The 212,190-nt window shown below is 62.7% G+C and carries 196 protein-coding genes, 1 tRNA gene and 2 pseudogenes (1 of these 199 running past the window's edge); 76 read left to right on the top strand and 123 right to left on the bottom strand.

Annotated elements, in window-relative coordinates:
- Positions 1–278: 278 nt before the first annotated feature.
- The 3 genes and pseudogenes from J2W46_RS24130 to J2W46_RS24120 all read left to right on the top strand — a co-directional run bounded on the left by J2W46_RS24130 (position 279) and on the right by J2W46_RS24120 (position 3,092).
- Positions 279–1,568: a THUMP domain-containing class I SAM-dependent RNA methyltransferase gene (locus J2W46_RS24130; RefSeq protein WP_310356807.1), complete on the top strand. Its 1,290-nt coding sequence runs from the start codon at positions 279–281 to the stop codon at positions 1,566–1,568.
- 332 nt (positions 1,569–1,900) lie between these two features.
- On the top strand, positions 1,901–2,284 hold the full coding sequence (locus tag J2W46_RS24125) for a VOC family protein (protein ID WP_020069667.1): 384 nt from the start codon (positions 1,901–1,903) through the stop codon (positions 2,282–2,284).
- A 71-nt stretch (positions 2,285–2,355) separates the two neighbouring features.
- A pseudogene (locus J2W46_RS24120) lies at positions 2,356–3,092 on the top strand (helix-turn-helix transcriptional regulator).
- Positions 3,093–3,202: 110 nt separating this feature from the next.
- Here the strand turns inward: J2W46_RS24120 and J2W46_RS24115 are convergent.
- Genes J2W46_RS24115 through J2W46_RS24105 form a run of 3 tightly spaced genes read right to left on the bottom strand, consistent with a single transcriptional unit; the run spans position 3,203 to position 6,155 of the window.
- Positions 3,203–4,657 (bottom strand): NAD(P)(+) transhydrogenase (Re/Si-specific) subunit beta, encoded by a 1,455-nt coding sequence (locus J2W46_RS24115; RefSeq protein ID WP_087750850.1) that lies wholly within the window; start codon positions 4,655–4,657, stop codon positions 3,203–3,205.
- Positions 4,657–4,986, bottom strand: coding sequence for an NAD(P) transhydrogenase subunit alpha (locus tag J2W46_RS24110; protein ID WP_006047931.1), 330 nt, complete (start codon positions 4,984–4,986; stop codon positions 4,657–4,659). The genes J2W46_RS24115 and J2W46_RS24110 overlap by 1 nt, the downstream gene beginning before the upstream one ends.
- Before the next feature lie 26 nt (positions 4,987–5,012).
- On the bottom strand, positions 5,013–6,155 hold the full coding sequence (locus tag J2W46_RS24105; protein WP_087750851.1) for a Re/Si-specific NAD(P)(+) transhydrogenase subunit alpha: 1,143 nt from the start codon (positions 6,153–6,155) through the stop codon (positions 5,013–5,015).
- Positions 6,156–6,447: 292 nt separating this feature from the next.
- On the opposite strand from J2W46_RS24105, the gene J2W46_RS24100 reads away from it, so the two are divergent.
- From J2W46_RS24100 to J2W46_RS24065, 8 genes are all read left to right on the top strand, one after another.
- Entirely contained in the window at positions 6,448–6,927 is a 480-nt protein-coding gene (locus tag J2W46_RS24100) for an NUDIX hydrolase (protein ID WP_020069663.1), read from the top strand.
- Between the two features lie 70 nt (positions 6,928–6,997).
- Positions 6,998–8,143, top strand: coding sequence for a tRNA 2-thiouridine(34) synthase MnmA (mnmA, locus tag J2W46_RS24095; protein ID WP_020069662.1), 1,146 nt, complete (start codon positions 6,998–7,000; stop codon positions 8,141–8,143).
- A 146-nt stretch (positions 8,144–8,289) separates the two neighbouring features.
- The gene (locus J2W46_RS24090; RefSeq protein ID WP_288824505.1) at positions 8,290–9,900 is read left to right on the top strand and encodes an FMN-binding glutamate synthase family protein; all 1,611 of its coding nucleotides are present in this window, start codon (positions 8,290–8,292) and stop codon (positions 9,898–9,900) included.
- Between the two features lie 147 nt (positions 9,901–10,047).
- Positions 10,048–11,055, top strand: a complete 1,008-nt coding sequence (glyQ, locus tag J2W46_RS24085) for a glycine--tRNA ligase subunit alpha (RefSeq protein ID WP_310356831.1) — start codon at positions 10,048–10,050, stop codon at positions 11,053–11,055.
- 15 nt (positions 11,056–11,070) lie between these two features.
- Positions 11,071–13,173: a glycine--tRNA ligase subunit beta gene (glyS, locus tag J2W46_RS24080; RefSeq protein WP_310356799.1), complete on the top strand. Its 2,103-nt coding sequence runs from the start codon at positions 11,071–11,073 to the stop codon at positions 13,171–13,173.
- Positions 13,174–13,183: 10 nt separating this feature from the next.
- Complete coding sequence (gene gmhB / locus J2W46_RS24075; protein ID WP_027777871.1) at positions 13,184–13,738, top strand: D-glycero-beta-D-manno-heptose 1,7-bisphosphate 7-phosphatase; 555 nt, start codon at positions 13,184–13,186, stop codon at positions 13,736–13,738.
- A gap of 40 nt (positions 13,739–13,778) precedes the next feature.
- On the top strand, positions 13,779–14,537 hold the full coding sequence (locus J2W46_RS24070; protein WP_310356794.1) for a lysophospholipid acyltransferase family protein: 759 nt from the start codon (positions 13,779–13,781) through the stop codon (positions 14,535–14,537).
- A 44-nt stretch (positions 14,538–14,581) separates the two neighbouring features.
- Positions 14,582–15,469 (top strand): M48 family metallopeptidase, encoded by an 888-nt coding sequence (locus J2W46_RS24065; RefSeq protein ID WP_087750858.1) that lies wholly within the window; start codon positions 14,582–14,584, stop codon positions 15,467–15,469.
- A gap of 76 nt (positions 15,470–15,545) precedes the next feature.
- Here J2W46_RS24065 and J2W46_RS24060 read toward each other — a convergent pair whose 3' ends face one another.
- The 3 genes from J2W46_RS24060 to J2W46_RS24050 all read right to left on the bottom strand — a co-directional run bounded on the left by J2W46_RS24060 (position 15,546) and on the right by J2W46_RS24050 (position 17,606).
- Entirely contained in the window at positions 15,546–15,944 is a 399-nt protein-coding gene (locus tag J2W46_RS24060) for a DUF4440 domain-containing protein (protein WP_288824510.1), read from the bottom strand.
- Between the two features lie 40 nt (positions 15,945–15,984).
- On the bottom strand, positions 15,985–16,371 hold the full coding sequence (gloA, locus tag J2W46_RS24055; RefSeq protein ID WP_020069654.1) for a lactoylglutathione lyase: 387 nt from the start codon (positions 16,369–16,371) through the stop codon (positions 15,985–15,987).
- 122 nt (positions 16,372–16,493) lie between these two features.
- On the bottom strand, positions 16,494–17,606 hold the full coding sequence (locus J2W46_RS24050) for a porin (protein ID WP_310356785.1): 1,113 nt from the start codon (positions 17,604–17,606) through the stop codon (positions 16,494–16,496).
- A gap of 356 nt (positions 17,607–17,962) precedes the next feature.
- Between J2W46_RS24050 and J2W46_RS24045 the strand changes: the two genes are divergently transcribed.
- On the top strand, positions 17,963–18,889 hold the full coding sequence (locus J2W46_RS24045; protein ID WP_310356782.1) for a DMT family transporter: 927 nt from the start codon (positions 17,963–17,965) through the stop codon (positions 18,887–18,889).
- A 115-nt stretch (positions 18,890–19,004) separates the two neighbouring features.
- On the opposite strand, the gene rsmA is transcribed toward J2W46_RS24045, so the two are convergent.
- The 4 genes from rsmA to J2W46_RS24025 form a co-directional block, all read right to left on the bottom strand.
- On the bottom strand, positions 19,005–19,835 hold the full coding sequence (rsmA, locus tag J2W46_RS24040; RefSeq protein ID WP_020069651.1) for a 16S rRNA (adenine(1518)-N(6)/adenine(1519)-N(6))-dimethyltransferase RsmA: 831 nt from the start codon (positions 19,833–19,835) through the stop codon (positions 19,005–19,007).
- A 68-nt stretch (positions 19,836–19,903) separates the two neighbouring features.
- Positions 19,904–20,914 (bottom strand): 4-hydroxythreonine-4-phosphate dehydrogenase PdxA, encoded by a 1,011-nt coding sequence (gene pdxA, locus J2W46_RS24035; RefSeq protein ID WP_310356779.1) that lies wholly within the window; start codon positions 20,912–20,914, stop codon positions 19,904–19,906.
- Positions 20,915–20,919: 5 nt separating this feature from the next.
- Positions 20,920–22,284: a peptidylprolyl isomerase gene (locus J2W46_RS24030; RefSeq protein ID WP_020069649.1), complete on the bottom strand. Its 1,365-nt coding sequence runs from the start codon at positions 22,282–22,284 to the stop codon at positions 20,920–20,922.
- Positions 22,285–22,351: 67 nt separating this feature from the next.
- Positions 22,352–24,718 (bottom strand): LPS-assembly protein LptD, encoded by a 2,367-nt coding sequence (locus J2W46_RS24025; RefSeq protein ID WP_204522780.1) that lies wholly within the window; start codon positions 24,716–24,718, stop codon positions 22,352–22,354.
- Positions 24,719–24,939: 221 nt separating this feature from the next.
- Between J2W46_RS24025 and J2W46_RS24020 the strand changes: the two genes are divergently transcribed.
- Complete coding sequence (locus J2W46_RS24020; protein WP_310356772.1) at positions 24,940–26,052, top strand: aminoglycoside phosphotransferase family protein; 1,113 nt, start codon at positions 24,940–24,942, stop codon at positions 26,050–26,052.
- A 9-nt stretch (positions 26,053–26,061) separates the two neighbouring features.
- A complete protein-coding gene (murU, locus tag J2W46_RS24015; RefSeq protein ID WP_310356770.1) occupies positions 26,062–26,769 on the top strand; it encodes an N-acetylmuramate alpha-1-phosphate uridylyltransferase MurU in 708 nt (235 codons plus the stop codon).
- A gap of 60 nt (positions 26,770–26,829) precedes the next feature.
- On the opposite strand, the gene J2W46_RS24010 is transcribed toward murU, so the two are convergent.
- The gene (locus tag J2W46_RS24010; protein ID WP_087750866.1) at positions 26,830–28,719 is read right to left on the bottom strand and encodes an ABCB family ABC transporter ATP-binding protein/permease; all 1,890 of its coding nucleotides are present in this window, start codon (positions 28,717–28,719) and stop codon (positions 26,830–26,832) included.
- Between the two features lie 309 nt (positions 28,720–29,028).
- Here J2W46_RS24010 and J2W46_RS24005 point away from each other — a divergent pair, with 309 nt between their 5' ends.
- Positions 29,029–29,424 carry an acyl-CoA thioesterase gene (locus J2W46_RS24005; protein ID WP_087750867.1) on the top strand — a complete coding sequence of 132 codons (396 nt, stop codon included), beginning with the start codon at positions 29,029–29,031 and terminating at the stop codon, positions 29,422–29,424.
- 102 nt (positions 29,425–29,526) lie between these two features.
- Here the strand turns inward: J2W46_RS24005 and J2W46_RS24000 are convergent, their stop codons facing one another.
- Positions 29,527–30,447: a LysR substrate-binding domain-containing protein gene (locus J2W46_RS24000; protein WP_310356766.1), complete on the bottom strand. Its 921-nt coding sequence runs from the start codon at positions 30,445–30,447 to the stop codon at positions 29,527–29,529.
- A 158-nt stretch (positions 30,448–30,605) separates the two neighbouring features.
- On the opposite strand from J2W46_RS24000, the gene J2W46_RS23995 reads away from it, so the two are divergent.
- Positions 30,606–31,220, top strand: coding sequence for a glutathione S-transferase (locus J2W46_RS23995; RefSeq protein ID WP_310356763.1), 615 nt, complete (start codon positions 30,606–30,608; stop codon positions 31,218–31,220).
- 73 nt (positions 31,221–31,293) lie between these two features.
- Here J2W46_RS23995 and J2W46_RS23990 read toward each other — a convergent pair whose 3' ends face one another.
- Positions 31,294–34,404: a sensor domain-containing protein gene (locus tag J2W46_RS23990; protein WP_310356761.1), complete on the bottom strand. Its 3,111-nt coding sequence runs from the start codon at positions 34,402–34,404 to the stop codon at positions 31,294–31,296.
- Positions 34,405–34,600: 196 nt separating this feature from the next.
- Entirely contained in the window at positions 34,601–35,077 is a 477-nt protein-coding gene (locus J2W46_RS23985) for a nitrate reductase associated protein (protein WP_020069640.1), read from the bottom strand.
- A 124-nt stretch (positions 35,078–35,201) separates the two neighbouring features.
- On the opposite strand from J2W46_RS23985, the gene fdhD reads away from it, so the two are divergent.
- Positions 35,202–36,041, top strand: a complete 840-nt coding sequence (gene fdhD, locus J2W46_RS23980) for a formate dehydrogenase accessory sulfurtransferase FdhD (RefSeq protein ID WP_088173141.1) — start codon at positions 35,202–35,204, stop codon at positions 36,039–36,041.
- 8 nt (positions 36,042–36,049) lie between these two features.
- Here fdhD and J2W46_RS23975 read toward each other — a convergent pair whose 3' ends face one another.
- From J2W46_RS23975 to J2W46_RS23890, 18 genes are all read right to left on the bottom strand, one after another.
- A complete protein-coding gene (locus J2W46_RS23975) occupies positions 36,050–36,820 on the bottom strand; it encodes an enoyl-CoA hydratase (protein ID WP_087750872.1) in 771 nt (256 codons plus the stop codon).
- 132 nt (positions 36,821–36,952) lie between these two features.
- The gene (locus tag J2W46_RS23970; protein WP_020069637.1) at positions 36,953–38,152 is read right to left on the bottom strand and encodes an acetyl-CoA C-acyltransferase; all 1,200 of its coding nucleotides are present in this window, start codon (positions 38,150–38,152) and stop codon (positions 36,953–36,955) included.
- Positions 38,153–38,228: 76 nt separating this feature from the next.
- Entirely contained in the window at positions 38,229–40,664 is a 2,436-nt protein-coding gene (locus J2W46_RS23965) for a 3-hydroxyacyl-CoA dehydrogenase/enoyl-CoA hydratase family protein (RefSeq protein WP_310356752.1), read from the bottom strand.
- A 115-nt stretch (positions 40,665–40,779) separates the two neighbouring features.
- Positions 40,780–42,567: an acyl-CoA dehydrogenase C-terminal domain-containing protein gene (locus J2W46_RS23960; protein WP_087750875.1), complete on the bottom strand. Its 1,788-nt coding sequence runs from the start codon at positions 42,565–42,567 to the stop codon at positions 40,780–40,782.
- A gap of 117 nt (positions 42,568–42,684) precedes the next feature.
- A complete protein-coding gene (locus tag J2W46_RS23955; protein WP_310356751.1) occupies positions 42,685–43,284 on the bottom strand; it encodes a TetR/AcrR family transcriptional regulator in 600 nt (199 codons plus the stop codon).
- Between the two features lie 356 nt (positions 43,285–43,640).
- On the bottom strand, positions 43,641–44,900 hold the full coding sequence (gene clsB / locus J2W46_RS23950; RefSeq protein WP_310356748.1) for a cardiolipin synthase ClsB: 1,260 nt from the start codon (positions 44,898–44,900) through the stop codon (positions 43,641–43,643).
- A complete protein-coding gene (gene nudB / locus J2W46_RS23945) occupies positions 44,897–45,382 on the bottom strand; it encodes a dihydroneopterin triphosphate diphosphatase (RefSeq protein ID WP_088173302.1) in 486 nt (161 codons plus the stop codon). Before nudB ends, clsB begins: the two co-directional genes overlap by 4 nt.
- A gap of 221 nt (positions 45,383–45,603) precedes the next feature.
- Positions 45,604–47,403, bottom strand: a complete 1,800-nt coding sequence (gene aspS, locus J2W46_RS23940) for an aspartate--tRNA ligase (protein WP_087750877.1) — start codon at positions 47,401–47,403, stop codon at positions 45,604–45,606.
- A gap of 76 nt (positions 47,404–47,479) precedes the next feature.
- Entirely contained in the window at positions 47,480–48,133 is a 654-nt protein-coding gene (locus J2W46_RS23935) for a DUF502 domain-containing protein (protein WP_020069630.1), read from the bottom strand.
- A 72-nt stretch (positions 48,134–48,205) separates the two neighbouring features.
- The gene (locus tag J2W46_RS23930; protein ID WP_310356744.1) at positions 48,206–48,586 is read right to left on the bottom strand and encodes an FmdB family zinc ribbon protein; all 381 of its coding nucleotides are present in this window, start codon (positions 48,584–48,586) and stop codon (positions 48,206–48,208) included.
- A gap of 236 nt (positions 48,587–48,822) precedes the next feature.
- Complete coding sequence (locus J2W46_RS23925) at positions 48,823–49,446, bottom strand: methyltransferase domain-containing protein (RefSeq protein ID WP_310356741.1); 624 nt, start codon at positions 49,444–49,446, stop codon at positions 48,823–48,825.
- Between the two features lie 19 nt (positions 49,447–49,465).
- Positions 49,466–51,043, bottom strand: coding sequence for a ubiquinone biosynthesis regulatory protein kinase UbiB (gene ubiB, locus J2W46_RS23920; protein ID WP_020069627.1), 1,578 nt, complete (start codon positions 51,041–51,043; stop codon positions 49,466–49,468).
- 15 nt (positions 51,044–51,058) lie between these two features.
- Positions 51,059–51,703 carry a ubiquinone biosynthesis accessory factor UbiJ gene (locus J2W46_RS23915; protein WP_020069626.1) on the bottom strand — a complete coding sequence of 215 codons (645 nt, stop codon included), beginning with the start codon at positions 51,701–51,703 and terminating at the stop codon, positions 51,059–51,061.
- 165 nt (positions 51,704–51,868) lie between these two features.
- Positions 51,869–52,858 carry a Tim44 domain-containing protein gene (locus J2W46_RS23910; RefSeq protein WP_087750880.1) on the bottom strand — a complete coding sequence of 330 codons (990 nt, stop codon included), beginning with the start codon at positions 52,856–52,858 and terminating at the stop codon, positions 51,869–51,871.
- Positions 52,859–52,895: 37 nt separating this feature from the next.
- Positions 52,896–53,627 (bottom strand): bifunctional demethylmenaquinone methyltransferase/2-methoxy-6-polyprenyl-1,4-benzoquinol methylase UbiE, encoded by a 732-nt coding sequence (ubiE, locus tag J2W46_RS23905; protein WP_020069624.1) that lies wholly within the window; start codon positions 53,625–53,627, stop codon positions 52,896–52,898.
- Between the two features lie 67 nt (positions 53,628–53,694).
- On the bottom strand, positions 53,695–54,108 hold the full coding sequence (locus J2W46_RS23900; RefSeq protein ID WP_310356731.1) for a DUF971 domain-containing protein: 414 nt from the start codon (positions 54,106–54,108) through the stop codon (positions 53,695–53,697).
- 78 nt (positions 54,109–54,186) lie between these two features.
- Positions 54,187–54,615 (bottom strand): HIT family protein, encoded by a 429-nt coding sequence (locus J2W46_RS23895; RefSeq protein ID WP_020069622.1) that lies wholly within the window; start codon positions 54,613–54,615, stop codon positions 54,187–54,189.
- A 34-nt stretch (positions 54,616–54,649) separates the two neighbouring features.
- Positions 54,650–58,744 carry a DUF3683 domain-containing protein gene (locus tag J2W46_RS23890; RefSeq protein ID WP_020069621.1) on the bottom strand — a complete coding sequence of 1,365 codons (4,095 nt, stop codon included), beginning with the start codon at positions 58,742–58,744 and terminating at the stop codon, positions 54,650–54,652.
- A 491-nt stretch (positions 58,745–59,235) separates the two neighbouring features.
- Here J2W46_RS23890 and J2W46_RS23885 point away from each other — a divergent pair, with 491 nt between their 5' ends.
- The 6 genes from J2W46_RS23885 (at position 59,236) to queF (ending at position 63,445) form a co-directional block, all read left to right on the top strand.
- On the top strand, positions 59,236–59,445 hold the full coding sequence (locus J2W46_RS23885) for an MARCKS-like protein (protein WP_256971896.1): 210 nt from the start codon (positions 59,236–59,238) through the stop codon (positions 59,443–59,445).
- Between the two features lie 38 nt (positions 59,446–59,483).
- Positions 59,484–59,660 carry a hypothetical protein gene (locus J2W46_RS23880; RefSeq protein ID WP_310356726.1) on the top strand — a complete coding sequence of 59 codons (177 nt, stop codon included), beginning with the start codon at positions 59,484–59,486 and terminating at the stop codon, positions 59,658–59,660.
- Positions 59,661–59,697: 37 nt separating this feature from the next.
- The gene (locus J2W46_RS23875) at positions 59,698–60,069 is read left to right on the top strand and encodes a hypothetical protein (RefSeq protein ID WP_020069618.1); all 372 of its coding nucleotides are present in this window, start codon (positions 59,698–59,700) and stop codon (positions 60,067–60,069) included.
- A 64-nt stretch (positions 60,070–60,133) separates the two neighbouring features.
- The gene (gene ilvA / locus J2W46_RS23870) at positions 60,134–61,699 is read left to right on the top strand and encodes a threonine ammonia-lyase, biosynthetic (protein ID WP_374726862.1); all 1,566 of its coding nucleotides are present in this window, start codon (positions 60,134–60,136) and stop codon (positions 61,697–61,699) included.
- Between the two features lie 22 nt (positions 61,700–61,721).
- Positions 61,722–62,624: a 5'-nucleotidase gene (locus J2W46_RS23865; protein WP_020066925.1), complete on the top strand. Its 903-nt coding sequence runs from the start codon at positions 61,722–61,724 to the stop codon at positions 62,622–62,624.
- Complete coding sequence (queF, locus tag J2W46_RS23860) at positions 62,621–63,445, top strand: NADPH-dependent 7-cyano-7-deazaguanine reductase QueF (RefSeq protein WP_310356722.1); 825 nt, start codon at positions 62,621–62,623, stop codon at positions 63,443–63,445. The genes J2W46_RS23865 and queF overlap by 4 nt, the downstream gene beginning before the upstream one ends.
- Positions 63,446–63,501: 56 nt before the next feature.
- On the opposite strand, the gene J2W46_RS23855 is transcribed toward queF, so the two are convergent.
- The 3 genes from J2W46_RS23855 to J2W46_RS23845 form a co-directional block, all read right to left on the bottom strand.
- Complete coding sequence (locus J2W46_RS23855) at positions 63,502–63,888, bottom strand: RidA family protein (RefSeq protein WP_020066927.1); 387 nt, start codon at positions 63,886–63,888, stop codon at positions 63,502–63,504.
- A gap of 73 nt (positions 63,889–63,961) precedes the next feature.
- Positions 63,962–65,443, bottom strand: a complete 1,482-nt coding sequence (locus J2W46_RS23850) for an N-acyl-D-amino-acid deacylase family protein (RefSeq protein ID WP_087754741.1) — start codon at positions 65,441–65,443, stop codon at positions 63,962–63,964.
- A 3-nt stretch (positions 65,444–65,446) separates the two neighbouring features.
- The gene (locus tag J2W46_RS23845) at positions 65,447–66,337 is read right to left on the bottom strand and encodes a MurR/RpiR family transcriptional regulator (protein WP_204522763.1); all 891 of its coding nucleotides are present in this window, start codon (positions 66,335–66,337) and stop codon (positions 65,447–65,449) included.
- Positions 66,338–66,504: 167 nt separating this feature from the next.
- Here J2W46_RS23845 and J2W46_RS23840 point away from each other — a divergent pair, with 167 nt between their 5' ends.
- On the top strand, positions 66,505–67,782 hold the full coding sequence (locus J2W46_RS23840; RefSeq protein WP_020066930.1) for an amino acid deaminase: 1,278 nt from the start codon (positions 66,505–66,507) through the stop codon (positions 67,780–67,782).
- A 93-nt stretch (positions 67,783–67,875) separates the two neighbouring features.
- Here J2W46_RS23840 and J2W46_RS23835 read toward each other — a convergent pair whose 3' ends face one another.
- Positions 67,876–68,379: a MarR family winged helix-turn-helix transcriptional regulator gene (locus J2W46_RS23835; protein ID WP_310356712.1), complete on the bottom strand. Its 504-nt coding sequence runs from the start codon at positions 68,377–68,379 to the stop codon at positions 67,876–67,878.
- A gap of 29 nt (positions 68,380–68,408) precedes the next feature.
- On the bottom strand, positions 68,409–70,004 hold the full coding sequence (locus tag J2W46_RS23830) for an MDR family MFS transporter (protein ID WP_310356709.1): 1,596 nt from the start codon (positions 70,002–70,004) through the stop codon (positions 68,409–68,411).
- A 137-nt stretch (positions 70,005–70,141) separates the two neighbouring features.
- Between J2W46_RS23830 and J2W46_RS23825 the strand changes: the two genes are divergently transcribed.
- A complete protein-coding gene (locus tag J2W46_RS23825) occupies positions 70,142–70,984 on the top strand; it encodes an EcsC family protein (RefSeq protein ID WP_310356706.1) in 843 nt (280 codons plus the stop codon).
- Here J2W46_RS23825 and J2W46_RS23820 read toward each other — a convergent pair.
- The 8 genes from J2W46_RS23820 to J2W46_RS23785 all read right to left on the bottom strand — a co-directional run bounded on the left by J2W46_RS23820 (position 70,954) and on the right by J2W46_RS23785 (position 82,447).
- Positions 70,954–71,916 (bottom strand): alpha/beta hydrolase, encoded by a 963-nt coding sequence (locus tag J2W46_RS23820; protein WP_310356703.1) that lies wholly within the window; start codon positions 71,914–71,916, stop codon positions 70,954–70,956. The two genes, J2W46_RS23825 and J2W46_RS23820, sit on opposite strands and share 31 nt — an antisense overlap.
- Before the next feature lie 135 nt (positions 71,917–72,051).
- On the bottom strand, positions 72,052–72,486 hold the full coding sequence (locus tag J2W46_RS23815) for a CHRD domain-containing protein (protein ID WP_310356702.1): 435 nt from the start codon (positions 72,484–72,486) through the stop codon (positions 72,052–72,054).
- A 352-nt stretch (positions 72,487–72,838) separates the two neighbouring features.
- Complete coding sequence (locus J2W46_RS23810) at positions 72,839–77,260, bottom strand: transporter substrate-binding domain-containing protein (protein ID WP_374726860.1); 4,422 nt, start codon at positions 77,258–77,260, stop codon at positions 72,839–72,841.
- A 62-nt stretch (positions 77,261–77,322) separates the two neighbouring features.
- Positions 77,323–78,069, bottom strand: a complete 747-nt coding sequence (aqpZ, locus tag J2W46_RS23805) for an aquaporin Z (RefSeq protein WP_087754747.1) — start codon at positions 78,067–78,069, stop codon at positions 77,323–77,325.
- A gap of 238 nt (positions 78,070–78,307) precedes the next feature.
- A complete protein-coding gene (locus tag J2W46_RS23800; RefSeq protein ID WP_310356698.1) occupies positions 78,308–78,952 on the bottom strand; it encodes a response regulator transcription factor in 645 nt (214 codons plus the stop codon).
- A gap of 109 nt (positions 78,953–79,061) precedes the next feature.
- Entirely contained in the window at positions 79,062–79,751 is a 690-nt protein-coding gene (locus tag J2W46_RS23795) for a response regulator transcription factor (RefSeq protein ID WP_087754749.1), read from the bottom strand.
- Positions 79,752–79,889: 138 nt separating this feature from the next.
- Positions 79,890–80,495, bottom strand: coding sequence for a response regulator transcription factor (locus tag J2W46_RS23790; protein WP_310356695.1), 606 nt, complete (start codon positions 80,493–80,495; stop codon positions 79,890–79,892).
- Positions 80,496–80,896: 401 nt separating this feature from the next.
- On the bottom strand, positions 80,897–82,447 hold the full coding sequence (locus J2W46_RS23785; protein WP_310356693.1) for an MFS transporter: 1,551 nt from the start codon (positions 82,445–82,447) through the stop codon (positions 80,897–80,899).
- Between the two features lie 94 nt (positions 82,448–82,541).
- Here J2W46_RS23785 and J2W46_RS23780 point away from each other — a divergent pair, with 94 nt between their 5' ends.
- The 7 genes from J2W46_RS23780 (at position 82,542) to J2W46_RS23750 (ending at position 89,123) form a co-directional block, all read left to right on the top strand.
- Positions 82,542–83,429: a LysR family transcriptional regulator gene (locus tag J2W46_RS23780; protein ID WP_310065829.1), complete on the top strand. Its 888-nt coding sequence runs from the start codon at positions 82,542–82,544 to the stop codon at positions 83,427–83,429.
- A gap of 452 nt (positions 83,430–83,881) precedes the next feature.
- On the top strand, positions 83,882–84,583 hold the full coding sequence (locus J2W46_RS23775; protein ID WP_374726861.1) for a c-type cytochrome: 702 nt from the start codon (positions 83,882–83,884) through the stop codon (positions 84,581–84,583).
- Complete coding sequence (locus tag J2W46_RS23770) at positions 84,580–85,914, top strand: c-type cytochrome (RefSeq protein WP_310356689.1); 1,335 nt, start codon at positions 84,580–84,582, stop codon at positions 85,912–85,914. The genes J2W46_RS23775 and J2W46_RS23770 overlap by 4 nt, the downstream gene beginning before the upstream one ends.
- Positions 85,915–85,944: 30 nt before the next feature.
- A complete protein-coding gene (locus J2W46_RS23765; RefSeq protein WP_020066944.1) occupies positions 85,945–86,121 on the top strand; it encodes a hypothetical protein in 177 nt (58 codons plus the stop codon).
- A 2-nt stretch (positions 86,122–86,123) separates the two neighbouring features.
- A complete protein-coding gene (locus tag J2W46_RS23760) occupies positions 86,124–86,705 on the top strand; it encodes a cupredoxin domain-containing protein (RefSeq protein ID WP_087754754.1) in 582 nt (193 codons plus the stop codon).
- Positions 86,692–88,317 carry a b(o/a)3-type cytochrome-c oxidase subunit 1 gene (locus tag J2W46_RS23755; RefSeq protein WP_204522754.1) on the top strand — a complete coding sequence of 542 codons (1,626 nt, stop codon included), beginning with the start codon at positions 86,692–86,694 and terminating at the stop codon, positions 88,315–88,317. Before J2W46_RS23760 ends, J2W46_RS23755 begins: the two co-directional genes overlap by 14 nt.
- On the top strand, positions 88,314–89,123 hold the full coding sequence (locus J2W46_RS23750) for a c-type cytochrome (protein ID WP_087754756.1): 810 nt from the start codon (positions 88,314–88,316) through the stop codon (positions 89,121–89,123). The genes J2W46_RS23755 and J2W46_RS23750 overlap by 4 nt, the downstream gene beginning before the upstream one ends.
- A 167-nt stretch (positions 89,124–89,290) precedes the next feature.
- On the opposite strand, the gene J2W46_RS23745 is transcribed toward J2W46_RS23750, so the two are convergent.
- Complete coding sequence (locus J2W46_RS23745) at positions 89,291–90,943, bottom strand: methyl-accepting chemotaxis protein (protein ID WP_087754757.1); 1,653 nt, start codon at positions 90,941–90,943, stop codon at positions 89,291–89,293.
- 305 nt (positions 90,944–91,248) lie between these two features.
- On the opposite strand from J2W46_RS23745, the gene J2W46_RS23740 reads away from it, so the two are divergent.
- Positions 91,249–92,049: a bestrophin-like domain gene (locus J2W46_RS23740; RefSeq protein ID WP_087754758.1), complete on the top strand. Its 801-nt coding sequence runs from the start codon at positions 91,249–91,251 to the stop codon at positions 92,047–92,049.
- Positions 92,050–92,116: 67 nt separating this feature from the next.
- Here J2W46_RS23740 and J2W46_RS23735 read toward each other — a convergent pair whose 3' ends face one another.
- Together J2W46_RS23735 and J2W46_RS23730 are read right to left on the bottom strand one after the other, a co-directional pair.
- Positions 92,117–92,662, bottom strand: a complete 546-nt coding sequence (locus J2W46_RS23735) for a single-stranded DNA-binding protein (RefSeq protein ID WP_310356682.1) — start codon at positions 92,660–92,662, stop codon at positions 92,117–92,119.
- 175 nt (positions 92,663–92,837) lie between these two features.
- Positions 92,838–94,031 (bottom strand): MFS transporter, encoded by a 1,194-nt coding sequence (locus J2W46_RS23730; protein ID WP_310356679.1) that lies wholly within the window; start codon positions 94,029–94,031, stop codon positions 92,838–92,840.
- Between the two features lie 392 nt (positions 94,032–94,423).
- Here J2W46_RS23730 and uvrA point away from each other — a divergent pair, with 392 nt between their 5' ends.
- Entirely contained in the window at positions 94,424–97,297 is a 2,874-nt protein-coding gene (uvrA, locus tag J2W46_RS23725; protein WP_020066952.1) for an excinuclease ABC subunit UvrA, read from the top strand.
- 33 nt (positions 97,298–97,330) lie between these two features.
- Positions 97,331–98,416, top strand: a complete 1,086-nt coding sequence (locus tag J2W46_RS23720; protein ID WP_020066953.1) for an AI-2E family transporter — start codon at positions 97,331–97,333, stop codon at positions 98,414–98,416.
- A gap of 58 nt (positions 98,417–98,474) precedes the next feature.
- On the opposite strand, the gene J2W46_RS23715 is transcribed toward J2W46_RS23720, so the two are convergent.
- The gene (locus J2W46_RS23715) at positions 98,475–100,598 is read right to left on the bottom strand and encodes a TonB-dependent siderophore receptor (protein ID WP_310356675.1); all 2,124 of its coding nucleotides are present in this window, start codon (positions 100,596–100,598) and stop codon (positions 98,475–98,477) included.
- Between the two features lie 384 nt (positions 100,599–100,982).
- Between J2W46_RS23715 and J2W46_RS23710 the strand changes: the two genes are divergently transcribed.
- Entirely contained in the window at positions 100,983–102,248 is a 1,266-nt protein-coding gene (locus tag J2W46_RS23710) for a PepSY-associated TM helix domain-containing protein (protein WP_310356673.1), read from the top strand.
- A 76-nt stretch (positions 102,249–102,324) separates the two neighbouring features.
- Here the strand turns inward: J2W46_RS23710 and purU are convergent, their stop codons facing one another.
- The 5 genes from purU to J2W46_RS23685 all read right to left on the bottom strand — a co-directional run bounded on the left by purU (position 102,325) and on the right by J2W46_RS23685 (position 107,512).
- Entirely contained in the window at positions 102,325–103,194 is an 870-nt protein-coding gene (gene purU, locus J2W46_RS23705; RefSeq protein WP_020066956.1) for a formyltetrahydrofolate deformylase, read from the bottom strand.
- Positions 103,195–103,289: 95 nt separating this feature from the next.
- Entirely contained in the window at positions 103,290–104,141 is an 852-nt protein-coding gene (locus tag J2W46_RS23700; RefSeq protein ID WP_310065834.1) for an NUDIX hydrolase, read from the bottom strand.
- A 52-nt stretch (positions 104,142–104,193) separates the two neighbouring features.
- A complete protein-coding gene (locus J2W46_RS23695) occupies positions 104,194–104,808 on the bottom strand; it encodes a LysE family translocator (protein ID WP_310356669.1) in 615 nt (204 codons plus the stop codon).
- A gap of 58 nt (positions 104,809–104,866) precedes the next feature.
- Positions 104,867–105,433, bottom strand: coding sequence for an adenine phosphoribosyltransferase (locus J2W46_RS23690; protein ID WP_027777807.1), 567 nt, complete (start codon positions 105,431–105,433; stop codon positions 104,867–104,869).
- A 75-nt stretch (positions 105,434–105,508) separates the two neighbouring features.
- The gene (locus J2W46_RS23685) at positions 105,509–107,512 is read right to left on the bottom strand and encodes a monovalent cation:proton antiporter family protein (RefSeq protein ID WP_027804460.1); all 2,004 of its coding nucleotides are present in this window, start codon (positions 107,510–107,512) and stop codon (positions 105,509–105,511) included.
- A gap of 185 nt (positions 107,513–107,697) precedes the next feature.
- On the opposite strand from J2W46_RS23685, the gene kdsD reads away from it, so the two are divergent.
- From kdsD to J2W46_RS23630, 11 genes are all read left to right on the top strand, one after another.
- Entirely contained in the window at positions 107,698–108,681 is a 984-nt protein-coding gene (kdsD, locus tag J2W46_RS23680) for an arabinose 5-phosphate isomerase KdsD (RefSeq protein WP_027804461.1), read from the top strand.
- Entirely contained in the window at positions 108,681–109,241 is a 561-nt protein-coding gene (locus tag J2W46_RS23675; protein ID WP_020066962.1) for a KdsC family phosphatase, read from the top strand. The genes kdsD and J2W46_RS23675 overlap by 1 nt, the downstream gene beginning before the upstream one ends.
- Positions 109,238–109,837: an LPS export ABC transporter periplasmic protein LptC gene (lptC, locus tag J2W46_RS23670; protein WP_020066963.1), complete on the top strand. Its 600-nt coding sequence runs from the start codon at positions 109,238–109,240 to the stop codon at positions 109,835–109,837. Before J2W46_RS23675 ends, lptC begins: the two co-directional genes overlap by 4 nt.
- Before the next feature lie 30 nt (positions 109,838–109,867).
- A complete protein-coding gene (lptA, locus tag J2W46_RS23665; protein WP_310356667.1) occupies positions 109,868–110,539 on the top strand; it encodes a lipopolysaccharide transport periplasmic protein LptA in 672 nt (223 codons plus the stop codon).
- Positions 110,536–111,321 carry an LPS export ABC transporter ATP-binding protein gene (gene lptB / locus J2W46_RS23660; protein ID WP_020066965.1) on the top strand — a complete coding sequence of 262 codons (786 nt, stop codon included), beginning with the start codon at positions 110,536–110,538 and terminating at the stop codon, positions 111,319–111,321. Before lptA ends, lptB begins: the two co-directional genes overlap by 4 nt.
- Positions 111,322–111,499: 178 nt before the next feature.
- Positions 111,500–113,014: an RNA polymerase factor sigma-54 gene (locus tag J2W46_RS23655; protein ID WP_020066966.1), complete on the top strand. Its 1,515-nt coding sequence runs from the start codon at positions 111,500–111,502 to the stop codon at positions 113,012–113,014.
- Positions 113,015–113,185: 171 nt separating this feature from the next.
- Entirely contained in the window at positions 113,186–113,542 is a 357-nt protein-coding gene (gene hpf / locus J2W46_RS23650) for a ribosome hibernation-promoting factor, HPF/YfiA family (RefSeq protein WP_020066967.1), read from the top strand.
- 327 nt (positions 113,543–113,869) lie between these two features.
- The gene (locus J2W46_RS23645; RefSeq protein ID WP_027804462.1) at positions 113,870–114,385 is read left to right on the top strand and encodes a PTS sugar transporter subunit IIA; all 516 of its coding nucleotides are present in this window, start codon (positions 113,870–113,872) and stop codon (positions 114,383–114,385) included.
- 139 nt (positions 114,386–114,524) lie between these two features.
- Positions 114,525–115,493: an HPr(Ser) kinase/phosphatase gene (hprK, locus tag J2W46_RS23640; RefSeq protein ID WP_007179412.1), complete on the top strand. Its 969-nt coding sequence runs from the start codon at positions 114,525–114,527 to the stop codon at positions 115,491–115,493.
- A 103-nt stretch (positions 115,494–115,596) separates the two neighbouring features.
- On the top strand, positions 115,597–116,490 hold the full coding sequence (rapZ, locus tag J2W46_RS23635; RefSeq protein WP_020066970.1) for an RNase adapter RapZ: 894 nt from the start codon (positions 115,597–115,599) through the stop codon (positions 116,488–116,490).
- 39 nt (positions 116,491–116,529) lie between these two features.
- Complete coding sequence (locus J2W46_RS23630; RefSeq protein ID WP_027804463.1) at positions 116,530–117,165, top strand: LON peptidase substrate-binding domain-containing protein; 636 nt, start codon at positions 116,530–116,532, stop codon at positions 117,163–117,165.
- Positions 117,166–117,188: 23 nt separating this feature from the next.
- Here the strand turns inward: J2W46_RS23630 and mutY are convergent, their stop codons facing one another.
- On the bottom strand, positions 117,189–118,337 hold the full coding sequence (gene mutY / locus J2W46_RS23625; RefSeq protein ID WP_088173173.1) for an A/G-specific adenine glycosylase: 1,149 nt from the start codon (positions 118,335–118,337) through the stop codon (positions 117,189–117,191).
- Positions 118,338–118,343: 6 nt separating this feature from the next.
- The gene (mutM, locus tag J2W46_RS23620) at positions 118,344–119,174 is read right to left on the bottom strand and encodes a bifunctional DNA-formamidopyrimidine glycosylase/DNA-(apurinic or apyrimidinic site) lyase (protein WP_087754768.1); all 831 of its coding nucleotides are present in this window, start codon (positions 119,172–119,174) and stop codon (positions 118,344–118,346) included.
- Between the two features lie 87 nt (positions 119,175–119,261).
- On the opposite strand from mutM, the gene J2W46_RS23615 reads away from it, so the two are divergent.
- The 8 genes from J2W46_RS23615 to hisC all read left to right on the top strand — a co-directional run bounded on the left by J2W46_RS23615 (position 119,262) and on the right by hisC (position 126,536).
- A complete protein-coding gene (locus tag J2W46_RS23615; protein ID WP_020066975.1) occupies positions 119,262–121,103 on the top strand; it encodes a tetratricopeptide repeat protein in 1,842 nt (613 codons plus the stop codon).
- Positions 121,103–121,735, top strand: coding sequence for a lipoprotein insertase outer membrane protein LolB (gene lolB, locus J2W46_RS23610; protein WP_310356661.1), 633 nt, complete (start codon positions 121,103–121,105; stop codon positions 121,733–121,735). Before J2W46_RS23615 ends, lolB begins: the two co-directional genes overlap by 1 nt.
- Before the next feature lie 60 nt (positions 121,736–121,795).
- Positions 121,796–122,677 (top strand): 4-(cytidine 5'-diphospho)-2-C-methyl-D-erythritol kinase, encoded by an 882-nt coding sequence (gene ispE, locus J2W46_RS23605; protein ID WP_310356659.1) that lies wholly within the window; start codon positions 121,796–121,798, stop codon positions 122,675–122,677.
- 52 nt (positions 122,678–122,729) lie between these two features.
- A tRNA-Gln gene (locus J2W46_RS23600) sits at positions 122,730–122,806 on the top strand.
- Positions 122,807–122,852: 46 nt separating this feature from the next.
- Positions 122,853–123,809: a ribose-phosphate pyrophosphokinase gene (locus J2W46_RS23595; protein WP_006048037.1), complete on the top strand. Its 957-nt coding sequence runs from the start codon at positions 122,853–122,855 to the stop codon at positions 123,807–123,809.
- Between the two features lie 163 nt (positions 123,810–123,972).
- Positions 123,973–124,590 (top strand): 50S ribosomal protein L25/general stress protein Ctc, encoded by a 618-nt coding sequence (locus tag J2W46_RS23590; protein ID WP_020066979.1) that lies wholly within the window; start codon positions 123,973–123,975, stop codon positions 124,588–124,590.
- Between the two features lie 149 nt (positions 124,591–124,739).
- Positions 124,740–125,342, top strand: a complete 603-nt coding sequence (gene pth, locus J2W46_RS23585) for an aminoacyl-tRNA hydrolase (protein ID WP_087754772.1) — start codon at positions 124,740–124,742, stop codon at positions 125,340–125,342.
- Between the two features lie 114 nt (positions 125,343–125,456).
- Complete coding sequence (gene hisC, locus J2W46_RS23580) at positions 125,457–126,536, top strand: histidinol-phosphate transaminase (protein ID WP_310356656.1); 1,080 nt, start codon at positions 125,457–125,459, stop codon at positions 126,534–126,536.
- A 65-nt stretch (positions 126,537–126,601) separates the two neighbouring features.
- Here the strand turns inward: hisC and J2W46_RS23575 are convergent, their stop codons facing one another.
- The 3 genes from J2W46_RS23575 to rsmD all read right to left on the bottom strand — a co-directional run bounded on the left by J2W46_RS23575 (position 126,602) and on the right by rsmD (position 128,165).
- Entirely contained in the window at positions 126,602–126,859 is a 258-nt protein-coding gene (locus tag J2W46_RS23575) for a YfhL family 4Fe-4S dicluster ferredoxin (protein ID WP_013337947.1), read from the bottom strand.
- Positions 126,860–126,922: 63 nt separating this feature from the next.
- Positions 126,923–127,438, bottom strand: coding sequence for a pantetheine-phosphate adenylyltransferase (gene coaD / locus J2W46_RS23570; RefSeq protein WP_288824630.1), 516 nt, complete (start codon positions 127,436–127,438; stop codon positions 126,923–126,925).
- Between the two features lie 112 nt (positions 127,439–127,550).
- Positions 127,551–128,165: a 16S rRNA (guanine(966)-N(2))-methyltransferase RsmD gene (rsmD, locus tag J2W46_RS23565; RefSeq protein ID WP_087754775.1), complete on the bottom strand. Its 615-nt coding sequence runs from the start codon at positions 128,163–128,165 to the stop codon at positions 127,551–127,553.
- 242 nt (positions 128,166–128,407) lie between these two features.
- Here rsmD and ftsY point away from each other — a divergent pair, with 242 nt between their 5' ends.
- Entirely contained in the window at positions 128,408–129,589 is a 1,182-nt protein-coding gene (ftsY, locus tag J2W46_RS23560) for a signal recognition particle-docking protein FtsY (RefSeq protein ID WP_310356652.1), read from the top strand.
- 93 nt (positions 129,590–129,682) lie between these two features.
- On the opposite strand, the gene maiA is transcribed toward ftsY, so the two are convergent.
- The gene (gene maiA / locus J2W46_RS23555; protein ID WP_020067008.1) at positions 129,683–130,327 is read right to left on the bottom strand and encodes a maleylacetoacetate isomerase; all 645 of its coding nucleotides are present in this window, start codon (positions 130,325–130,327) and stop codon (positions 129,683–129,685) included.
- A 25-nt stretch (positions 130,328–130,352) separates the two neighbouring features.
- Positions 130,353–131,051 carry a fumarylacetoacetate hydrolase family protein gene (locus J2W46_RS23550; protein WP_288824635.1) on the bottom strand — a complete coding sequence of 233 codons (699 nt, stop codon included), beginning with the start codon at positions 131,049–131,051 and terminating at the stop codon, positions 130,353–130,355.
- 226 nt (positions 131,052–131,277) lie between these two features.
- Between J2W46_RS23550 and ybiB the strand changes: the two genes are divergently transcribed.
- The gene (ybiB, locus tag J2W46_RS23545) at positions 131,278–132,252 is read left to right on the top strand and encodes a DNA-binding protein YbiB (protein ID WP_020067010.1); all 975 of its coding nucleotides are present in this window, start codon (positions 131,278–131,280) and stop codon (positions 132,250–132,252) included.
- A 3-nt stretch (positions 132,253–132,255) separates the two neighbouring features.
- Here the strand turns inward: ybiB and J2W46_RS23540 are convergent, their stop codons facing one another.
- Together J2W46_RS23540 and J2W46_RS23535 are read right to left on the bottom strand one after the other, a co-directional pair.
- Positions 132,256–132,639, bottom strand: a complete 384-nt coding sequence (locus J2W46_RS23540; protein ID WP_020067011.1) for a nuclear transport factor 2 family protein — start codon at positions 132,637–132,639, stop codon at positions 132,256–132,258.
- Between the two features lie 43 nt (positions 132,640–132,682).
- A complete protein-coding gene (locus J2W46_RS23535; protein ID WP_020067012.1) occupies positions 132,683–133,246 on the bottom strand; it encodes an acyloxyacyl hydrolase in 564 nt (187 codons plus the stop codon).
- Positions 133,247–133,606: 360 nt separating this feature from the next.
- Between J2W46_RS23535 and rpoH the strand changes: the two genes are divergently transcribed.
- Complete coding sequence (gene rpoH, locus J2W46_RS23530; protein ID WP_020067013.1) at positions 133,607–134,542, top strand: RNA polymerase sigma factor RpoH; 936 nt, start codon at positions 133,607–133,609, stop codon at positions 134,540–134,542.
- Positions 134,543–134,882: 340 nt separating this feature from the next.
- Here the strand turns inward: rpoH and nagE are convergent, their stop codons facing one another.
- The 5 genes from nagE to J2W46_RS23505 all read right to left on the bottom strand — a co-directional run bounded on the left by nagE (position 134,883) and on the right by J2W46_RS23505 (position 142,308).
- Positions 134,883–136,682: an N-acetylglucosamine-specific PTS transporter subunit IIBC gene (gene nagE / locus J2W46_RS23525; protein WP_310356648.1), complete on the bottom strand. Its 1,800-nt coding sequence runs from the start codon at positions 136,680–136,682 to the stop codon at positions 134,883–134,885.
- A 72-nt stretch (positions 136,683–136,754) separates the two neighbouring features.
- Entirely contained in the window at positions 136,755–139,319 is a 2,565-nt protein-coding gene (gene ptsP, locus J2W46_RS23520) for a phosphoenolpyruvate--protein phosphotransferase (RefSeq protein WP_310356646.1), read from the bottom strand.
- Between the two features lie 38 nt (positions 139,320–139,357).
- Positions 139,358–140,365, bottom strand: a complete 1,008-nt coding sequence (locus J2W46_RS23515; RefSeq protein WP_204522799.1) for an SIS domain-containing protein — start codon at positions 140,363–140,365, stop codon at positions 139,358–139,360.
- On the bottom strand, positions 140,358–141,461 hold the full coding sequence (gene nagA, locus J2W46_RS23510; RefSeq protein ID WP_020067017.1) for an N-acetylglucosamine-6-phosphate deacetylase: 1,104 nt from the start codon (positions 141,459–141,461) through the stop codon (positions 140,358–140,360). The genes J2W46_RS23515 and nagA overlap by 8 nt, the downstream gene beginning before the upstream one ends.
- Positions 141,462–141,573: 112 nt before the next feature.
- Positions 141,574–142,308: a GntR family transcriptional regulator gene (locus tag J2W46_RS23505; protein WP_310356644.1), complete on the bottom strand. Its 735-nt coding sequence runs from the start codon at positions 142,306–142,308 to the stop codon at positions 141,574–141,576.
- A 368-nt stretch (positions 142,309–142,676) separates the two neighbouring features.
- Here J2W46_RS23505 and J2W46_RS23500 point away from each other — a divergent pair, with 368 nt between their 5' ends.
- On the top strand, positions 142,677–143,603 hold the full coding sequence (locus tag J2W46_RS23500) for a bifunctional helix-turn-helix transcriptional regulator/GNAT family N-acetyltransferase (RefSeq protein ID WP_087752563.1): 927 nt from the start codon (positions 142,677–142,679) through the stop codon (positions 143,601–143,603).
- 6 nt (positions 143,604–143,609) lie between these two features.
- Here the strand turns inward: J2W46_RS23500 and J2W46_RS23495 are convergent, their stop codons facing one another.
- Positions 143,610–144,422, bottom strand: coding sequence for a MetQ/NlpA family ABC transporter substrate-binding protein (locus tag J2W46_RS23495; RefSeq protein ID WP_020067020.1), 813 nt, complete (start codon positions 144,420–144,422; stop codon positions 143,610–143,612).
- Positions 144,423–144,691: 269 nt separating this feature from the next.
- Between J2W46_RS23495 and J2W46_RS23490 the strand changes: the two genes are divergently transcribed.
- A complete protein-coding gene (locus tag J2W46_RS23490; RefSeq protein ID WP_087752564.1) occupies positions 144,692–144,982 on the top strand; it encodes a YciI family protein in 291 nt (96 codons plus the stop codon).
- Positions 144,983–145,015: 33 nt separating this feature from the next.
- Here J2W46_RS23490 and J2W46_RS23485 read toward each other — a convergent pair whose 3' ends face one another.
- The 5 genes from J2W46_RS23485 to J2W46_RS23465 all read right to left on the bottom strand — a co-directional run bounded on the left by J2W46_RS23485 (position 145,016) and on the right by J2W46_RS23465 (position 149,132).
- On the bottom strand, positions 145,016–145,633 hold the full coding sequence (locus J2W46_RS23485) for an SCO family protein (protein ID WP_087752565.1): 618 nt from the start codon (positions 145,631–145,633) through the stop codon (positions 145,016–145,018).
- 4 nt (positions 145,634–145,637) lie between these two features.
- Complete coding sequence (gene cyoE / locus J2W46_RS23480) at positions 145,638–146,543, bottom strand: heme o synthase (RefSeq protein WP_020067023.1); 906 nt, start codon at positions 146,541–146,543, stop codon at positions 145,638–145,640.
- Between the two features lie 6 nt (positions 146,544–146,549).
- The gene (locus J2W46_RS23475) at positions 146,550–147,659 is read right to left on the bottom strand and encodes a COX15/CtaA family protein (protein WP_310356637.1); all 1,110 of its coding nucleotides are present in this window, start codon (positions 147,657–147,659) and stop codon (positions 146,550–146,552) included.
- A gap of 23 nt (positions 147,660–147,682) precedes the next feature.
- Complete coding sequence (locus J2W46_RS23470) at positions 147,683–148,345, bottom strand: SCO family protein (RefSeq protein ID WP_310356634.1); 663 nt, start codon at positions 148,343–148,345, stop codon at positions 147,683–147,685.
- 70 nt (positions 148,346–148,415) lie between these two features.
- Positions 148,416–149,132, bottom strand: coding sequence for an SURF1 family protein (locus tag J2W46_RS23465; RefSeq protein ID WP_088173190.1), 717 nt, complete (start codon positions 149,130–149,132; stop codon positions 148,416–148,418).
- A gap of 111 nt (positions 149,133–149,243) precedes the next feature.
- On the opposite strand from J2W46_RS23465, the gene J2W46_RS23460 reads away from it, so the two are divergent.
- A complete protein-coding gene (locus J2W46_RS23460; protein WP_310356630.1) occupies positions 149,244–149,453 on the top strand; it encodes a twin transmembrane helix small protein in 210 nt (69 codons plus the stop codon).
- Between the two features lie 167 nt (positions 149,454–149,620).
- Here the strand turns inward: J2W46_RS23460 and J2W46_RS23455 are convergent, their stop codons facing one another.
- The 8 genes from J2W46_RS23455 to J2W46_RS23420 form a co-directional block, all read right to left on the bottom strand.
- Positions 149,621–150,478 (bottom strand): cytochrome c oxidase subunit 3, encoded by an 858-nt coding sequence (locus J2W46_RS23455; RefSeq protein WP_020067029.1) that lies wholly within the window; start codon positions 150,476–150,478, stop codon positions 149,621–149,623.
- A gap of 128 nt (positions 150,479–150,606) precedes the next feature.
- On the bottom strand, positions 150,607–150,816 hold the full coding sequence (locus J2W46_RS23450; RefSeq protein WP_087752569.1) for a DUF2970 domain-containing protein: 210 nt from the start codon (positions 150,814–150,816) through the stop codon (positions 150,607–150,609).
- Positions 150,817–150,847: 31 nt separating this feature from the next.
- Positions 150,848–151,462, bottom strand: a complete 615-nt coding sequence (locus J2W46_RS23445; protein ID WP_020067031.1) for a cytochrome c oxidase assembly protein — start codon at positions 151,460–151,462, stop codon at positions 150,848–150,850.
- Positions 151,463–151,506: 44 nt separating this feature from the next.
- Positions 151,507–151,641: a cytochrome oxidase small assembly protein gene (locus J2W46_RS23440; RefSeq protein ID WP_020067032.1), complete on the bottom strand. Its 135-nt coding sequence runs from the start codon at positions 151,639–151,641 to the stop codon at positions 151,507–151,509.
- A gap of 112 nt (positions 151,642–151,753) precedes the next feature.
- Positions 151,754–153,367 (bottom strand): cytochrome c oxidase subunit I, encoded by a 1,614-nt coding sequence (gene ctaD, locus J2W46_RS23435; protein ID WP_020067033.1) that lies wholly within the window; start codon positions 153,365–153,367, stop codon positions 151,754–151,756.
- Between the two features lie 43 nt (positions 153,368–153,410).
- Complete coding sequence (gene coxB, locus J2W46_RS23430; protein WP_088173191.1) at positions 153,411–155,045, bottom strand: cytochrome c oxidase subunit II; 1,635 nt, start codon at positions 155,043–155,045, stop codon at positions 153,411–153,413.
- Positions 155,046–155,118: 73 nt separating this feature from the next.
- Positions 155,119–155,592, bottom strand: coding sequence for a DUF2244 domain-containing protein (locus J2W46_RS23425; RefSeq protein WP_020067035.1), 474 nt, complete (start codon positions 155,590–155,592; stop codon positions 155,119–155,121).
- A 346-nt stretch (positions 155,593–155,938) separates the two neighbouring features.
- Positions 155,939–156,904 (bottom strand): methyltransferase domain-containing protein, encoded by a 966-nt coding sequence (locus J2W46_RS23420; protein ID WP_088173192.1) that lies wholly within the window; start codon positions 156,902–156,904, stop codon positions 155,939–155,941.
- An 83-nt stretch (positions 156,905–156,987) separates the two neighbouring features.
- Between J2W46_RS23420 and J2W46_RS23415 the strand changes: the two genes are divergently transcribed.
- Positions 156,988–157,773, top strand: a complete 786-nt coding sequence (locus J2W46_RS23415) for a ComF family protein (RefSeq protein WP_310356622.1) — start codon at positions 156,988–156,990, stop codon at positions 157,771–157,773.
- Positions 157,774–157,791: 18 nt separating this feature from the next.
- Positions 157,792–158,262 (top strand): tRNA (uridine(34)/cytosine(34)/5-carboxymethylaminomethyluridine(34)-2'-O)-methyltransferase TrmL, encoded by a 471-nt coding sequence (gene trmL / locus J2W46_RS23410; protein WP_310356619.1) that lies wholly within the window; start codon positions 157,792–157,794, stop codon positions 158,260–158,262.
- Here trmL and J2W46_RS23405 read toward each other — a convergent pair.
- The 5 genes from J2W46_RS23405 to J2W46_RS23385 all read right to left on the bottom strand — a co-directional run bounded on the left by J2W46_RS23405 (position 158,235) and on the right by J2W46_RS23385 (position 161,222).
- Positions 158,235–158,783, bottom strand: coding sequence for an O-acetyl-ADP-ribose deacetylase (locus J2W46_RS23405; RefSeq protein WP_310356616.1), 549 nt, complete (start codon positions 158,781–158,783; stop codon positions 158,235–158,237). The two genes, trmL and J2W46_RS23405, sit on opposite strands and share 28 nt — an antisense overlap.
- A gap of 115 nt (positions 158,784–158,898) precedes the next feature.
- On the bottom strand, positions 158,899–159,897 hold the full coding sequence (locus tag J2W46_RS23400; protein WP_310356613.1) for an NAD(P)H-dependent glycerol-3-phosphate dehydrogenase: 999 nt from the start codon (positions 159,895–159,897) through the stop codon (positions 158,899–158,901).
- Between the two features lie 21 nt (positions 159,898–159,918).
- Positions 159,919–160,389, bottom strand: coding sequence for a protein-export chaperone SecB (gene secB, locus J2W46_RS23395; protein WP_027804472.1), 471 nt, complete (start codon positions 160,387–160,389; stop codon positions 159,919–159,921).
- A gap of 150 nt (positions 160,390–160,539) precedes the next feature.
- Entirely contained in the window at positions 160,540–160,800 is a 261-nt protein-coding gene (gene grxC, locus J2W46_RS23390) for a glutaredoxin 3 (protein ID WP_020067042.1), read from the bottom strand.
- Positions 160,797–161,222, bottom strand: coding sequence for a rhodanese-like domain-containing protein (locus tag J2W46_RS23385; protein ID WP_310356607.1), 426 nt, complete (start codon positions 161,220–161,222; stop codon positions 160,797–160,799). The genes grxC and J2W46_RS23385 overlap by 4 nt, the downstream gene beginning before the upstream one ends.
- A gap of 136 nt (positions 161,223–161,358) precedes the next feature.
- On the opposite strand from J2W46_RS23385, the gene gpmA reads away from it, so the two are divergent.
- From gpmA to J2W46_RS23370, 3 genes are all read left to right on the top strand, one after another.
- Positions 161,359–162,105, top strand: coding sequence for a 2,3-diphosphoglycerate-dependent phosphoglycerate mutase (gene gpmA / locus J2W46_RS23380; protein ID WP_020067044.1), 747 nt, complete (start codon positions 161,359–161,361; stop codon positions 162,103–162,105).
- 378 nt (positions 162,106–162,483) lie between these two features.
- Positions 162,484–164,061 carry a S41 family peptidase gene (locus J2W46_RS23375; protein WP_020067045.1) on the top strand — a complete coding sequence of 526 codons (1,578 nt, stop codon included), beginning with the start codon at positions 162,484–162,486 and terminating at the stop codon, positions 164,059–164,061.
- A gap of 74 nt (positions 164,062–164,135) precedes the next feature.
- Positions 164,136–164,894 (top strand): HesA/MoeB/ThiF family protein, encoded by a 759-nt coding sequence (locus tag J2W46_RS23370; protein ID WP_310356603.1) that lies wholly within the window; start codon positions 164,136–164,138, stop codon positions 164,892–164,894.
- 71 nt (positions 164,895–164,965) lie between these two features.
- On the opposite strand, the gene ptsP (J2W46_RS23365) is transcribed toward J2W46_RS23370, so the two are convergent.
- From ptsP (J2W46_RS23365) to J2W46_RS23335, 7 genes are all read right to left on the bottom strand, one after another.
- Complete coding sequence (gene ptsP, locus J2W46_RS23365) at positions 164,966–166,714, bottom strand: phosphoenolpyruvate--protein phosphotransferase (protein WP_020067047.1); 1,749 nt, start codon at positions 166,712–166,714, stop codon at positions 164,966–164,968.
- Between the two features lie 248 nt (positions 166,715–166,962).
- Entirely contained in the window at positions 166,963–167,232 is a 270-nt protein-coding gene (locus tag J2W46_RS23360; protein ID WP_020067048.1) for an HPr family phosphocarrier protein, read from the bottom strand.
- Positions 167,233–167,312: 80 nt separating this feature from the next.
- Positions 167,313–167,801 (bottom strand): PTS sugar transporter subunit IIA, encoded by a 489-nt coding sequence (locus tag J2W46_RS23355; RefSeq protein WP_020067049.1) that lies wholly within the window; start codon positions 167,799–167,801, stop codon positions 167,313–167,315.
- Between the two features lie 341 nt (positions 167,802–168,142).
- Positions 168,143–169,099: a glutathione synthase gene (gshB, locus tag J2W46_RS23350; protein WP_310356598.1), complete on the bottom strand. Its 957-nt coding sequence runs from the start codon at positions 169,097–169,099 to the stop codon at positions 168,143–168,145.
- 165 nt (positions 169,100–169,264) lie between these two features.
- On the bottom strand, positions 169,265–170,554 hold the full coding sequence (gene gshA / locus J2W46_RS23345) for a glutamate--cysteine ligase (protein WP_095417596.1): 1,290 nt from the start codon (positions 170,552–170,554) through the stop codon (positions 169,265–169,267).
- A gap of 248 nt (positions 170,555–170,802) precedes the next feature.
- Positions 170,803–172,296 (bottom strand): ammonium transporter, encoded by a 1,494-nt coding sequence (locus J2W46_RS23340; RefSeq protein WP_310356593.1) that lies wholly within the window; start codon positions 172,294–172,296, stop codon positions 170,803–170,805.
- Positions 172,297–172,341: 45 nt separating this feature from the next.
- Complete coding sequence (locus J2W46_RS23335; RefSeq protein WP_006048089.1) at positions 172,342–172,680, bottom strand: P-II family nitrogen regulator; 339 nt, start codon at positions 172,678–172,680, stop codon at positions 172,342–172,344.
- 467 nt (positions 172,681–173,147) lie between these two features.
- On the opposite strand from J2W46_RS23335, the gene J2W46_RS23330 reads away from it, so the two are divergent.
- Both J2W46_RS23330 and J2W46_RS23325 read left to right on the top strand, forming a co-directional pair.
- Complete coding sequence (locus J2W46_RS23330) at positions 173,148–173,402, top strand: accessory factor UbiK family protein (protein ID WP_020067052.1); 255 nt, start codon at positions 173,148–173,150, stop codon at positions 173,400–173,402.
- A 126-nt stretch (positions 173,403–173,528) separates the two neighbouring features.
- A pseudogene (locus J2W46_RS23325) lies at positions 173,529–175,107 on the top strand (YifB family Mg chelatase-like AAA ATPase).
- Positions 175,108–175,439: 332 nt separating this feature from the next.
- Here the strand turns inward: J2W46_RS23325 and J2W46_RS23320 are convergent.
- Entirely contained in the window at positions 175,440–176,147 is a 708-nt protein-coding gene (locus J2W46_RS23320; RefSeq protein WP_310356589.1) for a hypothetical protein, read from the bottom strand.
- A 237-nt stretch (positions 176,148–176,384) separates the two neighbouring features.
- Here J2W46_RS23320 and J2W46_RS23315 point away from each other — a divergent pair, with 237 nt between their 5' ends.
- Positions 176,385–176,918, top strand: coding sequence for a TlpA disulfide reductase family protein (locus tag J2W46_RS23315; protein ID WP_027780122.1), 534 nt, complete (start codon positions 176,385–176,387; stop codon positions 176,916–176,918).
- A gap of 144 nt (positions 176,919–177,062) precedes the next feature.
- Here J2W46_RS23315 and J2W46_RS23310 read toward each other — a convergent pair whose 3' ends face one another.
- The 8 genes from J2W46_RS23310 to ugpQ form a co-directional block, all read right to left on the bottom strand.
- Positions 177,063–178,415, bottom strand: a complete 1,353-nt coding sequence (locus tag J2W46_RS23310; protein ID WP_020067072.1) for a sigma-54-dependent transcriptional regulator — start codon at positions 178,413–178,415, stop codon at positions 177,063–177,065.
- A 7-nt stretch (positions 178,416–178,422) separates the two neighbouring features.
- Positions 178,423–180,441, bottom strand: coding sequence for a sensor histidine kinase (locus J2W46_RS23305; RefSeq protein ID WP_310356586.1), 2,019 nt, complete (start codon positions 180,439–180,441; stop codon positions 178,423–178,425).
- A gap of 61 nt (positions 180,442–180,502) precedes the next feature.
- Positions 180,503–181,783: a dicarboxylate/amino acid:cation symporter gene (locus tag J2W46_RS23300; RefSeq protein WP_027804477.1), complete on the bottom strand. Its 1,281-nt coding sequence runs from the start codon at positions 181,781–181,783 to the stop codon at positions 180,503–180,505.
- A gap of 376 nt (positions 181,784–182,159) precedes the next feature.
- Positions 182,160–183,230, bottom strand: a complete 1,071-nt coding sequence (locus J2W46_RS23295; RefSeq protein ID WP_310356582.1) for an ABC transporter ATP-binding protein — start codon at positions 183,228–183,230, stop codon at positions 182,160–182,162.
- 33 nt (positions 183,231–183,263) lie between these two features.
- Positions 183,264–184,055, bottom strand: coding sequence for an ABC transporter permease (locus tag J2W46_RS23290; protein ID WP_020067076.1), 792 nt, complete (start codon positions 184,053–184,055; stop codon positions 183,264–183,266).
- Positions 184,052–184,990: an ABC transporter permease gene (locus tag J2W46_RS23285; RefSeq protein WP_310356579.1), complete on the bottom strand. Its 939-nt coding sequence runs from the start codon at positions 184,988–184,990 to the stop codon at positions 184,052–184,054. Before J2W46_RS23285 ends, J2W46_RS23290 begins: the two co-directional genes overlap by 4 nt.
- Before the next feature lie 133 nt (positions 184,991–185,123).
- Positions 185,124–186,236: an ABC transporter substrate-binding protein gene (locus J2W46_RS23280; RefSeq protein WP_087751005.1), complete on the bottom strand. Its 1,113-nt coding sequence runs from the start codon at positions 186,234–186,236 to the stop codon at positions 185,124–185,126.
- 162 nt (positions 186,237–186,398) lie between these two features.
- The gene (gene ugpQ / locus J2W46_RS23275; RefSeq protein WP_310356576.1) at positions 186,399–187,163 is read right to left on the bottom strand and encodes a glycerophosphodiester phosphodiesterase; all 765 of its coding nucleotides are present in this window, start codon (positions 187,161–187,163) and stop codon (positions 186,399–186,401) included.
- A 317-nt stretch (positions 187,164–187,480) separates the two neighbouring features.
- Here ugpQ and J2W46_RS23270 point away from each other — a divergent pair, with 317 nt between their 5' ends.
- Complete coding sequence (locus tag J2W46_RS23270) at positions 187,481–188,251, top strand: DeoR/GlpR family DNA-binding transcription regulator (protein ID WP_020067080.1); 771 nt, start codon at positions 187,481–187,483, stop codon at positions 188,249–188,251.
- 29 nt (positions 188,252–188,280) lie between these two features.
- Here J2W46_RS23270 and J2W46_RS23265 read toward each other — a convergent pair whose 3' ends face one another.
- Positions 188,281–189,948, bottom strand: a complete 1,668-nt coding sequence (locus J2W46_RS23265; protein ID WP_087751008.1) for a Na/Pi cotransporter family protein — start codon at positions 189,946–189,948, stop codon at positions 188,281–188,283.
- 207 nt (positions 189,949–190,155) lie between these two features.
- Here J2W46_RS23265 and J2W46_RS23260 point away from each other — a divergent pair, with 207 nt between their 5' ends.
- Positions 190,156–190,839 (top strand): histidinol-phosphatase, encoded by a 684-nt coding sequence (locus tag J2W46_RS23260; RefSeq protein WP_020067082.1) that lies wholly within the window; start codon positions 190,156–190,158, stop codon positions 190,837–190,839.
- A gap of 214 nt (positions 190,840–191,053) precedes the next feature.
- Here J2W46_RS23260 and lipA read toward each other — a convergent pair whose 3' ends face one another.
- The 3 genes from lipA to J2W46_RS23245 all read right to left on the bottom strand — a co-directional run bounded on the left by lipA (position 191,054) and on the right by J2W46_RS23245 (position 193,200).
- Positions 191,054–192,061, bottom strand: a complete 1,008-nt coding sequence (gene lipA, locus J2W46_RS23255; RefSeq protein WP_020067083.1) for a lipoyl synthase — start codon at positions 192,059–192,061, stop codon at positions 191,054–191,056.
- Between the two features lie 13 nt (positions 192,062–192,074).
- Positions 192,075–192,800: a lipoyl(octanoyl) transferase LipB gene (gene lipB, locus J2W46_RS23250; protein WP_310356568.1), complete on the bottom strand. Its 726-nt coding sequence runs from the start codon at positions 192,798–192,800 to the stop codon at positions 192,075–192,077.
- A 73-nt stretch (positions 192,801–192,873) separates the two neighbouring features.
- A complete protein-coding gene (locus tag J2W46_RS23245) occupies positions 192,874–193,200 on the bottom strand; it encodes a DUF2917 domain-containing protein (RefSeq protein ID WP_020067085.1) in 327 nt (108 codons plus the stop codon).
- 98 nt (positions 193,201–193,298) lie between these two features.
- On the opposite strand from J2W46_RS23245, the gene J2W46_RS23240 reads away from it, so the two are divergent.
- Positions 193,299–194,276 (top strand): transcriptional regulator GcvA, encoded by a 978-nt coding sequence (locus J2W46_RS23240; protein WP_020067086.1) that lies wholly within the window; start codon positions 193,299–193,301, stop codon positions 194,274–194,276.
- 9 nt (positions 194,277–194,285) lie between these two features.
- Here the strand turns inward: J2W46_RS23240 and J2W46_RS23235 are convergent, their stop codons facing one another.
- The 10 genes from J2W46_RS23235 to J2W46_RS23190 all read right to left on the bottom strand — a co-directional run bounded on the left by J2W46_RS23235 (position 194,286) and on the right by J2W46_RS23190 (position 203,075).
- Positions 194,286–194,555 (bottom strand): HP0495 family protein, encoded by a 270-nt coding sequence (locus J2W46_RS23235; protein ID WP_020067087.1) that lies wholly within the window; start codon positions 194,553–194,555, stop codon positions 194,286–194,288.
- Positions 194,527–195,477, bottom strand: a complete 951-nt coding sequence (locus J2W46_RS23230; RefSeq protein ID WP_310356564.1) for a D-amino acid aminotransferase — start codon at positions 195,475–195,477, stop codon at positions 194,527–194,529. Before J2W46_RS23230 ends, J2W46_RS23235 begins: the two co-directional genes overlap by 29 nt.
- Before the next feature lie 12 nt (positions 195,478–195,489).
- Positions 195,490–196,719 carry a D-alanyl-D-alanine carboxypeptidase family protein gene (locus J2W46_RS23225; RefSeq protein ID WP_088173208.1) on the bottom strand — a complete coding sequence of 410 codons (1,230 nt, stop codon included), beginning with the start codon at positions 196,717–196,719 and terminating at the stop codon, positions 195,490–195,492.
- Between the two features lie 334 nt (positions 196,720–197,053).
- Positions 197,054–197,698, bottom strand: a complete 645-nt coding sequence (locus tag J2W46_RS23220; RefSeq protein ID WP_020067090.1) for an alpha/beta hydrolase — start codon at positions 197,696–197,698, stop codon at positions 197,054–197,056.
- 8 nt (positions 197,699–197,706) lie between these two features.
- On the bottom strand, positions 197,707–198,030 hold the full coding sequence (locus tag J2W46_RS23215; RefSeq protein ID WP_027804480.1) for a (2Fe-2S) ferredoxin domain-containing protein: 324 nt from the start codon (positions 198,028–198,030) through the stop codon (positions 197,707–197,709).
- A gap of 181 nt (positions 198,031–198,211) precedes the next feature.
- Positions 198,212–199,375, bottom strand: a complete 1,164-nt coding sequence (locus J2W46_RS23210; protein WP_310356557.1) for a VanZ family protein — start codon at positions 199,373–199,375, stop codon at positions 198,212–198,214.
- A 31-nt stretch (positions 199,376–199,406) separates the two neighbouring features.
- Complete coding sequence (locus J2W46_RS23205; RefSeq protein ID WP_310356556.1) at positions 199,407–200,048, bottom strand: ABC-type transport auxiliary lipoprotein family protein; 642 nt, start codon at positions 200,046–200,048, stop codon at positions 199,407–199,409.
- Between the two features lie 30 nt (positions 200,049–200,078).
- Entirely contained in the window at positions 200,079–201,041 is a 963-nt protein-coding gene (locus J2W46_RS23200; protein WP_020067094.1) for an MlaD family protein, read from the bottom strand.
- Positions 201,042–201,066: 25 nt separating this feature from the next.
- Complete coding sequence (locus J2W46_RS23195; protein WP_020067095.1) at positions 201,067–201,945, bottom strand: ABC transporter ATP-binding protein; 879 nt, start codon at positions 201,943–201,945, stop codon at positions 201,067–201,069.
- Positions 201,942–203,075 carry an MlaE family ABC transporter permease gene (locus J2W46_RS23190; protein WP_020067096.1) on the bottom strand — a complete coding sequence of 378 codons (1,134 nt, stop codon included), beginning with the start codon at positions 203,073–203,075 and terminating at the stop codon, positions 201,942–201,944. Before J2W46_RS23190 ends, J2W46_RS23195 begins: the two co-directional genes overlap by 4 nt.
- 119 nt (positions 203,076–203,194) lie before the next feature.
- Between J2W46_RS23190 and J2W46_RS23185 the strand changes: the two genes are divergently transcribed.
- The 3 genes from J2W46_RS23185 to J2W46_RS23175 all read left to right on the top strand — a co-directional run bounded on the left by J2W46_RS23185 (position 203,195) and on the right by J2W46_RS23175 (position 205,267).
- Positions 203,195–204,109 carry a biotin--[acetyl-CoA-carboxylase] ligase gene (locus J2W46_RS23185; protein WP_310356549.1) on the top strand — a complete coding sequence of 305 codons (915 nt, stop codon included), beginning with the start codon at positions 203,195–203,197 and terminating at the stop codon, positions 204,107–204,109.
- Positions 204,106–204,948, top strand: coding sequence for a type III pantothenate kinase (locus J2W46_RS23180; protein ID WP_310356547.1), 843 nt, complete (start codon positions 204,106–204,108; stop codon positions 204,946–204,948). Before J2W46_RS23185 ends, J2W46_RS23180 begins: the two co-directional genes overlap by 4 nt.
- Before the next feature lie 79 nt (positions 204,949–205,027).
- Positions 205,028–205,267 (top strand): hypothetical protein, encoded by a 240-nt coding sequence (locus J2W46_RS23175; RefSeq protein WP_020067099.1) that lies wholly within the window; start codon positions 205,028–205,030, stop codon positions 205,265–205,267.
- A 122-nt stretch (positions 205,268–205,389) separates the two neighbouring features.
- Here J2W46_RS23175 and rfaE2 read toward each other — a convergent pair whose 3' ends face one another.
- The 6 genes from rfaE2 to J2W46_RS23145 form a co-directional block, all read right to left on the bottom strand.
- A complete protein-coding gene (gene rfaE2, locus J2W46_RS23170) occupies positions 205,390–205,872 on the bottom strand; it encodes a D-glycero-beta-D-manno-heptose 1-phosphate adenylyltransferase (RefSeq protein ID WP_020067100.1) in 483 nt (160 codons plus the stop codon).
- Positions 205,873–206,104: 232 nt separating this feature from the next.
- Entirely contained in the window at positions 206,105–206,977 is an 873-nt protein-coding gene (locus tag J2W46_RS23165; protein ID WP_027780097.1) for a ferritin family protein, read from the bottom strand.
- 588 nt (positions 206,978–207,565) lie between these two features.
- Positions 207,566–208,441, bottom strand: a complete 876-nt coding sequence (locus J2W46_RS23160) for a PhaM family polyhydroxyalkanoate granule multifunctional regulatory protein (protein ID WP_310356542.1) — start codon at positions 208,439–208,441, stop codon at positions 207,566–207,568.
- Between the two features lie 119 nt (positions 208,442–208,560).
- Positions 208,561–209,412, bottom strand: coding sequence for an enoyl-CoA hydratase/isomerase family protein (locus tag J2W46_RS23155; protein ID WP_310356539.1), 852 nt, complete (start codon positions 209,410–209,412; stop codon positions 208,561–208,563).
- 36 nt (positions 209,413–209,448) lie between these two features.
- Positions 209,449–210,717: an ABC transporter substrate-binding protein gene (locus J2W46_RS23150; RefSeq protein ID WP_204522718.1), complete on the bottom strand. Its 1,269-nt coding sequence runs from the start codon at positions 210,715–210,717 to the stop codon at positions 209,449–209,451.
- 123 nt (positions 210,718–210,840) lie between these two features.
- A complete protein-coding gene (locus J2W46_RS23145) occupies positions 210,841–211,824 on the bottom strand; it encodes a fumarylacetoacetate hydrolase family protein (protein ID WP_088173216.1) in 984 nt (327 codons plus the stop codon).
- 161 nt (positions 211,825–211,985) lie between these two features.
- Between J2W46_RS23145 and J2W46_RS23140 the strand changes: the two genes are divergently transcribed.
- Positions 211,986–212,190 carry the 5' portion of an IclR family transcriptional regulator gene (locus tag J2W46_RS23140; RefSeq protein WP_310356533.1) on the top strand. It continues 698 nt past the right edge of the window, so 205 of the gene's 903 nt are visible here — the first part of the coding sequence; it begins with the start codon at positions 211,986–211,988; its stop codon lies beyond the right edge, outside the window.

Below are 212,190 nucleotides of genomic sequence, written 5' to 3'. Positions count from 1 at the left end.
CAATCAGTTCGCCATCCTGTTCGGCGAGCGGTTCACCTCCGCCATCAGCTGAGGTTTTTTAACCGACCTCGACACACAAGATTTCGGATACCTCCGGAATCTGTGCCCTCGCACACTCCGCGTTTGTGACAAGGCAGTCATACCTCCCGCCTCGCACTGCGTGCTCGTCGGAAAGGTCTGCTCTCGAACCGCTCGCCTTCATTCCGTCAGCGAAAAAACGCGCCAGCCAACCGCGTACAATACGCCCTTACCCAACGCCCACCGGCTCGCCCCACCCCATGTCCTTTGATTTCTTCCTCCCCTGCCCGCGCGGCCTCGAAGCCTCGCTCGCCACTGAACTCGCCGAAATCGCCGCGAAACATCTGAACGGCGCGCCATTCACGGCGGGGTCGCAAGTCCCCGGCGGCGTGCACTTCCGCGGCGGTTGGGCGGCCGGCATGGCGGCCAATCTGCATTCGCGCATCGCGAGCCGCGTGTTGCTGAAAATCGCGCATCGCCCGTATCGCAGTGAACAGGACGTCTACGCGCTCGCCGTCGAACAACGTTGGGAGCAGTGGTTCTCCGCGAACGAAACTTTGCGCGTCGACGTTACCGCGATCAAGTCGCCGCTGCGCAGCCTCGAATTCACGACGCTGCGCGTAAAGGACGCCATCTGCGATCGGCTGCGCGAAGTCAGCGGCGCGCGCCCGAACATCGACACCGCGACGCCCGACGTCCGCGTGTTCGCGTTTCTCACGGCGACCGACTGCACGCTCTACCTCGACACGTCCGGCGATCCGCTCTTCAAGCGCGGCTGGCGCCTCGACAAGGGCGCCGCGCCGCTGCGCGAAAATCTCGCGGCGGGCATCCTGCGTCTGACGGGCTGGAATGCAGGCACGCCGCTGTACGACCCGATGTGCGGCAGCGGCACGTTCCTCGCCGAAGCCGCGCAGGTCGCGCTGAATATCGCGCCGGGCGCGGAGCGCCGCTTCGGCTTCGAAAAGCTCAAGCAATACGACAGCAAAACCTGGCAAACACTGAAGGCCGCCGCGCTCGACGCCAAGCACGCCGCTCGTACCTCGCGCGCCGATCTGCAAATATTCGGCAGCGACATTTCCGGCGACATGCTCGACAAAGCGCGTGCGAATTTCCAGCGCGCAGGCTTGCCGTCGATCCCGCTCAAACAGGTCGACGCTCGCGGCATGACGCCGCCGAGTTCCGAGCCGGGCATTCTCGTCGCGAATCCTCCGTACGGCGAACGGATCGAAGTGCGCGGACGTAACGCGCGCGGCGAAATCCGCGAACCGCGCAACCGCGATAATCGCGATGACGACAGCTTCCGCCGCGCCCAGGAAGAAACGCCGGACAGCGAATTTTTCCAGTCGCTCGGCGACGCGCTCAAGCAGCGCTTCACCGGCTGGCACGCGTTCATCCTGACTTCGGACCGCAAGCTGCCCGGCCAGTTGCGTCTGCGCGAATCGACCAAGACGCCGCTTTTCAACGGCGCGCTCGAATGCCGACTGTTCCGCTTCGACCTCATCGCAGGCAGCGTGCGCCAGCGGCCGCAGAACGACACGCCCGCCGATTGACGCTAGCTGCTCGCCACGCATCGTTTCAGGCGTAGAGGCGCGGCTTGCGCACCTCATAAACCCAAGCACAGACCGAAGCACAAGTAAAAGCAGAAGCAGGCCAAAGAAACCGCGGAACCGACTCCCGCGGTTTTTTTTCGCGTCGCCGAAACCGCATGCCCGACTCCTCCCCTAGCACCCTACTGACACCACGCTGTCAGCAGCACACCCGCACACTTCTCCTCACGCCATCCGGCGCTTTATACGGCTTATCCGCCGTCCATCCACCGAACCATCTTGCATGGGACCAGAGCAAGCGCTGAAGCACTGGCTCGGGTCAACAGGAGAGTGTCATGTCTGCATCGTCGAAAGTTGTTGCATGGTTTGAGATCCCGTCCGTCGATTTCGATCGCGCCGTCCGCTTCTATGAAACCGCGCTCGACGTCAAATTGAATCGCCAGGAAATCGGTGGCCAGCCGATTGCCGTGTTCGGCTACGAAGAACCGGCGACGGGCGGCGCGATCGTCCACAGTCCGTCGATGACGCCCAACGGCGACGGCGTGCTCGTCTACCTGAACGCGCAGCCGACCGTGGACGCCGCTCTTGCCCGCATCGAAGAAGCCGGCGGCAAGACCGACGGTCCGGTCGTCAAGCTGCCGCAGGATATCGGCTATATCGCGTTCTTTACCGATACCGAAGGCAACCGCCTCGGCCTGCACTCGCGGACCAACGGCTAGGCCGCAGAGTGCACGCAGCGCAGCGCTAAACACCACGCGCACAGCGCCCGAAACGCTGACCGGAGCGCGGCATGCGGCGCTATCATCGCGGGACTGTCCCTGTCCTCTTCTACAAGACGCCCACGATGACGCGCCGCGCCGACCGCCTGTTCCAGATCGCCGAACTGCTGCGCGGCCGGCGTCTGACGACCGCGCAACAACTCGCCGACTGGCTCAACATCTCGCTGCGGTCTATCGCGATGTGCGCGATCTGCAATTGTCGGGCGTGCCGATCGAGGGCGAGGCCGGCATTGGCTACCGGCTGAGCCGCGCGGCGAGTCTGCCGCCGCTCACCTTCACCGCCGACGAACTCGCAGCACTCGCCGCCGGCGCGCGCATGCTGGAATCCTGGGGCGGTGCCGACTTTGCAAGCGGAGCGCGCGGCGCGCTCGCCAAGATTGCCTCGGCGATGCCGGCGGACAAGCGCGCGTCGCTCGAAAGACTCGCTGTCTTCGCGCCGTCGTTCCATATCAGGAGTGATTTCTCGGCACAGCTTGACACGCTGCATCGAGCAATCGACACCCGGCAAGTGGTGAGCTTTTCGTACACCGATGCGAACGGCGCGGCAACCGAGCGCCGCGTGTGGCCGCTCGCGCTCGCGTATTGGGGCGCGCGCTGGACGCTAGGCGCGTGGTGTGAATTGCGCGGCGACTTCCGCAACTTTGGACTGGAGCGGATTCAGGAACTGGAAGTGCGCGAACCTTATCCGGACCAGCAAGGCAGGCGGCTCGCGGACCTGTTGCGGCACGTCAACGCAAAGCCGCGCTAGCGCGACAACGCGAGCGATGCGTCGCGGCGGCCGGATTTTAAAAATACAGACTTCCGGTGTGGACGGAGTCCCGCGTCAACGGTCAAAAATCCGCGAGACTCCACACGCTTCTAGTCGACCGCCTTCACCATATCTTCGATCACCTTCTTGGCGTCGCCGAACACCATCATCGTCTTGTCCATGTAGAACAGGTCGTTGTCGAGGCCGGCATAACCGGCCGCCATCGAGCGCTTGTTCACAATGACAGTGCGTGCCTTGTAAGCCTCGATGATCGGCATGCCCGCAATCGGCGACTTGGGATCGTTCTTCGCGGCCGGGTTCACCACGTCGTTCGCGCCGAGAACGAGCACCACGTCGACCTGGCCGAACTCGCCGTTGATGTCGTCCATTTCGAACACCATGTCGTACGGCACTTCGGCTTCAGCGAGCAGCACGTTCATATGGCCAGGCATCCGTCCCGCCACCGGGTGAATCGCGTACTTGACCTCAATGCCCTTCTCGACGAGCTTGTCGGTCAGCTCCTTCAACGCATGCTGCGCGCGCGCCACCGCAAGGCCGTAGCCCGGCACGATTACGACCGTTTCGGCGTTGCCGAGCATGAACGACGCATCGTCGGCGGAACCGGATTTCACCGGACGCTGCTCGGCCGAGCCGCCCGCTGCCGCCGCGCCCGCCTCATTGCCGAAGCCGCCCAGAATCACGTTGAAGAACGAGCGGTTCATCGCGCGGCACATGATGTACGACAGAATCGCACCCGAGGACCCAACCAGCGAGCCCGCGATGATCAGCATCGGATTGTTGAGCGAGAAGCCGATCCCAGCCGCCGCCCAGCCCGAGTACGAGTTGAGCATGGACACGACGACCGGCATATCCGCGCCGCCGATCGGAATGATGATCAGCACGCCAAGCACGAACGCGATCGCCGTCATGACGATGAACGGCAGCCACGACTGCGTAAAAAAGAAGATGATGCCGAAGCCGAGCATCGCGATGGCGAGCATCAGGTTGATCAGGTGCTGGCCTGCGTACACGACCGGTGCGCCCTGAAAGAGGCGAAACTTGTATTTGCCCGAGAGCTTGCCAAACGCGATCACCGAACCGCTAAAAGTAATTGCGCCGACGAACGTGCCGATAAACAGCTCGACGCGATTGCCGTAAGGCAGAAAGCCCGGCACCGGATACTCCGGATCGACGAGCCCGAACGCAGCCGGCTCCGACACCACCGCATACGCAATGCAGACCGCCGCGAGACCGATCAGCGAGTGCATGGCCGCGACGAGCTCCGGCATCTTGGTCATCTCGACGCGCGCGGCGACAAACGCGCCGATAGCGCCGCCAATGATCAAAGCGACCAGCAGCAGTCCAAGACCCAGGCCAAGATTCGATCCGAGCGCGGTGGCCTGCTTGGCGATCAAGGCAATGGTCGTGAGAATCGCAATCGCCATCCCGACCATGCCGAACGTATTGCCGATGCGCGCGGTCTTCGGATTCGACAGCCCCTTAAGCGCCTGAATGAAGCAGACGGACGCGACCAGATAAAGCAGCGTGACGACGTTCAGGCTCATTACGCGTTCTCCTTGCTCTTGTCGGCGATCAGCTTCTTCGGCTCTTTCTTGCGGAACATCTCCAGCATTCGCCGCGTGACGAGGAAGCCGCCGAACACATTGACCGCCGCGAGCGCGACGGCGAGCGTGCCGAAGAACTTGCCCGGCGTGCCGAGCGTGAGGCCGGTTGCCAGCATCGCGCCGACAATCACGATCGCCGAAATGGCATTCGTCACGGCCATGAGCGGCGTGTGCAAAGCCGGCGTGACGTTCCAGACCACGTGGTAGCCGACGTAAATCGCCAGCACGAAAATGATCAGGTTGATGACGGTGTGGTTGAGCACTTCCATCGCCGTTTCTCCTCGGTGGATTCGTTTTATGCCTTGCGCGCGACTTCGCCGTCGCGGGCAAGCAGCGTGGCGGCGACGATGTCGTCGGCGAGGTCGATATTCAGCGCGCCTTCCTTCGTCACGATCAGCTTGAGGAAGTCGAGCAGATTGCGCGCGTAGAGCGACGAAGCGTCGGCGGGCACCATCGAGGCCAGATTCGTGTAGCCGACAATCGTCACGCCATGCTTGACGACCACCTTGTCGGCTTCGGTCAGCGGACAGTTGCCGCCGCGCTGCCCTTCATAGTCCGCGCCGCGGCCCGCGGCAAGGTCGACAAGCACGGAGCCGGGTTTCATCGCCTGCACGGTTTCGACTGAGATGAGCGTCGGCGCCGCGCGGCCTGGAATCAATGCCGTGGAGATCACCACGTCGGCCTGCTTCGCGCGCTCGTGGACGAGCGCGGACTGCCGCTGCAGCCACGAGGGCGGCATGGGACGCGCATAGCCGCCGACGCCTTGGGCGGCTTCGCGCTCTTCATCGGTTTCATAAGGCACGTCGAGAAACTTCGCGCCAAGCGATTCGATCTGCTCTTTCACAGCCGGACGGACGTCGGACGCTTCGATCACGGCACCGAGGCGCTTGGCCGTCGCGATTGCCTGCAGGCCCGCCACGCCCGCGCCGAGAATCAGCACGCGCGCGGCTTTCACGGTGCCGGCCGCGGTCATCAGCATCGGCATGAAGCGGGGGTACAGCGTCGCCGCGAGCAGCACGGCCTTGTATCCGGCGATGTTCGCCTGCGACGACAGCACATCGAGGCTTTGCGCGCGAGTCGTTCTGGGCGCGGCTTCGAGCGCGAACGCGGTAACGCCGGCCGCAGCCAGTCTTAGCGCATTCTCTGCGTTGAACGGATCGAGCATGCCGACCAGCACTGCGCCGCGCTTGAGAAGCGGCAGTTCGGCTTCGGTTGGAGACTGCACTTTGAGGACGAGCTCGGCGCCAAACGCGCTGGCGGCGTCGACGATTTCCGCTCCGGCGGCTGTGAAGGCGTCGTCGGGAAAGCTTGCGCCAGCACCGGCGCCGCTCTGGATGGTGACCCGATGGCCCTGGCTCACGTACTTTTTGACCGTTTCGGGCGTCGCGGCGACGCGGGTTTCGTGCGCGCGCGTCTCGGCTGGCACTCCGATGTGCATCGTGCTTCCTCCTCGACTTACTGTTTGACGACAGATCGGCCGACGAGGCACGCCGGCTTGCAAGTGCAACGGCTAACGCCTCACTTTACCCGAAACATGGGGGGCGGCAGAAATCGGGGACAATCCGGGGGTGCCGGTGGGCTGGCGCGCCCGGGACCGTGCGTGTCGGGGTTCGGCGGCCGTTCTGGGTCGCGTCCGAGCCGCGCGCCCCGCAGCCTGCGATCCAACCGCCCGGCGTGCCGGCCGCCCGCTTCCCGGCAGCGAGTGCCTATAAACGGTAAAATGCGCACCCATGAAACCGGAAACCTGGCTGCCGCACGTGACCGTCGCGGCCATCGTCGAGCGTGACGGGCGCTTTCTCGTGGTCGAGGAACACACGGCGGCCGGTCTGCGCCTGAATCAGCCGGCCGGTCATCTGGAAGCCGGCGAAACGCTGCTGGAAGCCGTGGTCCGCGAAACGCTCGAAGAAACCGCGCACCCGTTCACGCCCGAGGCGCTGGTCGGCATGTACATGACGCATTTCGAGCGGCCGGACAGCGAAGGCGTCACGTATTTGCGCTTCACTTATTGCGGCACCGGCGGCGAACGCGAGGCAACCCGCGCGCTCGATCCCGACATTGTGCGAACGTTGTGGATGAGCGCCGACGAACTGCGCGCCTGCCCCGAACGGCACCGCACGCCGCTCGTCATGCAATGCATCGACGATTACCTGGCAGGCCGGCGTTTCCCGCTCGACTTCGTGCATACGCATTCGGTCGGGCCGAAAAGGTAACCGCGGATAAAGCCGCGCGTCAGCATCGACCAACGATCCATGAAGTTTCGCAGTACCCAGTGAGCATCTTATGAGCAAGCAGAAAGTCGTAGTAGGCATGTCGGGCGGCGTCGATTCGTCGGTTACCGCGTGGCTGCTGAAGGAACAGGGCTACGACGTGGTCGGCCTGTTCATGAAGAACTGGGAAGACGACGACGACAGCGAGTACTGCTCGACGCGCCAGGACTGGATCGACGTGGTGTCGGTCGCGGACCTGATCGGCATCGACGTGGAAGCGGTCAACTTCGCGTCCGAATACAAAGACCGCGTGTTCGCCGAGTTCCTGCGCGAATATTCCGCGGGTCGCACGCCGAACCCGGACGTGCTGTGCAACGCCGAAATCAAATTCAAGGCCTTTCTCGACCACGCCATGTCGCTCGGCGCGGAAACCATCGCGACCGGCCACTACGCGCGCGTGCGTGAGAACAATGGCCGCTTCGAACTGCTGAAGGCGTTCGACCATACGAAAGATCAGTCGTACTTTCTTCATAGGTTGAACCAGGCGCAGTTGTCGAAGACGCTGTTTCCGCTCGGCGAAATTCCCAAAACGAAGGTGCGCGAAATCGCCGAACAGATCGCGCTGCCCAATGCGAAGAAGAAAGATTCCACCGGCATCTGCTTTATCGGCGAACGGCCGTTCCGCGACTTCCTGAACCGCTATCTGCCGACCAGGCCGGGCCCGATGAAAACCACCGACGGCAAAACGGTCGGCGAGCATATCGGACTTGCGTTTTACACATTCGGGCAGCGCAAGGGCATCGGTCTCGGCGGCAGCAAGGAAGGCAGCGGCGAGCCGTGGTTCGTGGCGGGCAAGGACATCGCGTCGAATACGCTGTACGTCGCGCAAGGTCACGATCATCCGTGGCTCCTGAGTCATACGCTTAGCGCAGGCAACACGAGCTGGGTCGCGGGCGAACCGCCGGCGGAGGGCTTCGCCTGCGGCGCGAAGACCCGCTACCGGCAGGCAGATGCACGCTGCACGTTCACGACGGCGAACTACGGCGAAAGCCTCTTCGAACTCAATTTCGACGATGCGCAATGGGCTGTCACACCGGGGCAATCGGCGGTGCTCTACGATGGCGACGTGTGCCTCGGCGGCGGCATCATCGAACATGCTGCGACTGCGCAGCCAACCGCGAGCGAGCCGCAACAAGCGGCGTTGCTGAGCGCGCGTTAAAGCCGCTCGCGTCTCCCGGCAGTCCGCTTTTCCCGGCAGTCCGCTTTTCCCGACGGGCAGTCGCTCGTTTTCTTTCGCGGTGGATCCGTCCGCGCCGCCGGCGCCGGCGATCCCTCCGCGACGATCTTCACTGCACCGGAGTCCCCATGTTTGCTCGACGTTATCTGGCCATGTGGAGCGCAGTCGCGCTCCTCGCCGTTTGCGCGGCGCTCGCCGCGACGCATCATATGTCGTGGCTGTGGATCGCCGTGCCGCTCGCACTCGTCGCGCTCGGCCTCTTCGATCTGGGTCAGCAGCGGCACGCAATTCTTCGCAACTATCCGCTGTGGGGCCATCTTCGTTTTCTGTTCGAGTTCATTCGCCCGGAAATCCGCCAATATTTCGTCGAAGGCGATACCGACGAAAAGCCGTTTTCGCGCGCTCAACGCAGCATCGTCTATCAGCGTGCAAAAAACGACGTCGATAGCCGCCCGTATGGAACCGAGGTCGACGTCAAGGCCGTCGCGCACGAATGGATCAGCCACTCGCTTGCGCCGACCACGCTCGATAGTCACGACTTCCGCATCGTCGTCGGCGCCGAACGCGCGCAGCCTTACTCGATGTCGATCTTCAACGTGTCGGCGATGAGCTTCGGCTCGCTGTCGGCGAACGCGATCATGGCGCTGAACCTCGGCGCGAAGAAAGGCAACTTCGCGCACGACACCGGCGAAGGCTCGATGTCGAAGTATCACCGCGAGCACGGCGGCGACATCATCTGGGAAATCGCGTCGGGCTATTTCGGCTGCCGTAACGACGACGGCACCTTCAGCGCGGAAAAATTCGCGAAGCAGGCGGCCGAACCGCAAGTGAAAATGATCGAGGTCAAGCTGTCGCAAGGCGCGAAGCCGGGTCATGGCGGCGTGTTGCCGGCCGCGAAAATCACACCTGAAATCGCCGAGACGCGCGGCGTGCCGATGGGCCGCGACTGCATTTCGCCGGCCACGCACTCGGAGTTTTCGACGCCGCGCGGGCTGCTCGAATTCGTCGACCGCTTGCGCACGTTATCGGGCGGCAAGCCGACCGGGTTCAAGCTATGTATCGGGCACCCGTGGGAATTTTTCGGCATTGCCAAGGCGATGCTGGAGACGGGCATTCTGCCGGACTTCATCGTAGTAGATGGTGCGGAAGGCGGCACGGGCGCAGCGCCGCTCGAATTCACCGACCACGTCGGCGTGCCGTTGCAGGAAGGCCTGCTGCTCGTGCACAACACGCTGGTTGGCATCGGCTTGCGGCAACGGATTCGCATCGGCGCGAGCGGCAAGATGATCACCGCGTTCGACATCACGAAAACACTCGCGATCGGCGCAGACTGGGTCAACGCGGCCCGCGGCTTCATGTTCGCGGTGGGCTGCATTCAGGCGCAAACCTGCCACACGGGACGCTGCCCGACCGGCGTCGCGACGCAAGACCCGGTGCGCCAGCGTGCGCTCGTCGTACCGGACAAGGCCGACCGCGTGTTCAGCTTCCACCACAACACGCTGCATGCGCTGAAGGAAATCATTCAGGCCGCCGGGTTGAAACACCCCGCCGAGTTGCGCGCGCATCACATCGTGCGGCGAGTGTCGTCGCATGAGGTGCAGTTGATGTCCGAGTTGCTCAAGTATCTCGAGCCGGACGATCTGCTCAACGGGAAATACCGCTACTCGTTGTATGAGAAGTGGTGGCCGGTCGCACAAAGCGATTCCTTTTCGCCGAAGGCGGAGTTGGCGGTGGCGTGAGGGAGCGCCGCTCGTCCTGTTAGTCCCCCCCCCAAAACCGGACGCCCCCCCGCCTTTCCGTTAAAATCGCAGGTTTAGCACTTCGCTCCACGGCCGCCTCGCGCGCGCACGCGCTCGCGGCGCGGCCTCATGCCCGAAAGGCACTTCATGCTCACGTTTCAGCAAATCATTCTGACACTGCAATCCTATTGGGATAAGCAGGGTTGCGCGTTGCTCCAACCGATCGACATGGAAGTCGGCGCGGGCACCTCGCACGTCCACACTTTCCTGCGCGCGGTCGGCCCGGAACCGTGGCGCGCCGCCTACGTGCAGCCGTCGCGCCGCCCGAAAGACGGCCGCTATGGCGAGAACCCGAACCGCCTGCAGCATTACTACCAGTATCAGGTGGTGCTGAAGCCGGCGCCGGAGAACATCCTCGATCTGTATCTCGGCTCGCTGGAAGCACTCGGCTTCGACCTGAAGCAGAACGACGTGCGCTTCGTCGAAGACGACTGGGAAAATCCCACGCTCGGCGCGTGGGGACTCGGCTGGGAAGTGTGGCTGAACGGCATGGAAGTGACCCAGTTCACTTATTTTCAGCAGGTCGGCGGCCTTGACTGCAAGCCGGTGCTCGGCGAAATCACGTACGGTCTCGAGCGCCTCGCGATGTATCTGCAAAAGGTCGAGAACGTCTACGACCTCGTCTGGACCGAGTGGGAGGAGCAAGGCCCGAGCGGCCCGGAAACGCGCCGCCTCACTTATGGCGACGTGTACCACCAGAACGAAGTGGAACAGTCCACGTATAACTTCGAGCACGCGAACGTCGATCTTCTGTTCACGTTCTTCAACAGCTACGAAGCCGAAGCGAAGCGCATGATCGAAGCGCAGATCGCGCTGCCCGCCTATGAGCTCGTGCTGAAGGCCGGCCACACATTCAATCTGCTCGACGCGCGCGGCGCGATCTCGGTCACCGAGCGCGCGGCCTACATCGGCCGGATTCGCGCGCTGTCGCGCCTGGTCGCGCAGGCCTACTACGATTCACGCGAGAAGCTCGGCTTTCCGATGCTCGGCAATCCGGTGCACGCCGTGCCCGGCCTCACCACCGACGAGCAGGACGCCGCCATGCCCGCGTGGGCGCCGCCGCTGAAAGTCGAACGCAAGATCGACCCGGACTGACGAGAACATCAAGAAATGACTCAATCCCATCAAGCTACCCTGCTGGTCGAACTGCTGACCGAGGAACTGCCGCCGAAAGCGCTTGCCCGTCTCGGCGACGCCTTCGCGGAAGGTATTGCGGAGCGCCTCGCGGCGCGCGATCTGATCGAAGGCGAGCTGTCATTCGAGCGTTATGCGACGCCGCGCCGCCTCGCTGTCACGATCAAAAACGTACGCACGGTTGCGCCGGAAAAGCACGTGCGCGAAAAAGTTTTACCGGTTTCCGTCGCGCTCGATAAAGACGGTCAGCCCACCGCGCCGCTCGCGAAAAAGCTCGCCGCGCTCGGCTTCCCCGACTTTTCGGTGAACGACCTGGAGCGCGCGCAGGACGGTAAGGCCGAAGCGTTCTTCCTGCGCTACGCCGCGCCGGGCGCCACGCTGGCAGAAGGCCTGCAGGCTGCGCTCGACGAAACGCTCGCCAAGCTGCCTATTCCCAAGGTCATGACCTACCAGCGCCCCGACGGCACGAACGTGCAGTTCGTGCGGCCGGCGCATCGCCTGACCGCGCTGCATGGCGAACAGATCGTTCCCGTCACCGCGCTCGGCATCGACGCAGACGACACCACGCTTGGTCATCGCTTCCTGTCCGAAGGCTTCGTGCAGATCCAGCACGCGGATTCGTATGCCGACACGCTGATGCACAAAGGCCGTGTGGTACCGAACTTCGCCGACCGCAAGGAAACCATCCGCACGCATCTGCTTGCGCACGCCGACGGCGATCAGGTCGTGATGCCTGAATCGCTGCTGGACGAAGTGACGTCGCTGGTCGAATGGCCGGTGGTCTACGCATGCCGTTTCGAGGACGAATTCCTGCAAGTGCCGCAGGAATGTCTGATCCTCACCATGCAGACGAACCAGAAATACTTCGCGTTGACGGATGAGAACGGCAAGCTGCGCTCGCGCTTCCTGATCGTGTCGAACATCGAAACGTCCACGCCTGGCGATATTGTCGAAGGCAATGAGCGTGTGGTGCGCCCTCGTTTGGCCGACGCGAAATTCTTCTTCGAGCAGGACAAGAAGAAGCCGCTCGCCGACCGCGTGCCGTTGCTTGCGAACGTCGTGTATCACAACAAGCTCGGCTCGGCGCTGCAACGCGTGGAGCGCGTCGAAGCGCTGGCCGGCGCGATCGCCGGACTGATCGGCGCGGACGTGGCGCTCGCGAAGCGCGCCGCGCGTCTGGCCAAGGCCGATCTGATCACCGACATGGTCGGCGAGTTCCCCGAGCTGCAAGGCACGATGGGCACCTACTACGCCCGCCACGACGGCGAGCCGGAAGAAGTCGCGCTCGCATGCTCGGAACATTATCAGCCGCGTTTTTCCGGCGACGCGTTGCCGGGTACGGCAACCGGCACTGTCGTCGCGCTGGCCGACAAGCTCGAAACGCTGGTCGGCATCTGGGGCATCGGTTTGCAACCCACCGGCGAGAAAGACCCGTTCGCGTTGCGCCGTCACGCGCTCGGCGTGCTGCGCATTCTGGTCGAGAAGCAACTGGCCGTGGACTTCGTCGAACTGCTGCGCACCGCTTACGCGCAATTTGCCGCAGTGCCGAACGTCGTCGATTCGACGCAAGCCATCTACGACTTCAGCATGGATCGTCTGCGTGGTTTGTTGCGCGAACGCGGTCACGCGCCGGGCGAAATCGACGCGGTGCTCGCGCTCAACCCGACGCGTCTCGACGATATCGTCGCGCGCCTCGATGCAGTACGCGAGTTCGCGGCATTGCCGGAAGCGGCATCGCTCGCGGCAGCCAACAAGCGCATCTCGAACATCCTGAAGAAGTCAGAAGGCGCGACCGCTACCGGCGGCGTGCAGGTCACACTGATCTTCGAGCCGGCGGAAAAGGCCTTGCATGCGCAGTTGGAGCAGGTCGCGCCGCGTGTGCAGTCGCAACTCGCCGCACGCGATTACACGGGCGCGCTTACCGCGCTTGCCGCGTTGCGCGAACCGGTCGACACGTTCTTCAACGACGTGATGGTCAACGCTGAAGATCCGGCGCTGCGCGCGAATCGTCTGGCGTTGCTCGGCGCGCTGCATCAGCAGATGAATTGCGTCGCCGACATTTCCCGACTCGCCGCCTGAGCCGCACGCCATGCCGACCAAAAAAGTGGTGATCCTCGACCGCGACGGCGTGATCAACGCCGATTCCGACGCGTTCATCAAGTCGCCGGACGAGTGGGTCGCGTTGCCAGGTTCGCTCGAAGCGATTGCGCGTCTCAGCCAGGCGGGCTATCGCGTAGCGGTCGCAACGAACCAGTCGGGCATCGGCCGGGGGCTCTTCGACATGAACGCACTCAACGCAATGCATCTCAAGATGCATCGCATGGCGGCGTCCGTAGGCGGGCGCATCGACGCGGTGTTCTTCTGCCCGCACACGGCGGAAGACCACTGCGAATGTCGCAAGCCGAAGCCCGGCATGCTGAAGATGATCAACGAGCGTTTCGAGGTCGACCCGGAGAACACGCCGGTGGTCGGCGACGCGATGCGCGACCTGCAAGCGGGCGCGGCGCTCGGCCACCCGGTTCATCTGGTGCTCACGGGCAAAGGCCGCAAGACGCTCACGGCGGGCGGCCTGCCGGATGGCACCGTCGTCCACGACGACCTGCGAGCGTTCGCGCTCGACTTCCTCGCCGACGCTCAAGAGTGATGCGTACCACGCGAGTCCCCACCTCTTACTGACCACGCCGATGCGCTTCATTCGTTCTTTGCTGCTGCTGATTTACTTCATCGTGTTCACGGTGCCGTACGCGACCGCGTGCTTCATTGCGTTCCCGTTCATGCGCGCCGATAGCCGCTACTGGATGGCGGCCGGCTGGTGCCGCGCAACGCTCAACGCGGTGCGCTGGCTCAACGGTATCCGCTACAAGATCGAGGGCATGGAGAACCTGCCCAACGGTCCGGCGGTGTTGTTGTCGAAGCATCAATCGGCATGGGAAACGCTGGCGTTTCCCGCCTTGATGCCTCGGCCGCTGTGCTACGTGTTCAAGCGCGAGTTGCTGTATGTGCCGTTTTTCGGCTGGGCGCTCGGCCTCCTGAAGATGGTTCATATCGACCGTAAAGAAGGCAAGTACGCGTTCGAATCGGTGATCAGGCAGGGCAAGGCACGCATGGCGGAAGGCGCGTGGGTGATCATGTTTCCGGAAGGCACACGCACCCCGACTGGCAAGCAGGGCAAGTACAAAACCGGCGGTGCGCGTTTTGCGATTGCAACGGGCGCGCCGGTCGTGCCGATCGCTCACAACGCCGGACGCGTGTGGCCTCGCAACTCGTTTATCAAATATGCGGGTATAGTCACAGTGTCGATCGGCAAGCCGATCGAGACCACGGGGCTCACGCCCGACGAAGTGAACACGCGCGTCGAACAGTGGATCGAAGCTGAAATGCGTCGCATCGATCCTACTGCGTATCGCGCGACGGGAAGCAGTTCCGCCGCCGCACCTATCTGACGCGCCCACGCCCTCGAAGGCGTACTTGCGCGAAGCCGAATCCGATGCAGAAGTCTCCTACGCCGCAGCCCGCTGCGGCGCTCGATAACCGGCAACTCGATCTCCCGCTCTTCGCAGAGCCGGGGTCGACTTCGTCGTCCCCTTCACCGTCCGCGCCTTCGGCAACGCCTCAGGGTCAGCAGTCGGCGGTGCCGCTTGCACCGGACGGCAGCAAGCTGCGCAGTCTCGTCATCGGCTCGCGCACGCTGCATTACGCGCTCAAGCGTTCGGCGCGCCGCTCGATCGGCTTCGCAATCGACAGCACCGGTCTCACGATCACGGCGCCGCGTTGGGTCACGCTCGCCGATATCGAAACCGCGATCACCGAAAAACAGCGCTGGATTTTCACGAAGCTGATCGAATGGCAAACGCGCGTCGAACAGCGCGCGTTGCCGAAGGTCGACTGGAAAGACGGCGCCGAGGTGCCCTATCTCGGGCAGCCGGTGCGCGTAACGCTCGGCTCGCCGCAAGGCACGCTCGCATTTAGCGCGACCGACTCCGCCCTGCAAGTGCCGCTGCCTCTGCAAGCGGACCCGCAGCAGATCAAGGACCGCGTGCAAGGCTGGTTGCAGAACGAAGCGAAGCGTGTGTTCGGCGAGCGCCTCGCCATTTACGCGGAGAAGCTGGGCGTCAACTATCGCGCGTATGCGCTCTCTTCAGCGGCCACGCGTTGGGGTAGTTGTTCGAGTGACGGCAAGATTCGCCTGAACTGGCGGCTGATTCACTTTCCGCTTTCTATCATCGATTACGTCGTCGCGCATGAGTTGGCGCATCTGCGGGAAATGAATCACAGCCCGCGCTTCTGGCAAACGGTCGAATCGATTTTTCCGGAATTCCGCGAAGCGCGGCAGACGCTGAAGTCGCATCCGCCGGAACTGCTGCCGACGCTCTAGAGCCGGCGTTTTGTCCCGCTTGCCGCAGTGCCGTGAGAGGCCGACGCGGTGTGGACAGTGATCAACGCCGCGCGACTTACTCCGTGCAAAATGTCTCATGCAGATGACGCCACGTCACCTTGCCTTGCGCGTCGACGTCCATCACTGCGGTTGAGCGCCGCACGTTCGCATTGCCCGCATTGTCCCGCTGATACTCGCGATATTTCACCACCGCGCCAGACGGATATTCGACGACGATCTCCCTGTCGCGAATGTCGATCTGCGAGCCTGGCCGCGCGCCGCGCAGCCTCGCGAACGTGTCGCGCAGCGCGGTGCGATCGAGCGCGGCGCCGGACGGCATGATCAACGTGAACTGCGGCGCGAAGCGCGCCATGATCCGTTCGAGCGCGAGGTCGTCCGCGGAACCGTCGAACAAGGCCTCAATTTCGACGTGGATAGCATCGAGTTCGTTGAAGTAGGGATTGTTGTTGTTCATGACGTGATCGAATGAGACCTCGGCTCGCCGGAGCCGGCGTTTATTTCTTCTTCTGGATGAACTCGATCTTGTAGCCGTCCGGATCGGTGACGAACGCAATGACGGTGGTGCCGTGTTTCATCGGCCCCGCTTCGCGCACAACCGTGCCGCCTTGCGCCTTGATTTTGTCGCATGCGGCATAGGCGTCTTCCACCTCGACGGCGAGATGCCCGAAGCCGTTGCCGAGGTCATAGGCCGGCGTGTCCCAGTTGTGCGTCAACTCGATGACAGTGCCGTCGCGCTCGTCCGTGTAGCCGACGAACGCCAGCGTGAATTTGCCGTCCGGATAATCTTCGCGGCGCAGTAACTTCATGCCGAGCAGTTCGGTGTAGAACGCGATCGAACGGTCCAGGTCGCCGACCCGGAGCATGGTGTGAAGCAGGCGCATCGTGTACTCCCTGTTGCTTGATGTCGAGACCGTAAATGTACCCGGAATCGACCGTCGTTGCAGGGACGCCGGCGCGCAGCGGGCGCCGTGGAGCGCGCGCCGCGCGGCCTTGCACCTATATGTCAGAACTGATGCCGCAGCCCCGCCATCAAGCCGATTTGCGAGCCTTTTTGCGCGAGCCCGACGCCATTCACGCCTTGCAGTTGCGCGCCGATCAGATCGCCGCGATACAGCGAATAATCGCCTTCCACATACACGTCAGTGCGCTTTGACAGGTTGTAGTCCGCGACGAGCTGGTATTGCCACGCGGAACCGTCTTTGGCCGCGGTCTTGCCGTCCTGCAGCGTGCGCCAGACGTTCGCCGCGAGGTGCCAGGCGTCGCCCACCTGCTGCGTGATGCCGCCCATGAACATGCGTCGTCGCGAAAAGTCCGTGTATTTCAGCGCGGTCAGCGCGGCAGCCGTAAACGGTCCGTTCGCGAAAGTGGAGAAACCGGCGTCGGCCCGATTGACGATGTAACCCAGCGCAAAGCGCGTTTTGTTCCACGTGTACGAGCCGCCGAATGTCCACGCTTTGGCCGAGGCTCCGTTGACCGAGTCTTTCGACTCCTCGTACGCGCCGCCGACGGTAAACGGTCCTCCCGGGGGCGCATAAGCGGCCGCCGCGCCGATCTGGCTGCCGTACGAATTGCCGGCGTTGCCGCCGAACGCGTAGCCCGCCGCGAAGCTCAAGCCGTTGTACTTTGCCTGGTACTGCACCTGATTACTGGTCCAGATGCCGCCCGTCATCGTCACCTCGGGCTGGAAGCTGAAGTCGTAAGGAATCCATGGATTGCTGCCGTAACCGCCTACCGTGATGCCCTCGATCATCACGTTGTACTGACGGCCCAAAATGACCTGCCCGTAGGAAGTGGAGCGCACACCGACCTGCGCTTCGTTGAAGAACGGCAAGGTCGGATCGCTCTGTCCACTGTTGATGTACAGGCGATTTTCGAGTTTGAAGAAGGTGGACCACCCGCCGCCAAGGTCCTCGACGCCTTTCAGCCCCCAGCGGCTTTGCGTCATGCCGCCCGTGCCCAGCCCGAGAGAAGAGTCGCCCGCTTTGTTGGCATGCGTCAGGTAGCGCACGCTCTCGTCGACCACGCCGTAAAGCGTCACGCTCGATTGAGCCTGCGCAACTAGACAACCGAACGATACCAACGCCACGACCGCCGCGCCTCTGCTGAGGGTCTTCATGCCGTTTCCTCGTACAGGCTCCGCTTTGCGCGGATGGAGTTTGTCTGCTCACGCGACGCATCGCCCGGTGGCCGGCTTCTTACTGAAGCGACTGAAGCTACTGAAGCCCGATTCCGCGACGCAGCGCGTACGAAAGTACCGACAGAACATGTCGTCGAACCTTAGCGCGAAATCAGGATGGTAAGAAATAGATGTTGCGCGGGAGTTGCGCAGGCGTCCCGGAATGCGCAAATGACTTGCGACTTGTCGGAAGCACGCGTAGGCGGTGGGGTCATCGAATGGACGCGTGGGCGGGTTTGGTATCGTACGCGCTGCGCCGGACAACCCCGTCCTGCCCTTTTCGTCACCACAACGCCATGAGCACCACTGCCCTTCGCACGCGCCGCGCCCCCGATGGCTTCGCCATCCTGCTGATGGTCGGCTTGTGCGCGATCTGGGGATTCCAGCAAGTGGCGATCAAAAGCGCCAACGCCGCGTTGCCACCGTTTTTCCAGGCGGGCTTGCGTTCGGCGATCGCCACGCTGCTGGTCTGGGGCTGGGCGCGCTCGCGCGGCACGCCGCTTTTCCGCGACGACGGCACGCTGAGCGCCGGTCTGCTGGCGGGCGTCCTGTTCGCTGCCGAGTTCGTGTGCATCTTCCTCGGACTCACACTCACGAGTGCGTCGCGCATGGCGGTTTTTCTGTACACCGCACCTTGCTTTACGGCGTTGGGCTTGCACTGGTTCGTCGATGGCGAGCGGATGCGGCGCATTCAATGGCTCGGCATTTTCGTGGCTTTTGCCGGCATCACGCTGGCTTTCGCGGATGGCTTCCTGCATGGCGCAACGGCGCGCAGCGCGTCGCTGGCCGCTGTAGCCGGCGACGCACTCGGCGTGCTCGCAGGCATCGCCTGGGCGGCGACGACCGTCGTGGTGCGCGCGACGCGGCTTGCGCACTCCAGCGCAAGCAAGACGCTCTTCTATCAACTGGCGGTATCCGCCGTGGTGCTGCTCGCGCTGGCGCTTGCGTTCGGCGAGGCGCACGTGGACACGGTTACGCCGTTGGCGATCGCGAGCCTCGCGTATCAGGCGGTGGTGGTCGCGTTCGTCAGCTATCTGGTGTGGTTCTGGCTGCTCACGCGCTATGTCGCGTCGCGCCTGTCGGTCTTCTCGTTTCTCACACCGATGTTCGGGGTTACCTTCGGAGTGCTGCTGCTCGGCGAGTCATTCAGCTTGCGATTTCTGATGGCCGCGGCACTCGTGCTGACCGGCATCGCGCTGGTCAACTCGCCGGGCAAGCGGTGAGCGGCCGGATCTTTCGCCTCGAACCATTGCGCCTGAACTCGCGGCTTAACGGCTCGGAACTCCTGCCGACGCTTCAGCCCACGAACCCCAGCGCCCCGCGCCCACCGCTTAACGCTTAACGCTTACCCGCCACGATCTGCGCGACGCGCACGTATTCGGCCACCGGCACGTCTTCGGCGCGGCGCTGCAGGTCGAAGCCAATGGCGTCGAAGTCGACGGTATCGCGCAACGCAGCCAATGTATTGCGCAACATCTTGCGACGCTGGGAGAAAGCCGCCGTCACCACTTCGCCGAGTACGCGCTGGTCCACGGGCGTGAGTTCGTGCGGCGCATACGGGATCATTCGCACAATTGCCGAATCGACTTTGGGCGGCGGCTGGAATGCCTCGGGCGGCACGTCCAGCTGCTTGTCGATGACGTAGCGGTATTGCAGCATCACCGAGAGACGGCTGAAGGCCTTGGTGCCTGGCTCGGCCACCATCCGCTCGACCACTTCGTTCTGCAGCATGAAGTGCTGGTCGATCACACGGTGCGCAAACGCAGTGAGATGAAACAGCAGCGGGCTCGAAATGTTGTACGGCAAATTGCCGACAATACGTAGCGACGGCTCGTCGCCCGGCGCGGCGAGCGAGCCGAAGTCGAACGCGAGTGCGTCGCCAGCGTGCAGCTGGAGCAGCTCGCCGAACTTGTTCTTCAGACGCCCGATCAGATCGCGGTCGAGCTCGACCGCGTGCAAGGGCGCCTCGGGCGTCGCGAGACGCTCGATCAACGGTTCGGTCAATGCGCCGAGCCCCGGCCCGATTTCGACCATGCGCTGGCCGCGCTGCGGCCCGATCACATCGACGATCGAATCGATCACGCCCATGTCGACCAGGAAGTTCTGCCCGAAACGCTTGCGCGCGATATGGCCTTGGTGCCGGCCCTGCTGCTGTCTGCTGGTGGACATCGAAGAAACGCTAAAGAAAGAAAACTGCCTTGAAATGATTACGCGCGAGGCGCCGATGCGACGTTGAATCAGCCCGCGCGGCGATGTTGCGCCATGAGAACGGCCGTGTCGATGGCGGCGATCAGACTGCCCGCGTCGGCGCGGCCCGTGCCGGCGAGATCGAGCGCAGTACCGTGATCGACCGACGTGCGGATGATCGGCAAGCCCAGCGTGACGTTAATGCCTTCGCCGAACGTCGCGTACTTGAGCACCGGCAAGCCCTGATCGTGGAACATCGCGAGCACGCAGTCGGCCTGGTCCAGATAACGCGGCTGAAACAGCGTGTCCGCCGGATACGGACCGCGCGCGTCGATGCCTTCACCGTTCGCGAGCTTGAGCGCCGGCGAGATCACGTCGATTTCCTCGCGACCAAGATAACCGTTCTCGCCGGCATGCGGGTTCAAACCCGTGACGAGAATGCGCGGCGCGGGCAACCCGAAATGATGCCGCAAATCGTGATCGATAATACGCAGCGTTTCGACGATGCCCTCCACCGAAAGCGCGGAGGAAACGTCCTTCAGCGGCAGATGCGTGGTGGCGAGCGCAACCCGCAACGGACGCTCGCCGGTGCCCGCCAGCATCATCACCACGCGCGGCGTGCGCGTGCGCTCGGCGAGATACTCGGTGTGGCCGGTGAACGGCACGCCTGCGTCGTTGATGGTGCTCTTTTGCAGCGGCGCGGTAACGATCGCGTCGAATGTGCCGGCCATTGCGCCGTCGATTGCGCTGTCCAGCAGATCCAGCACGTAGCGTCCATTGGCCGCGTTGAGCTTGCCCGCGACAGCCGGCGCGCCGAGCGGCCGGTGCTGCATCTGAATGTGCGACGTGTCGGCCACGAGCGCCGGCCAATCTACGCCGACTGAGCGCGCCCGTTCGGCGACAAGATCCGCATCGCCCAGCACGGTGAACCGCGCGCCGGGCCAGTGTGCCGCCGCGCCCGCAAGCGCCTGCGCGGTGAGCTCGGGACCGACGCCGGCGGGTTCGCCCGTCGTGATCGCGATGTGCAACGGCAAGCTGGCTGACGGGGCGGCGGAATTCATGAGGTTTATTGAACGCGAGACAGATCGGGCTTGACTTCGACGTAGGCGGTGTCGCGCAGTTCGCGCAGCCAGTCGGCGTAAGCCTGCTCCGCCTTGCGCTGACCGATGGCCTGGCGCGCAAGATCCATTTGCTGCGCGATGGAGCCTTCAGACTCGCGGCGTTCCAGCACCTGAATCAGGTGATAGCCGTATTCGCTGCGCACCGGGTCGCTGATCTGTCCGTCCTGCAACGTGTTCATCGCGCGTTCGAATTCGGGCACCGTCTCGCCGGGGCTGATCCAGCCCAGGTCGCCGCCTTGCGACGAAGAACCGTCTTGCGAGTACGTGTGAGCGAACTTCGCGAAGTCGCCGCCTGCAGCGATTTCCTTCTTGATTTCGAGCAGCTTCTGGCGCGCTTGCGGCTCGGACATGCCGTCGCCCACGCGCAGCAGGATGTGCCGCACGTGCGTTTGCACGAGCTTCGGCGCGTCCGAACTCGTGCCCTGACCGCTGCGACGGTCGACGAGACGCACGACTTCAAAGCCGTCGTTGGTGCGGATCACTTCCGGATTGACCTGCCCCGGACGCAACGCCGAGGCGGCCTTGACGAATTCCGGCGGCAGCTTCGACGGCGCGGCGAAACCCATGTCGCCGCCCTTCGATGCGTCCGGCGCCTGCGAATTCGATTTCGCGAGCTTCTCGAAGTTGGCGCCGCCCTTGGCTTCGGCGAGCAATGCCTCGGCCTTCTTCTGGGCCGCTTCGATATCCGTTTGCGGCGCGTTCAGCGGCGCCTTCAGCAGGATATGCTGCATGTGCAGGTCGCTCGTCGCGCCGGCATTCGGGCCGCGCTGACTGGCGATGTAGTTCGCGACTTCAGCGTCCGACACCGTGACCTTGCTGTCCACTTCCTTTTCACGCAGACGCGAAAGCGTGAGCTCGGTGCGCGCGTCGCTCGTGAACGTGGCCCAAGGCACGCCTTGCGCCTCGATCCGCGAGCGGTATACGTCGAGCGACAGGTTGTTCGCCTGCGCGAGCCGCTCGAGCGTTTTCTGCACCGCTGCGTCGTCGATATTGATGCCGTCTTCTTTCGCCTTCTGCAACTGGATGCGCTCCAGCACCATCTGGTTGAGCACCTGCTGACGCAACTGATCGGCCGGCGGAATCGGGGCGTTCTGCTGGCTCAGACGTCGGGTAATCAGGCCCACGCGCTCTTCGAGCTCGCGCCGTGTGATGACACCGTTGTTGACCACTGCGGCGATCGTGTCGACGGTCTGGCCGCCGCGGTTGCCGCCCAGCGCCTGCGCCTGTACCGGCGCAACCGACAGGAAAGACGCCGCGGCGGCAAGACCTGCCGCGAGCGTTGCCAAGCGAAGCTTTTTCATGATTGCCACAGATACTCCAATGATGTCGGGCACGCCTGGCCCGTCTTTTCGCATTCGATGAACGACCGGGCGAGCGTCATTCGTAATTGATGAACCGCGACTCGGGCGGCGGCGGAGGCGGCAGCGGCGTGTAGCCCGCCACGCTGCTGCGGAACGCGGAAATCAGCCCGTTGTCGACGCTCGACAAGCCCTTGAACGTCAACTGCGCGAGAAAACGCGTGCTCGACTGATGCTGCCCCGACGTATTCAGGCCGTTTGCGTAGCGCTGGATACCGGCGCCGAGCGTCCAGCAGTCCGCGTCGTATTGCAAGCCCACGAGCCCGTCGACGATCCGATGCCCCCCCAGATCGTAATTGAACCGCCCGACCCCGAATACCCGATGCGTGAGCGGCCACTGCCCCGACACCAGTACCTGATTGATAGGCTGATTCTCCAGCGTGGTGTTCGCACGCGTGTAGCGATACCCGACGTTGAGCACCTTGCCGGTCGCCGGACTGAACCCGAAACCGACGCTCGTCTTGACCAGCTGATTGTTGTCGGCATTATATTGGAACGCGGTTTCCGACGCGAAACCAGCCCCGAGCTTGAGCGACGCGCCCACGATCAGGTCCGAATGCGTGGCTTGCGTGCTCGTCTGATTCGGGAGCAGCGTGACACGCTGATCCTGGAAGTAGTACTGCTGCGCGATCACGAAACGCGCGCGTTCGTCGCCCGTTGCCGGGTTGATGAAGCGCGTGGTGATGGCCGCGGTCAGACGGTTCGCGTCCGCAATGCGGTCGTTGCCGACGAACGTGTTCGGCGTGAAGATTTCCGCGAGCCCGAAGTCCGATTCGGCGGTGTCGAAGAGCGGCGCCGACTCCTGATTGCGATACGGCGTGTACACGTAGTACAGACGCGGCTCGAGCGTCTGGATGTAATCCTCGCCGAAGAGCCGGACCGAACGGTCGAAAATGAGCCCCGTGTCGAAGCTCAGCGTCGGGATTGATTCAGTGAAATTCTTCGGCGTCCCGACCGGCACGTCGCCGCTGATGTTGCGCAGGTTATACGACGCGAAATGCCATTGCACCTTCGGCGTGACGAAGTAGCCGGGCCCGACGACCGAGTACGAAATGTACGGGTTGAACAGCACCCGCTGACCTTCGGTCATGTCCGCGGTCGTAATGCGGAAGTTCGTGTAGTCCGCTTCGGCGCCGAAGTCGAACCCACCCACGTTGTACTTCGAGTACTTCACGTTCAACTGCGGCTCGCGGCCATACGGCGCGACCGACGGCGTCAGCGTCTGCCAGTGCTGCTCGCGCGCGAGCACCGACCACGGGCCGTTGTTATACGTCAGCCCGGCTTCCTGTTGATACAGGAGCTGGGTGCCGTTCATGAACTGATTGACCGACGACGACAGGTCTTCCGGATACGTGTTGTCCGAAACCTTGTTGTAGTAGATGTAGCCGCCGAACCCGTTGCCGAAGTTCTGGTTGTGCTGGATGTACAGCGCGTACCGGTTCGTCTTGGTCAGCCGGTCGTCCGGCAGGAACTCGCCGGAGATCGACCCGGAATACGTAGGCGAAAGATAGCGGAACGTGCTCTGCAACTGCACACCGCGCTTCGAAATGATGCGCGGCGTGACCGTCAGATCGCGATTTGGCGCGATGTTGAAGTAATACGGCACCGACAGTTCGAAGCCGTTCGTCGAACTGAGCGAAAACGTAGGCGGCAGGATACCGCTGCGCCGCTCGCCGGACAGCGGAAACGACAGCCACGGCGACGCGAAAACCGGCACGCCCTGGAAGAACAGCACGCCGTTGTGGGCCACGCCCTCGTCGGCGCCGGTGTCGAAGTCGAATTCGCTGCCCTTGATGTACCACGCCGGGTCGTCCGCGCACGCGCAGGCGGTGTAAGTACCCTTGGTGAACACCGAGCGCTCGTTATCGAGCAGGTCGACACGCTCCGCACTGCCCGAGCCGCCCGTTACGTTGAAGTGGTACTTCGGCGCGGTCATGAAGCCTTCGCTCGAATCCACGCGCAAGTGCGCTTCCGGTCCGGCGAACGTGGTGCCGTTGTTGTTCATGCGGACCTGGCCGTATGCGTCGGCCATGTCCGTGTCCTGATCGTAATGCAGCGCGTCGGCCTTGATCACGACGGTATTGCGGCGCACTTCAGCCGAGCCCTTGACGGCCATGTCCTGATCGGTCGTGCCGTTGGTCGAATCGCCGAGGACGAACGTGGCCGGCTTCTGCCCCGGCTGCAGCACATGATCTTCGAGTTGCGGGGCGAGCTGCATGCCCCAGGGCGGGTCGATGGGCTGCGGCTGCGCGGCCTCGCCCGCCAGTTGGGCGTGAGCGAGCGCGGGCATGAGACCCGGAACGGCGATCAACGCCGCGACGAGCCGCCTTTTGCGCGGCACCGCGGCACAAGAGGGAATCGTTTGGGAAAGCTGTCTAGGCGGCATGTATCGTTTGGCGAATCGGCCCGTCCGTCAGCTTCTGCAGTCACGATCCACCGCCTGCACACCACGACCGTGACAGTCGGCTGCACATCAATATTTACAATCTTCGAACGGTGAGGCGGGCGGTAAAGCGGAATACGCGAAAGCTGGCGTGAGTCGCGTCAAAAAAGTCGTGGGGTATTATATGGCAAGACGTTGCCCCCCTGAATTTGCCGCCGGTTTTCATGACGCTGCCCCCTTCCCAAGACTTCACACACCACTCCGCCGACCGCCGCCTCGAACTGCTCGAGGCCTGGCTGCAAAGCCACGCGGCGCGCTATTCGCTCGATCTCGGCACGCTCGCACCGGCTTCGTCCGACGCCAGTTTTCGCCGCTATTTCCGGCTCGCCGGTAAGGCGGCGCAAGGCGGAAGCTCTGGCACGCTGATCGCGGTCGACGCCCCTCCGCCCGAAAAGTGCCGGGAATTCGTGCAGGTCGCGCAGTTGCTCGGCGACGCCGGCGTGCACGTGCCGCGCGTGCTGGCGGCCGACTTCGACGCCGGGTTCATGCTCGTCACCGACCTGGGCACCGAGTCGTACCTCGGCGCACTCACCGCCGCGCAAAACGACAACGACCCGCGCCGCGCCCGCACGCTGATGCGCGACGCACTCGACGCGCTGATCCGCTGGCAGCTCACATCGCGCGAAGACGTGCTGCCGCCGTTCGACGAAGCCTTCCTGCGCCGCGAGATGGAGCTGATGCCCGAGTGGTTCATCGGCCGGCACCTTGGCCGCGAGGTGGACGACAATACCCGCGGCCTGCTCGACCGCACGTTCGCGTTGCTGATAGCGAGCGCGCGGGCGCAGCCGCAAGCGTTCATGCTGCGCGATTTCATGCCGCGCAATCTGATGGTCTGCGCCGCGCCGAACGCGGCGAGCGAAGCAAGTCCCAAGGCCAATCCCGGCGTGCTCGATTTCCAGGACGCGGTGTACGGCCCCATTACCTACGACGTCGCGTCGTTGCTGCGCGACGCGTTCCTCAGTTGGGACGAGGAGTTCGAACTCGATTGCTTCGTGTATTACTGGGAGCGCGCAAAGAAAGCCGGCTTGCCCGTCGATCCCGATTTCGGAGAGTTCTACCGCCAGATCGAGTGGATGGGACTGCAACGGCATATCAAGGTGCTGGGCCTGTTCTGCCGCATCAATTATCGCGACAGCAAACCGCACTACATGAAAGATCTGCCGCGCTTCATCGGCTATGCGCGCAAGGTGGCCGAGCGTTATGCGCCGCTGCGTCCGTTCGCGAAGCTGCTCGACGAACTCGAAGGCCGCTCGAACGAAGTCGGCTACACGTTCTAACCCAACACAATGTCTCTGAAGAAAGCGATGATTTTCGCCGCGGGCCGCGGCGAGCGCATGCGTCCGTTGACCGACGCGTGCCCCAAGCCTTTGCTCAAAGTAGGCGGCAAACCGCTGATCGTGTGGCAGATCGAGCGGCTCGCCCGCTCGGGCTTCGAGACGATTGTCATCAATCACGCGTGGCTCGGCGAGCAGATCGAAGCCGCGCTCGGCGACGGTTCGCGCTGGCACGTGCAGTTGCGCTATTCGCCCGAGCACGAAGCGCTCGAGACGGCGGGCGGCATTGTCAACGCGCTGCCGCTTATCGAGGATAACGGCGTGAGCGAGGTGTTCCTCGCTGTAAGCGGCGACGTGTACGCGGATTTCGACTATCGCGCATTGAATGCGCATGCGCAGGCAATGAAGTCGCTGGCGGAGCCGGGCATGCATCTGGTGATGGTGCCCAATCCGGCGTTTCATCCGAACGGCGACTTTGCGCTCACGGACGGCGTGTTGTCGCTCGACGCCGAGCCCCGCTTCACGTTCGGCAATATCGGGCTCTACGACACGCGCATGTTCCGCGATCTCCCGCGCGGTACGCGGCGCGCGCTCAAGCCGTACTACCGCGAGACGATCGCGCGCGGTCTCGCGACTGGCGAGCTATACGAAGGCCTGTGGGAAAACGTCGGAACGCCGGCGCAGCTTCAGGCGCTGAATCAGCGGTTGGTCGAGCGCTGAGCGACGCCGCGCGAGGGCACGCTCCAGCCGCGCGGCGCCCTACGCGCGCCGCCAGCCGCTTCACGCCTCGCCATTGCCCGCCCCCACAATCTCCGCCGACTCCGGGGCTTCGGCCGCGCGTTGCTGCTGCAACGCCCACATCTGAGCGAACAGGCCATTCGCGCGCAACAGTTCGGCGTGCGTGCCGCGCTCGACAATGCGCCCCTTGTCCATCACGATGATCTGCTGTGCGTGTACCACCGTCGAAAGCCGGTGCGCGATGATGAGCGTCGTGCGTTCGCGTGCGATCTGATCGAGCTCGTGCTGGATGGCGCGCTCCGAACGCGAGTCGAGCGCCGACGTGGCTTCGTCGAACAACAGGATCGGCGGGTTCTTCAGGATGGTCCGCGCGATCGCGACACGCTGCTTCTCGCCGCCCGAGAGCTTCAGCCCACGTTCGCCGACGGGCGTGTCATATCCTTTCGGCAGTCCTTCGATGAACTCATGAATGTGCGCGGCGCGCGCCGCCGCGATTACTTCGTCGCGCGTCGCGGACGGCCGTCCATAGGCGATGTTGTAGTAGATCGAATCGTTGAACAGCACCGTGTCCTGCGGCACGATGCCGATCGAAGCACGCAGCGAAGCCTGCGCCACGTCACGAATGTCCTGACCGTCGATAGTAATTGCGCCGCCCGTCGCGCGGTCCAGGTCGTAGAAGCGGAACATGAGCCGCGCGAGCGTCGACTTGCCCGAGCCGCTATGGCCGACCACCGCCGTGGTGGTGCCGGCTGGAATCGTAAAGCTCACGTCGTGCAGAATCTGCCGCGCCGGTTCGTACGAGAAGTTCACCCGGTCAAAGCGCACTTGCGCACCGCTCACCTGCAACGCGGGCGCGTCGGGAAGGTCCGGCACTTCCTGCGCGGCTCCGAGGAGCGTGAACATGCGGTCCATGTCGGTGAGGCTTTGCTTCAGTTCCCGATACACCACGCCGAGAAAATTCAGCGGAATATAAAGCTGCAGCATGAATGTGTTGATCAGCACGAGATCGCCGAGCGTGAGGCGTCCCGCCATCACGCCTTCGGTCGCGCGCCACAGAATGAACACGAGTCCCGTGCCGATAATCGCCTGCTGTCCAAAATTCAGCGCCGACAGCGAACGCTGCGACTTGATCGCAGCCGTGCGATAGCGCTTCAGATTTTCATCGTAGCGGCTTGCTTCCCACTCTTCGTTGCCGAAATATTTGACGGTCTCATAGTTGAGCAGCGAGTCGATTGCGCGCGAGTTCGCTTTCGAATCGAGTTCGTTCATCGTGCGGCGAAAATGCGTGCGCCACTCGGTCACCTTCACCGTGAACACGATGTACACCGCAAGAGCCACGAACGTGACCACCGCGTAATACGCCTCGTATTTGACGACGAAAAACCCGAGCACGAGCCCGACTTCGACCAGCGTCGGCAGAATGCTGTACAGCGAATAAGAGATGAGCTGCGTGATGCCGCGCGTGCCGCGTTCGATGTCGCGCGACATGCCGCCCGTCTGCCGGTCCAGATGAAAGCGCAACGACAAGCCATGCAGATGCCGGAACACCTTGAGCGCAAGCTGGCGCACCGCGCTTTCGGTCACTTTCGAAAACAGGATTTCCCGCAGTTCGGTGAAGAGCGAAGTAGAAAGCCGGACCACCGCATACGCGACCACCAGCAGGCCGACGCCGCCGAGCAGCACGATGCCCGGCGAATCGTGCGCGCGGCCGAGTGCGGTCAGATGCTGCACCGACGCGAGGCTGTCGACGATACGCTTCATCACGATCGGCACGCCAAGATTGGCGATCTTCGCGCCGATCAGGCAACTGAGCGCGAAGATCACGCGCCACTTGTAGGTCGCAAGGTAAGGCAGCAGCGACAAGATCGTCTGCCAGTCGTTGCGCGGTTGGGTGGAGATGGGCGAGGGTTCTGACGGAAGCGAGCGGCGCATGGATTCGGCTGGGGAGGAGGTGGAAATGCCGGAGTTCACAGCGGTACGCCGGCCATTGTGTGCACGTGGCACGTTACCTGGTGGCGCAACCTCGCTGGGCGCTTTCCCGTACAATTCCTGATCTTCCTATTGTCGCAGAAGCCGGCCGGCGCCGCTTTTCGTGGGCTATCCGGGCATCCGGCCGAAGGTTGACCGCGCGGGCTTGCAGTCTGGCGATGTCCGCAGCTTGCGTGGAGCGGTTGCCGCGTAGTGCACCTGCCGGGCCGGCTGACAGAGCCAAACAGATCAACACGCGTTTCCAGGGTACCAATGACCGATATTCTCCAACTCCCGCAAAAGCCATGCGCACTGCGCGTCATGCCGCAACCGTCGGACGCGAACGTTCACGGCGACGTGTTCGGCGGCTGGATCATGGCGCAAGTGGACATTGCCGGTTCGATTCCGGCGAGCCGCCGCGCGAATGGACGTGTCGCGACCATCGCGGTCAACTCGTTCGTGTTCAAGCAACCAGTGTTCGTCGGCGATCTGCTGAGCTTTTACGCGGACATCGTCAAAACGGGCAATACGTCGGTCACCGTTTCCGTCGAGGTCTACGCGCAACGTATGAGCCTCACGGAAGATCTCGTGAAGGTAACCGAGGCGATCCTCACCTACGTCGCTACCGATAGCGACCGCCGTCCGCGCGCGCTGCCCGCACTCGATTGAACTCGACCGGGTTCATTGAGGCACTGCATGCCGGCGCTCAATAGCGCATGTATCGCGCACGTATGGCGCACGTATTGCGCAATAACGAACCGGCACCCGCCGCTATTGAGACGCCAGCGCACCATCGGCGCGCAGATATGCGTCGACTTGTCCTTCTATCCACTGCGCAAAATGCGCCTGCTGCGCAGTGAGCGTTTCGCGTTGCTGCCACACGAGCCAGTACGGGTAGCGATAAGGCACGCGAATCGACGTGATCTGCACCAGTTCGCCCCGGCTCAGCGCATGCGAGACGAGGCTGCGCCGCTCCAGCGCGACACCTTGGCCCAGCAACACCGCGCTGATCACCACGTTCGAGTCGTTCGCGGACAACACCATGCGCGTGGCCACCGGCTGCGCGACCTTCGCCGCTTCGCACCAGTCGCCCCACGGCGCGTCGGGGCTCGAAATCAGCGGACACGCGACCACGTCTTCGGCGGTGACGGGAAAGCGCCCGTCCGGCCCGAGCCCGAAATGCGGCGCCGCGACCACGACCATTTCATCGTCGAATAGCTTTTGCTGCGCGACGTCGGGCCAATGGCCCTGCCCCATACGAATGGCGATATCGCTCACGCCGTGGCGCAAGTCTTCGAGTTGCAAGCCGGTGGCAAGACGCACGCGATAGTACGGATGCGCTTCACGAAAGCTCTGCAGACGCGGCACGAGCCAATGCTGCGCGAACGACGGCAACGTCGCGATCACCAGTTCGCTGTCATGCGGACGAGCCTGCGCGCGTCGCGTGGCCTGTGTGATGTCACGCAGCGCCGCGCGTATATCGAGTGCGTAGAGGCGGCCTTCTTCGGTTGGGCGCAACCCGCGCGCCTCGCGTACGAAAAGCGCGACGCCCATTACATCTTCGAGCACCTTGATCTGCTGGCTCACCGCCGAATGCGTGACATGCAATTCGCGCGCGGCCTGGGTGACGCCGCCCAGCCGGGCGACGGCCTCAAAGCAGCGCAGAGCGGTCAAAGGCGGGATCGGTTTCATGTAAGAGATTCTGACGTAAACCGTCGATTAATTTCGCTTTTTCTGCCGCTCGGAGATGCTTAATCTATTGCCCTGACGCGCGCCATACTGCACCGGCGGCCAGATGCACGCCACCGCGGGCACCTGCGCATCGCGATAGAACTTCTAACGGGAGCAACATGAAACTGATCGGAATGCTGGACTCGCCTTACGTGCGCCGGGTGGCTATCTGCATGAAGATGCTGAAGCTGGATTTCGAACACGCGCCCATTTCCGTGTTCAGTACCTACGACCAGTTCGCGGCTATCAACGCGGTGGTCAAGGCGCCGACGCTCGTCGCCGACAACGGCAAGACGGTGATGGATTCGACGGTGATCCTTCAATATCTCGCGTCGCTCGCCGGTTCCGGGCAGCGGCTATTTCCGTCCAGTCCCGAAGACTGCCTGCGCGCCGCGCGCCTGACGGGCCTCTCGCTCGCCGCGTGCGACAAGACGGTGCAGATCGTCTACGAACGCAATCTGCGGCCGGTGGACAAGCAGCACGAGCCGTGGATGGAGCGGGTGCGCGGGCAGATGCTCGCAGCGTATGCCGAGCTCGAACAGGAAGCCGCGGCCGCACCGTTGCCAACCGAGGCGGAGCGCCTCGGCGCGGCGGAAGTGACGCTCGCGGTCGCGTGGAACTTCACCCAGGCAATGCTGCCGCAGATCGTGAGCGCCAGTGCGCATCCGCATTTGCAGGCATTTTCGGCTGCGGCGGAGCAGTTGCCGGTTTTCGCGAGCACGCCGGCAGTGTGAGGACGGCGGCGTTAACCTAAGCGTAGGTGCATCGCGACCGACCCAGCAGCAGCGACCGCCCGCGCCGCCGCACTCAAACCAGCGCGAGTTCGCGTGCTGCGCCGCCTTGCATCAAGTCGAAAATTGCCTCGGTGGACAAAGGCTTCGCGAAGTAGAAGCCTTGCATCTCGTCGCAGGCACGCTCCTTAAGGAAGTCGAGTTGTGCCGACGTTTCGACGCCTTCGGCTATCACCTGCAGCTTCAGCGAATGAGCGAGCGCGATGATGGCCGAGGTAATCGTCTCGTCGTCGCCGGATATGCCGATGTCGGACACGAACGAGCGGTCGATCTTCAGCCGGTCCACTGGGAAACGCTTCAGGTAGCTGAGGCTCGAATAACCCGTGCCGAAGTCGTCGATGGCAAGGCCAATGCCGAGCGCGTGCAGCTCGTTGAGCATGGACACCGCTTCTTCGGCGTTGCGCATGATCGCGCTCTCGGTCAGTTCCAGTTCGAGGTATTGCGGCTCGAGGCCGGTCTCGTCGAGCACCTGCATGACGAGTTTTGCAATATCGCGCTGCTGGAACACACGCGCCGACAGGTTGACCGACACACGCGCCGGCGGCAAGCCGAGGTCTTGCCAGGCCTTGTTTTGACGGCACGCCTCGCGCAGCACCCACTCGGACAGCGGGCCGATGAGACCGCTTTCCTCGGCAACCGGAATGAACGACGACGGCGGCACGAGCCCCACTTCCGGATCGCTCCAACGCACCAGCGCCTCGGTACCGACGATCTGTCCGCTGTCGATATCGACCTGCGGCTGATAGTGCAGCAGGAATTCGTTGTCGCGCAGCGCGCGGCGCAAGCGCCTTTCGAGATTCAAACGCGCGCCCGCGCTCGCGTTCATCTCCGGCTGATAGAACTGGAACGTGTTGCGGCCCATGTCCTTCGCGCGATACATCGCGAGGTCCGCCTTTTTCATCAGCGTTTCGGCGTCGTCGCCGTCTTGCGGGAACAGACTCGCCCCCATGCTGCACCCGACGTACAGCTCCGTGCCGTCGAGCCAGACCGGCTCCGAAATCGAAGCGCGCACGCGCTCCATCCACGCAATCAGCGATTGTTCGTCGACAGTGTCCGTCATCACGATCACGAACTCGTCGCCGCCGTGTCGCGCGACGGTATCGCTCGTGCGAGTGCAGCGCGCGAGCCGCTCCGCCACGACGCCGAGCAGCCGATCGCCGACGCTGTGGCCCAGGCTGTCGTTGACGTTCTTGAAACCGTCGAGGTCCATGAACACCACGGCCACGCCCTTGTGCTGACGCTGCGCGACGATCAGCGCATGCTGCAGACGGTCGCGCAGGAGATTGCGGTTGGGCAGGCGCGTGAGGCTGTCGTAGTTGGCCTGATATTCGAGCTGTTCCTGATAGCGCATCAGGTCGGTGACGTCGTTGATCACGCCGATGTGATGCGTAATCACGCCTTCCGCGTTAGGCACGGGCGCAATGAACAACTGATTCCAGAACAGCGCGCCGTCCTTGCGATAGTTGCGCACCACCGCGCTCACTTCGCGATTCGCGGCGAGCGCCTTGCGGATCGACGCAACGCCTTCCTGCTCGCGATCGTCGCGTTGCAAGACCCGGCAATCGTGGCCGATCACCTCGGCGGGATCGTAGCCTGTGATCCGCATGAACGCCGGATTCACGTATTCGATCAGATTGCCCGACGGCGAGGGCGCCGTGATCAGAATTGCGTTGACGCTCGCGTCGAGCGCGCGGCTTTGCAGACGCAGCGCGAGATCGGCGCGCTTGCGCTCCGTGATGTCGGTGTATGAGCCGAGCACGCCGATCACGCGGCCTTCGCCGTCGGTGAACGGCAGCTTGCTCGTCACCGTCGTACGATGCACGCCGTCGATCACCATGTCGACCTCGAAGTTCATCTTCGGCACGCCGGTGTCGATCACTTCCTTGTCGTGCGCGCTCAGCAGTTCGGCGAAGGCGCGCCACGGCATGTCGGCGTCGCTCTTGCCTACCACCTGCTCTGGATACGAGAGCCCGCCGTCGCGCGCGAACGCCATGTTGCAGCCCAGATAGCGTGACTCCAGATCTTTCCAGAAAATGCGCTGCGGAATGTTGTCGATCACCGCTTCGAGCATCTGATTGGAACGCTGCGCCTCCGCTTCGGCGTTGATCTGTTCGGTGACGTCGTCGGCGAGAACGAAAAACGCGGCGCGTCCCATGAAATTCAGCGCGTGATACGAGATGTCCGCGCTGATGGTCGAGCCGTCCTTGCGCCGGTGATGCCAGATGCCCGCCATCGTGCGGCCGTGCTGCACGCTGTCGGCGCGCTGCAGATGCGACTCGAGGCGCGCGATCTCCACATTCGGCCGGATCGCGCGAATCGTCATGTCGAGGAACTCGGCCTCCGAATAGCCGTACTGCTGAATCGCCGCCGAATTGACGGCGAGAAAGCGCAGCGTCTCGCGGTCGAAGATATACATGGGCACCGGATGATCGTCGAACAGGCTGCGAAAACGCTCGTCGTTGCGGCCAAGCGCCCGCGCGCTGTGCAGCTTCTTGCGCGCACTGCTTTCGCGCACGCCGAAAGTGAAAATGAGGAGCGCACTGCCCGCAATCATAGTCACGACCAACATGAACATGGCGTGCTTCGCCCGTTTCGTCGAAGCCGCGAGCGACTCTTTGAACGCACGGTTTTCGGCGTCGCGCAGCGCGGCGAGGCCCGCTTCGACACGTTGCAGCCCGAGCCCGACATGCATATACGACGCCGCCGCCCATGCGCGTGACGCAGCCGGCTCGGCGGCATCGCGGCCCAGCAGCGCGTCGTCGATGTCGCGTTGCAGCGCGCGGCTGTCGGCGTCGACCTGCGCGAGCGTGGCGAGCATGGCCGGCTCATCGGCGAGCTCGTCGCGCAATTCGCGCTGGAGACTGGCGAGCGTAGCGCTCATCGTCGCGGCGGCGTTTCCCGGCGACGGTTCAGCGGACGCTTCGAACCGGGCGAGCGCGGCGAGGCCGGCGTCGAGCGCCGTCTGGTAGGCGTCGAGACTCTGGCGAACATGCGTCGAATGCAGCATGCGGGCGTCGGCATCGCGCTGCCCGCCGATCTGCAAATACGCGACGAACACGTTTGCGCCGAGCGCGGCGGCTACGACCGCGATATTGATCAGCAGCCGCTTCGAGATGAAATGGGTCATGGGTTCCGAACGTCGATCGTTCTTCAGGCGGGAGCGCGAGGCCGCTTCCGATGCGTCCGGCCGCATCGATGCGAGTCTTTTACGCGCCAACCCATGGATAACGGCAGCGTTCGGAACAGGTTGAGGGTTGGAGTGAAAAAAATTTCGGTGGCGCCTAGCCGGCCGCACCTAGCCGGCAGCGCCTAGCCGGCAGCGCCTAGCCGGCCGCTCCAAATTCCTTCATCGCCGGGATGAAGTCGTGGTTGATCTCCTGCTTGCGCGAAAGCTTGGCCAGCACGTAGCGCTTGAACGGATCGAGCTGCGCCCACAGCGCGGCGCTCGGCGCCGCCAGGCCGGCCTGTTTCGCCTGACGCAGTACGCTCTCGGGCACGCCGTCCGTGTTGCGCCAGGCTGGCGCCTCGTCGGGCGTGAACCACTCCGGCTCGACGTTCGCGTGAGTGCGCAGCATTTCAAACAGCGCGTGATCGAAGTTCGGCTCGATCTCCGCGTCCTCCTCGACGGGGAAACGCGCGAGCAGCTTGCGGTCTTCGAGCGGCAGCATTTGCCACTGCGCGAGCGAAATGCGCAGGCCGAAACGATCGAGATTGAAGCGAACCGACATCGGGATGTAAGTGAAATTCTCCGACGACTTCACCTCGAAGTTGAACAGCAGCGGTGCCTCGTTGAGTCCCATGACAGTGTTCCTCATTGTTGACGGGCAACGCACAAGCCCGGCTTGAGGTATTTTAGAACCTTATTCGCACACCGGCGGCGCAGTCCGGTACGGTGCGCACGCAGCATAAATGGAGTGAATCAGCTTGAACGAACTGGAAACAGCCGGCCAGCCAGGCGCGGTGGAGCGTCAGGTGCACCGCCATCGCGGTGCGGCGGTCGAAACGGTCACCGACCACGTCGGTCAGGAGTGGCCGGTCGCGCTCGTCTTCAACGGCATTTCGCATGCGGTGATGATGTGCACCCCGCGCGACCTCGAAGCGTTCGCGGTGGGCTTCGCGATCTCGGAAGGAATCGTCGCGCGCGGCAGCGACATTCAGGACATCGAGGTCGAATTGCATGACGACGGCGAATTGCCGCACGCCGAAGTGCAGTTGCAGGTCGTGCAGCAGGCGTTCGTCGCGCTGAAGGAAAAGCGCCGTGCGCTCGCCGGCCGCACCGGCTGCGGCGTGTGCGGCATCGAAAGCATCGACTTGCTCGATCTGAAACCCGAACGCGTGCCCGACACTGGGTTTCTGCAGCGGCTCGCACCGGACGCGATTGCGCGCGCCGCCCGCGAACTGCCGCAGCATCAGGCGCTCACGCGCCTCACGGGCGGCTTGCACGCCGCCGCATGGTGCGACGCGGCGGGCGCAATACGCTACGCGTTCGAAGACGTGGGCCGCCACAATGCGCTCGACAAACTGATCGGCCAACTCGTGCTCGATCGCGTGGATACGAAAGAGGGCTTCGTGTTCCTGTCGAGCCGCGCGAGTTACGAGCTCGTGCGCAAAGCTGCTCGCGTCGACGTGCCGATGGTCGCGACGATCTCGGCGCCCTCGTCGCTCGCAATTGCGATTGCCCGCAAGGCGGGCGTGCGGCTCGTCAGCTTCTGCCGTGAAACCAGCTACGTCGATTACGACACAGCGCAGCCGTCACAAAGCTGAGCAGCCGCTCAGTCGAATTGCCGGAAGTCGGGCTTGCGCTTTTCGAAGAACGCCTTGAACGCCTCGCGCGCTTCGGGCGCGATCAGCATCTTGCCGAAATGCACGGCTTCTTCCGACATCTGCGTTTGCAGTTCCTGGTGGCTCGCGCGCTTCATCAGGCTCTTCGTCACCCGCAATGACGACGCCGGCAGCGCGGCCAGCTTCGCTGCTTGCGATGCCGCGAACGCATCGACTTCCGCAGCCGGCAGTACGCGGTTCACGAAGCCCATGCGCTGTGCCTCGGCGACGTCGAACGCCTCGCCAAGAAGCAGTTTCTCGGCTGCCGCCTGGTAGCCGGCGACACGCGCGAGCAGCAGGCTCGACGCCGCTTCCGGGCACAACCCCAGTTGCGCGAACGGCAGCGAGAAGCTCGCGGAGTCGGCGGCATAGACAAGATCGCAATGCAGCAGCAGCGTCGTGCCGATGCCTACCGCCGGCCCCGCCACTGACGCGACCACCGGCTTCTCGGCCGAACTGATTGCACGCAGGAACTGGAACACCGGCGCGTTTTCGCCCATTGGCGGCGACTTCATGAAGTCTTCGAGGTCGTTGCCGGCGCTGAAGATGTTCGCGCTGCCGCGAATCAGGATCGCGCGCACCGACGCGTCGCCTTGCGCCTGCACCAGCGTGTCGGCCATCGTTTGGTACATCGCGGCCGTGATTGCGTTCTTCTTGTCCGGCCGGTTGAAGGCAATTGTCAGCACGCCATTTGCGCGCTCGACCAGAATATCCGTCGTCATTTTGTCTCCTCGACTGCTGCGGAAACTGCTGGAAAACTGCTGCTGCGAATGCGAAAACGGTTCGCAAGCGGCAAGCCTGCGAACCGTTCTGCGCGCCTTAACGGCTTGCCGCTAACACCGGCGGGGACTGTGTCACAGCCGCTCGATAATGCCGGCTGCGCCCATGCCCGTGCCCACGCACATCGTCACCATGCCGTACTTGTAGTTGCGACGGCGCAGGCCGTGCACGACCGTGGACGCACGAATCGCGCCCGTCGCGCCAAGCGGATGACCCAGCGCGATCGCGCCGCCGAGCGGGTTGATCTTCGACGGATCGAGACCGAGGTCCTGAATCACCGCGAGCGACTGCGCGGCGAACGCTTCATTCAGCTCGATCCAGTCGATGTCGTCCTGCTTGAGACCCGCAGCCTTCAACGCGGCCGGAATCGCTTCCTTCGGCCCAATGCCCATGATTTCCGGCGGCACGCCTCGCACCGCAAAGCTCACGAAGCGTGCGAGCGGCGTCAGATTGAATTGCTTCAGGATCTTTTCCGACACGACAATCAGCGCACCCGCGCCGTCCGACGTCTGTGAGCTGTTGCCCGCCGTCACTGAGCCCTTGTTCGCGAACACCGTGCGCAGCTTCGCGAGACCTTCGAGCGAGGTATCCGCCCGCGGGCCCTCGTCGAGCGCGACTTCACGCGTTTTGACGCGCACTTCGCCGGTGGCCAGATCCGGGAAGCGTTCGGTGATTGTGTAAGCGGCGATTTCGTCGTTGAACTCGCCGGCTTGCTGCGCGGCGATTGCACGGCGATGCGATTCGACCGAGAACGCATCTTGCGCTTCGCGGCTGATCTTCCAGCGCTCGGCGACTTTTTCCGCGGTCAGGCCCATGCCGTACGCAATGCCGACGTCTTCGTTGCGATCGAAGATATGCGGCGACAGCGACGGCTTGTTGCCCATCATCGGTACCATGCTCATGGATTCGCAGCCGCCCGCGATCATCGCGTCCGATTCACCCACGCGGATGCGATCCGCAGCCATAGCCAGCGCGGTCAAGCCCGACGCGCAGAAGCGGTTCACCGTGACGCCGCCGACCGAATTGGGCAAACCGGCCAGCAATGCGCCCATCCGCGCGACGTTCAAGCCCTGTTCCGCTTCGGGAATCGCGCAGCCGACGATGGCGTCTTCGATCACCTTGGTGTCGAGCCCGGGCACCTGCGCAACGGCCGATCTGATCGCGTGAACCAGCAGTTCGTCGGGGCGCGTATTCCTGAACATGCCGCGCGGCGCCTTGCCGATCGGCGTACGGCTCGCGGCGACGATGTATGCGTCTTGCAATTGCTTTGTCATTTGAAGCTCCGATGTAGGCGGCGGTGACGCTTTCGCGCTTACTCCCGCCCCATGCAAATGTATTTGCGCTAGTCGCTCAATTCCGCACCGGCTTGCCGGTCTGCAGCATGCCCATGATCCGTTCCTGGGTCTTTTGCGTGCCCAGCAGATCCACGAACGCGCGACGCTCCAGTTGCAGCAGCCATTCTTCGTCGACGAGACTGCCTGCTTCCACGTCGCCGCCGCACACGGCTTCCGCGATACGGCTTGCGATCAGGAAGTCGTGCTCGCTGATGAAGCGCCCGTCGCGCATGTTCACGAGCGAAGCCTTGATCGTCGAGATCGCCGAACGTCCGGCGACCGGCACTTGCGTGACGCGCAGCGGCGGACGATAACCCGCGCCGGCCAGCGCGCGCGCTTCTTTCTTCGCGACGTCGAGCAGCTCGAACACGTTGAAGACGATCGTGTCGGACGGCTTCAGATAACCCATTGCGCGAGCATCGAGCGCGGAGGCGGAGACCTTCGCCATCGCCGCGTTTTCGAACGACTTCTGCACGAACTTCAACAGGTCGTTGGTCGCGCCGACTTGCGTCGCGGCTTCCGCTGCGCGCAGCGCCGCTTCCTTCAGGCCGCCGCCCGCGGGCACCAGACCCACGCCGACTTCCACCAGACCGATATAGCTTTCGATGTGCGCGACCCGCTTCGCGCTATGCAGCAGCAGCTCGCAGCCGCCGCCGAGCGCAATGCCCGACACCGCGGAAACGACCGGCACGCTCGCATACTTCACGCGCAGCATGCCTTGCTGGAATTTCTTCACGAACGGCTCGATGCCCTTCGCGCCGCCCATCATGAACGCGGGCATCGCTTCTTCAAGGTTGGCGCCCGCGGAGAACGGGCCGCCCGGCGTGCCGAGCTTCAGCGATGTCGGCTGCCATACGACGAGACCTTTGTACTCTTTCTCAGCGAGTTCGATTGCCTGCGTGAGACCGTCTATCACCGACGGTCCAATCGTGTTCATCTTGCTCTTGAACGACACGATCAGCACGTCGTTTTCGCCGGCGCGGTCGTCCACCCAGGCGCGCACGGCGTCGGTTTCGAACAGCGTCTTGCCATAGGTCTTCGGGTCAGCAGCCGTTTCGCCGACGAGCGGTGCGCGAAACACCTGCCGGTCGTACACACCGAGCGACGAACGCGGCACGAAAGTCTTCGAAGCGGGCGACCATGAACCTTCGTTCGTATGCACGCCGCCCTTCTCGGCGACTGGGCCGTCGAGCACCCACGACGGCAGCGGCACGTTCGAAAGCGCCTTGCCCGCTGCGATATCTTCCTGCACCCATTCGGCGACCTGCTTCCAGCCCGCGGTCTGCCAGCCTTCGAACGGGCCTTCGTTCCAGCCGAAGCCCCAGCGGATTGCCAGGTCGACGTCGCGCGCGTTATCGGCGATCGATTCCAGATGCACGCCGATGTAGTGGAACACGTCGCGGAAAATCGACCACAGGAATTGGGCCTGCGGATGCTGCGATTCGCGCAGCAGTTTGAGGCGCTCGGCCGGCGGGCGCTTCAGGATGCGGCCGACCAGTTCGTCCGCCTTCGCACCGCCATCCACGTAGTCGCCCGTTTTCGGGTCGAGCACCTTGATCGCCTTGCCTTCCTTCCGGTAGAAACCGCCGCCGGTTTTCTGACCGAGTGCGCCCTTCTTCACCAGTTCGGCGAGCACGGCCGGCGTTTCGTAGACGGGGAAGAACGGATCGTCCTTCAGGTTGTCCTGCATCGTCTTGATGACGTGCGCCATTGTGTCCAGACCGACCACGTCGGCGGTCCGGAACGTGGCCGACTTCGCACGGCCGAGACGCGAGCCGGTCAGGTCGTCCACTTCGTCGAAACGCAGGCCGAATTTCGCGGCTTCGGTAATGACGGCGAGGATCGAGAAAATGCCGACGCGATTCGCGATGAAGTTCGGCGTGTCCTTCGCGCGCACGACGCCCTTGCCGACCACGCTCGTCAGGAACGTTTCCAGCTGATCGAGAATTTCGGGGCGCGTCGTCGCGGTTGGAATCAGTTCAACGAGATGCATGTAACGCGGCGGATTGAAAAAGTGCACGCCGCAAAAGCGCGCCTTCAACTCGTCCGCGAAACCTTGCGAGAGTTCGGTGATCGACAGGCCCGACGTGTTGGTCGCGAAAATCGCGTTCGGCGCGATATGCGGCGACACCTTCTTGTACAGGTCGTGCTTCCAGTCCATGCGCTCGGCGATCGCTTCGATCACGAGGTCGCATTCGGCGAGCTTCTCGATGTCGTCGTCGTAATTCGCCGGCTGAATGTATTGCGCGTCGTCTTTCACGCCGAACGGCGCTGGCGACAGCTTCTTCAGATTCTCGATCGCCTTCAGCGCGATTGCGTTCTTCGGGCCTTCTTTGGCGGGCAGGTCGAACAGCAGTACGGGCACCTTGGCGTTGACCAGGTGCGCGGCGATCTGCGCGCCCATCACGCCGGCGCCGAGCACGGCTACCTTGCGAATGATCAGATTGCTCACGTCGTTCCTCCGGGGAGTTATGCGGTGTCGCGAATGTGTCGGCTGGTTCGCGACATGTGTGGCTGGCGAACGCGCCGCGCTGTTCGAATGAGCGCGACGCGTTCCGTGAGATGGCTTAGAACAGCGCTTCTTCCACTTCCATGAGCGGCTTGGAACCGGCGCGCGCCTGACGGATGGTCATGGCCGTCTCAGGCAGCAGCTTCGCGAAGTAGAAACGCGCGGTGGCGAGCTTCGCCTTGTAGAACGGGTCGCCCGACGCTTCCTTGTCCAGCGCGATGCGCGCCATGCGCGCCCAGAAGTACGAGAACACAAGATGGCCGACAGTGCGCAAGTACGGCACGGCAGCGGCGCCGACTTCGTCCGGGTTCTGCATGGCCTTCATGCCGATTTCCATTGTCAGCTTCTGCACCTTTTCGCCGATGTCGGCGAGCGGGTTGATGAATTCCTGCATTTCCGGCTTCACGCCTTCCGCTTCGACGAACTCCGTGACGAGCTTGCCGAACTTCTTCATCTTCGCGCCCATGTCGCCGAGAATCTTGCGGCCGAGCAGGTCGAGCGCCTGAATCGCGTTAGTGCCTTCGTAGATCATGTTGATACGCGCGTCGCGCACATACTGCTCCATGCCCCACTCGGCGATGAAGCCGTGGCCGCCGTAAATCTGCATCGCGTGATTCGTGCCTTCGAACGCGTTGTCCGACAGGAACGCTTTCAGGATCGGCGTGAGCAGCGCGACGAGATCGGCGGCTTCCTTACGCACCGCTTCGTCGGCGTGCGACAGTTCCTTGTCGATGTGCAGCGCGGACCAGTACGAAAACGCGCGCGCGCCTTCCGCATAGGCCTTCTGCGTGAGCAGCATGCGACGCACGTCGGGATGCACGATGATCGGATCAGCGGCCTTCTCGGGCGCCTTCGGGCCGGTTAGCGAACGCATCTGCAGACGTTCTTTCGCGTACGTGAGCGAGTTCTGATATGCAACTTCGGTGAGGCCGAGACTCTGCATGCCGACGCCAAGGCGGGCCGCGTTCATCATCACGAACATCGCGTTCAGGCCTTTGTTCGGCTCACCGACGAGCCAGCCCTTCGCGTTGTCGAGATTGATCACGCAGGTCGCGTTGCCGTGAATGCCCATCTTGTGTTCGATAGAGCCGCACTTCACGCCATTGCGTTCGCCCGGCTCGCCGGCTTCGTTCGGAACGAACTTCGGCACGATGAAAAGCGAAATGCCTTTGGTGCCCTTGGGCGCATCCGGCAAACGCGCGAGCACGAGGTGGACGATGTTCTCCGCGAGATCGTGCTCACCGCTGGAGATGAAAATCTTCGTACCGCTGATCGAGTACGAACCGTCGCTGTTCGGCTCGGCCTTGGTGCGCAGAATGCCGAGATCGGTGCCGCAATGCGGTTCGGTCAGACACATCGTGCCGGTCCACACGCCGGAAACTAGCTTCGGCAGATAGCGCTGCTGCAGCTCGGGCGTGCCGTGTGCGTGCAGACATTCGTAGGCGCCGTGCGACAGACCCGGATACATGGTCCACGCCTGATTCGCCGAGTTGAGCATTTCGTACAACGCGTTGTTGACGAACGCGGGCAGCCCCTGGCCGCCGTATTCCGGATCGCAGCCAAGCGCCGGCCAGCCAGCCTCCACATACTGCTGATAGGCTTCCTTGAAGCCCTTCGGCGTGGTGACGACGCCGTCGCCGACGTACGTGCAGCCTTCCTGGTCGCCGCTGTGATTGAGCGGGAACAACACTTCGGAGCAGAACTTGCCGGCCTCTTCGAGCACGGCGTTGATCGTCTCCGCGTCGAGATCCGCGTGCTTCGGCATCTGCTTGATCTCGGCTTCGACGTTGAGCAGTTCGTGCAACACGAATTGCATGTCGCGCAGCGGCGCGGCGTACTGTCCCATGACTCTCTCCAAAGTTTGACAAGAAGCCAGGCCGTTAGCGCAAGTGCGTCACGCGGATGTTGTTCGCGTTCTCGCCGCCGAACCTTGTTCAGGTTTCGCGGTTTGCCGCGGTTTGCACTAACGGCTTTCGCTCTGATACGAAACAATCAATTTTTCCAGCGCGGCCCACGTGAGACGCACCGCATCCGGCAGATGCAGGAAGCGCGCGTCGTGATGCAGGCCGAGCGTGAAGCTGTACAGTTCGAAGAGCATCAACTGCGGGTCCGTATCGGCACGCAAATGCCCTTCTTCCATTGCCTGCGAAATCGCGCGCGTGAGCGCCGCACGCCAGATCGTCACGCTCGACACGAGTTGCTCGCGCACCTGGCTATCCGCGCGGTCGTCGTACTCGACGGCGCCGCTGATGTAGATGCACCCGGTCGTGACTTCCTGAATGCGCTTCTCGATCCAGCGGGAAATCATCGCTCGCAAGCGCGGCAGTCCACGAGGTTCGCGCAGGCTCGGGAAGAACACTTCGTCTTCGAAACGACGGTGATATTCGCGCACCACTTCAACCTGCAAGTCTTCGCGCGATCCGAAATGCGCGAACACACCGCTTTTGCTCATCTGCATGCGCTCGGCCAGGAGGCCAATCGTCAGACCTTCAAGTCCGTCGCGGCTTGCGAGATCAAGTGCTGCATCGAGAATCGCGACTCGCGTCTGTTCGCCTTTTCGCATAGCTTTTTACCGTTCTAATGTGACCGAAATGAAAATCGAACGGCCGTACTATTATTGAGTGGCGCCGTCCGCGAAACAAGGACTTTATTAGAAACCGGTTTCTAACCAGGTTTCAATTCTGCGGCATCTGGCAATCGGAGGAAGCTGATTTTTTAGAGGGGTTCGCCTTGAGGCAATTGTTGCTCAGGAGGACACCCGTTTGATTGCTGCTTCCGTTGCCGTTTTTGCCATGAGGCCGGCATGATGCCGTAGAAAGGCCGCCATCAGGAAGGGGCGGGGCGCCATGTTGGCATTGCGTCTGTGTTGCGTCGGCGAGGAGCGCGCACGCCACGACTGGGGCCATTGACTCCGCCCCTTCAATCGTAGCCGCCCACCGTGAGCACCTTCATCACCGCCCGGTAGGTCGTGTAGGCGAGCCAGTTGAGCAGGCGCTCGCCGGCCGGGCGCGCATCGTAGTGCGCTTCGTCGATGCGCCGTGAGTCCTTGAAAGCGACCAGAATCGCTTCGCGAAGCGCGTCGATCGACGGATCGTTCACCAGCACGACATTAGCCTCGTTATTGAGCATCAGGCTCAGCGCGTCGAGATTGGACGAACCCACGGTCGCCCAGTTCGAGTCGACCACCGCCACCTTGCCGTGCAGCAGGGTTTTCTCGTACTCGGCGATCTGCACGCCTGCTCGAAGCAACGCGCGATAGAGAAACGGCACGGCATAATCGAGCGCCTTGAATTCCTTGCGCCCGATGATCAGCTTCACCACCACGCCCCGCCGCGCCGCGTACACCAGCGCGCGCCGCAGCTTGCGGCCCGGCATGAAGTACGGGTTCGCCAGCAGCACCTCCTCGCGAGCCTGGCCGATCGCCGTCAGATACGCCTTTTCGATCGCCCGGCGATTGATCAGGTTGTCGCGTGCGACGAAGGCGACGCAGGGTTCGCCGCCCGCCCACAGCTCCTCGTTGTGGCGCCGGCGGCGACGTCTCAGGTTGCCGAGGGACGCTGCCGTCTTCGGAGTCAGATCCGGCTCCAGCGAATCGAGCGGCCGATGCCCGACGCGAATCCGGCGCCACTGCACTTCAAAGGCCTCGCGGATGTCGTTAACCACCGGCCCGTGCAATTCCACCGCGAAATCCCAGCGTCGATAGGGCAGCCTTTCGCCGTCGTTCTCATAATCGTCGACGATGTTGATGCCGCCGCAGTACCCGAACTGATCGTCGATCACGGCGAGCTTGCGATGCGTGCGCGAAAAGCCGAAGCGCCCGAAGATATGCGGGTTGTAGATCCGATGCTCGATGCCCGCGCTGGCCCACTCGTCGAACATCGACAGGCGCGCAGTGCCGATACCGTCGGTAATCACTCGCACGCGCACGCCGCGCGCCGCCGCTCGCAGCAACGCTGCGCCGACCGACTGGCCGGCCTCGTCGTTGCAGAAGATGTAGGTTTCGAGAACGACGTCGCGCTCCGCGGCATCGATGCGCTCGATGAGCGCGCTGAAGTACTCGCCGCCCGAGCGCAGCAGCTTGACGTCGTTGCCGCTCGTGAAGCGGTAGCGCTGCCAATAGCGGCGGCCGAGCAGCGATTGCCGCAGGCGGGCGAAACGGCGTGCGCCGCCGACGCTCATGCGCGAGACTCCGAACGCTCGCGCAGCCTCTTGGGCAATTGCAAAATCGCATCCGCATTCGACGAAGAGAAACAACGCGACGCCGCCTCTTCATATGGCAGCCAGAGAAATGCGGTGTGTTCGCGCGGCGCCAATGTCACTTCGAGCTGTTCGGGCACTTGTACGCTGAACCAATGCTCGGTGTTATGGATCACGCCTTCGCCGTAACGATGCAGGAACTGCGGATAGATCTCATACTCGATCGAGTATTGCCAGTCGAACAAGGCGCTCTCCGGCACCAATGTGCTGCCGATCACGATGCCCGTTTCTTCGGCCACTTCACGGATCGCCGTCTCGGCGAGCGGCTCATCGAGCCGGTCTTTGGAACCCGTCACCGATTGCCAGAAGCCCGGAATATCGGCGCGCTCGATCAACAGCACGTCGAGCGAGGGCGTATGAATGACGACAAGTACGGACTGCGGGATCTTTGGCGGTTTCGGCATGGCGTGAAAACTGGGCGCAACGCTTGCGCGGTACATGTCGGCGAGTGGTCCAATGAGCGAGCAGAAGCTGTTGCATGGACTGTAACGCAAAAAGCAAAAAAGGCGCATGACGCGCCTTTCTCGTTTTGCTATTTCATCAAGCGTATCTTGCTCGACGTTGCTGATGCCAGCTTGCGTGCTAGCCCGCGTTGCCGTTCACAGGCAGCCGCGGGTCGCCTCGATTACGCCTTCGGTTCCGGCGTACGCAAGCGGATGTGCAACTCGCGCAACTGGCGCTCGTCCACTTCGCTCGGCGCTTGCGTGAGCAAGTCTTGCGCGCGCTGCGTCTTGGGGAACGCGATCACGTCGCGGATCGAGTCGGCGCCGGCCATCATCGTGACGATGCGGTCCAGGCCGAACGCAATGCCGCCGTGCGGAGGCGCGCCGTATTGCAGCGCGTCGAGCAGGAAGCCGAACTTGGCTTGCGCTTCTTCCGCGTTGATCTTCAGCGCACGGAACACCTTGCTCTGCACTTCTTCACGATGAATACGCACCGAGCCGCCGCCGATTTCCCAGCCGTTCAGCACCATGTCGTAAGCCTTGGCGAGACAGCGCGCCGGGTCCGTTTCCAGATACTCGAGGTGCTCGTCTTTCGGGCTCGTGAACGGGTGATGCGCGGCGACGTAGCGGTTGTCTTCCTCGTCGTATTCGAACATCGGGAAGTCGACCACCCACAGCGGCTTCCAGCCCGATTCGACGAGGCCGTTTGCCTTGCCGAATTCCGAGTGGCCGATCTTCAGGCGCAGCGCGCCGAGGCTGTCGTTCACCACCTTCGCGCGGTCCGCCGCGAAGAAAATGATGTCGCCGTCTTGCGCGCCGGTGCGCTCGATGATCGCCTTGACCGCTTCGTCGTGCAGGTTCTTGACGATCGGGCTTTGCAAGCCGTCACGGCCCTTCGCCACTTCGTTGACCTTGATCCACGCGAGACCCTTGGCACCGTAAATGCGCACGAATTCCGTGTAGCTGTCGATGTCGCCACGTGAAAGCTCGCCGCCCTTCGGCACGCGGATCGCCGCGACGCGGCCGTCTTTGGTGTTGGCCGGGGTGCTGAACACCTTGAAGTCGACGTCTTTGACCGCGTCGGTCAGGTCGGTGAACTCGAGCTTGACGCGCAGGTCCGGCTTGTCCGAACCAAAGCGGCGCATGGCTTCCGAATACTGCATAACCGGGAATTTCTCGTCCAGTTCGACGCCGATCGTTTCCTGGAACACGTGACGGATCATCGCTTCGAACAGATCGCGGATTTCCTGTTCCGACAGGAACGAGGTTTCGCAGTCGATCTGCGTGAATTCCGGCTGACGGTCGGCGCGCAGGTCTTCGTCGCGGAAGCACTTGACGATCTGGTAGTAGCGATCGAAGTTCGCGACCATTAGCAGCTGCTTGAAGAGCTGCGGCGATTGCGGCAGCGCGAAGAACTGGCCGGGGTTGGTGCGCGACGGCACCAGGTAGTCGCGAGCGCCTTCCGGCGTGCTCTTGGTGAGCATCGGCGTTTCAATGTCGACGAAGCCCTGCGCGTCCAGATACTTGCGCACTTCGATCGCGACACGGTAGCGCAGACGCAGGTTGTGCTGCATCTGCGGACGGCGCAGGTCCAGCACGCGATGCGTAAGACGCGTCGTTTCCGACAGATTGTCGTCGTCGAGCTGGAACGGCGGCGTGATCGACGCGTTCAGCACGATCAGCTCGTGGCACAGCACTTCGATCTTGCCGCTTTTCAGCGCGGCGTTCGTCGTGCCTTCCGGACGGCTGCGCACCACGCCCTTGATTTGCAGACAGAATTCGTTGCGCACGCCTTCGGCGGCCTTGAACATCTCCGCGCGGTCCGGGTCGCAGACGACCTGAACGAGGCCTTCGCGGTCGCGCAGGTCGATGAAGATAACGCCGCCATGGTCGCGGCGGCGGCTTACCCAGCCGCACAGCGAGACGGTTTGGCCCAGCAGTTCTTCGGTCACCAGACCGCAGTATTCAGATCTCATCGACATGATGTTTGACTTTCGTTTTGCATTAGTTGAACGGCGCGCCGCAGCTGAACACTGCGTGAAACGTTGCGCGCCGGCATTACAGCGGAGGCTCGACTGTCGTGCGGCGCACCGGCGCCGGCGGCGCGGACGGCGCCACCACGCCCATCGAGACGATGTACTTGAGCGCGGCGTCGACGGTCATGTCGAGTTCGATCACTTCGCTCTTCGGCACCATCAGAAAGAAGCCGGACGTTGGGTTCGGCGTAGTCGGCACGTAGACGCTGACGTGATCTTCCTTCAGGTGATTGATCACGTCGCCGCCCGGAATACCGGTGAGAAACGCGATCGTATAGGAGCCACGGCGCGGATATTCGATCAGAAGCGCCTTACGAAAGGCGTTGCCGCTGCTCGACAGCAGCGTGTCGGACACCTGCTTGACGCTCGTGTAGATCGGTCCGACCACGGGAATGTGCGCGACGACGACTTCCCACCACTTCACGAGCTTTTGCCCGACGAAGTTCTGCGTCAGCAGCCCGACGACAAAGATGAACGCCAGTGTCAGCACCGCGCCGAGACCCGGCAAACGGAAGCCGAACACACGCTCCGGTTGCCATGCGCGCGGCAGTAGCAACAGCGTCTGGTCCATCGTGCCGATGATCAGACCGAGCACCCACAGTGTGATGGCCAAAGGCACCAGCACCAGCAGGCCAGTCAGAAACACCGATTTGAGTGTCGTTTTTTTCGTCGTCATGTGTACCGCCAGAAAGCCGCGCCGCGAAAGCGCTGCGCGGCGTGTGCGCCGCCCGCGAGGGCGGCAGTCCCACTAGGCGCTGCCCGAACTGCTAGCGCCTGTGCTAGCCGCCGGCGCCGCAGCGGGCGCGGCCGGCGTGGCGGCTGCGCTGCTGGCCGTGGCCGTGTCGGATTTCGCGGCGCCATTGCCGGCAGGTGCGGCAGCCCCGGCCGGGCTGCCGGTGGACGCACCGTCTGCGTCCGCCTTCGCCGGCGCGCTCGTGCCGGTATTGCCGCCGCGGAAATCGGTCACGTACCAGCCGGAGCCCTTCAACTGGAAGCCTGCGGCCGTGACCTGTTTCCGAAAAGTGTCTTTCCCGCATTCGGGACATTGCGTCAACTGGGCGTCGCTCATCTTCTGAAGCACGTCTTTCCCGAAGCCGCATGACTCGCAACGATAAGCGTAGATCGGCATGACCTGTTCCCTACTGAAATCTTGTAAACGCTTGCAAAGCCTTGAATTATAGCCGCAAACGATAACGCTCCCCGCATTTTGGGGATAAGCGTCCGACGCGACCGCCGATGCGCCAGATGAGGGCGGCTACCGGGAAAATCAAGGGCCGCGCTGGCGCCGGAAGCGCGTTACACGTCTCGCACGTTGCCGCTTCCAGTTGCCGCTATAGTCGCCCGCCAATTCCCGTCGCGCCACGCTCACGCGCGGCGGCGCCAGGTCAGCCAGCGCTCTCGCCCGGCGAATACGGCGATCGAATCGGTCACGGGTTCGTCTTCGAGCAGTTCGAAAAACGGCGTCAGCAGCGCTTCCAGTTCGCCACGCTCGATGCCGAACGGCGGCCCCTTCGGCGTCGTGCCGAAAAAGAAGAATCCGGCGAGCAGCGCGCCCGCCGGCAACAGATCCGCCATTCGACGCGCATAGTCGACGCGCCGCGCCAACGGCAACGCGCAGAGAAACGCCCGCTCGTAGATCCACGCCGGCCTGAACGGCGGCTCGTAGGTGAAGAAATCGGCTTCTTCCACGAGTTCTGCATGTTGCTCGCCCAATTGCGCCCGCGCCGCCGCAACCGCTGCCTGCGAGAAATCAATCGCCCGCACCGGGCTGCCGTGCTCTGCCAGCCAAGCCGCTTCATATGCGCTGCCGCAACCCGGAATCAGCACCGGCTCTCCGGTGTGCCGGCTCGCAAACGACTGAAACGCCGACGGCACACCCGCCTGGTCCCACGGCATGAAATGCTGCTCAAACCGCTCGTTCCAGAACGCCGGCGAATTCGGATCACGGTTTTCGAAATCGGGGACCGGGGATTGGGTCGTGTCGCTCATCACGTGCCTCGCAAACTCATTAGCTGCCGTAGGCCAGCGCGAGGACCACTCGCGCAAGCGCCGCGCCGACGCCGACCGCTACGCCAAACAGCAGCAAGCCCTGCAGCAGCCGGTTAGTACGCTTCTGTTCGAGCAGGATCTGCCGGATCATGTCGTCGTTGCCGACGCGTCCGTGATCGTGGCGTTCGGCCAGCACATGATGGATCAGGCGCGGCAACTGTGGCAGCGTCTTGCTCCACTGCGGCGCCTCGATCTTGAGCCGCTCGTACCAGCCGCGCAGGCCGATCTGCTCATTCATCCAGCGCTCGAGATAGGGCTTTGCCGTCTTCCACAAATCCAGCTCGGGGTCGAGCGATCGGCCAAGCCCTTCCACGTTGAGCATGGTCTTTTGCAACAGCACCAGTTGCGGCTGAATTTCGACGTTGAAGCGGCGCGACGTAGAAAACAGACGCATCAGCACCTGACCGAGCGAGATGTCCTTCAGCGCGCGGTCGAAATACGGCTCGCACACAGCACGAATGGCGCTTTCGAGTTCTTCCACGCGTGTGGTGGGCGGCACCCAGCCCGATTCCAGATGCAGCGTTGCGACGCGGTGGTAGTCGCGCTTGAAAAACGCGAGGAAGTTCTGCGCGAGATAGTTCTTGTCGAAGTCCGACAGCGCCCCGATGATCCCGAAATCCAGCGCGATATAACGGCCGAAATGCGCCGGATCGAGGCTCACCTGAATGTTGCCGGGGTGCATGTCCGCGTGGAAAAAGCCGTCGCGGAACACCTGAGTGAAGAAAATTTCGACGCCTTCGCGCGCCAGCTTCGGGATATCCACGCCCGCCGCCCGCAGTGTATCCACCTGGCTGATCGGCACGCCGACCATACGCTCCATGACGAGCACGGTTGGCGTGCAAAACTCCCAGTACATTTCCGGCACGAGCAGCAGATCGAGCCCGGCGAAATTACGGCGCAACTGGCTGCCGTTGGCCGCCTCGCGCATCAGATCGAGTTCGTCGTGCAGGTACTTGTCGAACTCAGCGACCACCTCGCGCGGCTTCAGGCGCTTGCCGTCCGCCCACAAACGCTCGGCCCACACGGCGATGTCGCGCAGCAACGCGAGGTCCGAATCGATAACGGGCAGCATGTTCGGACGCAGAACCTTCACAGCGACAGCCTTGCCCGCATGCTGTCCGGCCTTCACCGTCGCGAAGTGCACCTGCGCGATGGACGCGCTCGCCACCGGCACCCGCTCGAAATCGTCGAACAGCACGTCGACCGGCGCGCCCAACGACTTCTCGACCAGCCCTATCGCCACCGCCGAATCGAACGGCGGCACCTGGTCCTGAAGCTTCGCGAGTTCGTTGGCAATATCGACCGGCAACAGGTCGCGCCGCGTCGACAATACCTGCCCGAACTTGACGAAGATCGGCCCGAGGCTTTCAAGCGCGAGCCGCAAACGCACGCCGGGCGGCGCGTCGAACTTGCGGCCGATCGTGGTGATACGCAGCAGCATGCGCACGCGCCGGTCGTTGACGCGGCCGAGCATCATCTCGTCGAGACCGAAGCGGATAACCGTGAAAAATATCTTGAGGAAACGCAGAAAACGCATGGTTGTGCCCGGTGACTAGCGCGTGCCGCGCAACGTGGCGGCGCCGCCCGGCACAACTGCGCCGTGGGCTTCGACCTTCTGTTCAAGACGCTGGATACGTTTTTCCACTCGCGCCAACGCGTCGCGGGCCTGCGCCAGCTCGGCGTTGAAATCTTGCAGCGCGGCGCGGCGCACGAGCTGAGGATTCTCGTCGAGCAGATATTCGGTGGCCGTATCGAGCAGATTGCGGCCGGTGCGCTGGACATGTTCGCCGACCGTGCGCACGATCGACGCAACCCGCCACGCGGGGCCGTCGCCGATCAGCTTCGCCAGATCCTCCTCCGGTTCCCAGCGCAAATGCTCGGCGAGGTGGGCAATGACCGTGGCGAACTCCGCGTCGCCTTCGATCTTCACGTGTTTCATGACAGCCGCCTGGCCGCCCTGCACGAACGCGGGCAACGCGTCGGACGGGACCGAGATGGTCACGTCGAACTGTTGGGCGTCGCTTGCGCCGAGCGTAGTCAGATAGCCGTCCGGCTGCACCAGCAGCATCAGCACGACAGGTGGCGACGACAGTCTGGCGGTCCTGCCCGCATAAGGGGCGAGGCGCTCACGGGCCCACGATTCGCGGGCGAGCAGATGATTGACAGCAGCAGCGAAAGGCTTGGCGGCGAGGGTCATTGAAAGTGGCAAGAAAAAACCCGCGCAAGCGAGTGCTCGCGCGGGTTCCTATTGTAACGTCCGTTCGCTTCGCAGCTTGCTCGGCTGAACGGCTAACTGCGGGCCGGCCGGAGGTCAACATTGCACGCGGACGCGGGGCAAGCAGCGCCGCGAGCCCGCGCCATCTCAATGCTGCGCGAGCTGCTGAATGCCCGCCAGCAGCCAGCCTTCGCCCGGACGGTTCGCTTTCGACAGGTTCCACACTTCGACGAACGGCTGCGCCGCCGCACCCGGCGTTTCGCGAATCAGGCCGGAGAAGCGCACGCTCGCGAAGTATTCGTTTGCACGTTCTTCCACGCCCAACAGATCGGCGTTGAGCTGAACGACGTCTGTCTGATTCGTTTCGGCGCCGCGCGAAGCGAGGTCGACGCGGATCTCCGCGAACATCTCCGGCGTGGTGAATTCGCGGATATCGTCGATATTGCCGACGTCCCATGCGGCCTGCAGACGCACGAAGTACACCTTCGCGTTACGCAGGAACGCTTCGGAATCGAAGCCCGCCGGCACGCTCGGCGTTGTATTGATGGACGGCGTGGTCAGCGGATTGCCCTGCGGTTCGAGATACGAGCCCGTAGGCGGCGCGCTGTAGCGCGGCTCCTGCGTGTAGCCCGTGGCACCCGAATTCAGCGACGGCGACTGACCCGCGTAAGCCGGCTGCGACGTATCGCGCTTGCGGCCCATGAAGCGGCGGATCAGCCAGATGCCGACCATGGCGAGCAACGCAATGACGATGATATTGGCCATTGCGCCAGCAAACGCACCGCCCAGACCGAAGTGCGACAGCAGTGCCGCGATACCGAGACCGGCTGCCAGACCCGCGATCGGGCCGAGCCAGCGCGAGCGGTTAGGTTGCGGGGCAGGCGCCGGCGCAGGCGCGGGCGCCGGTTGCGCGCGCTGCATGCCCTGATTGGACGGGGAAGGCTGCGACGGCGCAGCCTGTTGCTGAACGGTGTTCGACTGACGGCCAAAACTACGGCCACCGCCCATGCGACGAGCTTCCGCATCGAGCGAGGCGACGGAGCCGGCCACGATCAGGCCGACCATCGCGATCAGTCCGATTCGTCTCGCCAGCGACCGCTTCACCTTACGGGGAGATAACACGGCTGAATCGGACATTTTGGCACTTTCCTTTAAAAACGATGGGTTAGGAACCCTAGTATTTGGTCCCCACATGTAAAGCTACCACGCCAGCTGACAAATTGTAATATTTGACGCCATCCAGGCCGGCTTGTTCCATCATTGTTTTTAAGGTTTCCTGATCCGGATGCATCCGGATCGACTCCGCGAGGTAACGGTAGCTTTCCGCGTCTTTCGCAAAGCGCTCGCCGAGCCACGGCAAGACCTTGAACGAATAGACATCGTAGGCTTTTTTCAACGGATCCCATACCTTCGAGAACTCGAGAACGAGCAGACGGCCTGCCGGCTTCAGGACGCGGCGCATTTCCGCCAGCGCAACGTCCTTATGCGTCATATTGCGCAAGCCGAATGCCACGGTCACGACGTCGAAGTAATTGTCCGGGAAAGGGATCTTCTCGGCGTCGCAGAGCAGCGCCGGTGTGATCACGCCCTTGTCGAGCAAACGGTCGCGGCCGACGCGCAGCATGGATTCGTTGATGTCCGTGTGCCACACCTCGCCGGTTTCGCCGGCCTGCTTTGCAAACGCTTTGGACAGATCGCCCGTGCCGCCCGCGATGTCGAGCACCTTGTAGCCCGGCCGCACGTTGGCCTGGGCGATCGTGAACATCTTCCACGCCCGGTGCAATCCGCCCGACATCAGGTCGTTCATCAAGTCGTAGTTGGCGGCAACCGAGTGGAACACGCCCGCCACCTTCTGCGCCTTTTCCTGTTCGTCGACCGATTGAAAGCCGAAGTGGGTTTTGCTCATCGCGCTTGTCCTTTCGCGTATTCTGAAATGTTGCGCCGCATCAGTGCAGCGGGTCAGGCGAATCGTATCAGTGACGGTGGCCGTGCGCAGCGCCAGGTGAAGGCATTGGCGCGTCGCGGTCGACGCCCGCCGTCGCCAGTCTGTCGAGATACGCGCGCCAGAGTTCGTCCTGGCGCCGCGCCATGTCGTAGAGCAGGTCCCACGAATAGATGCCGGTGGAGTGCCCGTCGGAGAATGTCGGCTGGATCGCGTAGTTGCCCACGCCCTCGATCATCGTGATCGTGACGTCGCGCTTTCCGGTTTGCAGCGTTTCCTGGCCGGGGCCGTGGCCCTGCACTTCCGCCGACGGCGAATACACACGCAGCAGTTCGAACGGCAGCCGATACGATTCGCCGCTTGCGTACTGCAGTTCCAGCACGCGCGACTTGGAATGCACGACGACGCCGGTCGGCACCGGGGTATCGGGAGTCAATCCGCTCATCATGGCCTCTTTAGAAAGCGCCGCCGCACCACAAGTCGCCTTTGAAACGGCGCGGCGCGAAGGAATGGTTAGTGGCGCTCAGCCAAGAGCCTGTTCGATTTCCTGCCGCACCGCTTCGCGCAACAGGGTGGCTTGTGCGCGGCGTGACGAAAGCATTGCCTCGGACACCGTGCGCTGACGCGGCGCCCAGATGGGCAGCGGGAAATGCGCGTCGTTCGAGAAACGCGGAATGACGTGCCAGTGCACATGCGGCACCTGGTTGCCGAGGCTCGCGAGATTCACCTTGGCCGGCTGCAGGATGCGCCGCATGGCGCGTTCCACGGCGTAGACAGCCTTCATTACGCGATCGCGGCCGGCGGCGTCGAGGTCCGAGAACTCCGCCACATGCTCATTCCAGATCACGCGGCAAAAACCCGGGTAATCGTGTTCGTCGGCAAGGACGACGCGCAAGGTGTCGTCCTGCCACAGCACATCGCCGCCATCTTCACGGCAAAAAACGCAGTCCATCGTCGTCCTCAGGCAAAAATCGTCAGTCGTGCCATTAAACCAGCACGCGCTCGATTCCGCCATTGTTCGCCCGCTGCACGTAGTCGACCATCCAGTCTTCTCCGAGCACGTGACGCGCCATTTCGACGACGATGTAATCCGCCTCGATGCCCGCGTCTTCGTTGTAACGCGACAAGCCTTGCAGGCAGGACGGGCAGCTCGTCAGGATCTTCACGTCGGTGGCGCCCTTCGGCTGCGGACCGTCGCCGGCCTTCAGCACCGAGCCGTTCGCCGCGCCCGCCGTGCCGGCCGATGCATTGGCCGGGTTGATCGCGTTCGCGCCGGCTTCGGCGAGCAGAGGAATGCCGCGCAACTTCGCAGCGCCCTTGCGGATTTCCTCTTCCTTGCGGAAACGCACCTGCGTCGAAATGTCAGGACGCGTAACCGCGAGCGTGCCCGACTCACCACAGCAGCGATCGTTCTTCTCGATCTTGTAGCCGTCTTTCTCCGAACCCATCAGCGAGTTGACGAGTTTGACCGGATCCATCGTCTTGATCGGCGTGTGGCAAGGGTCGTGATACATGTAACGCACGCCGTTCACGCCGTCGAGCTTCATGCCCTTTTCCAGCAGGAACTCATGAATGTCGATGATCCGGCAGCCCGGGAAAATCTTGTCGAATTCATAACCGGCGAGCTGGTCGTAACACGTGCCGCACGACACCACCACCGTCTTGATGTCGAGGTAGTTCAGCGTATTGGCTACACGGTGAAACAGTACGCGATTGTCGGTGACGATCTGTTCGGCCTTGTCGTACTGCCCGGAGCCGCGCTGCGGATAGCCGCAGCACAGGTAGCCCGGCGGCAACACCGTTTGCACGCCCGCTTCCCACAACATGGCCTGCGTCGCGAGGCCGACTTGCGAGAAGAGCCGCTCGGAACCGCAGCCGGGGAAGTAGAACACCGCTTCTGTATCGGCCGTGGTCGTCTTCGGATTGCGGATGATCGGGACAATCTTGTTGTCCTCGATATCGAGCAACGCGCGCGCGGTTTTCTTCGGCAGATTGCCCGGCATCTTCTTGTTCATGAAGTGGATCACCTGCTGCGTGACCGGCGGCTTGCCGACGGTTGCGGGCGGGTGCGCCGTCTGCTTCTTCGCAAACTTTTTCAGCACGTCGTTACCGAGGCGCTGCGCCTTGTAGCCGATACCCATCATCGCCGTACGAGCGAGGTTGATGGTCTGCGGATTCGTTGCGTTGAGGAAGAACATGCCGGCCGCGTTGCCCGGATTGAACTTCTTCTTGCCCATCTTGCGCAGCAGGTTGCGCATGTTCATGGTCACGTCACCGAAGTCGATCTTCACCGGGCACGGCGTCACGCATTTGTGACACACGGTGCAGTGATCGGCGACGTCGTTGAACTCGTCCCAATGCTTGATCGACACGCCGCGGCGCGTCTGCTCCTCATACAGGAACGCCTCGACCAGCAGCGAAGTCGCGAGAATCTTGTTGCGCGGGCTGTACAGCAGGTTCGCGCGCGGCACGTGCGTCGCGCACACCGGCTTGCACTTGCCGCAGCGCAGGCAGTCTTTGATGGACTCGGAAATCGCCCCGATGTCGGACTGCTGCATGATCAGCGATTCGTAGCCCATCAGGCCGAAGCTCGGCGTGTAGGCATTACGCAGATCGGCGCCTTCGAGCAGCTTGCCCGCGTTGAAGCGGCCATGCGGATCGACGCGCTGTTTATATGCGCGGAATTCGCCGATTTCGTCGTCGGTCAGGAATTCGAGCTTGGTAATGCCGATGCCGTGCTCGCCGGAAATCACGCCGTCGAGCGAGCGGGCGAGCTTCATGATGCGCGCGACCGCAGTGTGGGCGTCCTGCAGCATCTCGTAGTTATCCGAGTTCACCGGCAGGTTCGTGTGCACGTTGCCGTCGCCCGCGTGCATGTGCAGCGCGACGAACACGCGGCCACGCAGCACCTGCTTGTGGATCGCCTGCGCTTCGTCGAGGATCGGCTTGAACTCGCCGCCGTTGAAGATTTGCCGCAACTCGGCGCGAATCTCCTGCTTCCAGGACACGCGGATGGTGCGGTCCTGCGTGACGTCGAACACCGTGGCGCCGGTTTGCGCGTCGACACGGTCGGCGAATTTCTCCGCGAGCGCTTCGTAGCCCAGACCGACCAGATAGTGCTGCGCTTCACGCAACGACAGATCGAGTTTGTCGCGCAGGAATTCCCAACGCGTGCGGACGCGCTTCAGCAGATCCAGCGCCTGCTGAACGCGGTCTTCCAGCAGTTCCGCGCTCGGAATTTCGTTGGCGTCGTCGCTCTTGCCGAGCGGCAGCTTGCCAGCCTGGAAGAACGCTTCGAGCGCGTCGACCAGTTGGAGCTTGTTCTTGATCGACAACTCGATGTTGATACGCTCGATGCCGTCCGTGTACTCGCCCATGCGGTCGAGCGGGATCACCACGTCTTCGTTGATCTTGAACGCGTTCGTGTGCTTTGCGATTGCGGCGGTACGGCTGCGGTCGAGCCAAAAGCGCTTGCGCGCCTCGGCGCTCACCGCGACGAAGCCTTCGCCGCTCTTGCCGTTGGCCATGCGCACCACTTCGGACGTGGCTTGCGCGACCGCGTCCGCGTCGTTGCCGACGATGTCGCCGATCAGCACCATCTTCGGAAACGCGTTGCGCTTGCTCTTGGTCGCATAGCCGACCGCGCGCAGATAGCGCTCGTCGAGGTGTTCGAGACCGGCGAGAATCGCGCCGCCCTGCTTCGACGTTTCGAACAGGTAGTCCTTGATTTCGACGATGCTCGGAATCGCCTCGCGCGCCTGGCCGAAGAATTCAAGGCAGACGGTGCGCGTATGCGCGGGCATCTTGTGCAGCACCCAGCGTGCGGACGTGATGAGACCGTCGCAGCCTTCCTTCTGCACGCCGGGCAAGCCGGCCAGGAACTTGTCGGTGACGTCCTTGCCGAGCCCTTCCTTACGGAACACCCGGCCTTTGATGTCGAGCGACTCGGTACGCAGCAGCTTCTCGCCCGGCGCATGGTTGCCGTCGAACCATTTGAGTTCGAAGCGCGCGACCTCGATATCGTGAATCTTGCCCAAGTTGTGATCCAGACGCGTGACTTCGAGCCAGTTGCCCTCCGGGTCGACCATGCGCCACCAGGCGAGGTTGTCGAGCGCCGTGCCCCACAACACCGCTTTCTTGCCGCCCGCGTTCATCGCGACGTTGCCGCCGACGCAAGATGCGTCGAGCGAGGTCGGGTCGACGGCGAACACGAACCCGGCCTGCTCGGCCGCCTCGGTCACGCGCCGCGTGACCACGCCTGCGCCCGAGAAAATGGTCGGCACTTTGCGGTCGACGCCCGGCAGTTCGGTCATTTCCACCGCACCGAGCTGTTCGAGCTTTTCGGTGTTGATGACGGCCGAGAACGGCGTGAGCGGCACTGCGCCGCCCGTGTAACCCGTGCCGCCTCCCCGCGGAATCACCGTCAGCCCGAGCTCGAAACACGCCTTGATCATGCCGGCAATCTCGGCTTCGGTATCCGGCGTGAGAACGACGAACGGATACTCGACGCGCCAGTCTGTCGCGTCGGTCACGTGCGAAACGCGGGACAAACCGTCGAACTTGATGTTGTCTTTTTCGGTGACGCGGCCCAGCACCTTCGTTGCGCGGCGGCGCAGATCGTAAGTCTTCTGAAACTCGCTTTCGAATTCGTCGACGGCGCGGCGCGCGGCCTGCACCAGCGTTTCCACCCGCGCGGCACGGTCGACGCCCGCTTCATCGCCATGTTCGGTCAGATCGGCGCGGCGGCGCTTCTCGATCTCCGACAGACGGTGATGCAACGCCTCGATCAGCATTGCGCGCCGTTTCGGGTTGTCGAGCAGATCGTCCTGCAAATACGGATTGCGGCGCACCACCCAGATGTCGCCGAGCACTTCGTACAGCATGCGCGCCGAGCGGCCGGTGCGGCGTTCCGCACGCAGTTCGGCAAGCGCCGCCCATGCGTCGTCACCTAGCAGGCGGATAACGATTTCGCGGTCGGAGAACGACGTGTAGTTGTAGGGAATTTCGCGCAGGCGCGCTTCGGGATCGGCGACCACCGCAGCGGCGGCTCCGTGCGGATCGAAAACTTGAGGTGCGTTCATGTTTGGACGACTCGGTGGGTCAGTCCTGCGCGCTCATGGCGAGGCGCCGGCTGACGGTGCGCGTGGGGCGCAATGCTTGGAAATCTTCTTGGGGAGCGAAGCGCCACCGACGGCTTGCCCACGTCGGTCGCTTCGCGGCGCTCAGATACAGCTACACGATCGTGCGTGGCGGACATGACGCTCCGCCGCGGGACAAGACTCACGCGGGGCGGGCATCAAGTGGGCGATCCGAGGCTGCCAGTGCATCTTCCGATCCTTATTCCAAAATGGAATTCTACCGCATCGGCCCGCCACGCGTTGCAGGTGGAAATGCGAGCGCGGCGGGTTCGACGGCGCCCAAGCCGCGCTGCGGCGCGGGCCGCGCGGCGTCGATGGTTTCCTATCGATGAGGCGACTTTTGTCTCCATCAGCCAGAAGATGCGGACGAACGCAAAGAACGCGGCATGCCGGATGCTGGTCGGCTACAGGAAACCACCGATCTACGGAGGCTCATGATGTCCGACCCCGACACGAAGAACGCCGAGCATATCGAGCAACAACCGGTGCCCGGCCATACCGAGAACATTCCCAGCGACGGCTCGGACGACCGGCGCGACGGGGAATCCGGGACTCAACGCCTGGAAGACGTCGCACCGGACGCGGGCCCCGACACGAAACCCGGCACGCAAAGCGACGCCGACCGCACGCGCTCGCCGGACTGAGCACGACTTTCACCGATCGACACAACCAGGAGCCCATGATGACCAGCGAATCCGCCCGCCCGACGCCGCCGCGTCAAACGCCGAACGACCCGACTGCCGGCGACCGGCGTCTCTCCGACGAACAGAAGCAATCGGCCAGGAACGAACCCGCGCCGCCTAAGCCCGGTGGCGCCACGAACCTGCCCGACCCGAAGGAAGTCGGGGAAGCCGGCTGAATCACATCTGCGACACGAAATCACAAGGAGAATCGCGATGGCAACCAAGCAACCCGCCGCGTCCGCGGCGCTTCGGGCCACGTTCAGGCTGTTTGCCAACGGCGAGCGCGTCATTGCGCAAAACCCGGACGGCAAGCTGATCGACGTCGGCGCCATGGAAACGAAAGGCGACCGCTACACCGTGCGGCTCGACGTCGATCCGCTCGATCTGCAACCGTCGCATTCGGTCGACGCGGCGTTGCGCGCCGTCTCATCGCAGCTGAACTTCGATTATCTCGATGGCCTTTTCACGAGCGAGGGCCCGGTCGAATTTCACGGCGACCTGTTCGCGCTGCCGCACGTCGAATGGCAACTCGACGAACCGCTGCCACGCGAACTCACCGACGGCAGGCCGCCGCATATCTTCTAGACCGCGCGCGGCGGGGCGCTGCCCGGCGACCCGTGAGGGCAGTGCATGCGGCGTTGGCGCTATCATTGATGCTTTTCCGCCTTCCAAAGCGCATCGCGCCACCCGCATGGCCTCCCACGACTATCTGAAGAAAACCCTCACCGCACGCGTCTACGACGTGGCGCGCGAGACCGAACTCGAACGTGCGCCGCAACTGTCGGCGCGGCTGCGCAATCCGGTCTATCTGAAGCGCGAGGACAACCAGCCGGTGTTCTCGTTCAAGGTGCGCGGCGCGTACAACAAGATGGCGCACATTCCCGCCGAGGCGCTCACGCGCGGCGTGATTACCGCGTCGGCGGGCAATCATGCGCAGGGCGTGGCGCTGTCTGCGGCGCGCATGGGCGTGAAGGCGATCATCGTGGTCCCGGTCACCACGCCGCAGGTCAAGGTCGACGCGGTGCGCGCGCATGGCGGCCCGACCGTCGAGGTCGTGCAGTTCGGCGAGTCGTATAGCGACGCCTACGGCCACGCAGTGCAACTGCAGGAAGAGCGCGGGCTGACCTTCGTGCATCCGTTCGACGATCCGTATGTGATCGCCGGGCAAGGCACGGTTGCCATGGAAATCCTGAGCCAGCATCAGGGCCCGATTCACGCGATCTTCGTGCCGATCGGCGGCGGCGGACTCGCGGCGGGTGTCGCGGCGTATGTCAAATCGGTGCGTCCCGAGATCAAGGTGATCGGCGTGCAGACCGACGACTCGTGCGCGATGGCCGCATCGCTGAAAGCCGGCGAGCGCGTCACGCTAAACGAAGTCGGCCTGTTCTCCGACGGCACCGCGGTGAAGCTCGTCGGCGAAGAAACCTTCCGCCTGTGCAGCGAATATCTGGACGACGTGCTGCTCGTGAACACCGACGCGCTGTGCGCCGCGATCAAGGACGTCTTTCAGGACACCCGCAGCGTGCTCGAACCGGCGGGCTCGCTCGCTGTGGCGGGCGCCAAACAGTATGCGGAGCGCGAAGGCATCGAGAACCAGACGCTGATCGCGATCACCTCGGGCGCGAACATGAACTTCGACCGCATGCGTTTCGTGGCCGAGCGCGCGGAAGTGGGCGAAGCGCGCGAGGCGGTGTTCGCGGTGACGATTCCCGAAGAGCGCGGCAGCTTCAGGCGCTTTTGCGAACTGGTGGGCACGCGCAGCGTCACGGAATTCAATTACCGGATCGCGCAGGCCGAGTCCGCGCACATTTTCGTGGGCGTGCAGATCCGGAACCGCAGCGAATCGGCGCAGATTGCGGGCGCCTTCGAGGCGCACAACTTTGCCACCGTCGATCTGACGTTCGATGAGCTCTCGAAGCAGCATATCCGTTACATGGTCGGCGGCCGCTCGCCGCTCGCGCACGACGAACGCCTGTTTCGCTTCGAGTTTCCCGAGCGGCCGGGCGCGCTGATGAAGTTTCTTTCGTCGATGGCGCCTGACTGGAACATCAGCCTTTTCCACTACCGTAATCAGGGCGCGGACTACAGCTCGATTCTCGTCGGCATCCAGGTGCCGCAGACGGACAACGCGGAGTTCGAGCGCTTCCTCGCCACGCTCGGTTATCCGCATTGGGAAGAGACGCACAATCCGGTGTATCGGCTGTTTCTTGCCTGACCTTGTGGATTGAAACGCGCACATGGCCCTCTCGCTTGTCGACAAACTGGTGGTGGCGATATCGTCGCGCGCACTCTTCGATTTCGAAGAAGAGAACCGCGTGTACGAAGAAGGCGACCTACAGACGTATGAAGCGCTGCAGCGCGACCGGCTGACGGTGCCCGCCAAACCCGGCGTCGCGTTTCCTCTGATCCGCAAACTGCTGGCGTTGAACACGGGCGGTCATCATGTGGAAGTGGTGATCCTGTCGCGCAGCGATCCAATCAGCGGACTGCGCGCATTTCATTCGTGCCGCGAACATGGGCTTGCCATCGAGCGCGGCGTGTTCACGCGCGGCCGTGCGCCGTTCGGATATCTGAAGCCGTTGAACGCGTCGCTGTTTCTCTCGGCAAATCAGGACGACGTGCGCGACGCGCTGGCCGCAGGTTTCCCGGCTGCACGCGTCCTGCCGGAATCGGCGAAAATGGCGAGTAAGTATCCGGACGAAATCCGCATTGCTTTCGACGGCGACGCGGTTCTATTTTCCGACGAAGCGGAGCGCGTTTTTCAGAAGGACGGCCTGCGGGCGTTCGTCGGCCATGAGACGCACAACAAGGATTTGCCGCTCGCCGACGGGCCGCTCAAACCCTTGCTCGAAGCGCTTCACCGGCTGCAAAAACTCGCGGATCAAGCCGCGCCCATGCATATTCGTACGGCATTGGTGACGGCCCGCTCGGCGCCCGCGCACGAGCGCGCGATCCGAACCCTGATGGCCTGGAACATCGAAATCGACGAAGCGATGTTCCTCGGCGGCCTCGACAAGAGCGCATTTTTGCGCGAGTTCGAGCCGGACTTTTTCTTCGACGACCAAATTGGCCATTGCGAATCGGCCCGCGTCGTGACGGCGACCGGGCACGTGCTGAGTGGCATCGTGAATGCATCATGACACCCGAACAATCACCGCTGGGTAAGGCTTCCACTTACACCGAACAGTACGACGCCTCGCTGCTCTTTCCGATTGCGCGCAGCAACGCACGCGACGCGATCGGCATTGGCACGCAACTGCCGTTCTTCGGCACGGACATCTGGAACGCGTATGAGTTGTCGTGGCTGAATCAGCGCGGCAAACCGCAAATCGCGGTGGCGACCTTCTTCGTGCCCGCCGAGTCGCCGAACATCGTCGAGTCGAAGTCGTTCAAGCTGTATCTCGGCTCGTTCGCGCAGACTGCGTTTGAGTCGATCGACGTGGTGCGCGACACGATCAAGCGCGACGTATCGGCGTCTTGCGGCGCGACCGTTTCGGTTCATCTGACGGCGCCGCACGATTTCGGCAAATTGCAGATGGAAGAATTCGAGGGCATGTCGCTCGACCGGCTGGACCTGGACACGGACGTCTACCACCCTGACGCCTCGCTGCTGAAAGCGGCGTTAGACGAAGCGCCTGTCGAGGAGACGCTGTTTTCGAATTTGTTGAAGTCGAATTGTCCGGTGACCGGCCAACCCGATTGGGGCAGCGTGCAGATTCACTACGTCGGCCCGCAGATCGATCACGCGGGCTTGCTGCGCTACATCATCTCGTACCGTAATCACACGGGTTTTCACGAGCAGTGCGTCGAGAAAATCTTTATCGATGTGCTGAAAGCGTGCAAGCCGGTCAAGCTCGCGGTCTATGCGCGTTATACGCGGCGCGGCGGGCTCGATATCAACCCGTTCCGCACCAACTACAACCTGCCGATGCCGGACAACATGCGGCTCGCGCGTCAGTAAGCAAGCACGCTATCGCCGCGGGTTCTCAGTCACGCGCCCGCGGCAAACCTGATGCTTCAAGCCGTCGGCTTCTTGTATGCGACGCAATCCACTTCGACCTTGCAGTCGATCACCATCGACGAAACGACACATGCGCGCGCCGGCGGATTGTCGCCGAAGTATTCGCGGAACACCTTGTTGAACGACGCGAAGTCGCGCGGATCGTCGAGCCACACGCCGCAGCGGACCACATGCTCGGCGCCGTAGCCTGCTTCCTTCAGAATCGCGAATACGTTCTGGATCGCCTTGTGCGATTGCTCGACAATTCCGCCATTGATCACTTCGCCGTTTTCCATCGGCGTTTGCCCGGAAACGAACAGCCAGCCGTCCGCCTCGACTGCACGCGCAAACGGCATATGCTGACCGCCCGTTCCCTTCCCGCCTTCAACGCCATATCGCTTCATCGTCATGCTCCTTAAAAGTCGGGCGCGCGTGCTCGTTGCGGCGCGCGCCATGGTAGATCGTTCGATCGGATAATCAGAATGCGCCCTGCGCGTCGCCTTTCGACGCCGCGCCGCGCGCGACGAAGTGTCCGGCGCGCTCACCCGTTACTTCGCCGTTGCGGTAAGTCAGCACGCCGTTCACCCATACTGCGTCGATGCCGTCGGCCGCCTGTTGCGGCTTTTCAAACGTCGCCGCGTCGCGCACTTTCGCCGGGTCGAACAGCACGAGGTCGGCGTGATAGCCAATGTGCACCTCGCCACGTTGCGCAAGGCCGAAGCGCCGCGCCGACAGACTCGTCATCTTGCGCACCGCTTCTTCGAGCGGCAGCAAACCGGCGTCGCGCGCGTAATGGCCGAGCACGCGCGGAAACGCGCCCCACAAGCGCGGATGCGGCAGCGGATCGTTCGGCAAGCCGTCCGAGCCGACCATTGTCGCGGGATGCGACAGGATGCGCCGCACGTCTTCCTCGGACATGTTGTGATAGACCGCGCCCGCGGGTTGCAGGCGCTTGCCCGCTTCCTGCTGCGTGACGCCCCACTCGGCCGCAATCTCTTTGACGAGCTTGCCGGCCATTTCCGGATGCGGTTCCGACCACGTAATCGTGATGTCGATGTCGCCGGTGACCTGCTTCAGGTCGAGCGTCGACGAACTGCGGTTGTACGGATAGCAATCGCAACCGATAGGCTGCATACGCCGCGCGCCTTCGAGCGAGTTCAGCACTTCGGTGCTGCGTCCCCAGTTCGACGGCCCCGCGCATTTCAGATGCGAGATGATCACCGGCACGTGCGCGTGACGGCCCACGCGATACGCCTCGTCCATCGCGTCGAGAATCGCGTCGAACTCCGTGCGCATATGCGTGGTGTACAGCGCGCCGGCGGCGGCGAGCGGTTCGGCAAGCGCCATGACTTCTTCGGTCGGCGCGGCGAACGCGGAGCCGTAGGCGAGTCCCGAACTCAGCCCGAGCGCGCCGTTGGCCAGCGCTTCTTCGAGTTGCGCGCGCATGCCCTCGATCTCTTGCGGCGTGGCCGCGCGGTCGAGCCGGTCCATCTGGTTGTTGCGCAACGCGGTGTGCCCGATCAGCGCGCCGACATTCACTGCCGGACGCGCCGCGTTCACGGCTTTCACGTAGTCCGCGAAACTCGGGTACTGGAACGCGTCGCGCTCGCCGAGCAGATTCATCGGGTCGGGTGGATCGCCCTTCAGCGCAACCGGCGACGCGCTAATGCCGCAATTGCCGACGATCACCGTCGTCACGCCTTGCGTGATTTTCGGCAGCATTTGCGGTGAGCGGATCACGTGCGTGTCGTCGTGCGTGTGAACGTCGATAAAACCCGGCGCCAGCGCCCGGCCTTCGGCCTCGATCACTTCTTCGGCGAGCCAGTTCGACAGATTGCCGATCGCGACGATGCGCCCGTCGCGGACCGCGACGTCGCGCTCGACAGGCGGCGCGCCTGTGCCGTCATACAGTTGCGCGCCGACGATCAGCGTGTCGGCGGCTTCGGGATGCGAGTGCATGAATCAGTCTCCTAACGGTTGTCGATCGCCGCCGCCGCGGTGCGTGTCGAGCGCGTGCTTCATGCGGCGTAGCAATTCGCGGCTCTCGTCACCCTGGCTGACGGCAAGTTCGGTGACGAGCACATCGAGTGCCATCATCATTGCGTAACGCGACGACGACGGCTTGTAAATGAAGTCTGTCTCAAACGCGACGATCGGGATGACCCAGTCGGCCAGCTTCGCCAACGGCGATGCCGGGGCGGTCAGTGCGATCACCGTTGCGCCATAGCTGCGCGCGATTTTGCAGTTCTCCACCATCTCCGGCACGCGGCCCGTGGTGGACAGCGCGATCACGACGCTGTCGCGCGACACAGTGCTCGCGACCATGCGCTGCAACAAGCCGTCCTGATAAGTGGCCGCGGGCCGGCCCAACCGCACCAGTCTAAAACGCATTTCGTCGGCGAGCGCGGTCGAGCCGCCGCCCATGCCGAACACATAGATCATGCGCGCGGCCCGCAGCGCTGCTGCGGCATCCCCAAGCGGCGCCTGGCGCAACAGTTGATGATTGTGCGCGAGCGCAGTCTGCAGTTCGTCGAACACGCGGGTTGCGATGTGCTCGGGCGCGTCGTTCGCGGTGCCCGGTTGCAAGAAGCGCTGACCCACCGCGGCCGCCTGTGCGAGCCGCAGCTTCAACTCGCGGACGTCGCGGCAGCCCACCGCCTTGGCAAACCGCGTGACTGTCGCGACGCTCACCTGCGCCTGCTGCGCGAGCGCGCCGATGCTGGCGCGCGATGCGCTCATCAGATCGTCGAGGATCAGCGAGGCGACCTTGCGCTCAGCCGAGCGCAACCCCGGCGCGCATTCGGCGATGCGCGCGACGATGTCGAATGCCAGCGGTTCGGCGGTTGAGTTCATTGCAGCCCGGGGATCACCGCGCCAAGGCTCGCAATGGCTGCAGGTTAAATCACAGCGCGAGTGCGGGCCTAGCTTGGTACTAAATAACATTTCTTCGCCCATCGTACTTTCGGTAACATGTTAAAGTCAACTTCGATGCAATTTAACCGGACGATGGAGCAGGAGACATGAAAGTTACAAACTATCAGGGCGCTACGATTGATCCTTATAGCAAGGGCTTGGGCATGGTTCCGGGCGCCAGCATCCAGCTCACAGATGCTGCGCGTCTCGAGTGGAATCTGCTGAACGAAGACGTGAGCCTGCCCGCCGCTGTGCTTTACGCCGATCGCGTCGAGCACAATTTGAACTGGATGCAGGCGTTCGTTGCCGAATACGGCGTCAAGCTCGCGCCGCACGGCAAGACGACCATGGCGCCGCAACTGTTCCGTCGTCAGCTGGAAACCGGCGCGTGGGGCATCACGCTCGCCACCGCGCACCAGGTTCGCGCGGCTTATCACGGCGGCGTCTCGCGCGTGCTGATGGCGAATCAGCTGGTGGGCCGCCGCAACATGATGATGGTCGCCGAGCTGCTGAGCGACCCGGACTTCGAGTTCTTTTGCCTTGTCGATTCAGTTGATGGCGTCGAGCAGTTGGGGCAGTTCTTCACGTCGGTGAAAAAGCCATTGCAAGTGCTGCTCGAACTCGGCGTCGTGGGCGGCCGCACTGGCGTTCGCGACGAAGCGCAGCGTAACGCGGTGCTCGAAGCAATCGCGCGTTATCCCGACGTGCTCAAGCTCGCCGGTGTTGAGCTATACGAAGGCGTGCTGAAGGAAGAACACGAAGTCCGCGAGTTTCTGCAAAGCGCGGTCGCGGTTACGCGAGCGCTCCTCGACGAAGGACGTTTCGATCGCACGCCGGCTATCCTGTCGGGCGCGGGTTCCGCATGGTACGACGTGGTCGCCGAGGAATTCGTGAAGGCGTCGGAAACCGGCAAAGTCGAGGTCGTGCTGCGTCCCGGCTGCTATCTGACACATGACGTCGGCATTTACCGCAAGGCGCAGACGGATATCTTCGCGCGCAATCCAGTCGCGAAAAAAATGGGCGAAGGCTTGCTGCCTGCGTTGCAATTGTGGGCCTATGTGCAGTCGATTCCCGAACCGGATCGCGCAATCATCGGTCTAGGCAAGCGTGACTCCGCGTTCGACGCGGGCCTGCCCGAACCGGCCCGCCATTATCGGCCGGGCAATCCGGCGCCGCGCGACATAGCGGCGAGCGAAGGCTGGGAGGTTTTCGGCCTGATGGATCAGCACGCGTACTTGCGGATTCCCGCGGGCGCCGATGTGAAAGTCGGTGACATGATCGCGTTCGACATCTCGCACCCGTGCCTGACTTTCGATAAGTGGCGCCAGGTGCTGGTGCTCGACTCCGCTTATCGCGTCACCGAGGTGATCGAAACCTTCTTCTGATTGTTCTGGTGTTTCGCGAGCGGCGAGCGGCGTTGGGATGGGACGCGCCGCTTGTGCTCTTAACGCCCTGCTCGCTGCGCCAATCGACGACCGTCAAGCACGTTGCTTCACGGGCGACTGCCTGTCGTCAGCAGTGACGTCGCCGGCTGTTTCTCCGGCGTTAGTCGCGGACACCACTTCGCCAATCCTCGCCTCCAGCATTTTTAGCGCGCCGGACAGCGCGTTCAGCGCATCGTCCGGCAACGCGGCCATTGTGTCGTGCAAAAAGGCGTTGCGGCGCGGCAGGCTCGCTTCGGTTGCGGACAAGCCCGCTTCAGTCAGGCGTACGTTGGTCACGCGGTTATCGCGCGAGTCCATGCTGCGCGCAATCCAGCCCAATCCTTCGAGCGCTTTTAACTGGCGGGTCAATGCGCCAGGATCGACCCGCAAACGCTCGACAAGCCGCTTCTGCGACGACTCGCCCGCCTGCTCATGCAGCGCGAGCATGATGCGCCAGCGCGGCAGCGGGTGGCCGACTTGCGCCTCGAACGCCGACATGAACGTACGGTACGTGCGTCCAAATTGCTGCATGACGGCTATGCGGTCCTGTTCTTCCATGATGGTTCAGTGAAACTCAAAAGCTGAAATCAGTCGGCGTGAATCACCGGCTCCAGCTTGCGCTGAAGCTTGATCGGCGGAACACGGCGACTTTGCCATACCGACACCACGGCGATGATTGCCGCCATTGCCAAACCTAAATGAATTGCGGCGACGAGCGTTTCGCGCGCGCTTTCCAGAAGCATGGCGCCGTTATGCCCGGCTTGTGCGAGTTCGCTGAGCAAGCGTGCCTGTGCTTCGTGATTGATCAGAATCTGTGGATCGCCCAGGTCCGTGAACCATTGCGATGCGCGCTCGCTGTCGAGTGCGCTGCGCACGCCGCTCGCGTACATATGGCTGACCAGCGTGCCGGTGAGCGCCGTGCCGATCATGCCGCCGATCATCCGCAGCGATTGCAGCAGCGCCGTTGCAATGCCGAGGTGCTCGCGACCGGCCGTCTGCTGCGCGAAGATCGTCAGGTTCGGCATAACGAAACCGAGGCCGAGCCCGCCGAGCACCATGAACGACATGAGTAGCCACTGCGGCATGGAGCGCGTTGCGACGACCACGCCCAGACACGCGAGCGCGAGCAGCGCGAAGCCGACATACAGCATCAGGTTCGGATTGCGCACGCGCGAAATGACGCGCCCATTGGTAATGCTGCCGATCGTAATGAACACGACGAGTGGCGTGATGACGAGGCCCGCTTCCTTCGGCGACATGCCAAAGCCGCCCTGGAACAGCAGCGGCGCATAGAAGAGCAGCGAGAACATCGTGAAGCCGCCGAGCACCGCCAATGTAAATAGCGCGGCGAGACTCGGATTGCGGAACATGTCGACGGGAAGGATTGCTGTCGGGCAGCGTTTCTCCCATTGCCACAGTGCATACGCCGAGGTGATGCTCAGCACGAGCAACGCGCATGCGCTCAATGTGAGCCCATGCTTCGGCAGCAATTCGACGAACAGTTGCAGCGAGCCGAGCGCCACCGCGATCAGCACGGCGCCGGGCCAGTCGAGCCGCATCTTGCCTTCATGCTCCACATGTCGCAGATGCGGCAGGAAACGCCACACGAAGAACAGCGACAGCAGGCCGACAGGCAGATTTACGTAGAAGACGGAGCGCCAACCGTAGTACTGCGTCAGGAAGCCGCCAAGCGATGGGCCGATTGCATTGGCAATGCCGAATGCCGAACTCATCAGCACCTGCCAGCGCAGACGCACGACGGAGTCCGGAAAAAGATCGGCGATACACGCGAAGGCGGTGCCGACCAGCATGCCGCCGCCGATGCCCTGCAAGCCGCGAGCGAGCACGAGAAACAGCATGTTGTTCGCGACGCCGCACAACACGGACGCGCCGGTGAACACGATGATCGACGCGATCACGAACGGCTTGCGTCCGTAATAGTCGCCGAGGCGCCCGAAAATCGGCACGGTGATCACCGACGTGAGCAGATACGACGTCGCGACCCACGCATAAAGCTCGAAACCCTTGAGTTCGGCGACGATTGTAGGCAGCGCGGTGCCGACCACGGTCTGGTCGAGCGCGACCAGCATGGTGACAAACGAGATGCCGAGCATCGCCAAAAGCGATTCCCGGAACGGTAAGACTTGCCCACTCGAATGGTGGGCTGCGGTGTGAACGGCCATTTTTGATAGAGCAACAGTTGACTCGTCAAACGATTGGGAATCATACCATGCGTTCGCGCTCTAAGCAGGACGATCCGGCGCGCCAGACGGCCCCGGATCGACTGAAAAACGCACATTAAACGACGCCAGGGAGGCACATGCACACGAGTTCGCTCGGAACGCAATCGTTGTCCGACGAGGACCTCCGCGCGCTGCGGCGCGCGAAACATGAACTGGAAAGTCCAGCGCTGGCAATGAAACTGGCAAGCATCGTCGGGGCGCCGCTGGAGAAGCTGATTTCGCGCATGCCGGCGTTTGCGAACGAAAAGGTCACGGACGCGACCGAACTGGCGTTGCGCAAATGTCTGTCGATTGCGATGCGCACGCTCGGCCGGCGCGACAGCGCGTCGCCCTTGCTTGTACCGGACAAACCGAGCAACTTGCTGCACAAGTTCGCGGTGGCTACGACCGGCGCAGCGGGCGGCGCGTTCGGCCTCTTTGCGCTACCCGTCGAGTTGCCCGTGACCACCACGCTGATGTTCCGCTCGATCTGCGATATTGCGCGCAGCGAGGGCGAGGATCTGACGGCAGTCGACACCCAACTGCAGTGTTTGACCGTGTTGGGTATGGGCGGCACATCCGCCTCGGACGACGACGCCGACTTCGGCTACTTCATCATGCGCGGCGCGCTGGCGCAGGCGGTGTCGAAAGCGTCGTCGGAAATGGCAACGAAAGGATTCACCGCACACGGTTCGGCCGCATTGCTGCGCCTGCTGCACTCGATCGCCGCGCGCTTCTCGGTGCAGGTGAGCGAACAGATTGCCGCGAAATCCATTCCGGCGATCGGCGCGGTGCTCGGCGCGATGGTCAACACTGTGTTTATCGACCACTTCCAGCAGGTCGCACATGGCCATTTCACCGTGCGGCGGCTCGAACGGCAGTACGGCGAGCAGACGGTGAAGGCCGCCTATCAGACTATCGACGTTGCCCTGGATACCTGAGCCGCATTAGCCGCGCGGCTCGTCACGCGTCCAACGAAGGCCGCTGCGCGATCGAGCGCCCGGTTCGCCTCGGGGATGAACGGCGCGAAGATCGGCCACACATGCGGCATCTTCTTCCACACCTCGAGCTCACAATCGACGCCGGCCGCGCGCGCGTTAGCGGCCACGCGCCGCGAATCGTCGAGCAGCACCTCGGTGCTGCCGGCCATCATGAAGAGCGGCGGCAAGCCGCGCAGGTCCGCATAAACCGGCGACGCATACGGATGCGTGGCAGGCATATCGCCCAGATAGACTTTCGCTGCTTTCGCAATTGCCGGTCCACTGAACATGGGATCGGCGCCGTCGTTGTCGACAATGCTGGCGCCTGTTGCCGCAAGGTCGGTCCACGGTGAGAACAGCACGGCGCCTGCGGGCAGCGGATCGCCCGCGTCGCGCAGTGCGACCAGCGTAGCGAGCGCAAGACCGCCGCCTGCTGAATCGCCGGCAATCACAATCGATTCGGGTGCCGTGCCTTCGGCAATCAGGTAACGATAGGCGGCAGTGGCATCGTCGAGTGCGGCCGGAAAGCGATGTTCAGGCGCGAGGCGGTAGTCGAGCGAAAAGACCGGCGCGTTCGCGCGGGTTGCGAGGCCGAAGACAATCGAGCGATGGGTGCGCGGCGAGCAGAAGTAGTAGCCGCCGCCGTGGAGATACAGCACCGTGGGTCGCGCGCCAATTGCGGGCTCACCCGAGCGCTCGATCCATTCGCCACGCAGCGGTTTACCGTCCGCACCGTCCAGTTCCCGAAGGCGCCAGCCACGCGGCACGTCCGGCGACCAGGCTCGCTTCGCGGTCAATGCGCGCGCTTTCTCGACATCGATATGCGGCTTCAGGGTTTGAGGGCGAAACTGCCTGCGCAAAAACCAGCACGCGACTACGCTTTGCCAACTCATTGGGACATCCTCCCTGGGAAATGTCCCACCATGGTACGTGTGTGCCCGCTATGCCGGTGGACGGCGGCTTCTAATTTTGCTGAAGACTGACTGCGGCGACGCGTTGGCGACGCGCCGCTTCAGGGATTCTCTGACCTAGTTGGCGGGCATGACTTGCCCACGGATTTCACCCGTCGGATTTTGCGCGGTATGAATGTTGAAGTACCACTGGCCCGCCATCAGATCGGTTACCTGCTGCTCGGTGAGGGCGGCAGACCCTTTCATCGGACTTGCGAGCGCGCCTTTGTCGATCGGCACCTGGACCTTTGCATTTTGTCCGACCGGTGCCGGGCCATGAAAATGCGCGGCAGTTACCGGGCCGCTGAGGCCCTCGTAGCTGACAGTCCATTGCAGGGATTTCGTCGACGTATCGAACGTTGCGTTCAGCGTGCCATGTCCGTGACTTACACGCGGCGGCACTTCGCTTGAAGGCTCGAGAGCCGCTTTTAGCGCGACCGTGTCCGCGAACGCGACACCCGCCGTTACGGTCCACAACACCACAGCCAGGTTGAGTTTTTTTAGCGTAATCATGGTCTTCTCCGACTAGATGCGCCGCCGCGCCGACACCTCGGTCACGAGCGAAGCCATCACATACTAGTGCAAATCTTCGAAAGACGTTCATGGCGGACGACGCGCGGGTCTGCGCGTCTAAATCGCGCCGTTGATTTCGCTTGTAACGATTTTCCAAACAATTATTTGCAGATTCTGCACTGAATCATCCGCGTTTTCCCGAGTATGCTTTGGGCTCGCGAGAAGTGACTCCTTCATCGAGGGATGTCTCCAAATCTTTAACGCGGCTTCGGCCGCGTTTTTTTTCGTCCGTCGATTGCGGTGCGGTCGGGAGCAACGCTGCTGTGGGCGTTGATCCGGCTAATGACCGCGCTCAGGCGAGCAATGCCGCCTGGTGTTCGATGCCGTCGAGCATCGCGTTGCATTTGTCGATCACCGCGAGTCCGTTATGGCGCACGCGCTCGGGCGCGCCCGAGATATCGCGGCGATATTCGTCGAGCACGCTGATGAGCGGAGGGTATTGCAGTACGCTCGCCGCGCCTGCTACCCGGTGAAGCCACTCGCGCACGCGCAACGTGTCCGCGTCTTCCAGTAACAACGACAGTGCCTGAATGTCTTCGCGCACTGAAGAAACGAACGAATCGAGCAACGCCTTGACCGTCGATTCACTACCCCACAATTGCGTCATCTGATTCAGGTCGACCGGAACGAAGGCCGAGGCGCCCGCGGCCGACGAGTCTGTCGGCTCCTGGATATCAGCGTTATCTGCGGGTGCCGCCTGCCAGGCGCTGTCAGTGCCGAACCAGCGGCTCAGATACTCGCGCAACGTTGCGAGGCGCGTCGGCTTGACGAGGTTGTCGTCCATGCCTGCCTCGCGGCAGAGGCTCAGATCTTCAGGCGCCGTATTGGCGGTGATGCCCAGAATCGGCAGACGGTCTGAGCGGCCTTGCTCGCGCTCGCGCTCACGGATACGCCGCGTCAGTTCATAGCCAGATACGTTGGGCATATGGCAGTCCGTGATCAGACATCCGTAACTGGTGTGTTCGAGCGCGGATAGCGCTTCGGCGCCGTCGTTCGCGACGTCGCACGCGAAACCGAGCAGCGCCAGTTGATGGCGAATGAGTTCCTGATTCACCGGATGATCTTCGGCGACGAGAATCAGGCGGCCACTCGCGATCGCCCGTTCCCGGTCCGGCGGCGCGGTGATGCTTTCATGCGTGCGCGGCACGCTGACCGACGGCGACGGCGCGGACTGAAGGCCCGTCATGGCCGCAGCACACGCCGCACCGAGTCCGCGCCACGATATCGGATTGATGCTCAGGCGAACATTGTCTTCGAGAATGCGGTAGCCCGTAGGCTTCGGCTTTTCGGTGAGGGATATCACACGGACCTTGCCTGTGACGTTGGCGGGCAGCACCACGTCCTCGCTCACGAACAGCAGATCCACGCCGCTTAGCGCGGCGCGGCAACGTAACTGCGCAAAGTCGGACGGAACCCGGCGCAGCTCCAATCCCAGCGCTTTTCCGAAGTCGACGAGAGCCTGACCGACTCGCGCGTCGTTAGTCGCCACGAGACAGCGCTTGCCGCGCAAACCACTCACTGAATAACGCTGCGTCTCGACGGGCATGCTGAGCCGCACCGTCATGCGCGTGCCGCGGTTCAGCTCGCTGTCGAGCGTGAGCGAGCCGTTCATCAGTTCGATCACTTTGCGGCAGATGGTGAGGCCAAGGCCCGTGCCGCCGAAGCGGCGCGTGGTGGACGACTCCGCCTGCACGAACGGCTCGAACAGTTTCGCCTGCACGTCCGCCGCTATGCCGATGCCGGTGTCCTCGACGACCATCTCGATAGTCTGAACGTCGCCCGTTTGCGCGAGCAACGCCACGCTCACGTCTACCTGACCTTCTGGAGTGAATTTGATCGCGTTGCCGAGCAGATTGAACAGGACCTGACGCAATCTCACGCTGTCGCCTCGCAGCGTGGCCGCCACGTCCGATCCAATATTCACCCTCACTTTCAGGCCCTTCTCATGCGCGCGGCCCGCTAGCAGGCCGACCGCGTTGTCGACCAGTTCGCGCAGGTCGATAGGCTCTGCTTCGATGGTCAACCGTCCCGCGTCGATTTTCGAGTAATCGAGCAGGTCGTCGAGAATTTGCAGCAGCGCGCCCGCCGACTCGTGGATCATGCCGAGCATTTCGCCCTGATCCGCGTTGAGCGGCGTGCGCTCGAGCACTTCGACAAGCCCGAGTACACCGTTCATAGGGGTGCGGATTTCGTGGCTCATCATTGCGAAGAAGTCGTCTTTCGCACGCGACGCCGCTTCAGCCGCATCTCGCGCGCGGGCAAGTTCTTCAGCGCGCGCATGTTCGATGCTCGCGTCGACCCAGTAGCCGCTCCAAACGACACTTGCGTCCGCCTCGCGACGCGGCACGAGTTCCGCTCGCGCCCACTTCACGTTCGAATGGCAGCGCATGCGGAATTCGATCAGTACCGGCGTTTCAAGACGAGCCGAGCGCTCGAGTTCCGCAATGACGAACAGACGGTCTTGCTCGTGGATACGGTCGAAGTCGACATGATCGCGGCTGCCTGCCACCCCGTTGCCGTGTCCGAGCAAAAGCTTCGCGTCCCCACCGATGTAAGGAAACGAATAAGCACCGTCTGAGGTGCGGCGCAGTTGGAACACCACGGCCGGCAAGGAGCGCGTGACGTCGAAGAGCCTTCGCTCGGTGTCGCGCGCGCGCATCTCCGCACGCCGTATGTTGGTGATGTCGACCATGGTGCCGAGCACGCAGACCGGCTCCCCGTCGTTGCCGCGGCAGATGCTCGTCCAGAAAAGCCCGTGACGCACATCTCCGGCACGGGACTCGAACTGCAGCTCGACCTGGGCCATGTCGCCGCCTCGCAGCAGGTCACGGGTCATATCGGCGAGTACCCGGCTGTTAGCCTCGCCCCATGTGTGAACCTCCATCGTGCTGCGTCCGATAACCGCCTCGCGGCTTAGCCCGCACGCTCGCTCATACGCGCCATTGACTGCGATATAGCGGCCTTGCAGATCCTGGGCGACGAGCGGATAGGGCACCATCTTCATCATCGTTTCCTGGAAATTCAGCTGCAGCGCGAGCTCGCGCTCGGTCTCCTTGCGGCGCCTGACTTCGCGTTGCAAAAGCAGATAGGCGCGCAATGTAACGAGCAGGACCGAGGCGATGCCGATCAGCACAGGTAGCAGGCGCACCGCGGAAACGCTCCAAGTACCGCCTGCCGGCGTGTCGCCGGTCACCCATTTCTGCCGGATGTGCTGCTTTTCCGCTGGCGGCATCGCTTGCAACGCGCGGTCGATCAGATCGGCGAGCAGACCCAGGTCCGGACGCATAGCGAAGTCGAGGGCGTCGGATTTGCCCACTGTGCCGATTACCTTCAGCACACCGGCGTATTGCCGCTTGAGCACAATGTCGACGGCTGCCACGTTTTCCACGACGACATCTGCTTCGCCGGAAGCAACCATGCGCAGCGCGTCGTCAAGGCTTGGCGCGATGACCAGGTGATCTTTCGGAATGCGCTGGAATGCGAGCGGGTCGACCCCGGCAATGTGTGACGACACCACGACCCGCCGCGCGGCGAAATCGTTGAGTGAACGGGCGGCCGGCTCGTCGTCGCGCCCCACCATTACCAGTGGATAGCTTTCGTACGCACGGGTATGACGTGCCTTCTGGAGGCGCGGGTCGTTACTCGAGCCCGTGGTGAGAATCGCCAGTTCACCGCGCTGGAACGCGTCGATCGCGGATGGCCAGTCGGGCTGCCGCGCGCGGTTGAACACGACGCCCAGCGTGCGGCTCAGGTATGCGAGGTAGTCGGCGGTCACGCCGGCAGGACGCCCCGACGTGTCGAGATAGCTGAATGGCGGCCAGTTGTTGTCGAAGCCCACCTGCAACGGCGGAAGCGAACGAAGCCACGCCTGCTCCTGCTGCGTCAATTCGAGACGGGATGTGGCAGGCTCCGGCTTTGCATCGAAATTGCCGGAGAGCCAGCGGACTCGAATCGCCGTGTCGTCGGTCTGGTTCATTGAGGCTAACGCGCGGTCCAGCCGGTCACGCAACGCCACCTGACTACGCGGCACGCCAAAGCGCAGTTCAGCAGAGCGAGTGCTTTCCTCAAATGCAACGCGCAGATTGTGGAACTCTTCTGTTGCGAGCGCATATTCGACGACTGGTGTGAAACCCATATATGCGTCCGCGTCGCCATCGGCGACGGCAGCGAGCGCCGCGTGCGTCGATGTGAACACGCTAATGCGGGCGCGCGGGAAGCGCTCGCGCAACGAGCGCTCAAGCGCAAAGCCCTTCTCTATTGCAATGGACGCGCCTGCAAGACGCGCCGGTCCTTCGTATATGTCGCCGTCCCTGCGTACAACCGTTGAGGTGGACGCTCGAAAATACGGCGCGGTGAAACTGACACAGCGCTCCCGCTCCGGCGTGCGCGCGAGACTCATCAACAGATCGACGTTGCCCGCGCAGGCGGCGGCAAGTAGCTGCGGCATGTCGGGATATGGCTTCGCCTCGATCGCAACGCCCGGCCCGACCAGTGCGCGCAGATAGTCGATGCTCAGTCCTGTGAGTTGCCCGTTTTGCAGCGCGTCGAACGGCAACCAGCTATTCGCAAGTACGCCGACGGTCAGCTTCTCTGGGAAGGCACTACCAACCCGGTTGGCACCGGACTCCACGAAAGCGTGGCCGGCAGCCGCCACTTGAGTCGCGGCCAATAAGGAGAGCCCTGCCAGCACGCACGCCGACACGCGCCGCCGCACGCGCGCTACCGCAGCGCGTTGGAACCGTGTAGCAAAGAATCAGAACAACGTCACGGCACAACTCACGCGGCTTCGCTGTGGCCATCGGCAAGCGTTGCTGCTGCCTGGTCGGAACTGCCACTGAGGAACGAGAACACGAAGCCGGCGACGACGCCGCCAGACATTGGCGCCGCCCAGAAGAGCCACAGTTGGTCGAGCGCCCAATCACCCACGAACAGCGCTTGCGCCGTGGAGCGGGCCGGATTGACCGAACCATTGGTGACCGGAATCGACACGAGGTAGACGAGCGCGAGACATCCGCCGACGACCATCGGTCCGCCCGGCTTTGTCTCGTACCGTGCGGCCACGAGAAGGCTCGCCATGACAAATGCAAACGACAGCACGAATTCAATGGCCAACGCCGAGTGCAACTGATAGTCGGAAGGAGAGTGATCGCCAAAGCCATTGGCCGCGAATTCGCTCGCGCCGATTTCGAAGCCCGGCCGGCCGCTCGCCACATAGACGAGCAGCGCTCCGGCAACGACCCCGCCGACAATCTGCGCGGCAATATAGGGCAGCAGGTCTTTGACCGGGAAGCGTTGTGCGGCAGTGAAACCTACCGTGACAGCGGGATTGAAGTGAGCGCCCGACGTTTCGCCAAACCAGTAGCTCGCGGTGGCAAGCGCGAGACCGAACGCGAGTGATACCTCGAGCACTCCGTAGCCTTGCTGAACGGCGCCGGTGTTCAATACGATGCTGCCGCAGCCGATGAACACAAGCCATGCCGTACCCACGCTCTCAACCAACAACCGCTTACCTAGCACGGCCATACCGCCTCCCTGTCGCTATGCGAAGCGCACGGCGCTACGCAATTTCCGCGCACATCTGCTTGAACTTCCCCAGCTTTGCGCGGCGTGGTCTCAAGACATAACTGCTCTAATGAGGCCCACGTCAGCAAAAGCCGAAGCTAATTCAGAACTATGGAGTGGCAAGGTCTCCCAACCAATCGGAAGAGTCCTAATTTCGGGACCGTGAGTTGCCGGTATATAGGCGCAGCGTTACCGAGTGTTAAATCAAGCCAATCTGCCGTGCGTAGACAATAAGATCGGACTCCGTTTCGAGGCCTAGCTTGCGCATTGCGGTACGCTTCTGAGTGCTGATCGTTTTACCGCTGCGCTGCAACCGTTTCGCGATTTCGTGTACCGCGACACCCTGCACATAGAGCTGGAAGATCTCCCATTCGCGCGCACTCAAAACGCTGGCGCGCAGTTGCGGCGGAGTGTCAGTCGTTTCCATCGCAATGCGCACCTGCTCCGACAGATACACGTCTCCCGTCAACGCTGCCTGGATTGCGTCGATCAATGCGGCCGTCGTGTCGCGCTTATCGACTATTGCGCTGACGCCAAGATGCAGCAGGCCCGACAGCATATGCGCATGACAAATCATGGTGAGCACAACGACAGCGGGATGCGCATGCCCTCTCAATACCCGACGCAGGAAAGGAACAGCGTTGCTCGCTCCGTCCAGGCCGGGCATACCAATGTCGGAGATGACGATGTCGCATTCGCAGACGTCGAGCAGTTCGGCAAGGTCATGCGTGTTGCAGGCCTCGCCAACAACTTCGATATGCGGCGTGGCGTACAACAACCTCCTCACGCCGGCGCGAACGCAGTCGTGGTCGTCCGCCACGATGACGCGTATCTTGTCTGTCATATTTTTGTTGTCTTATCGATTGGCATGTCCAGTACAAGATGTACTTCCCCGGACAACGCCAACACATCTTATGTTTGTCACGCCGGCCCGGCGCGACCTCGTGTGTTCTTCAGCGCCCTTCGACGCGGGCCTCTGTTACCACGCCGTGCTCAACCGCAAAGCGAAATAGCTCAGCGTCGCTATGCAACGCCAGCTTGCGCATGGCGGTGCACTTTTGCGCGCTAATTGTCTTCACGCTGCGCCCCAGCCGCCCGGCAATTTCAGTGACGCCGAAGCCGGACGCGTACTGCGTGAACACTTCAAGCTCGCGCCGCGACAACACCGAACGAACAAAGTCGAGCCGTTGCATCGCCGTGGCGTCCGCAATGACCGCGCGCACGGCCGGCCCGAGATAGCATTCGCCCGCGAGCGCGGTGATGATCGCCACGTGAATCAGGTCGATGCGGTCACGCTTGCTGATAAGCGCGTGAACGCCGAGCGAGATCACGCTTTGCAGCGCTGCTGCCTCGGTTTCCATGGTGAGCACGACGAGGGCCACGTCGGGGTAACGGCTCCTGAACTGCCGCACCGCGTCGATCCCACTGCCATCTGCGCCGCCTGGCATGTAGAGGTCCATGAGCACCAGGTCACAACCGGTCCGGTCGACCTCCGCAAAGAGATCGGTTGCATCGGTCGCGCGGCCGACCACCTCCATATTCTGGTAACCGCCCATCAAGTTCTCGATTGCAAACAGGACGAGCGGGTGATCGTCCGCGATGATCGCCCGGACCGGCGTGCTTATTTCAGCGGTGTCGCCCATCGTCTATCTCTCCTCCATATCCTGACTCCCTATCACCATCTCACTCCCGACCGGCCCTGCCCCATCATCAGACATCGTGGCGGCGTTAAACATAAGATCGCTCCGAGATAACTTCAATAACTCGGCCAATTAATTTACTTAGATATGCGATTCAAATTTAAGAATTTCACCAGCTCGAACGCACGAGAATAAACCAGGATCATTAGTAACGCCAAGTTTTACCATTGCTTCACGCTTTTGCCGACTAACGGTGCGGCGATGACATCCGAGAGTGGCCGCAATTTCAGCAATAGAGTGTCCGTCGACGAACATCCTGACGACCGTCTTCTGCATTACCGACAGAGGGAGCGCGAGCGGCCGCTCGCACCTGGCTTCAGGCGGCGTTGCGAGAAGTGCGGCGATTGAGTTGCCGATGTATGGCTCGTTGCTTACATGCTGCTCGATCGCACGCCACAACTCGTGCATGGATTCGGTTTTGCTGAGCAAGCTCACGGCGCGCTCCGATGCGAGGACCCGGAGCAACGCAGAATTGGTCGTCGTCGACATGACGACGATGCGCAGTCGCGGCCACTCGGCATGGATCTGCCGGATCAGGTTCAGTTCGTCTTCTACGGCGGCGCCGGGATCAGGCATCGACAGGTCGGTGACCAGCACGTCACATGGCGTGCGCCGCAGCAGTTTGATTAACGACGTCGAGTTGACGGCTTGGCCGACGATGGCGACACCGGCTCTGGTTTCGAGCATAGCTCTAACGCCAAGTAGAACGAATGGATGATCATCCGCGAGAATGATTCGGAGGTTCACTAGATTGATCTCGTTTGTTGTAGGAATAGTCGTCAGATACGCAGGACAAATCGACACGCTCCGCACCTGCGTCGACGCGCAATCATTTCTAACCATCGCGCGTCGACGCGACCATAAAATCACCGTGGTGCGCGTAACGAAAATCGGAGTGTTCCGAATCAAGTGTTGAATTCACCGGCAATTACGGTGCACGACAACAAAAGCCCCCAATTATTCAAAATGAATAAATTGAGAAAATCGGCGCGCCCAGGTTCGCGGAAAAATCACGTCTGAATTAACCTTGGCCCTCGCGGCATTTCGATAAACGTCGCGCAAAACTGCCTCGCGCACGCCGGCAATCGTCAAGCCGTGTCACGGGCGCGCGGCGCACTCGTGCCGACCTCGCGCAATGCACGCGGAAAAACCGGCAGCGCAATCAACGCACAGAGACTTGTCACCGCCCACACCATCGGCCATGACCCGAGCGATAGCAGCGGCGGAATCGCGAGCGGCGTCAGAAAAAGCGAGAGGAAAACGCAGGTATTGCCGAGCGCCAAAGCAGTGCCGGCGCGGCTCGTTCCGGCGAGCGTCGCGAGTTCGGTGAAGGCGACGCCGTGCCAGGCAGACGCGCTCACCCCGCCGAGCACGATCATCGACGCGAGAAACATCGTCGTCATCGGCGTTGGGGTGTGCTGCACGGCGGCCACACCGCTCGTGAGTGTGAGCGCCGCGAAAAGCGCCGCCGTCAGCAGACTGCAGCCGCGCATGTATCCCCGGCGATTGCCGCGCTGATCCGTCCACCGGCCGCTCCAGACACGGGCGATGGCAGCGCCGACCTGCACCGCGGCCATCGCGACGCTGATGGTCAGCACGCCGGCGCGCCCGAAGTCGTGCAGGAACACTGTTCCGAAGGTGATCACAGCGAGTTGCGGCACGCAAAGCGCGCCCGCGCCGAGCGCTACGCGCCAGATGCGGGCGTCACGCAGCGGCGAGCGGCTCCGGGCATGTGCGCCGTTAATGTCGTTTGCACTGCTAATGCCGTTTGCACCGTTTGCACCGTTTGCACCGTTTGCACCGTTTGCACCGTTTGCACCGTTTGCACCGTTCGCGCCGTTCGCGCCGTTCGCGCCGTTCGCGCCGTTCGCGCCGTTCGCACCACCCGCACCACCCGCACCGCCCACACCGCCCGCACCGCCCACACCGCCCAGACCGCCCACACCGCCCTCCCCATTCGCCCCATGCCCACCGCCGACATACGCCGCGCGGGCATCGCCATTCGCCACATACGTCGGCTCATGCAACCAGCGCCATGCCAATGCCGCGGTTATCGCGCAACTCAGCGCCAGCAACGCATAAACACTCACGAAACCGAATCTCGTTGCAAGCGCCGGCAGCAACAGCGCGCCGAGTCCGCCACCTGCGGGGACAGCCGTCTGGCGAATGCTCATGGCCAGTCCGCGCTCGCCCTCGCGAAACCACGCCATGACCGCGCGGCCGCTCGAACCGTTGACGCTGCCGCCGAACAAACCCACGAGCAACAGTCCGAGCGCAAGCGTCGTCACGCGAGGCACATGCGACCCGGACGGTGCTGCGAACAACGCCAAGCCGGCCAGCGCCGCGGCGGTGGAAAGCAGACCCAGCAGCAGCACGCGACGGTCGCCCCACCGGTCCGTCAAGAGTCCCCACGGCAGTTCGCTCACCGCGATGCCCAGGCCGAGCATGCCCAGCACAAGCCCGAGCCCTTCATTGCCGAGGTGATAACCCGAGCGCAAGTAAACCGCCGTGGTCGGAATACCCGAGAATGCGGCCGAAAAGCTCGCGTTGGCGGCAAAGCCCACGCCCAATACCTTCCACCGGTGGCTCGCCCCTAGGCCGCCCGTTATCTGGCCGCCTGCCCGTAGTGCGTTGTCCATGTTTCCTCCGCAATGAATTCGGAGGTATGCTACGGCGGCGCCTTCCATCGGAAAAGCCGGAAATATAGATGTCATCCATCGGGTATAACGAAACATGAGCCAGCGCGGATTCGACCTGACGCAACTACGGACCTTCGTCGCCGTCGCCGAGTCGGGCAGCGTCTCGGCGGGCGCGGAGCGCGTGTTCCTGTCTCAATCGTCGGTGAGCGAGCAGTTGAAAAAACTCGAGGAGCGCGCAGGCCAGCCGCTCTTCGTGCGCAGCAAGCAGGGCGTGAGCGCGACTCCCGCGGGCAGCCGCCTGCTGGAGCACGCGCGGCGCATCATCGCGATGAGCGAAGCGGCGTTCGAAGACCTCCAAGGTCGTTCGCTCGATGGCGAACTGCGCATCGCGATTACCGACTACTACCGTCCGCACGACATCGCTCGCATCCTCAAGACGTTCTCCGAGCAGCACCCGCGTCTGAAGCTGCATGTCACCGTGCTGCCGAGCGCCGTGATCGACAGCAGCGCCGGCGACGACGCATCGTTCGACATCGGCCTCTCGTTGCGGCTCGTTACGGGCAACTCTCGCGCGTCGAGCGGGCGCAGCAGCGCGCAGAGCACCGTCGTGCGCCGCGAGAAATTGCTGTGGGCAAGCGCATCGGATGCGAGCCCGCGACCGGTCGCGCCGTATCAACTGGTGCTGTTGCCGTCGAGTTGTCAGTTGCAGCGCTTCGTCGTGAAGCTGCTCGACGAAAACAAGGTGTCTTATGTCGTGTCGCATTCCGCCTCGGGCGTAGCGGGATTGCAGCTCGCGTTGAAGGCTGGACTCGGCATCTCGTGCCTGAACGAATCGTCGATTGGAGCAGGTGTGGTCGCATGCCCGCCGGGCATTGGCCTACCCGCATTACCCGCCGTCGAGTTTCATTTGCTGCCCGGGCGGATCGGCGAGAGCGAACGTGTGACCAATGCGCGCTCCGCGTTGATGAGACTCTTCAATTGAGCACATCAGACCATCACATTCGCGCGCTAACGTCCATTTGCGTGCGGCGTGAATAGAAGTGTTGAAAGCGTTCTGAACGCCGCCTATGATGATCAGAGACGAAGTCAGCCAGCCTTATTGTTTCGTCATTGACGCTCCGAATGGATTGCTGCAGTGTGACATATGCAGTCGGACATCAACGCGTCGATCCAGCAACGGGAAAGCTGCCGTCCTTCGCGCTTACGTGTGTCAACGCGTTCTTTGACGAGCCATTGAATCGCAGCGGCGAACCGACGTTTCGCCATCCACAATAAGTGCCCTTCCATTGCCGTTTGCGCTGTCGCGATAGAGAAAAAAGGTAGACCCGCTGGAGCATGGCAAACCAGACTGGAAGTGAATCCAGTCAACAATGCGGGCGAAGCAGATCGACAAAAGAACGTTCCCCAGCGAGGCCCGACGTGCATCGTAGAGCTATGGGATTTGCGCTTCTGTTCGTGCTTTACATCTTATGGAACGGCGCGGCTCTCGCGGCTACCAGCGCGCCCGGCCCCATGCCCTCGGCCATGGACGAACGCGTGCGCGCCTGCACCTCCTGTCATGGCGTGCAGGGCCAAGGCCTCAACAACGATTACTTCCCGCGCATCGCCGGCAAACCGGCCGAGTATCTGTTCAATCAGCTAACAGCGTTTCGCGACGGCGGCCGCACCTATCCGCCGATGGGTTATCTGGTCGCGTTTCTCCCCGACGACTATCTGCGCAAGATCAGCCAGTACTTCGCCGATTTGCAGCCGCCCTATCCCAATGCCGATCAATCGAACGTCGCGCCCGCCGTGCTCGCCGCGGGCCAGCGACTCGTCATGCAGGGCGACCCGGCGCGCAAGATTCCCGCGTGCATCGCATGTCACGGGGCGCGCATGACGGGACAGCAACCTGGCATTCCCGGCCTGCTCGGTTTGCATGCGAGCTACATAGCCGGGCAGATGGGAACCTGGCGCTCCGGCACACGTCACGCGCTCGCGCCGGATTGCATGCGGTCAATCGCCGTGAAGCTTACCGACAAGGACATCACCGCCGTCTCGACCTGGCTTGCGCGGCAACCGCGTCCAGCCGACCCGCGGCCCGTGCCGGCGTCTGCGGAGCGCTTGCCTCTCGCATGCGGGAGCCAACCGCAATGAAAACGACACTTCGTTCGCTGCGCGTGCTCTCACGTAAGTTGCACCTCTCGCTCCTGCTACTTGTTGGCGCCGCAGCGCTGGTGACCGGCAGCGCGCCACTGCCCTCGCTTGTCGCCGAAGCTCGCGCCGCCGACAGCACCACCGAAGCCAAGGCCAATACCTCCGTCGACAACCGCACGGACATCGTCAAGCGCGGCGAATACCTCGCGCGTGCGGGCGACTGCGTGGCCTGCCACACCGCACCGCGCGGCAGGCTGTTCGCCGGCGGCCTCGCGATGGAAACGCCGTTCGGCACGCTCTACTCGCCGAACATCACGCCAGATGCGCAGTACGGCATCGGCACATGGAGCGAGGACGCGTTCTTCCGGATGATGCGCACCGGCATCACGCCCGAGGGCAAGCTGCTCTATCCCGCCATGCCGATTGCGCAGTACACGAAGGTCACGCGTGAAGACTCCAACGCGATCTTCACTTTCCTGAAATCGGTCGAGCCAGTGCGAACGCCGAATCGCAAGCACACGCTGCGCTTCCCGTTCAATCAGCGCAAATTGCTGTACGGCTGGCGCACGCTGTACTTCCGCGAAGGCGAATTCAAGCCCGATCCGACCCGCTCCGTCGAATGGAATCGCGGTGCGTATCTCGTCGAAGGGCTCGGGCACTGCACGATGTGCCACACGAAGATCAACATGCTCGGCGGCTCGTCACAAAGCGAGCAGTTTGCCGGCGGGCTGATTCCGGTGCAGAACTGGTATGCGCCGTCGCTCACTTCCGACAAGGACGGCGGACTCGGCGACTGGAGCATCAAGGACATCGTCGACCTGTTGCAAGCGGGCATTTCCGATCGCGGCGCTGTGTACGGCCCAATGGCCGAAGTCACTTATCACAGCCTTCAATACATGACCGACGAAGACGTCAAGGCAATGGCGGTGTACCTGAAGACGTTGCCGGACAATCGCGGCCGCAAATCCGGGCCGACAGCGCCGACCAGCACCAACGTGTTCGCGCTCGGTGAAAAGATCTACGCCGACAAGTGCGCACTGTGTCATGGCGCAAAAGGCGAAGGACAGTTGCAGCACTATCCGCCGCTCGCGGGCAACCAGTCGATCGAAATGAACTCCGCGGTCAATCCCATCCGCATCGTGCTGAACGGCGGCTTCCCGCCTGGCACAAAGCGTAATCCCGAGCCCTACGGTATGCCGCCTTTCGCGCAGGAACTGAACGACACCGACGCGGCCGCCGTCATTACGTATATCCGTACAGCGTGGGGCAATCATGGGACGCCGGTCACCGCCCGCGATGTCAACGAACTGCGCAACGCGCCGCTGCACTAGCCGCCGCACCGGCAACAGGAGAAGCCCTAGATGGAAGCGAACGATACGCGCGCCGCGCTCCCTCCCACCGACGACGAAGTAGAACGCGTGGTCGTCGCGGGTCCGCATGGTGCGATCGCCGTCGCAGGCGTGGCCACGCTGATCGTCATGGCGATCTGGTTCGGCTTCTACTTCCTCGTGTTTCTGCCGCGCGGCGTCGTGCACTGATCATGTCCACTCATTCCCCCGACTCCCAACACCAACCGGGCAGCGGCCACACCGTCGCGCTACGCGCCGAGCGCCGCTGGGCGATCTTCGTCGGCGCGCTGATCGTGCTGATGCTGGCCGTGATTGTGTACTCGGGGCTCCACTGGGCGATGATGCCGCCATCGCGTGTGGAAACGATCGACCCGTCCCGTCTGCAACTGTCGGGCGAATTCGTCGAAGACAATCTGGGCAGCGCAGTTGAACCCGACGGCTCCGTGGTCGTGCGTTTTATCGCGCAGCAGTACTCGTTCACACCGCAATGTCTGCTCGTGCCCGCCGACACTCCGATCACGATCCGAACCACCAGCGCGGACGTCGTGCACGGTCTGCTCGTCACCAACACCAATATCAACACGATGGTCGTGCCCGGCTACGTGGCCACGTTGAACACGCGCTTCGACGCGCCCGCCGATCACACCATGCCCTGTCACGAGTTCTGCGGCTTCGGCCATCAGGCCATGTGGGCGCATGTGAAAGTGATCGACAAAGCCGCCTTCTTCGAGCAGGCCCGACAATCACGGAGGCTGAGCTGTGTTTCACGCTAAGCGACTCGTTCTCGCGCATTTCTGGCTCGCCTTCATCGCGTTTATCGTCGCGCTGTTTCTCGGCGCCTGGCAGATGCTCGTGCGCAGTCCACTCGCGCCGTGGATCGGCGACCCTGAGCTGTACTACCGCTCAGTCACCGCTCACGGTTCAGTGATGGCCTACGTGATGCCGACTCTGGTGTCGATGGGTTTTGGCTACGCAATCGTCGAGCTTGCGCTCGCGCAGCGCCTCGCGGGCCTGAAGTGGGCATGGGCCGCCTTCATCATGCTGGCGGTCGGCGCGGTGATGGCGATGGTGCCCGTAGCACTCGGCAAGGCCTCGGTGCTCTACACGTTCTATCCGCCGATGATCGGCAGTCCCTTCTATTATCTCGGCGTGGTGCTAGTGGTAGTCGGCTCGTGGATCTGGGTCGCGTTGATGCACGTGAACCTCGCCATATGGCGGCGCGCGAACCCCGGAAAGCCGGTGCCGCTCGCGATGTTCGCCAATGTCGCCGGCGCATATCTATGGGCATGGACGGCGGTCGGCGCGGCGCTCGAAATCCTGCTTCAGATTCTGCCGGTTGCTTTTGGCCTCAAGAATACGATCGACGCAGGCCTGTCACGTGTCCTCTTCTCGTGGACGCTGCATGCCATCGTCTACTTCTGGCTGATTCCCGCCTATATCGCGTACTACACGCTCGTGCCGCGAGCCATCGGCGGGCGGCTCTATAGCGATTCGATGGCGCGCGTGTCGTTCATTCTGTTCCTTGTTTTCGCTATGCCGATCGGCATCCACCATCTGTTCGCCGATCCGCAGATCGGCTCCGGTTTCAAGTTCCTGCACGCAGTGTTCACAGGGATGGTGTCCGTGCCCACGCTGCTGACGGTGTTCACGATTTGCGCGTCGGTGGAAATTGCCGGCAGGCTGCGCGGCGGTAAGGGTGCGTTCGGCTGGCTCACCGCATTGCCCTGGCAGAACCCGATGATGCTCGTCGTGGCGTTTTCGTTCGTGATGCTGGGGCTCGGCGGCGCCGGCGGTCTGATCAACATGAGCTATCAGTTGAATACCACCGTGCACAACACGCAGTGGGTGACCGGACATTTCCATCTGATCTTCGGTGGCGCAATCGTCATCATGTATTTCGCGATTGCTTATGAACTGTGGCCGCAACTCACCGGCCGCGCAATCGTGTCGATGAAGCTGGTGCGCACGCAACTGTGGCTGTGGTTCATCGGCATGCTGGTGGTCACGCTGCCGTGGCATTACGTCGGCCTGCTCGGCGCGCCGCGCCGCATGGCTTACTACGACTACAAGATGCCTGGCCTCGAATCGCAGGCGTTCTGGGTCAGCATGTCGGCGGTCGGCGGAGTGGTTCTCGCCATATCGGGCGCGCTCTTCATCTACATTCTGGCGAAGTCGCAGTTCGGGCCGGCGGTTCCGCAGCAAGGCTTCCGTTTCGCGAGCGCGGTGCATCCGGTCGAACGCGTGCCCGCCGCGCTCAATAGCTTCGGCTTGTGGGTCGCGTTGATGATCGGCCTGACCGTCGTCAACTACAGCGTGCCCATCGTCCAATTGCTCAAGCTGCCGCAGACGTCCGTGCCCGCGGTGGTGGTTGGAGCACAGCGATGAATCAGGAACGCGTCTTCAGCTTGCGAAATCCGTGGTTCACGGTAAGTGTGGCCGGCACGCTCGCGCTGGCCATCGTGTCGATGCTGATAGGTTTCATCTGGCTGCCTTCGGCGAATAGCGCATTCGCGAACCGCAGCTTATGGGCGACGATCTGCAGCGCTGCGGGCGCGCCGTCGAGTTGGTACAGCGGTACCAACATTGCAGGCCGGGCACCGAGCGACGTGGTCGTCCTGCCGCCGTTGCGTCGCGTGCGGGCCGACGCCGATTCGATCGGGCGCGGCGCGACCCTCGCCACGCAGAAATGCTCGATGTGTCACGGCGTGCTCGGTACGGTGCAGGTCACGGCGCCCGCGCTGGCCGGTCAATATGCGGACGCCGTCTACAAGGAATTGCGCGACTATCAACAGGGTGTGCGGCAGAACGCGGTAATGCAGCCGATCGTCGCCGCTCGCAGCGATCAGGACCTGCACGATCTCGCGGCTTACTACGCGTCGCTGCCACGCGGTCCCGCCGCAGAAGTTGCGCCCACCGGCAGCACGCCGGATGCGAACGCAGTGCGGCTGGCCATGCAGGGCGATCCGCAGCGCAACATCGCGCCATGTGCGGCATGTCACGGGCAGTTGGATCGCAAGGGTTCAGCGCCGTGGCTTGGCGGCCAGTCGTCGATTTACCTTGCGGCGCAGATGCGGGCGTTTGCTTCTGGCGCACGCCGCAACGACATCAACGAGCAGATGCGCAATGTCACCCGGCAGATGACATCGGCGGAAATTGATAGTGTCGCGAAGTACTACGCGGGAATGCAGTAGAGCGAACGATTTGGGCGATTGCGGTGCACTGTGGTTCGCTTGGCGCGCGACCGTGAAGTGCGATGCTCCAAGCAGGGCGCGACGCCCCCAACCCGACGGTGAGATGCAGCGTACTATCGCCTCACGGCACGCGCCACGAACCTAACGCAACGCCGCCCGCGCATGTATCAAGCGACCACCAGTTCGTCCGCGCCGTTCGCTGCACGTTTCGTTGCAGCGCTCTGACCGTTGCGCGAGCCGGCCAGGCCCCGCGACGACGAACCGCCTTCCGTCTGGAACACTGCCACGGCCGATGTAAGCCTTCTCGCCTGCTCCTCCAGCGAGCTTGCCGCGGCTGCGGCTTGTTCGACCAGCGCGGCGTTCTGTTGCGTCACTTCGTCCATTTGCGCGACGGCCAGATTGACCTGGTCGATGCCGGTGCTCTGCTCGGTCGCGGCTGCGGCGATCTCGCCCATGATCGAGCTGACCCGCGAAATGGCCTGGACGATCTCGGTCATCGTCGAGCCCGAGCGCTCGACCAGTTGTGAGCCGTTCTCGACGCGCGTAGTCGACGCTTCGATCAACGCCTTGATTTCCTTCGCGGCCGCGGCGCTTCGCTGGGCCAGCGAACGCACTTCGCTCGCGACGACCGCAAAGCCGCGGCCCTGCTCGCCGGCGCGCGCCGCCTCGACCGCAGCGTTCAACGCGAGGATGTTCGTCTGAAATGCGATCCCTTCGATCACGCCGACAATATCCGCAATGCGCCGCGAGTCGTCGACGATCTCGTGCATCGTGCCTACCACCTGCTCGGTCAATTCGCCGCCCTGAGCGGCAAGCGTCGACGCGCCTTGCGCGAGCGAACTCGCCTGCTTCGCGTTGTCCGCAGTCTGTTTCACCGTCGACGTGAGTTGCTCGATGCTCGCCGCCGTTTCTTCCAGCGACGCCGCCTGTTCTTCGGTACGTTGTGACAGGTCCGTATTGCCCGCGGCGATTTCGCTTACGCCGCTGTCGATCGATTCGGTGCCCTGACGCACCGAATTCACCGTCGCGATCAGCGACTCCTGCATCTTGCGCAGCGCGGCGGCGAGGCGGCCCATTTCGTTGCTGCTCGTGACGACGATCTGCCCGGTCAGGTCGCCATTGGCGATCCGCTGGAACTGGGCGATGGTGGCATCGACCGGACTCACGATTGCGCGCACCAGCACCGCGCGACCGAGCAACGAACCAAGCAGCGAGATGCCGATGCCGATCGCGACCGTTACGCAGATCGCGTAAAAGAGGGCCTGTGCGCTCTGATAGCGCTGTTCGGCGTGGTCGAGCTGCAACTGTTCGAGCGCGAGCATCGCCTTTTCGAACGAACTGTACAGAGACGGCAGCTTCTTCGCCTGCAATTGCTGGAACGCGGTGCGGTCGCCCGCCTTGAGTGCGGCCAACGCCGGCTCGACACCCTCCCGAAGGAACGTGTCGCGCTTGTCCTGCATATCCTTGATGAGGCGCTGCTCGTCGGCCTCGGCGCTCGCGCGGCTCACATAGTGGGCAAGCCGTTCATTCGATGCTTTCTGGTACTGATCAAAACGCTTGAGCACGGCGTTTGCGCCGTCCTGGTCGTTGAGATCGACGAGCGACGCATAAGTGGCCAGTGCGAGGCGCAGGCGCAACAGCTGGCCGGCGCTGCCTTCGAGATCGGCGACGGCGGGCGTGTCCACGGTGTACATCTGTTGCAGGGACGCGTTGCTCGAGCGCAGCGACAGAAGCCCGGCTGCAGCGCCCAGCAGCAGGGCGGCGGCAAAGAACGCGATCATCAGGGTAAGGCAACTGCGAATCGACAGATTTTTCAGCATCGGGCTAGTCTCCATTTGGGCCGCCTGACCGAATGTTCAGTGAAATACGCGTCGGCCATGCATGCTGCGCCCAGCCCATTCGGCATGGTCCGCAACCGTTTTTGTCAAAAATTAAGCGAATGCCACAGATAGGGACTACGGCTGAATCGCTAAAAACTTTATGGTGGATGGCGTACGCTTTTGCGTCACATCAAATTACAAGCGGCGCGAAGCCGCCCGAACGCCGGCGATAGCGGGACTGCCGAGTTTCAGGCGTCCTACCTAAGCCGGATGGCAGTCGATGCAAATGTCATAGGAGCACTTCTATGTCTGAAATAGGGTCGGCTCTGGTGGTTTTCATTCTCCTGCTCGCGACCACCGGCATCGGCGTGTGGGTGCGCCCGCTCCTGCCCGAGGAGCACAAGGCACACGAGACAGTGCAACTCGTGCAACTGGTGATCGGCATGCTCGTGACGTTTGCCGCACTGGTGCTCGGTTTGATGACCGCGTCGGCGAAATCCAGCTTCGACACGGCGTCAAATGACTTGCGCACCTTTGCCGCCGACATCATCGAACTGGACACGACGTTGAGGGATTACGGCAGCGACACCGAACCGGCGCGCAACCTCTTGCGCGTCTACACGGCCGCGGCAATTGCATCGACGTGGCCGAACGAACCGGCTCCTACGGGCGACTACCCCACCCACCTCGGCTCGCCGGACAACTCGCAGAAGCTGGAAAACGTGCGGCTCGGCGAAATGCTGACGTCGGTGGGCCGGCAATTGCGGCAGTTGCGCGCGCGTGATCCGCTGCAACAGCACGCGCTCGACGACGGCCTGACTCAATTTCGCCGCGTGGTGGATGCGCGCTGGAAGATTATCGAGGAAGCGCACAGTTCCATCTCGCAGCCCTTCCTCAAGACGCTGACGTTCTGGCTGTGCGTGATATTTCTGAGCTTCGGGCTCATCGCGCCTCGCAATGCGCTGGCGCTCGTGACAATCTCGCTTGGGGCTGTGTCGATTGCGTCGGCGATCTATGTAATCGTCGATCTTGATACGCCGCTCACCGGGCCGATCATGATCTCAAGCTTGCCGATGCGCGATGCGCTGGAGCATTTGAGGCGGTGACGACTGCTGAAAAGAAAAAACCCCGCTGAGGAAGCGGGGTTTTTTGCTGGTCTTCTGGTACGGGTGGTTAGAACGGAATATCGTCATCCATCTCGTCAAAGCCGCCGCCGGCCGGTGCGCTCGGACGGCTGGAGCCACCACCGCTCGCGCCGCCACCGCTGCCGCCGCGCGAACCGCCACCCGACATAGCACGGCCGCCTCCACCGCCACCGCCGCCGCTGCGCTCCGACGGCTCGCCACGGCTGTAGCCGCCTTCGTCGCCGCCGCCCATGGAGCCGCCACGACCGCCCAACATTTGCATCTGTTCGGCGACGATTTCCGTCGAGTAACGGTCGGTGCCGTCCTGTGCCTGCCACTTACGGGTGCGAATGCGCCCTTCGAGGTAAACCGACGAGCCCTTCTTCAGGTATTCGGAGACGATCTCGGCGAGGCGGCCGAAGAACGACACGCGGTGCCATTCGGTCGCTTCCTTCATTTCACCGGACGCCTTGTCCTTGTACCGATCCGTCGTTGCAAGGCGGATGTTCGCCACTGCGTCGCCGCTCGGAAGATAACGGACTTCCGGATCGGCTCCGAGATTGCCGACGAGAATGACCTTGTTCACGGATGCCATGAGTTTCTCCTGTTGATTCCATTTCGGGCGGCCCGGCAACACAGTTCGCGTCTCGCACCTGGCCGGCCCGAGATCAGAAGTGCGCCTCTGCCCGCCGCCGGGTGAGTTCTGGGTGATGCCGGGACACGGGACACGCCCGAGTCGCCGCGTATGTTCTGCGAGTGTTCCGCGCGTGTCACGAGGACGCTTTACGCGGCGGCTGTTTCATCTTTGCGGCGATTATAAGCCAGCAAAAGACGAGCCCCGAGCAAGTAAAGAAGACCGCGCTCTGACCGTCCGCTTTGAGCAACCAGCCGCCGATCATGCCACCCAGCGCAAGACCGATGGACTGCGTGGTGTTGTACACGCCTGCTGCCGCGCCCTTGCGGTTGCCCGGCGCCAGTTTCGACACCAGCGAAGGCTGCGACGCCTCCAGGATGTTGAAGCCCAGAAAGTACACAAAAAGGATGGCCGCCACACTGAGAATCGTATGCGGAGCCACGCCCAATAACAACTGTCCGATCAGGATAAGAGCGATGGCGGAGAGCAGTACGATCTTCATTTTGCCGCGCTTTTCAGCGGCGATGATCGCGGGCACCATCATCACGAACGACAAGCCCATGACCGGCAAATACACTTTCCAGTGCGACGCGACCGGCAGGCCGCCGGCTTCGAGAACGCGCGGCACGACGAGGAACAACGCCGTCTGCGTGGCGTGCAGCACCAGCACGCCGAAGTTCAAACGCAGCAGCTCGACGTTGTGCAGTACTTCGGCGAACGGCGCCCGCACATGCACGGGCTTCGGCGCGTCGGGCACGACCCACAGCACCACGCCGACAGCGAGAATCGAGAAGACGCCCACCAGCGTGAAAAGACCGCTCATGCCGACCCAATGGAAAACGATCGGCGCGCCGACAATCGCCACCGCAAAGGAAATGCCGATGCTGCCGCCGACCATGGCCATCGCCTTCGTGCGATGCTCCTCGGCGGTCAGGTCGGCGATGAAGGCAATCACCGCGGACGACACCGCGCCCATGCCTTGAATCACCCGGCCGACGATAATCCACGTCATGTCGTGCGCCCCCGCCGCGACAAAGCTGCCGAGCGCGAAGATCAGCAGGCCCGCAGCAATGACCGGCTTGCGGCCGATCTTGTCGGAGACCCAGCCGTAGAAAATGTAGAGCATGGACTGCGTCACGCCATAAGCGCCCAGCGCGATGCCGACGAGCAGCACGTTTTCGCCGCCGGGAATGGTCTTCGCGTAGATCGAGAACACCGGCATGATCATGAAGAGCCCGAGCATGCGCAGCGCGAAGATGGCGGCAAGCGACACGGTCGCGCGCAGTTCAGGCGCGCTCATGCGTGAAGAGGTGGCAGACGGATTGGACATCGGAAGCGTTCTTTGAATGAGCTGGGTGACGCACCGGGGGCACCGGGGCACCACGACCGGACGGCTTTCCATGGGACGGCCTGCAGACGGTGCGGCACTGCCGCTCGAGCCAACCGGGCAGCCTGCAGCGTTCCCGCTCCGCGCTGACCGCACTCCTGACCCTTCGGCTCTCGCGCCTTTGCGGCCGCGGCGCGCTTCGCGGCGCCTTGTACTTGCCGGAAACGGCCCCAGTTAGACCTTTTCCCGCTAGCGCTGAACCGCGTTCTTACAGCTTGCCTGAGGCGCTGTTCAGGCCTGTTCGGGCCGTCAGGCAGCCGTAACGGCGGCCTTGAAAAGTCGTTATAGTAGCAGGTTTAGCCTCTTCCTCTTTCCGCAGTTCATGGAATAAATCCGTGGAACAAATCCGTATTCGTGGGGCTCGCACCCACAACCTGAAGAACGTCAATCTCGACCTACCGCGTCACAAGCTCGTCGTAATTACCGGTCTTTCCGGCTCGGGAAAATCGTCGCTCGCGTTCGACACGCTGTATGCGGAAGGACAGCGGCGCTACGTCGAAAGCCTGTCCGCTTACGCACGCCAGTTCCTGCAGTTGATGGAAAAACCCGACGTCGATCTGATCGAAGGCCTGTCGCCGGCGATCTCGATCGAGCAGAAGGCCACGTCGCACAATCCACGCTCCACGGTGGGTACCGTCACCGAAATTCACGACTACCTGCGGCTATTGTTCGCACGGGTCGGCACGCCTTACTGTCCGGATCACGAAATCCCGCTCGAAGCGCAAAGCGTGTCGCAAATGGTCGACGCGGCGCTCGCGCTGCCGGAAGAAACCAGGCTGATGATCCTCGCGCCGGTCGTCGCCGACCGCAAGGGCGAGCACGTCGAACTGTTCGAGGAGATGCAGGCGCAGGGCTTCATCCGGTTTCGCGTGCGCTCGGGCGGCGGCACGGCCAATGAAGGCGCGGCGAAGATCTATGAAGTCGACTCCCTGCCCAAGCTGAAGAAGAACGACAAGCACACTATCGACGTCGTGGTCGACCGCCTCAAGGTGCGGCCCGACATGAAGCAGCGCCTTGCGGAATCGTTCGAAACCGCACTGCGTCTCGCCGACGGCCGCGCGATCGCGCTCGAAATGGACACCGACAAGCAGCACCTGTTCAGCTCGAAGTTCGCGTGTCCGATCTGCTCGTACTCGCTGCAGGAACTGGAGCCGCGGCTCTTCTCGTTCAACAATCCGATGGGCGCGTGTCCGGAATGCGACGGCCTCGGCCAGATCACCTTCTTCGATCCGAAGCGGGTGGTCGCGCATCCGTCGCTGTCGCTCGCGGCAGGCGCCGTGAAGGGCTGGGACCGGCGCAACCAGTTTTACTTCCAGATGCTGCAAAGCCTCGCGGCGTTTTACGACTTCGACATCGACACTGCCGTCGAAGACCTGCCTGAAAAAGTCCGCAAGATCCTGCTGTTCGGCTCGGGCAAGCAGGAAATTCCGTTCTCGTACATCAACGAGCGCGGCCGCACGTCGGTCCGCGAGCATGTGTTCGAAGGCATCATCCCGAATCTGGAGCGGCGTTATCGCGAGACGGATTCAGCCGCAGTGCGTGAAGAGCTTGCGAAGTATCAGAACAATCAGCCGTGCCCCGCCTGCGCGGGCACGCGGTTGCGCCGGGAAGCGCGCTTTGTGCGCATCGGCACGGACGGCGACGCGCGCGGCATCTACGAAATCAGCGGCTGGCCGTTGCGCGACGCGCTCGGCTATTTTCAGACGCTGCGGCTCGAAGGCTCGAAGCGCGAGATCGCCGACAAGGTCGTGAAAGAGATCGTCGCACGGCTCATGTTTCTGAACAACGTCGGGCTCGATTACCTGTCGCTGGAACGCAGCGCCGAAACGCTGTCGGGTGGCGAGGCGCAACGCATTCGCCTCGCGTCGCAGATCGGCTCGGGTCTGACCGGCGTCATGTACGTGCTGGACGAGCCGTCCATCGGCCTGCACCAGCGCGACAACGACCGCCTCATCGCCACGCTCAAGCATCTGCGCGACCTGGGCAACTCGGTGATCGTCGTCGAACACGACGAAGACATGATCCGCATGGCCGACTACGTGGTCGACATGGGTCCGGGCGCCGGCGAGCACGGCGGCATGGTGATCGCCGAGGGCACGCCCAAACAGGTGCAGGGCAACCCCGCCTCCATGACGGGGCAGTACATGTCCGGCGCGCGCACCATCGAGTATCCGGACGAGCGCAAGGACCCGGACGAGCGGCATTTGCGCATCGTCGAGGCGCACGGCAACAATCTGCGGCACGTCACACTCGACCTGCCGGTCGGCCTGCTCACGTGCGTGACCGGCGTTTCGGGCTCGGGCAAGTCGACGCTCATCAACGACACGCTGTATCACGCGGTCTCGCATCATTTGTACGGCTCTTCCACGGAGCCGGCGCCGTATGAGTCGATCGAGGGTCTCGAGCACTTCGACAAGGTCATCAACGTCGACCAGTCGCCGATCGGCCGCACGCCGCGCTCGAATCCGGCCACTTATACGGGCCTTTTTACGCCGATCCGGGAGCTATTCGCGGGCGTTCCCGCCGCCAAGGAGCGCGGCTACGACCCGGGCCGCTTCTCGTTCAACGTGAAGGGCGGCCGCTGCGAGTCCTGTCAGGGCGACGGCGTGCTGAAGGTCGAGATGCACTTTTTGCCGGACGTCTACGTGCCGTGCGACGTCTGCCATGGCAAGCGCTACAACCGCGAAACACTGGACGTGCAGTACAAAGGCAAGAACATCAGCGAGGTGCTCGACATGACGGTCGAGCATGCGTACGAGTTCTTCAAGCCGGTGCCGGTCGTCGCGCGCAAGCTGAAAACCCTGCTCGACGTCGGCCTCGGCTATATCCGGCTGGGCCAGTCCGCCACCACTTTGTCGGGCGGCGAGGCGCAGCGGGTCAAACTATCTTTGGAACTGAGCAAGCGCGATACGGGTCGCACGCTATACATTCTCGACGAACCCACGACCGGGTTGCACTTTCATGACATTGCGCTGCTGCTCGAAGTTATTCATCGGTTACGTGACCAGGGTAATACCGTCGTGATCATCGAGCATAATCTCGATGTAATCAAAACTGCCGACTGGGTCATCGACATGGGTCCGGAAGGCGGCGCGGGCGGTGGCCAGATCATCGCGCAAGGCACGCCCGAGCAGATCGCGAAGTCCAAAGCAAGTTTTACCGGTAGATATCTGGCGCCTCTGCTCAAGCGCGCGGCCAGTAAAAAGTAACGCTGCACAACACGGGTTGGAGACGGATAAGCCATGGCCAAGCGGAATCAGGCGCGCGAAGACGGGCAAGTTGAGGACCTGCGTCCACGCCCGGTCAGGCTGACCAGCAACATGAGCCTGCCGAAGCTCTCGGCAGTCGAGATCGGCAGTTACGTGCTGATGCTGTTCGGCATGTGGGCGGTGATCGAACTCCGGCTGCTCGGCGCCCTGCTCGCCGGGCTGCTGGTGTTTCAGCTGGTGCATACGATCGCGCCGCGCATCGAACGTCATATGTCCAGCAAGCGGGCGCGCTGGCTCGCGGTGGTGTTTCTGTCGGCTGTGATCGTGGGCGCGCTCACGGGCCTCACGCTCGGCATCATCGAGCACTTCGAGAACGACGTGCCCAGTGTGCAGAGGCTGCTCGACCAGGCCATGCAGTTGATCGATCAGGCGCGCGGGCGGATTCCGCAATTCATCGCGAGTTCGCTGCCGGTCGACACCGAGCAGATGAAAACCAAAGCCGCCGAGCTGATGCAGACCCACGCCAACATGCTGCAGCAAAGCGGCAAGAGCGCCGCGCGCGCGTTCACGCACATTCTGATCGGCATGATCATTGGTGCGATCATCGCGGTGAGTGCGCAACAACACATGCACCGGCTGCCGCTGTCCACCGCGTTCGTCACGCGCGTGACCCGTTTTGCCGACGCGTTCCGCCGCATCGTATTCGCGCAGGTGAAAATTTCTGCGATCAACGCGGTGTTCACCGGCATCTTCCTGCTGCTGTTTCTGCCGATCTTCCACGATCAGTTGCCGCTTTCGAAAACGCTGGTACTGGTCACGTTCATCGTCGGCTTGCTGCCGGTCATCGGCAATCTGATCTCGAACACGATCATCGTTGCGGTGGCGCTGTCGGTGAGCTTTCCGGCGGCGGTCATGTCGCTCGCGTTTCTGATTTTGATTCACAAGCTCGAGTACTTCCTGAACGCGCGGATCGTCGGCGGACAGATCGAGGCGCGCGCCTGGGAACTGCTCGTGGCAATGCTCGTCATGGAAGCCGCTTTCGGTCTGCCCGGCGTGGTCGCAGCGCCGATTTTCTACGCGTATATCAAGCGCGAGTTGATCTATCTGCGGCTGGTTTGATCCAGTTGTACGTTGGAGAATGCAAAGAAAACGGCACCGCGGTGCCGTTTTTTTGTACTCAGAAGTCGATGCGCGCGTTCAATGACAGCGTGCGAGGATCGCCCGGCGTCACGTAATCGGCGTATTGGTACTCCCAATAGCGGCGGTTGAGCAGATTGTCGATTGCCGCGCGGAACGTCACGTCATAACCGGCGATGCGGGTCGCGTAGCTCGCGCCCAGATTCACCAGCAAATAGCCCGGCGCATTCAGATTGTCCGCCGGACGCACATTGGTGTTGCCCGTGAACTTCGCGTCCGCGCCGATGCGCAGCCCCGGTACGTACGGCACCGAGTAAGTCGCATGGCCGGCAACCACAAACTGCGGCGCGCCCGCCACGCGGTTGCCGTTATTGGCCGCGCCGCGCTCGTACTTCGTGTTGATCCACATCAGGTCGCCGCCCACGTTCCAGTTGCGGCCGAGACGCACATCGCCGCCCATCTCGACACCCTGGAAGATCGACTCGCCGTCTTGCGTATAGACGTTCGCACTATTCGCATAGGCCGCGCCGCGCTCGATGCGGAACAAGGCAGCCGTCGCGCTCCAGCGTCCCTGCTCGGTTTTGACGCCCACTTCGTATTGCTTGCTGCGCAAAGGCTTGAGCAGTTCACCGCGATTCGCATACGTATCGCCGACGACGGTGCCCGCTTCGAGCGACTCCACATAGCTCGTGTACAACGTCGTGGTCGGCGCGAGCTTGAACATCAGCGCGACGGTCGGCGTCAAAACGCCATTCTGGCTATAGGTTGAGGTCGTCGCGCCGGTCGTCGAATAGCCGTGCTGCTCGTAGTTCGTGTAACGCACGCCGCCGAGTACCGACCAGCGCTGCGTCAACGCGATCGTATCGCTGGCAAAGAGCGCTTTCTGCGTGATGTCGCTGTCGCGATAGGTGTAGTAGTTCGACGCGCCGCCGAACGTGTTGGTGTTCGGCTGGTAGATGTTGCCCGTGCCAATCTGGCCGAAGAAACTGTTCGCACCGTAGTCGTTCGTCTGACGCTGATAGGCTGCGCCAAATACCAGTTGATGCCGGAAGGGTCCCGTCTTCACATGGCCTTCCGCCGACACCTGCCACAGGCTCAGTTGATGGCCTTCCTTGCCGGCGAAGCGGCTGTCGGTGTAATCGCCCGCGCCGTTCAGCAGGTAGTACGTGCTTTCGTTGCGGTCACGCGAACTCTTGCTGTAGCTGTAGCTTGCGTTGAGCGTCCAGTCCGGGCCGAGGTTGTACTGCAGGCCGGCGGTGTAAAGCTGCAGATTGGTGTTCAGATGCTGGTCGGGACCGGAAAGGTCGCCGGTGCCGCCGCTGATCGTATGCGGCAGGCTGGTGCCGGTGTATTGCGCCGTCGAGATCGCGCCCGTAATGCCGGTCGAATGGCGCTCCTGATATAACGCGCCGAAGGTCGCCTTCAGGTCGCGCGTGATGCGGGCGTCGAGTGCGACTGAAACCGAATCGCGCCGCACGTTGCCGTCGTTATAGGTTTTGCCTTCCTCGTGTGTGGCGTTCAGGCGATATCCGAACATGCCGTCCGGACCCACGCGGCCGCCAAGGTCCGCGTGCTCGGTCCATACACCGTCGGTGTAGTAGCCGACGTCGACGCTGCGTACTGGCGTCGTCGAGACGGGCGGCTTTTTCGTCACGTAGTTGACGACGCCGCCGGGCGCGCCGAATCCGTACATGAAGCCGGTCAACCCTTTGAGCAGTTCCACTTTTTCGAGTTGCTCGTAGGGCATCGTGATGCCATAGCTGTTGAACGGCATGCCGTCGATTTTGAATCCCGACTGCCAGTCGAGCTGCATGCCGCGCACGGTCAGATACGTGGCCCACGCGTTGTAGGCGTTGCCGTTGTCGGATACGGAGGCGTCAGTGGCAAACACGTCGCCGAGTTTGGACGGCTGGCGATCCTGCAACTCTTCACTTGTCACGACGGTGGTCGAAAACGGCGTATCGAGTTGCGAGCGGGTGCCGAGCGCGCCGCTGCCGACGTCCTCTTTCAGATGCTGGGCGGTGTCGTGTGCCGCCGTGACCTTGACGGCCGGCAACGCGTTTTCACCGCTTTCCGAAGACGCGACTGGCGGCGGCACCTGCTGCGCCAGCGCGGCCTGACTTGCCGTTAATGCCAGGCACGCGGCCCAGTGCAACCGGTGCATTGCGCGACTCTTTCGTGAACGTCCTACCCCGCTGTGCTTCTTCATTGTCGATCCCGTTTCTCTATCTCATTTCATCAAATAAGAATCATTACTATTTGTACGGGACGGGATAATGCCGAAAAACTTCGCCAATTGTAAGGGTGAAGATGCGACATTTTGTCGCATGCGCGCTGTGAGGTGCCTTCGCAAGCCTTACCGGGCGCGGCACCGCGCACCGATTAGTCGAGCCGCCCGGAACGCGATCAACGCCGCTGACGCGCCGAACTTTCAAGGAACTTGCGGCTTACGACACGCATCGCATAAGATGCGAACAATTCCCATTTACAATTTTGCTACCGCTGTGATCCGTCGTCTGCAACTCCGCTTCGCGTTTCCGGTACGCCCATGAGGCGCCAGCTCGTCCGTCTGCATCGCTGGTTTGGTGTCGCCACTGCGCTGTTCCTGTTCGTCGCGGGACTGACCGGCGCGATCATCGCGTGGGATCATGAACTCGATGCCGCGCTCAATCCTTCGTTTTTCAAGGCGCGCACCGAAGGGCCGGCTCTGTCCGGCCTGGAACTCGCGCGACGCGTCGAAGCCGCCGATCCGCGCTTGCAAGTGACGTATCTGCCGCTCGCGGCAGAGCCCGGCCACACGCTGCAGATGATGGTGCTTCCGCGCATCAATCCCGTCACGCGAGAGCCGTACAAGCTCGACTTCAACCAGATCGCCGTCGATCCCGCCACGGGCAAGATTCAGGGTCAGCGGCAGTGGGGCGCATTTTCGCTAGCGAGGATCGACCTGATTCCGTTCATCTACAAGCTGCACTACACGCTGCATTTGCCGTTCACCGGCGGCATCGACGTGGGCGTCTGGCTGATGGGCATCGTCGGGATCGTCTGGCTGTTCGATAGCGCAATTGCGCTGTGCCTGTCGTTTCCGAACCTCAATGCGTGGCGCAAGTCGTTCGCGTTTCGTTTCGGGCGGGGCGGCTACGCGCTCACGTTCGACTTGCACCGCTCGGGCGGTGTGTGGATCTGGGGACTGCTGATGATCGTCGCGGTGACGTCGGTGTCGATGAACCTCGCGTCACCCGTTGTGCGCCCCATCGTCTCGATGTTTTCAACGCTCACGCCGGACCCGATCAACAACCCGGAGATTCTTCGCGCGCCGAAGCCCGGCGACAGCCTGCTCACCCGCGAGCGCGTCCTGCAATTGGCGCAAGAAGCCGGCAAAACGCAGCACCTGCAAGCGCCTCCGGGGGGAATCTATTACGCGGAATTCCTGCATGCGTACGGCGTCGGTTTCTATGAGACCGGCAACGATCACGGCGACATGGGCCTCGGCAACCCGTGGATGTACTGGGACGCGGCGACCGGCAAGCTGCTCGGCCAGCAGATTCCGGGCAGAGGCACAGCGGGCGACGTCTTCATGCAGGTGCAGTTTCCGCTGCACTCGGGACGCATCCTTGGCCTTGGCGGGCGGATCGTGATTAGCGCAGTCGGCATCGCGGTCGCCGTGTTGAGCGCGACCGGCCTGCTGATCTGGCTGAAGAAGCTGAATGCGCGCCGCCGCTCATTGCAGAACGCGCAGAGAATGCACAAAGCGCCAGTGACCAGAGACGCCGGCAGAGCCCCGGCACGTCCTGAGCCGAACGTCGCGCCTGAATAAACCGGTACCTGTGCGCAGCGGCAAATGAAGCGGAGCTTCACTAAAGGATGCCGCTGCGGCAAGCCCTCACCCGTTTCTAACGGAACACCACCGTCTTGCTACCGTTCAGCACCACGCGGTGCTCGACATGCCATTTCACAGCACGCGCCAGCGTCACGCATTCGACGTCGCGGCCGATCGCCGTCAACTGCTCCGGCGTCATGCTGTGGTCCACGCGCTCCACTTCCTGCTCGATGATCGGACCTTCGTCCAGATCAGTCGTCACGTAGTGCGCCGTTGCGCCGATCAACTTCACGCCGCGATCGAACGCCTGGTAATAGGGCTTCGCACCCTTGAAGCTCGGCAGAAACGAGTGATGAATGTTGATTGCGCGACCGGCAAGCGCCTCGCACAGCTTTGGCGACAGAATCTGCATGTAGCGCGCGAGCACGACGAGATCCGCCTGATGCTCGTCGATCACTTCGAGCACGCGCGCTTCCTGCGCGGCCTTCGCTTCGGGCGTGCCGCCCAGCAGCGGGAAATGATGAAACGGAATGTCATAGCTCGCTGCGAGCTGATAAAACTCCTTGTGGTTCGAGATGATCGCCGGAATCTCGATGTTCAGCTGACCGGTACGGTAGCGGAACAGCAGGTCGTTCAGGCAATGCCCGATTTTCGAAACCATGATGACGACGCGCGGCTTCACCGATGCATCGTGCAATTCCCAGCTCATGCCGAACTGCTCGGCGAGCGCCCCGAAGGACACACGCAGCGCCTCGAGCCCCGGATCGCCGCCCACCTGCTGAAAATGCACGCGCATGAAGAACTCGCCGGTGCGGCTGTCGCCGAACTGTGCGGAGTCGAGAATATTGCTGCCACGCTCGAACAGAAAGCCCGACACGGCGTGAACAATGCCGGGCCGATCGGCGCACGACAGTTTGAGGATAAAGCTGTGATCGGTCGACATGACCTGGGTGACTCCCTTCTTCAATGCGTGGTTTGTTCGGTGTTGCTGTATGGTGTGCGGCGCAAGGCGCTTTGGCAAGGTCCGCGATGACGTGCTTACGCGAGCACGGGCGGCGCAAACAACGCTTCGATTCCCGCGCAGGCCTCTTCGTCGATCCAGCGGCGGCGCAGCAGGCAATCCAGCGTGGCAAGACTCGCGTCGACCGTCATTGCGCCTTCCTCGATCCAGCGCGCCACTTCGTCGATGCGCGCAAGCCGGTGCTCACCGACTTCGCCGTCCTGATTGCGCGGCGCGAAGTCCGCCGGCAGCGGGAGGTCGTAGATAAAGATCTGTTCGGCCTGGGTGCCTTCGGGCAGCGATTGCAGCACATACGCAGTGCGGCCCGCCACCGCCCGCACGGCAATCTCTTCCGGAATGCCGGCTTCTTCCCAGCACTCCTTGACGATCGTCGCCTCCACGCCGAAACCCCAACCGATTCCGCCCGCCACTACGTTATCGAGCATGCCGGGATCGGTCGCCTTCGTGTCGCTGCGGCGCGCGATCCACAATTTCGGCGCGCCGCCGTCCGCATATTCTACGACGCCGTTCAGATGCACCGCGTAGGTCAGCGTGCCGAAAAAGCGCGACGCCGCACGTTCGATGTAGGCGAGCGGCGGCGCGTCGAACGCATTGCGGATCGCATAGGTCTCGTTGCGCCAGCCGGGAATGCGGCCTTCAGCGGCAAGGGCGCCGATCACCGAACCGAGCGCTGCGCTCCGCAAGTCAACGGTGTTGAACGAAGGCGCGAGGTTCACGCGCGCATCGTCGATGTCGAATACGTCCGGCCAACGTGCGAGCAATCGCACATCGCTCGAACGAATCCAGCCGACCTGGTCGCTGTCGATGTAGAACGGCAGATGCGCAGCAACGTCGAAGCGGCGCGCGGCGATAAGGCAAGGCAAACTCATTCGAAACTCCAAACTGTCGGCGGCAAGCGGTGGCGAGCGGCAGTGAGCCAGATCAGTCACGCAACGCGACTCGAATCCCGATCGCAATGAAGGTGGCGCCGGCAAGACGGTCGAGCCACACGCCGACACGCGGCCGGCGCTTCAACCACCCGCCGATAATCCCTGCACACACGCCAAACAGAGAAAACACCGCCACGGTTTGCAACATGAAAAGCGCGCCGAGTTCGAGCATTTGCACGGTGACGCTTTGCGCGCCGTGCGGCTGCACGAATTGCGGCAGAAATACGATGAAGAACAGCGTCACTTTAGGATTGAGCAGATTGCCGAGCACGCTTTGGCGGAACACGGCCATCAACGGTTGCGGCGCACGTTCGTGTGCGGCCGCGAGGCCCTGGCTGCGCAGCGCCTTGACGCCGATCCAGACGAGATACGCCGCGCCGGCCAGCTTGATCGCCTGGAAAGCGAACGGCGAGGAGCGCAGCAGCGCTGCCACGCCGAGTGCGGCGAGCGTCGTGTGAAACGTGATGCCCGCGGCAAAGCCGAGCGCGGCCACCAGACCAGCCGCACGGCCCTGCGAGATGCCACGCGCGAGCACTTGCAGATTGTCCGGACCGGGCGCCATCGTGATCGCAATCGACGTGGCAAGGAACAGCATGAAGTTGGGCATCGTTCTTACCTTCTTTATTGCACAAGGTGAAGCGCGCAGCGGCGAGTTTGCCGCGCGCTCAATGACCGTCGAAACTCGTCACCGTATAGAGCGACAGCCCGCCGTCGGCGAGCAGTTTCGAGCCGCCGAGTTCAGGCAAGTCGATAATCGCCGCACCTTCCACGACGATCGCGCCGAGCCGCTCGAGCAGAATCTTGCCGGCCATCATCGTGCCGCCGGTTGCGATGAGATCGTCGATGATCACCACGCGGTCGCCCGGCTTGCACGCGTCTTCGTGAATCTCGACGGTGGCCGTGCCGTATTCGAGTTCATAAGATTGCGACGCGCGCTTGTAGGGCAGTTTGCCCTCCTTACGAATCGGAATGAAGCCCAGATTCAACTCATACGCAAGAATTGGCCCGATGATGAAACCACGCGCATCGAGCCCGGCAATGTAGTCGAGCTTCGCGTCGATATAACGCTGCACGAACAGGTCGATCAGCACCCGCAGCGACTTTGGCTCCTGAAGGAGCGGCGTGATGTCGCGGAACTGCACGCCGGCCTGGGGCCAGTCGGGCACGGTGCGAATATGACTTTTGATGTAGTCGGCCGCATCGAGCGGCGCGCTCGCGAGCGCGTTTGACATGATGTCTCCGGATGGACCTCGACAGGTCCAATGAAAAGCTGAATTGGTGCAGCCGCACGAACCGTGCAGCAATCGCTACGCCGCGGCGGCGCCCGCGCGGCGGTGTTTCGAGAGCCGCTCCTCGGCCTGCGCCAACTGTTCGGGCAAGCCGCGCAACACGACAATGTCGCTCGCGCGCAGCTTGGTGGACGGGTCCGGCTCCACGCCGCGAATGCCGTGACGGCGAATCGCCGTCACTTCGACACCCAGTTCGTACAGACCCAGGTCCGCGAGCGTCCGGCCAACCGCGTCGGCGTTCTCGTCGACCGGGACCGATTGTAGCCGCACCTGTTCGTGGCCGTCGTCGTCGTCCATGTCGTCGGCGCCGTGGAAATAGCCGCGCAGCAGCGCATAACGTTCGTCGCGCATTTCTTCCACGCGGCGCACCACGCGGCGCATCGGTATGCCCATCACGACCAGCGTGTGCGAAGCGAGCATCAGGCTCCCCTCTACGATTTCGGGAATCACCTCTGTCGCGCCAGCGGCCAGCAGCTTTTCCAGATCGGCGTCGTCGACGGTACGAACGATCACCGGCAGCGTCGGTTCCAGTTCGTGGATGTTGTGCAGCACGCGTAATGCCGAAGGCGTGTTTGCATACGTAATCGCGATCGCCGCGGCGCGATGAATACCGGCCGCGAGCAGCGATTCGCGGCGGCCCGCATCGCCGAACACGACAGACTCGCCCGCGGCGGCTGCCGCTTGCACGCGGTCCGGGTCGAGGTCCAGCGCGACATACGACAAACCTTCGTGTTCGAGCATGCGCGCAAGGTTCTGCCCGGAGCGCCCGTAGCCGCAGATGATCACGTGGCCGCTTTGCTTCAGGCTCTGCGTGGCGATGCGCGTCATTTGCAACGACTGCATCATCCATTCAGTCGAAGACAGCCGCAGCACGATACGGTCCGCGTTCTGGATCAGGAACGGCGCGGCGAGCATCGAGAGCAGCATCGCCGCAAGAATTGCCTGCAGCAGCGTGGCGTCGACGAGATGTTTGTCGAGAATCAGATTCAGCAGCACGAAGCCGAACTCGCCCGCTTGCGCGAGGCCGATACCCGTACGCATGGCGACGCCCGGCGACGCCCCGAACAAACGCGAAAGCCCCGTGATCATGACGGCCTTGAGCAGAATGGGACCGATCAGGAAGCCGAGCACGATCAGCGGATGCTCCCAGATCACGCGGGGATTCAACAGCATGCCGGTCGTGACGAAGAAAAGCCCGAGCAGCACGTCGCGAAACGGCTTGATGTCTTCTTCCACCTGATGCCGGTACGGCGTTTCCGCGATCAACATGCCTGCGATGAATGCGCCTAGCGCGAGCGACAGCCCGAACTTGTCCGTGATGAACGCCGAGCCGAGCGTCACGAGCAGCAGATTGAGAATGAACAGTTCCTGCGAGCGGCGCCGCGCGACCACATTGAACCAGCGCGTCATGAAGCGCTGTCCGACGATCAGCAGCAGCGACAAAGCGACGACGATCTTGATGGCCGCGACGCCGAGCGCGTTGACGAGGTCTTTCGAATCGCCGCCCAGCGCCGAGATAATGATCAGGAGCGGCACCACCGCGAGATCCTGGAAAAGGAGCACACCGAAGATATTGCGGCCATGCTCGGTTTCGATTTCAAGCCGCTCCGCAAGCATTTTGCTGACAATCGCCGTCGACGACATCGCCAGCGCGCCGCCGAGCGCAACGCTCGCTTGCCATTTGATATGCACCCAACGCTCGAACACGAAACCGAGCGTGACCGCGATCGCGATCGTGCCCAACACCTGCAATAGACCGAGACCGAACACGAGCCGGCGCATGGAGCGCAGCTTCGCGAGCGAAAACTCGAGGCCGATCGAAAACATCAGGAACACGACGCCGAACTCCGCGAGGTTCTGCGCGCCCACGGAATCGGGAACGAGGCCCAACGCATTCGGCCCAACGACGATGCCGACGCTCAGATAGCCGAGCATCGGCGGAAGATTCAGAAAGCGAAAAATCACCACGCCCGCGACCGAGGCCAGCAGCAGGAAAAGCGTCATTTCGAGCGGGGAAATCATCGGCAAAAACGCATGAGTGAAGCGTCCTCGTTCGTCAGCGGAACCGCGCACGCAACACGCCGTGCGACAAGGTTGAGGGGCCGTTATAGGGGGCGATAAAGCGGCCGTTGAAGGGGCCGATGAAGGCAGCGGCTTTGCACAGCAGGCCCGGCGCGGCGAACAAGCGCCTTTGCTATACTTCGCGAATGATAGCGAAAATCAATGGCGACCGGGCACTTGCGCTCGCTCGTGACGTGCTCGACATCGAAGCGGACGCCGTGCGCGCGCTTCGCGATCAACTCGACGGCGCCTTCGTCGGCGCGGTCGAACTCATCATGGGTTGCCGCGGGCGCGTTGTGGTCTCGGGCATCGGCAAATCCGGGCATGTGGCCCGCAAGCTCGCGGCCACGTTGGCCAGCACCGGCACACCGGCGTTCTTCGTGCATCCTGCTGAAGCGAGTCATGGCGATCTCGGCATGGTCACCGCCGACGACGTATTTCTCGCGTTGTCCAATTCCGGCGAAACCGAAGAACTCGTGGCAATTCTGCCGCTCATCAAGCGGATCGGCGCAAAGCTGATCGCAATGACCGGCCGCCCGTCGTCGAGCCTCGCGAAACTGGCCGACGTCCATCTGAATTCTGCCGTAGCGAAAGAAGCGTGTCCGATGAATCTTGCGCCTACAGCGAGCACCACGGCGGCGCTCGCGCTCGGCGACGCGCTCGCGGTCGCCGTGCTCGACGCGCGTGGCTTCGGCCGCGACGACTTCGCGCGCTCGCATCCGGGCGGCGCACTCGGCCGGCGCCTGCTTACTTATGTTAGCGACGTCATGCGCACGGGCGACCAGGTGCCGAAGGTCACGCCCGAAGCGACCGTACGCGACGCGTTGTTCCAGTTGACGGCCAAGCGCATGGGCATGACTGCGATCGTCGACAGCGAAGACCGCGTGAAGGGCATTTTCACCGACGGCGACTTGCGCCGCGTGCTGGAGCGTGACGGCGATTTTCGCGCGCTGTCGATCGCTTCGGTCATGACTGCCGACCCGCGCACCATCGGCCCGGATCATCTCGCAGTGGAAGCCGTGGAACTGATGGAGCGCCATCGCATCAATCAGATGCTGGTCGTCGACGAAGCGGGCAAGCTCATCGGCGCACTCAACATGCACGACCTGTTCTCGAAAAAGGTGATCTGATGGCCGTCGCGCCCCCTACCGCTACCGAACGCGCAAGCCGCGTGAAGCTGATGATTTTCGACGTCGACGGTGTACTGACCGACGGCGGGCTGCTCTTCACGGCGGAAGGCGACACGATGAAGGCTTTCAATTCCATGGACGGCCACGGCATGAAGCTGCTGCGCCAGGCCGGCATTGAAACGGCGATCATTACCGGGCGCAAGTCGGGCATCGTCGCCGCGCGCGCGAAAGAAATGCATATCACGCACGTGTATCAGGGCATCGAGAACAAGCCGCAGGCGTTCGCGGAGTTGCTCCAGGCGACCGGCATGAGTGCGGAACAATGCGGCTACATGGGCGACGACTGGGTCGATCTCGGCGTGATGCTGAAGGTCGGCTTCGCGGCCGCACCGGCTAATTCGCATCCTGAAGTGATCGCGCGAGCCCACTGGGTCAGCGAGGCGCGCGGCGGCCACGGCGCGGCCCGCGAAGTGTGCGACACGCTGTTGCGCGCCCAGCACAAGTACGAGGCGCTGCTCGCAGCCGCCTGTAGCGGCGAACAGCGGGGCCTCGTCGGATGAATCAGTTTCGCCTGACTTCGCTGATCCCGCTCGTCGCGATGGCCGCTCTCGCGGGCATCACGTGGTGGCTTCTGCAAGCCACGTTGCCGCGGCAAAACGAAGGTGCGGTGCGTCCGAAGGAGCACACGCCCGACTACTTCGCCGACAACTTTTCGGTTTCCGAACTCGATCAGTCGGGCTCGACGCAATATCGCCTGACCGCGCAGTCGCTGGTTCACTACGAAGACGACGAACTGAGCGATCTCGTTAAGCCCGCGATGCGCGCGTTCCAGCCGGGCAAGCCGATCGTCACTGCAACCGGCGATACCGGCAAGGTCAACGGCGACGCGTCCATCGTCGACCTGTATGGCAACGCACGCATCCTGCGCGCGCCAGGTTATGGCGACCCGCAGATGCAAGCCGATTCCGAGCATTTCCGCGTGCTGGTCAACGACGATGTGATCGAGACGGAAAAGCCGGTTAAACTTCAGCGCGGCGTCTCCGTAATGACTGCCAGCGGCATGAACTACAACAACGTCACCCGGGTGATGCAGCTCTTCGGCAATGTGAAAGGCGCGATCGCCGCGTCCGACGCCGGCGGCAGCTCGCCCAAGTAACCCGGGTAAATCCATTCCAGGCGTGACTGCATGAACGAATCGTTCCCCCGTTTTCATACCGGCCGCTCGCGAACCCTGTCCGCGTGCCGCGCCGGACTTGCTGCGCTGATTATCGCGTTGCCGCTCGCCGGCTTCGCGCCGCTCGCGCACGCAGACCGCGCCGACAAGGACAAGCCGCTCAATATCGAAGCGGACAACATGACTTACGACGACCTCAAACAGGTCAACATCTTCACCGGCCATGTGGTCGCGACCAAAGGCACGATCGTGATCAAGGCCGACCGTGTCGACGTGACGCAAGACCCGCAGGGCTATCAGTACGCAACCGGCACCTCGACCGGCGGCAATCTGTCGTATTTCCGTCAGAAGCGCGAAGGTCTCGATGAATACATCGAAGGCACGGCCGTTCGTATCGACTACGACGGCAAGCAGGACCTGACCACACTCACCACGAATGCGACCGTCAAGCGTCTGCAAGGCCTTTCCACGGTGATGGACCAGGTGCACGGCAGCGTCATTACATATGACGGCCAAAAGGACTTCTACACCGCGAAGGCAGGCAAGGACGTCGCGGGACCGGGCAACCCGAGCGGCCGTGTGCGCGCGATGCTGTCGCCGCGTAACGGCGGCGCGGCGCCGCTGAACGGTGCGTCGGCCACGCTCGCGCCGTCCACCACGATTCAGGGAGCGCCGAATCAGTGAGCACCTCCGCGTCCCTCCCCAATCGCAAGCCGGCCGGCACCAGTAGTTCGCTGGTCGTACGCAATCTGAAGAAGCGCTACGGTTCCCGCACAGTCGTCAAAGACGTCTCGCTCGACGTAAAAAGCGGCGAAGTGGTCGGGCTGCTCGGGCCGAACGGCGCGGGCAAGACCACGTCGTTTTATATGATCGTCGGCCTCGTGCCGCTCGACGCAGGCGAAATCGATCTGGACGGCAAGTCCATCAGCTTGTTGCCGATCCACAAGCGTGCTTCGCTCGGGCTCTCGTATCTGCCGCAGGAAGCTTCGGTGTTCCGCAAGCTTTCCGTCGAGCAGAATATTCGCGCGGTGCTGGAATTGCAGCACGAAGACAACGGCAAGCGCCTCACAAAAGACGCAATCACGAGCCGCGTGGAAGCTTTGCTGGACGAGCTGCAAATCTCGCATTTGCGCGACAATCCTGCGTTGTCGCTGTCGGGCGGCGAACGCCGCCGGGTGGAAATCGCGCGGGCGCTCGCCACCAATCCGAGCTTCATTCTGCTGGACGAGCCGTTCGCGGGCGTCGATCCGATTGCGGTGCTCGAAATCCAGAAGATCGTTAAATTTCTGAAGCAACGCAATATTGGTGTGCTAATCACCGACCACAACGTGCGTGAAACGCTCGGTATCTGCGATCACGCCTACATCATCAGCGACGGCAGCGTGCTGGCCGCCGGCGCGCCGAGCGAAATCATCGAAAACGAAAGCGTGCGGCGCGTCTATCTGGGCGAGCATTTCCGCATGTAAGTGCTGGCGGGAATCGGCGGCGCCACGCGCGTTTGCCGGTTCTTCCGTGGCAAGCGCCCGGGCCTGCTCCTGTCGCGGGCGGCCCGCGCCCGGCGTCGCCGGGACCGGCGCAGCGTAATTGCGAATTCGCAAGGTATCGCGGTCGTGGCAAACTCTCTACAATGAATCTGAACTTGCCATGAAAGCCAGCCTCCAACTCCGCCTATCGCAGCATCTTGCGTTGACCCCGCAACTGCAGCAGTCCATCCGGCTGCTTCAGCTGTCCACGCTCGAACTGCAGCAGGAAGTGGCAACCGCGATCTCGCAGAATCCGCTCCTCGAGAACGAGGACGACTGGATCGCGAGCCCGCTTCGCGTGGCGGCCGACGGTTCGCTGATTACCCAGGCGCCCAGTTCGTCGGCGCCACCCGACCAGATGGGCGGCAACGGCTCGTCATCGTCCAGCAGCAGTGAGCGCGCGGAAAACGGCGAGCCGCAAGGCGTAGACGAGTACAACGGCCTTTCGGGCGACAGCAACGGCGACGCGTCGCAATGGAATCTCGACGACTACGGTCGCTCCGGCAACGCCTCCGACGACGACGATCTACCGCCGCTGCAAATTCACGAATCGAGTACTTCGCTGCGCGATCACCTGATGGCGCAACTCCGCGTTACGCAGGCTGGTCAGCGTGACCGGGCGCTGATTACCTTCCTGATCGAGTCGCTAGACGACGACGGCTACCTTGCCGCCACGCTCGACGAAGTGCTCGCGGATCTGCCCGAAGAACTCGAAGTCGACCTCGACGAACTGAATGCCGCGCTCGCGCTGCTGCATAGCTTCGACCCGGCAGGCGTAGGCGCACGTTCCGCCTCCGAGTGTCTCAAGCTGCAATTATTGCGGCTGCCGCCCTCGCCCACGCGAACGCTCGCGCTCGAAATCGTCGCCCATTATCTGGAACTGCTGGCCGCGCGCGATTTCACGCGTCTGCGCAAGCATCTGAAAGCAAACGACGACGACCTGCGCGACGCGCACATGCTAATCCGCTCGCTCGAGCCGTTCCCCGGCGCGGCGTACGGCAAGGCCGAAGCGGACTACGTGGTGCCGGACATCATGGTGCGCAAAACTGCCCAAGGTTGGCAGGCTGAACTCAATCCCGAAGTGGTGCCGAAGCTGCGCATCAATCACCTGTACGCCAATATTCTGCGCAACAACCGCGGCGATCCGGGCAGCGGTTCGTTGCGCCAGCAACTGCAGGAAGCGCGCTGGCTCATCAAGAATATTCAGCAACGTTTCGAAACAATCCTGCGCGTCGCGCAGGCCATTGTGGAGCGCCAGAAGAGCTTTTTTGTGCACGGCGAAATTGCTATGCGCCCCTTGGTTTTGCGGGAAATTGCTGATACGCTGGGCCTACACGAGTCGACTGTCTCGCGTGTGACAACCGGTAAGTACATGCTCACCCCGTTCGGGACGCTAGAGTTCAAGTACTTCTTCGGATCGCATGTTTCGACAGACACGGGCGGCGCGGCCTCTTCCACGGCCATTCGCGCGCTCATCAAGCAACTGATAGGAGCGGAAAACGCAAAAACGCCTCTTTCAGACAGCCGCATAGCCGAACTGCTGGCGGAACAGGGCTTCGTGGTCGCACGGCGCACCGTCGCGAAGTATCGCGAAGCACTCAGGATTCCGGCAGTCAACCTGCGCAAGTCTCTGTAGCCCGTCGCCTTCCGTGGCGGGCATTTACCGGCCGCTCCGCAAGTTGGCGGACAGGCCGGCCGATGCGACCTGCCAGAAGTCAGTCACCGGGGGGCGACTCAGGCAAGCCGACAGATCGACCGGACCTACGTCATCGTGCGGACCAAGCGGCCATTAGCTTGGAGAAGCACTATGAATCTGCAGATCAGTGGACACCACCTCGAAGTAACGCCTGCGTTGCGCGAATACGTGATCACCAAACTGGATAGGGTGCTAAGACATTTCGATCAGGTCATCGACGGCAGTGTGGTCCTCTCGGTCGACAACCACAAGGAAAAGGACAAGCGGCAAAAGGTTGAAATCAACCTGCATCTGAAGGGCAAGGACATTTTTGTCGAGAGCTGTGACAGCGACCTCTACGCTGCGATCGATCTCATGATCGACAAGCTCGACCGGCAAGTGATACGTCACAAGGATCGCCTGCAAGGCCATCAGCACGAAGCGATCAAGTATCAACCGGCGCCGCAACTTGACGTGCCGCCGCAGTAAGCGAAATTAGAAGACTTACTTCATTTCGCTTCACCTCAACCGCCCGCATTCGGGCGGTTTTTCGTTGGGATTCCGGTTTGTTTGCCGAATGCTTTGTCGATTGCTTGCCGATTGCTCGCCGGTTCCCACCGGACGATCCTCAAGGTCGTCGCAGCGCGAATCGCCCTGAAAAAAGAACCTATTGAGCATTGATGGCGCGCCGCACCATACGCCGTCGCCCTGTTCTATAATGTTCCGGTTACCATCGGGGTCTAGGTCGCATGCACGCGGTCTGCCGGAGTACTGTGCTTTCGGACTCCAACGCACATCGCGGTGAGCATCAAACGAATGGAACGCCAATCAATCGCCCCAGCGAGGAGAACCCAGGCCACGTTTTCGCCTGTCAACATGAATCGTTTAGCCAAATTTCTTCCCCTCGAGAACGTCGTCGTCGGACTATCGGTCACCAGCAAAAAGCGCGTGTTCGAGCAAGCGGGCCTCATCTTCGAGAACCAGAACGGCATCGCCCGTAGCACGGTCACAGACAATCTGTTTGCGCGCGAGCGCCTCGGATCGACAGGGCTTGGCGAAGGCGTCGCGATTCCGCACGGCCGCATCAAAGGACTCAAGCAGCCGCTCGCCGCGTTTGTCCGTCTGGCCGAACCCATTCCCTTCGAATCGCCCGACGGCCAGCCGGTCTCGCTGCTGATCTTCCTGCTCGTGCCTGAACAGGCCACGCAGCAGCACCTCGAAATCCTTTCGGAAATCGCGCAACTTTTGTCCGATCGCGAGGCCCGCGAGCGCCTGCATACGGAAGAAGACCGCGAATCATTGCATCGCCTGCTCACTCAGTGGCAACCTTGATGCAGCGGCGGTCATCCGCACGCCGCCTATCCGCACGTCCCACCGCCCGCGTGCGGATATAGTCAGGCTCGGCGAACGGCCCGCGTTAGCGTGGCCGGCGGTTTGCCCGGCAAGCGGCCAACACTGGAGTCACTGACTCATGGATACGTCCAGCATCAACGCCCAGAGCATTTTCGACGATAACGCCGCCACGCTGAAGCTAAGCTGGCTGACAGGGCATGAAGGCTGGGAACGCGGCTTTTCTTCAGAATCGGTCGCCAATGCCACGTCGAGCGCCGACCTCGTCGGCCACTTGAACCTGATCCACCCGAACCGGATCCAGGTGCTCGGCGACGCCGAAATCGACTACTACAAGCGCCAGACCGACGAAGACCGCTCGCGCCACATGGCCGAGCTGATTGCGTTGGAACCGCCGTTCCTCGTGGTGGCGGGCGGCGTCGCGGCTCCGCCGGAACTGGTGCTTCGCTGCACGCGCTCGTCCACACCGCTTTTTACGACGCCGATGTCGGCGGCCGCGGTGATCGACAGCCTGCGCCTCTACATGTCGCGCATTCTCGCGCCGCGCGCCACGTTGCATGGCGTATTTCTCGACATTCTCGGCATGGGCGTGCTGCTCACCGGCGACTCGGGTCTCGGCAAAAGCGAGCTCGGTCTCGAACTCATTAGCCGCGGCCACGGCCTCGTCGCCGACGACGCCGTCGACTTCGTCCGGCTAGGCCCGGACTTCGTCGAAGGGCGCTGCCCGCCGCTGCTGCAAAATCTGCTGGAAGTACGCGGCCTGGGGCTGCTCGACATCAAGACGATTTTCGGTGAAACCGCCGTGCGCCGGAAAATGAAGCTCAAGTTGATCGTGCAACTGGTACGCCGTCCTGACGGTGAATTCCAGCGGCTGCCGCTGGAGAGCCAAACCGTCGACGTGCTCGGCCTGCCCATCAGCAAGGTCACGATTCAGGTGGCCGCAGGCCGCAACCTCGCGGTGCTGGTCGAAGCTGCGGTGCGCAACACCATCCTGCAATTGCGCGGCATCGACACGCTGCGCGACTTCATGGACCGGCAGCGCCTCGCCATGCAGGACCCGGATAGTCAGTTTCCCGGCAAACTGATCTGAGTCGGTCGTACATAGAGTACTTGCAGCCCACGCCCATGGCCGGTTGCAGGTACGCGCGAGAGCAGTCAGATGCTATGATGAAACGGACCGATTTCACGACTCCATGCGCATAATCCTCATCACCGGCATATCCGGCTCTGGCAAATCCGTCGCGCTCAACGCGCTTGAGGACGCGGGCTATTACTGCGTCGACAATTTGCCGCCGCGCTTTTTGCCCGAACTCGCCTCCTATCTCGCCGAAGACGGAAATGACCGCCTCGCGGTCGCGATCGACGCGCGCTCGAGTGCGTCACTCGACGACATGCCTGCGATGATCCGCGACCTCTCGCGCGCTCACGACGTGCGGGTGCTGTTCCTCAACGCGAGCACGCAGTCGCTGATTCAGCGCTTCTCGGAAACGCGTCGCCGCCATCCGTTGTCGGGCTCGACCGCGCATGACGCAGATGTCGGCTTGCTCACGTCGCTCGCGGAGGCAATTGAACGCGAGCGCGAGCTCGTCGCGGGACTTGCCGAATTCGGCCATCAGATCGACACGAGCAACTTGCGCGCGAACGTGCTGCGCCAGTGGGTGAAGCGTTTTATCGAGCAGGAGCATGCAGGTCTCGTGCTGATGTTCGAGTCGTTCGGCTTCAAACGCGGCGTGCCGCTCGACGCCGATTTCGTGTTCGATGTACGCACGCTGCCAAACCCGTACTACGACCATGAGTTGCGCCCGCTGACGGGTCTCGACAAACCGGTGATCGATTTTCTGGACGCGCTGCCGGTCGTTCACGAAATGATCGACGATATCGAGAAGTTCCTCGCCAAATGGCTGCCGCATTTCCGCGACGACAATCGTAGTTATCTGACAGTCGCGATTGGTTGTACGGGCGGCCAACATCGCTCGGTGTTCATTGCGGAGACGCTTGCCGCGCGTCTCGCCAATACAGCGAATGTAATCGTGCGGCATCGCGACGCACCGGTCGACGCCGGGGCGTCATCGAAGTTAGTGGCTTAACCGGCCGCATCGCGCGGCCTTAACTCGAAGCGTTGCGCCATGTCCTCTACTTCTACTGTGCTCGCCGATGTGCCGCTGTTCCCGCTGCATACCGTTCTGTTTCCTGACGGCATTCTGCCGCTGAAAATCTTCGAAGCGCGCTACCTCGATATGGCGCGCGACTGCCTGCGCGAAAAGACGCCGTTCGGCGTGTGCCTGCTGAAAAGCGGCGCCGAGGTCGCGCGGGAACACGAGCCTTCGGTGCCCGAATCAATCGGCTGCCTCGCCGAAATTGAAGAATGCGACGTTGAGACCTTCGGCATGCTGTTGATTCGCGCGCGCGGCACGCGGCGCTTCCGGCTGCTGTCGCATCGTGTGGAAAGCAGCGGTTTGCTGGTCGGTATGGCCGAGCCGCTCGGCGAAGACCGGCCGCTAGAAGGCAACCAGCAACTCGCCAAGTTCGGCGCGTGCGCGGAAGTGCTGGAGCGCATCATCGCGACGATCCAGGAGCGCGACCCGGAAAGCTTGCCGTTCGCGGAACCGTTCAGACTCGAAGACCCGTCGTGGGTGTCCAACCGTCTCGCCGAAGTACTGCCGATCGCACTAAAAGCGCGGCAGAAACTCATGGAAATGCTGGATGCCGGCGCGCGCATCGACGTGGTTCATCACTACATGCAACAGCATCAACTGCTGTAAGAAGCGACTCTGAGCGTGACCGCTCAGATCAGCGAACCCCGCAGACTCTCCAGAAGTTTTCGTACGGGCGCGGGCACGCCGAAAGAATCGAGGTCGCTTACCGACACCCAAGCCGTGTCCGCATCGCGTAACGCCGCGAGAGCGCCGACACTACGATCGAACTCTGCGAGCCGTGGCTCGATTTCCAGCTTGAAGTGCGTGAACACATGCGTGAGCGGCGCGAGCGGCGACACCGCACCGTCGCCGCCGAACTCGCGCGCTCGCGTGGCGAGTGCCGCTTCGTCGGCGGCCTCGGGCAAGCTCCACAGGCCGCCCCAGATACCGGACGGTGGGCGCTTTTCGAGCATTACCGCGTCACCGTCGCGCAGCACGAGCATCCACGTGCGACGCGTCGGCACCGCTTTCTTCGGACGCGCGGCCGGCAGTTCGCGCTGACGTCCCGTCACGTTCGCAACACAGTCGGCGGCGAACGGACAACGCAAACAGTCGGGCTTTCCGCGCACGCATAACGTGGCGCCAAGGTCCATCAGACCTTGCGTGTACGCGCTGACTTCGTCGTCCGATGCATTCGACGGCAGCAGCGATTCAGCCAGCGTCCACATGGCATTCTCGACCTTCTTCTCGCCGGGGAATCCTTCGACGCCGAACACTCGCGCGAGCACACGCTTCACGTTGCCGTCGAGAATCGTCGCGCGGGCGCCGAACGCGAACGACGCGATCGCCGCCGCCGTCGAACGCCCGATGCCGGGCAGTTCCGCGAGTTCGTCCACCGAAGCCGGGAACGCGCCGCCGTGCCGCTCGACGACCGCCTGCGCGCAGCGATGCAGATTGCGGGCGCGCGTGTAATAGCCGAGGCCGGCCCACAGCGCCATGACGTCATCAACAGGAGCCGCGGCAAGCGCGGCAACATCCGGAAAGCGCGCGAGAAACTTCGCGTAGTACGGAATCACCGTCGACACTTGCGTCTGCTGCAGCATGATTTCCGACAGCCAGATGCGATAGGCGTCGCGCGTGTTCTGCCATGGCAGGTCATGGCGCCCGTGCATGCGCTGCCATGCGATCAGCCGGGCGGCAAACCCGGACGTCAGTGCAGATGCGGGCACCGTGGATACAGCAGGCGCGGCGGACGGCGCGGAACGCGGACCGGACTTAGGAGTTAAGCGGGAAGGCATCGAAAATTAGCGCTGACAGGTGGGACAAAAGTAAGTGGAGCGCTGACCTTGCACGATCTGTCTGATCGGCGTGCCGCACACGCGGCACGGCTGCCCCGCGCGGTCATAGACGAAATAATCGAGCTGGAAGTACCCGCTTTCGCCATTGCTGCCGACGAAATCGCGCAGCGTGCTACCGCCTTTCTCGATCGCCGCTGCGAGCGTCACGCGTACAGCATCGGCCAACAATCCGTAGCGTACGAGCGAGACGCGGCCTGCCGCGATGGTGGGCCGGATACCTGCGCGAAAGAGGCTTTCGGACGCATAGATATTCCCCACGCCGACGACGATTTCGCCGGCCAGCAGAGCCTGCTTCACCGACACCTTGCGCCCGCGTGTGAGCCGGTGCATGAGCGCGCCTGAGAATGCGGGCGAAAACGGCTCGACGCCAAGACTCGCAAGCAGCGGATGCTCGAGCACGTCGCCGGCTTCACGCGGATGCCACAACACCGCGCCGAAGCGTCGCGGATCGCGGAAGCGCAGAATGAAATCGTCGAAAATCCAGTCGACGTGGTCGTGCTTCGCCGCGGCCGGAGGATGCGGCACATGACGCAACACACGCAGTGTGCCCGTCATGCCAAGATGCACGATGAACCACCCCGCGTCGATTTCGAACAGCAGATATTTGCCGCGCCGCTCGACGTTGCGCACGACGTGCCCTCGCAAGGTCTTCGCAAGGTCCGCGGGAATCGGCCACCGCAGCGCGGGCGTACGGACATCGACGCGCTGCACCTTGCGGCCGGACACATACGGCTCGATCCCTCGTCGGGTAACCTCAACTTCTGGCAGCTCTGGCATGTCTAACTGGTCTGCAACTTGCGTGAGTGGTTGTGCGCGTATTGTAGCGAGCGCGTTACAATCGTCCGAAACATTGAACGGATTTCCATGAACTTGTCCTTCGTGAAGCTGTTTTCGAAGCGCCCGGCTAGCGCGTCACGCGTGCCGCACGCAGTGTCCGCGCGGCGCTCGCTGGGTGTGGCCGCACTCGCGCTCTGGGCGTTCGCCGCGCTGCCCGCGCACGCGCAGGACCCATCGCCGGAGTCGGACGACACCTCGGTCACGCTGTCCGACCCGCTAGGCCCGCCGTCAGCGGAAGAACAGAAAGCGCTGCCGAACGTGCAACTGACGAGCCAGATCGTATTCCAGGTGCTCGCCGCCGAAGTCGCGTTGCAGCGTAATCAGCCTGCGCCTGCTTATCAGACGTACCTCGCGCTTGCGCGCGACACGCACGATCCGCGCATGGCGCAGCGCGCCACCGAAATCGCGCTGGCCGCGCAAAGTCCGTCGGACGCGTTGGCCGCCGCGCAATTGTGGCAGCAGTATGCGCCGGGCTCGGAGCGCGCCGCACAACTCGACGCGTCGCTGCTGGTACTGTCAGGCAAGCCGGATGACGCAGCGCCGCTGCTTGCGCGCGAACTCGAGAAGGTGCCCGCGCAGAATCGCGGCAGCGCAATTCTTGCGCTCCAGTTGCTGATTTCTCGCGGACCGAATCGCATCGGCGGCCTGCATGTGCTGCAGGACCTGCTGAAGAACGATATGAACCGGCCGGAAGCGCAGCTGGCCGTCGCACGTCAGCAACTGGTTTCCAATGACGCGCCGGGTGCTCGCAAGTCGCTGGAACAGGCGCTCGCGCTTAAGCCTGACTATTTGCCCGCCGCGCTGATGCTGTCGCAAATGGGCCCCGAGGAACGCAAGGAAGGAATCGCGTCGCTCGAAAAATACGTGCAGCAAAACCCGAAGTCGCATGACGCGCGTCTCGCGCTCGCTCAAATGTATCTGGCGAGCGACCGCCTGGACGACGCGCAAAAGCAGTTCGAGATCATGCACAAGGCGAATGCGAACGACCTCACGCCGCTCATGGCGCTCGCGCTCATCAAGATCCAGCAGAAGAACTTCGCAGAGGCGCAGACCTATCTAACGCAGTACGCGCAGCAAGCCGAGAAGACGCCTGGCGCAGATGCGGGGCAAGCGTATATCTATCTGGCGCAGTTGGCGCTCGAACAGAAGAACGAAGCGGCCGCCGCCGACTGGCTAGACAAGATTTCGCCGTCGAGCCAGCAGTACATGCCCGCGCAGATCACGCGCGCGCAGCTGCTCGCGAAGCAAGGCAAGCCTGACGACGCGCGCCGCCAATTGGCCAATCTTCGGCCAGCCGATCCGCGCGACCAGGCGTTGGTCGCACGCACCGATGCAGCCATCCTGTTCGACGCGAAGCGCTACCCTGAGGCGGAAACGCGCCTGCAACAAGCCACGGCGGCATTTCCGGACGACCCGGATCTGAGCTACGACTACGCCATGGCGGCCGAAAAGAACGGCCACTTCGACGTCATGGAAGCACAGTTGCGCAAGCTCATTCAGACGCAACCAGACAATCCCCAGGCGTACAACGCGCTTGGCTATTCGCTTGCCGATCGCAATCAGCGTCTCGCGGAAGCGGACAAGCTGGTCGAGAAGGCGTCGTCGCTTGCGCCGAACGACGCGTTCATCATGGACAGCGTCGGCTGGGTCAAGTACCGCATGGGCAACACGTCGGACGCTATCAAGGTTCTGCGCAAGGCCTACGACATTCAGCCGAACGCTGAAATCGGCGCGCACCTCGGCGAGGTGCTGTGGAAAGCCGGCGATCAGGATCAGGCCCGCGCCGCTTTCCGCGAAGCTCGCAAGCTCGAACCCAACAACGAAACGCTCGTCAAAACGCTACAACGTCTTCAGGTGAACGATCTTTGATGCGTATTTCCCGTTTCAATTCTTTCTCATGGGCGCCGCGTCGCGCGGCGCTCGGGCTCGCTGCGGCGGCCGTCGTGACACTGGCCGGCTGCGCCTCGGTGAAGCCGCAGGGACCGTCCACGTCGAATGCGGCGACCGCGGTGACTACGCAAACGAGCCGTGCTTACCAGGGCCGTTTCGCCGTCCAGTACAACGATCAGAACGGCCAGCAGCGCAACGCGTACGGCAATTTCTCGTGGCAGGAAACGGGCGACACGGTGACCTTGCAATTGCGCAATCCGCTTGGGCAGACACTCGCGATCGTCACGTCGTCGCCGGCTTCAGCCACGCTTGAATTGCCAAACCGCCAACCGCTCACCGCTGACAACGTCTCCACGTTGATGCAGAACGCGCTTGGCTTCGCACTTCCCGTCGAAGGATTGCGTTACTGGCTGCAGCCTTCGCCCGCGCCCACCTCGCGTGCCAAGACGGAACGGGATCCGGAACAGCCGTCGCGCTTCAAGGAGATCACTCAGGACGGCTGGACGATCGACTATCTTGCCTACGCCGAAGCGCCGGCTACTGGCGTAAAGCGGGTGAATCTGACGCGCTCGGAGCCGCCGCTCGACATCAAGCTTGTACTGGACCAGTAAAACGCGCGTCTCGCGCTCTTGCCGCTTATTCGGCGCCACCTCGGCGCATGCAGCCTCGACATGATCGAAACGACCGACTCGCTGCGCGATTGCCTCGCGCCAGCGAAACTCAACCTCTTTCTGCACATTACCGGGCGCCGGCCGGACGGCTATCACACGCTGCAAACGGTCTTCCAGTTACTCGACTGGGGCGACACGCTGCACTTCAGGCGTCGCGCCGATGGCCTCATCACGCGTAGCACCGAAATCGCCGACGTGCCCCCCGAACACGACCTCACCGTGCGCGCCGCCACGCTTCTGAAAGCGCATACAGGCTCGCCGGAAGGCGTCGACATCGAAATCGAAAAGCGCCTGCCTATGGGCGCAGGGCTTGGCGGCGGCAGTTCGGACGCCGCCACCACGCTGCTCGCGCTGAACCGGCTTTGGAAATTGCACGTGCCGCGGCTGGAATTGCAGGCGCTGGCATTGAAGCTCGGCGCCGATGTGCCATTTTTTGTTTTTGGAAAAAATGCGTTTGCCCAGGGTGTCGGCGAAGCTTTAGACGTTGTACAATTGCCGCCGCGTCATTTCTTGGTAGTGACGCCGAGGGTTCATGTTCCGACTGCAGCGATTTTTTCCGAAAAAGCGTTGACAAGAGATTCAAAAGCCCTCACAATTACGGACTTTCCTGCAGAACTTAGCTGCAACACTGAATGGCCAGAGAGCTTTGGCCGTAATGACATGCAGCAGGTTGTCGTCGGAAAGTACGCGGAAGTAGCGCAAGTGCTGCGATGGTTTGAAAACGTCGCGCCGGCGCGGATGTCCGGATCTGGTGCAAGTGTCTTTGCAGCGTTCCGTAGTAAAGCTGAAGCAGAAGCGGTGCAAGCTAAACTGCCAGGCGAATGGAACAGCGCAGTGGCCGCCAGTCTGGAACAACATCCACTCTTTGCTTTCGCGTCATAAGTTTTGCATCGTCGAACGAAACTCCACGTTCGGCGGAGCTCAAAGTTAGTGTAGGGGAGTCGCCAAGCTGGTTAAGGCACCGGATTTTGATTCCGGCATGCAAAGGTTCGAATCCTTTCTCCCCTGCCAATAATTCTCGCATTTCCCCTCGCCCCCAGCCTGAAGCAGGTGCACGATGAGCAGCCATGACGGCCTGATGGTTTTTACTGGCAACGCAAATCCCGCGCTTGCACAGGAAGTCGTCAAAATCCTCGGTATTCCCCTCGGCAAAGCAATGGTTAGCCGTTTCTCGGACGGTGAAATCCAGGTCGAGATTCAGGAAAACGTGCGTGGCAAAGACGTCTTTGTTCTGCAGTCCACGTGCGCACCGGCGAATGACAACCTGATGGAACTGATGATCATGGTCGACGCGCTCAAGCGCGCATCGGCCGGTCGGATCACGGCAGCCATCCCCTACTTCGGTTATGCACGTCAGGATCGCCGCCCTCGTTCGGCGCGCGTCGCCATCTCGGCGAAAATCGTGGCGAACATGCTGGAAATTGCAGGCGTCGAGCGGATCATCACGATGGATCTGCACGCCGACCAGATTCAAGGCTTCTTCGACATCCCCGTCGACAACATCTACGCTACGCCCGTGCTGCTCGGCGATCTGCGCAAGCAGAACTACGAGAACCTGCTGGTCGTTTCGCCGGACGTCGGCGGCGTGGTGCGTGCCCGGGCATTGGCGAAGCAGTTGAACTGCGACCTCGCGATCATCGACAAACGTCGCCCGAAGGCGAACGTTGCCGAGGTGATGAACATCATCGGTGAAGTGGAAGGCCGGACCTGCGTGATCATGGACGACATGGTCGACACTGCCGGCACCCTTTGCAAGGCGGCTCAGGTTTTGAAGGAACGTGGCGCGAAGCAGGTTTTCGCTTATGCCACTCACCCGGTTCTGTCGGGCGGCGCCGGCGAGCGCATTGCCGCATCCGCACTCGACGAACTCGTTGTCACGGACACGATCCCGCTCGGTGAAGAAGCCCGCTCGTGCGCGAAGATCCGTTCGTTGACCAGCGCCGGCCTGCTTGCCGAAACGTTCTCGCGGATCCGCCGCGGCGATTCGGTCATGTCGCTGTTCGCTGAAAGTTAAGTATTTGCGAAGGCGCGGTGTATCGCTCTATGCGACACACGCGCTTTTGCACAATCGGCGTGAACGAACGAAGGTTCATGCCGCAGCTCTGGGGCCTCAGCCATAACGGCTTGCGGGCCCCGTTTTTACTGCCTGGTCGCGGGCAGTGCATTGGAGATTCAAAATGAAAGTTGTCGCTTTCGAGCGTTCTTTGCAAGGTACGGGTGCGAGCCGCCGCCTGCGTAACTCGGGCAAGACCCCGGGCATCGTATATGGCGCTGGTGCTGAAACGCAATTGGTCGAACTGGACCACAACGCGCTGTGGCACGCGCTGAAGAAAGAAGTTTTCCACTCATCGATCCTCGATCTGGAAGTTGGTGGCAAGTCGCAACAGGTTCTGCTGCGCGACGTGCAATATCACCCGTTCCGTCAGCTCGTGCTGCACGTGGACTTCCAGCGTGTCGACGCATCGAAGAAGCTGCACACCAAGGTGCCGCTGCACTTCATGAACCAGGAAAGCAACCCGGCTGTGAAGCTGGCGAGCGCGGTGATCTCGCACGTCGTCAATGAACTGGAAATCGAGTGCCTGCCGTCGGCACTGCCTGAATTCATTGAAGTCGACCTGGCCAAGATCGAAGCTGGTCAATCGGTTCACGCTAAAGACATCCCGCTGCCGGCAGGCGTGTCGCTGGTTGCTCACGTCGAAGCAGAAAACCCGGTGGTCGCTGCTGCAACGATCCCGGCTGGCGCAGTGTCCGAAAGCGACGCCGCCGCTGGTGAAGGCGAAACGCCGGCTGCTTGAGTGCGCCTCGCGCAGTGAGCAAGTAATCCTCTCGATCCGTTTCAATGAGACGATCGATGTGACCCGCCGAGGTTCGCCCCGGCGGGTTTTTTTTCGGTTATTTCGGCCCGGCCGCGTTTGGCTTGCGGGCCAGATGGACCCACTCAATCATGATCAAGCTGATCGTCGGCCTCGGCAATCCGGGCGCCGAGTACACTGCGACGCGCCATAACGCCGGCTTCTGGCTGGTGGATCAACTGGCGCGCGAGGCGGGCACGACGCTGCGCGATGAGCGGCGCTTCCATGGCTTCTACGCGAAGGCCCGACTCCACGGCGAGGAAGTGCATCTGCTGGAGCCGCAGACTTATATGAACCGCTCGGGTCAGTCCGTCGTTGCGGTGGCGCAGTTCTTCAAGATTCTTCCCGACGAGATACTCGTCGCGCACGACGAACTCGACATGCCGCCCGGCAGCGTCAAGCTCAAGCTCGGCGGGGGGAGCGGCGGACACAATGGCTTGAAGGACATCACCGCGCATTTGTCGTCGCAGCAATATTGGCGGCTGCGCATCGGCATCGGGCATCCACGCGACCTGATCCCCGAAAGTGCGCGCGCGGGCGCCAAGCCCGACGTCGCGAACTACGTGCTGAAACCGCCGCGGCGTGAAGAGCAGGACGTGATCGACGCGTCCATCGAGCGCGCGTTGGCAGTCATGCCGCAGATCATTAAAGGCGAGCTTGAACGGGCAATGATGCAACTGCATCGCAATTCTTAAGCTGTGTTGCTGGCGGCGTAGGTTGGGATGAAGCAGCGCGGCCTCGTGCCGGAGCAGCAAGAGCGGCCGGAGCGCCAACCCCAATCAACCGCGTTGCAACGATGGGAGAGCGCTTTGAGCCGATACTGGAGTGACATTGTTCACCGTCTGACGCCGTATGTGCCGGGCGAACAGCCCCTGCTCGCCCATCCGGTCAAGCTGAACACCAACGAAAATCCCTACCCTCCGTCGCCCCGCGTGCTCGAGGCGATTCGTCAGGAACTCGGCGACGCCGGCGAGTCGCTGCGCCGCTACCCGGACCCCACCGCGTTCAAGTTGCGCGAAACGGTCGCCGCCTATCACGGCATCCGTCCGGATCAGGTGTTTGCGGGCAACGGCTCAGATGAAGTGCTTGCGCTCACCTTCCAGGCTTTGCTGAAGCACGACAAGCCTCTGCTGTTCCCTGACATCACGTACAGCTTCTATCCCACGTACGCGAGACTTTTCGAGGTCGCCTACCAGACGATTCCGCTCGACGACAGTTTCGCGATCAACGTCGACGACTACGCCATTGCGAACGGCGGCATCCTGTTTCCGAATCCGAATGCGCCCACCGGACGTCCGTTGCCGCTCGCCGATATTGAGCGCCTCGTAAAGAAAAGCGCGGATTCCGTTGTGGTAATCGACGAGGCCTATGTGGACTTCGGCGCCGAATCGGCGATCGGACTGATCGACCGCTATCCGAATCTGCTCGTCGTGCAGACAGTGTCCAAGTCGCGCTCGCTGGCGGGCATGCGCGTCGGCTTCGCCTTTGGCAACGCGGAGCTGATCGACGCGCTCAATCGTGTAAAAGACAGCTTCAATTCGTATCCGCTCGACCGCCTCGCACAAGTCGCCGCGCGCGCGGCATACGAAGACGACCGGTGGTTTCGCGACACCTGCGCAAAGGTAATTGAAAGCCGCGAGCGATTGAGCGCGGGACTAACGGCGCTAGGCTTCGACGTCGTGCCGTCGGCAGCTAATCTGCTGTTTGCGCGTCATGAGGCCTACGACGCGGCAATGCTCGTGTCGCTCCTTCGTGAAAGGGAGATTTTCGTGCGCCACTGCAACGCACCGAGAATCGACCAGCACCTGCGCATTTCGGTCGGTACGGACGCGGAATGCGGCGTTCTGCTCGACGCATTGCGCGACATATTCAGCGCTTACATCGGCTGAGCGGATCTGCGCAAAAAAACGGCAAGGCCCGTGCCTCGCCGCTTCGCGTTTTCACCGCAAGAACATCACGCGCTCTTTGCCGCCTGCAGCGCGTGGTATTTCGCCATCAAGCCTTCCGGCGTTTCGAGGTGCTCGGGATCGCGCGGAATGCACTCGACCGGACACACTTGGATGCACTGCGGTTCGTCAAAATGACCGACGCACTCAGTGCACTTCTTTGGGTCAATCACGTAGATTTCCGGGCCCATCGAAATCGCGTCGTTCGGGCACTCGGGCTCGCACACGTCGCAATTGATGCACTCGTCGGTAATCATCAGGGCCATACTTCTCTCACTTCGCGCCGGCCGCAGCCGGCTTTGATCCGTCAAACCGACAGTTTACGCCGGTTACGGCTGCGCCGCCGGAGCACCGTTATCCGGGTCCAACGCCGCAACCTTCTCCTTCAGCCATTTTTCGACCGACGGGAAAACGAACTTGCTCACGTCGCCGCCCAACTGCGCGATCTCGCGCACGATCGTGCCCGAAATGAACTGATACTGATCGGACGGCGTCATGAACATGGTTTCGACGTCGGGCAACAGATAGCGGTTCATGCCCGCCATCTGGAACTCATACTCGAAGTCGGACACGGCGCGCAGCCCGCGCACGATCACTCGCGCGTTGTTGCTGCGAACGAAGTCCTTGAGCAGCCCTTTGAAGCTCATGACCTGAACATTCGGGTAATGGCCCAGCACTTCGTGAGCGATATCGAGCCGCTCTTTGAGCGTAAAGAACGGCTTCTTGTTGCGGCTGTCGGCGACGCCGACCACCAGCGTGTCGAAGATGCTCGACGCGCGCCGAACGAGGTCTTCGTGACCGCGCGTTAGCGGATCGAACGTGCCCGGGTACACGGCGACTACCATGAGACTTCTCCTCTCTTCAGACAGATGGGCACGTCAAAGCGTCCACGCGACGCATTTGGCACCGGCCGCACGCGTGACGGCAAACCGTCCGGCGCTTGTTATGGAAGGCGCATTATTCCTCATTTTCGCGCTGCAGCAAATGGAAGTGGACAGCGCCCGCCTTACCCTGCCGGACGATTTCCCACCCGGCAAGCGCTTCGTTCGCGCCGGGCTCGATCGCCACGCCGGCTTCTACATACAGGAAACCGTCGCTGCTCACGAGCGGAGCCGCCAGCCCGAGCGCTTTGTCCAGTACATCCGAGCCAAACGGCGGATCGAGGAATACCACATCGAACGAACCGGGCGGCAGACTCGCTGCAAGACGCAAACCGTCGGCCTCGGCAATTTCGATCATGCGCGCCCCGAGTCGTTCCTGGTTGGCCCGCAACTGGCTCGCCGCTCGCGAGTTGCGCTCGACCATCAGTACCCGTGCGGCGCCGCGCGACGCCGCTTCGAAGCCGAGCGCGCCGCTGCCGGCAAAGAGATCGAGGCAGCGCTGGCCGTCCAGACGTTGCCCGAGCCAGTTGAACAGCGTTTCGCGAACCCGGTCCGGCGTGGGGCGCAAGCCGTCGAGGTCGAGCACGGGCAGTGGCGTGCGTTTCCAGTCGCCGCCGATAATCCGGATGGCGTGCGGCTTGCCGCCTTTAGACGAAGCGCCATGGGCGCGGGAGGAGGCTGAACGGGGCATGCAGTTTCGATTGCGTTGACAGAAGCGTCCGCTGCGTCGAAGCAAGCGGACCGGAGCGCCAACGTTACCACAGGGGCGCGGCGCGTCCAGCCTGGCCGTTCGGCCTATACAACGTGCGACGGCGCGCCTGATAAAATGTGCGGCTTCCAGCGCCTTGCATCCCGCATCGCAACGCTGCCTGCCGCTTTCGCCGGTGCTGTACCGGCCGCGCGCATCGGCGCGCGCTCTCACCACGCCAGATCATGTTCAGCTTTTTCAAACGATTCAAGGGTTCGAGAGAGTCCGAAAACGCGCCAGACGAATCGCAAATCGCGCCTGAGGGGCTGATTGACGAGCCGGCTGCAGAAGCGCCGGCCGAGCCGCCTGTACCCGCGAAAGCCGGGCCGGCCGCAAGTGCCAGCGTGCCGGCGAGCATTGTGTCGCCGCCCGCCGCCGCGCCCGAACCGCAACCCCAGCCCGATTTCGAGGAATCGACGCTCGAGACCGTCGAAATCGTGCCTCCGCCGTTGCAGGATGCGAGCGCGAAACGCTCGTGGCTGACTCGCCTGAAAACCGGTTTGTCGAAGACCAGTTCGAGCCTCACCGGCATTTTCGTCGGCACCAAAATCGACGAGGATCTTTACGAAGAGCTGGAAACCGCGCTGCTCATGTCCGACGCGGGCGTCGACGCAACCGAATTTCTGCTTGAAGCGCTGCGCGAGAAGGTACGCACCGAGCGTCTTACGGAGCCGCAACAGGTCAAGACGGCGCTGCGCACGCTACTGGTCGAGTTGCTCAAGCCGCTCGAAAGCTCGCTCATGCTCGGACGCGCGCAGCCGCTCGTCATGATGATTGCGGGCGTCAACGGCGCGGGCAAGACGACGAGCATCGGCAAGCTCGCCAAGCATCTGCAGAGTTTCAACCAGTCGGTGCTGCTTGCCGCCGGCGACACGTTCCGCGCCGCCGCGCGCGAGCAGTTGGCAATCTGGGGGCAGCGCAACAACGTCACTGTGGTGTCGCAGGAAAGCGGCGATCCGGCGGCCGTGATTTTCGACGCGGTCGGCGCCGCGCGGGCACGCAAGATCGACGTGATGATGGCGGACACGGCCGGCCGTCTGCCTACCCAGTTGCACCTGATGGAAGAGCTGCGCAAGGTCAAGCGCGTGATCGGCAAGGCGCAGGACGGCGCGCCGCACGAGGTGTTGCTCGTGATCGACGCCAATACCGGGCAGAACGCGCTTGCGCAGGTCAAGGCTTTCGACGACGCGCTCGGCTTGACCGGCCTGATCGTCACCAAGCTCGACGGAACGGCCAAGGGCGGCATTCTTGCAGCCATCGCGCGGCAGCGACCCATCCCGGTGTACTTCATCGGCGTTGGCGAAAAGGTGGAGGACTTGCAGCCTTTCAGCGCTGAAGAGTTCTCCGACGCGTTGCTAGGCGGTTAAGCCGAAGCCACGCCACTATCGGCGCTTCGCCGGCAAGTCAAAAAAAAGGGCACTCTTCGGAGTGCCCTTTCTACACCGGCAACACGGTGCGGCTCATTCGGCGTCTGGCTGCACGCCGGGCGCGGCGCGCGCGAACGCGTCGATTTGCATCGCGTGGTCGTAAATGCGCTGGATGGTCGGATATTTCGACGTATCGACGTTGAAGCGCTGCGCGTTGAACACCTGCGGAATCAGGCACGCGTCCGCGAGTGTCGGCTCGTCGCCGAAACAAAGCTTGCCGGTGCGCCCGTCGCTAGCAAGGTGAGCCTCCAGCGTCGCAAAGCCGGTGTCCACCCAGTGCCGGTACCAGGCGTCTTTCGCGTCATTCTCCACGCGCAGCGTGTGTTTCAGATACTTCAGCACACGCAGATTGTTGAGCGGATGAATCTCGCACGCCACCTGCAACGCGAGCGAGCGCACATATGCACGGTCGGCGGGCGCCTTCGGCAAAAGCGGCGGCTCGGGATGCGTTTCCTCCAGATATTCGATGATGGCGAGCGACTGCGGCATCACCTCATGGCCGTCGATCAACGTGGGCACGATGCCGTCCACGTTGACCGCGCGATATTCCGGCTTTAGCTGCTCGCCACCGTCTCGCACGAGATGGACAGGTACATACTCGTAGGGAAGGTTCTTCACGTTGAGCGCGATCCGCACCCGATACGACGCCGAGCTGCGGAAATAGCTGTAGAGCTTCATGTCGTTGTCTCCTCCCAAAACTGCTTCAGACGACGCGCACGCTGAATTCGCCCAGTCCGTCCACGCCGCCTTTCATCAAATCGCCCTGCACCACCGCGCCGACGCCTTCGGGCGTGCCGGTGAAGATCAGATCGCCCGGCTGCAACTCGAACAGCGTCGAAAGGTAGGCAATGGTTTCGCCCACCGACCAGATGAGTTGCGACACATCCGAGCGTTGCTTCTCCTCACCGTTCACAGACAGCCAGATCGCGCCCTTCCCGATGTGGCCGACGCTCGACACCGGATGAATCGGGCCGAGCGGCGCGGATTGATCGAAACCTTTCGCGGTGTCCCACGGACGACCCAGCTTCTTCGCCTCGGCCTGCAGGTCGCGGCGCGTCATGTCGAGACCGAGCGCGTAGCCGTAGACGTGATCCAGCGCGCTGTCCGCGGAGATATTTTTGCCGCCTTTACCGATCGCCGCGACGAGCTCCATTTCGAAGTGGACGTTCTTAGATAGCGTCGGATACGGAAACTCGCCTGTCTCGCCCGGCGGTACATACAGGACGGCATCTGCCGGCTTGCTGAAGAAAAACGGCGGCTCGCGGTCGGGATCATGACCCATCTCGCGGGCATGCGCCTCGTAATTGCGGCCGACGCAATAAATGCGACGCACAGGGAACTGCTCGCTGGACCCGACAACCGGCACTGCGACCACCGGTGCCGGTGCAAATACGTAACTCATCCGGTTCTCCGTTCTTCGATATGAGCCGCAGTGCGGCGATAAAACAGCGAGTGTAACGCGCGGTAGAAGGCGACGCGCGCAAGTCAGGCAAGGGTTCCGGAGAGCGGTGCGTCAGTGCGCGCGTCTCGCCGGACGGCTATAGGTGCGATACTCACACCAGATAACGTCCCTTGAATACCGTGGCGTACCGTCCCGACGGCGGCACGCCAGCACGTCAATTGCGCTCATGACAGACTCCGCCGACACCGCCAACCCGTTCCCCTGTGCCCGCTTCATCAAGGAAATCGGCCGCGGGCCGAACGGAGCCCGCGCGCTCACCGCCGACGATACGCGCGCGCTCTACACCGCTATGCTCGACGGCCGCGTCGGTGAACTGGAACTGGGCGCGGTGCTGCTCGCTTATCGTGTGAAAGGTGAAACCGCCGACGAACTCGCGGCGATGCTGGCGGGCGCCCATGCGTCGTTCGAGCCGGTTCATCTGCGTCCCGGCGAGTTCCGGCCCGTGTCGATCCCCAGCTATAACGGCGCGCGCAAACAGCCGAACCTCGTGCCGCTGCTTGCGCTGTTGCTTGCGCGTGAAGGGGTGCCGGTCCTCGTGCACGGCATCACCGACGATCCTGGCCGCGTAACGAGCGCCGAAATTTTCACGCATCTGCGGATACCGCACGCGACCTCGCACGACGACATTGAAGACGGCCTCGCAGAGCGCCGTCTCGCGTTTGCGCCGATCGACGTGCTCGCGCCAAAGCTTGCACGTCTGCTCGGGCTGCGGCGGCGCATGGGCGTGCGCAATTCGACGCATACGCTCGTCAAGATTCTGCAGCCGTTCGCGCCCGCCGGGCTGCGTCTCGTGAACTACACGCATCCGCCGTATCGGGACAGCCTCACGCAGCTATTTAGCAGCCATCCCGACGCGGCGGCCGGCGGCGCTTTGCTCGCGCGCGGCACGGAGGGCGAAGCGGTCGCCGACACCCGGCGTCAGGTGCAGGTGGACTGGCTGCACGACGGGATCTGCGAAACGCGAGTGCCACATGAACGCTCGTCGCGCGACGCACCTGAGGTCGAGTTGCCCGAAGCACGCGATGCCGCGACGACAGCGGCATGGATCGGCGCCGTGCTGCGCGGCGAGGCGCCGGTGCCAAGCGCGATAGAGAGGCAAGTCGAGTTGATTGCCGACGTCGCTAGAACGCCCGCGCACTGAAGCTCACTCAATCGCGCAACGCGTCGCCTGCCATGCAATGAGGCGCCACTGGCCGTCTTCCTGCGTGTGGATTGCCGTGTAGGCAATGGGAAATAGCAGTGCGCCGCTATTCGCTTCCATCTCTATCAGCGCGCGACCGGTCACGACGCAGGTTTCGCGGCCGACCGGCAGCACATCTTGCGACTGCACTTCGATTTGCCGATAGCGGCGGCGCCCGGCGGTAATGCCGTCGATGAACTGCCGCTTCGTCTCACGCTTGCCGTTCGTGTGCACGTAGCTCACGTTCTCTGCGAGCAGCGCGTCGAGCGATTGACCGTCGCCGTCGACCATCGCGCGGAAGCGTTCGCGTTCCAGCCCGCGGATCGCCTCGATTGTCTTTGCCGCCATTGCTCAGCCCCTTGCACCGGTGAGCCAGACGCGGCCACGGTCGTCAGAAGTTATATTGCAGGTATAGCTGGTGGAAATTTATACCAGGATTCGGCTCTTTGATACCGCCATTCGAAACATGCTGGAAGCGGTAGCCCGCCTGGTACTGCTGATGGGCGCCGAACTGCATGCCCACACCCGCCATATCGGCGAACTGGAACGCAGTGGACAGTGTGAAAGTCGAAGAAATTCTCGGGCTCGACAACAAGCGCACACCCGCGCCCGCTTCGACGAAAGGCCGGATCGATCCGGATCCTTTAATGAAGCGAATGATAGGCGTCACACCGATCTCGCCGATGTTCTCATGCACATTGCCTTCGTTCGTGTGCCACCAGGCAACATGGGCCTCGCCGATCAGCGCGAAATGCCAGTCGCCGATCTGCCACCACGTGAGATTCGGGTCCCACACGAGCCCAAGGTCCAGTTTCTTGACATGATGATCCCCTAGAGCTCCGGTGACCTGGACTCCGAACTGATCAGCGGCGGCGACGCCGGAAAGCGTGAGCAGCAGAGCCGCGCACGCAGTTTTTAGAGCCAGACCACGGAAGACATTCTTTTTGTTGTCCATCTGATACCCGCGCTCAGCAAGTTGAACATTCTGTAACAGTTTGCGTATTCTAAAGACAATCTGAAGGCGGTGGATCCTGTTAAGAAACTTAAATTTTCGCAATTACATACATCATAAAGTGCAAAAATCGGTCGAAAGTGAGAATGAATGGAGTTTGTTAGGTAATTTCTACGGTACCAGCGCTGGCCGCCGAAGGCGAGTATGATGGCTATTGAAAGTTGAAATTCAATAGGAAATAACGGAACTTGGATGCCCCTACGGGGCTCTAAGTATTAGCACTCGGAAATCGAGAGTGCTAACATCCAACGCTGGAGTCGTTACCTGAACAAGCTTTTGCCTGATTCCAAAGGAGTTTTAAACGTGAGCCATGCATTGACCCTTCCGAGTACTCTGAGCCCGTCGTCGGCTAAGGCCGCTCCGGCAGGTGCGCTGGCGCTCTCGCATTCCTCCCTGCTGCCCGGTCAACTGGGCAACATCGACGCCTACATCCAGGCCGTAAATCGGATTCCGATGCTGACGCCGGCAGAAGAACGCCAGTTCGCCACAGAATTCCGCGAGCACGACAACCTCGAGGCTGCACGCCGCCTCGTGCTGTCGCACCTGCGGCTGGTCGTCTCGATCGCGCGCAACTATCTGGGCTATGGGCTGCCGCACGCCGACCTGATCCAGGAAGGCAACATCGGCCTGATGAAGGCCGTGAAGCGCTTCGATCCGGAGCAGAACGTACGTCTCGTGTCGTACGCCATGCATTGGATCAAGGCCGAGATCCACGAATACATCCTGCGCAACTGGCGCATGGTGAAGGTCGCCACAACGAAGGCGCAGCGCAAGCTGTTCTTCAACCTGCGCAGCCATAAACAAGGCTTGGGCGCTTTCACGCCGGACGAGATCGAAGGTCTCGCCAAAGAGTTGAACGTCAAGCGGGAAGAAGTAGCCGAGATGGAAACGCGCCTCTCCGGCGGCGACATCGCGCTGGAAGGCCAGGTTGAAGACGGCGAAGAGTCGTATGCGCCGATCGCGTATCTCGCCGACTCGCATAGCGAGCCGACCGCGGTACTGGCCTCGCGTCAACGCGACAAGCTGCAAAGCGACGGTATCGCGACGGCACTGGAGGCACTCGACGCCCGCAGCCGCCGCATCATCGAAGCTCGCTGGCTGAAAGTGGAAGACGACGGTTCGGGCGGCTCGACGCTGCACGAACTGGCGGACGAGTTCGGCGTCTCGGCTGAGCGTATTCGTCAGATCGAAGCGAGCGCAATGAAGAAGATGCGCGGTGCGCTGACCGAATACGCGTAACGCTCGTCAACGGACAGAGCGGCGTGGTGTAAGCCGGTTAGCCCGAAAAGAAGCGCTGAAGTCCAAAGCCCTGCCTCGCAAGACGGCGGGGCTTTTTTTTGCGTCGTTCCCGGGCTGCGGCAAATGGGCACACGCGCCGGCTACGCGAGAAGGGTCGGCGTACCGCACGCTAACGAGTAGTTTGTCCGGCATGGCGCCATTCAACGCAAAGCGGCACCTCGGATCGAGGTGCCGCTTTCTTATTGCGCTGCTGGTCGGGCGTTCGGTGGACCCGCGCTAACCGCATCGCCGCATCGCGTGGCATGAAGCGCCTTGAGCGCTTCGCCGCCACGCCTGTCGGTCACGCAGGCAAAGGCGCCGCACCGCCGCTGGTCGGCATGCGCGTTGCCAATGCTTCCGCGTAACGCCGCGCCGCATCGCCGACGACGATATGGAATGTGTCCGCCGCAACCCACGCTGTGTCGAGCGTCGCGAGACGCTGACGATCCACCGCCGACGGATCCTGAACGACGATACGCAGACGCGTCGCCGCCACGGCGTCGAGCGACTTCACGTTGCCGGCGCCGCCGAACACCGCCATCCAGCGCAATGGATCGGGATCGAGCGGACCATTTGCGGCAGCCGAAGCACCACCCACCGTCGCCGAAGGTGCAGCCGAAGTCGCAACCGAAGCCGGCGCAGCAGCGGATGCAGCTGGCTTCACCACAGCGGCATCGTTGCCGCCCCGCTCCATCGCAGTCCGAATTTCATCAGCGATGATGTCCGCTTCCGGCCCGATAATGACTTGCACGTTCGTCGCGCCGCGCTTGAGCACGCCGCGCGCGCCGATGGTCTTCAGTTCGTTCTCCGACACCTTGCCGGAGTCCACCACGGACAGACGCAGACGCGTCGTGCACGCATCCACCACCGAGAGATTCGCCGCGCCGCCGAGCGCCGCGATATAACGCTGCGCGCGCGGGACGGCAGCGCCTGCCACGGGCGAAACGAAACCGCCGGCCGCGAACGAATCGACTTGTTCGTCGGCAGCGGCGGGTTCACGGCCCGGCGTCGCCATGTTGAACTTGCGGATGAAGAAGCGGAACAGGCCGTAGTACACCACCGCATACACGATGCCGACCGGAATGGCCAGCCAGCCCTTGGTCGAAAGACCGTAGTTCAGCACGTAGTCGATCGCGCCCGCGGAAAACGTGAAGCCCAGGTGAATACCGAGCGCCGAACAGATCGCGAGGGCAAGACCCGTCAACAGCGCATGGATCACGTACAGCACCGGCGCGAGAAACATGAAGCTGAACTCGATCGGCTCCGTGACGCCCGTCAGAAACGACGTAAGCGCCATGGAAAACAGCAGACCGCCCACGATCGCGCGGCGCTCTTTCGGCGCTTCATGGAACATGGCGAGACATGCGGCCGGCAAGCCGAACATCATGACCGGGAAGAAGCCCGTCATGAACGTTCCGGCAGTCGGATCGCCGGCGAAGAAGCGATGCAGGTCGCCCGTCACGGCGGCGCCGCCCGGCGGCGTGAAGGTGCCGAACACGAACCACGTCAGCGAATTCAGGATGTGATGCAAACCCGTCACGAGCAGCAGCCGGTTCAGCACGCCGAACACGAATGCGCCGAGCGCGCCCGCCGTGGTCAGCCAATGGCCGGCCGTATCGATCACGCTCTGCACCGGTTGCCATACATAGCCGAACAGAATGCCGAGCGCGAGACAGACCACGCCCGTGACAATCGGCACGAAGCGTTTCCCTCCGAAGAACGCCAGGTAGTCCGGCAGCTTGATGTCCTTGTAGCGGTTGTACAGCAAGCCGGCCACGATACCCGCCACGATCCCCGACAACACGCCCATATTCAGCTTGTCGTTGATGTCCTTCATCACCGCGACTTCGATCAGATAACCGATCGCGCCCGCGAGACCCGCGACGCCGTTGTTGTCCTTCGCGAAGCCGACCGCCACGCCGATTGCAAACAGCAGCGGCAGGTTGTCGAAGATCGCGCCGCCGGCGTCGGCGATCATCTTGATGTTGAACACATCGGGCTGGCCGAGGCGCAGCAGCAGGCCGGCAACCGGCAGCACCGCGATAGGCAGCATCAGCGCGCGTCCCAGGCGCTGAATCTTCAGAAACGGATTCCCATCCATTGATACCTCCAAACCTTGTCTCGTTGTCGACGAACGTCGTTGAGTTATGTAGCGTTGCGTACCGTGCGGGGTTCAGTCCAACGGCCACGTTTCGCGGCTTACTGCTCTTACCGCCTGCGCCGATTCGAGCGCCAGCGCATCCTGGGCGCGTTGACGGCACAGCTGATAATCGAGGTTGCGCACCCGCGCCTTGATGCCCGGCACCGAAACCGGGTCCACCGAAAGCTCGGTTACGCCGAGGCCGACAAGCAGCGGCATCGCAAGCGGATCGCCCGCTAGCGCACCGCATACGCCGACCCATTTGCCATGCTTGCTCGCGCCTTGCACGGTCGCGGCGATCAGCCGCAGCACAGCCGGATGCAGACCGTCGGCCTGTGCGGCGAGATCGGCCTGACAGCGGTCCATGGCAAGCGTGTATTGCGTCAGGTCGTTCGTGCCGATCGACAGGAAGTCCGCGTGTTGCGACAGTTGGTCGGCCAGCAGCGCCGCCGACGGCACCTCGATCATCACGCCGACTTCAATCGGCTCTGTGCGGCCCAACTCGCGAGCAAATTCGTCGATCCGTTTGCGGATGGGAATCAGCTCGCCGACATCCGTCACCATCGGCAACAAAATGCGCACGGCGCCAAACGGCTTTACAGAGAGCAGACCGCGCAGCTGATCGTCGAGCAGGTCGGGCCGCACCTGCGCGAGGCGAATGCCGCGCAAGCCGAGCGCGGGGTTCGGCTCCGGCGGCAGTGTGAGGTAGTCGACTTCCTTGTCCGCGCCGACGTCGAGCGTGCGGATGATCGCGGTGCGGCCGCTCAATGCGTCGACAATGCCTTGATAGCTCTGCCGATGCTCGTCCGTGGTCGGCGCGGCTGCACGGTGAATGAACAGCAGTTCGGTACGTAGCAGGCCGACCGAGTCCGCGCCGTTTTCCACGGCGGTTCTCGCGTCGTCGAGCGTCGCGATGTTCGCGGCGACTTCGATGGCGCGGCCATCGGCCGTGACCGCAGCTTCCTGCGACGTACGGCGATTCGCTTCGCGCACACCTGCGAGGCGGCTGCGCTCGAGCCGCGCGCGCTCGACATCCAGCTCCGTGGGTGCAAATTCCAGCCGACCGGTGGTCGCGTTCACCACGACCTGCGTGCCGTCGGGAATCGCATACAGCGCATCGCCCATAGCGACCAGCGCGGGAATGCCCGCTTGCCGCGCGAGAATCGCCGCATGCGACGTCGCACCGCCGCGCGCCATCACGAGAGCCGTGACACGCGAGCGATCCAGTGCGGACAAATCGGATGGCGTGAACTCTTCCGCGGCGAGCACTGCTTCGTCCGGGAGCGTGCGCGCCGCGGCATTCGTATACCCGAGCGCACGCAGCACGCGTTTCTCGATGTCGCGCAGGTCGGCGGCACGCTCGGCGAGCAACGCGTCTTCGATATTAGTAAGGATGGCTATCTGTGCGCGAATCGCTTCGCGCCACGCAAAGCCCGCACTCTTGCCAAGACTGATCAGATCGCGCGCGGCGTCGAGCAGCGTGGGGTCTTCAAGCAACACGCGATGCACCGCGAAAATACCCGCCTCGCCGACCGCGCCGCGTTGCGACGCGTCGCGCACCGTCGTGCCGAGGTCGGTGTCGACGGTCGCAATCGCCTTGTCGAGCAGACGGCTTTCCGCAGCCGACGTGCCGCTTGCCTGTTCAGGCGGATCGATGTCCGCGTCGTCCCAGCGCACCAGCTTGCCAATCGCCACGCCCGGCGACGCGCAGACACCGGCGAGCGTGTTCGGCGCGAGAGTCTCGCCCGCCGCCGGTGCCACGGTTTGCGGCGCGGGCGAACTTTGCCGCGCCGGCTTCTCGTCGGCTTCGCCGTGCGCCTCGCGCGTCAGTTCGTCAGCGATCGCGTCTACAGCGGCGCGGGCTTGCGGACCCACACCGAGTAGCTCCACCGTCGCGCCTTGACCCGCGCCGAGTCCCAGCAGTCCAACCACGCTTTCGATTGCCGCCTTGCGCCCGTCGTAACGCACCTCGACACGCGCATCGAAACCGCGCGCCGCTTCACGAGCACGCGCTGCCGGCCGTGCATGAAGGCCGCCCGCGTGAACCAGTGTGACTTGCGCGCGCGCTTCTTCGGTCACGCTCGTTGCGCTCAACTGACGAGACGCGTCGGCCGCCGCACCGTCGCGAGGACGCAGCAACAACAGCGGCGTTTCACCCGCCTTCAGCGTGCCGCCCTGCGCGCGCTCGACGATTTCGAACGCGTCAGAGTTGGCTATAGCGATGACAGAAACAAGGCTCGGCGCATGCAAGGCGATCTGATCCTGATCGAACTCGATCAGCACGTCGCCGGCATGCACGTGTGCGCCCTGCTCGATCATCGGCGCGAAGCCTTTGCCGTTCAGCTCGACCGTGTCGATACCGATATGCAGCAGAATCTCGGCGCCCTCCGCCGTGGCCAGCGTCACAGCGTGGCCGGTGCGTGCAAGGTGGGTGACGGTTCCCTCGCACGGCGCGACGAGTCGGCCCTCGAGCGGATCGACGCCGATCCCGTCGCCGAACATGCCGCCCGAAAACACCGGGTCGGGCACGTTCGCGAGCGGCACGACCGGACCGGTCATCGGCGCCAGCAAAACAATATGGCCTTCAGAATGGCTCATTAAACGGGACTCCTCGACACGTCGCATCTGATTTCTCGTCAGTGAGTTTCGGTGATTTTGTTGAGATGGCGCGGCGCATCGGGATTGCGCCCGCGCGCGGCCGCAAGGCCCGCAGCCATCACGTAAAAGGACAGAATGGCGGCGATCGGATCGAGCGCCGCGTGAGCGGTGGTAGCGAGCGGCAGCGTCGCTTCGGGTACATCGGACGGAGCGGCAAGCAAAACGCGAGCACCGCGAGCCTGCATGTCGCGCGCGAGTTGCAGCAGACCAGCCTGCTCCGGCCCACGCGGTGCGAACACCAGCAACGGATAGTCGCGGTCGATCAGTTCCATCGGACCGTGCCGCACTTCCGCGCTAGAAAACGCTTCTGCCTGAATGCCGGAGGTTTCCTTCAGCTTCAACGCGGCTTCCTGCGCGACGGCAAGGCCGAGACCGCGGCCGATCACGATCATGCGTTCGATGCCGCGCAGTTCGTCGACGGCTTTCGACCAGTCGAGCTTGCCGGCGGTCTGCAACGCGTCGGGCAGCGTGTTCAACGCAGCCAGCAGGTCCGGATCGCGCTGCCAATGCGCAACCAGTTGCGCGGAAATCGAGAGCATCGCGATGTAGCTCTTGGTGGCGGCAACGCTCAGTTCAGGACCGGCGACGAGCGGCAGATGCCACTCGCACGCGTCGGCGAGCGGTGAAGCCGGTGCGTTGACTGCGGCAACGGTCAACGCGCCCGCCTCGCGCAGGGCCTGCATCGTGCCGACAAGATCAGGACTCTTGCCCGACTGCGAGAACGCCAGGGCAAGCTGATCGCGAACCTGTAGCGGCGCCTGTTGCAGCGTCGCGACCGACATGGGCAGCGACGCGACCGGCACGCCGAGGCGGCTCATCGTCAGGCTTGCGAAGTAACTTGCCGCATGGTCGGAACTGCCGCGCGCGACCGTCAGCGCGACATGGCGAGGTTGCTGAGCGAGCCGGGCGGCCAGGGCCTCGACGCGCGAGGTGTCCGTGAGTTGCGCGGCGACCGTTTCTGCGGACGCCAACGCCTCTTTAAGCATATTCGACAATTGCTTCTCCTTCGACGTATGTCGCGCTCAACGCCAGTTCACGATCGAACACGACGACGTCGGCCCATGCACCGCGCGCGATTCGGCCGCGGTCTTCAATGCCGAGGTAGTCGGCGGCGTAGCGCGACAAACGGTTTGATACATCGGCGATCGGCAGACCGATCGACACCAGATTGCGCAGCGCCTGATCCATGGTCAGGGTGCTGCCGGCGAGCGTGCCGTCGGCGAGACGCACGCCGCCGAGACACTTCGTTACGTGTTGGCTGCCCAGGCGGTATTCGCCGTCGGGCATGCCGGTCGCCGACGTGCTGTCCGTGACCACGTACAGCCGCGGAATCGCGCGCAGTGCGGCGCGGATCGCGCCCGGATGCACGTGCAGCAGGTCGGGAATGATTTCAGCGAATTCGGCATGCGCGAGCGCCGCGCCGACGAGGCCAGGATTGCGGTGATGCAGCGGCGACATCGCGTTGAAAAGATGCGTGAAGCCGCACGCGCCGTGTTTGAGCGCGGCAACGGCGTCGTCGTAAGTGCCGAGCGAATGGCCGAGCTGCACGCGCACGCCGCGCGCCGCCATCTCCGAGATGATGTCCATATGGCCGGCAATTTCAGGCGCCAGCGTGACGACGCGAATCGGCGCGATGGACAGGTACTTGAGCACTTCGTCCATCACGGCGGAGACAGCTGCATCGGGCTGCGCGCCCAGCTTGCCAGGGTTGATGTATGGCCCTTCCAGATGCACGCCGAGCACCCGCGAGCAGCCGGGCGTGCGCACGCGCGCGACGTCGCCGAGACCGGCGACCACGCTCATCAGTTCGTCGCGCGGCGCGGTCATCGTAGTAGCTAGCAGACTCGTCGTGCCGTAGCGCGCATGAGTTCGTGTGATCGTTTCGATCGCGTTACCGGCTTCCATCACGTCGGCGCCGCCGCCGCCGTGCACGTGCAGGTCGATGAAGCCCGGCAGGATGTACGGCGCGTCGTTCGTCGCGGGATCGACACGCTCGCCGGTAATCGCCGTGATGCGGCCGTTTTCGAATTCGAGCGTGCCGTGAATCCACCCGTCGGTGGTGAGTATGTTTCCGGTCAGCATGAGTCTCTCTTGCAAGGCGTGATACGGGGTGTGGCTCAATCGCGCCTGAGCGCGCGGTGCGGGGCGCGGGCGCGCGGCTTACGCGGCCGTGTGTCCCACCTGGATGCGGCGCTCAGGTCCGCAATTCAGCGACGAAGTCGTAGTAGTCGTCGCGGCAATAGGTGTCGGTCAATTCGATTGCGCGCTGGTCGGCGCTATACCCGATACGGGTAATGACTAGCAGCGCCGAGCGCGGTTCGATATCCATGAGGGAAGCGATCTCGCTCGAAGCGTTGACCGCACGAAAGTGCTGCAACGCGCGCACAACCGCTGCGCCGCGTTGCTCCAGATAGCTGTAAAGCGAAACGCCGATTGCCTGCGGATCGGGAACGATCGCGACCGGAAGCGCCGAGTGCTCGACCGCCATCACGAGGCCGTCCGCGCGGCGCAGCCGGCGCAGGCTCGCCACTGCTGCGCCGGGCGACAAACCGAGGCGTACCAGCTCTTCCCGATTGGCGGCGCGAATATCGCGCTCGAGCCAAACCGAGTCCGGACGGAAGCCACGCTGCTGCATCTTCTTGGTGAAGCCGGTGAGCCGCGACAGCGGATCTTCGACGCGTGGCGTGATGAAGCTGCCCGCGCCCCGCGCGCGCCGGATGAGTCCCTGCTCGACCAGCAGTTCGATTGCCTTGCGCGCGGTAATGCGCGACACGCCGATTGCGTCCGAGAGCGTCCGCTCCGAAGGCAACGCTTCGCCGGCCGACCACACCCCGCAATGGATCGCGGTCGCCAGATTGCGCGCGAGCTGCAAATACAGCGGCGTGACGTTGCGAGCGTCAGGCATGAGTGCGGACCAGCGAGTTTCCATGGCGCTCCGGCGGCAGTGGCGGAAGGATCGACCTGCAAAAAGGAGAGCCCATTATATAACCAACATAATACCAGTCAACGAACTGGTTCTATGCCGGTATGATCGAGCGCAAAGCCTTGTCCATCAAGCCAGAGCGGCCGATGAACATGGTCCGCATGCAGGTTCGGAGAGCCCAGGATTTACCCGTATTCGAGACGAATTCGGCGTGTAGCAGGCCCAATTACGAACCAGTTCGCGAGGTCTGAAAGAGTGCACGTTCGTCCGTTTTCGAACCCCGCGCGGCTTATGCCAAATGCATGATTTTGTTAAGGAAGGCGCGTTCCAATATAGTGGTATGCGAATCCATAAAAAGAACGGGAGATCAGCATTTGACCGATTCCGAGACGCTGCGACGGGCCCAGGCAGTCCGCCATTTCAATCGCTTCTACACGCGGCTTATCGGCGCTCTGCACGAGCGCCTGGCTCGCAGCACGTTCTCGTTGACGGAGGTGCGCGTGCTGCACGAACTGTCGCGCGGACGCGCGCAGACGGCGTCGGCGCTCGGCCGCGCGCTTGGACTCGACAGCGGTTATCTGAGCCGCTTGCTGACGAGTTTCGAGCGTCGCAATCTGATTACGCGACGGCCGTCCGAGACGGACGCGCGCCAGTCACTGATCGAACTGACGGCCCACGGCCACGCAGCCTATGCGCCGCTCGACTCGGCAGCTGTTGAGGAAGTGCTGGACCTGCTCGGCGGACTCGGCGCGGGCTCACAGGAGCAGTTGATTGCCGCGATGAACCTTATTGAAAGACTGCTCGGCGACAAGCCGCAGCAGGGCGCCATCGAACTGCGCGCGCCGCGCCCCGGCGAGTGCGGCTGGCTCGTGCATCGACAAGCGCAGTGGTTCGCGGCGCAATATGGTTGGGACGGATCGTTCGAAGGGCTGCTTGCGCGCGTGGTCGCCGACTACACGCAACGCAACGATAGCATTCGCGAAACGTGCGTCGTCGCTGATCACAACGGCATGGTGGTGGGCGCGGTGTGCATCGTCGCCGTGTCGACGACGGTGGCCGGCGTGCGCCTCTTGTGGGTCGAACCGGATGTGCAGCGTCTCGGCATCGGCACACGCTTGATGACCGAAGCAACGCGGTTCGCGCGGCGCGCGGGTTACACGAGACTGACGCTGACCACGGCCAGCGCATTGGAAGAGCCGCGGCGCCTGTGCAAGCGCGCCGGTTTCGAACTCGTCAGCACGGCGCCGGAGCGCCGTTTCGGCAAGGATCTGATGATCGAGCGGTGGGAGTTGGGACTGTGAGCCGCGTTAGAACGACGGCACCACCGAACCCTTGAACTGCGTCTTGATGAACTGGCGCACGTCTTCGGATTGATACGCTGCAACCAGCTTCTTCACCCACGGCTTGTCTTTGTCCTGGGTGCGCACCGCGATCAGGTTCGCGTACGGGCTGTGAATGTCTTCGAGCGCAATCGCGTCTTTGGTCGGCTGCAGACCGGCGGAAAGCGCAAAATTCGTGTTGATCGCGGCTGCGTCCACATCGGCCAGCGAGCGCGGCAATTGCGCGGCATCGAGTTCGACGAGCTTGATCTTCTTCGGATTCTCAGCGACATCGAGCGCTGTAGCATTGTTGCCGTTCGTACCCGCGCCGGCCCTCAGCTTGATCACGCCCTGCGTCTGCAGGAGCAGCAGCGCGCGGTTCTCGTTTGACGGATCATTCGGCACAGCGACCTTCGCGCCTTGCGGCAAATCCTTTAGCGACTTCAGCTTCTTCGAATAGATGCCGAGCGGCGAGATGTAGGTGAGACCCGCGTTGACAATCTTGTAGCCACGCTGCTTGATCTGGCTGTCGAGATACGGCTGATGCTGGAAGCTGTTGGCGTCGAGATCGCCTGCGTCGAGCGCGGCGTTCGGCTGCACGTAATCGTTGAATTCGACGACCTTCACGTTCAGGCCTTCACGCTTTGCCACCTTGGTGACGACTTCCCAGATCTGCGCGTCCGGGCCGCCGATGGTGCCGACCTTGATGACTTTGTCGTCGGCATGAGCGCCGAGGCTGGTGACGATCGCCGCGCCGGCGATCACTGCGGAGAGGGCTTTGAGGATATTTCTGCGCTGCATGTAATTCTCGCTGTTTCTAATCGAATCGTTTGCATGAGATTCGGGTGATAGCCGGACGCGGGCACTGATGACACGCAGGTAGCCGCGGGTTCAGAGCGCGCCGCCGGCCGGACCGTAAATCGTCTCATATGCGGTGCGAGATGTGAAATACAGCAATCACATATAGGTATGCGAAGCGCGATCGGGCGGCGAAGCGCCACGCTGTGGCTGATAATTCGAAACGTTGCCGCGAGCATCCGCGGTACGTTCAATCTCCTGCGAGGACGCCCATGTATGTCATCAACCTGATCTATACCGCTTCACTCGAACGAATCGACGACGCGCTCGAAGCGCACCGTGCGTTCCTGACCACGCATTTCGAAGCAGGTGTTTTCGTGGCCGCAGGACCGAAAGTGCCGCGCGACGGCGGCATCATTCTGGCGGTGCGCATCGAGCGTGACAGGCTGGATGCGATCCTCGCAACCGATCCGTTCGCTGTGCAGAAGCTCGCGCGTTACGAGGTGACCGAGTTCAAGACGACACGGCTTGCGCCGGGATTGAATCTGCCGATGCCGGTTTGAGCTTGGAGCAGGTCTTTTATGCACAGCACGACGTCAGTCAAGCAGCAGCTTGATGTCGTGCACCCAAGGCGCGGCGCCCTGGCCGTCGCGCGCGAAAAGGCGCAGCTTGCCGTCGGTGTCGAACACATAGCTCGCCGCCGTATGGTCCATCGTGTAGCTGTCGGGGGTCTTGCCGGGCACCTTCGCGTAGTAGACGCGGAAGTCTTTCGCCACTTTCTTCAGCTGTGCCTCGTCAGCGGGACGCAGGCCTACGAAGGTCGGATTAAACGCGGAGACGTATTGCCCAAGCAGGGCGGCAGTGTCACGCTCAGGATCGACGGTGACGAACAGTACTTGAACGCGCTTGGCGTCGTCGGGACCGAGTTGCTGCAGCGCTTGTGAGAGCTCGGCCATCGTGGTGGGGCAAACATCCGGGCAATGCGTGTAGCCGAAAAACAGCACGACGACCTTGCCTTTGTAATCCGCCATTGTGCGAATCTTGCCCGACGTGTCCGGCAACGAGAAGTTGCTTCCAAACTGGGTATTGCCGGTCAAGTCCAGGTTCTGGAACGCTGGCGGCTGCTTGCCGCAGCCCGCCACGAACAATGCGCTGCCGAGCGCGCAGGCAATCACAGCGGCACGCGCCGCACGCGCGAAGCGGGTATTGAGCATGGTATTACGCGCCGATCACAACGCGCACATAGTGGTCGACCAGCAGCGCGGCAAACAGCAGCGACAGATAGACGATCGAGTATCGGAAGGTCCGGCGCGCCAGATTGTCGGAGTACTCGAGGTAGATCTTCCACGCGTAGGCGAGAAACACCGCGCCGAGCACTACGGCCGCTGCAAGGTAGAGCACGCCGCTCATGCCGGAGATGAACGGCATCATAGTCACGGCGAACAGAATTACTGTGTACAACAGAATATGCAGCCGCGTGTACTTTTCGCCGTGCGTGTTCGGCAGCATCGGCAAGCCGGCGTTTTCATAATCTTTGCGGCGGTACAAGGCGAGCGCCCAGAAGTGCGGCGGCGTCCATACGAAAATGATCAGCACGAGAATCCATGCGTCGCCCGGCACCTGACCGGTGACGGCGGCCCAGCCGAGCGCCGGTGGCATCGCACCCGACGCGCCGCCGATCACGATGTTCTGCGGCGTGGCCGGCTTGAGCAGCAGCGTATAGATGACGGCATAGCCGACGAACGTGGCGAGCGTGAGCCACATGGTCAGCGGATTGGCGAACGTGTAAAGCGTCCACATGCCGAGGCCGCCGAGCACGGCCGAGAACAGCAGAATTTGCGTAGTGGTAATTTCGCCGCGCGCCGACGGACGCCACGACGTGCGCCGCATTTTCGCGTCGATTTTTTGTTCGACGAGGCAGTTGATTGCAAACGCCGCACCGGCGAGCAGCCAGATGCCGACGGTGCCGCCGATCAGAACGGTCCAGGGCACCATGCCGGGTGTCGACAGAAACATGCCGATGACGGCACAGAACACGGCAAGTTGCGTAACGCGCGGCTTGGTCAGCGCAATGTACTGCGAGATCCGGCTGCCGGGCGTATGAGGGAGTGTTGTGCTGTCCATGTGGGGTCACGCTGGCGCGGCATCGCGCGCAGGCAACACGGCGCGGCCGGGACGGCTATAAGCGATTCGAAAGTTTAACATAACGAGCAGGAGCAACAGGATCGCCGCGCCTCCGTTATGAGCTACCGCAATTGGCAGCGGCCATTGCAGAACGATGTTCGACAATCCGGTGACGAACTGGATCAGCACCACCAGCAAAACGCCGTTCGCCGGACGCCGCAGCGACTCGAAGCGGCGCAATTGAAGCGCGAACCACACGAGGTAGCCGACGACCACGAGCGCGAAGGTGCGGTGCGTCCAGTGAATCGCTACCAGTGCATCTTGCGTGATCATGTCGCCGCTGCTTGTCATGCCGAGCGCACGCCACAGGTGAAAACCGTGCGAGAAGTCCATCGGCGGAACCCATTGGCCGTTGCAGGTGGGGAAATCCGTACACGCGAGCACCGCGTAGTTCGTGCTGACCCAGCCGCCCAACGCGATCTGCACAATCAACAGCACGAGACCCGCGACCGCCGCGACGCGCCAACGCGCGGCTTCCGGCTCATACGCGGGCAATGGCGTCTGGCGCGCGGCGAGCCAGCCGAGCGTGCCCAGCAGCGCGAGACCGAGCAGCAAGTGCGTCGTCACGATGACCGGTTGCAGCTTCATTGTCACCGTCCATGCGCCGAACGCACCTTGCACGAGAATCAGCAGCAGCAGCGAAGTCGGCCACCAGGACGACACGTGCAGCGGACGCCGCTTGATGCGCGCGGTCCATGCAATCACCGTCTGCGCGATGATCAGCACGCCGATCGCCATCGCGAAGTAGCGGTGGATCATTTCGATCCACGCCTTGGTCATGCTGACGGGGCCGGTGGGCATCGCCTGATGCGCGGCGGTGATCGCCGCATGCGCGATAAATGGCGACGACGTGCCATAGCACCCCGGCCAATCCGGACAGCCGAGCCCCGAGTCGGTCAGACGCGTGAAGCCGCCGAACATTACGAGGTCGAGCGTGAGGAAAGTGGTGAGCCACACGAGCTTGCGGAATTTGTTGTCGTCGGCCTTGACCCACACATAAGACAGCGGCAACAACGCAATACACAAGCCGATCAGACCCAATTGCAGTACGAACATCTTCTCTTACCCTGGTTGCGGCATCAGCCGATGCTCGACCATTTCAGCAGCTTGGTCACGTCGCCCTTGATCTTGCTCGGGTTCGGATCTTTCGGGAAACGCATCATCAGATTGCCGTTCGGATCGACCATGTAGATGTGGTCGGTGACCTTGGTGCCGTTCGCGGTCGGCAGCCACGCCGACACCTGCGCCGGATCGGCAAGCAGCATGTTGGTGTCGGGATAAGCCTTTTGTATCACGTCCGCCACGTTGCCCGCACCTGTCCGCAGCCACACTTCTACGACGCGCTCGCGTTCCGGGCCCTGTGCCGCGCGGATTTGCCGCATGAAGTAGAGCTTCGTCACGCACGCTTTGTCGCAGGCGGTGTCGTCGACGGAGATCAGCAGCCAGTGGCCACGCAAGGTGTCGAGTTTGAGCGGTTTGCCGTCTTCGCCGGTGACGACGAGCGACTCGGGAATCGGCCGCTGCGGTTCGACGAGCGTGCCGTAACTGGTGCTGCCGCCGCTCGGCTTCACCACGTAGTACATGAAATAGGACACGGCAATGGGCGCCGCGCAGACGATCGCGAGCAGCAGCAGAATCCAGCGGCCGCGCTCCCAGGAGCCCTTGCCGTTGGGCTGACCGGGCATCGGCTTGGCGGCGGTCGGTTTGCGGGCTTGCTGCGAACGGGGAGATGGCGTCGACACTACATAACCTCTTTCAATAATTTGTGCGGCTCGTCCAGGTCGTGGAGAGCCGCGCCGGGCACGCGCCGCATCACACGATGGGCGCCTGCTGTTTTCTGGCCGCGCGGCGCGCGGCGTACAGGCCGAAGGCCAAAGCCGCGACCGCCATGCCCCACCACTGGAACATGTAGCCGTAGTTGCGCTCGACGCCGTTGGTTGGAGCCGGCCAGTCGCGCACGAGTTTGTCGCCGTCGTCGTTCAATTGCTGGATCACGAACGATTGCAAGGGCAGTCCGGTCTCGGCGGCATACGCGGCGACGTCGAGATTCTGGCGAATCGCCTGATGCGCGGCCGATCCGCCCTGCCCCAGTTCAAACGCACGCGAAGCATCCGCACGCGCAATTCCTTCTATCTCGATTTCGCCCTGGGGCGTAGTGTACGGCGCGATCGTCTCGCGATTATTGATGTTACGCGGCAACCAGCCCCGATTGACGAGCACATAACCGCCGCCGGTGAGTTTAAAAGGCATCACCACGTAAAAACCCGGCTGGTCGTTATACGGACGATTATCGAGGTACACGACCTTGTCAGCGACAAACGTGCCGCGCGCTTTCACGCGATGGAATTCGATGTCCTTCAATGCGACCGGCGCGCTGGTGACGGGTTGCGCGGGCGCGTTCTCAAACTGCGTGATGCGTGCCTCGAGTGCTTCTTTCTGATGCGCGCGGTCGCGCTGCCAGAAGCCGAGCCGCAAGGTCACCGCGACCACGAGCAGGATCAGCAACGCGGGAACGAGCCGGATCTTCATCGACGACACTCCAGGTGCGGCTTGAACGGGCTGGCGAACGTGGGGCAAACGCCGGCGCGCGGTGAGATAATGATCACCTTGCCTTCGCGCTTTTCCGTTTCAGCAGCTTCCATGCACATTCTCATTCCCATCGCCTTCGTCCTGATCATCGCCAGCATGGTGTCGGCGCTGTACTTCATGATGCATGACAAGGGCAAAACCAAGCGGATGGTCTGGTCGCTCGCCACGCGAGTCGGACTTTCGATCTCGCTGTTCCTCTTCATCCTGTTTGCGTACTGGATGGGCTGGATTCACTCAACCGGCATTCCGTACGGGCGCTGAGCCTCGCGTCACCATCACTGCGCTATAAACAAAACGCCGCCCTGACGGGGTCGAGGGCGGCGCTTCATCAATCCTGCTCACTACGCGTGCGCGGTGTTCCGATGGACGCTGCGCGACGGCCCCCCGCGCGTTCCGGTATAACCGGCCGCGGCGCGGGCCAATCAGTCTTACAGCCAGTACACGACGACGTAGAGTCCGAGCCAAACGACGTCCACAAAGTGCCAGTACCAGGCAGCGCCTTCGAACGCGAAGTGGTGTTCCGCCGTGAAGTGGCCGCGAATCATTCGCACCAGCACCACCGCGAGCATCGTGCCGCCGAGGAACACGTGAAAACCGTGGAAGCCCGTCAGCAGGAAGAACGTGGAGCCGTACACGCCCGAAGCCAGCGTCAGGTTCAGTTCGTTATACGCGTGGAAATATTCGAAGCCCTGCAAGAACAGGAAGCACACGCCCAGCACGAGCGTAGCTGCCAGCCAGATGATGGCCTTCTTACGATGATCTTCACGCAGTGCGTGGTGCGAGACCGTCAGCGTGGCGCCCGACGAAAGCAGCAGCGCCGTGTTGATGGTCGGCACCGGCCATGGCGTCATGGACTTGAAGGTCGACACGAGCGACGCGGGACCGTTGTTGGGCCACACCGCCGAGAAATCCGGCCAGATCAGCTTGTAATCGAGACTCGCCAGTTCGTGCAGCGCGATTGCGCGTGCGTAGAAGAGCGCGCCGAAGAAAGCGCCGAAGAACATCACTTCAGAGAAGATGAACCAGCTCATGCTCCAGCGGTATGACTTGTCGACATTCTTGCCGTACATGCCGCCTTCGGATTCGGCAATCGCGTCGCCAAACCAGTGCCACAACGTAAAGAGCAGCCACAACAGGCCGACGACAACGCCGATCGGCGCCCAGTCATGTTCGTTGATCCACGCCGCAAGCGATCCGAGCATGACCAGCAACCCAGCGGCGGCGCTGATCGGGTGCCGCGACGGATGCGGTACGAAATAGTACGGGCTCTCGTTTTGACCGCTCATTCTTGATTCTCCACTTCAGTCCAGTTGTTCCGGAAGCTCCGGCTGCATCTTCGGCGGCGCGTGTGTACCGCACCGCTTCACTCTAATTCGTGGGCGCTGCTACGCCCGTACCACATGCATGCGCAATGTCAGCCCACCACCGCGCGTACCACCAGAATCAGCACGCCGATGAAAATCGCCGTGCTGATCAACGCCGCGATAATGACGTGCACCGGGTTCAGTTGCGTTGCGTCGGCTTCAAGATCGCGCCGCTTGCGCACGCCGAAAAACGACCAGAACACCGCCTTCATCGACTGGCCGAAACTGCTTTTGCGCGGGCCGCCGCTGTTATCGCTCATTGTTGTCTTCCTTCGCCGGCGGCATGAGCCGTCAGGCGGGATTGGCAGCAGTTGCCGCCGTCTCGGCCGGGAGCGCCGCGCTTCCAACCTTCGCCGTTGCCGGCGTGTTCAACTCGAAAAACGTGTACGACAACGTGATCGTTTTCACGTCCTTCGGCAACTTCGGATCGACGACGAACACGACAGGCATCCGCTTCGTCTGATTCGCCGTCAACGTCTGCTGCGTAAAACAGAAGCACTCGATCTTCTTGAAGTACTCAGTTGCCTGTTTTGGCGCGTAGCTCGGAATGGCTTGCGCCTGAATCGTGCGCGCCTGTTCGTTGCTCACCTCGTACATCACCGTTGTCACTTCGCCCGGATGCACGTCCATGCTGCGCTGTTCCGGCTTGAAACCGAGCGGGCCGCGCGCGTTCGCATCGAATTCGATCGAAACCGTACGGCTCATGTCGACCTGCGTATTCTTCGCCTCGCGCACCGTTGCATCGCGCTGCACCAGGTTGTTGATGCCGGTGATCTGACAGATCGCGCGGTACATCGGCACGAGCGCAAAACCAAAACCGAACATCATCAACGCGACGACGAACAGCTTGACCAGCATCGAACGGTTGAAAGAGCGATCGGCCTGAGCCGGCGGTTGCGTCGACATCTCAATCCTCAACAAACCTGCAAACTACACCTGGACCGGTTCCGTCAGGAAAACCAACCCTGATTGATGATGACGCTCGCGAAAAATACCGCTGCGATTGCGAGCAGCACAAGACCGATGCGTCTGTTGCTCGCCCGAATCTGCTCCGGCGTACGTCTTTCCTGTGAATTGCGCGTCATGCTCGAGTTTCTGAATACCTGGTTACTGCCATTGCCGCGCTTTCGCCGCCGTCCGGTCCGGGCGACGACGCAATCACGTCGCCACGGAACCGGCTACTTCGCTAAACGACGATTACTCGACGGTCGGCGGGTTTTCGAACGTGTGGAACGGAGCCGGGCTCGGCACGGTCCACTCGAGGCCCGTTGCGCCGTCCCACGGTTTGTCGCCCGCTTTTTCGTGGTCGCCGCCGCCGCGATACGCAGGCAACGCCACCGCGAACAGGAAGTACACCTGCGCGAGACCGAAGCCGAACGCGCCGATCGAAATCACCTGATTCCAGTCGGTGAATTGAGCCGGATAGTCGGCGTAGCGACGCGGCATGCCTGCGAGACCGACGAAGTGCATCGGCAGGAACGCGAGGTTGAAGAAGAACATCGACGCCCAGAAGTGAATCTTGCCGCGCGTTTCGTTGTACATCCAGCCGGTCCACTTCGGCGCCCAGTAGTACCAGCCCGAGAACAACGCGAACAGTGAGCCCGCCACCAGCACGTAGTGGAAGTGCGCGACCACGAAGTAAGTACCGTGATACTGGATGTCGAGCGGCGCCATGGCGAGCATCAGGCCCGACAGGCCGCCGAACGTGAACACCAGCAGGAAGCCGACCGCGAACAGCATGGGCGTCTCGAAGGACAGCGAACCGCGCCACATCGTAGCGACCCAGTTGAACACCTTCACGCCAGTCGGCACGGCGATCAGCATGGTCGCGTACATGAAGAACAGTTGGCCCGTTACCGGCATGCCGGTTGCGAACATGTGGTGCGCCCAGACCATGAACGACAGAATCGCGATCGACGACGTTGCGTACACCATCGAGCTATAGCCGAACAGCGGCTTGCGCGAGAACGCCGGAATGACCTGCGACACGATCCCGAACGCCGGCAAGATCATGATGTACACCTCGGGGTGCCCGAAGAACCAGAAGATGTGCTGGTACATGACCGGGTCGCCGCCGCCCGCCGCGTTGAAGAACGACGTGCCGAAGTGGCGATCGAACAGCACCATGGTGATCGCGCCAGCCAGAACCGGCATCACGGCGATCAGCAGGTACGCAGTGATCAGCCACGTCCAGACGAACATGGGCATTTTCATCAGCGTGAGGCCGGGCGCGCGCATGTTCAGGATCGTCACGACGATGTTGATCCCGCCCATGATCGACGAAGCGCCCATAAGGTGGACCGCGAAAATCGCGAAGTCCATGCCCGGGCCCATCTGCGTGGACAGCGGCGCGTACAGTGTCCAGCCCGCGGCGGTTGCGCCGCCCGGCGAGAAGAACGAACCGACCAGCAGAACAGCCGCCACCGGCAGAAGCCAGAAGCTGAAGTTGTTCATGCGGGCAAAAGCCATGTCCGATGCGCCGATCTGCAGCGGCACCATCCAGTTCGCGAAGCCGACGAACGCCGGCATGATCGCGCCGAACACCATGATCAGCCCGTGCATGGTGGTCAACTGGTTGAAGAACTCGGGGCGCATGATCTGCAGGCCCGGCTCGAACAATTCGGCACGAATCATCAGCGCCATCACGCCCCCGGAGAGGAACATGGTGAACGAGAAGATCAGGTACAGCGTACCGATGTCCTTGTGGTTGGTTGCGAACAGCCAACGACGCCAGCCATGCGGCGTTTCGTGGGCATGGTCGCCGTGCACGTGCTCGTGGCCCGCGACTACATCGTGTCCGATGCTAGACATGACAATCTCCTAAAGCGAATACTGCGGTGCTGACCGTGACACGTCAGGCAGCCGGGCTGATCTGAACACGCCGGGCTTCTTTCGCGTCGCTGCCGCCCGTGATCGTTTCCGGCTTCTTCAAAATAATATGGTCTTCGGCGATGCCGGCTGCTTTCAACGCGTCGCGCACGGCTTCCGCACGGCTCTTCGCGAGCTTCGCGTTCGTGTCCGCGGAACCGCTGGCGTCGGTGAAGCCAGACAGCGTGAACTTCGCGTCCGGATGCGCCTTCGCGTAAGCCGCGGCTGCTTCGACCGCCGCTTTCGCGTCGGCGGGCAGCGTGCTCTTGCCGGTATCGAAGTAGACGCTCGCCGGCAATGCTGCTTGCGATGCCGCCGCACTTTCCGAACCCGCGGACGCTGCCTGCGCACCCGATGCTTCCGAAGCCGCAGCACCCGACGCCGCTTCCGCGCCGCTCGCCGCCGCGCCTGCGTCGGCCAGATGGTTGCCGCCTTCCGGCAGTTTGCCGTTACGGGCGTCTGCAACCTGCTTCGGCTGGAGAATGTCGCCGGTGTGGTTGCCCCACGAATTACGTTCGAACGTAACCACCGAGGCAATCTCTACGTCGTTCAGCGTAGGTGCCCACGAAGGCATTGCATTCTTGCCCTTCAACACGATGCTGACGTGCTCTGCAATCGCGCCGTTCGCAACCTTGCTGCCGTCGAGCGCCGGGAATGCGCCCGCGCCCTTGCCGGTAGGCTGATGGCAGACCGCGCAGTTCGCTGCATAGACCTTGCCGCCGCGCTCCATCAACTCGGCCATCGTATAAGTCTTGTTCGGATCGTCCTGACCCGCCGCCATTTTCTTCTTCTGCGTGTCGACCCACTTCGCGTAGTCGTCGGTGGAGAGCACTTCGACCACCACCGGCATGAACGCGTGTTCCTTGCCGCAGAGTTCGGTACAGAAGCCGCGGAAGGTACCGACCTTGTCAGCCTTGAACCACGTGTCGCGCACGAAACCAGGAATCGCGTCCTGCTTCACGCCGAAGGCCGGCACGTACCAGGAGTGGACCACGTCGTTGGCGGTGGTGATGATGCGGATTTTCTTGCCGACCGGCACGACCAGCGGATTGTCGACTTCTTGCAGATACGTAGTGGAAATCGGCTGACGGCCGTCGGTTTCGGCACGCGGCGTGGCCAGCGTGGAGAGGAAGTTGATGCCCTCGCCCGGACCCTTCACGTAGTCGTAACCCCACTTCCACTGGTAGCCCGTGACCTTGATGGTGACGTCGGCATTGGTCGTGTCCTTCATTGCGACAACCGTCTTGGTGGCCGGCAACGCCATCAGCACGACGATGACGAACGGCACGATCGTCCAGATGATTTCGACGGTGGTGCTTTCGTGGAAATTCGAAGCCTTGTGGCCTTTCGATTTGCGGTGGGCAAAGATCGAATAGAACATCACAGCGAACACGCCGATGAAAATCACCGTGCAAAGAATCAGCATGAACGTGTGGAGGCTGTAGAGCTCCTCAGCGATTTTAGTCGCAGGCGGCTGGAGATTGATCTCGTTGACGGCAGGGCCGCCCGGAACATCGCCCACTGCCAGGGCGGCACCGGCGAAAAGCAGTCCGCTCATCGCCAGCACGCCCATGAGCGCTCGCTTGATTGTTTTCATAGCTTCCTTACCCAAAATTTCCATTCAAACCCTCGACCCCGCTGACCCCGTGACGGGCTGCCCGCGCTCCCCGTGAACGCCGCATGACCGGATGCGCCTAACAACGCGCGAGCCAGATACGCAACTCGCGGGCGAACTGCGCGCGCCGGTGCTGCGCGAGATGCTGCCCGATCATGATCGTCTCGCCGCGCGAGACCAGCTTGATCTGATCACGCGGTGTTGCGCCAGCCTCGATCCGCACCCAGCGCGGATTGAACTCGAACTGCGTGACCTGCTCGGCGCTCACCTGTTCGATTACAAGCCGGTTCTGAAACAACCGGATGCGTTCGTAATCGACAGCGTGGCGCGCATACATGGCAAACGCGACGCCCACCGCCAGCAATTCGATACCGGTGAACGGCAACACCAGCCAGGCGCCAACCAGAACCAGCATGAAAGCAATTGCCAACGAGAACAACGCGAGCGACACATAGAAACACACGAACTGCCGCGGCGACATGGAGCAGTTGCGTTTCATGGTCCAGTCCTTCAGGACCGGTTCTGAATCCGCCAGCAGATCTGATGCATCCATCGCTGCCTCCCGCCGAACGTCAACAACGCGTCACCAAGTCGTCAACAACGCGCCACCAACGGCCGCCTGCAATGCCCGACAGTGACCTCAACCCGCAACCATATTCCGGCCGCCCAACCGCCACCGCGCCAACTCGTGTTGCAGCCCGTGCCTCGGGCCTGCCGCCCCAAATGTGGGAACTCCGGGCGACAAACTGACGCATTATAGGCGCGATCCATAGCATCCACAAGCAAGCCCCGACCGCCTCACAAGCCAGGCGCGACAAGCCTCCGCGCCGTTTTGCCGCACCTTTTGCACGTCTTTGAAAGCGGTAATTTCAGACATAACAGATGTCCTCTTTACCTCTTTAGCGATTCCTCGACGAGCCTCGCCCAATGTCCTCTATTCGCACGATGCCGTGTCCTTCCGCCGTCGTGCGCGGCACCGCTTTCCATGCGTGTCCGTAGATCACCTCGAAGGTCAGCGCAATCGTTCCGTCGCCGCGCCGACGCGCTTCGAGCGCTGCCAGCAACGCTCTGTGCAACCGCCGTGCCGCCGCGCCCGACGACTCTTCGCGCTCGAACGGATATGCGCCCCAACGGCGCACGTCCGCGAGCAGCGACTCGGGCGACTTATAGGTGATTGTGATGGTTTCCTGGTCCATCACGGGAATTTCGAAACCGCTTTCGACCAGCATGTCGCCAAGGTCATGCATGTCGACAAAGTCGATCACATGCTTGCGCGAGCCGACACCGTGCGCCGCTTCCACTTCGGCGTATGCGCCGCGCAACTCTTTCAGGGTGTCGGGTCCGAGGGTACTGAACATCAGCAGCCCGTTCACCTTGAGCACGCGCTGCCACTCAGGGAATACGAGGTCAGGGCGCGAGTGCCAGTGAAGTGCGAGATTCGACCAGATGAATTCGAAGGCACCAGCCGCGAAAGGCAGCGCGGAAAAGTCCGCCTGCGCGAAGCGCGGACCGCGTGCGCCAAGCGCCTTGCCCAGCGTGGCCGGCAAGAAGCGCCGCCAGCTCGTATCGCCGGAATCGTGGCGCAGCGCGCGTGTGAGCATGCCGCGCGACAGGTCCGAGCCGAACACCGGCGCTTCCGGAAAGCGCTCACGCAATGCAGGAATGTCTTCCCCTGCACCGCAACCGGCATCCAGCACGCTTGCCGGCGCGACCTTGATGTAATCGAGACGCTCGCGCATGCGCTGCGCGATCTCGCGCGGCAGGAAGGCGACGTCGTCGAAAGTCGTTGCACGGCGGTCGAAAATCCGCCTGAGGCGCTGGGAATCGTAGACCGGACGGCCTGATTGAGCGGAAGTTGGGGACATGGGTGTCGTACTGGCGTAGAGCCCGAAGTATACTCGTTCGCTTCCTCCGCTTCAGTGCGAACGGCCTTTGCGGCCGCCAGTGCATGACAATCCGAGCATATTTTTCGTCGTCAGCCAGTCAGTTCACGCGATTCGCGCGTGGCGTGCGTTCGGCGTGGCCGCATGCAATGCACGCGATCCTTCCGAACGCCTGCGCTCTGTGCGGCAATTTGTCGCACAGCACGCTGTGCCTCTTTTGCGACGAATCCTATTGGAATGAGAGTGCGTTGCGTTGCTGTGTCTGCGCCGTGCCGCTGACTTTCGCGCGAAGGGAACAGCACGCGTCTTATCGCTGCGCAGATTGCGTCGCCGAAAAACCGCCGTTCGACGCAACGTTCGCGCTCGCCGACTATCGCGCGCCGCTCGACGCGCTCGCAGTCGGCCTGAAGTTTCGCGCCCAGTTGATGCTGGCGCGCGAATTCTCGCGGCGTCTTGCCCGTCTCGCGCAAGATACCTGGCAAGAGCCGTCTGACTGCCCCGATGTCATCGCTCCGGTACCGCTCGCAGACCGGCGTCTTAGAGAACGCGGCTATAACCAGGCATGGCAGATCGCCAGAGCGCTGGCTCGCTCGCTGAAGGTGCCGGCCGACCCGACTCTGGTGCGCCGCGTGATCGACACCGCGCCGCAGTCGCGGCTCGATCTCGACGCGCGCCGCCTCAACGTGGGCCGCGCATTCCAGCTTGCTGGCAGAGTCGAAGGACTGCACGTAGGCATTGTCGACGATGTAATGACGACCGGCGCAACGCTCGAAGCGCTCGCCCGCACGCTGAAGGCAGCCGGTGCGCGGCGCGTCACGAACTTCGTCACACTGCGCACACCGAAAAACTAGTTTCTACCTGATCACTCTATGTTCAACGTCGTTCTTGTCGAACCGGAAATTCCGCCCAATACCGGCAACGTCATCCGCTTGTGCGCCAACACGGGTGCGCGGCTGCATCTGATTGAGCCGCTCGGCTTTCCGCTCGACGACGCCAAGCTGCGCCGCGCCGGTCTCGACTATCACGAATACGCGGAAATGAACTTGCATGCCGACTGGGCCGCCTTCATCGCGAAAGAGTCGCCGGACCCGTCGCGCATGTTCGCGTTCACCACGCGCGGCTCGGGCCGCTTTCACGAGCACGCGTTCCAATCGGGCGACTGGTTCGTGTTCGGCGCGGAAACGCGAGGCTTGCCTGACTCCGTGCTCGAACAGTTTCCGAACGAACAGCGCGTGCGCCTGCCGATGCGTCCCGGCAACCGCAGCCTGAACCTGTCGAATACCGTCGCGATCGTGGTGTTCGAAGCGTGGCGTCAAACAGGTTTCGACGGCGGCGCCTGACGACGCTGCAACTCCGCCTGATAACGCTCGAACATCGCGTGCTCGTAGCAGGCGAAGATCACCTGCTCGAGTTGCGGCATGCGAGGTAGATTTTCGATTACCGTTTGGACCGCGATACGAACTGCTTGATCGGCAGGAAAACGGTAGATGCCGCAACTGATCGCGGGGAATGCAATGCTCGCGCAGTTCGCCTCGCGCGCCACCTCGAGCGAACGCTGATAACAGGAAGCCAGCAGATCGGCCTCGCCATGCGTGCCGCCGCGCCAGACTGGGCCCACCGCGTGAATCACATAGCGCGCCGGCAGATGGTAGCCGCGCGTGAGCTTCGCGTCGCCTGTGGCGCAGCCGCCAAGCGCTTCGCATTCGCCCAGCAATTCCTTGCCTGCGGCGCGATGAATCGCGCCGTCCACACCGCCGCCGCCGAGCAAGGACGTATTGGCTGCGTTGACAATGGCGTCGACGTCGAGAGTCGTGATGTCGGCCACGCGTGCCTCCAGCGTGCAACCACCGATATTGAGCATATGAGCCTCGCTGATCCGTAGCGTCGATAGACGATGGACAGCGAGTGAAGACAGCCGTTCAGCGTTGTTACACGCCGAACGGCTGACAGGCAGCGCGCCCGGAAACCTGGGCGGCTTATTCGGCCTTCGAATCGCGCCGCAGCAGGGCGCTGACGGCGTCGCGCGGCGCAACGCCGTCGAACAGCACGGCACAGACCGCCTGGGTGATCGGCATCTCGAGTGCATGAGCACGCGCGATCGCGAGAACCGCTTGCGCGCAACGCACGCCTTCGGCCACATGGCCCAGGCCGCCGAGAATATCGGCAAGCGAACGGCCTCCGGCAAGCTGCACGCCGACCGTGCGGTTGCGCGACAGATCGCCGGTCGCGGTGAGAATCAGATCGCCGAGCCCCGTCAAACCGGTAAACGTCTCCGCGCGACCGCCGAGCGTCACGCCAAGACGCGACATTTCTGCGAGTCCGCGCGTGATCAGCGCTGCGCGCGCGTTCAGACCGAGACCCAGACCGTCGGCGATTCCCGTTGCAATCGCCAGCACGTTCTTCACCGCGCCGCCCACTTCTACGCCGACGATGTCGTCGCCCGTATAAATGCGCATCGCGCCGTGATGAAACGCCGCAACCGTACGCTCGCGACAGGCCGCCGAAGCACTCGCGATGGTCAACGCAACCGGCAAGCCCTGGCCGACTTCGCGCGCGAAACTCGGCCCCGACAACACACCATTGCTGCCGTGCGAGGGCAGTTCCGCCGCGACCACCTGATGCGGCAACAACTGCGACTCCGCCTCGAAACCTTTGCAGAGCCACACGATATGCGCGGGCACTTTGCCCGCATCGCGCATCGACTGGAACAGGGTGCGCAGTCCGGCCACGGGCGTGGCCACGACGCATAGCGCGTCGTCGGCGAGCGCGTGGTCGAGCGCTGCGTTCAGGTCCGCTTCGTAGCGAAGCGCCGACGGCAAGGCAACGCCCGCCAGATAGCGGGCGTTTTCGTGCGAAGCGGAGAGATCTGCGACCAGCGCGGGCTCGCGCGCCCACAACAGCGTGTCGTGCCTGACGGCCAGATGGCCGGCGAGGGCCGTGCCCCATGCGCCGGCTCCGAGGACAGCAACCTTCATAGCCGGCACTGCCTGCGACACTTAATGCGTGACGCCGTTTTGCGCTGCGCCGTCCTGGCCGCCCATCTGCGCGAGGCGTTGCTCATAGAGCGCCTGGAAGTTGATTTCGGCGAGGTGGATCGGCGGAAAACCGGCGCGCGTGATGGCGTCGGCGATGTTCGAGCGCAGGTACGGGAACAGGATGGTCGGGCACGCAATGCCGACGAGCGGATCGACCTGTTCAGCCGGAATGTTGCGAATGTCGAAAATGCCCGCTTGCTTGGCCTCGATCAGGAACGCAACCTTGTCCGACACCTTGGCCGTCACGGTGCCCGTCACCAGAATTTCGAACACGGTGTCGGCGAGGCGCTCGGCCTTCACGTCGACTTCCACTTCCACCGACGGCATTTCCTGCTCGAGGAAAATGGCCGGCGAATTGGGCTGCTCGAGCGACATGTCCTTCAGATAAATGCGCTGGATGTTGAAGAACGGCTGGTTGTTCTCGTCGGACATGATTGAGTGATTCCCTGATAGATATGCGTAGCGGCGGCCCATGAAGTCACGGGTCGCCAGATAGTTGCGGCGCGCCGCCTGCCCTCGCGGGGCGACGATGCGCCGGCTTGTATTTCACCCGCCGCTTCCCGCGCCCAACGGCGCGAGAATTCAGGCGGCTGCCAGCAGAGGCGTCAGACCGCCCGCGCGATCGAGCGCGGAGAGATCGTCATACCCGCCGACGTGCGTCTCGCCGATGAACACCTGCGGCACCGTGCGACGACCGGTCCGGGTCATCATCTCCTCACGACGGGCCGGGTCCTTGTCGATCAGTACTTTTTCGATATTCTCGACGCCGCGCGACTTTAAAAGACGTTCGGCCATCTGGCAATACGGGCACACCTGCGTGCTGTACATGATCACTTTGTTCACTTGGCTACTCCTTGTTTCACAACCGGCATGCCGGCTTTCTGCCAGGCGTCGACGCCGCCTTCCAGAACGTGGACTTCCGCATATCCCGCATCCTGCACGATACGCGCCGCCTTGTTCGACTGCTGGCCGGTCTGACAAACCAGCAGCACGGGGTTGCTCTTATTCTTCACCAGTTGCGCGACCTTTGCTTGCAACTCGGCGAATTCCAGGTGCCGTGCCGCAGGCAAATGCCCTTTGGCGAAGTCAGCCGGCGGACGCAGATCGATGACCGCCGCATTGCGCCGATTGATCAACTGCGTGGCTTCGGCGGCCGACAGGCCACCACGGCCGCGCCGGCTGATGGTCGGCCACAGCAGCAACCCACCGGAGATGAGGACGATCGCAATGAGGACAAGGTTTGTGTAATCAGTGAAAAACTTCACGGAAGATCCGCCGAAAAAGAGAGAAATCGGAAAGGGCAATCCGGGCATTATAAAATAAGCGTCTGACGCGATGGCGGCGCTCCTCTACGTGCGCCGGGCAGCGCTTACCGCTTCCTTACTACCGACCGGCAATCTTATGTACAAACTCGTTCTCATCCGCCACGGCGAATCGACGTGGAACAAGGAAAACCGCTTCACGGGCTGGGTCGACGTCGACCTCACCGAACAGGGCAACCGCGAAGCGCAGCAGGCGGGCGTGCTGCTGAAGGAATCCGGCTATTCGTTCGACATCGCTTATACGTCAGTGCTCAAACGCGCTGTCCGCACGCTGTGGCATGTGCAGGATCAGATGGATCAGATGTACATACCCGTCGTGCATTCGTGGCGTCTGAACGAACGTCACTACGGCGCGCTGTCGGGTCTGAACAAGGCCGAAACCGCAGCGAAATTCGGCGACGAACAGGTGCTGGTCTGGCGCCGCAGCTACGACACGCCGCCGCCTGCGCTCGAACCGACGGACGAGCGCGCGCCGTACAACGATCCGCGCTACGCCAAGGTGCCGCGCGAACAGCTGCCGCTCACCGAGTGCCTGAAGGATACGGTGGCGCGCGTGCTGCCGCTGTGGAACGAGTCGATTGCGCCGGCCATCAAGTCGGGCCGCAAGGTGGTGATCGCGGCGCACGGCAACTCGATCCGCGCATTGGTGAAGTACCTCGACAACATCTCGGACGAGGACATCGTCGGGCTCAATATTCCGAACGGCGTGCCGCTCGTCTATGAACTGGACGAGAACCTGAAGCCGCTGAAGCACTACTATCTGGGAGACCAGGAAGCGATCGCGAAGGCGCAGGCCGCAGTCGCGAAGCAAGGCAAGGCGGGCTAATTCCGCTGCGCCGCCAGTGGCAGCGTGACGGCAACCTAGCTGACTTTCGCCGCGTCGCAGCGCTTCATTGTTAAAGATCGTTGCGGCGGCGGTGACCGCAAGCGCCGCGGCGCGTCACAAACGGACCACGCCGACCGGCAAGACGTACCGGTCAGCGCGGTCCGCTTTCCCCGATCGCGGCCATTCTCATCGCGATCCACTTCCACTGTTACCGCACATTACTTCGACGTCGCGCGTGCGTTGCGCCGAACCCGGCACGCTTCGCGCTGTCGAATCACGATTGCCTGCACCGCGCCCTGAGTTGGCGGGTGTGCAGTTATACTTGTCCGTCCCCATCTCTATCGACGCTGCCACGCGCTTCCGACCGCAACAGACTCTATGCGAAAGAACCTGAAAAATATCGGCCTGATCGCCGCGGGCCTTGCTACCGGTGTATTCGCCACTTTGCAACTTTCGGCCTCGGCCCAGCAGCCCGCCAGCGCCGCCGCCACTCCGTTGCCGCTGGACCAGCTCAGGCTGTTTGCCGAAGTGTTCGGGCAGATCAAGCACGAGTACGTCGAACCTGTCGACGATAAAAAGCTTCTCACCGCCGCAATCAAAGGCATGGTGTCGAGCCTCGACCCGCATTCGTCCTACCTCGACAAGACCGATTACGAGGAACTGCAGGAGCAGACCAAAGGTCGCTTCGCGGGCCTCGGCATTGAAATTTCGTCGGAAGACGGCCTGATCAAGGTGATCTCGCCGATTGAAGACACGCCCGCGTTCCGCGCCGGAATTCGTCCGGGCGACCTGATCACGCGCATCAACGACAAGCCCGTACGCGGCATGACGCTCGACCAGGCGGTCAAGCAGATGCGCGGCGAGCCGGGCACCAAGGTCACGCTCACAATCTTCCGCAAGACCGACGACCGCACGTTCCCGCTCACGGTGACGCGAGCGCTCATCAAGGTGCAGTCGGTCAAGATGAAGATCCTCGCGCCGGGCTACGCGTATGTGCGTATCACCAGCTTCCAGGAACGCACCACGCCGGACCTCGCCGCCAAGCTGCAGGACATCGCGCGTCAGCAGCCGAATCTGAAGGGTCTCGTGCTCGACCTGCGCAACAACGGCGGCGGTCTGCTGCAAAGCGCGGTCGGCGTAGCCGGCGCGTTCCTGCCGCCGAACTCGGTCGTCGTGTCCACCAACGGGCAGATTCCGGATTCGAAGCAGGTCTATCGCGACACTTACGACAACTACCGTCTGCAGTCCTTCGACTCCGACCCGCTGAAAGACGAAGCCCCGATCTTCAAGACCGTGCCTATGATCGTGCTGACCAACGCCTACTCGGCGTCGGCATCGGAGATCGTCGCGGGTGCGTTGCAGGATCAGCATCGTGCGTTGATCGTCGGCAAGACGACCTTCGGCAAGGGCTCGGTGCAGACCGTGCGACCCATGACCGCCGACACGGCGCTGCGCCTGACCACGGCGTATTACTACACGCCGAGCGGCCGTTCTATCCAGAACAAGGGCATCCGTCCTGACATCGCGGTCGATCAGTACGCGGAAGGCGATCCGGACGACGCACTCGTCACGCGCGAAGTCGACTACTCGAATCACCTTGCCAACACGCAAGACCCGAACGAGAAGAAGGAAGCCGAGAAGCGCGAGCAGGATCGCATGGACCAGTTGCGTCAGCTCGAAGAGCAGAACGACAAGAAGACGCCGGAACAGCGCCAGAAAGATCGCGAGCGCAAGCCGGTCGAATTCGGTTCCGCCGACGACTTCATGCTGGCCCAAGCCTTGAACAAGCTCGAAGGCAAGCCGGTTCAGGAATCGAAGTCGTTGACCGAGCGCCGTCTCGCGCAGAACAAGCCGGCCACGTCAGCGTCCGCGCCGGTCGCGGTTAAGCCGACGCAACCGGTGCCGGGAGCGTCGGGTGCTGCGCCGGCATCCGCACCGGCTACGCAGAGCAAGTAAGCAGCACGACTCACGTGTCTTCGCGGCGCCGGCCGCCGTGAAGACACGCAGCGAAGAAGACACGCTGGCCCCTCATGAATGACGATCAACTCCTTCGCTATTCCCGCCATATTCTCGTCGACGAAATCGGCATCGAGGCGCAACAGCGCTTTATCGATGCGCACACGATCATTGTCGGCGCGGGTGGACTGGGTTCGCCTGCCGCGATGTATCTCGCGGCGGCCGGCGTCGGACGCTTGACGCTAGTCGATGCCGATACAGTCGATCTCACCAATCTGCAGCGGCAGATCCTGCATGTCAGCGCGTCGGTCGGACGCAAGAAGGTGGAGTCCGGCCGCGACACGCTCGTGCAAATCAATCCCGAAGTGACAGTGAACGCGGTGGCCGAACGCGTCGACGACGCGTGGCTCGATCGTCATGTGCCGGCCGCCACGGTGGTGCTCGATTGCACCGACAACTTCGCCACGCGCCACGCGATCAATCGCGCCTGCGTGAAGCATGGCGTACCGCTGGTGTCGGGCGCCGCATTGCGCTTTGACGGCCAGATCAGCACGTTCGACTTCCGCAGTGAAGCATCGCCGTGCTACGCGTGTGTATTCCCCGAAGACCAGCCGTTCGAGGAAGTCGCGTGCTCGACCATGGGCGTGTTTGCGCCGACGGTCGGCATCATTGGCTCGATGCAGGCAGCGGAAGCGCTGAAGATCATCGGCGAAATCGGCACGCCGCTTGTCGGCCGGCTGACCATGCTCGATTCGCTGCGAATGGAGTGGACGACCATGCGCATTGCGCGTCAGCCCGATTGCCCGGTATGCGGACAACCCCACCTGCCTTGAACCGACGAACGAAGCCAAAACGAAAACGCCGCACATGTGCGGCGTTTTTCATTCAGAGCAGGCGTTGTCGATCAGGCTTGCGCCACGCGCTTAAGCGCAGCTTGCACTTCCTCGGGCTCGAACGAAGCGAGCACATCTGCCACCGGCTTCTCCAACGTTTTCAAATGCGAGCGCAAGACTTCCTGCTTGACCACGAGCAATTGACTCGGATGCATTGAAAACTCGGTGAGGCCCATGCCGAGCAGCAGACGCGTCAGGCTCGGGTCGCCCGCCATCTCTCCGCACACCGACACCGGCACCCCCGCTCGCTTCGCTTCGCGCAACGTGAAGGCGATCAGATGCAGCACCGCCGGATGAAGCGGATCGTACAGATGCGCGACCGAGTTGTCCGCCCGGTCGATAGCCAGCGTGTACTGGATCAGATCGTTCGTGCCGATGGACAGAAAATCCAGCCGCTTGAGAAAGAGCGGCAACGCGATGGCCGCTGCCGGAATCTCGATCATCGCGCCGACCTGCACGTTCGGGTCGTAAGCAATCCCTGCGTCGTCGAGCTGACGTTTGGCTTCGCGGATCAGGTCCAGCGTTTGATCGATCTCCTGCGCATGCGCGAGCATCGGCACCAGAATCTTCACCGTGCCGAACGCCGACGCGCGCAGAATCGCGCGCAATTGCGTTAGGAACATCTGCGGCTCGGACAAGCTCCAGCGAATTGCCCTGAGCCCCAACGCGGGGTTCGCCGCGGTTTCGTAACCGTCGCCGCCGCTCATCGAATCGAGGGGCTTGTCGGCGCCTACGTCGATCGTGCGAATCGTGACCGGCAGACCGTTCATCAACTCGACCGCGCGCCGGTAGGCTTCGAACTGCTCCTCCTCTTCGGGCATGCGGTGCTTGTGATTCATGAACAGAAACTCGGTGCGGAACAGGCCAACACCGGTCGCGCCGGCGTCGACTGCGGCGCGCGCATCTTCCGGCAATTCGATGTTCGCGCACAGTTCGATACGCGTGCCGCACAGCGTTTGCGTCGGCGAAAATTTGAGGCGCTGCAGCTTGCGCTGCTCAAGCGCTTTTTCGCTCTGCCGATATGAATATTCCTCCAGCACGATCGGCGCCGGATCGACGATCACAATGCCGTGGTCGCCGTCGACGATGATCAGGTCGTCCTGGCGAATCAGCGCGCTCGCGTGCTGCACGCCGACCGCCGCCGGAATGCCCAGGCTGCGCGCGACGATAGCCGTATGAGAAGTACGCCCGCCGAGATCCGTGACGAAACCCTGAAACGTTTGCGTTTTGAACTGCATCATGTCGGCTGGCGCAATGTCGTGCGCGACCACGATCATTTCGTCGCACGCACCGTGCACGCCATTCACCAGCGAGCCCGACGCGCCCGCAAGCGCCTTCAGCACGCGCTCCACCACTTGCTCGATGTCGGCTTTGCGCTCGCGCAGATATTCGTCTTCGATATCGTCGAAATGGCGCGAGAGCCGTTCGAGCTGTTCGGTCAGCGCCCATTCCACGTTGTAGCGGCGTGTGCGAATCAGATCGATGGTTTCCTGAACGAGCATTGCGTCGTTCAGGATCATTGAATGTACGTTGATGAAAGCGCCCATTTCGCTGGGCGCGTCCGCGGCGAGATCGGCGCGCAGCGCATCGAGTTCTTCATGCACGCGTTGCTGGGCCGCGCGAAATCGCTCGACCTCGCTCTCGATTTGCGCGGGTTCGATCAGATAGTGGTCTACGTCAAGTGCAGCCGGGGCGATCAGATAGGCTCGCCCGATGGCAATACCGCGTGACACGGGAATTCCATGCAGCGTGAACGACACGCGCACCTCCTCTAGTTGTGTGATGCCGCGGCAAACCGCTGCAGTGCTCTCAGACTCTCGTCGTCATTATAAATTCCACGCCGTCGCGCACGTGCGTGAATGCTGTGTGCAATGCAGCACGAAAGACCGTAGTCGTTGCGCTCCATGCATCATTGCATTCGCCGAAGAGATCCGCGTATTGTCGCGCGCTAAAAAAAACGCCGCGGACAGCCGCGGCGCTTCACTCATCGGTATATCGATTCGCAAGTTCACTGACCTTCGCCAAATTTATCAGCGATCAGTTTCAACAGTGCGTCCATCGCTTCTTTTTCGTCGGGGCCTTCGGTTTCGATCAGCACCGTGCTGCCGATACCCGCGGCCAGCATCATCACGCCCATAATGCTTTTCGCATTGATACGGCGGCCATTGCGGCTCATCCAGATTTCCGACTGGTAGTTGCCCGCCAGTTGCGTCAACTTGGCCGACGCGCGCGCGTGCAGCCCCAGCTTGTTCACGATAGTCGTTTCCTGTTGCAGCATGTGATGGTCCGAAGCGCTGGTAAGTGTTGTTGTGAAAGTAAAACTGCCAGTCAGTCGTTATGCAGTTGCAATGCGATGCGCTACAGGCCTGCTGGCCCAGCCTTCTGGACGAGTTCCGCGTCGCAAGGCAACGCGGGCAGACAGTCGGCCGAGGCCGCCGACGACTCAGCGGGCGCGGGCGTTGCCGGGCCGATTGCATGAACGCCCTTGGTCGCGCCGGCGAGCGCTTTGTCCACCAGTGTGTCGAGCGGCGTGGCGCGATAACAGACCGCGCGCACCAGCATCGGCAAATTGACGCCGCACAGCACGCGCACGTCCGGCACCGAGGCAAGCCGCCCCGCAATGTTCGCGGGCGTGGCGCCGAACATATCGGTGAGCACGAGCGCGCCGTTCTCTTCCTTCAAACGCGCGATTTCCGACTCGGCGAAAGAAACCATTTGTGCGGGATCGCAATCGGGCGATACGTCGATCACGCCGATGCGAGCCGGCAAGCCACCGTAGATATGCGAAATACAGTCGCGCAACGCGGTGGCGAACGGAGCGTGCGCAATGATCAGAATGCCTGCCATGTCAGCCTTACTGCAAAAAGACGGCCCCAAACGTGGATCGGAACCTGTCCGAAACGCTCGCGCTCTCGGCCGGCCGTGGGCCATGAGAGCCGGGAATGCACCACTTCATGAGCGGAATCACAAGCATGACGCCGTGCCGGCGCACGCTGAATCCGCTCGTTCCAGGTCCGCGATTCGTGCCGATGGCCCGGTGCAAGAGCCTCTTGCCAGAAACGGACGCGAAGAGCGGGCATTGTAGCAGGCCCGTTTTGGGGCCTAAGCCGGCGTCCCGTTCTGAGCGGACGTGATGCTGATCCTGCCACGTAGTTTGGGGGCCGCCGCCGACATTCAAGGACGACCGCTCAACCCGCCGCGCGCTCCAGTGCGTCGATGAACATCGCCGCGACGTCGAAGCCCGTCTGATCCATGATCTCGCGGAAGCACGTTGGGCTCGTCACATTGACTTCCGTGAGCCAGTCGCCGATCGCGTCCAGCCCGACGAGCAGCAGACCGCGCGCCGCCAGCACCGGCGCGAGCGTATCGGCGATCTTGCGGTCATGATCGGTCAGCGGACGCGCGACGCCGAGTCCGCCCGCCGCAAGGTTGCCGCGCACCTCGTTGCCTTGCGGAATACGGGCGAGCGAGTACGGCACGGCTTCGCCGCCAATCAGCAGAATGCGCTTGTCGCCGTCCTTGATCTCGGGGATGAACTTCTGCGCCATCACCGAACGCGTGCCGTCGTGGCTCAGCATTTCAATGATCGACCCGAGGTTCATGCCATCGGGCTTCACGCGGAATACGCCCATGCCGCCCATGCCGTCGAGCGGCTTCAGAATCACGTCGCCGTGCTGCTCGTGAAATGCCCGGAGTCGCGCCGGATCGCGCGTTACCAGCGTGGGCGCGACGAATTCCGTAAACTCGCCAATGGCGAGCTTTTCCGAGTGATCCCGGATCGCCTGCGGCTTATTGAAGATGCGTGCCCCGGCGCGCTCGGCCATTTCGAGCAGCCACGTGGAGGTGACATATTCCATGTCGAAGGGCGGGTCTTTGCGCATGACCACCGCGCTAAAACTCTTGAGCGCGCGCGGCGCGGCGGCTTCCGCCGCGTACCAGATATCGCGATGCAGGTCGGTCACGTCGCCGGTGATCGCAAAGCGCTGCACGTTTGCTTCGACGTCGCCGCCCGTCCACGCCAGATGCTTCGGCTCGCACGTGTACAGCGTATGACCGCGGCGCGCGGCCTCGGCCATCATCGCGTAAGTAGAGTCTTTGTAGATCTTGAACTGCGTAAGCGGATCGGCGATGAAAAGAATGTCCATGAAGGTCCCGTTGCGCCCTGCTGGGCATGGCGTTGATCGTGTAACTGCGCGTGAATCTGCGCGTGAATTTACGAGTGAAGTCGAGCGCGAATGTCGTGGGTGAAAACGGCGCGGGCGGCATGCGCGCCGCCGCGCATCATGCAGGCCGCCCTCGCGCGGCCGAGCTTAAACCTGGATCGCTTCCGGATCGGTCTTTTCCAGCTCGACCGATGCGGCCAGCAGCCCGAGCCGCGCCACCACGCCATACATATAGAAGCGGTTCGGCGGCGCCGCGCCGGGCTTGGCGTGCGCATCGGGCAGCGCCGTGTGCTCGAAACCGAGCGGCACGAAGTGCATGCCCGGCGCGTTCAGATTCTGATCGCGCTCGCGGCTGCCGTGCACACGGTAGAAACCGCCTACCACGTACCGGTCGATCATATAGACGACCGGCTCCGCCACTTCTTCGCCAATGCGCTCGAACGTGTACACGCCTTCCTGCACGATGACGTCATGCACTTCCAGGCCGTCTTTCGTGGCGGCCATCTTCGCCCGCTCGCGCTTGGTGAGCGCGGCCACTTCCGACGCGTCGTGCACGGTCATCACGCCCATGCCGTAAGTACCCGCGTCCGATTTGATGACGACATACGGCTTTTCGGAGATGCCGTACTCGCGGTACTTCTTGGCGATCTTTTTCAGTACGCCGTCGATCGCATCGGCCAGCGCTTCCTCGCCGGTGCGCTCCTGGAAATCCACGCCTTCCACATGCGCGAAGTACGGGTTGATCATCCAGGGATCGATCTCAACCATCTTCGCGAACTTCTTCGCCACGTCGTCATAGCACGAGAAGTGCGTCGATTTGCGGCGAACAGCCCAGCCGGCGTGCAACGGCGGCAGCAAATACTGCTCGTGCAGATTCTCGAGCACCGGCGGAATGCCGCCCGACAAGTCGTTGTTCAGCAGGATCGAGCACGGGTCGAAATTCTTCAGTCCAAGGCGACGCTGCGAGCGCTCGAGCGGTTCGAGCACGAGTTTCTGCCCGTCGGACAGCGCAATGGTGACGGGTCCGTTGATGTTTTCGTCGAGCGTGCCGAAACGCACGTTCAAGCCGGCCTGGCGCATGATCGCGGCCAGCCGGGCGACATTCTCCAGATAAAACGCGTTGCGCGTGTGGCGCTCGGGAATCACGAGCAGGTTCTTGGCGTCCGGGCAGATTTTTTCGATCGACGCCATGGCGGCCTGCACGGCGAGCGGCAGCACTTCCTGGGGCAAATTGTTGAAAGCGCCGGGAAACAGATTGGTGTCGACCGGGGCAAGCTTGAAACCTGCGTTGCGCAGATCGACCGAACAATAGAACGGCGGCGTGTGCTCCTGCCACTCGAGGCGGAACCAGCGTTCGATTGCGGGAGTGGCGTCGAGGATCTTCCGCTCAAGATCGAGCAGCGGGCCGTTTAACGCCGTAACTAGGTGCGGAACCATTGATCACTCGCAGACTGGAGAAAAAAGATTGTAGAGCAAATGCTTTGCCCATTTGGGGACGCTTTCTCCATTCGCAAGCTAGCCAGAATGCATTGTCTCTATCGCAATGATAGACAGGAAAAAGAACTGTTAACAAGATAGCGAGCAAGAAAAAAGCCCGCCATGAAGGCGGGCCGAAGCGCTGTGCTTGTTTCGTGCTTGTTCCTGATTCATCGAGCCCGGGAGCACGGGCTCGTCAAGCCACTTCCTTATTCGACGTGTTCGCCGTGCAGGCTGACGTCCAGGCCTTCGCGTTCCTGCTCTTCCGTCACGCGGATACCCATGGTCATGTCGATGATCTTCAGCAGGATGAAGCTCACCACGCCGCTGTAGATCAGCGTCGTCAGCACGCCCTTGGCTTGCAGCAGGACGCTGCCGTCGAAGCCGCCGATGTCCTTGACCGCGAACACGCCGGTCAGAAGCGCACCCACGATACCGCCGACGCAGTGCACGCCGAACGCGTCGAGCGAGTCGTCGTAACCGAGCTTGTGCTTGAGCCACGTTGCCGACCAGAAGCAGACTACGCCGGCCACGATACCGATCACGAGCGAGCCGAGCGTACCGACGAAGCCCGAAGCCGGCGTGATCGCCACGAGACCAGCCACCGCGCCCGACACGATACCGAGCACCGAAGGCTTACCCTTGGCCGCCCATTCGGCGAACATCCAGGCGAGCGCCGCGGCAGCCGTTGCTACTTGCGTTGCGAACATCGCGAAGCCGGCACGGCCGTCTGCCGCCACTGCCGAACCCGCGTTGAAGCCGAACCAGCCCACCCACAGCATCGCGCCACCGATCAGCGTCAGCGTGAGGTTGTGCGGAGCCATTGCTTCCTTGCCGTAGCCGACGCGCTTGCCGAGCACCAGGCAGCACACCAGACCCGCAATACCCGCGTTGATGTGCACGACCGTGCCGCCCGCGAAGTCGAGGACGCCTGCGCTAGCCAGCCAGCCGGTCGGTTCCCAGACCATGTGCGCGATCGGCGAGTAGACGATGATCGACCACAGCGCCATGAACACCAGCATCGCCGAGAACTTCATACGGTCGGCAAACGCGCCGGTGATCAGCGCCGGGGTGATGATCGCGAACGTCATCTGATAGACGAAGTAGACCGTTTCCGGGATCGTCGGTGCCAGGTGGCTGACGGTCAGCGTCGTGGCCTTGTCGCCCTTGATGTAGTTCATGCCGGCCATGAAGACGCGCGAGAACCCGCCGATGAACGAGCCGCCCGGCGTGAACGCGAGGCTGTAGCCCACCACCGTCCAGATGATCGTCACGAGGCAGGTGATCGCGAAGCTTTGCATCAGCGTCGCGAGTACGTTCTTCTTGCGGACCATGCCGCCATAGAAGAGCGCCAGACCCGGGATCGTCATGAACAGCACGAGCGCGGTGGAGGTCAGCATCCAGGCGGTGTCGCCCGAATTGATCTTCGACGAATCGACCGAGAACGGCGCGGTCGGTGCGGCCGGCGCGGCGTCCGATGCCGCGGGTGCGGTGGCGGCGCTCGCTGCGGGTGCAGCCGATGCGTCAGCCGCGGGTGCCGAAGCTGCGGCGGCGGCCGACGCGTCCGGTGCCGGCGCGCTTGCCGTATCGGAAGTAGCGGCCGAGGCGGCTGCGGGAGCGGACGCGTCGTCCGCGAGCGCGGCGCCGACACCGCCCGCGAGAAGCGAACCGGCCATCAGCAGGGACATCAATAGTTTGCGCATCTTTCGTTTCCTCTTGTCGCTTATCTGTGTCGCTATCTTTTGGTGTTACAGAGCGTCCGCGCCGGTCTCACCGGTGCGAATCCGGATCACCTGCTCGATCGGCGTGACGAAGATCTTGCCGTCGCCGATCTTGCCGGTGCGTGCCGCGCGCTCCAGCGCCTCGATCGCCTGATCGACGATGTCGTCCGAGACAGCGGCCTCGATCTTCACCTTCGGCAGGAAATCGACGACGTATTCAGCGCCGCGATACAGCTCCGTATGGCCCTTCTGACGGCCGAACCCCTTGACCTCTGTGACCGTGATGCCCGAGACGCCGATCGCCGACAAGGCTTCGCGCGCCTCATCGAGCTTGAACGGCTTGATGATTGCGGTGATGAGTTTCATGAAATCCCTCGCTTAGTTGCGTAACCCGTTTGCGTAACCCGTTTGCGTAACGCGTTTCCCGAACCCGTTGCAGCCCTGCTTCAATCCGTCTGCGTTCCGTATGCAGAAGCCTGGCTGGCACTCGTAACCGTCCGCGTGGTCTCGTTTCGCTGCCGGAAAATGGTGCCGGCAGTGCGCGCGGGGCAGTAAAAGCAACTCATATGCCATGTTGTGTCAAACTGCGCCCGCGCGGGCTTTGCGAGCGGCTCAGCCGCTCTTGTCCGAATGGCTAACGCACGCCCCGACCGGTGGCGCGGTGCAGGGATCGTTGCTAGAGTGTCCGCAGGTTCCGAAACAGGAAGCGCGCACCAAAGGGGCTCACGCCGTCGTGAGTTGAAAAGGCCGGCGCACCAACACAGCGCATCGTTAGATGCGAGGCACAGACGTAATGAAACGCTGCACATTTTTTGTGCACCAAGGGGAACACCATGAAACAACCGAACGATGTTTTCAACGACATTCAGGCACGCATGAGCGAGCTGTTCAAGAATTCGCCGGCCAAAGACGTCGAGCGCAATGTAAAAGCCATGCTGTCGCAGGGCTTCTCCAAGCTCGATCTGGTCACGCGTGAGGAATTCGATACGCAGACACAGGTGCTCGTGCGAACGCGCGCGCGTCTCGAAGAACTGGAGCGTCGCGTCGCAGAACTCGAACAGAAACTTCCGGTCACGCAGACTTCCTGACGCCTGTCGTTCTGGCAGCGCAGTAGCTGCATCTAGCTGCACATCACAGGCAAGCGAGCCGTGACGTCATCAGCGTATTAAGGGGATTGGAGCGCATTAGTCGCGCACCGTCCAACGGGAGAAAACATGTCGCTTGCCGTGGTGCGCAGTCGCGCGCCGGCCTCTGGCCGCGCGCCCGAAGTAACCGTCGAGGTGCACCTCGCGAACGGGTTGCCATCTTTTTCGATCGTCGGACTTCCCGATCTGGAAGTCCGCGAAAGCCGTGAGCGCGTGCGGGCGGCCCTGCAGAACTGCGGCTTCGACTTTCCGGTGCGGCGCATCACCGTCAATCTTGCTCCCGCAGACTTGCCCAAGGAATCCGGCCGCTTCGATCTGCCGATCGCGCTGGGCATTCTCGCGGCAAGCGGCCAGATTCCCGTGGAATCGCTGCTTCATCGTGAGTTCGCCGGCGAGTTGTCGTTGACGGGCGCGCTGCGTCCCATGCGCGGCGCTTTCGCGATGGCGTGTGGCACCGCGCGCAGCGCGGCGGCGGGCGACGCGTCCGCTGCTGAATGTATGGCCACGCGCGCGCCGCCGCACTGCAATCCGCAACTCTATCTGCCCGCCGCAAGCGCTGCGGAGGCTGCGCTCGTGCCCGGCGTGGATGTCTATGGCGCGAGCGATCTGCCGTCGCTGTGCGCTCATCTGGCCGACGCGCCGGAAGCGCGCCTCTATCCGGTCGCCGCACCGGACCTCGCACAGTTCACGCCTGTGGCCGTGCCCGACATGGGCGACGTGATCGGCCAGCGCGGCGCGCGCCGAGCGCTCGAAGTCGCCGCGGCCGGCGGACATCACGTGTTGCTCATCGGGCCGCCGGGGGCCGGCAAATCCATGCTCGCCGCCCGCTTGCCGGGTCTGCTTCCGCCCATGACCGACGACGAGGCGCTCAGTTCGGCCGCCTTGCTCTCTGCAAGCCGCACGGGTTTCTCGCCCTCGCAATGGCGCCGACGGCCGTTTCGCGCGCCACATCATTCGTCGAGCGCAGCAGCGCTGGTCGGCGGGCGCAACCCTCCGCAGCCGGGTGAGATTACGCTGGCTCACCTTGGCGTGCTTTTCCTCGACGAGTTGCCAGAGTTCGACCGCGACGTGCTGGAAACACTGCGCGAACCGCTGGAAGCCGGTCGCATCACCATCTCTCGCGCAGCGTTGCAGGCGGACTTTCCCGCAGCTTGCCAATTGATCGCGGCGATGAATCCATGTCCTTGCGGCTGGCGCGGCGATCCGAACGGACGTTGCCGCTGCACGCCCCGACATCGCGGCGCGCTACCTGCGCAAGCTGTCCGGGCCGCTGCTCGATCGCATCGACATTCAACTCGAAGTGCCTGCGCTTACGTCGGCGGAGCTTTCCGCGCGGTCAAACGCCGTTGGCGAGACGAGCGCGGTTATCGCGAGCCGGGTGAACGTCGCACGCGAGCGTCAATTGGCGCGGCAAGGCAAAACCAACCGCGAGTTGAGTGGAAAAGAGGTGGACGCCGTCTGCCGGCCCGACGCAGCCGGCGAAGCGCTACTGCGCGAGGCCGGGGAGCGCTTCGGCTGGTCGGCCCGCGCTTACTACCGCGTGTTGAAGGTGGCGCGCACCATCGCGGACCTCGCAGGGACGAGCATGCCGAGCGCTGCACAGGTCGGCGAGGCCGTTCAGTATCGACGCGCTTTTGGCTCTGGGTGAGGAGAAAAATATGCTGTCAAGACTTGACTTATGCACATGCGCGCGTTCCAGATAAATTTAGAAACATCTGAAAGGTACATAGAAGGCTTTCGAGCAAAATCGTTGATTTAAAACAGTTTTTTATTCTTGCCGACGGGCGCGCAGACAGGCGAAATGCCCATGGGGCGGGCATCTGCGCGAAAAAAGCGGGAGTTCTCAACAGAGTTATCCACAGGACACGCGGACAAGTGGAAAACTTCAACGTAAACCGAGAATTAGCGTGCAAAGCTGCGACGGAACTTTCACTGCATAAATGGATCCGCCGCACCTTGAATCGGCCAAAACTACCACTTTCAATACAGCTGGAAAGAAGAAAAAAATTGGTCGACCTGCTCCTGCGGCAACGGCTGTGAAGCGATGATCGCGGCTTGATACACATGACGCCCTCGCGCGACCAGCCGCGCATAAACGGTGCGCTTTTCGTGGTCTGAACCGGCTTGCCCGCTCAGTTGCATTTCCAGACCTAGCACCTTGCCGCCGGCCGCGAGCGGAATCTGCACGGCGTGCGCATCCGGCTGCGCGCCAACGTTGCGCGCCAGGCCGGTACGCAGAAAGTCGAGCGCCTTGCGTTGCGTCGCCTCGCTTTCGTCGGGCAGCGTGATCGTGCCGACCGCGAATACGGCGTCGCCGGCTTCGGCCGTTTGCATGGCCATTTGCATCGGCGCTCCGTCTATCTGTACGGCACGCTGATCATTCCCCGGCTTGGCCGGCAGGTCGATCGTGTAGCCGCTGTCGTTATTCATGATCGTGCGCCAGTCGAAAGTCGGCGAGCAGCCGCTCAGAGCCGCGCCAATGGCGAGCGCGCAAGCCCCCGCGCGGAAGACCGAATGCGCGCGCGAAACCACGGGCGGTTTCTGATCCGCTGTATTCCGATTGCGGGCGAAGCCGGAAACAAGACGCGGAAGAAGTTGGGTGAACAGAGGGAAAACGCGAAAAACGATCTGGAGCATGGGAACAAGGCGCCCGGGAAGCGGGCCAATGACGTGAGCATAAAGCGACATTATCCGCTGGCAGCTTGAGAAGCGTCAGCGGAAGCGGCACGCGGCCGGGGAACCGGCCGCAATCGGCCACAATCGGCCCACAATCGGCCGCAGCCCGCGCGAGGCATGCGCCCGGTGCGGGCGCTCGCTGCCGCCTGGCTCGAATAGGACTACAATACCCACGCTATGGGGCAGCGGGCGCAAAGCCCCGGCCCACGCGCTGTCCCACGCCATTTCGCGATTTCCGAGGTTCCGTTCATGAGCACCATCACGTCGACTACCGCCGTCAGGCGCACGAATCCGCTTCGCTACGTGATCGCCGCCGTCGTGGCGATTGCGATCGGCGTGGCTGGCTATTTTGCGTTCGCCGGCCAACAGCGCGTGCCCGACGCGACTTTCACGCTGCTCTCGGGCCAGAAAGTCTCGACTGCCGATCTGAAAGGCAAGGTCTACCTCGTCAACTTCTGGGCGACGAGCTGCGATACATGCATGAAGGAAATGCCGCAGATGGTCCAGACGTATAACCGCTTCAAAGGTAAAGGGCTGGAATTCGTCGCGGTGGCCATGAGCTACGACGCGCCCATGTACGTGACCAACTACACGCAGACGCGTCAGTTGCCGTTCAAGGTCGCCATGGACGACGGCTCGGCCGCGAAGCAGTTCGGCAACGTCCAGCTTACGCCGACCACCTTCCTGGTCGACAAGGACGGCAAGATTCTGAAGCGCTATGTCGGCGAGCCGCAGTTCGCGGAACTCGACCAGCTGCTGGAAAAGGCGCTGAACGCTGCTTGAGCCGGGCGAGAGCCACGACGGCTGATTCAGCCTCGTGCTGAAAGTAACGCCAGGCGCCCGGATCAACCGATCCGAGTCCAAGCCAGAAAGTCAAACCCAAAGCCCAATGAAAAACGCCGGCATGAACTGCCGGCGTTTCTTTTTTCACCTGTCCCCGTCCCCTTTGGCCGCGAGGCCATAGCGTTTGATCTTCTCGTAAAGCGTTGCTTTGCCAAGCTGCAGCCGGTCCGCCGCGATTGCCACCGCGCCGCCACTCTGCTCCAACGCCTCAGCAATCACCGCCCGTTCAAATTGCTCCACGCGCTCCTTCAGCGGCTGCGGCTGCGCGCCTTCGTCGCCGAAAGACATGACGGGGTCGTCGGCGACGCCGAGCACGAAGCGGTCCGCCGCATTGCGCAACTCCCGCACATTGCCCGGCCACTCGCGCTGCATCAGGCTCGCGCGCTGACGGTCCGTGAGAATCGGTGCGGGACGCTGATAACGGACGGCCGCGTCCAGCAGAAAGTGTTCGAAAAGCGGCACGATGTCCTCGCGACGCTCGCCAAGCGGCGGCAGCGCGATCGTCACCACGTTCAAGCGGTACAGCAGGTCGCGACGGAACGAACCGTCGGCGACATGTTCCGCCATATCGCCTTTTGCGGCGGCGACCACGCGGCAATTCACGCGAATCGGCTGGTTCGAGCCGAGGCGTTCGAGCACGCCGTCCTGCAACACGCGCAGCAGCTTGACCTGCAACGCAAGCGGCATGCTTTCTATTTCGTCGAGAAACAACGTGCCGCCCGACGCGTGTTCGAGCTTGCCGACCCGGCGTTTCGCAGCACCGGTGAAGGCGCCCGGTTCGTAGCCGAACATCTCCGACTCGAACATCGGCTCCGGCAGCGCGCCGCAGTTGACCGCAATAAACGGCTTGTCACGCCGCGGCGACAACTCGTGCAGACTGCGCGCGATCAATTCCTTGCCCGCGCCGGTGTCCCCGTTGATGAGCACGGACGCATCGGTCGGCGCGACGTTAGCAATCAGCCTCCGGACCTGCTCGATTGCCGGACTGCGGCCGATGATCCGCGGCGCAACCGTGCTCTGCCCGGCAAGCTCGCGGCGCAGCGCGAGGTTTTCCAGCACGAGCTTGCGCCGCTCCAACGCACGCCGCACGGTTTCGATCAGGCGCTCAGAAGCAAACGGCTTCTCGATGAAATCATAGGCGCCGTCGCGCATCGCCTGCACCGCCATCGAAATATCGCCGTGACCGGTCACGAGAATCACCGGCACGTCGGGCGCGCGCTCATGGCATTGCGCGAGCAGATCGAGACCGCTCGCGCCGGGCAGCCGGATATCGCTGACGATCACGCCTGAAAAGTCGGCGCTGATCGACTTCGCCGCCGATTCCGCCGACGCATGACCGACCACGTTGAAGCCCGCCAGTTGCAAACTCTGCACGCTGGCGCGCCGCACGAGTTCGTCGTCTTCGATATACAGCACTTGCAAGCCGTCGTTCAGCATGTTGTTCTCATCGGATCCACGAACCCGTGGTGAGCGGGTCCGCGGTGTGACTCGTCTGCACGCGCGCACGGCGCAGCGTCAGTACAAATAATGCACCGCCGTTCGGGACGTTCGCCACATTCCGCGCCACCAGTGTGCCGCCGCAATCACGCGCGATCGACGACGAAATCGCCAACCCGAGGCCGAGTCCCTGGCCCATTTCCTTCGTGGTAAAAAACGGCTCGAACAGATGCGGCAAGACATCTTCGGCAATGCCCGGGCCATTGTCGCTGACTGCGAACGACAGGCTGTCCGCAGCAACTTCAATCTGCACGGCAATGCGCGGCGGAGTCATGTCGGCGGTCGCGTCGAGCGCATTGCCCAGCAGATTGATCAGCACCTGCTCGAGACGCAGATCGTCGCAGTGGGCTACCAGTTCGGCATGATCGTCGGCGAGATCGAGCGGCACGCGCGTGCCGTTTTCCGCGTCCAACAACGTGAGGTTGAGTTCGACACGCTTCAGACGTTGTTGCAACAGCGCGAGGGCATTGCGCAGCGCCCGCACGACCGAAGCGCGCGCGCTGCGCGGCCGCGCGCGTCCCACGAACAGCTTCAGCTGATTGGTGATCTTGCCCATGCGTTCGGTGAGCGCCGCGATCGCTTCGAGGTTCTCCCGCGCCGATGCCTGGTCGCCGCGCTCAAGCAGCACGCGCGTGTTGTCCGAAAATCCGCGTAATGCCGCGAGCGGTTGATTCAGTTCATGCGTGATGCCGGCCGCCATCTGACCGAGCGCCGCGAGCTTGCTCGCCTGAATGAGTTCGTCGTGCGCGGCGCGCAATTCCTGTTCGGCGCGCGTGCGTTCGGCCACTTCCTTCTGCAATTGCTCGTTCGCTTGCGACAGATCCGCGGTGCGCTCCGCAACGCGCTGGTTCAATTCGGCGTACGCCTTTTGCAGCAGCGCGCGGCTACGCATCACCTCGCGCACGCGGGACCGGCGCATTCTCCAGTAGAACGCGAGCAATACGAGCGACACATAGCCGAAGCCCGTGACGATGGTCGCGTTGCGCGCGTCAGCGTCGACCGGGCTAACGGGCGCCATGGTAATCAGATGCCAGTCGGGTTCGCCCATGCCGCGCCGCGATGCGAGATAGCGAGGCGCGTAGCGTCCGCCGCCGACGCGCACGATCTGCGCGTCGCCTTCGAGCTTGCGCTCGATCGTCACAGGCAGCGGCGCAATAGGCTGCTGCGCATACTGCCGGGCCTGATAGATGGAATCGGCGACCTGGCCCGACAGTGGCCGTATCGTGTGATATTTCCATGCGGGCACGGACGACAGAAAGATCACGCCGTGATCGTCGGTGACGAGGAGCGGCTCGTATGCATCCGCGCCCTGAAACCATTCGAGATCGAGTTTGACGACAGCCACGCCGACGATTTTTCCCTCACGGCGCACCGGCTGCGAAATGTAATAGCCCGGTGCCTGCGAGATCGTGCCGATGCCGAAGAAGCGGCCCACGTGGCCTTTGATGGCATCGACGAAATATGGGCGGAACAGATAGCCCGCGCCGATGAAACTGCCCGGCCCTTGCCAGTTGCTTGCGGCGACACAATAGCCGTCGAGCGGAATGATGTAGGTCACCGTTGCGCGCGCGTGGCGGTTCAAATCTTCGAGATAGAGATTCGCGCGCTGGACGTTGGCGGGCGACGGATCGACCAGCACGTCCTGCACGATGGGATGCTCGGCGAGCAGATACGGCAGCGATTCATAGCGCTCAAGTGTGCTCTTGAGCGAACTGGCGGTGCGATCGACGCGCCCGGCGGCATTGCGCCGCAAGCTGTCGATTCCGCTTTGCCACGCGACGCTGTAGGTGAGCCCGCACGCCGCGACGAGCCCGGCGACGAGCGCGAAGAGGATCAGCAGACGGCGCGTCACGTTGGCAATATCCGGTGAGGTGTGATCGGATATTGTGGCATAAGGCGAAGCGCGGTCGGCGCGAGCTTCCCCGGCCGACGGCACTTCGGTTGGGCGCGCGGTCACCGGTTGCATGTGCTGGTGTCCGCGGCCGCAAACGTCACGCGTTTTCAGACAATGAGCGTCGATGCCCGGCTTAAACGCCGGCCGGCTCTTTGACCGGCACGTCGCCGCGCAACGCCGAGTTCAGCTTGTTGCGGTCCAGTTCCTTTTCCCACGCCGACACGACCACAGTCGCCACGCCATTGCCGACGATGTTCGTCAGCGCACGGCATTCGCTCATGAAGCGGTCGATACCCAGAATCAGCACCATGCCCGACAGCGGAATGGTCGGCACCACGGCCAGCGTTGCGGCGAGCGTGATGAAGCCCGCGCCCGTTACGCCGCTCGCGCCCTTCGACGTCAGCATCGTCACTGCCAGCAGCGTGAGCTGCTGCGCCCACGTGAGGTCGGTGTTCGTCGCCTGGGCGATGAACAGCACGGCCATCGTCATATAAATGTTGGTGCCGTCGAGGTTGAACGAGTAACCGGTCGGCACCACGAGACCCACCACCGAGCGCGAGCAGCCGAGGTTTTCCAGCTTGAGCATCAGTTGCGGCAGCGCGGCTTCGGACGAGCTCGTGCCGAGCACGATCAGCATCTCTTCCTTGATGTACGCAATGAAGCGCAGGATGTTGAAGCCCACCGCACGCGCGATGATGCCGAGCACGACCACCACGAATACGATCGACGTCAGATAGAACGTGCCGATCAGCTTCAGCATGGGCAGCAGCGAGCCGATACCATACTTGCCGATGGTGAACGCCATCGCGCCGAACGCACCGATCGGCGCGAGCTTCGTGATGATGCGCACGATGCCGAACAGCACATGCGAGAGCCCTTCAATGAAGTTCGTGACGACCTTGCCCCTCTCACCGGCTGTGGCGAGCACCGCGCCGAACAGCAGCGCGATCAGCAGGATCTGCAGAATCTCGCCCTGTGCAAACGCGGAGACGAGCGTGTCCGGAATCAGGTGCATCAGGAAGTCGACCGTGGTCTGGCCGTGCGCCTTGGCGGCGTACGAAGCGACCGCCTTGCCGTCGAGCGTGGCGGGGTCGATATTGAAACCGACGCCCGGCTTCAGCACGTGCGTCGCGATCAGGCCGAGCACCAGCGCAAACGTCGAGACGATTTCAAAATACAGCAGCGCCTTGCCGCCGACGCGCCCGACCTTCTTCATGTCTTCCATGCCGGCAATGCCGGTCACGACCGTACAGAAGATGATCGGCCCGATCACCATCTTGATGAGCTTGATGAAGCCGTCGCCGAGCGGTTTCATGTCGACGGCGAGATTCGGATAGTAATGTCCGAGCGCGATACCGATGATGATCGCCACGATCACCTGGACGTACAGCACTTTGTGGATAGGTTTCTTCACGATGGTTCCTGCGATGTGGGTGAGCCTATGGCCTGCCACGCTGCGCATCATGCGAACGAATGATCGTCACGCCTGTGCACGGCATTAGGCCGCGACAAGACGACGAATTCAGAAGTACCGGAAAGGGAAATCGGACATCGTTGTCTCCTTGCTTTAGTTGTCCGACCGTTGCGGCCGCGTTATCTATTTCGCAAGGTCGATGCCAGCTTGAGGCAGGCCGCGCGCCTTTGATTTTTATAGGTTTTCTTGCGCCTAATCGCAAGTGCCATCCGGGATTCCGGAAATCCGGACGGCCCGCGTCGGGAAAACCGGAATTCGCTTCGGCAGCAGCTCAGGGGAAACCCGAAGCCTTTACTGGCGGGGCTTTGCCGTTTTCCTAAGCGCCGCCTTCTTCGAGTACCAGCAGATTCTCATGCGAGAAACCGAGCGACACCGGCTGACCTCGTTCGGGTAAACCGCGATTCGGATCGTTGAACACGTCGAGAGAAATCACCGCGTCTTTCACGCGCGTCCTGATCCGCACCACCGCGCCGAGAAAATTCACTTCTTCGACGGTCGCGCTCAGTGTGTTGCGGCCAGGCGCCGCCGGTTCGAGCACGATCGCTTCGGGGCGCAGCGCGAGCAGGCGCTTCTTGCCCGCATCGCCGGCCGGCAGTTCCTGCGTAGTGGTCAACTCCTGGCCGTCCACGACCATCTTGCCGGTCGCCGGATCGATCACGTGCCCCGCCAGAATGTTCAGCGTGCCGACGAACGATGCGACAAAATGAGTGCGAGGATAGTTGTAGATTTCCGAAGGCGAGCCGATCTGCTCGACGCGCCCCTCGTTCATCACGACGATGCGGTCGGAGATCGACAACGCCTCTTCCTGATCGTGCGTAACGAAGATCGACGTGATGCCGAGTTCGCGCTGCAGCGCGCGAATGTCCTGCCGCAACGAAATGCGAATCTTCGCGTCGAGCGCGGACAGCGGCTCGTCGAGCAACAATACCTGCGGCTTGCCGGCCAGCGCGCGCGCCAGCGCCACGCGTTGCTGCTGGCCGCCCGACAGTTGCCACGGATAGCGGCCGCCGAGCTGCGGCAGCTTGATCAGGTGCAGCATCTCTTCGACGCGCTGGCTAATTTCCGCCTGCGGCCGGTGCGTGATCTTCAGCCCGAAGCCGATGTTCTCCGCGACCGTCATGTTGGGAAACAGCGCATACGACTGAAACACCATGCCGACCTTGCGCTGCCGCGTACGAAGATGCGTGACGTCCTTGTTATCGAGCCGGATGACGCCGCGCGTCGGCGTTTCGAAGCCGGCGATCATCCGCAGCACGGTTGTTTTGCCGCAGCCGGAAGGTCCAAGGAACGTGATGAACTCACCGCGCTCGATCTTCATGTCGAAGTGATGCAACGCGATGTTCGTCCCAAAGGACTTGTGCAGATTTTCGATCTCGAGAAATGCCATGATTCGCTGCCTCAGTGGATCAAGCTCATTGCATCAAACCTTTTGACCGCTCAACGCGCGGGCCGAGCCGAACACCTGGATCAAGCCCATCGACGCCCACGTAATCATGAACGCGATGATCGCAAGCGCCGACGGCTCATACGCGCGATTCGCGCCGATCAGTTGCAGGTAAGGACCGAACGCGGGCCGATCGAGCAGACTCGCCAGCGTGAATTCGCCGATTACCACCGCGAAGGTGAGAAACGCGCCCGACAGAATGCCCGAGCGGATATTCGGGAAGATCACCTTGAAGAGAATCGTCGGCCAGTTTGCGCCGAGACACTCGGCGGCTTCGGTGAGCGAGCGCACGTCGACAGCGCGCAGGCCCGCATCGACCGCGCGGTACATGTACGGCAGAGACAGCGTCACGTAGCCGAACACCAGCAGCAGATCGGTCGCGCGCTCGTTGCTCGTGAGCGGCAGAATCGAACTGCTGTTGTAGATGCGCAGATAGCCGAACACGATCACGATAGCCGGCACCACGAGCGGCAACAGCGTAATGAATTCGACGACCGGCCGCAGCTTCGGCAAGCGCAGTTGTACCCAGTAAGCGGTCGGCACAACGAGCAATATGCCGACGACGATCGTCAGCAGCGCCATCAGAATCGAATAACCAAACGAGGCCTGAAAGCGCGGATCGCCGAGCACCACGCTGTAGGCTTCGAAGCTATATGTGCCACGCTTCATCCGCAGACTGAACTCGAAGGTGGCGATCAGCGGAATCAGGAAGTACAGGGAACCGACCACCATCGCGGTCCACGCTCCCACGCGCGATTGGCTTTTCATCGGCGGCCCCTTTCAGCGCGTGAGCGCAGCCAGATATAACCGCCGTTCGACAGACCCGTGACGAGTACCATGCCGAGCGCAAGCGCGTAGCCGAGATTCTGGTTGTGCATGACGTCGCCGCGAATCTGCGCAAAGAGCAGAATCGGCACGATGTTCAACGAGCTGCCGGTCAGCGCATAAGCGGTGGCGACCGCGCCGAACGCGTTGGCAAACAGCAGCAGCGTCGCGCCCAGCACGCTCGGCCATAGCACCGGCAGCGCGACGTAGCGCCAGTACTGAGACGCGGTGCCGCCGAGGCAATCGCATGCTTCGCGCCATTCGCGCTTCAGGCCGTCGAGCGCGGGCGTGACGATCAGCACCATCAATGGAATCTGGAAGTACAGGTAGGTCAGCGTGAGACCTGAAAAGCTGAGAATGCTGAAGCCCGTCGAATACAGATTGAAGCCGGGATACTTCTTCAACAACACGGTGACGAGCCCGACGCGTCCCAAAGTGCAGATGAAAGCAAACGCGAGCGGCACGCCCGCGAAGTTCGACGCGACACCGGAGAACGTCATCAACGTCGGACGAATCCAGCCCGGCAGCTTGCCCTGCACCGCCGCCCACGCGAGCAGCGAGCCGATCAGCGCACCGCCCGCCGCGGACGCCGCGCTGACTTTGAAGCTGATCCAGTAAGCGTCGAGCACGGACGGCTGAAACAGGTCGCGCAGGTTGGCGAGCGTGAAGTGACCTTGCGAATCCTGGAACGCGCCGATCATCAGAAAGCCTGTCGGCAGAATCAGGAACAGCAGCGCGAAAGTGAAGAACGGCACGACGCCGATCCAGGCCAGCATCTGCGACGCGCGGCCCGGACCGTCGACGCGCGGCGTTGGAGTGGGCACAGGCGGAACCAGCAGATCCGGCTGCACCGATCCAGCATCCGATGAAGCGCTCATAGCTCACCCTTTGGGTATTCCCCGCATTGGCCGCATCGCCGGCATGTCCGGCACTCTGGGTAACGGCGCGCGCCGTCCGACTGGGACGACGCGCGCGGCGTGTACGACCTCGCGCTAAACGTCGAAGCAGCGCTTACTTGACGTTCGCGCCGACCGTTTCGTCCCAATGCTTCGTGATGGTTTCCTTGTACGCGTCCTGTTGCGAGAGCGTCGGAAACACGACGTTCTTATACGACGACGGCGGCGGCAACTTGTCGAGGAGCGCCTGCGGCACTTTCTTCGCGGCCACCAGTTCGTTGTAGCGCATCGGGTGGCAATAGCCGGTCAACCAGCCGATCTGGCCTTCGTCGGAATAGAGATATTCCATCCACAGCTTGGCGGCGTTCGGATGCGGCGCATAAGCGCTGATGGCTTGCACATAGACGCCCGCGACTACGCCCGTTTTCGGGATCACCACTTGAACCTTCGGGTTGCCCTTCAGCGTGTCGCGATCGGCGAGCGCGTTGTAATCCCAACGGACGACGATCGGCGTCGTGCCTTGCGCGAGCGACGCGGCCTTGCCGATCACCGGCACGAAGTTGCCGCTCTTGTTCAGGTCGGCGAAGAACTTGAGGCCGGCTTTGTCCGCCTTGCTCGCGTCGCCCTTGCTTTGCGCGAGACCCGCCGCGTACACCGCCTGAATCGCCTGATTCGCGGAGCGCGGATCGCCCGCGAGCGACACCGCGTTCTTGTAGTCTGACTTGAGCAGGTCGCTCCAGTCGGACGGCGCCTTGTCGATCATGTCGGCGTTCACTTCGAATGCGAGCACGCCGTAGTAGTCGCCGTACCAGTAACCGTCGGCATCCTTCGATTCCTTGGGAATCGAGTTCCACGCAGAGACCTTATACGGCTGCAGCAGCCCTTCAGCCTTCGCGCTCGGGCCGAACGACAGACCCACGTCAATCACGTCGGGCGCTTGCGGACCCTTGTTGCCCTTGTTCGCCTTGATCGCTTCCACTTCATCGCCGGAGCCCGCGTCGGGATTCAGCTCGTTGATCTTGATACCGTACTTCTTCTGGAAACCCGCGACGAGTTGCCCATAGTTGCACCAGTCGTGCGGCAACGCGATCACGGTAAGCTGGCCTTCCTGTTTCGCGGCGGCGATCAGTGCGTCGAGCGGCGCGGCGCTAGCGCTGCTCGCGCCGGCGGCTGCGACGCCCGCGGCGGCCGACATCGAAAGTATGCGAGCTAACACGGTGCGGTTCATAGTTTTCCCCATCCTCTGCCGAAGTTGCTACGTTTGGAAAATTTCTAGTTCGACTTCAACGGCGTTAATCCTGCGCCATCGCGTGCGCTCCTGGTCGGCCTTTGCGGCCGCCTTCGCGTGCCTGCGTGCACACTCACGCCCTGCTCTGGCCGGTTTCACAGCTCAAAGCATGTCGTGCTGCAGCATATCGATGCGATCTGTACAAATCATGTCAACGCCCCACTGCGCAAGCAATTGCGCGCGCGCCGGATCGTTCACCGTGTATGCGAGCACATGCAGTCCGGCCTCGCGGATTTCGCCGACGAGTTGCTCCGTCAGATAACGATGGCTCGCATGCAAGGACGCGCACTCGAGCTCGCGCACGATACGCAACCAGTCCGCGGGCACTTCCTCGAACAGCATGCCGCGCCGCAATGAAGGCGCCGCGTCGCGCGCAGCTGCAAGGGCGTCGAAAGAGAACGACGACAGCAACGGCGGCGTTTGCCCTTGCCACAACCTGAGCGCACCATCCGCAACGAGGCGGCCGGTGATCTCGTCACGGCCCGGACAGGGTTTGATTTCGATGTTCGCCGCGATGCCGTCGCGCGCGCAACGGGCTGCCGCATCGGCAAGCGTCGGCAGGCGAGTGCCTGCGAATTGCGGACCGTACCAGGCGCCCGCGTCGAGCATGGCGAGCTGCGCCCACGTATAGTCGGCAGCAGCGCCGTAGCCGTTGGTCGTGCGCTCGAGCGTGTCGTCGTGCAGCAGGAACAGTTCGTTGTCGGCGGAAAGCTTGGCGTCGAACTCGACCATGCGGTAGCCGTAGCGCACACAGGCATCGAAACCCGCTAAGGTGTTCTCAGGCGCAAGCGTGCCGCCGCAGCGGTGCGCGACGAGCGGCGGATATGGCCAGTCTGCAGGTGATGCATGATCGATCCCGTTTCCCACGTCCGGTCACCTTTCACCCAGAAGAAAGCGGAGAGTGCATTGAAGCACTTCAACGCATGCGGTCTTGTCAAAAAGCGCCACACTAATGCACGAAAGAACAGATCAGACTTTGCCTTTCGAACATTCGAGTTTCGAACGAGCGCGGCGCTTCGATTTGCGAAGGCTAAAGTCAAATACACAAACTTGCAAGCTGCCAAAAAAATACAACACAATGCGGCTAAAGTAGTAGCCTTGACATCGTCTGGACACACATTCGTGTCCACGATGTCACTGACTAAGACACGTTGTGCGAGCGCCTTCGCATCCAAGGAAAATGCATGTGGCAGGAAGACCGTCATCAGAGAATACGCGCGTTAGTGTCGACGCTCCATCGGGTGTCGACCGAACGGATCATGGCGGACCTTGGCGTGTCGCGCGAAACGGTCCGGCGCGATCTGCTCGACCTCGAAGCGCTCGGTGAATTACGGCGGGTACACGGCGGCGCCATCAAACCCGCCGACGAAGCGCCGATCGCCGAGCGTGCGCACATGCGCGTCAAGTCCAAGACGGCGATTGCAAAGGCGGCGACCGGGTTGATCGCGAGCGGCCAGACGCTGTTCATCGACGCGGGCACGACGACCGCCGCACTTGCGGAAGAGCTCGCGAAGCTCGCCAATTTGACCATCGTCACTAATTCGATCGACGTCGCGTTGAAGCTGCGCGGCGCTGCAGAACAGGCCGATGCGGGCAACGAAGTGATTTTGCTCGGCGGCACGATCAGCGACCGCGCAATGGCAACCACGGGCGCCACCACCGTGCTCGATATTCAGCGCTATCGGGCGGACCTCGCGCTGCTGTCGCCGGTCGGCGTCGATCACCGGCATGGCGCGACGAACTACGACCACGCGGAAACCGAAGTGGCGCGCGCCATGGTCGCGAATGCCGACCGAGTCGTGATCCTTGCGGATTACAGCAAGATTGGTCAGCGCAGCCGGATCTCGTATTGCCCGGTGGAGCGGATAGACGTGCTCGTCACCAACAAGAAGGCCGCAGACGCCGCCGATTTCACGGCGCTAAAAAAGAAGCTCGAAGAGGTCGTGCTGGCCTGAAGCGTCATGCTGCACGCCACGCGTGCCGCTCATTCCTTCACATGCATCGTGTCGAGCGCGCGCTTGCGCAGACGCGTGTCATGCAATGCGCCGGCGGCGTCGAGTACCGGATAAGCCGTCGAGCAGAACAGCGAGTTGAGCCGCTTCATGTCGCTGATCAGATCCAGATGCAATGCGCTCGTTTCAATGCTGCGTAGCGTCTGCCCCGTGAGCCGGTCCAGATGCCTGTATGAATACGCGCGCTCCAGATCGCGGAAACGCTCTTTTTCTGCGAGTAGACGTTCGGCACAGCGCAGATCGTTGTTCAGGAATACGGATAGACCGAGTTGCAGATTACTGACTAGCCGCGTCTGCAGATCGTCCAGTTCGCCGAGTCCCTCTTCGGAAAACGACAGGCGGTGAGCGATCTTCTTCTCCTCGATATCTCCCACGATCCGCTCGATGATGTCGCCCGCATGCTCGAGGTTGATCGTCAGCGAAATGATGTCGGTCCAGCGGCGGCTGTCGGCTTCGTCCAGTTGCTCGCGTGAGATCAACGTGAGGTAGTTTTTGACCGCTGCGTAGAGTTCGTCGACGTCGTCGTCCATACGGATCGTTTCGCGCGCCTTGTCGAGATGGTTGTGATGAATCAGCTCCGCCACGTTGTCGAGCATGGCCCGCACGATGTCGCCGATACGCAGCACTTCGCGCGCCGCATGCGCGAGCGCGAGCGTCGGCGTGGACAACGCGGCCTCGTCCAGATGCAGCGGCCGCAGTTCGCCGTTCGGCATGGGCCGGTCAGGCAGCAGCCGCACGCAGACGCGCGCAACTGGATCGATCAGCGACAGGCATGCGCAGCAACGCAGCGCGTTGTAGATCAGATGAAAACCCACGGTGGCTTCACGCGGATTGGCGATCAGCACCGGCAGTCCGCGCGCGAGCAGCGGTGCAAACGGCAGGATCAGCATCGCGCCCGCCAGCTTGAAGGCGAAGCTGCCCAAAGCGAGCCGCCGCGCCGCCGCGTTCTGCGCCACGGTGCCAAGCAACGCCAGCATGCCGCTGCCGAGGTTCGCGCCGATCACGAGGCACAATGCGACCTTCAACGAAATGACGCCCGACGACGCAAGCGTGGCCGTGAGCAGCACGGCCGCGAGGCTGGAATACGACAGCATTGCAAAGGCCGCACCGACCAGCGCGTCGAGCATGGTGTCGCCGGTCAATGCGCCGAACATCACGCGCACGCCTGCGCCTTGCATCATGGGCTGCGCGGCCTCTACGATCAGATGCAGCGCGAGCAGAATCAGACCGAGACCAATCAGCGTACGGCCGGCCTGGCCTGTGCGCGTCTGCTTGCGCGACAGGAACAGTGGCACGCCGAACAGGATCAGGATTGGCGACAACCAGGATAGATCGAGGGTAAGAACTCGCGCCATCAGCGCGGTGCCAACGTCGGCGCCGAGCATGATCGCAAGACCACTGGTCAGCGGCAGGAGCCCTTGCGCGGCAAACGACGTGACGATGACCGCCGTGGCGTTGCTGCTTTGGACGAGGCTCGTGACGCCGACGCCTGACAGGAATGCTCGCCAACGACTGCGAGTGCTTCGCCCGAGGATGCTGCGCAGATCTGCGCCGAGTACGCGCAGGATGCCGGTGCGAACGATATGCGAGCCCCAGACAAGCAGTGCCACGCCGGCGAGAAGGTTAAGGAGAATCAACATAAGGCACTGCTCTTATTCTCTGCTGCCATGACTCGAACCGCATGCCGCGCGTACGACACCCGGGGCGTATATGACAGTAGTGTTGCACATTTTTGCCTTATTGTAATTTTGTGCTTTTAAATATACGCTCGGCCAACGATGAGGATCGTCGCGTGACCGTCTGTGCCGTTCATGTGACGCTACCACCACCTGTCACGAGGACAACGGATGAGCCGCAATCTCGCGCTGTTCGACCTGGACCACACGTTGCTGCCGCTCGACAGCGACCAGGCGTGGGCTCACTTTATCGCTGGACTCGGCATAGAGGGCGCGGCGCGCCATGCGCAAGACATCGACGAATATTATCGGCAGTACGTAGCCGGTACGCTCGACATGGCCGCCTATCTGGACTACACGTTGGCGCCGCTCGCTCGCCACTCGCGCGAACAGCTCGACACGTGGCATGCGCAATTCATGCAGGAAGTGATCACGCCGGCGATCCTGCCGGCCGCACGTGAACTGGTGCAGCGTCATATCGAGGCAGGCGACCTCTGCTGCATTGTCACCGCGACGAATGTGTTCGTTACCGCGCCTATCGGCAAGGCGCTCGGCTTCGAGCATCTTCTTGGGATCGAACTGGGTACGGAGGGTGATGATCCGCTTGCCCGTTTCACGGGTGCGTCGGTGGGCGTCCCGACTTTCCGTGAAGGCAAGATCGCGCGCACGGAGAGCTGGTTAGCTTCGCTCGGCCACCGTTTGCACGATTTTCCTCAAAGCTGGTTCTATAGCGATTCGATCAACGACGTTCCGCTGCTCGAACGCGTCACGCATCCGGTCGCGACGAATCCCGATCCGCGTTTGCGTGCGATCGCGAACGAGCGAGGCTGGCCTGTCATCGAACTTTTCAGCTGACGCAGGCCTTGGCGCAATGTCGATGTGGCCGTCAAGAGCCGCGACCGCGATGGTGGCGGCCTCAATTGCTGCGTCTGATAATTCGTTTGCCTAACTAATATAGTTTTTGTTCGAGCCGGCGGTACTACGGTGATCAGGCGCTTGCCCACCGTGAAATAAAAAACCCGCAACACGTGCGGGTTTTCTTCAACCTGACCGATCAGCCACCTGACACTCACACTACGCCGGCTCCATGCGCCTGCAAGTCGGCGTGGTAGCTGGAGCGCACCATAGCGCCCACCGCTGCGTGCGTGAAGCCCATTTTGTACGCCTCTTCCTCGTACATCTTGAAGGTGTCGGGATGCACATAAGAGCGCACCGGCAAATGGTGTTCGGAAGGCTGCAGATACTGACCGATGGTGAGCATGTCAACATCGTGCTCGCGCAGATCGCGCATGACCTGCAAGATCTCTTCTTCCGTTTCCCCCAAGCCGACCATAAGGCCCGACTTGGTCGCGACGTCCGGATGCAGCGCCTTGAAGTCTTTGAGCAGCTTGAGCGAATGCGCGTAGTCCGAACCCGGGCGCGCTTCCTTGTACAAACGCGGCACCGTTTCGAGGTTGTGATTCATGACGTCAGGCGGTGCGGCATTCAGAATGCCGAGCGCACGGTCCAGACGACCACGGAAATCGGGTGTCAGAATTTCAATGCGCGTGTCAGGCGACAACTCGCGCGTCTGACGGATACATTCGACGAAGTGCGCCGCGCCGCCGTCGCGCAAATCGTCACGATCCACGCTCGTGATCACCACATACTTGAGCTTCAACGCGGCAATAGTGCGCGCGAGATTTGCCGGCTCTTCCGGGTCGAGCGGATCCGGGCGGCCGTGGCCCACGTCGCAGAACGGGCAGCGACGTGTGCACTTGTCGCCCATGATCATGAACGTGGCCGTGCCCTTGCCAAAGCATTCGCCGATGTTCGGGCAACTCGCTTCTTCACACACCGTATGCAGATTGTGCTCGCGCAGAATCTGTTTGATTTCGTAGAAGCGCGAATTGCCGGTCGCGGCCTTGACGCGAATCCAGTCCGGCTTTTTCAGCTTTTCGATCGGAACGATCTTGATAGGAATGCGGGCGGTTTTGGCTTGCGCCTTCTGCTTCGCGGTGGCGTCGTAGGCGGCGGCGGATGCCGGCACGCCTTCAGGCACGGGAGAAGTTGCGAGGTTCGCGGTAACGTCAGTCATTCGTTCGGTCCAGTCAGGCGGTGAGCGCACCGGCCTGCGGTTGGGCGACGGCCGCGGGATTGCCGTCGAGGTTTGCGGTGAGGCACGCTGCAAGGGTGTGGGCCACGTCGTTCCAGCCGGCCACAACGCCTAGCGTTGCCATATCGACTGTCTCGAGCCCCACGTAGCCGCAAGGGTTAATGGCCAGAAACGGCCGTAAATCCATTTTCACGTTCAGGCTAACGCCGTGATAGCTGCAGCCGTTGCGGATTTTGAGGCCCAGCGCGGCGATCTTTGCGCCGGCATGCAACCCGGCGTGCGGCCCGGGCGCGACGTAGATACCGGGCGCGCCCGCCTTGCGTTCTCCGGCGAGATTATACGCCGCAAGGGTGTCGATCACGGCCTGCTCGATCCGCGTGACCATCTCGCGCACCATCAGCTTGCGACGCCTCAAATCGAGCAGCAGGTAGGCAACCACCTGCCCCGGACCGTGATACGTGATCTGCCCGCCCCTGTCGACTTTCACCAGAGGAATAGCGCTGTCGGCGGCCAGCAGATGTGCCGGATCGCCGGCCTGGCCAAGCGTGAAGACGGGGGGATGTTCGACTAGCCAGATTTCGTCGGGAGTGTCGACGGTACGCGCGTCGGTGAACGCGCGCATCGCATCGAAACTGGCTTCGTAGAGTTCGCCGCCGCGCCAGCGCAGCACGAGCGGCGCCGCGGCGGGCATTGGGGAAGAAGAAACCGGCGGGACGGACATGATCCACGCAGTTTACCGAAATCCGGCGATTCCCGCCGGGAGTCGCCGCGCCCCGCTGCCGGGGCACCCGCCATCAAACGGTGCGCCAGCCGCCGCGCATCCGCGCCGCCCAACGTTCGACGACTCGCGCAAACCAGTTAAGCGCACGCTCGTCGCAGCGCGTGGGCACTGAAAACGCGATCGTCGCGCGCGGTGTGCCTTCCGCACTGATCCACAGCCGTTCGCCGCGCCGCAATCTCAGCGTGTGGCCGGGTTGCAGCCAGTAATCTTCGGTGTCGTCGCTGCGTGTCACCCAAACCGCACCGCCGCGCACGACCAGCTTCGTGCTGCGGGCCACCTTCAGGGGAAGCGTTTCGCCACCGTGGATTTCATACGCGATGCTAGAGGAAACTTCTCGCATAATGCCCTCGCCAAAAGTCGTTTCATGGCTACAATCGTAGGCGTAGTAAGGGGTTACGCAAAACGATCAATTTTCACCTCTATGTGAGAAATATTACGATGGAGCTGCGCCATCTGCCGCCGTTGAATGCGATCAAAGCCTTCGAAGCCGCCGCCCGTCACGAGAGCTTTTCGCGCGCCGCCGACGAACTTTTCGTCACGCACGGCGCTGTCAGCCATCAAATCAGGGCGCTGGAGGCGGAACTCGGGGTGTCGCTGTTCGCCCGCGACGGCAAGCGCGTGCGGCTGACAGAAACCGGCAGGCGCTACGCCAACCACGTGCGCTCTGCGCTAACCGCATTGTCCGACGCCACGCGCGAACTCCGTGCCGGTGACCGCGAGCGGCGGCTCGTGGTGTCCATGCTGTCGTCGTTTGCGGCGCGGTGGGTCACGCCGCGCGTCGGCAGCTTTATCGAAGCCCACCCGCAATGGGATCTCGAACTGCTGTCCACAAACGCGCTCACGGACTTCGCGCGCGACGACGTCGACGTGGCAATCCGCTTCGGCTACGGAAAATATGCGGGGCTTTACTCCGAACTGTTGCTCGAGGAAATTTTCTTCCCGGCATGCGCGCCGAATTTCAACGGTGGCAACCTGCCGAAAACGCCCGCCGAGTTGGCGAAGCTTCCTCTACTCCGTTCCGACGACGAATTATGGCGGCCATGGTTCGACGCCGCCGGACTTACCGAATGGCCGGAGCCAAAGCGCGGCGTGCTGTATCAGGATTCGTCGAACCTGTTGCAGGCGGCAATCGACGGTCAAGGGATCGCGCTCACGCGCCGCTCGCTCGCCATGCATGAGATTGCGGCCGGCCGACTCGTGCGGCTGTTCGATGTGGACGGGCCGAGTCCGTGGCAGTACTACTTCATCTGCCCGCCGCAAATGCTGGAAACAGCGCGGGTGAAGGCGTTCAGGGACTGGGTCTTTGCGGAGGTGGGACGGTTCAAGCTGCTGTTCGACCGGGCCTGCGAGGCCGGCTCGGCCGCAAGCGCGGGCCGGAAAGCGGACGCGGCGGACGCATTGCGCGTCGCGCCGTAGTGGGACGCCTTAAAGCACGACCTTGACCATCGGATGACCGGTCAGCGCCCGATAGATATCGTCAAGTTGTTCACGGCTAGTGGCGCGCACCGTCACCGTCAGCCCGGTGTAGTTTCCGCCGCTGGACGGACGCGTCTCGACGCGCGAGGCGTCAACTTCGCTATCGAACTGACGGACCACCGTGACGATCGTCTCGGTGAACTCGGGGTGCGATTTGCCCATGATCTTGATCGGGAAATCGCACGGATACTCAATTAGTGATTCGTTCGCCGGATTCATTTTTTGCTCCTTGCTGCTGCGCCTCTTTTGCCTTGGCTTGCTGATACGCTGCATACAGCGCCGCAAACACCGCACCCGGCTTGCCGCTGCCAACCGGCTGGCCGTCCAGCTGCGTGACAGGCAGCACTTCTTTGGTGGCCGAGCTGATGATGATCTCGTCCGCTGCGCGCACTTCGGCTTCGGCGATCTCACGCACTTCCAGGCGGATACCGCATTCCGCCGACAGCTCTTCGATCAGCCCGTAACGAATGCCTTCGAGAATCTTGTGACTGCGCGGCGGCGCGATCAATGCTCCGCCCTTCACCACCCACACATTCGACGACGACCCTTCGGTCAACACGCCGTCGCGGAACTGGACCGTCTCGAACGCGTCGTTTTCCGCGGCGTATTGCGCCATCAGCACATTGCCGAGCAATGACACAGACTTGATGTCGCAATTGAGCCAGCGGCGATCTTCCGCGCTGACGCAACGCACGCCCTCCGCGCGTTGGGCAGCATTGGGCAGATGGAGCGGCGTAACCATGACGAACACCGTTGGCTGGACGCCCGCGGGAAACGCATGGCCGCGCTTTGCGACGCCGCGCGTGACCTGAATGTAGGCGATCGCATCCTGACTGGCGGCAAGACCGGCCTCGGCTTCGTTGGCCGCGACCACGCGCTCGATCAACGCGCGCCAGCCTGCATTGTCGAATGGATTGGCAATGCCGATCTTCTCGAGCGAACGCGACAGACGCGCCAGATGCTGTTCGAAGCGGAAAGCCGTGCGTCCGGCCGCGTGCGCATATAGCGGCGCGACTTCGTAAATGCCGTCGCCGAAAATAAAGCCGCGGTCGAGCACCGGCACGCGCGCCTCGGACAAAGGCACCACTTCGCCGTTCAGATAAACGATCGGCTCGAGCGAAACATCAGGAAGAGCGGTCATTGCGATCCGTGTTTACTTTTTCTTGTTGAACATGAGCATCAGCGAATCCCACACGCGGCCCACTACGCCCGCTTGCGGCACGGCCTGCAAGGCGACGATCGGGAACTGTGCAAGCACCTTGCCGTCGGCGACGAGCTTCGCGGTACCGACCTGCTGACCGTTCGCGATCGGCGCGATCAGCGGATCCATCTGCTCGATTTGCGGCTTCACCTTGTCGGCCATGCCCTTGGGCACGGTGATGTACTGATCGCTCTTCACGCCAATCTGCACCGAGTCTTGCGCACCCTTGTAGACGCGCGGCGTGCCCACCACCTGGCTCGCCTTGTAGAGGCGCACCGTGTCGTACGCGGAGTAGCCGTAGTTCAGCATCTTCAGGCTGTCCTGCACCCGGTCGTGTTCCTTCGTCTCACCCATCATGACCGAGACGAGGCGGCGCGACGCGTCCTGCGTGCCTGGCAGCGAGCGCTTCGCGCTCGCGATCAGGCAGTAGCCGGCGGCTTGCGTATGGCCGGTCTTCAGACCGTCGACGGTCGGGTCGATCCACAGCAGACGGTTGCGGTTCGGCTGCTTGATCTTGTTGTACGTGAACTCTTTGACCGAGAAGATGTTGTAGTAGTCAGGGAAGTCGCGGATCAGACGCGCCGACAGCACCGCGAGATCGCCAGCCGTGGTGTAGTGCTGCGCGTCGGGCATGCCGTTCACATCGGCGAAATGCGTGTTTTTCATGCCGAGGCGCTGTGCTTCGGTGTTCATCATGTTGACGAACTGCGCTTCGCTGCCGCCCACCAGTTCGGCCAGCGCGATGGCGGCGTCGTTACCCGACTGCACGATCATGCCATACACCAGATCGTGCACGGTCACGGGCTTGTTTGCCTCCACGAACATGCGCGATTCGTCGGTGCGCACGCGACGCACCGCTTCGCTCGGCGTCACCGTCTGGTCCATTGCGATCTTCTTCGTTTGCAGTGCTTCGAAGACGAGATACGCAGTCATCAGCTTGGTGAGCGATGCCGGTTCCACGCGCTCATCGGGATTGCCCGAAGCCAGAACCTGATTGCTGGTCGCGTCCACGAGCACCCACGAACGCGCATTCACCGCCGGCGGCGGCACTTGCGCGAACGCAGTGCTGGCCGCCAGCGTGGCGGGCAGCACGACGCCGAGCGTCAATGCGCGGCTTAGCGTGGGAGAAACAAAACTTGCAACGGAGGGAAAAGACGTGCGGCCGGAGGTGGAAAAACGCATAGGGTCGGTTCGTGCAGATATATTCAACGCGCGCAGGGCGCAGAGTTTGGAAGAGCCGGTCGGCGAGCGACTGGCCGTGACGACTAAACGTAACGGCTTGAGCGCCCATTGGACTTCCGGCCACGCGATCGGTTCGCGCAGCACACTCGTAGCCGGCACCGCTGCGCGCGTGAAAAGAAGTTACGCGTCGCGCGAACTGCCGGACAGGCCGTGCTGCGCCCAAAAAAGAGCGCCCATTATACGCGTGGTATTCCCCGAACTTCGCGCAATGACTGGTGAATAGCCAGGCGTTTGCGCGTACCTGTACCCCGGAAAACGCGCGCCGCGCGGCAACTTACCGCCAGGCGTCGACGATGATCCGCTTCAGGATATGCAGCTTGCGATGCAGAAAATGCTCTGCGCCCGGAATCACCACCACGGGCAATTCCTGCGGCTGCGCCCAGTCGTAAACGGATTGAATGGGAACGGTCTCGTCAGTCTCGCCGTGAATCACGAGCGTGTTTTCCGGCACAGGCGCCACGTCCCAGCGGCTCGCGGCGGTGCCGACGAACACCATCCGCTCGATCTCCTTGCCTTCGTCGCGCAGCTTTGCGGCCACATGCGACATCACGAAAGTGCCGAACGAGAAACCTGCAAGCACCAGTGGCAAATCGGCGTGCCCCGGTTGCGCGCGCATGTGGTCGAGCACCGCACGCAGATCGTCGCGCTCGCCGATGCCCGCGTCATGCTCACCTTGCGTTTGCCCGACACCGCGAAAATTCGAGCGATACGTCACGTAGTTCAACTGGACGAGCGTGCGTGCGAGCGTCTGCGCGACCTTGTTGTCCATCGAGCCGCCGAAGAGCGGATGCGGATGCGCGACGAGCGCAATGCCGCGCGGCGCCGCGCCGTTTTCGCGCGTCTCGTCGGGCAGATCGAGCGCGACCTCGATTTTGCCTACCGGGCCGTCGATCAGATACTTCTTCGTATGTGCGTTCATCGCGGCGCCTATTGATCGATCTTCAGACGCTCGACAACCTTGCCGTTCGCCAGATGCGAGTCGACGATTTCGTCGATGTCGCTCTCGTCGACATACGTGTACCAGACGCCTTCCGGATAGACGACGAGCGCCGGGCCGAGTTCGCAGCGGTCGAGGCAACCTGCCTTGTTGATGCGCACCTGGCCGGGGCCGGCGAGGCCGAGTTTCTTCACGCGCTTCTTCGCGTATTCCTGCATTGCCTGGGCATTGCAGTTCGCGCAACTCGGACGCTCTGCGCCCGGTTCACGCTGATTGAGGCAGAAGAAGACGTGGTACTTGTAGAAGGAGTCCATGTTGTACGAAGAGCGAGGCTGTCAGAAGGGCAATAGTGCAGCAGAAGGCAGTCGGGCGCAGCGGCGCGCACTTTGTTGCGGAGGAGCCGTTGGCCGCGCCGCTTGCGGAGGTCGTTTGCGAAGGACCGCTTGCGAACGATTATAGCGAGCAAGAGGCCCATCGCTGACGCTGCAGGAGCGCCTACTTCGACTCAAGCCTCGTGCGCCGCCTGAGCCAAACGCGTTCGACGACGAACGCTAGCCACACGAGCGCCGCGTACGGCCACACCCACGCGAGCCAGCGCGCGAGGCCATTGAAGTGCAGATAGCGTCCTTGCCGCCAGTCGGCCAGCACGACATCGAAATAAGGATTCACCGGCAACAGGTTGACGAACACGAGCGTCACGACGAGTGCGCCCGCCGCCAGCGCGGTGCGCGATCTGCGCCGCAGACGCAGCGCCAGGAGCCCGAGCGCCGCGCCGCAGCCGATGCCCGCGAGCGCGCCTGGCGTCGCCCAGTCGAAGGCGAGGCCCGATTGCGACTGCAAGAACGTAGCGCCCGCCTTCACTCCAAGAGCCACGACGATAAATAGCAGCAACAGCCGCACGCGCGGCGCATGACGGCGTATCGTCAACGACGCGAGCGCAAGCGCGGCGAACAGATTGAGCGTGGTGATGAGGGCTTCCCAGGCATCGTCAGGCAGCCAGGCGGCGACCCACGCGGGCCATGTGCCGACGTGCCAGCCGGCCGGCGTCCACGCGAACAGGGCATCTTGCGTCGTGGAATCGACTCGCGTCCACAGCGCGCGCGGCCAGTTACCGAGCCCAAAGAGACGCGGCGACGGATACATCGTCGCAAACGGCCAGGCCGCGACAAGACACGCGAGCGCGGCACTCTCACGGTGGAACCACATGAGCCGCAAGCGTCGCAGCAACCCGCGGTCGAGCAGCGCGCCCGTAGCCGGCGACATGATCGCCGCGCCAAGCAGCGCGCCGAGCGCGTTGGCCGCGAGGTCGAGGTTGGACGCGACCCGCGTCGGCAAATACGTTTGCACGGCTTCCATCACGCCCGACAGCAAGCCGCCGAGCACGAAAGCCAACGCGACCGCGAGCGGCCCGCGCCAGCGCGGATAGAGCGCAAGCACCATTAGCGCGCCAAACGGCATATAGCCGAGCACATTCGTGACGACATCGAACGCCGTCAGATACTGCGGCATCGGATCGGAAAGGAAGGCGAACGGCGTGAGACCGAGCGAGCGCCAACCTGAAAACGGATACCACGAACCGTAGACGATCAGCACGGTGTACAGCAGCAGCGCTTGCCGCGAAAGCACCGACGGACGGCGCAGCCACGATCTTTCGCTCATGCAGCGCTCCGTTGCGTGCGCTGCGCGCCGGTCATTGCGCGGCGACCAGCGCCTGAACGCCGAGCCAGGCGGCGATTTGCGCGACGAGGTCGTCGCTGGCGGTGGCGAGCGCTTGCGCGCCGCCTGCAGCGTCGGCGGTACTCGACGGCGCCCTGGAGATGAAGGTTCGCTGACCCAGCACCTTGCCGTTTTGCGTCAGCGTGGCGCGCGCGGTCACCGCTGCATGGCTTTGCGACTGGCTGTCGAACACCTGTTCGAACTCGCCCAGATCCACCTTCAGTACGGGCGCGGCGACGCCGTCGGCGCCCGTCAGCACCGTGCCGCGAGAACTGAGCGCGCCGCGCAGACGTTGCGTGAGCAACTGCGAAGGCGGCATCGTCCAGTGGCTGTTCGCGTACGCGGCCAACTGCTGCGCGTCGGCATAGCCGAGCCGGTACACGAGCTTGTCGGACTGGAGCATTTCCGGCGCGCTCACGTCGAGCACCTTGACCGCCGATTGCGTGCCCGCAGACGCTGCAGGCTTCGGCGGCCCGAAGTCGTACCGAATGTCCGCGAGCGCGGTCGGCGTGCTGGAGCAGCCTGCCGCCAGCAGACTGAACGCAAGCAGCGTCGCGCAAACAGCGCCCGCGCGCGCGGCACGCGAGGACAACAAGCGGTGAATGGAGCGTGACATGACGATGTTCCTTTCTTCAAACCTTCAGATTCATTGTGCGGCGCGCGCGGCAGGCCACGTGAAACCAGCCTCGCCGGGGCCCGGCGCCGCCGCCGGCGCACCGAACAGCACGCTGCGCGGGCTGGTGCTGAACGTGTCGGCGGCGCGGTCCACGGAGCGCGCGGCGGAGCGCACGTCTTCAGCAAGCGAGTTGACCCGCGGCAACGTGTCGTAACCGACCCGCGCCGACAGATCCTGCAATGAGCCGTTCATCGCGGTGAGCGCGTCGCCCGCCTGCTGAGCCGCGGTGCCCACCTTGTTCAGATTGGTCTCGAACGGACCATCCGCACGATTCAGGCTCGTGATCAACTGGTTCGTCGAGACGAGCGTGCTATCCAGCTTGTCGATGGTGGCGGGCAGCTTGCCGGCCACCGGCGCCATCTGCTGCGTGAGCGTGGCGACGCCGTCCGCGGCTTTCTGGATGCTGGCCGCCGTGCCGTGCAACTGGTCGACCATCTCCTGCGACAACAGATTGTCGACGTCGTCCGTGACCTTTTCGAGTTTCTTCAACAGCACGTCGCCGCGTTGTTGCAATTGGTCGAGCAAGCCCGGACGCATCGGCAACTGTGCTACCTGCTTCGCCGACGAGGCGAGCGGCGACGGATCGCGCCCCGTGTCGTCGAGCTGAATGAACGCGATCCCCGTCACGCCTTGAAAGCCGAGACTGCCGAACGTGGAATGCGTGATCGGCGCATGCGTGTCGACGAGAATACGGATCAGGATCTGGCCCGGATGATCGCGGTCGAATTTGATCGACTGCACTTTGCCGACGTCCAGCCCTCTGTAGCGCACGGCCGCGTCGGTAAAAAGACCCGTTACGTTGGTGCGCGCAATCAGATCGTACGGCACGCGCACCGCGCGGTCGACATTGAACAAAAAAGCCGCCGTTGCAATCGCGGCCAGCAGGACGACCGTAAAGAGTCCTGCCCAGAACGCATGCGATTTGTTTTCCATTGCCAGGTTCCCTAGTTTCCCTGATTCACAGCGGCAATTCGGACGATGCCGGCTCAAGCGCCGCGCGCGGCAGCTTTGCGCGGCGCTCGGGCGGCAACGCCTGCAAGGCGCGGCGCCCGCGCAAGCCGAGAAAATATTCGCGGATGAACGGATGATCGACGCCGGCCGCTTCTTCCACAGGCGCGGCGACCAGCACCTTGCGGTCCGCCAGCACGGCCACGCGCGTGGAAAGCGCGACCATCGTGTCGAGATCGTGCGTGACCATCACGACCGTCAAGCCGAGCGCGCGATGCAGCGCCGAAATCAGTTCGACGAACTCGTCGGACGCTTGCGGATCGAGCCCGGCGGTCGGCTCGTCCAGAAACAGCAGTTCGGGTTCGAGCGCAATCGCGCGCGCAATGCCTACGCGCTTGATCATGCCGCCGGACAACGCCGAAGGCATTTTGGACGCGTGCTTGCACGGCAGCCCGACCATCTCCAGTTTCAGCATGACGATGTCGCGCAGCAGGTCTTCGGGCACCTTGCCGAGTTCGCGCACCGGCTGTGCGACGTTGTCGAACACCGACAGCGACGAAAACAGCGCGCCCCGCTGAAACAGCATGCCGGAGCGGCTGCGCATCAGCAGCGCGGTTTCGGGCGAAATGGTCGCGAGGTCTTCGCCAAACAGCTTGATGGTTCCCGAAGTTGGCCGCTCCAACCCGAGAATCTGTCGCACGAGCGTGGTCTTTCCGGAACCCGACCCGCCGACGATCGACACGATCTCGCCGCGCCGCACGTCCAGATTCACATGCTGATGCACTACGTTGCGGCCATAGCGCTTCGTGACGTCGATCACCTCGATCACCGGCTCGGCGATGGAAGGCATCGGCTGGCCGCGTACGGCCTGAGTTAGCGGCGCGATCATCCGAGCCCCACGTTCTGGAACAGAATCGCGAACACGGCGTCCGCGAGAATCACGATCGTGATGGACGTCACCACCGAGGTCGTCGTGCCTTCGCCGAGACTCTGCGAATTGGCTTTGATACGGAACCCGAAGTGGCAGCCGACGATCGCGATCAGCATTCCGAAGACGACGCCCTTGCCGAGACCGATCCACAGGTTCGCAGCCGGCACGACGCCGGGCAACGCGCGCGCGAAATAACTCATGTCGATGCCGAGCACAATCTTCGCGGCGAGTGCCCCACCGCTCAGCGCAATGATGTTCGTCCACATCACGAGTAGCGGCATCGCCACGCCGAGCGCCACCACGCGCGGCAGGATGAGCCGCAGACCGTGCGGAATGCCCATCACGCGCATGGCGTCGAGTTCCTCGGTCACGCGCATCACGCCGATCTGTGCGGTGATTGCCGAGCCGGAGCGGCCCGCGACCAGAATCGCCGAGAGCACCGGCCCGAGTTCGCGGATCACCGAGAGCCCGAGAATATTCACGATGTACTGATTGGCGCCGAAGAGCCTCAATTGCTGCGCGGACAGATAGCTCAGCACGATGCCGATCAGAAACGCGACCAGCGCGGTGATGGGCAGCGCCCTGGTGCCGGCGTTGTAGATATTCGCTGAGATTTCAGTCCACGGCGTGAGGGCGGGCTTGCGCGCGATCGCCAGCAGATCGAGCACGACGCGACCCAGCATAGCCACGCCGCCGTATAAATGCTCGAAGAACGAAAACAGCCCGAGGCCGAGCCGCGTGAACGGATCGAATCTGACGACCGGCTCCGCCGTCTCCCGGACGGTGTCGAGCAACGCAATGCGCTCGAAGATATCGCGCTGCGTGTCGGTGAGTTCGGTGTCGGGCGGCATTCTGTGGCCCCACACGCGCCACAGCGCCTGGCCGCCGACGTGGTCCATCCGGTCGATGCGCGATAGATCCCACTGGCCGATGCCTTCGGCGCCTTCGAGCGAACGCAGTTGCGGTATCACATGTCCGGTTGCACGGTCGCGCGCGAGCGCGAGCGCCGTCCACTGGCCCGAGAGCCGGACGATCTTGCCTTGGCTGCCAGCCGCGACTTCAAGGCCGGGCGGAGTGTCGTAGTTCAAGGATCGTTGCAATGTGGTTATCGGAGTAGCGGCCATTGTAACGAACGCGCAGCGGATCGACCGCGCTGGCGGGCCCAGGCGGTTCGCTGTCGCTACAGGCTGTCGCTACAATATGGGACATGAACGCTTCCACTCCTCCCAAAGGACCGGCCGCTGCCGCGAACGCAGCCGACTGGCGTATCGACCGTGAACGCGCCGTCGCTCTTTTCGGCGCGCATGCGCATGACTGGCCGATCGAAATCGTCGAAGAAACCGGCTCGACCAACGCCGACCTCATGTCCCGCGTGAAAGCGCTGCCGCGCAAGGCGGGCGCGCTGCCGCGGCCGATCGTGCGGGTGGCTTACCTGCAGACCGCCGGACGCGGCCGCCGCGGGCGTCCGTGGTACGCGGAGCCGGGTAATGCGCTGCTGTTTTCGGTCGCCTGCGTGCTGCCGCGTCCGCTAGAAGGACTGGCGGGATTGAGTCTCGCGGTGGGCGTGGCGCTCGTCGACGGACTGCGCTCGTTGCCTGTCGCCGGCCCCGGCCAGATTGCGCTGAAGTGGCCGAACGACATATTGCTCGAAGGCGACAAGCTCGCCGGCATCCTGATCGAGACCGCCTGGAGTACGGACGACGCGAGCGCCGTGGTGATCGGCATCGGCACCAACGTGAAGGGCGCCGACGAACTCGCCGCGAAAATCGGCGCGCTCAACGCCGGGTCGCCGCCGCAGGTGCACGGCACGGCACCGACCGCGCTGCAGCGCGCGCTGCCCAACGCGAACCTCACCGATACGCTCGCCGCCGAACTCAATGCACTGGAGCCCGCGTTGCAGCGCTTCGGCGCGGAGGGATTCGCGCCGTTTCAGGCGCGCTGGAACGCCATGCATGCGTACGCCGGCCGCGAGGTCGTGCTGCTCGAACAGGGCGCGGAAGTCACACGCGGCGTCGCTGCGGGCGTCGATGAGCGCGGCCAGTTGTTGCTCGATACCGACGCGGGCCGGCAGAGCATCGCGACCGGCGACGTGTCGCTGCGTCTCGCCGACGGTGCTGCATGACGAGCGGCGCGCGTCATCTTTTGATCGACGCGGGCAATAGCCGCGTCAAATGGGCAATGGTCGAGGCTGACGGAACGCAGATCGCCGGTGGCGCGCTTGCGCATGGCGGCGCGGATCAGACTCAATGGGCTACTGAAGGGGCGACTCAGTGGGCGAACTTGCCGGCGCCTCGCGGTGCATGGTTATCGAACGTCGCGGGCGATGCCGCGGGTGAGCGAATCGCTGCGTTGGTCGACGCGCAATGGCCGCATCTGCCGCTCACCACAATTAGCGCCCGCGAGCAGCAATGCGGTGTGACCAACACGTATACGACGCCGCACGCGCTCGGCAGCGACCGCTGGGCCGGCATGATCGGCGCGCACGCGGCATTTCCCGGCGAGCATCTGCTCATTGCGACCTTCGGAACCGCAACCACGCTCGAGGCGTTGCGCGCGGACGGCCGCTTCGTGGGCGGACTCATCGCGCCAGGCTGGACATTGATGATGCGCTCGCTCGGCGAGCACACGGCTCAATTGCCGACACTCGACGCTAACGCCGCGCGCGGCCTTCTGGCGAGTTCCGCTGATAAGCAGGACGCAGCCCGACGCGGCCCGTTCTTCGCGACGGATACGCCGCGTTCGCTATCTGCCGGTTGCACGCTGGCACAAGCAGGACTCGTCGAGCGGACATGGCGCGACTTGACGGACGAATGGCAGGTGCAGGTGCGCCTCGTGGTCGGCGGCGGCGCTGCAGACGAAGTGGCGAGCGCACTGAAAGTGCCGCATACTCGCCACGATTCACTGGTTTTGTCTGGGCTTGCACTGATAGCTTCCGAGCGCGCTTCGGAACACGGCGTGTAGAACACCGTCCGGATGTGATGGCTGAGCTTCGCGTCTGAACCACATCGGTGGGTCAACTTCTGGAAGGGAAAATATAACGATGCTGCGCTGGCTGATCGCCATACTGTTCCTGGCCAACCTTCTGGCATTCGTCGCAGTGCGCGGCGTGTTCGGCCCGACGCCCACCGCGAGCGGGCGCGAACCCAATCACCTGAGCCGTGAAGTCCATCCGGACTGGTTGAAGGTGCGCCCGGTCACCGCCACGGACGCCGCTGATCAGGCTGTTGTCGGCGCGGCGGCACCGGTCGCGCCGATCGCGGCGTCGGCGTTGCCGCAATAAAACGGACAATCGAAGCTGAGAGTTGGAGCCGGATGTTGCAGCGGCGCGTCGGGGGCCGCATCTAACTGTGCAAGCACAAGCCTAGGCCATGCAAACTTTGCACCGTGCTCACTCGTCCACACTTAGCCTTGCGTACGAACCTTCTTGAGCAGCGCCGTCGTCGAGCGGTCATGCTCGAACGGAATTGCCAACGCCTTGCCGCCCCAGCCGCGCACGATGGCCGACTCCGGCAACGTGTCCATGTCGTAGTCGCCGCCCTTGACGAGCACATCCGGACGTAGCGCCGAGATCAATTCGACAGGCGTCTTTTCCCCGAAGCAAACCACGTAGTCGACGCTCTCCAGCGCCGCGAGCAAAGCCATGCGGTCGGCTTCGTTGTTGATCGGCCGGTCATCGCCCTTGCCGAGCATACGGACCGACGCGTCGCTGTTCACGCCGACGATCAGGCAAGCGCCCTGCGCTTTCGCATCCGCGAGATAGGTCACATGCCCGCGATGAAGAATGTCGAACACGCCGTTTGTAAATACGACCGGCGCGTTCAGCGAAGGGCGCAGCGCGACCAGCGCGTCGCGAGTAAGAATCTTGCGTTCGAAAATAGCGGCCATTTGAGATATGGAAGATACAGAGATTTGCCGTCGCGATACGGCGTATGCAACGTGGAGCATAACGCTCACGCAGACTGGTCGAGCATAAGGGCGAGCATCGAAATCAGGCGCAAATTAAACAAAACGGTCCGGCAAGCTCGCGCCTGCCGGACCGTTTTAAAGCGCCGAACCGGAGCGCGGCGCTAGCTTTGCATTATGCGCGACCCGCGAATCCGGATTCACGAGGCTCCATTCAAGCCGGCTGTTCGGCCGACTTCTGGTCGGCCTGCAGCCGCGTCACCACTTCCTTGCGATAACGGTTCAGTTCCTGCGCGGTAGTGAACGTGCGCTCGAACAGCAGCGACAAATTATGCAGAATGCGCTCGACAACCTTCTTTTCCCAACCGTCGTCGAAACGGATCTGCTCGTCGAGCCAGCGTTCGAGCCATTCCGGATCGGGCAGGCGCGACTGGATCGTGTCGCGCGGGAACAATGCCTGATTGACGTGCAGATTCGTGGGATGCAACGGCTTTTCGGTGCGGCGCGCCGACGCCATCAGCACGCCGATCTTTGCAAAAGCGGCTCGCGCGATGTCGCCGGTTTGCACCATGGCTTTCTTCATGTAGCGCAGGTAAGCGCCGCCATGCCGCGCCTCGTCGCGCGAAATGGTTTCGTAGATGTGCTTGATGACCGGCTCGGTATGCCATTCGGCAGCGCGGCGATACCAGTGATTCAGGCGGATTTCGCCGCAGAAGTGCAGCATCAGCGTTTCAAGCGGCGGCGCCGGGTCGAATTCGAAGCGCACGGCGTGCAGCTCTTCTTCGGTGGGGCACATTTCCGGCTTGAAGCGGCGCAGATATTCCATCAGCACCAGCGAATGCTTCTGTTCTTCGAAGAACCACACGCTCATGAACGCGGAGAAATCGCTGTCGTGATGGTTGTCACGCAGAAACATTTCCGTGGCGGGCAGCGCCGACCATTCGGTGATCGCGTTCATCTTGATCGTCGCGGCCTGCTCGTCGGTCAATAGCGATGCATCGAACTTGTCCCAGGGAATGTCTTTCTCCATGTCCCATCGAACGGATTCGAGCGATTTATAAAGTTCCGGGTAAAGCATGGTGTTCATAGTCCCACCCCTGTTCTGCACATACTGTGTGTGTCTGTCACTACTACGTGTAGCACTTTCCTGACCACGAACGAAACGCGCCGGGTGCTCTACCCGAATGCCGCGCCGTTCGCCGGCCAAGCCTTCAATTTTACGCGGTAACCGGCCGCCTGGATGCACGGGCAGCGAAGAAGTCCGGGCGCTCGCGCGAGGAGCGGCTAACGCAAAGTTACACGCTCGGGTCACGCATTGCGCGGCCAACCATGGGTGAGGGATGCCCTATGCCTGAGGTCGAGCCAGTTTGCGATGAAAACCGCACCGTCCAGCCCTGCGCCGGTGATGCCGGCGGTGAATGGAGCCTGGGCGGCTGGTTGGTTGTTTTCAGCGCACGCCCAAAACCAAACAAATGCCTTCCAATGATAGCACGCTGACTTCCTCAAACCCGCGCGATAGCGGACGCAATTCCGATGCCTGGTTGACCTGTCTCAACGACTGTGCAATCGGCGGAGTGTGGCTTGCGACGGGGTCAAAACGGTGACAGCCGGCGATTTTTCTGCCCAGTTGCCCCGACAATTGGCCCGGCTGCCGCCCGCCTCCCGCAGCGCATCGTCACACGGATTTTTTTGGCGGCTTCGACCCGCTGCTGGCCGTCCCGGCCGCTGCGCGCTTTGTGATTGACGGCGCGCGCTTCGCCGCCGGCCGCTTCGCCGCAGACTGGTCAGCAGATCCAGCGCCTTCAGCCGAACTTGCAGACGCTGCGGCGGCTTCGTCCTCGGGCGACGGTCGCGGCACATCGGTCGCCCCGCCAACTGCCTCGCTCGCCTCGTCGGCAGCGTCCTCGTCAGTCTCGGCTTGCGCGCCGCTATTCTCGGCCGCTCCCGCGGCGCTCGCGGTCGGCTGAGTCATCGCGAATTGCGCGATCTGGTTGAATTGAGATTGCAGCAGATTCCACCATGCCGATGCGTCGAATGGAGGAGTGGCAGGTGTGCCTTCCTCGTCGCCCGACGCTTCAGCGGTAGCCGAGTTTTCAGCCGAAGCCGCCGGCTCCGGATGAGGCCAGCCACTCGTTGGCGACGGGCTCGGCGCAGGGGGCGGCGCAGGCGACGCCGCCGCCGGCTGACTCATCGATTGCTGTGCAAACGCGCCGAACGCACGCAGCGTCGCAAGCGTCGCCCGCTGCACTTCGAGCGCCTGAATCGCGGATTGCAACATGCTCAGGTTCAGCTTGAGCCATTGCTCGACCGCGCGCATGTCGGTGATGCGCTTATCGAGTTCTTCGACGTTGGTAAGCGGCGCCATCATGTCGGACATCATCGACAGCGACGGACCCATGCCCGCGCCCATGCCCGCGCCCGATGGTGCGCCGGAGAACGCGGAGCCGAACGGCGACATGCGCATCATGCCCCACATGTGTTCCAGCATTTCGGCGGGCGGAAAACCGGGGAAGCCAGGGAACGGCGGCGTTGAACCAGATGTGTCAGTCATGCTTGTCGCCTCGCTGCATTAACAAAAAAGCGCGGAAAGAAAAACGCGAATCGGAGAGCGCATCGAGCGCATCCGAAACCGATCATACAGCGCGGTACATCGGAATCGCGCTGCATCCGTTACGGTGCGCGCCAAGGGTCTGCGCCGCCGAAATCCGGCGCACGCCGCTCGCGCAGCGAGGTCACGCCTTCACGCACGTCCGGCCCGGCGAATCCCATGAACTCCAGCGCAAGCGACGCATCGAAAGCGGGCCCTGCCGAGCGCAGCCAGTTGTTCAACGCATACTTCGTCCAGCGGATCGCGGTTTGCGAACCGTGCGCGAGTTTCTGCGCGACTTCGAATGCTTTGGGCAGCAGATCGTTTTCGTCGACCGCAAGGGACACGAGCCCGATTCTCTCCGCCTCCGTGCCGCTCACCGGCTCGCACAGCATCAGGTAGTACTTGGCCTTCGCCATGCCGCACAGTAGCGGCCAGACGATCGCCGCGTGGTCGCCGGCGGCTACGCCGAGCCGTGTGTGCCCGTCGATAATGCGCGCAGTCTTCGACGCGATCGAAATATCGGCAAGCAGACCCGCGACCAGACCCGCGCCGACGGCCGGACCGTGCATCGCCGAGACGATCGGTTTGCTGCAGTTGATGACGTTGTAGACCAGATCGCGAGCCTCGCGCCATACGCGCGCGCGCACGTCGAAGTCGGTAGCCATGTCTTCGACCAGTTGCAGATCGCCGCCCGCCGAGAAGCCCTTGCCCTCGCCGCGAATGATAGCGACGCGCGTGTCGGGATCGCGGTCGATGTCGCGCCAGATTTCCGCGAGTTCGTAATGCATGCGCGCGTCGGCGGTAGCAAGCGCGCTTCTGTTCGCACCTTCGCCGCTCATCACCACTTCGAGTACGCCGTGCGGACGGCGATGCAACTTGAGCGACTGGTAACGTGCGTAGAACGCATCGTTGGCGTGAGGTTGTTCAGTCATGGTGATCGGTCCGTGTGTGCGTGATGCGCGCATCGCTTAACGCGGCTGATAAACCCATTTGCCGCTGCTGATTTCGACCATGACGCGCGCTCGTTGGTCGAGCCCCAGGTGGTCCCCGGCGCTCATGTTGACGACGCCGTTGGTATCCGCGAGACCGCGCGTGCCTTCGAGTGCGTCGCGCAGCGCGCGGCGAAATTCCGGCGTGCCCGGCGCGGCTGTTTTCAACGCGATCGGCACGGCATGGCTGAGCAACATGCCCGCGTCCCACGTGTAAGAGCCGAATGCCGAGACGCTGCCAGGCCCACGCAGCGCTTCGAAGCGCGCGATGTAATCGAGCGCGAGGCGCTTCGCCGGATGATCGGCGGGCAATTGCGCCGCGACCAGCACTGGGCTTGCTGGCAGGAAGGTGCCGTTGCAATCCGCGCCGCAGACGCGCAGGAAGTCGTTATTGCCCACGCCGTGGTTGTGATAGATCAGCCCTTTATAGCCGCGTTCGCGCAGTGTCTTCGGCGGTAACGCCGCGGGCGTACCGGCCGCGCCCACCACCACTGCATCGGGATGCGTTGCGAGGATTTTCAGCACCTGCCCCGTCACGCTCGGATCGGTGCGATTGAACCGCTCGCTCGCCACCATCTGCATGTGATGAAGCTGCGCGAACTTCGCGACTTCGGCGTAGAAGGTCTCGCCGAGCGCATCGGCCTGACCGATGAACGCGACAGTTTTCACTCCGCGTGTACTTGCATGCTCGGCAATTGCCGAAGCCATCATCGCATCCGTTTGCGGAGTCTTGAAGACCCAATGGCGCTTGGCATCAACGGGTTCAATGATTTTCGCCGACGACGCAAGCGAGATCATCGGCGTGGTTCCGTCGGCAACCACGTCGATCATTGCCAGGGAGTTCGGCGTAATGGACGAACCGATGATCGCGTCGACATGATTTTCGGAGATCAGCTTCTTGGTGTCCTGGACTGCCTGGGTCGTGTCCGACGCATCGTCGAGCACGATGTATTCGACGCTCTGGCCGCCGATCTGTTTCGGCAGCAACGTCGCCGTATCGCGCGCGGGAATGCCGAGCGACGCGGCGGGCCCCGTCAACGAGAGCACCAGCCCGATCTTCACCTGAGCCAACGCCGCCGCGGGCGACAGACATACAAGCGCCGTACACAATGCGGCGACACGAGCCGCAGCTCTGGCGAGCCGCCTGCTCAGCTTCAGTTCTTCCCGCTCCTCCAGCCATGCGCTCGCATTCAGACCACGCGCGCATGCGCTCCCCAATCCCGCGTCAATCGATCCAGCTCGCCGCATGGTGTCTCCTCACATGAGTTTTTCGTTTTGATTTACCGCCGATGCCGCCGCGCCAGTCAGTGTAGCGGCGCGCGATGGCAGCGGCATCGGGCGAAACCCTTTCGGACTATGCGCCGTACCGCTTCAGTCGAGCGGTGCGATGCTCTGCTCGATGGAGCCGAAAATCGACTTGCCCGCTTCATCGAACATTTCGATCTTCACCGTGTCGCCGTACTTCATGAACTCGGTCTGCGGCGCGCCATGCTCGATCGTTTCGAGGCAGCGTTTTTCGGCGATACAGCAATAGCCGCGCTTCGCGTCCTTGTTGGAGACCGTGCCCGATCCGACAATCGCGCCCGCTCGCAAATTGCGCGTTTTCGCAGCATGCGCGATCAGCTGGCCGAAGTGGAACACCATGTCCGTGCCGGCGTCTGGCTGGCCGACTTTCTTGCCGTTCCAATGGACGATCATTGGCCGGTGCACGCGGCCTTCGCGCCAGTGTTCGCCGAGTTCGTCGGGCGTCACGGCGACCGGTGCGAACGAAGAGGCCGGCTTGCTCTGGAAAAACCCGAAGCCCTTCGCGAGTTCAGCGGGAATCAGATTGCGCAGCGAAACGTCGTTGACGAGCGTGATCAGACGCACGCTTTTGAGCGACTGCTCGGGCGTCGCGCCCATCGGCACGTCCGTGGTGATTACCGCAACCTCTGCCTCGAAGTCGATGCCGAACGCTTCGGATGCACAGACCACGTCGTCTTTCGGACCGATGAAGTCGTCGCTGCCGCCCTGGTACATCAGAGGATCGGTCCAGAATTCGGGCGGCATCTCCGCGCCGCGCGCGCGCCGCACGAGTTCGACGTGATTCACATACGACGATCCGTCCGCCCATTGGAAAGCCCGGGGCAGCGGCGCCATGCAGTCGCTTGCGTCGAATGAAAATGTGTTGCGCGCGCGCCCCTGGTTGAGCGCGTCGTACAGGTCGTGCAATTGCGGCGCGTAGAAGGTCCAGTCGTCGAGCACGCGCTGCAACGTGGGCGCGATCGCGTCGGCAACGGCCGCCGTGTGCAGGTCGCGGGACACGACAATCAGTTGGCCGTCGCGCGTGCCGTCTTTCAGCGTGGCAAGTTTCATGGATGATGAACCGGGTTAGTGACGATAGAGGGAATCTATTCTACGATGGTGAATCGGCGCAGCCCAAGCCCGCCTTGCCGAAATCCCTGTCAGGCGTATCGCGCGGGCTCTGCGGCCGGCTTTCTTTCACCGCTTCTGAACGCGCTTCGCGCGCCTTGCTCATGCCGAACACTGCCCGCTCCGGCGCAATTCCTAACCGCGCGGTCGCCGACGCCGCCGAAGCATCCGACATCGACGACGAGACCGCCGAGACCACCGACGCAGCCGACGCCGGCGAGGAAAAGCTGCGCTCGGGCATCCAGTCGATCGAAGTCGGCTTCAGGCTGCTCGACGTGCTGACCCGCGAACCGCGCGCCATGATGCTGC

Source organism: Paraburkholderia strydomiana, assembly GCF_031456815.1.
In the GTDB taxonomy this organism is placed as follows: domain Bacteria; phylum Pseudomonadota; class Gammaproteobacteria; order Burkholderiales; family Burkholderiaceae; genus Paraburkholderia; species Paraburkholderia caledonica.
Note: the sequence above shows the minus strand (reverse complement) of the source record. Positions and strands in the feature narration are given on the sequence as shown.

Excerpts from the sequence above, each read along its gene's own strand:
- J2W46_RS24130 (WP_310356807.1), top strand. The coding sequence starts at position 279 with ATGTCCTTTGATTTCTTCCTCCCCTGCCCGCGCGGCCTCGAAGCCTCG.
- J2W46_RS24125 (WP_020069667.1), top strand. The coding sequence starts at position 1,901 with ATGTCTGCATCGTCGAAAGTTGTTGCATGGTTTGAGATCCCGTCCGTC.
- J2W46_RS24115 (WP_087750850.1), bottom strand. The coding sequence starts at position 4,657 with ATGAGCCTGAACGTCGTCACGCTGCTTTATCTGGTCGCGTCCGTCTGC.
- J2W46_RS24110 (WP_006047931.1), bottom strand. The coding sequence starts at position 4,986 with ATGGAAGTGCTCAACCACACCGTCATCAACCTGATCATTTTCGTGCTG.
- J2W46_RS24105 (WP_087750851.1), bottom strand. The coding sequence starts at position 6,155 with ATGCACATCGGAGTGCCAGCCGAGACGCGCGCGCACGAAACCCGCGTC.
- J2W46_RS24100 (WP_020069663.1), top strand. The coding sequence starts at position 6,448 with ATGAAACCGGAAACCTGGCTGCCGCACGTGACCGTCGCGGCCATCGTC.
- mnmA (WP_020069662.1), top strand. The coding sequence starts at position 6,998 with ATGAGCAAGCAGAAAGTCGTAGTAGGCATGTCGGGCGGCGTCGATTCG.
- J2W46_RS24090 (WP_288824505.1), top strand. The coding sequence starts at position 8,290 with ATGTTTGCTCGACGTTATCTGGCCATGTGGAGCGCAGTCGCGCTCCTC.
- glyQ (WP_310356831.1), top strand. The coding sequence starts at position 10,048 with ATGCTCACGTTTCAGCAAATCATTCTGACACTGCAATCCTATTGGGAT.
- glyS (WP_310356799.1), top strand. The coding sequence starts at position 11,071 with ATGACTCAATCCCATCAAGCTACCCTGCTGGTCGAACTGCTGACCGAG.
- gmhB (WP_027777871.1), top strand. The coding sequence starts at position 13,184 with ATGCCGACCAAAAAAGTGGTGATCCTCGACCGCGACGGCGTGATCAAC.
- J2W46_RS24070 (WP_310356794.1), top strand. The coding sequence starts at position 13,779 with ATGCGCTTCATTCGTTCTTTGCTGCTGCTGATTTACTTCATCGTGTTC.
- J2W46_RS24065 (WP_087750858.1), top strand. The coding sequence starts at position 14,582 with ATGCAGAAGTCTCCTACGCCGCAGCCCGCTGCGGCGCTCGATAACCGG.
- J2W46_RS24060 (WP_288824510.1), bottom strand. The coding sequence starts at position 15,944 with ATGAACAACAACAATCCCTACTTCAACGAACTCGATGCTATCCACGTC.
- gloA (WP_020069654.1), bottom strand. The coding sequence starts at position 16,371 with ATGCGCCTGCTTCACACCATGCTCCGGGTCGGCGACCTGGACCGTTCG.
- J2W46_RS24050 (WP_310356785.1), bottom strand. The coding sequence starts at position 17,606 with ATGAAGACCCTCAGCAGAGGCGCGGCGGTCGTGGCGTTGGTATCGTTC.
- J2W46_RS24045 (WP_310356782.1), top strand. The coding sequence starts at position 17,963 with ATGAGCACCACTGCCCTTCGCACGCGCCGCGCCCCCGATGGCTTCGCC.
- rsmA (WP_020069651.1), bottom strand. The coding sequence starts at position 19,835 with ATGTCCACCAGCAGACAGCAGCAGGGCCGGCACCAAGGCCATATCGCG.
- pdxA (WP_310356779.1), bottom strand. The coding sequence starts at position 20,914 with ATGAATTCCGCCGCCCCGTCAGCCAGCTTGCCGTTGCACATCGCGATC.
- J2W46_RS24025 (WP_204522780.1), bottom strand. The coding sequence starts at position 24,718 with ATGCCGCCTAGACAGCTTTCCCAAACGATTCCCTCTTGTGCCGCGGTG.
- J2W46_RS24020 (WP_310356772.1), top strand. The coding sequence starts at position 24,940 with ATGACGCTGCCCCCTTCCCAAGACTTCACACACCACTCCGCCGACCGC.
- murU (WP_310356770.1), top strand. The coding sequence starts at position 26,062 with ATGTCTCTGAAGAAAGCGATGATTTTCGCCGCGGGCCGCGGCGAGCGC.
- J2W46_RS24010 (WP_087750866.1), bottom strand. The coding sequence starts at position 28,719 with ATGCGCCGCTCGCTTCCGTCAGAACCCTCGCCCATCTCCACCCAACCG.
- J2W46_RS24005 (WP_087750867.1), top strand. The coding sequence starts at position 29,029 with ATGACCGATATTCTCCAACTCCCGCAAAAGCCATGCGCACTGCGCGTC.
- J2W46_RS24000 (WP_310356766.1), bottom strand. The coding sequence starts at position 30,447 with ATGAAACCGATCCCGCCTTTGACCGCTCTGCGCTGCTTTGAGGCCGTC.
- J2W46_RS23995 (WP_310356763.1), top strand. The coding sequence starts at position 30,606 with ATGAAACTGATCGGAATGCTGGACTCGCCTTACGTGCGCCGGGTGGCT.
- J2W46_RS23990 (WP_310356761.1), bottom strand. The coding sequence starts at position 34,404 with ATGACCCATTTCATCTCGAAGCGGCTGCTGATCAATATCGCGGTCGTA.
- J2W46_RS23985 (WP_020069640.1), bottom strand. The coding sequence starts at position 35,077 with ATGGGACTCAACGAGGCACCGCTGCTGTTCAACTTCGAGGTGAAGTCG.
- J2W46_RS23975 (WP_087750872.1), bottom strand. The coding sequence starts at position 36,820 with ATGACGACGGATATTCTGGTCGAGCGCGCAAATGGCGTGCTGACAATT.
- J2W46_RS23970 (WP_020069637.1), bottom strand. The coding sequence starts at position 38,152 with ATGACAAAGCAATTGCAAGACGCATACATCGTCGCCGCGAGCCGTACG.
- J2W46_RS23960 (WP_087750875.1), bottom strand. The coding sequence starts at position 42,567 with ATGGGACAGTACGCCGCGCCGCTGCGCGACATGCAATTCGTGTTGCAC.
- J2W46_RS23955 (WP_310356751.1), bottom strand. The coding sequence starts at position 43,284 with ATGCGAAAAGGCGAACAGACGCGAGTCGCGATTCTCGATGCAGCACTT.
- clsB (WP_310356748.1), bottom strand. The coding sequence starts at position 44,900 with ATGAGCGTCGGCGGCGCACGCCGTTTCGCCCGCCTGCGGCAATCGCTG.
- nudB (WP_088173302.1), bottom strand. The coding sequence starts at position 45,382 with ATGCCGAAACCGCCAAAGATCCCGCAGTCCGTACTTGTCGTCATTCAT.
- aspS (WP_087750877.1), bottom strand. The coding sequence starts at position 47,403 with ATGTCGATGAGATCTGAATACTGCGGTCTGGTGACCGAAGAACTGCTG.
- J2W46_RS23935 (WP_020069630.1), bottom strand. The coding sequence starts at position 48,133 with ATGACGACGAAAAAAACGACACTCAAATCGGTGTTTCTGACTGGCCTG.
- J2W46_RS23930 (WP_310356744.1), bottom strand. The coding sequence starts at position 48,586 with ATGCCGATCTACGCTTATCGTTGCGAGTCATGCGGCTTCGGGAAAGAC.
- J2W46_RS23925 (WP_310356741.1), bottom strand. The coding sequence starts at position 49,446 with ATGAGCGACACGACCCAATCCCCGGTCCCCGATTTCGAAAACCGTGAT.
- ubiB (WP_020069627.1), bottom strand. The coding sequence starts at position 51,043 with ATGCGTTTTCTGCGTTTCCTCAAGATATTTTTCACGGTTATCCGCTTC.
- J2W46_RS23915 (WP_020069626.1), bottom strand. The coding sequence starts at position 51,703 with ATGACCCTCGCCGCCAAGCCTTTCGCTGCTGCTGTCAATCATCTGCTC.
- J2W46_RS23910 (WP_087750880.1), bottom strand. The coding sequence starts at position 52,858 with ATGTCCGATTCAGCCGTGTTATCTCCCCGTAAGGTGAAGCGGTCGCTG.
- ubiE (WP_020069624.1), bottom strand. The coding sequence starts at position 53,627 with ATGAGCAAAACCCACTTCGGCTTTCAATCGGTCGACGAACAGGAAAAG.
- J2W46_RS23900 (WP_310356731.1), bottom strand. The coding sequence starts at position 54,108 with ATGAGCGGATTGACTCCCGATACCCCGGTGCCGACCGGCGTCGTCGTG.
- J2W46_RS23895 (WP_020069622.1), bottom strand. The coding sequence starts at position 54,615 with ATGGACTGCGTTTTTTGCCGTGAAGATGGCGGCGATGTGCTGTGGCAG.
- J2W46_RS23890 (WP_020069621.1), bottom strand. The coding sequence starts at position 58,744 with ATGAACGCACCTCAAGTTTTCGATCCGCACGGAGCCGCCGCTGCGGTG.
- J2W46_RS23885 (WP_256971896.1), top strand. The coding sequence starts at position 59,236 with ATGATGTCCGACCCCGACACGAAGAACGCCGAGCATATCGAGCAACAA.
- J2W46_RS23880 (WP_310356726.1), top strand. The coding sequence starts at position 59,484 with ATGACCAGCGAATCCGCCCGCCCGACGCCGCCGCGTCAAACGCCGAAC.
- J2W46_RS23875 (WP_020069618.1), top strand. The coding sequence starts at position 59,698 with ATGGCAACCAAGCAACCCGCCGCGTCCGCGGCGCTTCGGGCCACGTTC.
- J2W46_RS23865 (WP_020066925.1), top strand. The coding sequence starts at position 61,722 with ATGGCCCTCTCGCTTGTCGACAAACTGGTGGTGGCGATATCGTCGCGC.
- queF (WP_310356722.1), top strand. The coding sequence starts at position 62,621 with ATGACACCCGAACAATCACCGCTGGGTAAGGCTTCCACTTACACCGAA.
- J2W46_RS23855 (WP_020066927.1), bottom strand. The coding sequence starts at position 63,888 with ATGAAGCGATATGGCGTTGAAGGCGGGAAGGGAACGGGCGGTCAGCAT.
- J2W46_RS23850 (WP_087754741.1), bottom strand. The coding sequence starts at position 65,443 with ATGCACTCGCATCCCGAAGCCGCCGACACGCTGATCGTCGGCGCGCAA.
- J2W46_RS23845 (WP_204522763.1), bottom strand. The coding sequence starts at position 66,337 with ATGAACTCAACCGCCGAACCGCTGGCATTCGACATCGTCGCGCGCATC.
- J2W46_RS23840 (WP_020066930.1), top strand. The coding sequence starts at position 66,505 with ATGAAAGTTACAAACTATCAGGGCGCTACGATTGATCCTTATAGCAAG.
- J2W46_RS23835 (WP_310356712.1), bottom strand. The coding sequence starts at position 68,379 with ATGGAAGAACAGGACCGCATAGCCGTCATGCAGCAATTTGGACGCACG.
- J2W46_RS23830 (WP_310356709.1), bottom strand. The coding sequence starts at position 70,004 with ATGGCCGTTCACACCGCAGCCCACCATTCGAGTGGGCAAGTCTTACCG.
- J2W46_RS23825 (WP_310356706.1), top strand. The coding sequence starts at position 70,142 with ATGCACACGAGTTCGCTCGGAACGCAATCGTTGTCCGACGAGGACCTC.
- J2W46_RS23820 (WP_310356703.1), bottom strand. The coding sequence starts at position 71,916 with ATGAGTTGGCAAAGCGTAGTCGCGTGCTGGTTTTTGCGCAGGCAGTTT.
- J2W46_RS23815 (WP_310356702.1), bottom strand. The coding sequence starts at position 72,486 with ATGATTACGCTAAAAAAACTCAACCTGGCTGTGGTGTTGTGGACCGTA.
- aqpZ (WP_087754747.1), bottom strand. The coding sequence starts at position 78,069 with ATGGCCGTGCTAGGTAAGCGGTTGTTGGTTGAGAGCGTGGGTACGGCA.
- J2W46_RS23800 (WP_310356698.1), bottom strand. The coding sequence starts at position 78,952 with ATGACAGACAAGATACGCGTCATCGTGGCGGACGACCACGACTGCGTT.
- J2W46_RS23795 (WP_087754749.1), bottom strand. The coding sequence starts at position 79,751 with ATGGGCGACACCGCTGAAATAAGCACGCCGGTCCGGGCGATCATCGCG.
- J2W46_RS23790 (WP_310356695.1), bottom strand. The coding sequence starts at position 80,495 with ATGCTCGAAACCAGAGCCGGTGTCGCCATCGTCGGCCAAGCCGTCAAC.
- J2W46_RS23785 (WP_310356693.1), bottom strand. The coding sequence starts at position 82,447 with ATGGACAACGCACTACGGGCAGGCGGCCAGATAACGGGCGGCCTAGGG.
- J2W46_RS23780 (WP_310065829.1), top strand. The coding sequence starts at position 82,542 with ATGAGCCAGCGCGGATTCGACCTGACGCAACTACGGACCTTCGTCGCC.
- J2W46_RS23775 (WP_374726861.1), top strand. The coding sequence starts at position 83,882 with ATGGGATTTGCGCTTCTGTTCGTGCTTTACATCTTATGGAACGGCGCG.
- J2W46_RS23770 (WP_310356689.1), top strand. The coding sequence starts at position 84,580 with ATGAAAACGACACTTCGTTCGCTGCGCGTGCTCTCACGTAAGTTGCAC.
- J2W46_RS23765 (WP_020066944.1), top strand. The coding sequence starts at position 85,945 with ATGGAAGCGAACGATACGCGCGCCGCGCTCCCTCCCACCGACGACGAA.
- J2W46_RS23760 (WP_087754754.1), top strand. The coding sequence starts at position 86,124 with ATGTCCACTCATTCCCCCGACTCCCAACACCAACCGGGCAGCGGCCAC.
- J2W46_RS23750 (WP_087754756.1), top strand. The coding sequence starts at position 88,314 with ATGAATCAGGAACGCGTCTTCAGCTTGCGAAATCCGTGGTTCACGGTA.
- J2W46_RS23745 (WP_087754757.1), bottom strand. The coding sequence starts at position 90,943 with ATGCTGAAAAATCTGTCGATTCGCAGTTGCCTTACCCTGATGATCGCG.
- J2W46_RS23740 (WP_087754758.1), top strand. The coding sequence starts at position 91,249 with ATGTCTGAAATAGGGTCGGCTCTGGTGGTTTTCATTCTCCTGCTCGCG.
- J2W46_RS23735 (WP_310356682.1), bottom strand. The coding sequence starts at position 92,662 with ATGGCATCCGTGAACAAGGTCATTCTCGTCGGCAATCTCGGAGCCGAT.
- J2W46_RS23730 (WP_310356679.1), bottom strand. The coding sequence starts at position 94,031 with ATGTCCAATCCGTCTGCCACCTCTTCACGCATGAGCGCGCCTGAACTG.
- J2W46_RS23720 (WP_020066953.1), top strand. The coding sequence starts at position 97,331 with ATGGCCAAGCGGAATCAGGCGCGCGAAGACGGGCAAGTTGAGGACCTG.
- J2W46_RS23715 (WP_310356675.1), bottom strand. The coding sequence starts at position 100,598 with ATGCACCGGTTGCACTGGGCCGCGTGCCTGGCATTAACGGCAAGTCAG.
- J2W46_RS23710 (WP_310356673.1), top strand. The coding sequence starts at position 100,983 with ATGAGGCGCCAGCTCGTCCGTCTGCATCGCTGGTTTGGTGTCGCCACT.
- purU (WP_020066956.1), bottom strand. The coding sequence starts at position 103,194 with ATGTCGACCGATCACAGCTTTATCCTCAAACTGTCGTGCGCCGATCGG.
- J2W46_RS23700 (WP_310065834.1), bottom strand. The coding sequence starts at position 104,141 with ATGAGTTTGCCTTGCCTTATCGCCGCGCGCCGCTTCGACGTTGCTGCG.
- J2W46_RS23695 (WP_310356669.1), bottom strand. The coding sequence starts at position 104,808 with ATGCCCAACTTCATGCTGTTCCTTGCCACGTCGATTGCGATCACGATG.
- J2W46_RS23690 (WP_027777807.1), bottom strand. The coding sequence starts at position 105,433 with ATGTCAAACGCGCTCGCGAGCGCGCCGCTCGATGCGGCCGACTACATC.
- J2W46_RS23685 (WP_027804460.1), bottom strand. The coding sequence starts at position 107,512 with ATGATTTCCCCGCTCGAAATGACGCTTTTCCTGCTGCTGGCCTCGGTC.
- kdsD (WP_027804461.1), top strand. The coding sequence starts at position 107,698 with ATGATAGCGAAAATCAATGGCGACCGGGCACTTGCGCTCGCTCGTGAC.
- J2W46_RS23675 (WP_020066962.1), top strand. The coding sequence starts at position 108,681 with ATGGCCGTCGCGCCCCCTACCGCTACCGAACGCGCAAGCCGCGTGAAG.
- lptC (WP_020066963.1), top strand. The coding sequence starts at position 109,238 with ATGAATCAGTTTCGCCTGACTTCGCTGATCCCGCTCGTCGCGATGGCC.
- lptA (WP_310356667.1), top strand. The coding sequence starts at position 109,868 with ATGAACGAATCGTTCCCCCGTTTTCATACCGGCCGCTCGCGAACCCTG.
- J2W46_RS23655 (WP_020066966.1), top strand. The coding sequence starts at position 111,500 with ATGAAAGCCAGCCTCCAACTCCGCCTATCGCAGCATCTTGCGTTGACC.
- hpf (WP_020066967.1), top strand. The coding sequence starts at position 113,186 with ATGAATCTGCAGATCAGTGGACACCACCTCGAAGTAACGCCTGCGTTG.
- J2W46_RS23645 (WP_027804462.1), top strand. The coding sequence starts at position 113,870 with ATGGAACGCCAATCAATCGCCCCAGCGAGGAGAACCCAGGCCACGTTT.
- hprK (WP_007179412.1), top strand. The coding sequence starts at position 114,525 with ATGGATACGTCCAGCATCAACGCCCAGAGCATTTTCGACGATAACGCC.
- rapZ (WP_020066970.1), top strand. The coding sequence starts at position 115,597 with ATGCGCATAATCCTCATCACCGGCATATCCGGCTCTGGCAAATCCGTC.
- J2W46_RS23630 (WP_027804463.1), top strand. The coding sequence starts at position 116,530 with ATGTCCTCTACTTCTACTGTGCTCGCCGATGTGCCGCTGTTCCCGCTG.
- mutY (WP_088173173.1), bottom strand. The coding sequence starts at position 118,337 with ATGCCTTCCCGCTTAACTCCTAAGTCCGGTCCGCGTTCCGCGCCGTCC.
- mutM (WP_087754768.1), bottom strand. The coding sequence starts at position 119,174 with ATGCCAGAGCTGCCAGAAGTTGAGGTTACCCGACGAGGGATCGAGCCG.
- J2W46_RS23615 (WP_020066975.1), top strand. The coding sequence starts at position 119,262 with ATGAACTTGTCCTTCGTGAAGCTGTTTTCGAAGCGCCCGGCTAGCGCG.
- lolB (WP_310356661.1), top strand. The coding sequence starts at position 121,103 with ATGCGTATTTCCCGTTTCAATTCTTTCTCATGGGCGCCGCGTCGCGCG.
- ispE (WP_310356659.1), top strand. The coding sequence starts at position 121,796 with ATGATCGAAACGACCGACTCGCTGCGCGATTGCCTCGCGCCAGCGAAA.
- J2W46_RS23595 (WP_006048037.1), top strand. The coding sequence starts at position 122,853 with ATGAGCAGCCATGACGGCCTGATGGTTTTTACTGGCAACGCAAATCCC.
- J2W46_RS23590 (WP_020066979.1), top strand. The coding sequence starts at position 123,973 with ATGAAAGTTGTCGCTTTCGAGCGTTCTTTGCAAGGTACGGGTGCGAGC.
- pth (WP_087754772.1), top strand. The coding sequence starts at position 124,740 with ATGATCAAGCTGATCGTCGGCCTCGGCAATCCGGGCGCCGAGTACACT.
- J2W46_RS23575 (WP_013337947.1), bottom strand. The coding sequence starts at position 126,859 with ATGGCCCTGATGATTACCGACGAGTGCATCAATTGCGACGTGTGCGAG.
- coaD (WP_288824630.1), bottom strand. The coding sequence starts at position 127,438 with ATGGTAGTCGCCGTGTACCCGGGCACGTTCGATCCGCTAACGCGCGGT.
- rsmD (WP_087754775.1), bottom strand. The coding sequence starts at position 128,165 with ATGCCCCGTTCAGCCTCCTCCCGCGCCCATGGCGCTTCGTCTAAAGGC.
- ftsY (WP_310356652.1), top strand. The coding sequence starts at position 128,408 with ATGTTCAGCTTTTTCAAACGATTCAAGGGTTCGAGAGAGTCCGAAAAC.
- maiA (WP_020067008.1), bottom strand. The coding sequence starts at position 130,327 with ATGAAGCTCTACAGCTATTTCCGCAGCTCGGCGTCGTATCGGGTGCGG.
- J2W46_RS23550 (WP_288824635.1), bottom strand. The coding sequence starts at position 131,051 with ATGAGTTACGTATTTGCACCGGCACCGGTGGTCGCAGTGCCGGTTGTC.
- ybiB (WP_020067010.1), top strand. The coding sequence starts at position 131,278 with ATGACAGACTCCGCCGACACCGCCAACCCGTTCCCCTGTGCCCGCTTC.
- J2W46_RS23540 (WP_020067011.1), bottom strand. The coding sequence starts at position 132,639 with ATGGCGGCAAAGACAATCGAGGCGATCCGCGGGCTGGAACGCGAACGC.
- J2W46_RS23535 (WP_020067012.1), bottom strand. The coding sequence starts at position 133,246 with ATGGACAACAAAAAGAATGTCTTCCGTGGTCTGGCTCTAAAAACTGCG.
- nagE (WP_310356648.1), bottom strand. The coding sequence starts at position 136,682 with ATGGATGGGAATCCGTTTCTGAAGATTCAGCGCCTGGGACGCGCGCTG.
- ptsP (WP_310356646.1), bottom strand. The coding sequence starts at position 139,319 with ATGAGCCATTCTGAAGGCCATATTGTTTTGCTGGCGCCGATGACCGGT.
- J2W46_RS23515 (WP_204522799.1), bottom strand. The coding sequence starts at position 140,365 with ATGCTTAAAGAGGCGTTGGCGTCCGCAGAAACGGTCGCCGCGCAACTC.
- nagA (WP_020067017.1), bottom strand. The coding sequence starts at position 141,461 with ATGCTGACCGGAAACATACTCACCACCGACGGGTGGATTCACGGCACG.
- J2W46_RS23505 (WP_310356644.1), bottom strand. The coding sequence starts at position 142,308 with ATGGAAACTCGCTGGTCCGCACTCATGCCTGACGCTCGCAACGTCACG.
- J2W46_RS23495 (WP_020067020.1), bottom strand. The coding sequence starts at position 144,422 with ATGCAGCGCAGAAATATCCTCAAAGCCCTCTCCGCAGTGATCGCCGGC.
- J2W46_RS23490 (WP_087752564.1), top strand. The coding sequence starts at position 144,692 with ATGTATGTCATCAACCTGATCTATACCGCTTCACTCGAACGAATCGAC.
- J2W46_RS23485 (WP_087752565.1), bottom strand. The coding sequence starts at position 145,633 with ATGCTCAATACCCGCTTCGCGCGTGCGGCGCGTGCCGCTGTGATTGCC.
- cyoE (WP_020067023.1), bottom strand. The coding sequence starts at position 146,543 with ATGGACAGCACAACACTCCCTCATACGCCCGGCAGCCGGATCTCGCAG.
- J2W46_RS23475 (WP_310356637.1), bottom strand. The coding sequence starts at position 147,659 with ATGTTCGTACTGCAATTGGGTCTGATCGGCTTGTGTATTGCGTTGTTG.
- J2W46_RS23465 (WP_088173190.1), bottom strand. The coding sequence starts at position 149,132 with ATGAAGATCCGGCTCGTTCCCGCGTTGCTGATCCTGCTCGTGGTCGCG.
- J2W46_RS23460 (WP_310356630.1), top strand. The coding sequence starts at position 149,244 with ATGCACATTCTCATTCCCATCGCCTTCGTCCTGATCATCGCCAGCATG.
- J2W46_RS23455 (WP_020067029.1), bottom strand. The coding sequence starts at position 150,478 with ATGAGCGGTCAAAACGAGAGCCCGTACTATTTCGTACCGCATCCGTCG.
- J2W46_RS23450 (WP_087752569.1), bottom strand. The coding sequence starts at position 150,816 with ATGAGCGATAACAGCGGCGGCCCGCGCAAAAGCAGTTTCGGCCAGTCG.
- J2W46_RS23445 (WP_020067031.1), bottom strand. The coding sequence starts at position 151,462 with ATGTCGACGCAACCGCCGGCTCAGGCCGATCGCTCTTTCAACCGTTCG.
- J2W46_RS23440 (WP_020067032.1), bottom strand. The coding sequence starts at position 151,641 with ATGACGCGCAATTCACAGGAAAGACGTACGCCGGAGCAGATTCGGGCG.
- ctaD (WP_020067033.1), bottom strand. The coding sequence starts at position 153,367 with ATGTCTAGCATCGGACACGATGTAGTCGCGGGCCACGAGCACGTGCAC.
- coxB (WP_088173191.1), bottom strand. The coding sequence starts at position 155,045 with ATGGAAATTTTGGGTAAGGAAGCTATGAAAACAATCAAGCGAGCGCTC.
- J2W46_RS23425 (WP_020067035.1), bottom strand. The coding sequence starts at position 155,592 with ATGGATGCATCAGATCTGCTGGCGGATTCAGAACCGGTCCTGAAGGAC.
- J2W46_RS23420 (WP_088173192.1), bottom strand. The coding sequence starts at position 156,904 with ATGTCCCCAACTTCCGCTCAATCAGGCCGTCCGGTCTACGATTCCCAG.
- J2W46_RS23415 (WP_310356622.1), top strand. The coding sequence starts at position 156,988 with ATGACAATCCGAGCATATTTTTCGTCGTCAGCCAGTCAGTTCACGCGA.
- trmL (WP_310356619.1), top strand. The coding sequence starts at position 157,792 with ATGTTCAACGTCGTTCTTGTCGAACCGGAAATTCCGCCCAATACCGGC.
- J2W46_RS23405 (WP_310356616.1), bottom strand. The coding sequence starts at position 158,783 with ATGCTCAATATCGGTGGTTGCACGCTGGAGGCACGCGTGGCCGACATC.
- J2W46_RS23400 (WP_310356613.1), bottom strand. The coding sequence starts at position 159,897 with ATGAAGGTTGCTGTCCTCGGAGCCGGCGCATGGGGCACGGCCCTCGCC.
- secB (WP_027804472.1), bottom strand. The coding sequence starts at position 160,389 with ATGTCCGACGAGAACAACCAGCCGTTCTTCAACATCCAGCGCATTTAT.
- gpmA (WP_020067044.1), top strand. The coding sequence starts at position 161,359 with ATGTACAAACTCGTTCTCATCCGCCACGGCGAATCGACGTGGAACAAG.
- J2W46_RS23375 (WP_020067045.1), top strand. The coding sequence starts at position 162,484 with ATGCGAAAGAACCTGAAAAATATCGGCCTGATCGCCGCGGGCCTTGCT.
- J2W46_RS23370 (WP_310356603.1), top strand. The coding sequence starts at position 164,136 with ATGAATGACGATCAACTCCTTCGCTATTCCCGCCATATTCTCGTCGAC.
- J2W46_RS23360 (WP_020067048.1), bottom strand. The coding sequence starts at position 167,232 with ATGCTGCAACAGGAAACGACTATCGTGAACAAGCTGGGGCTGCACGCG.
- J2W46_RS23355 (WP_020067049.1), bottom strand. The coding sequence starts at position 167,801 with ATGGCAGGCATTCTGATCATTGCGCACGCTCCGTTCGCCACCGCGTTG.
- gshB (WP_310356598.1), bottom strand. The coding sequence starts at position 169,099 with ATGGACATTCTTTTCATCGCCGATCCGCTTACGCAGTTCAAGATCTAC.
- gshA (WP_095417596.1), bottom strand. The coding sequence starts at position 170,554 with ATGGTTCCGCACCTAGTTACGGCGTTAAACGGCCCGCTGCTCGATCTT.
- J2W46_RS23340 (WP_310356593.1), bottom strand. The coding sequence starts at position 172,296 with ATGCGCAAACTATTGATGTCCCTGCTGATGGCCGGTTCGCTTCTCGCG.
- J2W46_RS23335 (WP_006048089.1), bottom strand. The coding sequence starts at position 172,680 with ATGAAACTCATCACCGCAATCATCAAGCCGTTCAAGCTCGATGAGGCG.
- J2W46_RS23330 (WP_020067052.1), top strand. The coding sequence starts at position 173,148 with ATGAAACAACCGAACGATGTTTTCAACGACATTCAGGCACGCATGAGC.
- J2W46_RS23320 (WP_310356589.1), bottom strand. The coding sequence starts at position 176,147 with ATGTCGCTTTATGCTCACGTCATTGGCCCGCTTCCCGGGCGCCTTGTT.
- J2W46_RS23315 (WP_027780122.1), top strand. The coding sequence starts at position 176,385 with ATGAGCACCATCACGTCGACTACCGCCGTCAGGCGCACGAATCCGCTT.
- J2W46_RS23310 (WP_020067072.1), bottom strand. The coding sequence starts at position 178,415 with ATGCTGAACGACGGCTTGCAAGTGCTGTATATCGAAGACGACGAACTC.
- J2W46_RS23305 (WP_310356586.1), bottom strand. The coding sequence starts at position 180,441 with ATGCAACCGGTGACCGCGCGCCCAACCGAAGTGCCGTCGGCCGGGGAA.
- J2W46_RS23295 (WP_310356582.1), bottom strand. The coding sequence starts at position 183,230 with ATGGCATTTCTCGAGATCGAAAATCTGCACAAGTCCTTTGGGACGAAC.
- J2W46_RS23290 (WP_020067076.1), bottom strand. The coding sequence starts at position 184,055 with ATGAAAAGCCAATCGCGCGTGGGAGCGTGGACCGCGATGGTGGTCGGT.
- J2W46_RS23285 (WP_310356579.1), bottom strand. The coding sequence starts at position 184,990 with ATGAGCGCTTCATCGGATGCTGGATCGGTGCAGCCGGATCTGCTGGTT.
- J2W46_RS23280 (WP_087751005.1), bottom strand. The coding sequence starts at position 186,236 with ATGAACCGCACCGTGTTAGCTCGCATACTTTCGATGTCGGCCGCCGCG.
- J2W46_RS23270 (WP_020067080.1), top strand. The coding sequence starts at position 187,481 with ATGTGGCAGGAAGACCGTCATCAGAGAATACGCGCGTTAGTGTCGACG.
- J2W46_RS23265 (WP_087751008.1), bottom strand. The coding sequence starts at position 189,948 with ATGTTGATTCTCCTTAACCTTCTCGCCGGCGTGGCACTGCTTGTCTGG.
- J2W46_RS23260 (WP_020067082.1), top strand. The coding sequence starts at position 190,156 with ATGAGCCGCAATCTCGCGCTGTTCGACCTGGACCACACGTTGCTGCCG.
- lipA (WP_020067083.1), bottom strand. The coding sequence starts at position 192,061 with ATGACTGACGTTACCGCGAACCTCGCAACTTCTCCCGTGCCTGAAGGC.
- lipB (WP_310356568.1), bottom strand. The coding sequence starts at position 192,800 with ATGTCCGTCCCGCCGGTTTCTTCTTCCCCAATGCCCGCCGCGGCGCCG.
- J2W46_RS23245 (WP_020067085.1), bottom strand. The coding sequence starts at position 193,200 with ATGCGAGAAGTTTCCTCTAGCATCGCGTATGAAATCCACGGTGGCGAA.
- J2W46_RS23240 (WP_020067086.1), top strand. The coding sequence starts at position 193,299 with ATGGAGCTGCGCCATCTGCCGCCGTTGAATGCGATCAAAGCCTTCGAA.
- J2W46_RS23235 (WP_020067087.1), bottom strand. The coding sequence starts at position 194,555 with ATGAATCCGGCGAACGAATCACTAATTGAGTATCCGTGCGATTTCCCG.
- J2W46_RS23230 (WP_310356564.1), bottom strand. The coding sequence starts at position 195,477 with ATGACCGCTCTTCCTGATGTTTCGCTCGAGCCGATCGTTTATCTGAAC.
- J2W46_RS23225 (WP_088173208.1), bottom strand. The coding sequence starts at position 196,719 with ATGCGTTTTTCCACCTCCGGCCGCACGTCTTTTCCCTCCGTTGCAAGT.
- J2W46_RS23220 (WP_020067090.1), bottom strand. The coding sequence starts at position 197,698 with ATGAACGCACATACGAAGAAGTATCTGATCGACGGCCCGGTAGGCAAA.
- J2W46_RS23215 (WP_027804480.1), bottom strand. The coding sequence starts at position 198,030 with ATGGACTCCTTCTACAAGTACCACGTCTTCTTCTGCCTCAATCAGCGT.
- J2W46_RS23210 (WP_310356557.1), bottom strand. The coding sequence starts at position 199,375 with ATGAGCGAAAGATCGTGGCTGCGCCGTCCGTCGGTGCTTTCGCGGCAA.
- J2W46_RS23205 (WP_310356556.1), bottom strand. The coding sequence starts at position 200,048 with ATGTCACGCTCCATTCACCGCTTGTTGTCCTCGCGTGCCGCGCGCGCG.
- J2W46_RS23200 (WP_020067094.1), bottom strand. The coding sequence starts at position 201,041 with ATGGAAAACAAATCGCATGCGTTCTGGGCAGGACTCTTTACGGTCGTC.
- J2W46_RS23195 (WP_020067095.1), bottom strand. The coding sequence starts at position 201,945 with ATGATCGCGCCGCTAACTCAGGCCGTACGCGGCCAGCCGATGCCTTCC.
- J2W46_RS23185 (WP_310356549.1), top strand. The coding sequence starts at position 203,195 with ATGAACGCTTCCACTCCTCCCAAAGGACCGGCCGCTGCCGCGAACGCA.
- J2W46_RS23180 (WP_310356547.1), top strand. The coding sequence starts at position 204,106 with ATGACGAGCGGCGCGCGTCATCTTTTGATCGACGCGGGCAATAGCCGC.
- J2W46_RS23175 (WP_020067099.1), top strand. The coding sequence starts at position 205,028 with ATGCTGCGCTGGCTGATCGCCATACTGTTCCTGGCCAACCTTCTGGCA.
- rfaE2 (WP_020067100.1), bottom strand. The coding sequence starts at position 205,872 with ATGGCCGCTATTTTCGAACGCAAGATTCTTACTCGCGACGCGCTGGTC.
- J2W46_RS23165 (WP_027780097.1), bottom strand. The coding sequence starts at position 206,977 with ATGAACACCATGCTTTACCCGGAACTTTATAAATCGCTCGAATCCGTT.
- J2W46_RS23160 (WP_310356542.1), bottom strand. The coding sequence starts at position 208,441 with ATGACTGACACATCTGGTTCAACGCCGCCGTTCCCTGGCTTCCCCGGT.
- J2W46_RS23155 (WP_310356539.1), bottom strand. The coding sequence starts at position 209,412 with ATGACTGAACAACCTCACGCCAACGATGCGTTCTACGCACGTTACCAG.
- J2W46_RS23150 (WP_204522718.1), bottom strand. The coding sequence starts at position 210,717 with ATGCGGCGAGCTGGATCGATTGACGCGGGATTGGGGAGCGCATGCGCG.
- J2W46_RS23145 (WP_088173216.1), bottom strand. The coding sequence starts at position 211,824 with ATGAAACTTGCCACGCTGAAAGACGGCACGCGCGACGGCCAACTGATT.